At 67.5% G+C, this 224,303-nt stretch carries 218 protein-coding genes, 9 tRNA genes, 1 other RNA gene, 4 pseudogenes and 1 riboswitch (2 of these 233 cut by a window edge); of the genes and pseudogenes, 127 read left to right on the top strand and 105 right to left on the bottom strand.

Translation table 11 applies throughout. The features are described 5' to 3' along the window. The 6 genes from B7P44_RS05750 to B7P44_RS05725 all read left to right on the top strand — a co-directional run. Nucleotides 1-808, top strand: the 3' portion of a protein-coding gene (locus B7P44_RS05750) for an Rne/Rng family ribonuclease (protein WP_084906444.1). The gene continues 2,345 nt to the left of window position 1, outside the view; only the last 808 of its 3,153 coding nucleotides appear in the window; the start codon falls outside the window, past its left edge; the stop codon is at nt 806-808. A 127-nt stretch (nt 809-935) separates the two neighbouring features. Then, a complete protein-coding gene (gene moaA / locus B7P44_RS05745; RefSeq protein ID WP_084901657.1) occupies nt 936-2,048 on the top strand; it encodes a GTP 3',8-cyclase MoaA in 1,113 nt (370 codons plus the stop codon). A 6-nt stretch (nt 2,049-2,054) separates the two neighbouring features. After that, nucleotides 2,055-2,672, top strand: coding sequence for a molybdenum cofactor guanylyltransferase MobA (gene mobA, locus B7P44_RS05740; RefSeq protein WP_084901654.1), 618 nt, complete (start codon nt 2,055-2,057; stop codon nt 2,670-2,672). A 124-nt stretch (nt 2,673-2,796) separates the two neighbouring features. Next, entirely contained in the window at nt 2,797-4,095 is a 1,299-nt protein-coding gene (gene moeA, locus B7P44_RS05735) for a molybdopterin molybdotransferase MoeA (RefSeq protein ID WP_084901652.1), read from the top strand. A gap of 38 nt (nt 4,096-4,133) precedes the next feature. After that, on the top strand, nt 4,134-4,409 hold the full coding sequence (locus B7P44_RS05730; RefSeq protein ID WP_042583460.1) for a hypothetical protein: 276 nt from the start codon (nt 4,134-4,136) through the stop codon (nt 4,407-4,409). After that, a complete protein-coding gene (locus B7P44_RS05725) occupies nt 4,406-4,891 on the top strand; it encodes a GNAT family N-acetyltransferase (protein WP_084901649.1) in 486 nt (161 codons plus the stop codon). Before B7P44_RS05730 ends, B7P44_RS05725 begins: the two co-directional genes overlap by 4 nt. Nucleotides 4,892-4,980: 89 nt before the next feature. On the opposite strand, the gene rmuC is transcribed toward B7P44_RS05725, so the two are convergent. From rmuC to pncB, 5 genes are all read right to left on the bottom strand, one after another. After that, nucleotides 4,981-6,450 carry a DNA recombination protein RmuC gene (gene rmuC / locus B7P44_RS05720; RefSeq protein WP_084901646.1) on the bottom strand — a complete coding sequence of 490 codons (1,470 nt, stop codon included), beginning with the start codon at nt 6,448-6,450 and terminating at the stop codon, nt 4,981-4,983. Then, nucleotides 6,447-7,436 carry a 2-hydroxyacid dehydrogenase gene (locus B7P44_RS05715; protein ID WP_084906443.1) on the bottom strand — a complete coding sequence of 330 codons (990 nt, stop codon included), beginning with the start codon at nt 7,434-7,436 and terminating at the stop codon, nt 6,447-6,449. Before B7P44_RS05715 ends, rmuC begins: the two co-directional genes overlap by 4 nt. Nucleotides 7,437-7,502: 66 nt before the next feature. Continuing rightward, nucleotides 7,503-8,933, bottom strand: coding sequence for a sodium:proton antiporter (locus tag B7P44_RS05710; RefSeq protein WP_084901644.1), 1,431 nt, complete (start codon nt 8,931-8,933; stop codon nt 7,503-7,505). A 43-nt stretch (nt 8,934-8,976) separates the two neighbouring features. Further along, complete coding sequence (locus B7P44_RS05705; RefSeq protein ID WP_084901641.1) at nt 8,977-9,639, bottom strand: LutC/YkgG family protein; 663 nt, start codon at nt 9,637-9,639, stop codon at nt 8,977-8,979. A gap of 237 nt (nt 9,640-9,876) precedes the next feature. After that, nucleotides 9,877-11,076, bottom strand: coding sequence for a nicotinate phosphoribosyltransferase (gene pncB, locus B7P44_RS05700; RefSeq protein WP_084901639.1), 1,200 nt, complete (start codon nt 11,074-11,076; stop codon nt 9,877-9,879). Between the two features lie 275 nt (nt 11,077-11,351). Between pncB and fdxA the strand changes: the two genes are divergently transcribed. The 8 genes from fdxA (at nt 11,352) to B7P44_RS05655 (ending at nt 15,691) form a co-directional block, all read left to right on the top strand. Then, nucleotides 11,352-11,675: a ferredoxin FdxA gene (gene fdxA, locus B7P44_RS05690; protein WP_084901636.1), complete on the top strand. Its 324-nt coding sequence runs from the start codon at nt 11,352-11,354 to the stop codon at nt 11,673-11,675. 100 nt (nt 11,676-11,775) lie between these two features. After that, nucleotides 11,776-11,851, top strand: a tRNA-Asn gene (locus tag B7P44_RS05685). Between the two features lie 71 nt (nt 11,852-11,922). Beyond that, nucleotides 11,923-11,998 (top strand) — tRNA-Asn (locus tag B7P44_RS05680). A gap of 111 nt (nt 11,999-12,109) precedes the next feature. Continuing rightward, nucleotides 12,110-12,595, top strand: a complete 486-nt coding sequence (locus B7P44_RS05675) for a CreA family protein (RefSeq protein ID WP_084901635.1) — start codon at nt 12,110-12,112, stop codon at nt 12,593-12,595. 53 nt (nt 12,596-12,648) lie between these two features. After that, complete coding sequence (locus tag B7P44_RS05670) at nt 12,649-13,551, top strand: helix-turn-helix domain-containing protein (protein ID WP_084901633.1); 903 nt, start codon at nt 12,649-12,651, stop codon at nt 13,549-13,551. 101 nt (nt 13,552-13,652) lie between these two features. After that, complete coding sequence (locus B7P44_RS05665; protein WP_084901630.1) at nt 13,653-14,405, top strand: AzlC family ABC transporter permease; 753 nt, start codon at nt 13,653-13,655, stop codon at nt 14,403-14,405. Beyond that, a complete protein-coding gene (locus B7P44_RS05660; RefSeq protein WP_084901628.1) occupies nt 14,402-14,743 on the top strand; it encodes an AzlD domain-containing protein in 342 nt (113 codons plus the stop codon). Before B7P44_RS05665 ends, B7P44_RS05660 begins: the two co-directional genes overlap by 4 nt. Nucleotides 14,744-14,914: 171 nt before the next feature. Then, the gene (locus tag B7P44_RS05655; RefSeq protein WP_084901625.1) at nt 14,915-15,691 is read left to right on the top strand and encodes a DUF4088 family protein; all 777 of its coding nucleotides are present in this window, start codon (nt 14,915-14,917) and stop codon (nt 15,689-15,691) included. Between the two features lie 119 nt (nt 15,692-15,810). Here the strand turns inward: B7P44_RS05655 and B7P44_RS05650 are convergent, their stop codons facing one another. Beyond that, a complete protein-coding gene (locus B7P44_RS05650; RefSeq protein WP_084901623.1) occupies nt 15,811-16,185 on the bottom strand; it encodes a hypothetical protein in 375 nt (124 codons plus the stop codon). A 273-nt stretch (nt 16,186-16,458) separates the two neighbouring features. Here B7P44_RS05650 and B7P44_RS05645 point away from each other — a divergent pair, with 273 nt between their 5' ends. The 3 genes from B7P44_RS05645 (at nt 16,459) to fumC (ending at nt 19,751) form a co-directional block, all read left to right on the top strand. Continuing rightward, nucleotides 16,459-16,677 carry an RNA-binding S4 domain-containing protein gene (locus B7P44_RS05645; RefSeq protein ID WP_059564720.1) on the top strand — a complete coding sequence of 73 codons (219 nt, stop codon included), beginning with the start codon at nt 16,459-16,461 and terminating at the stop codon, nt 16,675-16,677. Nucleotides 16,678-16,826: 149 nt separating this feature from the next. After that, a complete protein-coding gene (gene norM, locus B7P44_RS05640) occupies nt 16,827-18,215 on the top strand; it encodes a multidrug efflux MATE transporter NorM (protein WP_084901620.1) in 1,389 nt (462 codons plus the stop codon). Between the two features lie 141 nt (nt 18,216-18,356). Next, complete coding sequence (gene fumC / locus B7P44_RS05635) at nt 18,357-19,751, top strand: class II fumarate hydratase (RefSeq protein ID WP_084901618.1); 1,395 nt, start codon at nt 18,357-18,359, stop codon at nt 19,749-19,751. A 64-nt stretch (nt 19,752-19,815) separates the two neighbouring features. On the opposite strand, the gene B7P44_RS05630 is transcribed toward fumC, so the two are convergent. Both B7P44_RS05630 and B7P44_RS37080 read right to left on the bottom strand, forming a co-directional pair. Beyond that, entirely contained in the window at nt 19,816-20,328 is a 513-nt protein-coding gene (locus tag B7P44_RS05630) for an acyl-CoA thioesterase (protein ID WP_084901615.1), read from the bottom strand. A 130-nt stretch (nt 20,329-20,458) separates the two neighbouring features. Further along, nucleotides 20,459-20,599, bottom strand: a complete 141-nt coding sequence (locus B7P44_RS37080; protein WP_167389796.1) for a hypothetical protein — start codon at nt 20,597-20,599, stop codon at nt 20,459-20,461. Nucleotides 20,600-20,795: 196 nt separating this feature from the next. On the opposite strand from B7P44_RS37080, the gene B7P44_RS05625 reads away from it, so the two are divergent. Then, nucleotides 20,796-21,503: an ArsR/SmtB family transcription factor gene (locus B7P44_RS05625; RefSeq protein WP_084901612.1), complete on the top strand. Its 708-nt coding sequence runs from the start codon at nt 20,796-20,798 to the stop codon at nt 21,501-21,503. Nucleotides 21,504-21,641: 138 nt separating this feature from the next. Beyond that, nucleotides 21,642-24,320, top strand: coding sequence for a DUF6600 domain-containing protein (locus B7P44_RS05620; RefSeq protein WP_084901609.1), 2,679 nt, complete (start codon nt 21,642-21,644; stop codon nt 24,318-24,320). Nucleotides 24,321-24,407: 87 nt separating this feature from the next. On the opposite strand, the gene B7P44_RS05615 is transcribed toward B7P44_RS05620, so the two are convergent. Together B7P44_RS05615 and B7P44_RS05610 are read right to left on the bottom strand one after the other, a co-directional pair. Next, the gene (locus B7P44_RS05615) at nt 24,408-25,379 is read right to left on the bottom strand and encodes a thymidylate synthase (protein WP_084901607.1); all 972 of its coding nucleotides are present in this window, start codon (nt 25,377-25,379) and stop codon (nt 24,408-24,410) included. A 41-nt stretch (nt 25,380-25,420) separates the two neighbouring features. Beyond that, entirely contained in the window at nt 25,421-26,821 is a 1,401-nt protein-coding gene (locus B7P44_RS05610) for a sigma-54 dependent transcriptional regulator (protein WP_084901603.1), read from the bottom strand. 532 nt (nt 26,822-27,353) lie between these two features. Between B7P44_RS05610 and B7P44_RS05605 the strand changes: the two genes are divergently transcribed. The 9 genes from B7P44_RS05605 (at nt 27,354) to B7P44_RS05565 (ending at nt 35,552) form a co-directional block, all read left to right on the top strand. Next, complete coding sequence (locus B7P44_RS05605) at nt 27,354-27,710, top strand: hypothetical protein (RefSeq protein WP_084901600.1); 357 nt, start codon at nt 27,354-27,356, stop codon at nt 27,708-27,710. Nucleotides 27,711-27,756: 46 nt separating this feature from the next. Beyond that, on the top strand, nt 27,757-28,242 hold the full coding sequence (locus B7P44_RS05600) for a FapA family amyloid fibril periplasmic chaperone (RefSeq protein ID WP_084901598.1): 486 nt from the start codon (nt 27,757-27,759) through the stop codon (nt 28,240-28,242). Continuing rightward, a complete protein-coding gene (locus tag B7P44_RS05595; RefSeq protein ID WP_084901595.1) occupies nt 28,239-28,853 on the top strand; it encodes a FapB/FapC family functional amyloid domain-containing protein in 615 nt (204 codons plus the stop codon). Before B7P44_RS05600 ends, B7P44_RS05595 begins: the two co-directional genes overlap by 4 nt. Nucleotides 28,854-28,877: 24 nt before the next feature. Continuing rightward, nucleotides 28,878-30,323, top strand: coding sequence for a FapB/FapC family functional amyloid domain-containing protein (locus B7P44_RS05590; protein WP_084901592.1), 1,446 nt, complete (start codon nt 28,878-28,880; stop codon nt 30,321-30,323). Nucleotides 30,324-30,393: 70 nt separating this feature from the next. Then, complete coding sequence (locus B7P44_RS05585) at nt 30,394-31,104, top strand: C39 family peptidase (protein WP_084901590.1); 711 nt, start codon at nt 30,394-30,396, stop codon at nt 31,102-31,104. Between the two features lie 6 nt (nt 31,105-31,110). Beyond that, nucleotides 31,111-31,938, top strand: coding sequence for a peptidase C39 (locus B7P44_RS05580; RefSeq protein WP_084901588.1), 828 nt, complete (start codon nt 31,111-31,113; stop codon nt 31,936-31,938). 115 nt (nt 31,939-32,053) lie between these two features. Further along, on the top strand, nt 32,054-33,433 hold the full coding sequence (locus B7P44_RS05575; protein ID WP_084901586.1) for a hypothetical protein: 1,380 nt from the start codon (nt 32,054-32,056) through the stop codon (nt 33,431-33,433). A 70-nt stretch (nt 33,434-33,503) separates the two neighbouring features. Continuing rightward, nucleotides 33,504-34,934 (top strand): sigma-54 dependent transcriptional regulator, encoded by a 1,431-nt coding sequence (locus B7P44_RS05570; protein ID WP_407924005.1) that lies wholly within the window; start codon nt 33,504-33,506, stop codon nt 34,932-34,934. A gap of 117 nt (nt 34,935-35,051) precedes the next feature. After that, complete coding sequence (locus B7P44_RS05565; protein ID WP_084901585.1) at nt 35,052-35,552, top strand: dihydrofolate reductase; 501 nt, start codon at nt 35,052-35,054, stop codon at nt 35,550-35,552. Nucleotides 35,553-35,631: 79 nt separating this feature from the next. On the opposite strand, the gene pmbA is transcribed toward B7P44_RS05565, so the two are convergent. Then, nucleotides 35,632-37,002, bottom strand: coding sequence for a metalloprotease PmbA (gene pmbA / locus B7P44_RS05560; RefSeq protein WP_084906438.1), 1,371 nt, complete (start codon nt 37,000-37,002; stop codon nt 35,632-35,634). Nucleotides 37,003-37,210: 208 nt separating this feature from the next. On the opposite strand from pmbA, the gene yjgA reads away from it, so the two are divergent. Next, nucleotides 37,211-37,813 (top strand): ribosome biogenesis factor YjgA, encoded by a 603-nt coding sequence (gene yjgA / locus B7P44_RS05555; protein WP_321970431.1) that lies wholly within the window; start codon nt 37,211-37,213, stop codon nt 37,811-37,813. Then, nucleotides 37,797-38,414, top strand: a complete 618-nt coding sequence (gene mog / locus B7P44_RS05550) for a molybdopterin adenylyltransferase (protein WP_084901580.1) — start codon at nt 37,797-37,799, stop codon at nt 38,412-38,414. The genes yjgA and mog overlap by 17 nt, the downstream gene beginning before the upstream one ends. Before the next feature lie 28 nt (nt 38,415-38,442). Here mog and orn read toward each other — a convergent pair whose 3' ends face one another. Next, nucleotides 38,443-39,063 carry an oligoribonuclease gene (gene orn / locus B7P44_RS05545; protein WP_084901579.1) on the bottom strand — a complete coding sequence of 207 codons (621 nt, stop codon included), beginning with the start codon at nt 39,061-39,063 and terminating at the stop codon, nt 38,443-38,445. A gap of 117 nt (nt 39,064-39,180) precedes the next feature. Between orn and B7P44_RS05540 the strand changes: the two genes are divergently transcribed. The 3 genes from B7P44_RS05540 (at nt 39,181) to B7P44_RS05530 (ending at nt 41,769) form a co-directional block, all read left to right on the top strand. Continuing rightward, on the top strand, nt 39,181-40,440 hold the full coding sequence (locus B7P44_RS05540) for a M48 family metallopeptidase (protein ID WP_084901576.1): 1,260 nt from the start codon (nt 39,181-39,183) through the stop codon (nt 40,438-40,440). Continuing rightward, nucleotides 40,437-41,384, top strand: a complete 948-nt coding sequence (gene rsgA, locus B7P44_RS05535) for a ribosome small subunit-dependent GTPase A (RefSeq protein WP_084901572.1) — start codon at nt 40,437-40,439, stop codon at nt 41,382-41,384. Before B7P44_RS05540 ends, rsgA begins: the two co-directional genes overlap by 4 nt. A gap of 67 nt (nt 41,385-41,451) precedes the next feature. Continuing rightward, nucleotides 41,452-41,769, top strand: a complete 318-nt coding sequence (locus tag B7P44_RS05530; RefSeq protein ID WP_084906436.1) for a putative signal transducing protein — start codon at nt 41,452-41,454, stop codon at nt 41,767-41,769. A gap of 58 nt (nt 41,770-41,827) precedes the next feature. Here B7P44_RS05530 and B7P44_RS05525 read toward each other — a convergent pair whose 3' ends face one another. The 6 genes from B7P44_RS05525 to rpsP form a co-directional block, all read right to left on the bottom strand. Further along, nucleotides 41,828-42,766 (bottom strand): CobD/CbiB family protein, encoded by a 939-nt coding sequence (locus B7P44_RS05525; RefSeq protein ID WP_084901570.1) that lies wholly within the window; start codon nt 42,764-42,766, stop codon nt 41,828-41,830. 119 nt (nt 42,767-42,885) lie between these two features. Then, entirely contained in the window at nt 42,886-43,572 is a 687-nt protein-coding gene (locus B7P44_RS05520; protein WP_084901567.1) for a CoA pyrophosphatase, read from the bottom strand. 89 nt (nt 43,573-43,661) lie between these two features. Beyond that, entirely contained in the window at nt 43,662-44,051 is a 390-nt protein-coding gene (rplS, locus tag B7P44_RS05515) for a 50S ribosomal protein L19 (RefSeq protein WP_084901565.1), read from the bottom strand. 134 nt (nt 44,052-44,185) lie between these two features. Next, nucleotides 44,186-44,980, bottom strand: coding sequence for a tRNA (guanosine(37)-N1)-methyltransferase TrmD (gene trmD, locus B7P44_RS05510; protein WP_084901562.1), 795 nt, complete (start codon nt 44,978-44,980; stop codon nt 44,186-44,188). Continuing rightward, nucleotides 44,981-45,658, bottom strand: coding sequence for a ribosome maturation factor RimM (gene rimM, locus B7P44_RS05505; RefSeq protein WP_084901560.1), 678 nt, complete (start codon nt 45,656-45,658; stop codon nt 44,981-44,983). Nucleotides 45,659-45,700: 42 nt separating this feature from the next. Next, complete coding sequence (rpsP, locus tag B7P44_RS05500) at nt 45,701-45,955, bottom strand: 30S ribosomal protein S16 (RefSeq protein ID WP_010091769.1); 255 nt, start codon at nt 45,953-45,955, stop codon at nt 45,701-45,703. A 155-nt stretch (nt 45,956-46,110) separates the two neighbouring features. Between rpsP and B7P44_RS05495 the strand changes: the two genes are divergently transcribed. Both B7P44_RS05495 and B7P44_RS05490 read left to right on the top strand, forming a co-directional pair. After that, nucleotides 46,111-47,247 (top strand): PQQ-dependent sugar dehydrogenase, encoded by a 1,137-nt coding sequence (locus tag B7P44_RS05495; RefSeq protein ID WP_084901558.1) that lies wholly within the window; start codon nt 46,111-46,113, stop codon nt 47,245-47,247. Between the two features lie 124 nt (nt 47,248-47,371). Continuing rightward, a complete protein-coding gene (locus B7P44_RS05490) occupies nt 47,372-47,845 on the top strand; it encodes an NINE protein (protein WP_084901555.1) in 474 nt (157 codons plus the stop codon). A gap of 72 nt (nt 47,846-47,917) precedes the next feature. On the opposite strand, the gene B7P44_RS05485 is transcribed toward B7P44_RS05490, so the two are convergent. Together B7P44_RS05485 and B7P44_RS05480 are read right to left on the bottom strand one after the other, a co-directional pair. Further along, a complete protein-coding gene (locus B7P44_RS05485) occupies nt 47,918-49,129 on the bottom strand; it encodes a PA0069 family radical SAM protein (RefSeq protein ID WP_193834353.1) in 1,212 nt (403 codons plus the stop codon). A 91-nt stretch (nt 49,130-49,220) separates the two neighbouring features. Next, nucleotides 49,221-49,709: an Lrp/AsnC ligand binding domain-containing protein gene (locus B7P44_RS05480; RefSeq protein ID WP_017333107.1), complete on the bottom strand. Its 489-nt coding sequence runs from the start codon at nt 49,707-49,709 to the stop codon at nt 49,221-49,223. A 144-nt stretch (nt 49,710-49,853) separates the two neighbouring features. On the opposite strand from B7P44_RS05480, the gene B7P44_RS05475 reads away from it, so the two are divergent. Then, nucleotides 49,854-51,140, top strand: coding sequence for a D-amino acid dehydrogenase (locus tag B7P44_RS05475; protein WP_084901550.1), 1,287 nt, complete (start codon nt 49,854-49,856; stop codon nt 51,138-51,140). 69 nt (nt 51,141-51,209) lie between these two features. Here the strand turns inward: B7P44_RS05475 and B7P44_RS05470 are convergent, their stop codons facing one another. The 6 genes from B7P44_RS05470 to B7P44_RS05445 form a co-directional block, all read right to left on the bottom strand. Further along, a complete protein-coding gene (locus B7P44_RS05470) occupies nt 51,210-53,000 on the bottom strand; it encodes an acyl-CoA dehydrogenase (RefSeq protein WP_084901548.1) in 1,791 nt (596 codons plus the stop codon). A gap of 95 nt (nt 53,001-53,095) precedes the next feature. Further along, nucleotides 53,096-54,031 carry an electron transfer flavoprotein subunit alpha/FixB family protein gene (locus tag B7P44_RS05465; protein ID WP_084901545.1) on the bottom strand — a complete coding sequence of 312 codons (936 nt, stop codon included), beginning with the start codon at nt 54,029-54,031 and terminating at the stop codon, nt 53,096-53,098. Between the two features lie 16 nt (nt 54,032-54,047). After that, the gene (locus B7P44_RS05460; RefSeq protein ID WP_084901544.1) at nt 54,048-54,797 is read right to left on the bottom strand and encodes an electron transfer flavoprotein subunit beta/FixA family protein; all 750 of its coding nucleotides are present in this window, start codon (nt 54,795-54,797) and stop codon (nt 54,048-54,050) included. Between the two features lie 229 nt (nt 54,798-55,026). Further along, the gene (locus B7P44_RS05455) at nt 55,027-55,821 is read right to left on the bottom strand and encodes a MetQ/NlpA family ABC transporter substrate-binding protein (RefSeq protein ID WP_084906434.1); all 795 of its coding nucleotides are present in this window, start codon (nt 55,819-55,821) and stop codon (nt 55,027-55,029) included. Between the two features lie 30 nt (nt 55,822-55,851). After that, nucleotides 55,852-56,505: a methionine ABC transporter permease gene (locus tag B7P44_RS05450; RefSeq protein ID WP_084906431.1), complete on the bottom strand. Its 654-nt coding sequence runs from the start codon at nt 56,503-56,505 to the stop codon at nt 55,852-55,854. Continuing rightward, the gene (locus B7P44_RS05445; protein WP_084901541.1) at nt 56,495-57,529 is read right to left on the bottom strand and encodes a methionine ABC transporter ATP-binding protein; all 1,035 of its coding nucleotides are present in this window, start codon (nt 57,527-57,529) and stop codon (nt 56,495-56,497) included. The genes B7P44_RS05450 and B7P44_RS05445 overlap by 11 nt, the downstream gene beginning before the upstream one ends. A 219-nt stretch (nt 57,530-57,748) precedes the next feature. Between B7P44_RS05445 and B7P44_RS05440 the strand changes: the two genes are divergently transcribed. Next, complete coding sequence (locus B7P44_RS05440) at nt 57,749-58,660, top strand: alpha/beta hydrolase (protein ID WP_084901540.1); 912 nt, start codon at nt 57,749-57,751, stop codon at nt 58,658-58,660. A gap of 15 nt (nt 58,661-58,675) precedes the next feature. Here B7P44_RS05440 and B7P44_RS05435 read toward each other — a convergent pair whose 3' ends face one another. Then, the gene (locus B7P44_RS05435) at nt 58,676-59,599 is read right to left on the bottom strand and encodes a histone deacetylase family protein (protein WP_084906429.1); all 924 of its coding nucleotides are present in this window, start codon (nt 59,597-59,599) and stop codon (nt 58,676-58,678) included. A gap of 170 nt (nt 59,600-59,769) precedes the next feature. Between B7P44_RS05435 and mltB the strand changes: the two genes are divergently transcribed. Next, on the top strand, nt 59,770-60,993 hold the full coding sequence (mltB, locus tag B7P44_RS05430; RefSeq protein WP_084901537.1) for a lytic murein transglycosylase B: 1,224 nt from the start codon (nt 59,770-59,772) through the stop codon (nt 60,991-60,993). 74 nt (nt 60,994-61,067) lie between these two features. On the opposite strand, the gene cysM is transcribed toward mltB, so the two are convergent. The 16 genes from cysM to gyrA all read right to left on the bottom strand — a co-directional run bounded on the left by cysM (nt 61,068) and on the right by gyrA (nt 78,888). After that, nucleotides 61,068-61,970, bottom strand: a complete 903-nt coding sequence (gene cysM / locus B7P44_RS05425) for a cysteine synthase CysM (protein WP_084901533.1) — start codon at nt 61,968-61,970, stop codon at nt 61,068-61,070. Nucleotides 61,971-62,191: 221 nt separating this feature from the next. After that, nucleotides 62,192-62,539: a ComEA family DNA-binding protein gene (locus tag B7P44_RS05420; protein WP_084901530.1), complete on the bottom strand. Its 348-nt coding sequence runs from the start codon at nt 62,537-62,539 to the stop codon at nt 62,192-62,194. A gap of 74 nt (nt 62,540-62,613) precedes the next feature. Continuing rightward, nucleotides 62,614-63,606, bottom strand: a complete 993-nt coding sequence (rfaD, locus tag B7P44_RS05415; RefSeq protein ID WP_084901528.1) for an ADP-glyceromanno-heptose 6-epimerase — start codon at nt 63,604-63,606, stop codon at nt 62,614-62,616. A 66-nt stretch (nt 63,607-63,672) separates the two neighbouring features. After that, complete coding sequence (gene rfaE1, locus B7P44_RS05410; protein WP_088511468.1) at nt 63,673-64,623, bottom strand: D-glycero-beta-D-manno-heptose-7-phosphate kinase; 951 nt, start codon at nt 64,621-64,623, stop codon at nt 63,673-63,675. Between the two features lie 7 nt (nt 64,624-64,630). Next, entirely contained in the window at nt 64,631-66,031 is a 1,401-nt protein-coding gene (locus B7P44_RS05405; protein WP_084901523.1) for a UDP-glucose dehydrogenase family protein, read from the bottom strand. Nucleotides 66,032-66,124: 93 nt separating this feature from the next. Further along, entirely contained in the window at nt 66,125-67,297 is a 1,173-nt protein-coding gene (lapB, locus tag B7P44_RS05400) for a lipopolysaccharide assembly protein LapB (RefSeq protein ID WP_084901520.1), read from the bottom strand. A 58-nt stretch (nt 67,298-67,355) separates the two neighbouring features. Then, nucleotides 67,356-67,649 carry a LapA family protein gene (locus B7P44_RS05395; RefSeq protein ID WP_010091746.1) on the bottom strand — a complete coding sequence of 98 codons (294 nt, stop codon included), beginning with the start codon at nt 67,647-67,649 and terminating at the stop codon, nt 67,356-67,358. Between the two features lie 221 nt (nt 67,650-67,870). Beyond that, nucleotides 67,871-68,194, bottom strand: coding sequence for an integration host factor subunit beta (locus B7P44_RS05390; RefSeq protein ID WP_010091745.1), 324 nt, complete (start codon nt 68,192-68,194; stop codon nt 67,871-67,873). A gap of 22 nt (nt 68,195-68,216) precedes the next feature. Continuing rightward, a complete protein-coding gene (rpsA, locus tag B7P44_RS05385) occupies nt 68,217-69,929 on the bottom strand; it encodes a 30S ribosomal protein S1 (RefSeq protein ID WP_010091744.1) in 1,713 nt (570 codons plus the stop codon). A 143-nt stretch (nt 69,930-70,072) separates the two neighbouring features. After that, nucleotides 70,073-70,759, bottom strand: a complete 687-nt coding sequence (gene cmk / locus B7P44_RS05380; protein WP_084901517.1) for a (d)CMP kinase — start codon at nt 70,757-70,759, stop codon at nt 70,073-70,075. Between the two features lie 13 nt (nt 70,760-70,772). Next, nucleotides 70,773-72,077, bottom strand: a complete 1,305-nt coding sequence (gene aroA / locus B7P44_RS05375; RefSeq protein WP_084901515.1) for a 3-phosphoshikimate 1-carboxyvinyltransferase — start codon at nt 72,075-72,077, stop codon at nt 70,773-70,775. A 12-nt stretch (nt 72,078-72,089) separates the two neighbouring features. Further along, nucleotides 72,090-73,043, bottom strand: coding sequence for a prephenate dehydrogenase (locus B7P44_RS05370; protein WP_084901512.1), 954 nt, complete (start codon nt 73,041-73,043; stop codon nt 72,090-72,092). A 180-nt stretch (nt 73,044-73,223) separates the two neighbouring features. Further along, nucleotides 73,224-74,306: a prephenate dehydratase gene (gene pheA, locus B7P44_RS05365; RefSeq protein WP_084901509.1), complete on the bottom strand. Its 1,083-nt coding sequence runs from the start codon at nt 74,304-74,306 to the stop codon at nt 73,224-73,226. A 34-nt stretch (nt 74,307-74,340) separates the two neighbouring features. Then, nucleotides 74,341-75,423, bottom strand: coding sequence for a 3-phosphoserine/phosphohydroxythreonine transaminase (serC, locus tag B7P44_RS05360; protein WP_084901507.1), 1,083 nt, complete (start codon nt 75,421-75,423; stop codon nt 74,341-74,343). Nucleotides 75,424-75,582: 159 nt separating this feature from the next. Further along, nucleotides 75,583-76,182, bottom strand: coding sequence for a DUF2059 domain-containing protein (locus tag B7P44_RS05355; RefSeq protein ID WP_084906428.1), 600 nt, complete (start codon nt 76,180-76,182; stop codon nt 75,583-75,585). A 102-nt stretch (nt 76,183-76,284) separates the two neighbouring features. Then, nucleotides 76,285-78,888: a DNA gyrase subunit A gene (gene gyrA, locus B7P44_RS05350; RefSeq protein WP_084906426.1), complete on the bottom strand. Its 2,604-nt coding sequence runs from the start codon at nt 78,886-78,888 to the stop codon at nt 76,285-76,287. A 515-nt stretch (nt 78,889-79,403) separates the two neighbouring features. On the opposite strand from gyrA, the gene ompA reads away from it, so the two are divergent. The 4 genes from ompA (at nt 79,404) to ssrA (ending at nt 82,050) form a co-directional block, all read left to right on the top strand. Then, a complete protein-coding gene (gene ompA / locus B7P44_RS05340) occupies nt 79,404-80,078 on the top strand; it encodes an outer membrane protein OmpA (RefSeq protein ID WP_084901502.1) in 675 nt (224 codons plus the stop codon). Between the two features lie 153 nt (nt 80,079-80,231). After that, complete coding sequence (gene ubiG, locus B7P44_RS05335) at nt 80,232-80,930, top strand: bifunctional 2-polyprenyl-6-hydroxyphenol methylase/3-demethylubiquinol 3-O-methyltransferase UbiG (RefSeq protein WP_010091733.1); 699 nt, start codon at nt 80,232-80,234, stop codon at nt 80,928-80,930. Between the two features lie 16 nt (nt 80,931-80,946). Next, nucleotides 80,947-81,663, top strand: a complete 717-nt coding sequence (gph, locus tag B7P44_RS05330; RefSeq protein ID WP_084901499.1) for a phosphoglycolate phosphatase — start codon at nt 80,947-80,949, stop codon at nt 81,661-81,663. A 17-nt stretch (nt 81,664-81,680) separates the two neighbouring features. Further along, nucleotides 81,681-82,050, top strand: a transfer-messenger RNA (tmRNA) gene (gene ssrA, locus B7P44_RS05325). Between the two features lie 297 nt (nt 82,051-82,347). Here the strand turns inward: ssrA and B7P44_RS05320 are convergent. The 3 genes from B7P44_RS05320 to B7P44_RS05310 all read right to left on the bottom strand — a co-directional run bounded on the left by B7P44_RS05320 (nt 82,348) and on the right by B7P44_RS05310 (nt 84,481). Continuing rightward, complete coding sequence (locus B7P44_RS05320) at nt 82,348-82,701, bottom strand: DUF4148 domain-containing protein (protein ID WP_084901496.1); 354 nt, start codon at nt 82,699-82,701, stop codon at nt 82,348-82,350. A 302-nt stretch (nt 82,702-83,003) separates the two neighbouring features. Then, nucleotides 83,004-83,273: a hypothetical protein gene (locus B7P44_RS05315; RefSeq protein ID WP_084901494.1), complete on the bottom strand. Its 270-nt coding sequence runs from the start codon at nt 83,271-83,273 to the stop codon at nt 83,004-83,006. Between the two features lie 128 nt (nt 83,274-83,401). After that, entirely contained in the window at nt 83,402-84,481 is a 1,080-nt protein-coding gene (locus B7P44_RS05310) for a substrate-binding domain-containing protein (RefSeq protein WP_084901491.1), read from the bottom strand. A gap of 131 nt (nt 84,482-84,612) precedes the next feature. On the opposite strand from B7P44_RS05310, the gene B7P44_RS05305 reads away from it, so the two are divergent. From B7P44_RS05305 to B7P44_RS05290, 4 genes are read left to right on the top strand one after another with little or no spacing between them, the layout of a single operon-like run. Further along, a complete protein-coding gene (locus B7P44_RS05305) occupies nt 84,613-85,119 on the top strand; it encodes an NAD(P)H-dependent oxidoreductase subunit E (protein WP_084901489.1) in 507 nt (168 codons plus the stop codon). Further along, nucleotides 85,116-86,693, top strand: a complete 1,578-nt coding sequence (locus B7P44_RS05300; protein ID WP_084901486.1) for a formate dehydrogenase beta subunit — start codon at nt 85,116-85,118, stop codon at nt 86,691-86,693. Before B7P44_RS05305 ends, B7P44_RS05300 begins: the two co-directional genes overlap by 4 nt. A 17-nt stretch (nt 86,694-86,710) precedes the next feature. Continuing rightward, a complete protein-coding gene (gene fdhF / locus B7P44_RS05295) occupies nt 86,711-89,662 on the top strand; it encodes a formate dehydrogenase subunit alpha (protein ID WP_084901484.1) in 2,952 nt (983 codons plus the stop codon). A 7-nt stretch (nt 89,663-89,669) separates the two neighbouring features. Then, the gene (locus B7P44_RS05290; protein WP_084901481.1) at nt 89,670-89,921 is read left to right on the top strand and encodes a formate dehydrogenase subunit delta; all 252 of its coding nucleotides are present in this window, start codon (nt 89,670-89,672) and stop codon (nt 89,919-89,921) included. Nucleotides 89,922-89,946: 25 nt separating this feature from the next. Here the strand turns inward: B7P44_RS05290 and B7P44_RS05285 are convergent, their stop codons facing one another. Further along, the gene (locus B7P44_RS05285) at nt 89,947-91,596 is read right to left on the bottom strand and encodes an FAD-dependent monooxygenase (protein WP_084901478.1); all 1,650 of its coding nucleotides are present in this window, start codon (nt 91,594-91,596) and stop codon (nt 89,947-89,949) included. A 130-nt stretch (nt 91,597-91,726) separates the two neighbouring features. On the opposite strand from B7P44_RS05285, the gene B7P44_RS05280 reads away from it, so the two are divergent. Further along, a complete protein-coding gene (locus tag B7P44_RS05280) occupies nt 91,727-93,565 on the top strand; it encodes a tetratricopeptide repeat protein (RefSeq protein ID WP_407924004.1) in 1,839 nt (612 codons plus the stop codon). 75 nt (nt 93,566-93,640) lie between these two features. Here the strand turns inward: B7P44_RS05280 and tcuC are convergent, their stop codons facing one another. Further along, nucleotides 93,641-94,936, bottom strand: coding sequence for an MFS transporter (gene tcuC, locus B7P44_RS05275; RefSeq protein ID WP_084901473.1), 1,296 nt, complete (start codon nt 94,934-94,936; stop codon nt 93,641-93,643). 193 nt (nt 94,937-95,129) lie between these two features. Here tcuC and B7P44_RS05270 point away from each other — a divergent pair, with 193 nt between their 5' ends. Next, on the top strand, nt 95,130-96,140 hold the full coding sequence (locus B7P44_RS05270) for a hypothetical protein (protein ID WP_231716657.1): 1,011 nt from the start codon (nt 95,130-95,132) through the stop codon (nt 96,138-96,140). Nucleotides 96,141-96,259: 119 nt separating this feature from the next. On the opposite strand, the gene B7P44_RS05265 is transcribed toward B7P44_RS05270, so the two are convergent. Continuing rightward, nucleotides 96,260-96,940, bottom strand: coding sequence for a DUF2968 domain-containing protein (locus B7P44_RS05265; RefSeq protein ID WP_084901468.1), 681 nt, complete (start codon nt 96,938-96,940; stop codon nt 96,260-96,262). Between the two features lie 108 nt (nt 96,941-97,048). After that, the gene (locus B7P44_RS05260) at nt 97,049-98,260 is read right to left on the bottom strand and encodes a gamma-glutamyl-gamma-aminobutyrate hydrolase family protein (protein WP_084901465.1); all 1,212 of its coding nucleotides are present in this window, start codon (nt 98,258-98,260) and stop codon (nt 97,049-97,051) included. Nucleotides 98,261-98,512: 252 nt separating this feature from the next. Between B7P44_RS05260 and B7P44_RS05250 the strand changes: the two genes are divergently transcribed. The 7 genes from B7P44_RS05250 to B7P44_RS05215 all read left to right on the top strand — a co-directional run bounded on the left by B7P44_RS05250 (nt 98,513) and on the right by B7P44_RS05215 (nt 106,148). After that, on the top strand, nt 98,513-99,196 hold the full coding sequence (locus B7P44_RS05250; RefSeq protein ID WP_084901463.1) for a GntR family transcriptional regulator: 684 nt from the start codon (nt 98,513-98,515) through the stop codon (nt 99,194-99,196). Nucleotides 99,197-99,203: 7 nt separating this feature from the next. Continuing rightward, entirely contained in the window at nt 99,204-100,580 is a 1,377-nt protein-coding gene (locus B7P44_RS05245) for an amidase (protein ID WP_084901460.1), read from the top strand. 117 nt (nt 100,581-100,697) lie between these two features. Further along, nucleotides 100,698-101,210 (top strand): disulfide bond formation protein B, encoded by a 513-nt coding sequence (locus tag B7P44_RS05240; RefSeq protein WP_084901458.1) that lies wholly within the window; start codon nt 100,698-100,700, stop codon nt 101,208-101,210. A gap of 550 nt (nt 101,211-101,760) precedes the next feature. Then, entirely contained in the window at nt 101,761-102,771 is a 1,011-nt protein-coding gene (xdhC, locus tag B7P44_RS05235; RefSeq protein WP_084901455.1) for a xanthine dehydrogenase accessory protein XdhC, read from the top strand. A gap of 18 nt (nt 102,772-102,789) precedes the next feature. Beyond that, nucleotides 102,790-103,815, top strand: a complete 1,026-nt coding sequence (locus B7P44_RS05230; RefSeq protein ID WP_084901452.1) for an adenosine deaminase — start codon at nt 102,790-102,792, stop codon at nt 103,813-103,815. A 156-nt stretch (nt 103,816-103,971) separates the two neighbouring features. After that, a complete protein-coding gene (guaD, locus tag B7P44_RS05225; RefSeq protein ID WP_084901450.1) occupies nt 103,972-105,285 on the top strand; it encodes a guanine deaminase in 1,314 nt (437 codons plus the stop codon). Between the two features lie 72 nt (nt 105,286-105,357). Next, nucleotides 105,358-105,496: riboswitch (yybP-ykoY riboswitch) on the top strand. A gap of 79 nt (nt 105,497-105,575) precedes the next feature. Next, complete coding sequence (locus tag B7P44_RS05215) at nt 105,576-106,148, top strand: TMEM165/GDT1 family protein (RefSeq protein ID WP_059483129.1); 573 nt, start codon at nt 105,576-105,578, stop codon at nt 106,146-106,148. A 49-nt stretch (nt 106,149-106,197) separates the two neighbouring features. Here B7P44_RS05215 and B7P44_RS05210 read toward each other — a convergent pair whose 3' ends face one another. Beyond that, on the bottom strand, nt 106,198-106,893 hold the full coding sequence (locus B7P44_RS05210; RefSeq protein WP_084901447.1) for a DUF4136 domain-containing protein: 696 nt from the start codon (nt 106,891-106,893) through the stop codon (nt 106,198-106,200). Between the two features lie 186 nt (nt 106,894-107,079). Here B7P44_RS05210 and pepN point away from each other — a divergent pair, with 186 nt between their 5' ends. The 4 genes from pepN to B7P44_RS05185 all read left to right on the top strand — a co-directional run bounded on the left by pepN (nt 107,080) and on the right by B7P44_RS05185 (nt 112,072). After that, entirely contained in the window at nt 107,080-109,773 is a 2,694-nt protein-coding gene (gene pepN, locus B7P44_RS05200) for an aminopeptidase N (protein ID WP_084901442.1), read from the top strand. 283 nt (nt 109,774-110,056) lie between these two features. Further along, a complete protein-coding gene (locus B7P44_RS05195; RefSeq protein WP_084901439.1) occupies nt 110,057-111,070 on the top strand; it encodes a class 1 fructose-bisphosphatase in 1,014 nt (337 codons plus the stop codon). A 208-nt stretch (nt 111,071-111,278) separates the two neighbouring features. Continuing rightward, nucleotides 111,279-111,354: transfer RNA gene (locus B7P44_RS05190), tRNA-Thr, on the top strand. 463 nt (nt 111,355-111,817) lie between these two features. Next, the gene (locus tag B7P44_RS05185) at nt 111,818-112,072 is read left to right on the top strand and encodes a GlsB/YeaQ/YmgE family stress response membrane protein (protein ID WP_084901437.1); all 255 of its coding nucleotides are present in this window, start codon (nt 111,818-111,820) and stop codon (nt 112,070-112,072) included. A gap of 86 nt (nt 112,073-112,158) precedes the next feature. Here the strand turns inward: B7P44_RS05185 and B7P44_RS05180 are convergent, their stop codons facing one another. The 4 genes from B7P44_RS05180 to B7P44_RS05165 all read right to left on the bottom strand — a co-directional run bounded on the left by B7P44_RS05180 (nt 112,159) and on the right by B7P44_RS05165 (nt 116,762). Beyond that, complete coding sequence (locus tag B7P44_RS05180; RefSeq protein ID WP_084901434.1) at nt 112,159-112,641, bottom strand: TlpA family protein disulfide reductase; 483 nt, start codon at nt 112,639-112,641, stop codon at nt 112,159-112,161. Next, the gene (locus B7P44_RS05175) at nt 112,638-113,897 is read right to left on the bottom strand and encodes a sialidase family protein (protein ID WP_084901432.1); all 1,260 of its coding nucleotides are present in this window, start codon (nt 113,895-113,897) and stop codon (nt 112,638-112,640) included. The genes B7P44_RS05180 and B7P44_RS05175 overlap by 4 nt, the downstream gene beginning before the upstream one ends. Further along, nucleotides 113,885-116,254, bottom strand: a complete 2,370-nt coding sequence (locus tag B7P44_RS05170; protein ID WP_084901428.1) for a TonB-dependent receptor — start codon at nt 116,252-116,254, stop codon at nt 113,885-113,887. The genes B7P44_RS05175 and B7P44_RS05170 overlap by 13 nt, the downstream gene beginning before the upstream one ends. Nucleotides 116,255-116,372: 118 nt before the next feature. Beyond that, nucleotides 116,373-116,762, bottom strand: a complete 390-nt coding sequence (locus B7P44_RS05165; RefSeq protein WP_084901425.1) for a DUF2946 domain-containing protein — start codon at nt 116,760-116,762, stop codon at nt 116,373-116,375. Between the two features lie 198 nt (nt 116,763-116,960). On the opposite strand from B7P44_RS05165, the gene B7P44_RS37075 reads away from it, so the two are divergent. After that, a complete protein-coding gene (locus B7P44_RS37075) occupies nt 116,961-117,107 on the top strand; it encodes a hypothetical protein (protein ID WP_010091699.1) in 147 nt (48 codons plus the stop codon). A gap of 221 nt (nt 117,108-117,328) precedes the next feature. Further along, on the top strand, nt 117,329-117,922 hold the full coding sequence (locus tag B7P44_RS05160) for a chorismate mutase (RefSeq protein WP_084901423.1): 594 nt from the start codon (nt 117,329-117,331) through the stop codon (nt 117,920-117,922). A gap of 37 nt (nt 117,923-117,959) precedes the next feature. On the opposite strand, the gene B7P44_RS05155 is transcribed toward B7P44_RS05160, so the two are convergent. Both B7P44_RS05155 and B7P44_RS05150 read right to left on the bottom strand, forming a co-directional pair. After that, entirely contained in the window at nt 117,960-119,087 is a 1,128-nt protein-coding gene (locus tag B7P44_RS05155) for an exonuclease domain-containing protein (protein ID WP_084901420.1), read from the bottom strand. A 143-nt stretch (nt 119,088-119,230) separates the two neighbouring features. Further along, nucleotides 119,231-119,434 (bottom strand): cold-shock protein, encoded by a 204-nt coding sequence (locus tag B7P44_RS05150; protein WP_010091695.1) that lies wholly within the window; start codon nt 119,432-119,434, stop codon nt 119,231-119,233. 396 nt (nt 119,435-119,830) lie between these two features. On the opposite strand from B7P44_RS05150, the gene B7P44_RS05145 reads away from it, so the two are divergent. Beyond that, the gene (locus B7P44_RS05145) at nt 119,831-120,097 is read left to right on the top strand and encodes a hypothetical protein (protein WP_084906425.1); all 267 of its coding nucleotides are present in this window, start codon (nt 119,831-119,833) and stop codon (nt 120,095-120,097) included. A gap of 503 nt (nt 120,098-120,600) precedes the next feature. Further along, nucleotides 120,601-121,746: a porin gene (locus tag B7P44_RS05140; RefSeq protein WP_084901418.1), complete on the top strand. Its 1,146-nt coding sequence runs from the start codon at nt 120,601-120,603 to the stop codon at nt 121,744-121,746. 16 nt (nt 121,747-121,762) lie between these two features. Here B7P44_RS05140 and B7P44_RS05135 read toward each other — a convergent pair whose 3' ends face one another. Together B7P44_RS05135 and greB are read right to left on the bottom strand one after the other, a co-directional pair. Continuing rightward, nucleotides 121,763-122,725 (bottom strand): IS110 family RNA-guided transposase, encoded by a 963-nt coding sequence (locus B7P44_RS05135; protein WP_084901415.1) that lies wholly within the window; start codon nt 122,723-122,725, stop codon nt 121,763-121,765. Nucleotides 122,726-123,010: 285 nt separating this feature from the next. Beyond that, a complete protein-coding gene (greB, locus tag B7P44_RS05130; protein ID WP_084901412.1) occupies nt 123,011-123,574 on the bottom strand; it encodes a transcription elongation factor GreB in 564 nt (187 codons plus the stop codon). Between the two features lie 130 nt (nt 123,575-123,704). Between greB and B7P44_RS05125 the strand changes: the two genes are divergently transcribed. From B7P44_RS05125 to B7P44_RS05115, 3 genes are all read left to right on the top strand, one after another. Next, a tRNA-Arg gene (locus tag B7P44_RS05125) sits at nt 123,705-123,781 on the top strand. Nucleotides 123,782-123,843: 62 nt separating this feature from the next. Continuing rightward, nucleotides 123,844-123,920 (top strand) — tRNA-Arg (locus B7P44_RS05120). A 61-nt stretch (nt 123,921-123,981) separates the two neighbouring features. Continuing rightward, a tRNA-Arg gene (locus tag B7P44_RS05115) sits at nt 123,982-124,058 on the top strand. Between the two features lie 179 nt (nt 124,059-124,237). Here B7P44_RS05115 and B7P44_RS05110 read toward each other — a convergent pair. The 4 genes from B7P44_RS05110 to B7P44_RS05095 all read right to left on the bottom strand — a co-directional run bounded on the left by B7P44_RS05110 (nt 124,238) and on the right by B7P44_RS05095 (nt 128,546). Beyond that, nucleotides 124,238-126,604 (bottom strand): RelA/SpoT family protein, encoded by a 2,367-nt coding sequence (locus B7P44_RS05110; protein ID WP_084906423.1) that lies wholly within the window; start codon nt 126,602-126,604, stop codon nt 124,238-124,240. Nucleotides 126,605-126,668: 64 nt separating this feature from the next. Beyond that, on the bottom strand, nt 126,669-126,872 hold the full coding sequence (gene rpoZ, locus B7P44_RS05105) for a DNA-directed RNA polymerase subunit omega (protein ID WP_006025620.1): 204 nt from the start codon (nt 126,870-126,872) through the stop codon (nt 126,669-126,671). Nucleotides 126,873-126,932: 60 nt separating this feature from the next. Further along, nucleotides 126,933-127,616, bottom strand: a complete 684-nt coding sequence (gene gmk / locus B7P44_RS05100) for a guanylate kinase (protein ID WP_084901410.1) — start codon at nt 127,614-127,616, stop codon at nt 126,933-126,935. Nucleotides 127,617-127,622: 6 nt separating this feature from the next. Then, complete coding sequence (locus tag B7P44_RS05095; protein WP_010091689.1) at nt 127,623-128,546, bottom strand: YicC/YloC family endoribonuclease; 924 nt, start codon at nt 128,544-128,546, stop codon at nt 127,623-127,625. A gap of 174 nt (nt 128,547-128,720) precedes the next feature. On the opposite strand from B7P44_RS05095, the gene rph reads away from it, so the two are divergent. From rph to B7P44_RS05055, 8 genes are all read left to right on the top strand, one after another. Next, nucleotides 128,721-129,461 carry a ribonuclease PH gene (rph, locus tag B7P44_RS05090; protein WP_084901407.1) on the top strand — a complete coding sequence of 247 codons (741 nt, stop codon included), beginning with the start codon at nt 128,721-128,723 and terminating at the stop codon, nt 129,459-129,461. Next, a complete protein-coding gene (rdgB, locus tag B7P44_RS05085; protein WP_084901405.1) occupies nt 129,454-130,080 on the top strand; it encodes an RdgB/HAM1 family non-canonical purine NTP pyrophosphatase in 627 nt (208 codons plus the stop codon). Before rph ends, rdgB begins: the two co-directional genes overlap by 8 nt. Further along, nucleotides 130,077-131,291, top strand: a complete 1,215-nt coding sequence (gene hemW, locus B7P44_RS05080) for a radical SAM family heme chaperone HemW (RefSeq protein WP_084901402.1) — start codon at nt 130,077-130,079, stop codon at nt 131,289-131,291. Before rdgB ends, hemW begins: the two co-directional genes overlap by 4 nt. An 89-nt stretch (nt 131,292-131,380) precedes the next feature. Beyond that, nucleotides 131,381-131,468, top strand: a tRNA-Ser gene (locus B7P44_RS05075). Between the two features lie 208 nt (nt 131,469-131,676). Beyond that, nucleotides 131,677-131,973: a hypothetical protein gene (locus B7P44_RS05070; protein WP_010091685.1), complete on the top strand. Its 297-nt coding sequence runs from the start codon at nt 131,677-131,679 to the stop codon at nt 131,971-131,973. Nucleotides 131,974-132,128: 155 nt separating this feature from the next. Beyond that, entirely contained in the window at nt 132,129-132,617 is a 489-nt protein-coding gene (locus B7P44_RS05065) for a TonB family protein (RefSeq protein WP_084901400.1), read from the top strand. A gap of 282 nt (nt 132,618-132,899) precedes the next feature. Further along, nucleotides 132,900-134,210 (top strand): MFS transporter, encoded by a 1,311-nt coding sequence (locus B7P44_RS05060; protein WP_084901397.1) that lies wholly within the window; start codon nt 132,900-132,902, stop codon nt 134,208-134,210. Nucleotides 134,211-134,308: 98 nt separating this feature from the next. Further along, complete coding sequence (locus tag B7P44_RS05055; protein ID WP_084901395.1) at nt 134,309-134,488, top strand: hypothetical protein; 180 nt, start codon at nt 134,309-134,311, stop codon at nt 134,486-134,488. Nucleotides 134,489-134,510: 22 nt separating this feature from the next. Here B7P44_RS05055 and waaC read toward each other — a convergent pair whose 3' ends face one another. Next, on the bottom strand, nt 134,511-135,512 hold the full coding sequence (waaC, locus tag B7P44_RS05050; protein ID WP_084901392.1) for a lipopolysaccharide heptosyltransferase I: 1,002 nt from the start codon (nt 135,510-135,512) through the stop codon (nt 134,511-134,513). A gap of 174 nt (nt 135,513-135,686) precedes the next feature. On the opposite strand from waaC, the gene B7P44_RS05045 reads away from it, so the two are divergent. Next, a complete protein-coding gene (locus tag B7P44_RS05045; RefSeq protein ID WP_084901390.1) occupies nt 135,687-137,225 on the top strand; it encodes a chloride channel protein in 1,539 nt (512 codons plus the stop codon). Between the two features lie 116 nt (nt 137,226-137,341). Here B7P44_RS05045 and B7P44_RS05040 read toward each other — a convergent pair whose 3' ends face one another. From B7P44_RS05040 to B7P44_RS05020, 5 genes are all read right to left on the bottom strand, one after another. Beyond that, on the bottom strand, nt 137,342-137,743 hold the full coding sequence (locus B7P44_RS05040) for a YXWGXW repeat-containing protein (protein WP_084901387.1): 402 nt from the start codon (nt 137,741-137,743) through the stop codon (nt 137,342-137,344). A gap of 160 nt (nt 137,744-137,903) precedes the next feature. Continuing rightward, entirely contained in the window at nt 137,904-138,158 is a 255-nt protein-coding gene (gene minE / locus B7P44_RS05035) for a cell division topological specificity factor MinE (protein ID WP_010091676.1), read from the bottom strand. Nucleotides 138,159-138,170: 12 nt separating this feature from the next. Beyond that, a complete protein-coding gene (gene minD / locus B7P44_RS05030; RefSeq protein WP_010091675.1) occupies nt 138,171-138,986 on the bottom strand; it encodes a septum site-determining protein MinD in 816 nt (271 codons plus the stop codon). A 59-nt stretch (nt 138,987-139,045) separates the two neighbouring features. After that, nucleotides 139,046-139,807, bottom strand: a complete 762-nt coding sequence (minC, locus tag B7P44_RS05025) for a septum site-determining protein MinC (RefSeq protein ID WP_084901384.1) — start codon at nt 139,805-139,807, stop codon at nt 139,046-139,048. A gap of 230 nt (nt 139,808-140,037) precedes the next feature. Continuing rightward, nucleotides 140,038-140,667, bottom strand: a complete 630-nt coding sequence (locus B7P44_RS05020) for a GNAT family N-acetyltransferase (RefSeq protein WP_407924003.1) — start codon at nt 140,665-140,667, stop codon at nt 140,038-140,040. On the opposite strand from B7P44_RS05020, the gene B7P44_RS05015 reads away from it, so the two are divergent. Together B7P44_RS05015 and B7P44_RS05010 are read left to right on the top strand one after the other, a co-directional pair. Further along, nucleotides 140,605-140,928: a hypothetical protein gene (locus B7P44_RS05015; RefSeq protein ID WP_133118094.1), complete on the top strand. Its 324-nt coding sequence runs from the start codon at nt 140,605-140,607 to the stop codon at nt 140,926-140,928. The genes B7P44_RS05020 and B7P44_RS05015 overlap by 63 nt on opposite strands. Before the next feature lie 275 nt (nt 140,929-141,203). Then, nucleotides 141,204-142,364 (top strand): alkane 1-monooxygenase, encoded by a 1,161-nt coding sequence (locus B7P44_RS05010; RefSeq protein ID WP_084901377.1) that lies wholly within the window; start codon nt 141,204-141,206, stop codon nt 142,362-142,364. Nucleotides 142,365-142,407: 43 nt separating this feature from the next. Here B7P44_RS05010 and B7P44_RS05005 read toward each other — a convergent pair whose 3' ends face one another. The 5 genes from B7P44_RS05005 to serS all read right to left on the bottom strand — a co-directional run bounded on the left by B7P44_RS05005 (nt 142,408) and on the right by serS (nt 147,853). Next, a complete protein-coding gene (locus B7P44_RS05005; RefSeq protein WP_084901374.1) occupies nt 142,408-143,949 on the bottom strand; it encodes a methyl-accepting chemotaxis protein in 1,542 nt (513 codons plus the stop codon). A 294-nt stretch (nt 143,950-144,243) separates the two neighbouring features. Further along, on the bottom strand, nt 144,244-145,050 hold the full coding sequence (locus tag B7P44_RS05000) for a lysozyme inhibitor LprI family protein (RefSeq protein ID WP_231716655.1): 807 nt from the start codon (nt 145,048-145,050) through the stop codon (nt 144,244-144,246). A gap of 136 nt (nt 145,051-145,186) precedes the next feature. Further along, nucleotides 145,187-145,984: a lysozyme inhibitor LprI family protein gene (locus tag B7P44_RS04995; protein WP_084901372.1), complete on the bottom strand. Its 798-nt coding sequence runs from the start codon at nt 145,982-145,984 to the stop codon at nt 145,187-145,189. 345 nt (nt 145,985-146,329) lie between these two features. Beyond that, nucleotides 146,330-146,420, bottom strand: a tRNA-Ser gene (locus tag B7P44_RS04990). Nucleotides 146,421-146,551: 131 nt separating this feature from the next. Continuing rightward, a complete protein-coding gene (gene serS / locus B7P44_RS04985; RefSeq protein ID WP_084901369.1) occupies nt 146,552-147,853 on the bottom strand; it encodes a serine--tRNA ligase in 1,302 nt (433 codons plus the stop codon). Between the two features lie 172 nt (nt 147,854-148,025). Between serS and B7P44_RS04980 the strand changes: the two genes are divergently transcribed. After that, nucleotides 148,026-148,292 (top strand): DUF2164 domain-containing protein, encoded by a 267-nt coding sequence (locus B7P44_RS04980; protein WP_084901367.1) that lies wholly within the window; start codon nt 148,026-148,028, stop codon nt 148,290-148,292. Nucleotides 148,293-148,313: 21 nt separating this feature from the next. Here B7P44_RS04980 and B7P44_RS04975 read toward each other — a convergent pair whose 3' ends face one another. From B7P44_RS04975 to B7P44_RS04965, 3 genes are all read right to left on the bottom strand, one after another. Next, entirely contained in the window at nt 148,314-149,624 is a 1,311-nt protein-coding gene (locus tag B7P44_RS04975; protein WP_084901365.1) for a replication-associated recombination protein A, read from the bottom strand. 202 nt (nt 149,625-149,826) lie between these two features. Continuing rightward, nucleotides 149,827-150,516 carry an outer membrane lipoprotein chaperone LolA gene (lolA, locus tag B7P44_RS04970; protein ID WP_076481692.1) on the bottom strand — a complete coding sequence of 230 codons (690 nt, stop codon included), beginning with the start codon at nt 150,514-150,516 and terminating at the stop codon, nt 149,827-149,829. Nucleotides 150,517-150,557: 41 nt separating this feature from the next. After that, nucleotides 150,558-152,867: a DNA translocase FtsK gene (locus B7P44_RS04965; RefSeq protein ID WP_084901363.1), complete on the bottom strand. Its 2,310-nt coding sequence runs from the start codon at nt 152,865-152,867 to the stop codon at nt 150,558-150,560. Nucleotides 152,868-153,222: 355 nt separating this feature from the next. Here B7P44_RS04965 and trxB point away from each other — a divergent pair, with 355 nt between their 5' ends. The 3 genes from trxB (at nt 153,223) to B7P44_RS04950 (ending at nt 155,700) form a co-directional block, all read left to right on the top strand. Continuing rightward, nucleotides 153,223-154,185, top strand: coding sequence for a thioredoxin-disulfide reductase (trxB, locus tag B7P44_RS04960; RefSeq protein ID WP_084901360.1), 963 nt, complete (start codon nt 153,223-153,225; stop codon nt 154,183-154,185). A gap of 128 nt (nt 154,186-154,313) precedes the next feature. Further along, nucleotides 154,314-155,090, top strand: a complete 777-nt coding sequence (locus B7P44_RS04955; RefSeq protein ID WP_084901359.1) for a Smr/MutS family protein — start codon at nt 154,314-154,316, stop codon at nt 155,088-155,090. After that, nucleotides 155,077-155,700, top strand: a complete 624-nt coding sequence (locus B7P44_RS04950; RefSeq protein WP_042584535.1) for a trimeric intracellular cation channel family protein — start codon at nt 155,077-155,079, stop codon at nt 155,698-155,700. Before B7P44_RS04955 ends, B7P44_RS04950 begins: the two co-directional genes overlap by 14 nt. 73 nt (nt 155,701-155,773) lie before the next feature. Here B7P44_RS04950 and B7P44_RS04945 read toward each other — a convergent pair whose 3' ends face one another. The 4 genes from B7P44_RS04945 to B7P44_RS04930 all read right to left on the bottom strand — a co-directional run bounded on the left by B7P44_RS04945 (nt 155,774) and on the right by B7P44_RS04930 (nt 160,221). After that, nucleotides 155,774-156,892, bottom strand: a complete 1,119-nt coding sequence (locus B7P44_RS04945) for an ABC transporter ATP-binding protein (RefSeq protein WP_042583364.1) — start codon at nt 156,890-156,892, stop codon at nt 155,774-155,776. 148 nt (nt 156,893-157,040) lie between these two features. Next, nucleotides 157,041-157,898 carry a carbohydrate ABC transporter permease gene (locus B7P44_RS04940; RefSeq protein ID WP_088511416.1) on the bottom strand — a complete coding sequence of 286 codons (858 nt, stop codon included), beginning with the start codon at nt 157,896-157,898 and terminating at the stop codon, nt 157,041-157,043. After that, nucleotides 157,888-158,823, bottom strand: coding sequence for a carbohydrate ABC transporter permease (locus tag B7P44_RS04935; protein ID WP_084901353.1), 936 nt, complete (start codon nt 158,821-158,823; stop codon nt 157,888-157,890). Before B7P44_RS04935 ends, B7P44_RS04940 begins: the two co-directional genes overlap by 11 nt. Nucleotides 158,824-158,973: 150 nt before the next feature. Continuing rightward, nucleotides 158,974-160,221 (bottom strand): ABC transporter substrate-binding protein, encoded by a 1,248-nt coding sequence (locus B7P44_RS04930; RefSeq protein WP_084901351.1) that lies wholly within the window; start codon nt 160,219-160,221, stop codon nt 158,974-158,976. A 428-nt stretch (nt 160,222-160,649) separates the two neighbouring features. On the opposite strand from B7P44_RS04930, the gene zwf reads away from it, so the two are divergent. From zwf to B7P44_RS04905, 5 genes are all read left to right on the top strand, one after another. Beyond that, the gene (gene zwf, locus B7P44_RS04925) at nt 160,650-162,119 is read left to right on the top strand and encodes a glucose-6-phosphate dehydrogenase (RefSeq protein ID WP_084901349.1); all 1,470 of its coding nucleotides are present in this window, start codon (nt 160,650-160,652) and stop codon (nt 162,117-162,119) included. 80 nt (nt 162,120-162,199) lie between these two features. Further along, nucleotides 162,200-162,880, top strand: a complete 681-nt coding sequence (gene pgl, locus B7P44_RS04920) for a 6-phosphogluconolactonase (RefSeq protein WP_084901347.1) — start codon at nt 162,200-162,202, stop codon at nt 162,878-162,880. Next, nucleotides 162,858-164,786 (top strand): bifunctional transcriptional regulator/glucokinase, encoded by a 1,929-nt coding sequence (locus B7P44_RS04915; RefSeq protein ID WP_084901345.1) that lies wholly within the window; start codon nt 162,858-162,860, stop codon nt 164,784-164,786. Before pgl ends, B7P44_RS04915 begins: the two co-directional genes overlap by 23 nt. 232 nt (nt 164,787-165,018) lie before the next feature. After that, complete coding sequence (locus B7P44_RS04910) at nt 165,019-165,663, top strand: hypothetical protein (RefSeq protein ID WP_084901342.1); 645 nt, start codon at nt 165,019-165,021, stop codon at nt 165,661-165,663. Continuing rightward, nucleotides 165,663-166,340 carry a hypothetical protein gene (locus B7P44_RS04905; protein ID WP_084901339.1) on the top strand — a complete coding sequence of 226 codons (678 nt, stop codon included), beginning with the start codon at nt 165,663-165,665 and terminating at the stop codon, nt 166,338-166,340. Before B7P44_RS04910 ends, B7P44_RS04905 begins: the two co-directional genes overlap by 1 nt. Before the next feature lies 1 nt (nt 166,341). Here the strand turns inward: B7P44_RS04905 and B7P44_RS04900 are convergent, their stop codons facing one another. Beyond that, a complete protein-coding gene (locus B7P44_RS04900; protein ID WP_084901336.1) occupies nt 166,342-167,559 on the bottom strand; it encodes a Bcr/CflA family multidrug efflux MFS transporter in 1,218 nt (405 codons plus the stop codon). Between the two features lie 214 nt (nt 167,560-167,773). Between B7P44_RS04900 and B7P44_RS04895 the strand changes: the two genes are divergently transcribed. From B7P44_RS04895 to B7P44_RS04880, 4 genes are all read left to right on the top strand, one after another. Further along, nucleotides 167,774-168,226, top strand: a complete 453-nt coding sequence (locus B7P44_RS04895) for a hypothetical protein (RefSeq protein WP_084901334.1) — start codon at nt 167,774-167,776, stop codon at nt 168,224-168,226. A 154-nt stretch (nt 168,227-168,380) separates the two neighbouring features. Continuing rightward, entirely contained in the window at nt 168,381-169,667 is a 1,287-nt protein-coding gene (gene hemL / locus B7P44_RS04890) for a glutamate-1-semialdehyde 2,1-aminomutase (protein WP_084901332.1), read from the top strand. Between the two features lie 15 nt (nt 169,668-169,682). Continuing rightward, nucleotides 169,683-170,804 (top strand): bifunctional diaminohydroxyphosphoribosylaminopyrimidine deaminase/5-amino-6-(5-phosphoribosylamino)uracil reductase RibD, encoded by a 1,122-nt coding sequence (gene ribD / locus B7P44_RS04885; RefSeq protein WP_084901329.1) that lies wholly within the window; start codon nt 169,683-169,685, stop codon nt 170,802-170,804. 14 nt (nt 170,805-170,818) lie between these two features. Continuing rightward, the gene (locus B7P44_RS04880) at nt 170,819-171,454 is read left to right on the top strand and encodes a riboflavin synthase (RefSeq protein WP_084901325.1); all 636 of its coding nucleotides are present in this window, start codon (nt 170,819-170,821) and stop codon (nt 171,452-171,454) included. A gap of 107 nt (nt 171,455-171,561) precedes the next feature. On the opposite strand, the pseudogene B7P44_RS35895 reads toward B7P44_RS04880, so the two are convergent. Then, nucleotides 171,562-171,782: pseudogene (locus tag B7P44_RS35895) on the bottom strand (transposase); the annotation flags it as partial. 343 nt (nt 171,783-172,125) lie between these two features. Here B7P44_RS35895 and B7P44_RS04870 point away from each other — a divergent pair. Beyond that, entirely contained in the window at nt 172,126-173,709 is a 1,584-nt protein-coding gene (locus B7P44_RS04870) for an isocitrate lyase (protein WP_084901323.1), read from the top strand. Between the two features lie 89 nt (nt 173,710-173,798). Here the strand turns inward: B7P44_RS04870 and B7P44_RS04865 are convergent, their stop codons facing one another. Continuing rightward, nucleotides 173,799-174,968 carry a GGDEF domain-containing protein gene (locus B7P44_RS04865; protein ID WP_084901320.1) on the bottom strand — a complete coding sequence of 390 codons (1,170 nt, stop codon included), beginning with the start codon at nt 174,966-174,968 and terminating at the stop codon, nt 173,799-173,801. Between the two features lie 330 nt (nt 174,969-175,298). Between B7P44_RS04865 and B7P44_RS04860 the strand changes: the two genes are divergently transcribed. The 5 genes from B7P44_RS04860 to B7P44_RS04840 all read left to right on the top strand — a co-directional run bounded on the left by B7P44_RS04860 (nt 175,299) and on the right by B7P44_RS04840 (nt 179,354). Beyond that, the gene (locus B7P44_RS04860) at nt 175,299-175,817 is read left to right on the top strand and encodes a DUF1993 domain-containing protein (protein WP_084906419.1); all 519 of its coding nucleotides are present in this window, start codon (nt 175,299-175,301) and stop codon (nt 175,815-175,817) included. 130 nt (nt 175,818-175,947) lie between these two features. Next, the gene (gene ribBA, locus B7P44_RS04855; RefSeq protein ID WP_084901317.1) at nt 175,948-177,093 is read left to right on the top strand and encodes a bifunctional 3,4-dihydroxy-2-butanone-4-phosphate synthase/GTP cyclohydrolase II; all 1,146 of its coding nucleotides are present in this window, start codon (nt 175,948-175,950) and stop codon (nt 177,091-177,093) included. Nucleotides 177,094-177,147: 54 nt separating this feature from the next. Further along, nucleotides 177,148-177,663 carry a 6,7-dimethyl-8-ribityllumazine synthase gene (gene ribH, locus B7P44_RS04850; protein WP_010091647.1) on the top strand — a complete coding sequence of 172 codons (516 nt, stop codon included), beginning with the start codon at nt 177,148-177,150 and terminating at the stop codon, nt 177,661-177,663. Beyond that, nucleotides 177,660-178,097 (top strand): transcription antitermination factor NusB, encoded by a 438-nt coding sequence (nusB, locus tag B7P44_RS04845; RefSeq protein ID WP_084901314.1) that lies wholly within the window; start codon nt 177,660-177,662, stop codon nt 178,095-178,097. The genes ribH and nusB overlap by 4 nt, the downstream gene beginning before the upstream one ends. A 60-nt stretch (nt 178,098-178,157) precedes the next feature. Further along, on the top strand, nt 178,158-179,354 hold the full coding sequence (locus tag B7P44_RS04840; RefSeq protein WP_084901312.1) for a pyridoxal phosphate-dependent aminotransferase: 1,197 nt from the start codon (nt 178,158-178,160) through the stop codon (nt 179,352-179,354). A gap of 149 nt (nt 179,355-179,503) precedes the next feature. Here the strand turns inward: B7P44_RS04840 and B7P44_RS04835 are convergent, their stop codons facing one another. Further along, entirely contained in the window at nt 179,504-180,616 is a 1,113-nt protein-coding gene (locus B7P44_RS04835) for a lytic transglycosylase domain-containing protein (RefSeq protein ID WP_084901309.1), read from the bottom strand. 160 nt (nt 180,617-180,776) lie between these two features. Further along, nucleotides 180,777-180,989, bottom strand: coding sequence for a hypothetical protein (locus B7P44_RS36175; protein WP_157721046.1), 213 nt, complete (start codon nt 180,987-180,989; stop codon nt 180,777-180,779). 211 nt (nt 180,990-181,200) lie between these two features. Here B7P44_RS36175 and B7P44_RS04830 point away from each other — a divergent pair, with 211 nt between their 5' ends. Next, the gene (locus B7P44_RS04830; RefSeq protein WP_084901307.1) at nt 181,201-182,757 is read left to right on the top strand and encodes a UbiD family decarboxylase; all 1,557 of its coding nucleotides are present in this window, start codon (nt 181,201-181,203) and stop codon (nt 182,755-182,757) included. Between the two features lie 55 nt (nt 182,758-182,812). Further along, nucleotides 182,813-183,484 carry a LysE family translocator gene (locus B7P44_RS04825; RefSeq protein ID WP_084901304.1) on the top strand — a complete coding sequence of 224 codons (672 nt, stop codon included), beginning with the start codon at nt 182,813-182,815 and terminating at the stop codon, nt 183,482-183,484. A 28-nt stretch (nt 183,485-183,512) separates the two neighbouring features. On the opposite strand, the pseudogene B7P44_RS36170 reads toward B7P44_RS04825, so the two are convergent. Next, nucleotides 183,513-183,621, bottom strand: a pseudogene (locus tag B7P44_RS36170) (serine dehydratase); the annotation flags it as partial. Nucleotides 183,622-183,811: 190 nt separating this feature from the next. After that, on the bottom strand, nt 183,812-184,111 hold the full coding sequence (locus B7P44_RS04815) for a hypothetical protein (protein ID WP_084901299.1): 300 nt from the start codon (nt 184,109-184,111) through the stop codon (nt 183,812-183,814). Nucleotides 184,112-184,540: 429 nt separating this feature from the next. On the opposite strand from B7P44_RS04815, the gene B7P44_RS04810 reads away from it, so the two are divergent. Both B7P44_RS04810 and B7P44_RS04805 read left to right on the top strand, forming a co-directional pair. After that, nucleotides 184,541-185,470, top strand: coding sequence for a Rossmann-like and DUF2520 domain-containing protein (locus B7P44_RS04810; protein WP_084901296.1), 930 nt, complete (start codon nt 184,541-184,543; stop codon nt 185,468-185,470). 76 nt (nt 185,471-185,546) lie between these two features. Beyond that, nucleotides 185,547-186,110, top strand: coding sequence for a YggT family protein (locus B7P44_RS04805; RefSeq protein WP_084901293.1), 564 nt, complete (start codon nt 185,547-185,549; stop codon nt 186,108-186,110). Nucleotides 186,111-186,142: 32 nt separating this feature from the next. On the opposite strand, the gene B7P44_RS04800 is transcribed toward B7P44_RS04805, so the two are convergent. Together B7P44_RS04800 and crcB are read right to left on the bottom strand one after the other, a co-directional pair. Then, entirely contained in the window at nt 186,143-186,496 is a 354-nt protein-coding gene (locus B7P44_RS04800; protein WP_084901290.1) for a DUF190 domain-containing protein, read from the bottom strand. A 24-nt stretch (nt 186,497-186,520) separates the two neighbouring features. Next, nucleotides 186,521-186,907: a fluoride efflux transporter CrcB gene (gene crcB, locus B7P44_RS04795; RefSeq protein WP_084901288.1), complete on the bottom strand. Its 387-nt coding sequence runs from the start codon at nt 186,905-186,907 to the stop codon at nt 186,521-186,523. A gap of 419 nt (nt 186,908-187,326) precedes the next feature. Here crcB and B7P44_RS04790 point away from each other — a divergent pair, with 419 nt between their 5' ends. Then, on the top strand, nt 187,327-188,538 hold the full coding sequence (locus B7P44_RS04790; protein ID WP_084901285.1) for a S53 family peptidase: 1,212 nt from the start codon (nt 187,327-187,329) through the stop codon (nt 188,536-188,538). Between the two features lie 28 nt (nt 188,539-188,566). On the opposite strand, the gene B7P44_RS04785 is transcribed toward B7P44_RS04790, so the two are convergent. The 3 genes and pseudogenes from B7P44_RS04785 to B7P44_RS04775 all read right to left on the bottom strand — a co-directional run. After that, on the bottom strand, nt 188,567-189,427 hold the full coding sequence (locus B7P44_RS04785; RefSeq protein WP_084901282.1) for an SIR2 family NAD-dependent protein deacylase: 861 nt from the start codon (nt 189,425-189,427) through the stop codon (nt 188,567-188,569). 90 nt (nt 189,428-189,517) lie between these two features. Then, nucleotides 189,518-189,910 carry a DUF4406 domain-containing protein gene (locus B7P44_RS04780; protein ID WP_084901280.1) on the bottom strand — a complete coding sequence of 131 codons (393 nt, stop codon included), beginning with the start codon at nt 189,908-189,910 and terminating at the stop codon, nt 189,518-189,520. Between the two features lie 300 nt (nt 189,911-190,210). After that, nucleotides 190,211-190,795 (bottom strand): annotated as a pseudogene (locus B7P44_RS04775) (NUDIX domain-containing protein); the annotation flags it as partial. 79 nt (nt 190,796-190,874) lie between these two features. Between B7P44_RS04775 and B7P44_RS04770 the strand changes: the two are divergent. The 3 genes from B7P44_RS04770 to B7P44_RS04760 all read left to right on the top strand — a co-directional run bounded on the left by B7P44_RS04770 (nt 190,875) and on the right by B7P44_RS04760 (nt 192,824). Further along, nucleotides 190,875-191,630, top strand: coding sequence for a DeoR/GlpR family DNA-binding transcription regulator (locus B7P44_RS04770; RefSeq protein ID WP_193834351.1), 756 nt, complete (start codon nt 190,875-190,877; stop codon nt 191,628-191,630). Nucleotides 191,631-191,691: 61 nt separating this feature from the next. Next, complete coding sequence (locus B7P44_RS04765) at nt 191,692-192,285, top strand: chromate transporter (protein ID WP_084901278.1); 594 nt, start codon at nt 191,692-191,694, stop codon at nt 192,283-192,285. Next, a complete protein-coding gene (locus B7P44_RS04760; RefSeq protein ID WP_084901276.1) occupies nt 192,285-192,824 on the top strand; it encodes a chromate transporter in 540 nt (179 codons plus the stop codon). Before B7P44_RS04765 ends, B7P44_RS04760 begins: the two co-directional genes overlap by 1 nt. A gap of 59 nt (nt 192,825-192,883) precedes the next feature. Here B7P44_RS04760 and scpB read toward each other — a convergent pair whose 3' ends face one another. The 3 genes from scpB to B7P44_RS04745 are packed head-to-tail and all read right to left on the bottom strand — an operon-like array spanning nt 192,884 to nt 196,282. Further along, nucleotides 192,884-193,693: a methylmalonyl-CoA decarboxylase gene (scpB, locus tag B7P44_RS04755; RefSeq protein WP_084901274.1), complete on the bottom strand. Its 810-nt coding sequence runs from the start codon at nt 193,691-193,693 to the stop codon at nt 192,884-192,886. Then, entirely contained in the window at nt 193,690-194,931 is a 1,242-nt protein-coding gene (locus B7P44_RS04750; protein WP_084901272.1) for a CaiB/BaiF CoA transferase family protein, read from the bottom strand. Before B7P44_RS04750 ends, scpB begins: the two co-directional genes overlap by 4 nt. Before the next feature lie 37 nt (nt 194,932-194,968). After that, entirely contained in the window at nt 194,969-196,282 is a 1,314-nt protein-coding gene (locus B7P44_RS04745; RefSeq protein ID WP_084901269.1) for an MFS transporter, read from the bottom strand. Between the two features lie 171 nt (nt 196,283-196,453). Here B7P44_RS04745 and B7P44_RS04740 point away from each other — a divergent pair, with 171 nt between their 5' ends. Both B7P44_RS04740 and B7P44_RS04735 read left to right on the top strand, forming a co-directional pair. After that, entirely contained in the window at nt 196,454-197,383 is a 930-nt protein-coding gene (locus B7P44_RS04740; protein WP_084901266.1) for a LysR substrate-binding domain-containing protein, read from the top strand. Between the two features lie 118 nt (nt 197,384-197,501). Next, nucleotides 197,502-197,840 carry a DMT family transporter gene (locus tag B7P44_RS04735; RefSeq protein WP_084901263.1) on the top strand — a complete coding sequence of 113 codons (339 nt, stop codon included), beginning with the start codon at nt 197,502-197,504 and terminating at the stop codon, nt 197,838-197,840. Between the two features lie 42 nt (nt 197,841-197,882). Here B7P44_RS04735 and B7P44_RS04730 read toward each other — a convergent pair whose 3' ends face one another. Continuing rightward, on the bottom strand, nt 197,883-198,347 hold the full coding sequence (locus tag B7P44_RS04730) for a hypothetical protein (RefSeq protein ID WP_084901261.1): 465 nt from the start codon (nt 198,345-198,347) through the stop codon (nt 197,883-197,885). 596 nt (nt 198,348-198,943) lie between these two features. Between B7P44_RS04730 and B7P44_RS36165 the strand changes: the two genes are divergently transcribed. Continuing rightward, nucleotides 198,944-199,861 (top strand): retron St85 family effector protein, encoded by a 918-nt coding sequence (locus B7P44_RS36165; RefSeq protein ID WP_133118093.1) that lies wholly within the window; start codon nt 198,944-198,946, stop codon nt 199,859-199,861. Next, entirely contained in the window at nt 199,854-200,825 is a 972-nt protein-coding gene (locus tag B7P44_RS04725) for a retron St85 family RNA-directed DNA polymerase (RefSeq protein ID WP_084901259.1), read from the top strand. Before B7P44_RS36165 ends, B7P44_RS04725 begins: the two co-directional genes overlap by 8 nt. A gap of 68 nt (nt 200,826-200,893) precedes the next feature. On the opposite strand, the pseudogene B7P44_RS37445 reads toward B7P44_RS04725, so the two are convergent. Further along, nucleotides 200,894-201,161, bottom strand: a pseudogene (locus tag B7P44_RS37445) (hypothetical protein). 286 nt (nt 201,162-201,447) lie between these two features. On the opposite strand from B7P44_RS37445, the gene B7P44_RS36160 reads away from it, so the two are divergent. Beyond that, the gene (locus tag B7P44_RS36160) at nt 201,448-201,795 is read left to right on the top strand and encodes a hypothetical protein (protein WP_133118092.1); all 348 of its coding nucleotides are present in this window, start codon (nt 201,448-201,450) and stop codon (nt 201,793-201,795) included. Between the two features lie 321 nt (nt 201,796-202,116). Here the strand turns inward: B7P44_RS36160 and B7P44_RS04715 are convergent, their stop codons facing one another. Both B7P44_RS04715 and B7P44_RS04710 read right to left on the bottom strand, forming a co-directional pair. Beyond that, nucleotides 202,117-203,319 carry an XRE family transcriptional regulator gene (locus B7P44_RS04715; protein ID WP_084901257.1) on the bottom strand — a complete coding sequence of 401 codons (1,203 nt, stop codon included), beginning with the start codon at nt 203,317-203,319 and terminating at the stop codon, nt 202,117-202,119. Next, entirely contained in the window at nt 203,303-203,968 is a 666-nt protein-coding gene (locus tag B7P44_RS04710; protein WP_084901254.1) for a hypothetical protein, read from the bottom strand. The genes B7P44_RS04715 and B7P44_RS04710 overlap by 17 nt, the downstream gene beginning before the upstream one ends. 234 nt (nt 203,969-204,202) lie before the next feature. Here B7P44_RS04710 and B7P44_RS04705 point away from each other — a divergent pair. Next, nucleotides 204,203-204,277, top strand: a tRNA-Gly gene (locus B7P44_RS04705). Nucleotides 204,278-204,410: 133 nt separating this feature from the next. Beyond that, nucleotides 204,411-205,178, top strand: a complete 768-nt coding sequence (gene trmB / locus B7P44_RS04700; RefSeq protein ID WP_084901251.1) for a tRNA (guanosine(46)-N7)-methyltransferase TrmB — start codon at nt 204,411-204,413, stop codon at nt 205,176-205,178. 156 nt (nt 205,179-205,334) lie between these two features. Here trmB and B7P44_RS04695 read toward each other — a convergent pair whose 3' ends face one another. From B7P44_RS04695 to B7P44_RS04685, 3 genes are all read right to left on the bottom strand, one after another. Continuing rightward, entirely contained in the window at nt 205,335-206,165 is an 831-nt protein-coding gene (locus tag B7P44_RS04695) for an undecaprenyl-diphosphate phosphatase (RefSeq protein ID WP_084901250.1), read from the bottom strand. Between the two features lie 78 nt (nt 206,166-206,243). Continuing rightward, entirely contained in the window at nt 206,244-206,825 is a 582-nt protein-coding gene (locus B7P44_RS04690) for a DUF1439 domain-containing protein (RefSeq protein ID WP_084901247.1), read from the bottom strand. A 65-nt stretch (nt 206,826-206,890) separates the two neighbouring features. Next, complete coding sequence (locus tag B7P44_RS04685; protein WP_084906415.1) at nt 206,891-207,196, bottom strand: YkgJ family cysteine cluster protein; 306 nt, start codon at nt 207,194-207,196, stop codon at nt 206,891-206,893. Between the two features lie 173 nt (nt 207,197-207,369). On the opposite strand from B7P44_RS04685, the gene hemN reads away from it, so the two are divergent. From hemN to B7P44_RS04665, 4 genes are all read left to right on the top strand, one after another. Then, nucleotides 207,370-208,755 (top strand): oxygen-independent coproporphyrinogen III oxidase, encoded by a 1,386-nt coding sequence (gene hemN / locus B7P44_RS04680; RefSeq protein ID WP_084901245.1) that lies wholly within the window; start codon nt 207,370-207,372, stop codon nt 208,753-208,755. Nucleotides 208,756-208,830: 75 nt separating this feature from the next. Beyond that, nucleotides 208,831-209,088 (top strand): hypothetical protein, encoded by a 258-nt coding sequence (locus B7P44_RS04675; RefSeq protein WP_084901243.1) that lies wholly within the window; start codon nt 208,831-208,833, stop codon nt 209,086-209,088. A 101-nt stretch (nt 209,089-209,189) separates the two neighbouring features. Beyond that, nucleotides 209,190-209,843 (top strand): protein-L-isoaspartate O-methyltransferase family protein, encoded by a 654-nt coding sequence (locus B7P44_RS04670; RefSeq protein ID WP_084901241.1) that lies wholly within the window; start codon nt 209,190-209,192, stop codon nt 209,841-209,843. Between the two features lie 8 nt (nt 209,844-209,851). After that, on the top strand, nt 209,852-210,175 hold the full coding sequence (locus B7P44_RS04665) for a rhodanese-like domain-containing protein (RefSeq protein ID WP_084901238.1): 324 nt from the start codon (nt 209,852-209,854) through the stop codon (nt 210,173-210,175). 66 nt (nt 210,176-210,241) lie between these two features. Here the strand turns inward: B7P44_RS04665 and B7P44_RS04660 are convergent, their stop codons facing one another. Next, nucleotides 210,242-211,570, bottom strand: a complete 1,329-nt coding sequence (locus B7P44_RS04660) for an omega-aminotransferase AptA (RefSeq protein WP_084901235.1) — start codon at nt 211,568-211,570, stop codon at nt 210,242-210,244. Nucleotides 211,571-211,885: 315 nt separating this feature from the next. Here B7P44_RS04660 and urtA point away from each other — a divergent pair, with 315 nt between their 5' ends. From urtA to ureG, 12 genes are all read left to right on the top strand, one after another. Continuing rightward, complete coding sequence (urtA, locus tag B7P44_RS04655; RefSeq protein ID WP_084901233.1) at nt 211,886-213,193, top strand: urea ABC transporter substrate-binding protein; 1,308 nt, start codon at nt 211,886-211,888, stop codon at nt 213,191-213,193. A gap of 113 nt (nt 213,194-213,306) precedes the next feature. Further along, entirely contained in the window at nt 213,307-214,926 is a 1,620-nt protein-coding gene (gene urtB, locus B7P44_RS04650; RefSeq protein ID WP_084906413.1) for an urea ABC transporter permease subunit UrtB, read from the top strand. Between the two features lies 1 nt (nt 214,927). Next, nucleotides 214,928-216,115: an urea ABC transporter permease subunit UrtC gene (urtC, locus tag B7P44_RS04645; protein WP_084901230.1), complete on the top strand. Its 1,188-nt coding sequence runs from the start codon at nt 214,928-214,930 to the stop codon at nt 216,113-216,115. Further along, nucleotides 216,112-216,969 (top strand): urea ABC transporter ATP-binding protein UrtD, encoded by an 858-nt coding sequence (gene urtD / locus B7P44_RS04640; RefSeq protein WP_084901227.1) that lies wholly within the window; start codon nt 216,112-216,114, stop codon nt 216,967-216,969. Before urtC ends, urtD begins: the two co-directional genes overlap by 4 nt. Nucleotides 216,970-216,973: 4 nt before the next feature. Further along, nucleotides 216,974-217,666 carry an urea ABC transporter ATP-binding subunit UrtE gene (gene urtE / locus B7P44_RS04635; RefSeq protein WP_084901224.1) on the top strand — a complete coding sequence of 231 codons (693 nt, stop codon included), beginning with the start codon at nt 216,974-216,976 and terminating at the stop codon, nt 217,664-217,666. 90 nt (nt 217,667-217,756) lie between these two features. After that, nucleotides 217,757-218,632, top strand: coding sequence for an urease accessory protein UreD (locus tag B7P44_RS04630; RefSeq protein WP_084901221.1), 876 nt, complete (start codon nt 217,757-217,759; stop codon nt 218,630-218,632). A gap of 236 nt (nt 218,633-218,868) precedes the next feature. Beyond that, complete coding sequence (gene ureA / locus B7P44_RS04625) at nt 218,869-219,171, top strand: urease subunit gamma (protein WP_006406310.1); 303 nt, start codon at nt 218,869-218,871, stop codon at nt 219,169-219,171. A 10-nt stretch (nt 219,172-219,181) separates the two neighbouring features. Further along, complete coding sequence (locus tag B7P44_RS04620) at nt 219,182-219,487, top strand: urease subunit beta (protein ID WP_084901218.1); 306 nt, start codon at nt 219,182-219,184, stop codon at nt 219,485-219,487. A gap of 26 nt (nt 219,488-219,513) precedes the next feature. After that, on the top strand, nt 219,514-221,220 hold the full coding sequence (ureC, locus tag B7P44_RS04615; RefSeq protein WP_084901215.1) for an urease subunit alpha: 1,707 nt from the start codon (nt 219,514-219,516) through the stop codon (nt 221,218-221,220). Nucleotides 221,221-221,244: 24 nt separating this feature from the next. Further along, nucleotides 221,245-221,838 (top strand): urease accessory protein UreE, encoded by a 594-nt coding sequence (ureE, locus tag B7P44_RS04610; RefSeq protein WP_084901212.1) that lies wholly within the window; start codon nt 221,245-221,247, stop codon nt 221,836-221,838. After that, nucleotides 221,825-222,505 carry an urease accessory protein UreF gene (locus tag B7P44_RS04605; RefSeq protein ID WP_084901209.1) on the top strand — a complete coding sequence of 227 codons (681 nt, stop codon included), beginning with the start codon at nt 221,825-221,827 and terminating at the stop codon, nt 222,503-222,505. The genes ureE and B7P44_RS04605 overlap by 14 nt, the downstream gene beginning before the upstream one ends. Nucleotides 222,506-222,522: 17 nt before the next feature. Continuing rightward, nucleotides 222,523-223,170, top strand: coding sequence for an urease accessory protein UreG (gene ureG / locus B7P44_RS04600; RefSeq protein WP_084901206.1), 648 nt, complete (start codon nt 222,523-222,525; stop codon nt 223,168-223,170). Between the two features lie 54 nt (nt 223,171-223,224). Here ureG and waaA read toward each other — a convergent pair whose 3' ends face one another. Beyond that, on the bottom strand, nt 223,225-224,303 hold the 3' portion of the coding sequence (gene waaA / locus B7P44_RS04595; RefSeq protein ID WP_084901202.1) for a lipid IV(A) 3-deoxy-D-manno-octulosonic acid transferase. The gene runs 259 nt beyond the window's last position; only the last 1,079 of its 1,338 coding nucleotides appear in the window; its start codon lies beyond the right edge, outside the window; the stop codon is at nt 223,225-223,227.

Raw genomic sequence — 224,303 nt, 5'->3', positions numbered from 1 at the left:
TGACGGCGAGGAACGCCGCCGCCGCCGTCGCGGCCGCCGCGGCGGTCGTCGCGAGCGCGAGGAAGACGGCACGCTCGTCGCCCACGCAGCGGAAGACGGTGAAGGTGAAGGCGAAGCCGCCGTCGCACCGGCAGCGGAGCCCGTGGCGCACGCAGCGCCGGTCGCCGAAGCACCGCACGCTGCTGCACCGGCAGCCGTGGCGGCTGTCGCGGCAGCAGGCGCCGTCGTTGCGGAAGCGGTCGCGCACGCGGAACCGGCCGAGCCGGCCGCTGCCGACACGCAGCCGGCGCCGGCTCGCGTCGAGGCCGCACCGGCCGTCGCCGCGGTCGAGCCCGCCGTTGCGGCGCAACCGGTCGAAACCGCTGCGCCGGTCGCAGCGGTCGAAGCCGGCCCCGCCCCGGTCGCGGTCTCGCCGAACGATGCGCTGGAAGTGCCGGAAGCGCCTGCGGCTGTCGCAGCGCCGCAACCTGCACCGGTCGCCGAAGCCGCCCCGGTCGCGGTGGTCGAAGCCGCCCCGGCGGTGGCAGCCGAACCGGTTCGCGTCGAAACGGCGCCGGTCGAAGCTGCCGTGGCCGCCCCGGTCGTCGAGCAGGCGCAACCGGCTGCCGCGGCGCCCGCCTCGGCCAGCCTGGAGACGGTGCTGACGCAAGCCGGGCTCGTCTGGGTGAACACGGACGCCGACAAGTTCCGCGCCGCCCAGAACGCCGCCGCGCAGCTCCCGCGGCCGGCTCGCGTGCCGCGTGAGCGCAAGGCGCTGCCGCCGGTCGACACGACGCCGATGCAGCAGGTGGAAACGACGCATCACTGATCGCGTCCGCCGTCACGAGAAAGCCCGCTTCGGCGGGCTTTTTCACGTCCGCGCTGCGGGTTTTCCGCCCGCGGCCCGCCCGCGCGCTTGCGGCTAGAATAGAGGTCTGGCTCGTACCGCTTTCAACATGTCCCGACGCATCATTCCCCTCGCCGACGTCAGCGGGTTGCCGGATGTCTCCGGCGCCGCGCACACCCCGGATGGCCTGCTGCACGACACGCTTGCGCGTCCGTTGCGCGACCTGCGCATCTCGGTGACGGATCGCTGCAACTTCCGCTGCGTGTACTGCATGCCGCGCGCGGTGTTCGACAAGGACTATCCGTTCCTGCCCCACAGCGCGCTGCTGACGCTCGAGGAAATCGAGCGGGTCGCGCGGCTGTTCGTCGCGCACGGCGTCGAGAAGATCCGCATCACGGGCGGCGAGCCATTGCTGCGCAAGAACCTCGAATTCCTGATCGAGCGCCTCGCGCGCCTGACGACCCACGACGGCCGCCCGCTCGACCTGACGCTGACCACCAACGGCTCGCTGCTCGCCCGCAAGGCGCGCGCGCTGAAGGACGCCGGGCTCACGCGCGTGACGGTCAGCCTCGACGCACTCGACGACACGCTGTTCCGGCGCATGAACGACGCCGACTTCGCGAGCGCCGACGTGCTCGACGGCATCTTCGCCGCGCAGGCCGCCGGCCTCGCGCCGGTCAAGGTCAACATGGTCGTGAAGCGCGGCACCAACGACAGCGAGATCCTGCCGATGGCGGCGCGCTTCCGCGGCACCGGCGTCGTGCTGCGCTTCATCGAATACATGGACGTCGGCACGTCGAACGGCTGGAACATGACCGAGGTGCTGCCGTCCGCCGACGTCGTCGCGCGCATCGCCGAACATTTCCCGCTCGTGCCGCTCGAGGCCCACACCGCGGCCGAAACCGCGCAGCGCTGGGGCTACGCGGACGGCAGCGGCGAGATCGGCGTGATCTCCAGCGTCACGCAGGCATTCTGCGGCGACTGCACGCGCGCGCGCCTGTCGACCGAAGGCAAGCTATACCTGTGCCTGTTCGCGACGGCCGGCCACGACCTGCGTGCGCTGGTGCGCAACGGCGCGAGCGACGCCGAGATCGCCACCGCGATCGCGCGCATCTGGCAGGCCCGCACCGACCGCTACTCGCAACTGCGCGGCAGCGCAATGGCCGACACGGCAGCCGACCGCGCGGGCAAGCGCGTCGAAATGTCTTACATCGGCGGCTGACGCGCGATGCCCGCATCCCCGCTCCCGTCGATCGCCGGCCTGCTGCTCGCAGGCGGCCGCGCGACGCGCATGGACGGCGTCGACAAGGGCCTGCAACTGCTGGACGGCACGCCGCTCGCGCTGCACGTGCTGAGCCGGCTCGCGCCGCAGGTCGACGAAACGCTGATCAGCGCGAACCGCCATCCCGACCGCTATGCGGAACTGGGCGCGCCATTCGGCGCGCGCGTGGTGCCGGATGCGACGCACGACTTCCCCGGCCCGCTCGCGGGCCTGCTCGCCGGCATGCGTGCCGCGCGCGCGCCGCTCGTTGCCTGCGCGCCGTGCGATTCGCCGTTCCTGCCCGATGATCTGGTCGCGCGGCTGCATGAGGCGCTCGCCGCACAGCACGCCGACATCGCGATGGCGGTCACAGTCGACGCGCAGCGCCAGCGCGCCCCGCAGCCGACGTTCGCGCTGCTGCGTACGTCGCTTGCCGACGATCTCGCGGCGCGGCTCGACGCCGGCGACCGCAAGGTGCGTGCGTGGTACGCGCGCCACAAGACGGTCGAAGTCGAGTTTCATGACGAGCGTGCGTTTTACAATGCCAACTCTTGGCAGGAACTCGCCGCGCTCGCCCGTCGCTAACGGCGCCGGCCCCGTTCCCGCGCGCCGCCCGCCGCCTGCGACCCCGCGCAACCGCGCCGCCGTCGCCCAGCCGGCCACGAATCCCGGCCACCAACCCGATAAGCCTTGCGGCGCAGTCCGACTCATGACCACGCAATCCTCGCCCGCTTCCCGATCCGCAGCCGACCACGACGCGCCGCTGTCGCTCGCCGACGCGCAGGCGCTCGCGTGCCGCTGTGCGGCGCCGGTCGACGCGTGCGACACCGTGCCGTTGCGCGACGCGCTCGACCGTGTGCTGGCGGCCGACGTGACGGCGCCGTTCGACATCCCCGCGTACGACAATTCGGCAATGGACGGCTACGCGTTCGACGGCGGCGAATGCGCGCACGCGTCGCCGGACGGCGACGTGACGCTCGCGATCGCGGGCGCGGCGTTCGCCGGCCACCCGTTCGACGGCGCCGTACCCGCGCGCGGCTGCATCCGCATCATGACGGGCGCGCCGCTGCCGGCCGGGTGCGACACGGTGATCCCTCAGGAGCGCGTGACGGCGCTGGACGGCGCGATCCGGTTCGCCGCGCGCGACGTGTCACGCGGCGCGAACTGCCGCAAGGCCGGCGAGGATCTCGCGCGCGGCGCCTGCGCACTCGCCGCGGGCCGCATCCTGCGCCCGGCCGACCTCGGCCTGCTCGCGTCGTTCGGCCAAGCCGACGTGACCGTGCGCCGCCGCCTGCGCGTCGCCGTGTTCTCGACCGGCGACGAATTGCGTGCGCCGGGCACGCCGCTCGACCGCGGCACGCTGTACGACAGCAATCGCGGGATGCTCATCGCGATGCTCGTGCGCTTGAACGTCGAACCGCTCGATCTCGGCATCGTCCGCGACGATCCGGCCGCGCTCGAAGCGGCGCTGCGCGACGCGGTCGCCGCGCAGGCCGATGCGGTGATCACGTCGGGCGGCGTGTCAGTCGGCGAAGCCGATTTCACGCGCGACGTGATGGCGCGGCTCGGCGACGTCACGTTCGCCAGCCTCGCGCTGCGCCCCGGCAGGCCGCTCGCGTGCGGCACGCTCGCGCCGTCGTCCGCTGGCGAACGCGGCGCGCTGTTCTTCGGCCTGCCCGGCAACCCGGTGGCATCCGCGGTCACGTTCTATGCGATCGTCCGCCCTGCACTGCTCGCGATGGCCGGCGCGCAGACGCCGCCGCCCGCGCTGTACAGCGCGCTCAGCACGCAGCCGCTGAAGAAGCGGCCGGGCCGCGCCGAATACCTGCGCGGCGTCGCCACGCGCGCCGCCGACGGCATCTGGCAGGTCGCGCCGGCCGGCTCGCAGAGCTCCGCGTCGCTGAGCGGGCTCGCGGCCGCCAACTGCTTCATCGTTCTCGGCCACGACGCGGGCCCGATCGACGCCGGCGCGCCGGTCGACATTCTGCCGTTCGACGGCCTGATCTGAATTCCACTTATTGGTATCACTACGGGGGCTCTCCACACATGAAGAAACAAATTTCGTCGATCGCAGCAGGACAGACCGCCAAGGCGCTGATCCTCGTCTACCTGACGTTCAGCGTGCCGATCGTGCTGCTCGGCATTCTCGTCGCGTACGTCCGCTTCGGGATGGTCGAACTGAGCACGATCCTGAGCGCGCTGCTGCTGAACGCGGTCGTCGGCTTCGTGCTGCTGTGGATCGCCTGCCACGCATACAACTGGGTCGCGTCGCGCTTCGGCGGCATCGAGATCGTGCTGTCCGATCCGCCGGAGGAAGCGTGAGCGGCACGCCGCTGATCCGCCCGGCCGAGGCGCGGGACGTCGGCGCGATCCTCGCGCTGATGCGCGAGCTGGCGGAATTCGAGCAGCTCACGCACCTGTTCGTCGCGACCGAGCACGATCTGGCCGACGCGCTGTTCGGCGCGCACCCGGCGGCCGAAGCGCTCGTCGCCGAACGCAACGGCGCGCTCGTCGCGTATGCGCTGTTCTTCCACAACTATTCGACGTTCGTGGGCCGCCGCGGCCTGTATCTCGAGGATCTCTACGTGCAGCCGTCGCAGCGCGGCACGGGCCTCGGCACCGCGATGCTCCGGCGGCTTGCCGCGCTCGCCGTCGAGCGCCGCTGCGCGCGCTTCGAATGGTCGGTGCTCGACTGGAACCAGCGCGCGATCGATTTCTACGAGAAGATGGGTGCGACCGTGTTGCCGGACTGGCGCATCGTGCGCGTGACGGGCGACGCGCTGGATACGCTCGCCGGGCGCTGAACCCGGCCGCCTCCGCGGCAGCCGTCAAAAAAATGGGCGCTCATTGAGCCCATTTTCGTTTCGACGACCGCTCGCGTGAGCGCTGCCGGTCACGCATCGTCGGGATCGACACCGTCCGCGCCCAGCAGACCGGCCGCCGTATCGCCGGGCAGCGCCTCCACCTGCTTGAGCTTGCGGTTCATCACGCGCGTGCGCTGCTCGGCCGCCTCGATCGAACGCGTGACCGTCTCCAGCTGCGACTTCGTGCGTGCGAGCACGTCGCCGAACTTGCCGAATTCCGTCTTCACCGCGCCGAGCACCTGCCACACCTCGCTCGAACGCTTCTCGATCGCGAGCGTCCGGAAACCCATCTGCAGGCTGTTCAGCAACGCGGTGAGCGTCGTCGGGCCCGCCACCGTCACGCGGTAATCGCGCTGCAGCAGGTCGGTCAGCCCCGGGCGGCGCAGGATCTCCGCGTACAGCCCTTCGGTCGGCAGGAACAGCAGCGCGAAATCGGTCGTGTGCGGCGGCGCGACGTACTTCTCGGCGATCGTGCGCGCCTCCGCCTTCACGCGCGCCTCGAGCGCGCGCGCAGCCTCGTCGACCGCGGCCGCGTCGGCCCGCTCCTGCGCGTCGATCAGCCGCTCGTAGTCCTCGCGCGGGAATTTCGCGTCGATCGGCAGCCAGACCGGCGGCGCGTCGCTCGCGCCGGCGCCGCGCCCCGGCAACCTGATCGCGAACTCCACCCGCTCGCTGCTCTTCGGCACGGTCGCGACGTTCTTCGCGTACTGGTCGGGCGTCAGCATCTGCTCGAGCAGCGCCTCGAGCTGCACTTCGCCCCAGGTGCCGCGCGTCTTCACGTTGGTCAGCACCTTCTTCAGGTCGCCGACGCCGGCCGCCAGCGTCTGCATCTCGCCGAGCCCGCGATGCACCTGCTCGAGCCGGTCGGACACCAGCTTGAACGACTCGCCGAGCCGCTGCTCGAGCGTCGCGTGCAGCTTCTCGTCGACGGTGCGCCGCATCTCCTCGAGCTTCGCCGCGTTGTTCGTCTCGATTTCCTTCAGGCGCTGCTCGAGCGTCGCGCGCACTTCGCCGATCCGGCGGTCGTTCGCTTCGGTGAGCTGCGTGAGCTGGCGGTTCAGCGTGTCGCCGAACATCCGCAGCGCCGCGGTCTGCTCCTCGCGCGCCTGCTGCGCCTGGCGCTGCAGGCTGTCGCGCATCGCGTCGAACTGCTGCGCGTTGCCGGCGACGAGCTTCGCGAGCTGCTGTGCGAAACCGTCGATCTGGTTGTTCTGCACGGTGGCGACGCTCGTCAGCTGCGCGGCGAGCGTCTGCTGCAGCCGCGCGAAGCTGCCCGCCAGTTCCGTGCGCGAGCCGCGCGCGCCCTCGACGATCTCGCCGCGCAGTTCGCGCTCGAGCCGCTCGACCGCGCGCGCCTGCGCGTGCGCGGCGTCCTCGATCTGGTCGCCGAGCACCGCCACGTCGTCGTGGCGGCCGCCGCCCCGCACGATTGCGACGATCGCCACCGCCAGTGCGACGGCCAGCACGGCGACCGCCGCGAGCAACAACGTCATCGTCATGCGCGCGCCTTCCCGATCACGTCCGGGTTGACCGGATTCGGCGGACGCCCCGCGCGCGGCCCTTCGCCCAGCGCGGCGATCAAATTGTCGGCGGCAAGGTTCGCCATCGCGCGGCGGGTCTTCTCGGTCGCGCTCGCGATGTGCGGCGTCAGCACGACGTTCGGCACCTCGAGCAGCGCCGGATGCACGCTCGGCTCGCCCTCGTACACGTCGAGGCCGGCCGCGGCGATCTTCCGGTCGCGCAACGCGGCAGCCAGCGCCGCGTCATCGACGATCCCGCCGCGCGCTATGTTGGTCAGCGTCGCGGTGGGCTTCATCAGCGCGAGCTCCGCCGCGCCGATCGTGTGATGGTTGTCCTTCGTATACGGCAGCACGAGCACGACGTGGTCGGCGCGCGACAGCAGCGCTTCCTTCGACACATACTCGGCGCTCAGCGCCGCTTCGATCTCGGGCGCGACCCGCGACCGGTTGTGATAGATCACCTGCATGCCGAAGCCTTGCGCGCGGCGCGCGAGCGCCTGCCCGATGCGGCCCATGCCGATGATGCCGAGCGTCGAGCCGTAGATGTCGTGGCCGAGAAAGCCGTCGTATTCCCACTTCTGCCAGCGCCCGGCGCGCAGCCAGTGCTCGGATTCGGCGATGCGCCGCGCGGCCGCCATCATCAGCGCCCAGCCGAAATCGGCGGTGGATTCGTTCAGCACGTCCGGCGTGTTGGTGCCGAGCACGTTCGCCGCGTTGAACGCGGCCATGTCGAAGTTGTTGTAGCCGACCGCCATGTTCGACACGACGCGCAGGCGCGGCGCCGCCGCCAGCGTGGCCGCGCCGATCGGGTCGCCGGCCGTCAGCGCGCCGTCCTTGTCGGCCAGGCGCGCGGCGAGCGCGTCGGGCGCGAGCGCATCGCCATTGTTCCAATCGACCTCGAAATACTGCTTGAGCCGTTCGATCACGTCCGGGAAGATCGGACGCGCGACCAGGATCTTCTGCATCGCCATCTCCGCATGCCGCGGGCGGCTCGTTCGCCGGCCGTCCGCGCCTTGTTGAAAACCGTCAGCTTACGCCGTGAAGAAGAGCCACGTCGTCAGCAGGAACACCGGCACCAGGACCACGAGCGCCCAGCCGAGATACGCGAAGAAGCTCGGCATCTTCACGCCGCGCGACTCGGCGATCGCCTTCACCATGAAGTTCGGCGCGTTGCCGATGTAGCTGTTCGCGCCCATGAACACCGCGCCTGCGGAAATCGCGGCGAGCGTCGTCGCGCCGGTCGTCATCAGCGACTGCGCGTCGCCGCCCGCGAGGTTGAAGAACACGAGGTAGGTCGGCGCATTGTCGAGGAACGACGACAGGAGGCCCGTCGCCCAGAAGTACATCGCGTCGATCGGCTTGCCGTCCGGCCCGGTGACGAGATGGACGATCGGCGCGAACGCGCCGTCCGCGCCCGCGCGCAGGATCACGATCACCGGCGCGATCGTCACGAAGATGCCCGCGAACAGCTTCGCGACTTCCTCGATCGGCGCCCAGTTGAATGCGTTGCCCTCGCGCGCGGAACGCGGCGTCAGCGCGAGCGACGCGAACGTCACGACGACGAGCGCGGCGTCTCGGACCAGGTTCTGCAGCGCGACGTGCGTGCCCCATACGTCGAACGTGACGCCGGGCTTCCAGATTCCGCTCATCAGCACGAGGCCGATCACCGCCGCGAGCAGCACGAAGTTGATCTTGCCGTCGATCGACAGCCCGCCGCCGTCGGGCGTCGGGTCGAGCGCGGCCGGCCGCGCCTCGCCGCCCTTGCGGTAGAAATACGTGTCGAGCGCGAAGAATATCGTCAGCAGCACCGCGCAGATGAACAGCATCGGCAGCGCGAGATGCGTCGTCGTCCAGAAGAAGCTCACGCCGTTCAGGAAGCCTAGGAACAGCGGCGGATCGCCGAGCGGCGACAGGGAGCCGCCCGCGTTCGCGACGAGGAAGATGAAGAAGATCACGACGTGCACGACGTGCTTGCGGTTGTCGTTCGCGCGCAAGAGCGGCCGGATCAGCAGCATCGCCGCGCCGGTCGTGCCCATCACGCTGGCGAGCAGCGTGCCGAGCGCGAGGATCGCGGTGTTGAGCTTCGGCGTGCCGTGCAGGTTGCCGTTCACGCAGATCCCGCCCGCGACGGTATAGAGCGCGGTGAGCAGCACGATGAACGGAATGTACTCCTCGAGCAGCGCGTGCACGAGCGTGCCGAGCGCGGTGCCCGCGCCGAACACGGCGGCGAACGGCACCAGGAATGCGACGGCCCACGCGGCCGCGATCTTGCCGAAGTGGTGATGCCAGAACACTGGAGCTGCGAGCGGGAACAGCGCGATGGACAGCAGGATCCCGGCGAACGGGACGCCCCATAGCGCGGACAGCGTGGCGCCGTCGAGCGTCGCGGCCGATGCGAGCGCGGGAGCGGCGCCAAGCGCAGCCCCCGACGCCATGCCCGCCCAGGCGGCATGTCGTTTCATGCGGAACTTCCTTTGTTGAACAGGGGTGGATGCAGCGGGCGCGTCACGCGCCCCGTACGACGATCACGTGGACGCGGTACGGGCCGTGTGCGCCCAGCACGATGGTTTGCTCGATGTCGCCGGTACGCGACGGGCCGGACACGAAATTGACCGCACGCGGCAATTCGCCGCGCTCCGCGCGGATCAGCTCGAACGCGTCCTCATGGCCGGCGACGATCCGCGACGCGGGCACAATCGCGATGTGCGTCTCGGGCAGCAGGCCGGCCGACGCATACGTATCGGGACCGGACAGCAGAACCAGCGAGCCGGTCTCGGCCGTTGCGCAGAAGCAGCCGGTCAGGCCGACGAGGTCGCCGTCGACCGGCTTGCGGCATTCGACGGCCAGCCCCGCGCCGGTCCAGTCGAGATCGGCCAGCGTGCGCCACGCAATGGCCTGCATCGGCAGGCCATGCGCTGACAGGTAGCGGGCCGCTGCAGCGGGTGCGTCGGCCAGCGTCGCGACCTCGTCGACGGTCGTCGCGAGCTTCGTCGCTTCGTCGACGAACGCGGCGACCAGGTCGGCCGGCGCCGGCGGACGCGGGCCTTGCGGATGACGGGCGAGGTAGTCGTCGACACCTTCGCGCTCCGTCGCGTCCGGCTCGGCCGCGCGCCCCTGTGCGGCGCGGATGCGCGTGAGGATCTGGCGACGGGCAGCGGAAGTGTCCATGAACGGTCCTCGTGACGTTGGCGGGCGATACCGTCGGATTATACCGGCCGCCCCTCGCGCCACGCAGTTAGGGTCTGTACACGCTAATAACGGGCTTGCGCTGGCCGTATTGCGGCGTCGGTCGTCGCTTGTTTGGCTCGGCCAAACGGCGCTCCACCCTCCTTGCACTCCGACCGGCAAGGCACGTTCGCAAGCCCGCTATTAGCGTGTACAGCCCCTAAGCCGAACGGCCGGCGGCTACTGCGACGCGTCGTCCTCGGCCGGCTGCGCGATGCCGAACACTTGGCGCAGGTACGCGAGATACGCCTTGTCGTCGCACATGCTCTTGCCCGGCGAGTCGGACAGCTTCGCGACCGGCTGGCCGTTGCAGCGGACCATCTTGATCACGATCTGCAGCGGCACGTAGCCGAGGTCGTTGGTCAGGTTGGTGCCGACACCGAACGCGAGCTTGGAGCGCCCGCGGAACCGTTCGTACAGCTGCATGACCTTCGGGATGTCGAGCGCGTCCGAGAACACCAGCACCTTGGTGCGCGGGTCGCAGCGGTTCGCCTCGTAGTGCGAGATCATCCGCTCGCCCCACTCGAACGGATCGCCCGAGTCGTGGCGCGCGCCGTCGAACAGCTTGCAGAAGTACATGTCGAAGTCGCGCAGGAACGCGTCCATCCCGTAGACGTCCGACAGCGCGATGCCGAGGTCGCCGCGGTATTCCTTCGCCCACATCTCGAAGCCGTAGATCTGCGAATCGCGCAGCCGCGGGCCGAGCGCCTGGCACGCCTGCAGGTATTCGTGCGCCATCGTGCCGAGCGGCGTGATGCCGTGCTTCATCGCGTACAGCACGTTGCTCGTGCCGGCGAACTGCGGGCCGAGGCCGTCGCGCAGCGTGAGCGCGACCTCCTCGTGCCACACCTTCGAGAAGCGCCGGCGCGTGCCGTAGTCGGCGATCTTGCAGTCGGCGAATTCCGGCTTCGCGCCGAGCAGCTTGATCTTCTCGCACAGCCGCTCGCGTCCCTCGCGGTAGTCGGGCTCGCGCTGCGTGTTGCGGAAGTAAACCTCGTTGACGATCGCGAGCACCGGGATCTCGAACAGGATCGCGTGCAGCCACGGCCCCTTGATCTCGATGTCGATCTCGCCATTGCCTTTCGGCGACGGCGTGATCGAGATGTACTTCTCGTTCAGGTGAAAGAGCGCGAGGAAATCGACGAAGTCGCTCTTGATGAAGCGCATCCGGCGCAGGTAGTCGAGCTCGACGTCGGTGAAGCGCAGCGCGCACAGGCCGCGCACCTCGTCGCGGATCTCGTCGATGTACGGCACGAGATCGACGCCGGGCGTGCGGCACTTGAAGCGGTATTCGACGCTTGCGGCCGGGAAGTGATGCAGGACGACCTGCATCATCGTGAACTTGTAGAGATCCGTGTCGAGCAGCGAAGTGATGATCATGGTGACGGCACCGCCAATTTCGGAACCGGCCCCGGCGCACCGCGCGCCGCCCGGTCTGGCGGCCATGTTACCCGAATGCGGGCCGGACCATCGGGAAACCGCAGCGCGCGGCTCCATGCTGGCAGCCCTGGGCAGGCGCTCATAAACTAATCACGAAACGGTATAAGCTGGAAAGCCGACCACGGCATGCGGGTTTTGCGCATCAGTTACAATGCCGCTTTTGGCGCACACGCCACCCCATATATACCTACCGACCGCCAAGCAGGAGCGTTTTAATGACTCACGTTGTGACCGAAGGCTGCATCAAGTGCAAATACACGGATTGCGTGGATGTATGCCCGGTGGATTGCTTCCGTGAAGGTCCCAACTTTCTCGCCATCGATCCGGACGAGTGCATCGACTGCGCAGTGTGCGTCGCCGAGTGCCCGACCAACGCGATCTATGCCGAAGAAGACGTTCCGGGCGATCAGCAGCAGTTCACCGCGCTGAACGCCGAACTGGCGAAGAACTGGCCGTCGATCACGAAGACGAAGCCGGCGCCGGCCGACGCGGACGACTGGAAGGACGTGCAGGAGAAGCTGCATCTGCTCGAGCGCTGATCGCGCGCATGCCCGCCCGAAAAAAATTTTGCGCGGCTGGCATCAAAGGTATTGACAGCCTGACCAATACTCCATAAAATCTCATTTCTCTGCTGTTTGTTCCCCGATAGCTCAGTCGGTAGAGCGCCGGACTGTTAATCCGTAGGTCCCTGGTTCGAGCCCAGGTCGGGGAGCCAAAAATGCAAAGAGCCCGTTGAAAGTGGACGGGTTTTTTGATGGCCACCAAACGCAGAAGATACCGATTTATTCCCCGATAGCTCAGTCGGTAGAGCGCCGGACTGTTAATCCGTAGGTCCCTGGTTCGAGCCCAGGTCGGGGAGCCAAACAGCGAAAGGCCCGTCAAGCGACGGGCCTTTTGTTTTTCCGGCGTCGGCACGATTACGCAATCCGCGCGTGCTAGAGTCTCTGTCCCGCAATCGCTTCAGATTTCGCCGATGAAGAGCCGTCTTGCCGCCGTCGCGCCGTCCGCCCTCCTCCTTGCAACGCTTGCCGCCGCGCCGCTCGCGTACGCGGAGGAAGTCGGCAGCGTCAACACCAATTTCCGCCTGACGGGTTCCGACCGCGTGGTCGTCGAGGCCTACGACGATCCGCTCGTCGCCGGCGTGACCTGCTACGTGTCGCGCGCCCGCACCGGCGGGATCAAGGGCTCGCTCGGCCTCGCCGAGGATCCGAGCGAGGCGTCGATCGCCTGCCGGCAGGTCGGCCCGATCAGCTTCACCGGCCCGCTCAAGCAGCAGACCAACGTGTTCAGCGAACGCATGTCGTTCATCTTCAAGACGCTGCACGTCGTGCGCGTGGTCGACAAGAAACGCAACACGCTCGTCTACCTGACCTACAGCGACCGGGTCGTCAGCGGCAGCCCGAAGAACGCCGTGACCGCGGTGCCTGTGCCGGCCGGCACGCAGATCCCCGTCAAGTAAGCCGCGCCCGGCGCGCGGGATACACTGTCGATTCGCCCGTTCCCGCGCCCACCATGTCCGCCGCCCGCCTCCGAGATTCCGCCCGCTACTGGCGCACCCCGCTCCTGCCGGACGCGGATCTCGTCACGGCCACCTATTGCGACCACAAGTTCGCGCCGCACTGGCACGACGCGTACACGGTTCCCGTCATCGAAGCGGGCGCCGAACGCTATGTCTGTCGCGGCGCGGGCCATATCGCCGAAACGGGCACCGTCCCCGTGATCAATCCCGGCGAAGTGCACACCGGCTCGCGCGCGGCCGACGACGGCTGGCGCTACCGGGTCTGCTACGTGCCGGTCGAGTTCATCCGGTCGCTCGCCAGCACGATCGCCGGACGCCCGCAGGACGCGCCGTGGTTTCCGCACGACGTGATCCGCGATCAGGATCTCGCGGCCCGGGTCGCGCGGGCGCACCGGATGATGGAGGCCGGCAGCGTACGCGCGACGGCGCCCCACGAGTACGGGCCGCCGGCCGACGACACCTCGATGCCCGACGCGGCGCGGATCTACGACCCGCTTGCCGCCGAGACGGCGATGCTCGACGCGTTCTCGACGCTGATCGTGCGCCACGCGGACGCGCATCTGCGGCCGGCGTGGCTCGCGGCGGACGAGCCGCGCGTCGAAGCGATGCGCGAGCGGCTTGCCGCCGACCTGACGGGCGCGGTCACCCTCGACGAGATCGCGCAGGCGGCGGGACTGTCGCCGTTCCATGCGGCGCGCCTGTTCACGCGCACGACCGGCATGCCGCCGCACGCGTGGCGCAACCAGTTGCGGTTGCAGCGCGCGCTCGCGCCGCTGCGCGCGGGCGTGGCCGTCGCCGAGGTTGCCGCGGCGAGCGGCTTCGTCGACCAGAGCCATTTCACCCGTCACTTCAGGCGGATGTTCGGCGTGCCGCCGGGGCGCTGGCAGACGCGCTGACGCCACGGCGCACCCGACGGCGCGGCCCCGCCAGGCAGCGCAAGAACGTACAAGCCGCCCGTTCGCGTGCCCGCTATCCTCCCTCTTATGGAGGAGCCATCTTGAATCAATCACCCGCGTCATCCCCCCGCCGCCCGCTGAACGAATGGCTCGACGGCGCCCGCGACACGATCCCGATGATGGTCGGCGCAGCGCCGTTCGGCGTGATCTTCGGCACGCTCGTCGCCGGCGGCCCGCTCGCCGGCTGGCACGGCGCGCTGATGTCGCTGACCGTGTTCGCCGGCTCCGCGCAGTTCATCGCGCTCGGGCTCATTGCAGGCGGCGCAGGCTTCGTCGTCGTGCTCGCGACGACGCTGATCGTCAACCTGCGCCACTTGCTGTACAGCGCGACGCTCGCGCCGTACGTGGCGCACCTGCCGCTGCGCTGGCGCGCGACGCTCGGCGCGCTGATGACCGACGAGGTGTTCGCGGTCGCGTACGCGCACTACCGGCATTTCCCGCCGGGCGCGATCGGCCCGCACTACTTCTTCGGCTCGGGACTCGCGATGTACTTGAACTGGCAGGTCTGGACGCTCGCCGGCCTGGGGTTCGGCTCGGCGTTCCCGGGGCTCCAGTCGCTCGGTCTCGACTTCGCGATGGCGGCGACCTTCATCGCGATCGTCGTGCCGCAACTGGGCACGCTGCGCTATTTCTCGGCGGCCGCGACGGCCGGCGTGCTCGCGTATTACTGGCAGGGCTGGCCGTACAAGCTCGGCCTGCTGGGCGCGGTCGCGGCGGGCGTCGTCGTCGGCGTCGCGCTGACGCTGCTGCAGGACCGCGCACGCGCCGGCTCGCACCCGGAGGCCGCATCGTGAGCTACGCACTGCTGATCCTCGGCATGGCCGCCATCACCTATGCGATCCGCGCGACGCTGTTCCTGTTCGGCGAGCGGCTGGCGTTCCCGCCGCTCGTGCGCACGGCGCTCGGCTTCGTGCCGGTCACCGTGCTGACCGCGATCATCGTGCCGATGACCGTGTCGCCGCACGGCGGCGCGGCCGAGCTGACGTGGCGCAATCCGCAGCTCGTCGGCGCGCTCGCCGCGGTGCTCGTGTCGGCGGCGACGCGCCGGCCGCTCGTGACGATTGCAGCGGGGCTCGCGGTGTTCTTCTTCTGGCAGGGCGTGGTGCTGCCGCACGGCTGGCTGCCCGCCTGAACCGGCGCCAGAACGCCCGTGCGCGCGTCACGCTCAAGTTTCGCGCCGCCCGGCCGATAAACGGTTGAAGACCCGCCGTCGGTCCCGGCGCGTACCGGACCGTCGACGACGCGCCGGCGCCGGCGCGCGACCCCGGCATCCGGCCGGCGCGGGCCGCCACCGAGACGATTCATGGGCCAGATCACCCTTTCCCTCAAGGACGACACACTCTCGTCCTTGCGCAAGGACTACGACGCATTCGTGCGCGTGTCGCTGAAACTCGACCCGCAATTCGCGACGCCGTCGTTCGAGGATTTCCTGCGCGCAAAACTGCTCGACAACATGGTGCCGCTCACCGAGCACGCCGTGCAGCGGATGCTGCAGGGCGGCCAGTATGCGTGGGCCAAGCGCACGCTCGACAAGGAGTTTCCCGACGTCGTCGCGATCCTGATGCGGCAAGCCGGCGAATTCGGCTTCGGCTTCGCGTCGCGTTCGGAATGGACGCCCGACGAGCTGGCGAAGGCCTGCCGCGACTGGGCCAAGGCGATCGTCGCCGAAGCGCAGAGCGATGCGGAACTCATCGATCCGCTCGCCGCGCAGATCAAGAGCGCGGTGCAGGACATCCAGACGCTCGAGGAGCAGATGCAGACGCCCGCCTGGCGGCTCGCGGAATCGCTGCGGCAGCGGATCTACGAGGCCAAGCTCGCGTGCGAGATGAGCGTCGGCAGCACGGCGCGCGACAAGCTCGGCGAACTGCGCGGGCTGCTGCGGCTGGCGCTCGCGCACGGCTCGTTCCAGAAGGCGGAAGCGCAGCAGATCATGGAATACCTGCGGCTCCTGAAGCCGGAAATCTTCGTCGACGAACCGTACGACGTGTTCGCGCGGCTCGCCGCGTGGCTGCGCAGCGTGTTCTCGCCGCCCGCAGCGCGCACGCAACCGGGCCAGACGCCGGAACAGCGCCGGCCGTGAGCACGCGTCCGCAGCAATGAACAACGGCCCGGTCCGCGCGAAGCGAACCGGGCCGCCAGGTTGACGCCGCCGGCACGACGCGCCTTCCGGGGCGAGCGTCGTGCGGCGGACGAACGACGTTACTGCGTGGCGCCTTCGGCCGACGCACCGCCCTTCACGTCAGCCGACGCGCCGCCGTCGGCGGCTTCGCCGGCCTTCGCCTTCGCGGCGTTGGCGTGCCCCTTCGCCGACTTCGCGGCGTGCTTGACGTGCTTCTTCGTCGAGTGGACGGCCGACGACGCGGCGTCCTTCGCCTCGCCGGTCGCCGAGCTCATCGCGCCGGTCGCGCCGCCCGACGCGTCGGCGCCGCCCTGCATACCCGCACCGGCGGCCGGCGCCTGCACCTGCGCGCCGGCGCCTGCCGAGCCCTCTGCGCCCGCAGTCTGCGCAAACGCAGCCGAAGTCGCGAACGCCGTCAGCGCGGCACCGATCAGCATCGTACGAATCTTGGACATGGCTATCCTCCTCAAGAAGTTGTTGGCGTGGACTGCGTCGATGCGGTCCATCGCGTCCCCCGCCGCAACATGCAGCAGGTACGGCTAGAGACCCGGCGTTCGCGGGACGGGTTCGCCGATCTCGCAGACTGTTACCCACCGTTTCATTTGCTGACGAATGGCTCACACTCTTTAACATCCCGGGCTGACGCCGCGTCGCCACGCTCGCGCGCAGGCCGCCGGTGCCGTATGATGCGGGGCGATTCATCCCGCGCCCCGCGCGCTTTCCTCGTCATGCCCAATCTGGATTTCACGCTGACCGGCGAATTCGTCGAGTTGCACAACCTCCTGAAGATCACCGGCCTCGCCGACAGCGGCGGCTCCGCGAAAGTGATCGTCGCGTCCGGCGCGGTGAAGGTCGACGGCGCGGTCGAACTCCGCAAGACCTGCAAGATCCGCGCAGGCCAGGTCGTGCTGCTCGGCGACACGCGAATCGCGGTGCACGGCGCATAGCGCACGCGTCCGGCCGCGCCACGCCGCACCCGACCCTGCCCGCGACAGGGCCATCGCCCCCCGTTCGACACGGTGCGAATAAAGCCGTAAGCTAGCCCTCTCTCAAAATAAACACAGCGCGGGCCGGCACCCGTGCAGGCGTTCATTCCATGTCGCATTCCGGTCTCTCGCGGACGGCCGCCGCGCCGCCCTCCCTGTCCAGTCACGCCGTCGATACCGCGCGCCTCGCCGCCCCGCTCGCGATCGCGCAGCTGTCGCAGATGGCGATGAGCGTCACCGACACCGTGCTGCTCGGCTCGCTCGGCCCCGACTCGCTCGCGGCGGGCGGCCTCGGCGCGAACTTCTTCTTCGTCATCGTCACGGTGCTGCAGGGCGTCCTGTCGTCGGTCAGCGTCAGCGTCGCGCACGCGCGCGGCGCGAAAGCCGATCACCGCGTGCCGCACATCTACTGGACGGGCTTCGCGCTGTCCGTGCTGCTCGCGATCCCCGCGATCGTCGCGCTGTCGTTCTCCGAGCCGATCCTGCTGATGTTCCACGAGCCGCCGGCGCTCGCGCGCAACGTCGGCGAATACACGGGGATCCTGCGCTTCGCCGCGCTCGGCAGCCTGATCGGCGTCGGCCTGATGCGCTCGTTCCTGCCCGCGATCGGCGCCGCGCGGCGGCTGCTGTGGGTGTCGATCGGCGGCGTCGGCGTCAACGCGGTGCTGAACTACGGGTTCATCCACGGCGCGTTCGGACTGCCGCGCCTCGGCTTTCTCGGCTCCGCAGTCGGGACGACGATCACGATCTGGCTCATGGCGCTCGCGCTCGTGTGGCTGCTGCACGGCCGCCGGCGGTTCAAGCACTTCGTGACCGCGTCGCGTCCGAAGCTGCCGATGATGGGCGAGCTGATCGGCATCGGCTGGCCGGTCGCGATCACGTACGGGGTCGAATCGACGCTGTTCCTCGCCACCGGCCTCACGATCGGCGTGCTCGGCGAGACATCGCTCGCCGCCCACCAGATCGCGCTGAACGTCGCGTCGGTGGCGTTCATGGTGCCGCTGGCGATCGGCCAGGCGGCCAACGTCCGGGTCGGCTACTGGGTCGGCGCGGGCGCGCCGGTCGCCGCGCGCCACGCGGGTTTCGTCGCGCTCGGGCTCGGCGTTGCGTTCATGTCGCTGTCGGGCCTCGTGCTGATCGTCGCGCCGCACGCGATCGTCAGCCTCTACCTGCGCCTCGACGACCCCGCCAATGCCGGCACGGTGTCGCTCGCCGCGTCGCTGCTCGGCATCGCCGCGGTGTTCCAGATCGTCGACGGAATGCAGACGGTCGGCTCCGGCGCGCTGCGCGGCCTGAAGGACACACGCGTGCCGATGCTCGCCGCCACCCTCGGCTATTGGGGCATCGGCTTTCCGACCGGCTACTGGCTCGCGTTCCACGCGGGTCTCGGCGCGCGCGGCCTGTGGTGGGGGCTCGCCGCCGGGCTCGCGAGCGTCGCCGCGCTGATGGCGTGGCGCTTCCATCGCAAGAGCGCGTCGCTCGCCGCGATGCGCGCGTGAGCACCAGACGCCGCGAATTCGCCAGCGGCGCTATGCTTGCCGGTTGAGAACCGAAGACGCCGCACGAGCGGCGCAGCCTGCCCACGATACGCCCGACGCCGCGCGCCGCGCGGCCTTTCCCCTTTCGAAGAGGAGTGCATCATGAACGAAGCAGTTCGGATGGAACGCGACACGTTCGGCGAAATCGCCGTGCCGGCCGCCCGGCTCTGGGGCGCGCAGACCGAGCGCTCGCTGCAGAATTTCCGGATCTCGACCGAGAAGCAGTCGCCGGAGCTGATCCACGCGCTCGCGATCGTGAAGCGCGCGGCGGCGGCCGTGAACCAGTCCCTCGGCGTGCTGGCCGACGACAAGGCGCATGCGATCATCGCGGCGGCCGACGAGATCATCGCGGGCCAGCATCCGCGCGAATTCCCGCTCGCGGTCTGGCAGACCGGCTCCGGCACGCAGACCAACATGAACCTCAACGAGGTGATCGCGAACCGCGCGAGCGAGCTGATGGGCGGCGAGCGCGGCGAGGCGCGCAAGGTCCATCCGAACGACGACGTGAACCGCGGCCAGTCGTCGAACGACGTGTTCCCGACCGCGATGCACGTCGCCGCCGCGTATGCGATCGTCAACCACCTGCTGCCCGCGCTGCGCACGCTGCGCGCAACGCTCGACGCGAAGTCGAAGGCGTTCGCCGACATCGTGAAGATCGGCCGCACGCACCTGCAGGACGCGACGCCGCTCACGCTCGGCCAGGAATTTTCCGGCTACGTCGCGCAGCTCGACCAGGGCATCCGGCACGTCGAATCGACGCTGCCGCACCTGTACGAGCTCGCGCTCGGCGGCACCGCGGTCGGCACCGGGCTGAACGCGCATCCGGAATTCGCGGTGCGCGTCGCCGACGAAATCGGCCGCCTGACGAAGTTGTCGTTCGTGACCGCACCGAGCAAGTTCGAGGTGATGGCGGCCGCCGACGCGCTGGTGTTCGCGCACGGCGCGCTGAAGACCGTCGCGGCGAGCCTGATGAAGATCGCCAACGACGTGCGCTGGCTCGCGAGCGGACCGCGCTGCGGGCTCGGCGAGCTGTCGATTCCCGAGAACGAGCCGGGCAGCTCGATCATGCCGGGCAAGGTGAACCCGACGCAGTCCGAAGCCGTGACGATGCTGTGCTGCCAGGTGTTCGGCAACGACGTCGCGGTGAACGTCGGCGGCGCGAGCGGCAATTTCGAGCTGAACGTGTTCCGTCCGATGATCGCGCACAACGTGCTGCAATCGGTGCGGCTGCTCGCCGACGGCGCGCAGAGCTTCAACGACCATTGCGCGGTCGGCATCGAACCGAACCGTGCGCGCATCGACCTGCTGCTGAACGAATCGCTGATGCTCGTGACGGCGCTCAATCCGCACATCGGCTACGACAAGGCCGCGCAGATCGCGAAGAAAGCGCACAAGGAAGGCACGACGCTGAAGGCCGCCGCGCTCGCGCTCGGCTATCTGACCGACGCGGAATTCGACGCGTGGGTGCGTCCCGAGCAGATGATCGGGTCGCGCTGACGCGCGGGTCGCGCGCCGGCGGCATCGCGCGGCGCGCGACGGGTCCGGCGCAGCGGCGCGGACCTCAGACCGCGCCCTTCGCGACCTCTTCGGGCTTCATCTCGACGATCTTGTCGAGCGCGGCGCGCACGTCCATCGCGTACTTCGCGAGGCGTTTCTGCTCGTCGGTCTCCGGCACGAACGGCGGCACCGGCAGCGGGTTGCCGTTCTCGTCGACGGCGACGAACACGACGAGACAGTCGGTCGTCTGGCGCAGCACGCCGCCCTTCGGATCGCCGGCGTGCACCGACACATGGATGTGCATGCTGGTGCGCCCCGTCGCGACGACGCGCGCCTTCAGCTCGACCAGGTTGCCGACCAGGATCGGACGCTGGAAGCGGATGTTGCCGACGCTGACCGTCACGCAATAGCGGCTCGACCAGACCGCCGCGCAGGCGTAGGCGACCTCGTCGATCCATTTCATCAGCGCGCCGCCGTGCACCTTGCCACCGAAGTTCACGGACGACGGCTCGGCGAGGAAGCGGAATACGGTTTCGTTGCGATCGAGAGTCGCGGTGGCGGGGGACGAGGCGGACATCTTGTTGACTCCAGGCGGCGGGGGGCACTGCAAACGGCGCCATTATACGGTGCGCTGCGACAACGCGTCGCGGCGCGCCGGCTCGTCCGACGCGCAGGCGCGGGCCACGCCGTGGACGGTCCGACCCCGGTCAGCGACGCACCGTCACGCCCTGGTCGATCACGCCGTACATCTCGATATGGCTGCCGCGGTCGTCCGCGGCGCTCGCGCCGCCCTGCGCACAAGCCGCGCAGACCAGCGCGGCCGCCAGCATGCAGAAAATCGTCTTCATCGTCGCATCGTGTCACGTGCGGCAGCCCCACTGCCGCCGCGCCCGGCCATTGTACGCGCGGGGCCGCCCGCCCTCCGCCGCCGGTCGCCCGTCGCCGGTCGCCGGTCGCCTGCATTCGACATTTCAGCCCGACGCGAAACATCGAATACCATCAGCGCCTACACTGCGAGACATCCCCCTTCTCCGAGGCGCCACGATGAGCGATTCCGACGATCACCATTTCCCGGGCCTGAGCCGCATCGGCGCGCTGATCGCCGACCCCGGACGGGCCGCGATGCTGTGGGTGCTGATGGACGGCAGCGCCCGCCCCGCCGGCGAGCTCACGCTGGTCGCCGGGCTGTCGCCGTCCGCCGCGAGCGCGCACCTCGCGCGCCTGACCGAAGGCGGGCTGCTCGCGCTCGACATCCGCGGCCGGCACCGCTATTACCGGATCGCGTCCGCCGACATCGCCGCGTCGCTCGAGGCGCTCGCGAACGTCGCCCGCGCGGCCGCGCCGCACCGGCCCGTTCCGCCGCCATCGCGCGCCGTACCCGCCGAGCTGCGCTACGCGCGCACCTGCTACGACCACATGGCGGGCGAGCTCGCCGTGCGCATCTTCGACGCGCTCACCGCGCGCGGCTGGCTGAACGCGCAAGGCGATGCGGTCGACGCGACCGAGCTCGGCACGCAGGCGCTCGCGCGCTGGGGCATCGACGTCGCGCAGCAGCGCACGCGCCGACGCCGCTTCGCGTGCGGCTGCCTGGACTGGAGCGAGCGCCGCTCGCACCTCGGCGGCGCGCTCGGCGCGGCGCTGCTCGACAGCTTCTGCGCGCAGGGCTGGGTCGAGCGCACCGAGCGCCCGCGCGTGCTGCGCGTGACCGTGCCCGGACAACAGGCGCTCGACGCGTGGCTTACGGCCCCATGACAGCCAGGCGCGCCCGACATGATTTGTTACACGACGGGCATGAGGTCTTACAAAACACAGAGCACTGAAACAGCCTGAGCGGATATTGTGAATTCAACGGCACGAATCGACGCGCCGGGATAACGAAAGACGCTCATCATGGCCACCCTGTTCACGCTCAAACGCACCACACGCGTCACCCTGCTCGCCTTCGCCGCGCTGGCCGCGCTGCCCGCCGCGTTCGCCCAGTCGACGGGCGCGCCGCCGTACGCGGCCGCCCGGCAACAGCAGCAAGGCGATCCGCCCGGACGCGTCGCACGGCTCAATTACCTGTCCGGCGCCGTGACGACCGAGCCGGCCGGCACCGACACGTGGTCGTACGCCGCCGTGAACCGGCCGCTGACCACCGGCGACCAGTTGTGGAACGACACGGGTGCGCGCTCGGAACTGCACATCGGCTCGACCGCCGTGCGGCTCGGCGAATCGACGAGCCTGTCGGTGATGAATCTCGACGACACGACGACCCAGCTGAAGGTCGGCCTCGGCTCCGTGTCGACGCACGTGCGGTCGCTGCCGCCCGGCACGTCATATGAAATCGACACGCCGAACCTCGCGCTCGGCATCGCCAGCCCCGGCGACTACCGCGTCGACGTCGCGCCGGACGGCGCGAGCACGACGGTCACCGTGCGACGCGGCAGCGCGACCGTCTACGGCGACAACGGCCAGTACCCGCTGTCGGCCGGGCAGCAGGTCGTGTTCACCGGCACCGGCCTGCAGGTCGCGCAGCAGGCGCAGGCGCCCGGCCTCGACCCGTTCGACCAGTGGGCCGCCGGCCGCGACGGCAACGAAGACCGCTCGGTGTCGGCCCGCTACGTATCGCGCGACATTCCCGGCTATCAGGACCTCGATGCGAACGGCACGTGGCGCGAGGACCCGACCTACGGCGCAGCGTGGGTGCCGAACGACGTGCCGGAGGGCTGGGCGCCGTACCACGACGGCCACTGGATCTGGCAAGCGCCGTGGGGCTGGACCTGGGTGGACGACGCGCCATGGGGCTTCGCGCCGTATCACTACGGCCGCTGGGCCTACGTCGACGACAGCTGGGCGTGGGTGCCCGGTCCGGTCGTCGTCAGCGAGCCGCCCGTCTATGCGCCGGCACTCGTCGCGTTCGTCGGCGGCGGGGGCGGCGGCTTCGACTGGAGCATCGGGCTCACGATCGGCGGCGTCGCCGCGGCGGGCTGCGCGTGGTTCCCGCTCGGCCCGGGCGAACGCTGGCATCCGGGCTGGGGCGGCTGGAGCCCGCATTACTACGATCGCGTGAACCAGAACATCGTGGTGAACAACGTCAACGTGAACAAGACCGTGAACGTGACGAACATCACCAACATCAACAACACGTACATCAACTACCACGCGCCGCATGCGATCACGGCCGTGCCCGCGACCGCGTTCGTGCACGGCCAGCCGGTCGCGCGCGTCGCGCAGCACGTCGACCCGCAGCAGTGGCGCAATGCGCACGTGACGCCGGGCACGCCGGGCATCGCGCCGGTGCGCCAGAGCTTCACCGGCGGGCTGCGCAACGCCGCCTATCGTCCGCCGGCCGCCGTCGCGCAGCATCCGGTCGTCGCGACGCGCAACCCGGCCGTGCCGCCCGCGTTCCGCGACCGGGCGGCCGAGCATCTGGTCCAGCAAGGCGCACGCGTGCCCGGCGCGGGCGCGCCGGTGGTGAAAACCAGCGTGCCGCCCGACTACACGCCGCGCCCGGTCAAGGTGCCCGGCAATCCGCACGAGAGCGGCTGGGCGATGCGCAACGTGCAGCTCGTCAATCCGCACGGCCCGGTCGTGCAGCCGACACATGCGCAGGCCGAGGGCCAGCCCGGCGGCGCGCACGCGGTCCCGTCCGGCCCGTCCGGCCTCGCAGCGGCCGGTGTCGGCGCAGCCGCCGCCGGCCTGGGCGCGGCGGCGCTGATGGGCGCCATGCACGGCGGCCACCCCGCGACCGGCGAGCCCGCAAATGCGCCCCGCTTGATGAACGGCGTCGCGCCGAACGCGCCCGCGGGCCAGCACGCCGCCGCGGCGCCGGAGCCCGGCGTCCCGCATCCGCCGTCGTTCGGCAACGCGCCCGACCTGCGCGGCGGCGCGCGCTCCGCGCAAGCCGCGCCTGCGCCGTCGCCCGCATGGATGCAGCCGCACCCGCCGATCGACCGGCAGCGCGCGGCGCCCGGCCCGTCCGGCGCGCCGACCGCGCTCCATCCGGCGGGACAGAACGCGCTGCCGCCGGTGCGAAGCGCGATGCAGCCGCCGCGCCCGGACGCAGCACCGGCGCCGGGCGCGCGGCCGGCCGAAACCGCGCCGTCGCCGCGCGCATTGCCGAACCCGCGGGCCGACCTCGCCGCGCCGACGCCGCAACCGCGCCCCGATTTCTCCGTGCCGGCACAGCACGGGCAGGCGCGGCCCGACAATGCGACCCCGGCGCCGCGCCCGCGCGCCGACTACGCGCCGCCCGCGCCGCGCCAGGACATCGCGCCGCCGCGTGCGAACGAGTATCGCCCACCGGCTCCCGCTCACGAGGCGCCGCGGCAGCAACCGCCGGCGATGCAGATGCAGGCCTTGCCGCGGCCGCAACTGCCCGCGCCTCATGTGGAAGCCCGGCCGCAGATGCCGCCGCCGCACATGGAGCCACGTCCGCAGATGCAGGCGCCCCGCATGGAACCGCGGCCGCAAGCGCAGCCGCCGCGCGCGGAGCCGCGGCCGGCGATGCCCGAGCAGCACGTCCAGAGCAGCCCGCCGCCGCAGGCGCCGCACAACAACGGTCGAGATGACCGCCATCACCAGTAAGCGCCGGCGCAGGTGAACAAAAGGCCCGGCCGGCGCAAGCCGGTCGGGCCTTCGTGCGAAGCGGGACGCGCGTCGAGCGCGCGGCGCTCAAACGGCCATCGGCGCGGTCAGCGGCTCATGATGCCGGTAGCCGACGAGCGAGAAGTCGGACGGTTCGACCTTCTCCAGCCATTCGGGCGCGTACACGCCCGTCTGCACGTACTCCGGCACGCGCTCGGCGATCACGAGCCGCGGGCTCTCGTAAGGCTCGCGCGCGAGCTGCTGCTGCAGCATGTCGAGCTGGTTCTCGTAGATGTGGGCGTCCCCGACGAAATACGTGAACCAGCGCGGCGTATAGCCGGTCAGCCGGCCGACGAGCGACAGCAGCGCGGCCCCTTCCGTCAGGTTGAACGGCGTGCCGAGTCCGACGTCGTTGCTGCGGATGTACAGGCACAGCGAGATCTCGCGCTTCGCCACGTTCGGCAGGAACTGGTACAGCAGGTGGCAAGCCGGCAGCGCGATCTCGTCGAGCACCGCCGGATTCCACCCGTGGAACAGGATGCGGCGGCTGCCCGGGTCCTGCATGATCGTGTCGAGACACTGGCGCAACTGGTCGATCGCCTTGTACAGCAGCACCTTCGGCGCACCGTCCTCGTCGAAGCGCGCGACGATGCGAAAACCGCGGCCGGTCGCGTCGGCGATCTGCGCGTCGGCGCCCGCGTCGAGCACCTTGTAGCCGGGCCACCGGCGCCATTGCACGCCGTACACGTCGCCGAGATCGTCGACGCCCTGCCGGTACGGATTCGCGAGCCATTGCGCGTTCTCGTTCGCATTGGCGTCCCACACCTTGCAGCCGAGCGCGCGGAAATCGGAGGCGCTGCGCGACGCGCGCAGGAAGCCGACCAGCTCGCCGATCGCGGACTTGAACGCGAGCTTCTTCGTCGTCACGGCCGGAAAGCCTTCCTGCAGGTCGAACCGCAGCATCGCGCCGGGCATGCTAATGGTGCGGATGCCCGTGCGGTTCTCCTGCCAGGTGCCGGTGTCGAGAATGGTGCGAACGAGATCGAGATACTGTTTCATGCGGGTTCCTTCGGCCGCGAGGGCGGCCGTACCCGCCAATTTTAGCAAGCGTGCCGCGGAAGCTCCGGCAACGGCGCCGAGAACCCGGCCAGCGCGGCATCGCCGCGCTCGCGCATCCCGTGCGCGCACATCAGCCGGTACAGCGTGACGCGCGACACGCCGAGCTCGCGCGCCGCGTCGGCAAACCGGCCGCGATGCCGCAGCAGCGCATGCTCGATCGCCTGCCGCTCCGCCGCCTCGCGCGCCTCGACGAGCGACACCGGCGCCAGCACCGCATAGTCGCCCAGCTCGAGATCCGCCGCGGTGATCGTCCGGCCTTCCGACATCACGATCGCGCGGCGCACGCGGTTGATCAGCTCACGCACGTTGCCCGGCCACGCATAGCCGTACAGCGCTGCGATCGCGTCGGGCGAAAAGCCGCGCAGGCGGCGGTGCGAGTCGCCCTTGAAGCGTTCGAGCATGTGCCGCGCGAGCACCTCGATGTCCTTGCCGCGCGCGCGCAGCGGCGGCTCCTCGATCTTCAGCACGCACAGCCGGTGGAACAGGTCCTCGCGAAAGCGCCCTTCGCGCATCGCCGCCACGAGATCGACATGGGTCGCGCAGATCACCCGCACGTCGACCGGGATCGATGCGTGCGCGCCGAGCCGCTCGATCTTGCCTTCCTGCAGGAAGCGCAGCAGGCTCGCCTGGCTTTCGAGCGGCAGGTCGCCGATCTCGTCGAGGAACAGCGTGCCGCCGTGCGCGGCCTCGACACGGCCGTTCTTGCGCTGGTTCGCGCCGGTGAATGCGCCGCGCTCGTAGCCGAACAGCTCGGCCTGCAGCAGCGTCGACGGAATCGCGCCGCAGTTGATCGCGACGAACGGCGCCTGCGCGCGCGGCGAGCGCTCGTGGATCGCGACGGCCGTCAGCTCCTTGCCGGTGCCCGACTCGCCGGAGATGAACACCGGCGCATCGGTCGTCGCGACCCGGCGAATCATCTTGAAGAGCGCGAGCATCGCCTCGCAGGTGCCGACCATCTCGCCTTCGCCGCGCCCGGCGCCCGGCTGCGGCGTGACCGGATCGGTCAGCGCGACCATGCCGTGCGCATGGCCGATCGTCTCGACGATGCGCGACGTCTCGAACGGCATCGTCACGTAATCGAAGCAGTAGTCGCGAATCAGGTGCCGCAGCGTGGCATCCTGAAGCTGGCCGCGCTGCGTGGCGGCAATCCAGCCGATGCGCGGAATCGTCAGACATGGCTCGAGCTCGCGCAGGTCGCCCGGCTTGAAGCCCGACGAGAAATCGAGCAGCCCGGCCGTCGCGACGCCCTGCTGCACGACGCGCCGCACGTCGCGGACGGTTTCCGCGAGATCGACACGCCACCTGCGCGCGTCGAAGTGCCCACGCAACGCGTCACTCGGCTCCCGGGAAAAATAGATCACATGCCGCGGCTCGGCTTCCATACGCTCACCCCGTTCATCAACCGTCCAATGATTGCCGTTGCACGTCAAGTCACGTGCCCAAAGGATCGAATCGGGTCCACGCCCAGGGGTCGGCTCGATTCGCCATTTCAATGCAAGGCGACGCCATGCCTCGCACGATGGCGCTCGTCAATATCGCGGATGGCCCGCGACCTTTCTTAGCGTGTCGTTGTTTTCAGTCAAAACAGCTTAGTTATAGGCGCCGAATAAGACAAACCGATTTCAACGCCTCGCCCGTGACCGACGATCGGCCGCGCCCGGCACTCTGCATTCCTCTGCATATAGCCGCATGCTTCCGGGTGGTTTTCGCGTCGACACGTAGCGATGATTTTCGTCCCTGCAGCGCTTCGCTTGAATCCGCAGTATTCCCAAGTGCCTCCGTTTCAGGCCTGAAACATTTTTCCCGCGTTTTCGCGACCAACTCGCAACGCCGATTTGCGGGTTTCAATCGCAACAACGGTTTGCGGTCGATGGCATGCAATTCGCAGAATACCCGGCACACCGGAGACATGCCATGCGACACCTCCTCAGCCTCTCCCTCGCCTCGACGGTCATCGCGCTCGCAGCCGCGTGCCTGCCGATCGCGGCAGCCGCCCAGGAAGCCACGCAACCGGACGAGTCCGTCGCAACGTTTGCGTCCCCGCTCGCGGACGCTACGTGGATGAAGCGTTATGCGCCGCTCGACGAGGACACGCTCGGCAAGCAGCGCGGCCGCGCGCCGGGCGTCGTGACGGTCTCGGCGCCCCAACTGGTGTCCGGCGGTGCGTCGGTCACGCTGTGGGACGAAATCGCGCCCCCTGCGCCGATGCCGATTCCGGTCGACGCACAGCGCGCCATGCAGGGCAACAACGCGAGCTACACGCGCAAGTAACCGACACCGACGCTCGTCGATCGATGCGTCCACCGGGGGACCCGCCATGAATGTTCCGCTGTTCTCGCTTCGCCGTCCGACGCTCGCCGCGCTGTGCGCGGTGCTCGTCGGCATCGCATGCGGCTCGGCATCCGCACCGGCGCAAGTCGTCAACCCGGGCGACATCATCGTGATGCGCGACGTCACGCCCCGCATCGCCTACGACAACGTGCCGAAGGATCAGGATCCCGTTCTCGTACGCGCGACGACGTTCCCGGCCAACACCTTCAACCCGATGATGGCGACGATGGTGTCCGATACCGATCTGACGAACGCGCACGGCTCGAACGGCGTCGCGGCCGGCGGCATCCTCGGCGACATGGGAATGCAGGCCATCACGCGCACGCTCGCGGGCGATGCGGGCGGCAGCGCGATCGTGCGCGGTGCGATCGGCGGCGCGCCGACGCCGACGGGCGGCATCGGCGGCACGATCTCGAGCTCGGTGACGGGCGCGCTGGCCCCGCTGACGGGCGCACTGGGAGCGGTGAAATGAGCGCACGCATGCTGCGCGCCCCGCTCGCGCTCGCGTTGCTTGCCGCGTTCGCCGCCCACGGCGCAGTCGCGCAAAGCACGCCGATCGTCAGCGGCAACGCGACGATCTCAACCGGCGCAGGCAACGGCGCGACCGGCGCCATCACGATCAACGAAACGGCCGGCCTCGACAACGCGCAAAGCAATCAGCTCGCGCTCGGCACGGGCGCGCTCGGCGCCGGCTATGTCGGCCTCACGCAATCGGCCACCGCGCATGCGCATGTCGGCGATACGACGACGCGCATCGACGGCTCGGCCTTTTCGAATATCTCAGGCGCATTGATGGTGAACCAGAGCGCAGGGGCGGGAAATCTTCAGCGCAACAGCACCGTGCTCGGCACGCTGGGCGCGGAAGTGAGGGCTGTCTCGGATACCGAACTATCCGAGACAGCCCCAGGACACGGAGGACCGGGACTCCCGGTGGGCGGGCGGGGTGTGCCCGAGGCGTCGATTAGCGGCGACGCTTTCAAGCATATCAGCGGCATCGTACAAGTCAACCAGACCTCCGGCGCCGGTAATGCGACGGCGAACAGTTTTGTGCTCCGTCCCCCGGCGGGCACTCTTTTTAATTAAGCCATCACCGTAACGGAGCGTACTATGAAGCGCACTCTCATCGCAGCGGCGGTCCTCTTGACAGCGGCAGGTTCCGTCTTTGCCGCACCGCCGAAGGTATTTCTGTTCAATACGACCGGCGTGACCGAAACGGTCGGCATTCGCGGCTGGGTCCGGATCTTCGGATGCGTGACCGTGACCAGCACGGCGGGCGCGGTCATCAACAACAACCAGACCGTGATGCTCCCCGAAGGGACGTCGCTCGACCCGAACTATCACAGCTACTCGATGGGTGCCGTCACGACGACCTACAACAACGAGGACAAGAACGTCTCGGTGTCGGGCAGCTCGTCGCACAAGTCGAGCGAATCGTTCACGAAGATGTCGTCGTCGAAGTCGAGCGAATCGCACTCGTCGTCGCACGATTCGCTCAGCGTGACGGCATGGGCGTCGGGCGAAATCGAGAAGTCGCAGGGGAGCCACAACTCGCAGCATTCTTCGTCGTCGACGGACACGAGCGCCAGCAGCGGCCACAAGGCTGTCGCGGGCGTCCTGACGGTCACGGTCGCCGCGTCCGCCAGCGAAAGCGAGACGCATACCCACACCGGGAACCACCGCAACGGCGGCAGCAGCGCGAGCCAGGACTTCAACGGCAGCCTCTATGTGGCGGGCGCGGCCGGCGTCGCGTGGGACAACGCGTCGTCGAAGAGCAAGACGCACGACGACATGTCGAGCGCGTCATGGAACAAGAGCGAGTCGGAAAGCGAATCCGGGTACAAGGCGCGCGTGCATCACGACCAGATGGCGTCGACCGAATCGTCGAGCAAGTCGTACGAGAAGAGCAAGTCCGAAGCGTTCTCGAAGAGCAAGTCGTGGAGCTTCAACCTCGACCTCGACAAGACTGACGTGACGACGACGGGCAGCGTCACGCGCTACACCGACACCCGCCATGCCGGCGTGCTGAACGCGGGCACCGGCGCCAACGCCGCCACCGGCGTCACCGGCAACCTCGGCGTGAACATCGCGGAAGGCATCGACAACGCGCAAAGCAATGACGTCTCGCTCGCGTCGGTCGATATCGGCAACGTGTTCGGCAACGCGCAGATCTTCAGCAAGCAGTCGTCGGCAGGCTACGCCAGCGTCAACAACTTCAAGCTGAACGCGTCGGTCGGCGACGGCTCGCTGTCGAACGTGTCCGGCAACGTCGGCGTGAACGTCGCGTCGGGCATCGGCAACGTGCAGAACAACAGCCTTGCCGGCGCCGTCACGACCGTCAATGCGACGCAAGCGCAGACGGTCGCGATGGTGGCGACCGACGACAACGCGCAGAACGCGGCGGCGGGGGCGAGCGGACGCTTCGAAGGCAGCGCGACGCTCGGCGCCAACACGCTGCATAACGCGACCGGCAACATCGGCGTGAACATCGCCGGCGGCGTCGGCAACCTGCAGCACAACGGTCTCGCGATCGCTGCGCTCAACAACGGTCACTGATCGTTGCAACCGGGGGAACGCGCGCCGTGCCGCCTGTCGTGCGGCGCGGCGCGCGTAGCGGGAGAACAGCATGTCCGGGCAACATCGGCGAAGGTCACTGCGCATTGCCGTCACCGTCGCAAGCGGTGTCTGGTGCGCGGCGGCCTTTGCGCAATCGAGCATCGATGCGTCCACGCTCGTGGGTGTGCCACTCACGAAGCACCTGCAATCGATCCGCGACCTGCGCTATCGCGACGTGGTCAACCAGCAGTTTGACTTCAGCTGCGGCTCCGCCGCGCTCGCCACGCTGCTCAAGTACGGCTACGACATCGACATTCCGGAAACCGAAATGATCCGGCGAATGATGGCGTTCTCAACGCCCGAAGTCGTGGTCAAGAACGGCTTCTCGATGCTCGACATGAAGAAATTCGTCGAGACGCTCGGCCTGCGCGGCCGCGGCTTCCGGGTCGGCATCGACGCGCTGTACCACCTGCAGATTCCCGTGCTCGTGCTGATGGATCTCGACGGCTACGAGCACTTCGTGATCGTCAAGCATGCGGAAAACGGCCGGATCTTCATCGCCGACCCGGCGCTCGGCAACCGCATCCTGCTCGAACAGGATTTCGCCAAGACCTGGAACGGCCTCGTCTTCGCCGTGCTGGGAAAACCCTTCAGGGAGGACTCGCCTCTTTTGCAGAACAACGAATCGCTGGCGCTCAAGTTGCGCGATCAGGCGCTCAACACGGGCTCCGCCGCGATTCCTTTCGTCGAATTCGGCTTGATCAAGGCAGACTTGTTCTGACCCGTCATGAAACGCTACCTCTCGCCGCTCTGCCTCGCATGGTGCGCCACCATGTGTGGCTACGCGAGCAGCGCCGTTGCAGCCGAGAACGCGCCCGGCGCGCTCAATGCATTGCGTCCGTTCGACAGTCACATGCCTGCACCGGCCATGCAGCTCGTCGACGACGACGTCCTCGCCCACCAGACCGGCAAATTTGCCGACGCCTCGATGATCTCCGGGGTCGTCGTGAACCTGGTGTCCCAATGGCAACTGCCGAACGGCGCCCGTGCGATCGCGCAAGGCACGCTGACGGCCGCCACGAATGCCGCCAACCGGCACAACGCGCATGTCACGACGCTCGCGAAAGTCGTCGACGGCGACGGCGCGCCGAGCGGCGCGGACCCGCACGCCGTCGCGACGGGCGGGCAAGCGGTATCGGTCAACGGCATTTCGCAGGTCACGCAGGTCGCGGGCAACAACAACGCCGGCACCAACACCGCCGTCATCGATTTCAATGCGCAAAACCCGTCGCCAGCCCCGCTGCCCGGCTCGACCTCCAATACCAGCGCGTTCGCAACCGATACGTCGAGCACGGTGAAGGCCGGTGCCTCATTCACCCGCAACGGGGTCTCGCTCGTCTTGCAGACACCCGCCGGGATCGCCACCCAGTCGATCACTCCGGCAGCCAACCAGCAGGCCGGCTCGATCGCGCAACTGCTGCAGGTCGCAGGCAATCGCCAGATCGTCTCGAACCAGTTGCAGATCCTGTTGCAGACGCAACAGATGTCACCCGCAACGCTCCGTCAGATGGGCGTCCTGCAGGCGCTGCAAAACAGCGCCCTCGTGAGGAGATGACAGGCGGCGCGCGAGCCGCGACTGCGTACATGCACTGATTGCGTGTGCAGTATCAAGCGGCTGCGGAGCGGACCCCTTGGCTCGTTTCGCAGCCGCTCCATCCGGGGGGAAGGAAATGTCTCACAAGTCGTCAACAAGTCAGCCGCGCGCCGCGCTTGCCGCCATTCCGGCCGCGGTGCTCTGCTTCGTTTTCATGCAATGCGCGCACGCACAGGCGCTCACCGACCAGTCGCTCGAACAACGGCTCAACACGCTGATGAAAGTCGTCGATGAACAACAGCGCAAGATCGACGCGCTCGAACGCCAGGTCGTCGATCTCGAGATGGCGCGTCGCGGCCGCGGCGAACCGGGCGGCCCCGGCGAGGCCGCGCCTGCGACGCTGATGTCGCAGTACACGCCGGTCACGCCCGCGCCCGGCGAAGGCACCGGCACCGCGACCGGCGTGCCGGTCAATCCGCCGCCGCCCGGCGGCTCGGGCGCCGCCGAAACGGGCGCGCCCGGCGCGATCGGCACCACGCAGAAGGCCGCGGAACCCACCCGCACGGCCGCCGAGGAAGCGGTCGCGCAGCGCGAGCACGCGCCGCTGTTCGACCGGAAGCTGACGATCGACTGGGGGATCAGCGATACCTATTACGACCGCCGGCAATTGCAGCTCTCCGGCTTCCTCGCGCTCGACGCGATCTTCCTCGGCAACCTGAATCTCGGCCAGACGAAGTCGCACCAGCTGATGTCCGACGTGGACGTCCGCTACGGGCTCACCGACCGCATCAGCGTCGACGCCGACGTGCCGTACATGTACCGCACGTCGACCTTCATCAACGGCGGCGCCGGCGGCGCGGCGAATACGCTGTCCGACACGTCGGTGAATTCGCATGCGCTCGGCGACGTGAACTTCGGCGTCTACTACCAGTTCGTGAAGGAACACGGCAGCGTGCCGGACATCGTCGGCAGCCTGCGCGTGAAGGCGCCGACCGGCACGTCGCCGTTCGGCATCAAGCTGCTGCAGTCCGACCCGAACAACACGAACCTCGTCTCGCCGAGCAAGCTGCCGACCGGCACCGGCTTCTGGAGCATCACGGCCGGCGTGTCGGCGTTGAAGACCTACGACCCGGTCGTGCTGTTCGGCAGCGTGTCCTACACGTACAACGTCGCGCGCTCGTTCTCCGACATCTCTTCGGTGGTCGGCCAGACGCAGCCCGCGAAGGTGAAGCTCGGTGACATCGTCCAGTTCGGCGGCGGCGTCGCGCTCGCGTTCTCGGAGCGCGACTCGGCAAGCATCTCCTACACGATGGCGATCGAGCCATCGACCCGGACGCAGGCGCCGGGCGGCGAATGGCAGCGCGTGCCGGGCAGCCAGACGACGGCGTCGACGCTGGGCTTCGGCCTCAACCATGTGTTCAACAAACACCTGACGATGAACGCGTCGGTCGCGATCGGGCTCACGCCCGACGCGCCGAACTTCGTCGTCGGCCTGCGCTTCCCGTACACGTTCTGAAGCGCGCCACCCTAGCGAGGTTATTGTGCACGACTCCCGCTCCGCCTCATCAATCACCCCTCCGGGCATCGTGCCGCGACTGACGATCGCGCACTCGGACGGGGCCGGGACCGGCCAGCTGCCCGCAGTCCGGCCACTCGTGTATCTGTCGCGCCACCCCGACGCGGCGCTTGTCGCGCATCTGCGAGAGCGCCGCTGGGATGTGCTGTGCGCGAAATCCGCGCACGAAGCGCAGCGGCTCGTGAAGCCCGAGCTCGCGCATGCGGGCATCGTCGATCTCGACGGCTTTGCGCCGCGCGACATCGCCGCGCTCGAGCCGATCCTGCGCCATCAGCAGATCGGCTGGATCGCGCTCGCCGATCCCGCGCGGCTCGCGGAGCCCGACATTCGCAAGCTGATTCGCCAGTGCTGCTTCGACTACGTGAAGGGGCCGCCGACCCATACCACGATCGACTATCTGGTCGGTCACGCATACGGGATGGTGACGCTGTGCGATCTCGAGCTCGCGACCGACGTGGCGGCGACCGGCGACGACGAGATGGTCGGCACCTGCGACGCGATGCAGCAGCTGTTCCGCACGATCCGCAAGGTCGCGAACACCGACGCGACCGTGTTCATCTCCGGCGAATCGGGCACCGGCAAGGAGCTGACCGCGCTCGCGATCCACGAGCGCTCGATGCGCCGCAAGGCGCCGTTCGTCGCGATCAACTGCGGCGCGATTCCGCATCACCTGCTGCAGTCGGAACTGTTCGGCTACGAGCGCGGCGCGTTCACCGGCGCGAACCAGCGCAAGATCGGCCGCGTCGAGGCCGCGCACGGCGGCACACTGTTCCTCGACGAGATCGGCGACATGCCGCTCGAGAGCCAGGCGAGCATGCTGCGCTTCCTGCAGGAAGGCCGGATCGAGCGGCTCGGCGGCCACGAATCGATCGCGATCGACGTGCGGATCATCTCGGCGACCCACGTCGACCTCGAAGCGGCGATGCGCGACGGCCAGTTTCGCGCGGACCTGTTCCACCGGCTGTGCGTCTTGCGCATCGACGAGCCGCCGCTGCGCGCGCGCGGCAAGGACATCGAGTTGCTCGCGCATCACGTGCTGCTGAAATTCCGCAGCGACGGCGCGCGCAGGATCCGCGGCTTCACGCCGTGCGCGGTCGAGGCGATGTACAACTACCCGTGGCCGGGCAACGTGCGCGAACTGATCAACCGGATTCGCCGCGCGATCGTGATGGCCGACAGCCGGCTGATCTCGGCGGCTGACCTCGATCTCGGACAGTACACGGCGCAGCAGTCGACGACGCTTGCTGAAGCCCGCGAACGCGCGGAGAAACGCGCGATCGAAGCGGCGCTGCTGCGCCACCGGCACCGGCTCGCGGAAGCGGCCGCGGAGCTCGGCATTTCGCGCGTCACGCTCTACCGGCTGATGGGCTCGCACGGGTTGCGCGACCCGTCCGGCACCGAGCAGCGTGCGGCGGCGAGCGACGACGAACCCGGGCACTAGGCGCGTTCGCATCCGCGACGATGTGAACGCTGGCGTCGGGCGGCGCGCGCCGCCCGACGCGTGCCCGCAATCCGGTAGAATCGGCGCCATTCCGGCTTTCCCCCTCTTTCTACCTTCATGACGACGCTGACCCTGATCGTCGCGCGCGCCCGCAACGGCATCATCGGCCGCGACAACCAGCTGCCCTGGAAACTTCCCGAGGATCTCGCCTTCTTCAAGCGCACGACGATGGGCGCGCCGATCGTGATGGGGCGCAAGACCCACGAATCGATCGGCCGGCCGCTGCCGGGGCGCCGCAACATCGTCGTCACGCGCGACGCGTCGCGCCGCTTCGACGGCTGCGACACCGTCACGTCGCTCGCCGATGCGCTTGCGCTCGCCGCGCGCGACGGCGCGCCCGAGGCGTTCCTGATCGGCGGCGCGCAGCTCTACGCGGAAGGCCTCGCGCTTGCCGACAAGCTGGTCGTCACCGAGATCGACGCCGACTTCGACGGCGACGCGTCGTTCCCCGCGCCCGATCCCGTGCACTGGCAGGAAGTGTCGCGCGATCCGCACCAGGCCGCCGCGCCGAACACGTTCGGCTACGCGTTCGTCGTCTACGAGAAAAGGCGCGGCTGACGCGCGCCCATGAAAAAGCCCGACCGGCGATTCGCCGATCGGGCTTTGTTTGTCGGTGCACCGGCCTGGCCGGCGCGGCTTACTGCCCGGCGATCGTCATCTGCTCGATCAGCACCGAGCCGGTTTCCTTCGTGCCGCGCACGATCGAATCCGCGCCGATCGCGACGATGTGCCGGAACATCTCCTGCAGCGTGCTCGCGACCGTGATCTCCTCGACCGGGTACTGGATCACGCCGTTCTCGACCCAGAACCCCGCCGCGCCGCGCGAATAGTCGCCCGTCACGTAGTTCACGCCCTGCCCCATCAGTTCGGTCAGCAACAGGCCCGTGCCGAGCTTCTTCAGCATCGCGTCGAAATCGTCGCCCGACTGCGTGCTGCTGCTGCGCAGCGCGAGGTTGTGCGAGCCGCCGGCGTTGCCGGTCGTCTGCGTGCCGAGCTTGCGCGCCGAGTAGGTCGACAGGAAATAGCCCTCGACGACGCCGTCCTTGACGACGCCGCGCGCGCGCGTGCGCACGCCTTCCTCGTCGAACGGCGCGCTGCCCATCGCACGCGGCACGTGCGGGTCCTCGACGATCTGCACGTGCGGCGCGAACACCGGCTTGCCGAGGCTGTCGACGAGGAACGAGGTCTTGCGATACAGCGCGCCGCCGCTCACCGCCTGCACGAACGCGCCGAGCAGCCCGGCCGCGAGCGGCGCCTCGAACAGCACCGGCACCTTGCGGGTGTCGAGGCGGCGCGCGTTCATCCGCGCGAGCGCGCGCTCGGCCGCATACCGCCCGACCGCTTCCGGCGCCGCGAGGTCGGCCGCGCTGCGCTTCGACGTGTACCAGTCGTCGCGCTGCATGTGGCGGCCGCTGCCCGCGATCGGCGCGCACGCGATGTAGTGGCGCGAATACGGGTAGCCTGCGAGGAAGCCGCGCGACGTCGCGAGCACGAACTGCGAATGCTGCGCGGACACGCTCGCGCCTTCCGAATTGCGGATCTGCGGGCTGACCGCGAACGCGGCGTCTTCCGCGCGGCGGGCAATCTCGACCGCGTCGTCGGCGGACAGGTCCCACGGGTGGTAGAGGTCGAGGTCGCGCGGCGCCGTCTCGAGCAGCTCGGCTTCGGCGAGCCCGGCCGCGTCGTCCTCGGCGGTGAAGCGCGCGATGTTGTACGCGGCGGCGACGGTGTCCTTGATCGCGGCCGGCGAGAAATCCGACGTGCTCGCATTGCCGCGCTTCTTGCCGATGAACACGGTCACGCCGACCATCTTGTCGCGATTGTGCTCGATCGTCTCGACCTCGCCGCGGCGCACCGACACCGACAGGCCGTCGCCTTCGGAGATTTCGGTCGCGGCGTCCGACGCGCCGAGCGCCTTCGCGTGCCGGAGGATGTCCGAGGCGATTTCTTTCAGCTGATCCTGCGTATGCGGGAAATAGCGCGCTTGGGTGTCGAGATTGGCAGCCATCTTCGTTTTATCCGGTGACGGGCTCGCGGCCCGCGTGTTCAAAATGTCGTATCCCGCGATCATATCAGTGTGCGCCGGGCCGCCCCAAGCGCACTGATCGCCACCTCGGGGGCAGCGAACGCAGTGAGCGTGGGGGCCGTTTCATTTCAGGCCCGGGACGCCGCAACGGAGAAGCTGGGGGCGGCCGCGGCGCGATACAATGCCGCCCATGACACGCAAAACCCGTATTCAGCCGATCGAGCACGCCGACGACGACGCCGGCCACGGCTACGATCGCCCCAGCAAATCCCAGTTGAAGCGCGAAATGCACGCGCTGCAGGAACTCGGCCAGGCGCTCGTCGACCTGCCGAAGGATGCGCTCAAGCGCATGCCGATACCCGAAGACCTCGCGGACGCGGTGCGCGAGGCGCGCCGCATCACCGATCACGAAGGCAAGCGCCGCCAGCTCCAGTATGTCGGCCGCGTGATGCGCTCGCTGACCGACGACGAGACGGGCGCGCTGCGCACGGCGCTCGACGCGCAGCGCGGCGTGAACAAGGCCGCGACGGCCCGCCTGCACTGGATCGAACGCACCCGCGAGAAGCTGCTCGCCGACGACGACGCGCTGACCGAATTCGTGCGCCAGCATCCGGACGCCGACGTGCAGGAAGGCCGCACGCTGATCCGCAATGCCCGCAGGGAGGCGCAGCAGAACAAGCCGCCGCGCTACTACCGCGAGCTGTTCCAGTGGATCAAGACCGCGAGCGGCGCGCCTGGCGCGGACGACGAGGAAGTCGAGTCCGCCGGAGACGATCATGACGACGACGCGTAACCATCCCGACGAGCTGGTGGTCGGCCTCGTGTCGATCAGCGACCGCGCGAGCACCGGCGTCTACGAGGACAAGGGCATTCCGGCGCTGCAGGACTGGCTCGCCGCCGCGCTGAGCTCGCCGTGGCGCGCCGAGACGCGGCTGATCCAGGACGACCCCGCGACGATCTCCGCGACGCTCGTCGAGCTGGTCGACACGGCCGGCTGCGACCTCGTGCTGACGACGGGCGGCACCGGCCCCGCGCGCCGCGACGTGACGCCCGAGGCGACGCTCGCGGTGGCGACGAAGGAAATGCCGGGATTCGGCGAGCAGATGCGGCAGATCAGCCTGAATTTCGTGCCGACCGCGATCCTGTCGCGGCAGGTCGCGGTGATCCGCGAGACGGCCGACCATGCGGCGCTGATCATCAACCTGCCGGGCCAGCCGAAATCGATCAAGGAAACCCTCGAAGGGCTGCGCGACGCGGACGGCCGGGCCACCGTGCCCGGCATCTTCGCCGCGGTGCCCTACTGCGTCGACCTGATCGGCGGTCCGTACATCGAGACCAACGCCGCGGTGGTCGCGGCATTCCGGCCGAAGAGCGCGCAGCGCGCGCCGCGCTGACGCGGCGCGGCGGAGCGAGCCGGCCCGCTCAGGCGGCCGGCGCGGATTCGCCGGCGGGCGCCGGCGTGGCCGGGATCAGGAAATGCTCGCGGTAGTACTTCAGCTCGTCGATCGACTCGTGGATGTCGGCCAGTGCCGTATGCATCGCGCGCTTCTGGAAGCCCTTGTAGATCGCCGGCTGCCAGCGGCGGCACAGCTCCTTGAGCGTGCTGACGTCGAGGTTGCGGTAGTGGAAGAAGCGCTCGAAGTCCGGCATCCAGCGCGCCATGAAGCGGCGGTCCTGGCAGATCGAGTTGCCGCACATCGGCGACTTGCCGGGCGACACGTACTGCGCGAGGAACGCCTGGAGCTGCGCGGCGGCGTCCGCTTCGGTCACGGTCGATGCGCGCACGCGGTCGATCAGGCCCGAGCGGCCGTGCGTGCTCTTGTTCCAGTCGTCCATCTTCGCGAGCGTCTCGTCGCTCTGGTGGATCGCGAACACCGGGCCTTCGACCGCGATCTCGAGCGTCGAATTGGTCACGACGACCGCGATCTCGATGATGCGGTCGTTATCCGGGTCGAGGCCCGTCATTTCCATGTCGAGCCAGACGAGATTCAGCTCGTTGCGCACGAGTTCGGGCTGGCTGGCGGAAGTGGGGGTATCGGTCATGAGTCATCCTGGAAAATGGCGGACGGCGCGCGGCGCCGCCCCGGCGGCCGGTTTCGCGTCAGCGGGCCCGGTCCGCAAGAACATATAATTCTCGCATAGAACCCTTTGGCGCCTTCGATGTCACCTTTTTCGTTCACCCTGCTGTTCGCGCTCGCCGTGCTCGCGATGGTCGTCACCAAGCTGTGGCTCGCGTCGCGGCAGATCCGCTTCGTCGCCGCGCACCGCAACAGCGTGCCTGCCCGGTTCAGCGCCACCATCCCGCTGAACGCCCACCAGCGCGCGGCCGACTATACGGTCGAGCGCACCCGGCTGACGATGCTCGAAATCGTCGTCAGCGCGGCCGTGCTGGTCGGCCTCACGCTGCTCGGCGGCGTCGGCGCGCTCGATGCGCTGCTGTCCGGCTGGCTCGGCCGCGGCTACGGGCAGCAGGTCGCGCTCGTCGCGGCGGTGTTCGCGATCACGAGCGTGGTCGACGTGCCGTTCGAGTATTACCGCCAGTTCGGCATCGAGCAGCGCTTCGGCTTCAACCGGATGGCGAAGCGGCTGTTCTTCACCGACATGCTGAAGAACGTGCTGCTCGGCGCCGCGCTCGGCCTGCCGCTGCTGTTCGTCGTGCTGTGGCTGATGAACCAGGCCGGCAGCCTGTGGTGGCTGTGGACGTGGATCGTCTGGGTCGCGTTCCAGATGCTCGTGCTGCTGATCTACCCGAGCTTCATCGCCCCGCTCTTCAACAAGTTCGAGCCGCTGAAGGACGACGCGCTGCGCGCGCGCATCGAGTCGCTGATGAAGCGCTGCGGCTTCGCGGCAAAGGGCCTGTTCGTGATGGACGGCAGCCGCCGGTCCGCGCACGGGAACGCTTACTTCACCGGCTTTGGCGCGTCCAAGCGGATCGTGTTCTTCGACACGCTGCTCGCACGCCTGTCCGGCGAGGAAATCGAGGCCGTGCTCGCGCACGAGCTCGGCCATTTCAAGCGCCGCCACGTGATGAAACGCATGCTCGTGTCGTTCGTGCTGAGCCTCGCGCTGCTCGCGCTGCTCGGCTGGCTCGCGCAGCGCGTATGGTTCTACACGGGGCTCGGCGTCACGCCGTCGCTCGACACCAGCAACGCCGGCGCGGCGCTCGTGCTGTTCTTCCTCGCGATCCCGGTGTTCCTGTTCTTCGCGACGCCGATCGGCAGCCTCACGTCGCGCAAGCACGAATTCGAGGCGGACGCGTTCGCCGCCAGCCAGACCGACGCGCAGGATCTCGTCAGCGCGCTCGTGAAGCTGTACGAGGACAACGCGTCGACGCTGACGCCCGACCCGGTCTACACGGCCTTCTACTATTCGCACCCGCCCGCGTCGCAGCGGATCGACCGGCTGCTGCAGCACGCATGAGCCGGCCGACCTCCCCCCGCAAGCCGGCCCCGCGCGCCTCGGGCGCGGAACGCGCCGAAGGCCGCGTGATCGCGGCGCATGGCCGCCACTACATCGTCGCGCCCGACGAAGGCGGCCCGATGCTGCAGTGCTTCCCGCGCGGCAAGAAGAGCGACATCGCAGTCGGCGACCGCGTCGCCTACGAGCGCACGTCCGCCGACCAGGGTGTGATCGTCGAGATCGGCGAGCGCCGCAACCTGCTGTATCGCTCCGACCAGTTCAAGTCGAAGCTGTTCGCGGCCAACCTCGACCAGTTGCTGATCGTGCTCGCGACCGAGCCCTATTTCAGTGAGGACCTGCTCGGGCGTGCGCTGATCGCCGCGGAGGCGAACGACCTGAAGCCGCTCGTCGTGCTGAACAAGATCGACGTCGAGGCCGCGCTGCCGGTCGCCCGCGAACGGCTCGCGCCGTATCGCGCGCTCGGCTACGACGTGCTGGAACTGTCGGTCAAGGGCGCGCCCGATGATGCGCGCGCGCAGCTGATGCCGCATCTCGCGCGCCACTCGACGATCCTGCTCGGCCAGTCGGGGATGGGCAAGTCGACGCTCGTGAACCTGCTCGTGCCCGACGCCGAAGCCGCGACACGCGAGATCTCGGCGGCGCTGAACAGCGGCCGGCACACGACGACGTTTACGCGGCTTTATCCGCTGCCCGGCAGCGACGGTGCGCTGATCGATTCGCCGGGCTTCCAGGAATTCGGCCTCTATCATCTGACGGAAGGCCGTCTCGAGCGCGCGTTCCCGGAGTTCCGCCCGCTGCTCGCGGACTGCCGTTTCTATAATTGTCATCATCTGCACGAGCCGGGCTGCGCGATCCTGGGAGCCGTCGCCGACGGCCGTATCGCGCCGTCGCGGCATGCGTTGTACGCGCAACTGGTGCACGAGGCGAGCCAGGTCGTGCGGTGACGTCCGGGGAGCGGCCGCCCTCCCCTGCGCAATGCCCGTTGCCCGGCCATCACCGACAGGAGCCATGATGCGTTTCAAGGCGCCGGATCTCGCGACCGCGCAGCATTGGGCCAACGTCCTCGAAGCGGCCGGCATCGGCTGCGAGCTGCACAACCGCTATGCGACAGGTGCACTCGGCGGCCTGCCGGCCGATGCGTGCGCGCCCGAGGTCTGGCTCGACGACGAACGCGACGAAGCACTTGCGCGGCGCCTCCTCGACGCCGCATCGCGCGGTCCGGCCGCCGGCGCGACGCCCTGGCGTTGCCCGCAGTGCGGCGAGTCGCTCGAAGCGCAATTCACCGCCTGCTGGCGTTGCGGCGCGGTGCGCGACCCGCGCGACGGCTGATGCACAGCAAAAAGGCCGGCGTCGAGCCGGCCTTGTGCATTCCGTTCCGGGCCCTGCGTCAGGACACCCAGACCGCGATCGTCAGCATCAGCAGCAGGATCATCCACAGAATCACCGCGCGCCACACGAGGCCGACGGCCGACTGAAGCGTGCGCGGCGTGCAATCGTCGCCCACCGTCAACGGGCCGCTGTCGCCGACCGCCAGCGCGTCGAGGCTCGACGGCTCGGCGAGCGGCCCGGCCAGCCGCGCGCCGAGCGCGCCGCTGCCTGCTGCCAGCAGCACGCCGTCGTTCGGGTCGGGCCACTGGCGCGTGTGGTTGCGCCACGCGTAGATCGCATCCTCGAAGTTGCCGACGATCGCGAAGCCCAGCGCGGTCAGCCGCGAGGGCACCCAGTCGATCACGAAGAACGCGCGCTGCGCGAACGTCGAGAAGGCCGCGGTGCGGTCGTCGGCCGGCGTCGACCAGCTGCGCGCCAGGTATTCGGAAATGCGATACAGCACCGCGCCCGCCGGGCCAAGCGGCAGCACGTACCAGAAGAACACGCCGAACACGTGGCGATGCGACGCGACGACCGCATGGATCAGCGTATGGCGGACGATCTCGCCGACCGGCATGTCGACCGTGTCGATGCCCGTCCACTCGTGCAGGATTTCGCGCGCGCGCGGCACGTCGTCGTTGTTGAGCGCGAGGTGGATATCGGTGAAGTAATGGCTGAACTGGCGGAAACCGAGCGTGAAATACACGACTGCGACGTTCCACAGGAAGGCGAGCACGAAGCTCACCTTGTACAGCAGGAAATAGATCAACGCGACGACCAGCACCCACGGCAGCACGACCGCGAGCCACGCAAGGATGCCGTGCTTCTGCTTGCCTGCGTCGAGGCCATGCGCGACGGTTTCCGCATGAAACTGAAACAGGGCGAACACCGGATTGCTCGGCGACAACGCGCGGACCTGTTCGATGATGAGGGCGAGAAGAACCGAAAAGAAAGTCATGCGTGGCGCCGTCTTCGGGTTATGTCATTTTTTGCATAACGATAGCACAGCGTAAGCCGGACATGGCTGCCGACGCCCGCGGCCGGCTGCCGGCCGCGCGCGCGAAACGGCGTGCGCGCTCATTTCGCGGCCAAGAAGCGGTACAGATTGCGCAACATGGCGGCAGTTGCGCCCCAGATGAAGTAATCCCCGCCCTCGTCGCCGCGCGGATAAGGCATCGCAAAAAAACGACGCTCTCCGCCGTCCCAACGGAATAGGCGGATCTGATGGTTCGCCGGATTCATCAGGAACGCGAGCGGCACTTCGAAGATCTCGGCGACTTCGAACGTATCCGCCTGCACGGTGAACGGTGGATGCACGAGACCGACGACCGGCGTCACGCAAAAGCCGGTGCCCGTCAGGTAGTCCGGCAACGCACCAAGGATCTCGACCTGCTCGCCGGCGAGCCCGATCTCCTCCTTCGCCTCGCGCAACGCCGTCGCGGTCGCGTCGCGGTCGAACGGCTCGCGCCGGCCGCCGGGAAAGCTGACCTGTCCGGCATGATCGTTCAGGTGGTCGGCGCGCTGCGTGAGCAGCACGGTCAGGCCGGCTTCACGGACGACGAGCGGCACGAGCACGGCCGCGCTGCGCAGATCGACGCCTTCCGCTACACGGGATTCGTAGGGTTCGACGGTCCATTCGAGCTGACGCGCGAAGCGGTCGCGCATGCCGGATGGCGTCATCCGTTCGTGATCGATGGGCGGCAGGCCGGCGCTGGTGCCTTCGACCGGCTGCACTTCGGGATTGATGATGAGGCGGCGAGTCAACGGGGGCTCTCTTGATTCGAGTCGATATGAGCGTATTGTCGCGCCAGAATGAAAAAAGCACCCGGGTGGGTGCTTTTTCCTTACAGCTCTTACGCCTGGACAGCTGCTGCGCGATCCTTCGACACCAGCTTTTCCTTGATTCGAGCCGACTTGCCCGAACGCTCGCGCAGGTAGTACAGCTTCGCGCGACGCACGTCGCCGCGACGCTTCACGACGATGCTCGCCAGCAGCGGCGAGTAGGTCTGGAACGTACGCTCAACGCCTTCGCCCGACGAGATCTTGCGGACGATGAACGCCGAATTGAGGCCACGGTTGCGCTTCGCGATCACGACGCCTTCGTAAGCCTGAACGCGCTTGCGGGTACCTTCAACCACGTTCACGTTCACGATCACCGTGTCGCCCGGAGCGAATTCGGGGATCGTCTTGCCTGCGAGCGCGCGCTCGATTTCTTCCTGCTCAAGCTTTGCAATCAGATTCATCACTGACTCCTAAAACCATCTTGTCGGCGTTTGCACCCGCCCGTTTCCAGGCCCGGCCCCGATAGAGGATGGATTCACATCAGGCGCCGCGCACGCATGCACGGCACCGCCAATTCCCGCCCGCGAGCACCGCCTCAGGAGGCGTTCTTCGCTTCGCGTGCGAGGTTCGCGAGCCACGCCTCGTCGGCACGGCTCAGCAACTTGTCGCGACGCGCCCGATCGATCAGATCCGGACGCTTCAGCCACGTATTCTTCAAGGCTTCCTGGCGCCGCCAGCGCTCGATTTCGGCATGATGGCCGCCGAGCAGCACGTCCGGCACGCGCACGCCCTCGTATTCCTCGGGCCGCGTGTAATGCGGACAATCGAGCAGACCGCCGACGAAGCTGTCCTGCACGGCCGACTGCGCATCGTTCAGCACGCCGGGCAGCAGGCGCACGACCGCATCCATCATCGCCATCGCCGGCAGTTCGCCGCCTGACAGCACGAAATCGCCGAGGCTGATTTCCTCGTCGACGCAGCGGTCGAGCAGGCGCTGGTCGATCGCTTCGTAGCGGCCGCACAGCACGATGACGCCCGGCTCCTGCGCCATCCGCACGACACGTTCGTGCGTGAGTGGCGCGCCCTGCGGCGACATCATCACCACGCGCGAGCTCGCGACGCCCTGCTCCGCCTGCGCCGCCTTCGCGGCGCCGATCGCAGCCTCGAGCGGCTTCGCCAGCATCACCATGCCCGGACCACCACCGTAGGGCCGATCATCGACCGTGCGGTAGTTGTTCGTCGTGAAGTCACGCGGGTTCCAGGTGCGCAGCCCGAAGCTGCCCTGCTTCACGGCCCGGCTGGTGATACCCCAGTCGGTCAGCGCGCGGAACATTTCGGGAAAGAGCGTGACGACATCGAACTGCACCGCGCTCTCCGTGACCTGGTTCATTTAATAATCGGCTTCCCAGTCGACGACGATGCGACGCGCCGCCTGATCGACCGTTTTGACGTACACGCCGACGAACGGGATCAACCGCTCGGCAGGCGCCGGCTGGCCGTCTTTCCCGGTCGCCGGATATTCGATGCGCATGATCGAATGCGCGCCGTTGTCGATCATCCCGATCACTTTCCCGAGCGCCACCGATTGCTCGTTGACGACGTCGAGACCGATCAGGTCGACCCAGTAGAACTCGTCTGCGTCCAGCGCCGGAAAATCCTCCCGGCGCACGGACACGCGAAAGCCGCGCAAAGCCAGCGCGGCATCGCGATCGCCCAGACCGGCGAGATGCGCGACGACCGTGTCGCCGTGCGTCTTCGCCTGCGTGATGCGGACGGCATGCCGCTCCGCACCTTTTTCCAGCCACCAGCGGCGCGCGTTGAGCAGCGCGTCGCCGCCGCGACCGGCGTCAGCGTGGGTCATCACCTTGACCCAGCCCTTCAGGCCGTAGGCATCGACCACCGCTCCGACCTCGACGGCGTCGTCGGGCCAGGCCTGCACCGCTTCGAGGCTGCCCTGCTCGGCAGCCGCACCGGCGCTCGCGGCAGTACCGCGCTCGACCGGCTTGCGGACGAATGCGCCGAACGACGCTCGCCCGCGCCTTGCGTTACCGGAATCGTGACCCGCCATCAATGCACCTCACAGCCGGCACGACCGGCACACCGTGCCATGTTAGGCAGCCGGCTGCGCCTTTTGCGCTTGCTTCACGAGACGCTCGACGGTCGGCGACAGTTGCGCGCCAACGCCTTGCCAGTACGTCAGGCGATCCTGAGCGATGCGCAGCGATTCGCCCTTCGTAGCGACCGGGTTGTAGAAGCCGACGCGCTCGATGAAGCGGCCGTCACGACGGTTGCGCGAATCGGTAGCAACGATGTTGTAGAACGGGCGCTTCTTCGAGCCGCCGCGAGCCAGACGGATGATAACCATATGAAATCCTTCGGGAAAACCGGGTTCGAAACTACTGAAACGTGCGATTATAGCTGGAAACCAGAGGCACAACAAACACTTACGCGCAAAAAATCTGCGAACGCCCGACCGTCGGGCATACAATCGGCCTGTCCAGGACCGTCCGCCGCCCCGCCATGCCGACGCTTCGCGCCGTGGCGCGCCGCGCGCAGCGCTGCGTTGCGGCGCTTGTTGCCGGCGTCGCCTGTCTCGCCCCCGCAACGACGTTCGCCGCAGACCTGCCGGTAAACGAACTCGTCGTGCCGCCCGGTTTCCATGTGTCGCTGGTCACCGATGCGGTGCCGGCTGCCCGGGAAATGGCGTGGTCGCCGCGCGGCATCCTGTATGTCGGCACCCGCGAGGGCCGCGTGCACGCCCTCGTGATGCGGGAGGGCCAGATCAGCGCGCATTACGTGATCGCGTCCGGGCTCGACATGCCGGTCGGCGTCGCCTACCGGGACGGCGCATTGTACGTGTCGGCCGTATCGCGCATTGTGCGCCTCGACCGCATCGACGACCAGCTTGCCGCGCCGCCGAAGCCCGTGGTCGTCACCGACGCGCTGCCGACCGAGCACCATCACGGCTGGAAATTCATCGCGTTCGGGCCGGACGGCAGGCTGTACGTGCCGACCGGCGCACCATGCAACGTGTGCCTCGCCGACCGCAACCGGTTCGCGATCATCGCGCGGATGAATCCGGACGGCAGTCACCGGGAGGTGGTCGCGCGCGGCGTGCGCAATACGGTCGGATTCGCGTGGCATCCGGACACGGGCGAGCTGTGGTTCACCGACAACGGCCGCGACTGGATGGGCGACGACGTGCCGGACGACAAGCTCAACCGCGCGCCGCACGCGGGCCTCGACTTCGGCTTCCCCTATTGCCACGGCGGCGACACGCCCGACCCCGAGTACGGCAGCCAGGACGCGTGCCGCCACTACACCGGCCCGGTGCTGAAGCTCGGCGCGCATGTTGCCTCGCTCGGCATGCGCTTCTATACCGGTTCGATGTTTCCGGCCGCGTATCGCAACAACATCTTCATCGCCGAACACGGCTCGTGGAACCGCAGCACCAAGGTCGGTTATCGCGTGATGCGCGTCGTGGCATCCGCCGACGGCAGCCACGCGCGGCAAACGCCGTTCGTGACCGGCTGGCTGCGGCCCGACGGCACCGTGTGGGGCCGCCCGGCCGACGTGCTGGCGCTGCCCGATGGCTCGCTGCTCGTCAGCGACGACTACGCGGGCGCGATCTACCGCATCACCTATGCGGCACCTTGACGCAGGGCGGGGATGACCGCCTCCACCACTGCATCGTAGAATGCGTGCCGGGCTGCGCGCCCGCGCCGCGTCTCCAGCGGCCCATTCCAACGACCCATTTCAACTGCATTAAGCCCGCCCATCCATGTCCAGCAGCAGCAGCACCGCCCCGATCCGCCGCTTCCGCTCCAAGACGCTTACTGCCGCCCTCGCATTCCTGTTCGGCTCGATCGGCGCGCATCGCTTTTATCTGTACGGCTTTCGGGACGTCTATGGCTGGGCCCACCTGCTCGCGACGATCGTCGGCATCCCCGGCTTTTTGCTGCTCGCCGCGACCCAGCGCACCGCCGGCCTCGGCTGGGGACTGGCGCTGCCCGGCGCGATTTCGCTGCTGGCGGCCTTCCTTGCGGCCATCGTCTACGGCCTGCGTCCGGATGAAAAATGGGATGCGCAATTCAATGCGGACACCGGCAAGCACAGCCGTTCCGGCTGGACGGTGATCTTCGTCGTGATCTTCTCGCTGCTGATCGGCGCGTTCCTGCTGATGACCGCGCTCGCCCTCTCGTTCCAGACATATTTCGAGTCGCAGGTCGAAGCGGCCAAGCAGATCTCGCAATAAACAAACAGGAGCAACGCGCCGGGCGCCCGCCGCGCTGGCGGCGTCTCGCTCCATCCGACGGCGCACCGGAAACTAGAAAAGACTCAACTGCATGTCGTCGCGCGACATCGAACCGGCTGCCCGCGCGTTTGATCGCGGGGTGGCCGCCTTCCCGATCTCCGGCCTGCTGATGGCCGCCCCCGGATGGCCGGCCCCCGGATGGCCGGCCCCTCTAAACTGCGACAGATCGAGAATGCCGTTCGTGCGCTCGTTCAGCCCAAGCCGCTTGACCGCCTGGCGAAAGCGCTGCTTCAGCAGATCCGCCCAGATCCCTTCGCCCTTCATCCGCTTGCCGAAATCCGAGTCGTAGTCCTTGCCGCCGCGCATGTCGCGCACCCGGTTCATCACGCGCTCCGCACGATCCGGGAAATGCGCGGTCAGCCAGTTCCTGAACAGCGGCGCAACTTCCCACGGCAGCCGCAAGATGATGTAGCTCGCGTGCGTCGCGCCCGCTTCCGCGCACGCTTCGAGCACCCGCTCGAGGTCCGGCTCGGTGACGAACGGAATCACCGGCGCGATGCTCACGCCGACCGGCACGCCCGCGTCGCGCAGCGCGCGGATCGTGCGCAGCCGGCGGGCCGGCGTCGCCGCGCGCGGCTCGAGCGTGCGCGCAAGATCCGCGTCGAGCGTCGTGATCGTGACCGCCGCCATCACCTGCCCGCGCGCCGCCATCGGCGCCAGCAAGTCGAGATCGCGCTCGATCAGCGACGATTTCGTGATCGCGGCAAACGGCAGCCCGTGATCGTGCATGACCTGAATCACGCTGCGCGTGATGCGCAGATCCCGCTCGACCGGCTGGTACGCATCGGTATTGACGCCGAGCGCGATCGGCTCCGGCACATAGCGCTTTCTGGAAATCTCGCGCTCGAGCAGTTCGGCCGCGTTGACCTTCGCATAGATGCGGCTCTCGAAATCGAGCCCCGGCGACAGGCCGAGATAGCTATGAGTCGGCCGCGCGAAGCAATAGATGCAGCCATGCTCGCAGCCGCGATACGGATTGAGCGACACGCTGAACGGAATGTCGGGCGACTGGTTGCGCGTGAGGATGCTGCGCGCCCGCTCCTCGAATACCTGCGTGCGCAGCGGGGCCGGCAAATCGGCATCGTCCGCCTCGTGCGTCCAGCCGTCGTCGACCGCCTCACGAAGCGCCGTCTCGTATCGCCCCTGCAGGTTGTCGACCGCCCCGCGCCCCTTGCGCGGTGTCGGCGGCGCAACCGGAAATTCATTGTCGGATCGATCGTCCATCTCCCCACCCAGTCACCTGCCCTCAATACTGGATATTTATACAGTATTGAGGGCAGCGTGCCAAGGGCGGGATAAGAGCGAGGCAAGGAATCTATTCGTCGACCGAAATCGTCAGCGTCTCCTTGATTTCCTCCATCACGACATAGCTCTTCGACTGCACCGCGCCCGGCAGCTGCAGCAGGATGTCGCCGAGCAGCTTGCGGTAGTCGGCCATCTCGCCGATCCGCGCCTTGATCAGGTAGTCGAAATCGCCCGACACGAGATGGCACTCGAGCACCTCGTCGATCTTCATCACTTCCCGGCGGAACTGCTCGAACATGTTGCCGCCCTTGTGACCGAGCGTGATCTCGACGAATACGAGCAGCGCCGCGCCGAGCTGGGCCGGATCGACCCGCGCGTGATAGCCGGTGATCACGCCGTCGCGCTCCATGCGTCGCACCCGCTCGATGCACGGCGTCACGGTCAGTCCGACCTGCTCGGCGAGATCCTTCATCGCCATCCGGCCGTCGTTCTGGAGCAGTTTGAGGATGCGCCGGTCGAGCTTGTCGAGCGTGCGTACCGGCTGGCGTTGCGTTCTCATTTGTTTATGCTGAAAAGCCAAAAAATACGATAACAAAAACTGCACATTCGACAATACCATAGCGCAAAAAACTAGATCAGCTAGAGGTTACACGGAGCCGCGGGTGCATCCGGCCTCGATCTGGTCCTTCCATCTGGAGCAGCTATGCGAGTCGTCGTTCTGGGCAGCGGTGTAGTGGGCGTGGCAAGCGCGTATTACCTCGCGCGCGCCGGTCATGAAGTCACGGTGATCGACCGGGAGGCCGGCCCGGCGCTCGAGACGAGCTTCGCGAACGCGGGCCAGATCTCGCCCGGCTACGCGGCGCCCTGGGCCGCGCCCGGCGTGCCGCTGAAGGCGGTCAAGTGGATGTTCGAGAAGCACGCGCCGCTTGCGATCCGCCTCGACGGCACCCGCTTCCAGTTGCAATGGATGTGGCAGATGCTGCGCAACTGCACGGCCGAGCGCTATGCAGTGAACAAGGGCCGCATGGTCCGTCTCGCCGAATACAGCCGCGATTGCATCCAGGCGCTGCGCGCCGACACGGGCATCGAGTACGAAGGCCGCACGGGCGGCACGCTGCAACTGTTCCGCACGCAGCAGCAGCTCGACGGCGCGGCGAAGGACATCGCGGTGCTGCAGGACGCGAACGTGCCGTTCGAGCTGCTGTCGCCGGCCGAGCTGAAGAACGCCGAACCGGCGCTTGCTGCGGTGTCGCACAAGCTGACGGGCGGCCTGCGCCTGCCGGGCGACGAAACCGGCGACTGCCAGCTGTTCACGACGCGCCTCGCCGCGCTCGCCGAAGGGCTCGGCGTCAAGTTCCGCTACAACACGCCGATCGACGCGCTCGCGGTTGCCGGCGGCAAGATCGCCGGCGTGCAGTGCGGCGGCGAGATGGTGCGCGCTGACACGTATGTCGTCGCGCTCGGCTCGTACTCGACCCGCTTCATCTCGAACCTGATGAAGATTCCGGTGTATCCGCTCAAGGGCTACTCGATCACCGCGCCGATCGTCGACGAAGCGGCCGCGCCGGTGTCGACCGTGCTCGACGAGACGTACAAGATCGCGATCACGCGTTTCGACCAGCGCATCCGCGTCGGCGGGATGGCGGAAATCGTCGGCTTCGACAAGCGCCTGCGCGACGCGCGCCGCGAAACGCTCGAAATGTGCGTGAACGATCTGTTCCCGGGCGGCGGCGATACGTCGAAGGCGACGTTCTGGACCGGCCTGCGCCCGATGACGCCGGACGGCACGCCGATCGTCGGTCGCACGCCGGTGTCGAACCTGTTCCTGAACACCGGCCACGGCACGCTCGGCTGGACGATGTCGTGCGGCTCCGGCCAGCTGCTCGCCGACCTGATTTCCGGCAAGCAGCCGGCGATCCAGGCGGACGACCTGTCGGTGCACCGTTACCTGAAGGACGTGGCAGGCCAGCCGCGCCCCGCTTACGCGTAAGCCGCACCGCTCTCAATCAAGCAAAAAGGCGCCCTCGGGCGCCTTTTTGCATTGCATCCTGCATCAGCGTCAGAACTGCTCTTCCGTCAACGCGAGCACGCCCTCGCCGCCCTTCGCGCCGACGATCGACGCTTCGAACCCGCCCGCCTGCACCAGGATGTGTTCCGCAAAGAACTGCGCAATCGCGATCTTCGCGTCGTAGAACGCCGGATCGGTCGCGCGGTTCGCCTGCGCCGCCACCAGCGCGCGTGCCATCTGCCACCCGCACAGCACCACGCCCGCCAGCTTCAGGTACGGCACGCTGCCCGCGAACACCGCGTTCGGGTCCTGCTTCGTGTTCGCCACCACATAATCGACCACCGCCGACAGCGACAGCGCGCCCTTCTCCAGCTGCGCCTTCATCGACGCCGCCGCCGCACCGTCGAGCTGGCCCAGCGCGTCGACCGTCCGACCGATCTCGCCGAGCAGCGCCTTCGCCACCGCGCCGCCGTCGCGCACCGTCTTGCGGCCGACCAGGTCGTTCGCCTGGATCGCCGTCGTCCCTTCGTAGATCGCCAGGATCCGCGCGTCGCGGTAGTACTGCGCGGCCCCCGTCTCCTCGATGAAGCCCATCCCGCCGTGCACCTGCACGCCCAGGCTCGCGACGTCGTTCACCATCTCCGTGCTCCAGCCCTTCACGACCGGCACCAGGTATTCGTAGATGGCCTGATGGCGCGCGCGCGTCGCCTCGTCCGCATGGCGGTGCGCGATGTCGCTGTGCGCGGCCGCCACATAGGCCAGCGCCCGCGCGCCTTCGGTCAGCGCGCGCATCGTGCCGAGCATCCGGCGCACGTCCGGGTGCTGGATGATCGCCACCGACTGCTTTGCAGAGCCGTCCACCGGCCGGCTCTGCACGCGCTCCTTCGCGAACGCCGCCGCCTTCTGGTATGCGCGGTCGGCCACGCCGATCCCCTGCATCCCGACGCCGAAGCGCGCCGCGTTCATCATGATGAACATGTATTCGAGGCCGCGGTTCTCCTCGCCGACCAGGTAGCCGACCGCGCCGCCGTGGTCGCCGTACTGCAGCACCGCGGTCGGGCTCGCCTTGATGCCGAGCTTGTGCTCGATCGACACGCAGTGCACGTCGTTGCGCGCGCCGAGGCTGCCGTCGTCGTTGACGAGGAACTTCGGCACGATGAACAGCGAAATCCCCTTCACGCCTTCCGGTGCGTTCGGCGTGCGCGCCAGCACCAGGTGGACGATGTTGTCCGCCATGTCGTGCTCGCCCCACGTGATGAAGATCTTGGTGCCGAACACCTTGTACGACCCGTCGCCCTGCGGCTCGGCGCGCGAGCGCACCAGCGCGAGGTCGGAGCCGGCCTGCGGCTCGGTCAGGTTCATCGTGCCGGTCCATTCGCCCGAGATCAGCTTCGGCACGTAGCGCTGCTTCTGCTCGTCGGTGCCCGCGGTCAGGAGCGCCTCGATCGCGCCGTCGGTCAACAGCGGACACAGCGCGAACGACAGGTTCGCCGCGTTCAGCATCTCGATGCACGGCGTCGCGATCAGCTTCGGCAGCCCCTGGCCGTCATACTCGGCCGGATGCTGCAGCCCCTGCCAGCCGCCTTCGACGAACTGGCGGAACGCTTCCTTGAAGCCCGGCGTCGCGGTCACGACGCCGTCCTTCCAGCTGCTCGGCTCGCGGTCGCCGTCGACGTTCAGCGGCGCCAGCACTTCGCCGCAGAACTTCGCGGATTCGTCGAGCACCGCCTGCGCGGTGTCGAAGCCCGCGTCCTCGAAACCCGGCAGCTGCGCGACGGCGTCGATGCCGGCCAGTTCCTTCAGCACGAACAGCATGTCCTTGACCGGTGCGATGTAGCTCATGTTGCTCCTCCTTATTCTTCTGCTGATGGCGTAAAAAAAGGGGCGCTCGTCGCGCCCCTCGTCTCGTGTGCTTACCGCTGAAGCGTCACACTGCGTCAGCCGAGCTCGTTCACGAGCTCCGGCACGAGCGTGAACAGATCGCCGACGAGCCCATAGTCCGCGACGCTGAAGATCGGCGCTTCCGGATCCTTGTTGATCGCGACGATCACCTTCGAATCCTTCATGCCCGCCAGGTGCTGGATCGCGCCCGAGATGCCGACCGCGATGTACAGCTGCGGCGCGACGATCTTGCCGGTCTGGCCAACTTGATAATCGTTCGGCACGTAGCCCGCATCGACTGCGGCGCGCGATGCGCCCAGCGCCGCCTGCAGCTTGTCGGCCAGCGGCTCCAGCACCTTCGTGTAGTTCTCGCCGCTGCCCAGACCTCGGCCGCCCGACACGATGATGCTTGCCGACGTCAGCTCCGGACGGTCCAGCTTCGTCACTTCACGGCTCACGAACTGCGACTTGCCTGCGTCTGCCGCGGCTTCGATCTTCTCGACCGCTGCGCTGCCGCCTTCGGCCGCAACCGGATCGAAGCCCGTCGCGCGCACCGTGATCACCTTGACCGGATCGCTCGATTGCACGGTCGCGATTGCGTTGCCCGCGTAGATCGGCCGCTCGAACGTGTCGGCCGAATCGACCGCCGTGATGTCCGAGATCTGCGCGACGTCGAGCTTCGCCGCGATGCGCGGCGCGATGTTCTTGCCGTAGGCGGTCGCCGGCGCGAGGATGTGCGAGTAATCCTTCGCGATGTTCAGCGCGGTCGCCTCGACGTTTTCCGCGAGGCCTGCGGCCAGTTGCGGCGCGTCGGCCAGCAGCACCTTGCTGACGCCTGCGATCTTCGCCGCCGCATCCGCAGCGGCTTGTGCGTTGTGGCCCGCGACCAGCACGTGAATGTCGCCGCCGATCTTCTGCGCCGCCGCCACCGTGTTCAGCGTCGCTGCCTTGATCGACGCGTTGTCGTGTTCTGCAATCACCAGAATCGTCATTTCTTTCCGCTCCCTCTTACAGCACCTTGGCTTCGGTCTTCAGCTTCTCGACCAGCGTCTTCACGTCCGGCACCTTCACGCCGGCTGCGCGCTTCGGCGGCTCGACCACCTTCAGCGTCTTCAGGCGCGGCGCGACGTCGACCCCGAGGTCTTCCGGCTTCACCGTGTCCAGCGGCTTCTTCTTCGCCTTCATGATGTTCGGCAGCGTCACGTAGCGCGGCTCGTTCAGGCGCAGGTCGGTCGTGACCACGGCCGGCAGCGTCAGCGACAGCGTTTCCGCGCCGCCGTCGACTTCACGTGCAACGGTCGCACGGCCGTCGGCGATCGTCACCTTCGACGCAAACGTCGCCTGCGGCAGGCCCGCCAGCGCAGCCAGCATCTGGCCGGTCTGGTTCGAATCGTCGTCGATCGCCTGCTTGCCGAGGATCACCAGCTGCGGCTGCTCCTTGTCGACCAGCGCCTTCAGGATCTTCGCGACCGCGAGCGGCTCGACGCTGTCGTTCGATTCGACGAGGATCGCGCGATCCGCGCCGATCGCGAGCGCCGTGCGCAGCGTTTCCTGCGCTTGCGCAACCCCAACCGACACCGCGACGATTTCCGTCGCCACGCCCGCTTCCTTCAGGCGCACCGCTTCTTCAACGGCGATCTCGTCGAACGGGTTCATCGACATCTTCACGTTCGCAATGTCGACACCCGTGTTGTCCGACTTCACGCGGACCTTCACGTTGTAATCGACCACTCTTTTCACTGGCACCAGGATTTTCATGCACACGCTCCAAAGTTACGAATACGACCAGAGGCCATTCTATAGCGAGGCCTCGTGACTGCGCGGCCAAGCGGACCCATCCATTGTGGATGTCGAGGATACCGCTTCTTGGCGACACGCCAATGATAGCGAACGGTCGTTCTATTTTAAAAGAGAAAAAACCCGGACGCAAAGCCCGGGTTTTCGATCACGGCCTCTAATCGCCGCCGGGCGCCCCGTCCGCCACGCGTTACCAGGCGGCGATCACCGCGCCGCCGAATTTGCCTTCGATGAACTGCTTCACCTCGGGCGAATGATAGGCCGCGACGAGCTTCGCGACCCATGGCTTGTTCCGGTCGGCCTCGCGAATCGCGATGATGTTCGCGTACGGGCCGTTCGGACCCTCGATCGCGATCGCATCCTGTTTCGGTTTCAACCCCGCTTCCATCGCGAAGTTCGTGTTGATCGCGGCTGCGTCGACATCACCGAGCGAACGCGGGATCTGCGCGGCATCCAGTTCGACGATCTTCAGCTTCTTCGGATTGTCGACGATGTCGAGCGGCGTCGCCTTCAGCCCCGCATCCGCGCGCAGCTTCAGCAGGCCCTGCTTCTGCAGCAACAGCAGCGCGCGGCCGCCGTTGGTCGGATCGTTCGGGATCGCGATGCGCGCGCCAGGCGTCAGCTCGGCGAGCGTTTTCACGCGCTTCGAGTAGATGCCCATCGGGAACGTCACCGTCTCCGCGACCTTGATCAGCTTGTAGCCGCGATCCTTCACCTGTGCGTCGAGGTACGGCGCATGCTGGTAGCTGTTCGCATCGAGGTCGCCGGCGGCGAGCGCCGCGTTCGGCTGCACGTAGTCGGAGAATTCGACGATCCGGATGTCGAGGCCGCTCTTCGCCGCGACCTTCTTCACCGCTTCCATCACCTGCGCGTGCGGGCCGCCCGTCACGCCGACCTTGATGGTCTCGGCGCGAGCCTGCGCGCCCGCGAACAGCCCGGCCGCGCCGAGCGCCGCCGCGAACTTCAGCATGAACCGTCGTTGCATCGTCATTCCCCCAACACGTCGGATGTCGTCTTACTTGTGGCTGAGCCGTCGCACGAGCCAGTCGCCGAACGACTGCACGATCTGCACGAACACGATCAGGATCGCAACCACCGTCCACATCACTTCCGGCAGGTAGCGCTGGTAGCCGTAGCGGATCCCGAGATCGCCGAGCCCGCCGCCGCCGATCGCGCCCGCCATCGCCGAATAGCCGACAAGCGACACGAACGTGATCGTCAGCCCCGCGACGATGCCCGGCAGCGATTCCGGCAGCAGTACCTTGAACACGATCTGCGACGTCGTCGCGCCCATCGACTGCGCGGCTTCGATCAGCCCGCGGTCCACTTCGCGCAGCGCGGTCTCGACGAGGCGCGCGATGAACGGCGCGGCCGCGAGCGTCAGCGGCACGACCGCCGCCGCGGTGCCGATCGACGAGCCCGTGACGAGCCGCGTGAACGGGATCACCGCGACCAGCAGGATGATGAACGGCGTCGAGCGCACCGCGTTCACGAAGCCGCCGAGCACGCGGTTCAACGCGAGGTTCTGCAGCACGCCCTGGCGATCGGTCAGGTACAGCAGCACGCCGAGCGGCAGCCCGACGAGCGCGCCGACCACGCCCGAGATGCCGACCATGATCAGCGTCTCCCAGAACGACTGCACGAACATGTCGAACATTTCACTCAACATACGAAAGCTCCTCCACCACCACGCCTTGCTCGCGCAGGAACGCGAGCGCCTGTCCGACCTTGCCCGGCTCGCCGCCCGCGAGCACCGCGAGCGAACCGAACGCCTGGCCCTGGATCTCGTCGATCTGGCCGTGCAGGATGTTGAAATCGAGCTCGTAGCGGCGGATCGTCTCCGACAGGATCGGCTGGTCGACGCCCGACCCCGTGAACGCAAGGCGCAGCAGATGGCCGCTGCCCGTCTTGAGCCGCTCGGCGACGCGCGCCTTCAGCGCGGGCGGCAGCTCCTGCGCGATCACGTCGCCGATCAGCGCGCGCGTCACTTCGTGGCGCGGCTGCAGGAACACGTCGATGACCCGGCCTTGCTCGACCACGCGCCCGGCGTCGAGCACCGCAACGCGATCGCACACCTGCTTGATCACTTCCATCTGGTGCGTGATCAGCACGATCGTCAGACCCAGCTCGCGGTTGATGCGCTTCAGCAGGTCGAGGATCGAACGCGTCGTCTCGGGGTCGAGCGCCGACGTCGCCTCGTCGGACAGCAGCACTTTCGGCTGGCTCGCAAGCGCGCGCGCGATGCCGACGCGCTGCTTCTGGCCGCCGCTGATTTGCGCCGGATAGCGATCCTTCTGCGCCGACAGCCCGACGAGGTCGAGCAGCGGCAACACCGCCGCCTCGATCTCGGCGCGGCTCGCGCCGGCCAGCTCGAGCGGCAGCGCGACGTTGTCGAACACCGTGCGCGACGACAGCAGGTTGAAGTGCTGGAAGATCATGCCGATCTCGCGCCGCGCTTCGCGCAGTTCGCGCGTGGGCAGCAGCGTGAGGTCGCGCCCGCCGACGACGACGTTGCCTTCGGTCGGCCGGGTCAACAGGTTGATGGTGCGCACGAGCGTGCTCTTGCCTGCGCCGCTGCGGCCGATGATGCCGAACACCTCGCCCTTGGGAATCGTCAGGTTGACGTTGTGCAACGCCTCGACCCAGCCGTTCGGGCCGGGGAAGCGCTGCGACAGATTGCGTAGTTCGATCATGTAAACAAAACGGCGGACGGCTGGGGAGCAGGCCCGCCCAGTCGGCCGCCGATGGATCCGGAATAGCCGGCGATTTTACCGCAAACCCCTCATTCCCCTTAATAATCGATTCCGATCTTTTCATAACCAGGCGAAATTAGAGGAAAGCGCTGGCGCGCGGCGGCGGCGCGCCGTCTATGATCGGGAGCGCGACTACAACGATCGAAGGGGACACGCCTGATGACTGCCACCACCACCCCGGCCTCCGCGCCGGCCTCTGCGTCATCCGGCTCACCCGCCCCGCGGATGGGGCGGCTGCGCACCGCGGACGGGCTGGAACTGGCGTCGTACCGCTGGCCGGCCGGCGATGGTGCCGCCGCGCCGCGTGCGACGGTCGCGCTCGTGCATGGCCTCGCCGAGCATGCGGGGCGCTACGACGCGCTGGCGGCGCGCCTGAACGCGGCCGGCATCGACGTGCTGGCGGTCGACCTGCGCGGGCATGGCCAGTCGCCCGGCAAGCGCGCATGGGTCGAACGGTTCGACGGCTACCTGAACGATGCAGAAGCGCTCGTCGCCGAAGCTGCGCGAAGCGGCGCGCCGCTGTTCCTGATGGGGCACAGCATGGGCGGCGCCGTTGCGGCGCTGTATGCGATCGAGCGCGCGGCGGCGCGCGGCCGCGCATTCGCGGGCCTCGTGCTGTCGAGCCCGGCGCTCGCGCCGGGCCGCGACGTGCCGCGCTGGATGCTTGCGGTGAGCCGCTTCATCAGCCGCGTGTGGCCGACCTTCCCCGCGATCCGGATCGATGCGGCGCTGCTGTCGCGCGATCCGGCCGTCGTCGCGGCCAATCGCGCCGATCCGCTCGTGCATCACGGCGCGGTGCCCGCGCGCACCGGCGCGGAAATCCTCGACGCCATGGCGCGCATCGAACGGGGCCGCGGCGCGCTGCGCGTGCCGGTACTCGTCTATCACGGCACCGAGGACAAGCTGACCGAGCCGGACGGCAGCCGCGCGTTCGGCGCGCGCGTCGGCTCGCCCGACCGCACGCTCACGCTCTACGAAGGCGGCTTTCACGAAACGATGAACGACCTCGAGCGCGACCGGGTGATCGACGCGCTGATCGCGTGGCTTCACGCGCGCGCGCCGCTGCGCTGACCGGACGCCCCGCAGTCAGATCCCGGCCAGCACGCGCAGGTGCGCGACGACGCTGCGCCCGAGCGCGGACAGGTTGTAGCCGCCCTCGAGGCAGCTGACGATGCGGCCCTGCGCGTGACGGCGCGCGACCTCGACGATCTGCGCGGTCAGCCATTCGAAGTCCGCCTCGACGAGACCGAGGCCGCCGATGTCGTCTTCGCGATGCGCGTCGAAGCCCGCGGACACGAACAGCATCTGCGGCTTGAACGCATCGAGGCGCGGCAGCCAGAACATGTCGACCGCCTCGCGAATCGCCATCCCGTTGCTGCGCGCCGGCATCGGCAGGTTGACCATGTTCGGCGCCTGATGCTCGGCGCCCGAGAACGGATACAGCGGGTGCTGGAAGAAGCTGCACATCAGCACGCGCTCGTCGTTCGCGAATGCGGCTTCGGTGCCGTTGCCGTGATGCACGTCGAAGTCGACGATCGCGACGCGCTCGAGGCCATGCACGTCGAGCGCATGCCGCGCCGCGATCGCGACGTTGTTGAAGAAGCAGAAGCCCATCGCGCGTGCCGGCTCCGCGTGATGGCCGGGCGGCCGCACGCTGCAGAATGCATTGCCGTAGCGCCCCTCGATCACCGCGTCGGTCGCCGCGATCGCGGCGCCGGCCGCGCGCAGCGCCGCGCGCCACGTATTGCGGTTCATCAGCGTGTCGGGATCGATCTCGGCATAGCCGTCGGCCGGCGCCCTGCTGCGGATGTAGTCGATATGCGCCTGCGTGTGCACGCGCGCAAGCGCCGCTTCGCTCGCGAACGGCGCGGTCTCGTGCGCGATCAGGTCGTCGATGCGGCTCGCGATCAGCTGGTCCTGGATCGCCGACAAACGAGCCGGGCATTCCGGATGCCATTCCCCCATCTCGTGCAGCATGCAGTCGGGGTGCGTATAGAAGGCGGTTGCCATATAAGCGTCGTCCGCAGCGCAGGTGCGCCGCAGGTCTCCATCAATGAGGTCCATCGTCTGTCGCGAATTCGCCGCTAACTTACCACAACGGGGCGCCGGTTCGCCCCGGCGCGGCGGATGCGTCGGGTATACTGCGCCGAACACATTTGCCTTGTCCGCCCCGGTTCGTCATGAATTACAAGAAGCCTGCCGCACCCTTCTCCGCGTCGTACCGCGTTCGCCTCCCACTCGTTGCCATCGCCCTCGCCGCTGCGCTGTCCGCCATGCCGGCCGGCGCGCAGACGCGGCCGGCGGCGTCCGCCGGCACGCGCGTCGGCCAGGCCCAGCCGCAGCAGCCGACGTCGCCAGGCCAGACCTTCGAGGAAGAGATCGTCCCGCAGCGTTATGCGAACAACGCGCAGGTCGATGCATTCATCGACGAGATGGCGAGCCGCCATGCCTTCGATCCTGCCAGCCTGCGCACGCTGTTTGGGCGCGTGAGCTACTCGGCGACCGCGGTCAAGCTCGTGAAGCCCGCGCCGTCGCCGACGGTGAAGAACTGGCGCGTGTATCGCTCGCGCTTCATCGAGCCGATCCGCATCAACGCGGGCGTGAAGTTCTGGAAAGCGAACATGGCGACGCTGCAGCGCGCGTCCGAGGAATTCGGCGTGCCGCCGGAGGTGATCGTCGGCATCATCGGCGTCGAGACGATCTACGGCCGCTACATGGGCAACTTCCGCGTGCTCGACGCGCTGACGACGCTCACCTTCGATTATCCGGACACGCCGAATCGCGACAGCCGCCAGGCCACGTTCCGCAAGAACCTCGAGGACTTCCTCGTCTGGACGCGCGACAACCAGCTCGACCCGACGACCGTGCTCGGCTCGTACACGGGCGCGATCGGCATCCCGCAATTCCTGCCGAGCAGCATCCGCGAATACGCGGTCGACTACGAAGGCAACGGCCACGTCGACCTGCGCAACAGCCCGGCCGACGCGATCGGCAGCGTCGCGAACTACCTGAAGCAGCACGGCTGGGAAAACGATCGCCCGGTGGTCTGGCAGATCGCGCCCGACATCGGCAGCCAGGGCATCGCGCAAGCCGCCGCGGACGGGCAGCCGGAACCGCACTGGGCGCTGTCGCAACTGTTGCGCGCGGGCCTGACGCTCAACGAGCCGGCGATCGATATCGCCGCCGAGGCGGACACGCCGGTCACCGTGGTCGATCTGCCGTCGCCGGGACGCGCGACCGAATTCATGCTCGGCCTCAAGAATTTCTACGTGCTGACGCGCTACAACCGCAGCTTCTTCTACGCGCTCGCGGTCTACCAGCTCGGCGAGAGCGTGAAGGCGCAGATGGAGGCAACCGGCGCGCTCAGGCCCGCCGCCGCGAGCCCGCCGCAGGCCGCGCAGTAAACTCGGCCCGCCCATATGCAAGAAAGCCCCGCGATCGCGGGGCTTTTTCGTTTGATGCGAAGGCGTCTGCTCGCTTACGCGGGAAACACGCCCGTCGACAAATAGCGGTCGCCGCGGTCGCAGATGATGAACACGATCGTCGCATTCTCGACCTGGCGCGCGATGCGCATTGCGACTTCGCACGCGCCGCCCGACGAAATGCCGGCGAAGATGCCTTCGACGGCCGCAAGCTTGCGCGCCATCGCTTCGGACGCCGCCTGGCCCACGTTCTCGACGCGGTCGACGCGGCTGCGATCGAAAATCTTCGGCAGATAGGCTTCCGGCCACTTGCGGATGCCCGGGATGCGCGAGCCGTCTTCCGGCTGCGCGCCGACGATCTCGATCTTCGGGTTCTGCTCCTTCAGATATTGCGACACGCCCATGATCGTGCCGGTCGTGCCCATCGCCGACACGAAGTGCGTGATGCGGCCTTCGGTGTCGCGCCAGATTTCCGGGCCCGTCGCTTCATAATGCGCGAGCGGGTTGTCCAGGTTCGCGAACTGGTCGAGGATCACGCCCTTGCCTTCGCGCTGCATCTGCTCCGCGAGATCGCGCGCCAGCTCCATCCCGCCCTTGACCGGCGTGAGGATGATTTCCGCGCCATAGGCGGCCATGCTCTGGCGGCGTTCGACCGACAGGTCCTCCGGCATGATCAGCACCATCTTGTAGCCGCGGATCGCCGCGGCCATCGCGAGCGCGATGCCCGTGTTGCCGCTCGTCGCCTCGATCAGCGTATCCCCCGGCTTGATGCGGCCGCGCGCCTCGGCCTTGCGGATCATCGACAGCGCCGGGCGGTCCTTCACGGACCCCGCCGGGTTGTTGCCTTCCAGCTTCGCGAGAACCACGTTGTTGCGCGCGCGAATCTCGTCGTCCGGCAAGCGGACCAGTTGCACCAGCGGCGTGTTGCCGATCGTGTCTTCGATAGTTTTGTAAGCCATGGAGATACCGTGAGTGCGAGGCCGATCAATCGGTCGATTTTAAACCAGCGCAGAAGTGCGCGCCGCCTACCCCCATTGCAGCGATGGATACCGGCGCCGGGCGACCATATACGCGCAAGGGGGGACGCCATGCAAAAAACCCGCGGCATGCCGCGGGAAACCGTCGCAACGACGGCCTGAAGGAACCGTTCGTCCGGCTCGCGAACCCGACCCCGGACGCGCTATTTCTGGGCGGTGCGCGCAGTGGCCGGCTTGGCGGGCGCCGTCACCGGCGCGGCCGCGGGCTTGGCGGCGGCCGGCGCGGCGCCGGCCGCGCCAACCGTCAGCCCTTCGCGCTGCAGCCGCTCGACCGTATGGCCGCCCATGCCCTTCACGCGCGCCGCGAGGTCGTCGGCATTCTTGAACGGACCGCGCGCGCTGCGTTCGTCGAGGATCGCCTTGGCTCTCGCGGGCCCGATGCCCTTGATGCCGATGAGCGCGTCCTCGCTCGCGGTATTGACGTCGACAGCCGCCCACGCCGACGCAATCGCGCCGAACAGGGCCGCCGCAGCGAACCATTGCTTGATCATGTTCCGGATCTCCAAGTAAAAACGGTCGGCGGCCGCCGACCGTGAGACCCAGTCTAAGGATTCGACGCGCCCGCTTAAACCTGGCCGGACAGCCAACGTACGTAGCGGTCGACGCCTTCCTGCACCGTCAGGAACGGCGCATCGTAGCCGGCTGCGCGCAGCTTCGTCTGGTCCGCCTGCGTGTAGCACTGGTACTTGCCGCGCAGCGCGTCCGGGAACGGCACGTATTCGATCAGCCCCTGCTCGACCTGCTGCGCGAGCGTCAGCGACGGCAGGTTGTCGAGCGCGCGCAGCGTGTTGACCACCGACGTCGCGACGTCGTTGAACGGCTGCGCACGGCCCGTGCCGAGGTTGAAGATGCCCGACTTCTCCGGATGATCGAAGAAGAACAGGTTGACCTTCGCGACGTCCTCGACCGACACGAAGTCGCGCGTCTGCTCGCCCGGCGCGTAGCCGTTGTATTCGCCGAACAGCTTGACCTTGCCTTCCGCGCGGAACTGGTTGAAGTTGTGGAACGCGACCGACGCCATGCGGCCCTTGTGCGTCTCGCGCGGGCCGTACACGTTGAAGTAGCGGAAGCCGGCGATCTGGCTCTTCGCGCTCGGCAGCACGCGGCGGATCACCTGGTCGAACAGGAACTTCGAATAGCCGTAGACGTTGAGCGGTGCCTCGACCTCGCGCTCCTCGACGAAACGCGTCGAGCCGCCGTAGGTCGCCGCCGACGACGCGTACAGGAACTGCGCGCCCTGTGCGAGGCACGCATCGAGCACGGCGCGGCTGTAGCGGAAGTTGTTGTCCATCATGTAGCGGCCGTCGTGTTCCATCGTGTCGGAACACGCGCCTTCGTGGAACACCGCGCGCACCTTGCCGAAGTCGCCGCGCGCGAAGCGCTCGACGAATTCGGTCTTGTCGAGATAGTCGTCGATCTCGCAATCGACGAGGTTCCGGAACTTGTCGGCGCGCGTCAGATTGTCGACCGCGATGATGCGCGTCTCGCCGCGCTCGTTGAGCGCCTTGACGAGGTTCGCGCCGATGAAACCGGCTGCGCCGGTGACGATGAGGGTCATGATCGTCCTGCCTGAAAGGAGAAATGAGGCCGCGCGCCGCGCGTTCGTCGCGCCGCGCGCCCGCGCTCAATGAAACAGTTCGTCGTAGTCGACCGTGGCCGTACCCAGCTTGCCGACCACGATCCCCGCCGCGCGATTCGCCAGCACGACCGCATCGACGAGCGGCACGCCCGCGCCGAGCATCGTCGCGACCGTCGCGATCACCGTATCGCCCGCGCCGGACACGTCGAACACCTCGCGCGCCAGCGCCGGCGCGTGCAGCTCGCCCGCATCGGAGAACAGCGTCATGCCCTCCTCCGAACGCGTGAGCAGGAGCGCATCGATGCCCAGCGACGCACGCAGCTTCGCGACCCGGTCGCGCAGGTCGTCTTCCGACTTCCATTGCCCGACGACTTCGCGCAACTCGGCACGGTTCGGCGTGATCAGCGATGCGCCGCGATAACGCTCCCAGTCGTCGCCCTTCGGATCGACGAGCACAGGTTTGCCGGCCGCGCGCGCCTTCGCGATCATCGTCGTCACGTGCGTGAGGCCGCCCTTCGCGTAATCCGACATCAGGATCACGTCATGCTGCGGCAGCAGCGCGTCGAAACGCGCGAGGCCCGCCAGCAGCACCTCGTGGGTCGGCGTCGCCTCGAAGTCGACGCGCAGCAGCTGCTGCTGGCGCGCGAGCACGCGCAGCTTGATCGTCGTCGGCAACGACGGGTCGCGCTCGAGATGCGGCGTCACGCCACTCGTGCCGAGCAGCTCGACGATCCGCTCGCCCGGCTCGTCGCAGCCGACCACGCACAGGAGCCCCGCCTGGCCGCCGAGCGTCACGGCGTTGCGCGCGACGTTCGCCGCGCCACCGAGCCGCTCTTCCTGGCGCTGCACGTGCACGACCGGCACCGGCGCCTCCGGCGAAATGCGGTCGACGTTGCCGAACCAGTAGCGATCGAGCATCACGTCGCCGACGACCAGCACGCGCGAGCCCGCCAGCTGTTCGCGCGGCACCGGGGCCACTTCGCGCGGGGCGCTCATCGTCAGGTCATCCACGGGAGCCAGCCTGGGGGTCGACATGGGGGCGTCCGATCGCGTAGTAATCGATGCCGAGCTCGGCCATCGCTTCCGGCTCGTACAGGTTGCGGCCGTCGAAAATCACCGGCGCCTTCAGCTCCGCCTTGAGCCGGTTGAAGTCGGGGCTCCTGAATTCCTTCCATTCGGTGACGATCACGAGCGCGTCCGCGCCGGTCACCGCCACGTCCTGCGTGTCGACGAAGTGCAGGCGCGACAGCGCGTCCGAACCCTCGCCGAGATCCAGCGCGAACACGCGGCGCGCCTCGTCGATCGCGACCGGATCGTATGCGCGCACCGTCGCGCCGCGCTCGAGCAGCTCGGCGATCAGGCGGCGGCTCGGCGCCTCGCGCATGTCGTCGGTGTTCGGCTTGAACGCGAGGCCCCAGACCGCGAACTCGCGGCCGGCCAGATCCGCGCCGAAGCGGTGCTCGATCTTGCCCAGCAGCACGGCCTTCTGCGCATGGTTCGCCTCCTCGACCGCTTCGAGAATGCGCAGCGGCTGGCCGTTTTCGCTCGCGGTGCGGATCAGCGCCTGCACGTCCTTCGGGAAGCACGAACCGCCGTAGCCGACGCCCGCATACAGGAAGTGGTAGCCGATGCGCGGATCGGAACCGATCCCGCGGCGCACGGCCTCGATGTCGGCGCCGACCTTGTCGGCCAGGTTCGACATCTCGTTCATGAACGAGATGCGCGTGGCGAGCATCGCGTTCGCCGCGTACTTCGCGAACTCCGCCGAACGCACGTCCATGTAGATGGTGCGCTCGTGGTTGCGGTTGAACGGCGCGTAGAGCTTCTTCATCTTCTCGCGCGCGATCTCTCCCGTCTCGTCGTCGTCGACGCCGATGATGATCCGGTCCGGACGCATGAAGTCCTCGACCGCCGCGCCTTCCTTCAGGAATTCCGGATTCGACACGACCGAGAACCGGTGCGCGACGCTGCCCGCCAGGCCGCGTGCTGCCAGCGCCTCGTCGACCACGCCGTGCACGCGCTGCGCGGTGCCGACCGGCACGGTCGACTTGTCGACGATCACCTTGAAGCCGGTCATGTGGCGGCCGATGTTGCGCGCCGCTTCGAGCACGTATTGCAGGTCGGCCGAGCCGTCCTCGTCGGGCGGCGTGCCGACCGCGATGAACTGGATCTCGCCGTGCGCGACGCTCGCCTCGACATCGGTCGAGAAGCGCAGGCGCCCGGCCGCACGGTTGCGGGCGATGATGTCCAGCAGGCCCGGTTCGTGAATCGGCATGCCGCCGTTGTTCAGGATGTCGATCTTGCGCGGATCGACGTCGAGACAGAAAACGTCGTGGCCGATTTCGGCCAGGCACGACCCCGTGACGAGACCGACGTAACCGGTGCCGATGATGGTGATTTTCATAGATGTTCCGGTGATGGTTCCCGGTGATTGACTAACTTGGCCGCCGGGTCGCACCCGGCGGCGTCCGCATCGCGTTCGCTCCGCCGGCCTCGATCAGTTCGGCACGGCGGGTTCGACGCGGCGCGGCGCATAGGTTTCCCAGCCGCTGCATCCGGGGCATTGCCAGTAAAAGAGCCGCGCCCGGAAACCGCAATTCTGGCACGTATACCGTGGCAAATTCTTGGTGCGCTGCTTGATCAGCGCACGCATCATTTCAAGTTCCTTACGGCGCGCTTCGTCGGCCGTCGCGATCTGCGCGTCGAGCAGGTGCAGCATGCCCGACAGGTTCGGCGACTTTTCCATCTGCGTGCGCGCGAGCAGGTGCGCGGCATCCTGGCCGCGCAGTCCGGCGATGTGCTGGTACGCAGTGTCGAGCAGGTCGTTCGACGGGTAGCGGTCGACATAGTCCATCAGCAGCTCGGCGCCCTCGCCGGCCCGGTCGAGCGCGACATAAGCCTTCATCAGCTTGTCCGCGACGAGCGGCAGGTAGGCCGGGTTCTGCGACTCGACGCGCTTCCAGTGGCCGATCGCGGCCGCATGGTCGCCGGCCGCCGCCGCCGCGTCGCCGGACAGGATCGTCGCGCGGACGTTCTGCGGATTCGCGGCGAGCGCGAGCCGCAGCTGTTCCGTCGCAGCCTCCGCGTTCTTGCGCTGCAGCGCCTCCTGCGCGAGCTCGCAGTGGAACTGCGCGATTTCGGTGCCGAGAGAACCCGCGCCCATCGACTCGATGCGCTTCGCGGTTTCGATCGACTTGTTCCAGTCCTTCTCGATCTCGTAGATCGTCAGGAGCGCACGCTGCGCGCCGAGCGCGCGGTCGCCGTCGACCAGCTTGTGGAAAGCTTCTTCCGCGCGATCGAGCAGGCCGGCCTTCAGGAAATCCTGGCCGAGCTCGTACAGCGCGTGGTCGCGTTCGTTGACGGGCAGGTCGGTGCGGCTCAGCAGGTTCTGGTGCACGCGGATCGCGCGGTCCGTCTCGCCGCGACGGCGAAACAGGTTGCCGAGCGCGAAGTGCAGCTCGACCGTTTCGGGGTCGAGCTTCGCGACCTCGATGAACGCGTCGATCGCCTTGTCGGGTTGTTCGTTCAGCAGAAAATTCAGGCCGCGGAAATACGAGCGCGGCAGGTTCGCGCTCTCCGACAGGAGACTCTTCAGGTCATAGCGTGACGCCACCCAGCCGAGTGCGAAAGCGACCGGAATCGCGAGCAACCACCAGAAATCCAGATCCATGCGAAATATCGAAGCGGAAACGAAAACCGCGCGGCTTTTCGCGCGGCTCGAAAGGTCGTTAAATGACCGGCGGCATCGGCGGTTGGTCGATGACGGCCGGAGTTTCGCGCGCCGCGCGCAGGTCGCGCTTCAGGCGCCCGTTCTCGACGCGCATGCGGAAGATCGCAGGCACCGCGGACAGCAGGCCGGCGATCAGGCCGACGCCGAAGAAAGCGAGACCGATCAGGATCAGCGGAGCTTGCCAGGCGTAGCCGGCAAGGAAATTCAGCGTCGCGGTTTGCGTATTGGCCAGCGCGAGCACCAGCAACAGCACGAACACCAATACCCGGATCAGCCAGACGATAAATTTCATGAAGCCCTCTCGTTGATTGAGATTTCGCCGCAGCGCACGCGACTCCCCTTCGCCACGCCGAATCGACCCGTATTGTAAAGGATGCGTTTCCGCGTCAGCGCATCCGTTGCACGCACGAACCCGCGCGCATCAGACGCATGTCGCGAAAATGAAAAAAGCGCCCGCAAGGGGCGCTCTTCTTCAGCCTTTGCCGGATGGGTTCCGGGCGGGCCGGGCGACGTTCAACGATCGTCGTCCGGCTCGTCGGCCTTCAGCGGCTCACCGGCGCGGCCGTCGACGCGTTCGCGCAATTCCTTGCCGGGCTTGAAGTGCGGCACGAACTTCTCGGGCACCTGCACTTTCTCCCCTGACTTCGGGTTGCGTCCGACGCGGGCCGGGCGACGGTTGAGACCGAAGCTGCCGAAACCCCGAATTTCGATGCGATGCCCTTTGGACAGAGCATCGGACATCGCATCGAGCATCGTTTTCACCGCGAAATCCGCATCCTTGAGGACAAGTTGCGGAAATCGCGATGCCAGCTGCGCGACCAACTCGGATTTGGTCATACTTCAGCAGACCTCGTAAGGCTTACTGGTTCTGGCCGTCGAGCTTGGCCTTCAGCAGCGCGCCGAGGTTGGTCGTGCCCGTCGCGGCGGAGCTGGTGTCGGCTTGCAGGCCGCGGATCGCTTCCTGCTGCTCGGCCGAATCCTTCGCCTTGATCGACAGGTTGATGCCGCGCGACTTGCGATCGATGTTGATCACCATCGCGTTGACCTTGTCGCCTTCCTTCAGCACGTTGCGTGCATCTTCGACGCGATCCTGCGAGATTTCCGACGCACGCAGGTAGCCTTCGATGTCGCCCGTCAGCGTGATGACCGCGCCCTTCGCGTCGACCGACTTAACCACGCCGTCAACGATCGAGCCCTTGTCGTTCATTGCAACGTAGTTGCTGAACGGGTCGCCTTCGAGTTGCTTGATGCCGAGCGAAATGCGCTCCTTCTCGACGTCGATGCCGAGCACGATTGCCTCGACTTCGTCGCCCTTCTTGTACTTGCGAACCGCTTCTTCGCCAGCTTCGCTCCACGACAGGTCCGACAGGTGGACCAGGCCGTCGATGCCGCCCGGCAGACCGATGAACACGCCGAAGTCGGTGATCGACTTGATCGCGCCCGTGATCTTGTCGCCCTTCTTGAAGTTGCGGCTGAAGTCATCCCACGGATTCGGCTTGCACTGCTTCATGCCGAGGCTGATACGACGACGGTCTTCGTCGATCTCGAGGACCATGACTTCGACTTCGTCGCCCAGCTGGACAACCTTGGACGGAGCAACGTTCTTGTTCGTCCAGTCCATTTCCGACACGTGGACCAAGCCTTCGATGCCCGATTCCACTTCGACGAATGCGCCGTAGTCGGTGATGTTCGTGACCTTGCCGAACAGGCGCGTGCCCGACGGGTAGCGGCGCGAGATGCCTTCCCACGGATCGTCGCCCAGCTGCTTGATGCCCAGCGAGACGCGGTTCTTCTCTTGGTCGAACTTGAGGATCTTCGCGGTGACTTCCTGGCCAACCGACAGGACTTCGCTCGGGTGACGCACGCGACGCCATGCGATGTCGGTGATGTGCAGCAGGCCGTCGATGCCGCCGAGGTCCACGAACGCGCCGTAGTCGGTGATGTTCTTGACCACGCCGTTGACGATCGCGCCTTCCTTCAGCGTCTCGAGCAGCTTCGCGCGCTCTTCGCCCTGGGTCGCCTCGATCACTGCGCGGCGCGACAGCACGACGTTGTTACGCTTGCGGTCGAGCTTGATGACGCGGAATTCGAGCGTCTTGCCTTCGTACGGGGTCGTGTCCTTGACCGGACGCGTGTCGACCAGCGAACCCGGCAGGAACGCGCGGATGCCGTTGACCATCACGGTCATGCCGCCCTTCACCTTGCCGGTGATCGTGCCGGTGACGAGTTCGTTGTTGTCGAGTGCCTTTTCCAGCGACAGCCACGATGCAAGGCGCTTCGCCTTGTCGCGCGACAGGATCGTGTCGCCGTAGCCGTTTTCGAGCGCGTCGATCGCGACGGACACGAAATCGCCCGCCTGCACCTCAACCTCGCCCTGATCGTTCAGGAATTCCTCGATCGGAATGTAAGCCTCGGACTTCAGGCCTGCATTGACGACCACGAAGTTGTGGTCGACGCGCACGACTTCGGCGGAAATCACTTCGCCGGCGCGCATGTCTTGGCGGGTCAGCGACTCTTCGAACAGAGCCGCAAAGGATTCGGTATTCGGGTTGGAGGTTTGCAGGTCGGACATAAAAATCTGATTGTGCATGGATCGCTGTGCCACGCCGACCGGAATGGTCGGCTGAAAGGGCCAGATCGAGGTCCACACGGGGTTAAGGGTTCAAAACGCGCTCCGCACTTGCGGCGCGGAGCTCCTACTGCTGCCCTGCCCTTTCAGGCAGGCTGGCCGAGCGCCCGGTACCACTGCAGCACCTGATCGACCGCCTGGTCGACCGAAAGCGCCGACGTATCGAGCAGCTTGGCATCTGCCGCGGGCTTCAGCGGCGCGGCCGCGCGATTGCTGTCGCGCGCGTCGCGATCACGAAGATCCCGGAGCAAGTCATCAATATTAGCAGAAAAACCTTTTTGCATCAATTGCTTATGCCGTCTGGCCGCGCGTGCCTCGACGCTGGCCGTCAGGAACACCTTCAGCACGGCGTCCGGGAAGATCACCGTACCCATGTCACGGCCGTCCGCGACGAGGCCCGGCGTCTTGCGGAACGCGCGCTGGCGGGCGACGAGCGCGGTGCGCACCGGCGCATGCACGGCGATCGCGGACGCGCGATTGCCGACCGCTTCCGCGCGAATGTCGTTCGACACGTCCGCTCCGTCGAGCTGCGCGCAGCCTTCGCGGAACGTGATATGGAGATCGTCGATCAGTTTCACGAGCGCGTCGACGTCTTCGGCCGCGATGTCGTAGCGCATGCTCGCCAGCGCGGCGAGGCGGTACAGCGCGCCGCTGTCGAGCAGGTGAAAGCCGAGGTGGGCGGCGACGAGCGCCGCGACGGTGCCCTTGCCGGAAGCGGTCGGGCCGTCGATCGTAATGACCGGGGTCGGGTGAAAGGGTCGGTTCGATTTCATCGGAAATACGGGGTCAGGCTTTCGCGAGCGCGGTGAAGCGGTCGAAATAATCGGGGAATGTCTTGCCGACGCACTTCGGATCGTTGATGCGCACCGGCACGCCGCCCAGGCTCACGAGCGAGAAGCACATCGCCATCCGGTGATCGTCGTACGTATCGATCGCCGCGTTCGGCGTGAGCTTTTTCGGCGGCGTGACGACGAGGTAGTCCGGCCCTTCCTCGACGGTCGCACCGACCTTGCGCAGCTCGGTCGCCATCGCCGCAATGCGGTCCGTCTCCTTCACGCGCCAGCTTGCAATGTTGCGCAGCGTGCTCGGGCCGTCGGCGAACAGCGCCGCGACCGCGATCGTCATCGCCGCGTCGGGAATCAGGTTGAAATCCATGTCGATCGCTTCGAGCTTGCCGTGGTCGTGGCCGATGCCGCGCACCTCGATCCAGTCGTCGCCCATCGTCACGTTCGCGCCCATCTGCATCAGCGCGTTGGCGAAACCGACGTCGCCCTGGATGCTCGCCCGCCCCACGCCCTCGACGCGCAGCGGGCCGCCGCCGAGCGCGCCGGCCGCGAGGAAGTACGACGCCGACGACGCGTCGCCCTCGACCATGATCCGGCCCGGCGACTTGTAGCGGACGCCGGCCGGCACGATGAAGCGCTGCCAGCCCTCGCGCTCGACGGTCACGCCGAAGCGCGCCATCAGCTTGATCGTGATCTCGATGTACGGCTTCGAGATCAGTTCGCCGTCGACCTCGACGACGATCCGGCCGTCCGGCGCCTTCACGAGCGGCAGCGTCATCAAGAGCGCGGTCAGGAACTGGCTCGACACGTCGCCGCGCACAAGGATCGGCGCGTCGACCTTGATCGACGCCGGCTTGATGCGCAGCGGCGGGAAGCCTTCGTTCTGTTCGTAGTCGATCTGCGCACCGATCTGCCGCAGGCCGTCGACGAGATCGCCGATCGGCCGCTCGTGCATGCGCGGCACGCCGTGCACGCGATAGTCGCCGCCGTTGACCGCGAGCGCCGCCGTGAGCGGCCGCACCGCGGTGCCCGCGTTGCCGAGGAACAGGTCGGCCGTCCTCGCGGTAAACGCGCCGCGCGTGCCGGAGACGACGCAGGTGTCGCCGTCGCGCGCGAGCTTCACGCCGAGCTTGCCGAGCGCATCGAGCATCACGCGCGTGTCGTCGGAGTCGAGCAGGTTGGTGATCGTCGTTTCGCCTTCGGCGAGCGCCGCGAGCAGCAGCACGCGGTTCGAGATGCTCTTCGAGCCGGGCAGGCGCACGGTGCCCGACGCGCTGGAGTACGGGCCGAGATCGAGATATTCCATGGGAGCTTCCTGTTATTTCCTGATCGTTTGGGCGGGCTGTCCGGGGGCCGGCTCGCCGGACGCGTGCTTGCCGCCGCGCTCCTGCCACGCCGAGCGCGCGGCGCGCGAACGCGCGAACACGGTTTCGAGCGCCGCGCCGTCGCCCGCGTCGATCGCGGCCCGCAGCCGTTCGAGCACGCGCGTGTAGCCGTCGAGCTCGTCGAGCAGCGCGGCGCGGTTCGCGACGCAGATGTCGCGCCACATTTCGGGGCTCGATGCGGCGATGCGCGTGAAGTCGCGGAACCCGCCCGCCGCATACGAGAATTTCAGTTCCGCGTCCGCCTCGCCGAGGATCTGCTCGACGAGCGCGAACGACAGCACGTGCGGCAGATGGCTCACCGACGCGAACACGCGATCATGCTGCTGCGCGCTCATCGTCCGCACGTCGGCGCCGGTCGCGCGCCACATCGCGTCGATCCGCTCGACCGACGCAGCCGGATTCTCCGGCAGCGGGCACAGCACGACGTTGCGGCCGACGTACAGGTCCGGCAGCGCCGCCTCGACGCCGCTCGACTCGCGCCCGGCGATCGGATGCCCCGGCACGAACTGCGCGAGGCGCGCGCCGAGCGCGTCGCGCGCGGCGGCCACCACGTCCGACTTGGTGCTGCCCGCGTCGGTGACGATCGTCGCGTCGTCGAGCCACGGCGCGATGCGCGCGAGCAGCGGGCCCGTCTGCGCGACCGGCGCGGCCAGCAGCACCAGATCGGCGCCGGCGAGCGCGTCGCGCAATTGCGCATCGTCGTCGAGCGCCGCGGCGCGATCGATCACGCCGAGCGAAACCGCCCGCTCGACCGACGCCGGCGAGCGGCCGACGCCGACGATTTCGCCCGCGCCGCCCGGCGCGCGCTCGCGCAGCGCGCGGGCCAGCGATCCGCCGATCAGGCCGACGCCGAAGATGACCAGTTTGTTGAATGCAAAGCCTGACACGACAAGAGCCAAGTTGCGCGTGGCGGCCGATGCCGCGCTACGCGAGAGTCCAGATTCCGGGCGGACCGGCGGCCGGCGCCATGCGCCGAACGTCGTCCGCCCCGCCTTCGGCAGCGCCGACCGGCCTGCCTTGCCCACTCCGGCGCGACGCGCGCCGACACCACTGCGACGCGCGCCTCGTCAGCGCGCGCGCGGATACGAACCGAGAATCTTCAGGAACGCGGCCTTCTGGCCGAGTTCCGCAAGCGCGGCCGCGACCGACGCGTCGTCCCGATGCCCTTCGATGTCGATGTAGAAGTAGTACTCCCACGTGCCGACGCGCGCGGGGCGCGACTCGAAGCGGGTCATCGACACGCCGTGCCGCGCGAGCGGCTCGAGCAGCTTGAACACCGCGCCCGGCTCGTTCTTCACCGACACGATCAGCGACGTCTGGTCGTAGCCGCTCGGCCCCGCCGGCTGCTTGCCGACGATCACGAAACGGGTGCGGTTGTGCGGATCGTCCTGGATCAGCGCGAACGCGATCTGCAGGCCGTAGTGCGCCGCCGCCCGGTCGCCGGCGATGGCCGCCACCGTCGGATCGGCCGCAGCAAGACGGGCCGCCTCGGCATTGCTCGAGACCGCCTGCCGCTCGAGCTGCGGCGCATTCGCCGACAGCCATTGCTGGCACTGGGCCAGCGCCTGCGCATGCGCGCACACGCGCTTCACGCCGTCGAGCGTGCCGCCCTGCGTGAGCAGGTTGTGGTGGATCGGCAGCGCGAGTTCACCGCTGATCAGCAACTGCGTCTGCAGCAGCAGGTCGAGCGTGCGCGACACCGCGCCCTCGGCCGAATTCTCGACCGGCGCGATGCCGAACGCCGCGGCGCTCGCCTCGACCGAGCGGAACACCTCGTCGATCGACGGGCACGGCAGCCCTTCGATCGACTGGCCGAAATACTCGAACATCGCCTGTTCGCTGTACGTGCCGACCGGCCCGAGGAACGCGACGTGGATCGTCTGCTCGAGCGCGCGGCTCGCGGCCATGATCTCGCGCCAGATCGCGCTGATGTGCTCGCTCGCAAGCGGTCCCGCGCTCATGTCCTGCAGGCGGTTGATCACCTGCAGCTCGCGTTCCGGCCGGAACACCGGCGCGTTGAAGTGCTTCTTGACCTCGCCCACCTCGAGCGCCACCGCGGCGCGCTGGTTCAGGAGCTCGATCAGCTGCGCGTCGATCGCATCGATGCGGTCGCGCAGCGGTTTCAGGCGGGAATTCAGTTCGTCGTCCATGCGTAGTTGCCGTGCTGTTGACCAGCACCCGCCGTCAGGCGCGGTGCTGCTCGAAATCCTTCATGTACTCGACGAGCGCTTTCACGCCCTCGAGCGGCACCGCGTTGTAGATCGACGCCCGCATGCCGCCGACGGACTTGTGGCCCTTCAGCTGCAGCAGCCCGCGCGCCTTTGCGCCGGCAAGGAAGTCTTCGTTGCGCGTTTCGTCGGCCAGGAAAAAGGGCACGTTCATCCGCGAACGCGCCGTCGGCTCGACCTTGTTCAAATAGAAGCTGCTCGCGTCGATCGTGTCGTAGAGCAGCTTCGCCTTCTCGATGTTGCGGGCCTCGATCGCCTGCAGGCCGCCCTGCCGCTTCAGCCACTGGAACACGAGGCCCGCGACGTAGATCGCGTAGGTCGGCGGCGTGTTGTACAGCGAATTGTTCGCGGCGACCGTCTTCCATTCGAATGCGGACGGACAGATCGACAGCGCGCGATCGAGCAGGTCCTCGCGGACGATCACGAGCGTGACGCCCGCCATCCCGATGTTCTTCTGCGCGCCGCCGAACAGCACGCCGTACTTCGCGACGTCCATCGGGCGCGACAGGATGTGCGACGACACGTCCGCGACGAGCGGCACGTCGCCGAGATCGGGGATCTCGAACGTCTCGACGCCGTCGATCGTCTCGTTCGTGCACAGGTGCACGTAGGCCGGATCATCCGACAGTTGCCATTCGGCGCGGGCCGGCGCGCGCGTATAGCCGGCGTCGGTCTTGCCGGTCGCGGCGAGATGCGGCGTGCCGTACTTCTTCGCCTCGTTGAACGACTTCTGCGACCACGAGCCCGTCACGACGAAATCGGCCGTCTTGCGCGACCCGAGCAGGTTCATCGGCACGACTGCGTTTTCCGCGATGCCGCCGCCCTGCAGGAACAGGATCCGGTGGCTCGCCGGCACGTCGAGCAGCTCGCGCAGGTCGGCGAGCGCCGTTTCGTGGATCGACATGAATTCCTTGCCGCGATGGCTCATCTCCATCACGCTCATGCCGCTGCCATGCCAGTCGAGCATTTCGTCGGCGGCTTGCCGCAGCACTTCCTCGGGCATCGCCGCGGGGCCGGCGGAGAAATTAAAGACGCGCATCGTGAAAACCTCGGGAGGGACGCGGCCGGCTCGCCGCCGGCAAAGGAATCGCGCCAGAAAAGGAATGGCCGCTTGCGCTCACGCGCAAACGGCCATTATCGCACTGTCGTCAGGCTCCCGCCAAACCCGGCCGCGCGGCCGGGGGCGGACTGCGACCGCTTACTTGCCCGGCTTGACTGCCGAGACTTCCTTGTCAGCCTGCGCGCGCGTCGCCTGGATCGCTTGCGGCATGTACTTCTGCATCAGGCCGTTGACCACGTCGCGGCCGACCTGATCCTGCACCTGGATGAACTTGCGGCCCGTCGTGCTCTTGTAGAACGTCGTCAGGTCCTTGATCTCCGACGTGCTGTAGTACTTCGCGTACGCGTCGTACTGAGCCTGCATCGCGTCGTTGCTGAACGCCTGCGTCGCGAAGACCTTGCCCGCGCCGTCGACCAGCTTCGGCACCGCGTTCTTCTGCAGCGTCGGGACCGCAGCCTGCTTCTGCTTGTCGTTCAGCGTCTTGTTTTCCGACAGCGCGTCCGACAGGATCGCCGGCACCAGCTGCTTCGCCTGCATTTCAGCGCTGTTGCCGATTGCCGACACGAGCTTCGGCGCGTCGATCGCGTCGAGCAGATCCTTGATCGCTGCCTTCTTGTCGGCGTCGATCGGCGCAGCTGCCGCCGCCGGAGCCGGTGCGGGGTTCGACAGCGATTGCGCCATCGCGAACGTCGGCACCAGTGCAGCCAGCAGGACCAGTTGCTTGAATTGCTTTTGCATCATCACTCCCTTCTTGGAAATATGAATGGGTACTTCGCCGCACGCGGCGCGCTTATTCGCGTTGCGCGCCTGCCTGCGGCCGCTCGAGAGTCACATCCTTGGTCAGGCTTCGCCGTCCGACGCCTCGTCGGCCTCGCCGTCGCCATCTTCGGCTTCCGCGATCTGCTGCAGGCCGGAGAGCTTCGTACCCTCATCGAGGCTGATGAGTGTAACACCTTGCGTGGCGCGCCCCATTTCGCGAATCTCCGAAACGCGCGTGCGAATCAGGACACCGGCGGTCGTGATCAGCATGATCTGATCCTCGGCGTCGACGAGCGTCGCGGCGACCACCTTGCCGTTGCGCTCGGACGTCTGGATCGCGATCATGCCCTTCGTGCCGCGGCCGTGACGCGTGTACTCGGTGATCGGGGTGCGCTTGCCGTAGCCGTTCTCGGTCGCGGTGAGCACCGACTGCTCCTCGCTGCCCGCGACCAGCATCGCGATGACCTGCTGGCCGTCCTCGAGCTGCATCCCGCGCACGCCGCGCGCCTCGCGGCCCATCGGACGCACGTCGTTCTCGTCGAAGCGCACCGCCTTGCCGGCGTCGGAGAACAGCATCACGTCGTGCGCGCCGTCGGTGATCGACGCGCCGATCAGGAAATCGCCGTCGTCGAGGCCGACCGCGATGATGCCCTTCTTCATCGGACGGCTGAATGCCTCGAGCGGCGTCTTCTTCACGGTGCCGAGCGACGTCGCCATGAACACGAACTTGTCGGCCGAGAATTCCTTGACCGGCAGCACGACGTTGATCTTCTCGCCGTCCTGCAGCGGGAACATGTTGACGATCGGGCGGCCGCGCGAGTTGCGCGAGCCCTGCGGCACCTCGTAGACCTTGACCCAGTACACGCGGCCGCGGTTCGAGAAGCACAGCATGTAGTCGTGCGTGTTCGCGATGAAGAGCGTCTCGATCCAGTCGTCTTCCTTCATCTGCGTCGCCTGCTTGCCGCGGCCGCCGCGCTTCTGCGCGCGGTACTCGGACAGCGGCTGCGACTTCACGTAGCCCGAATGGGACATCGTGACGACCATGTCCTGCGGGGTGATCAGGTCTTCGGTGTTCAGCTCGGTCGCGTTCAGCTCGATCTTCGAGCGGCGCGCGTCGCCGAACTCGGCCTTCACCGCGGTCAGCTCCTCGGCGATCATCACCGTGATCCGCTCGGGGCGGGCCAGGATATCAAGCAGGTCTGCGATCTGCGCCATCACCTCGCGGTACTCGCCGATGATCTTGTCCTGCTCGAGGCCGGTCAGGCGCTGCAGGCGCATCTGCAGGATTTCCTGGGCCTGCGTGTCGGACAGCCTGTACAGGCCGTCGCCCTGCATGCCGAATGCCGGGTTCAGCCCTTCCGGGCGATACGCGTCGCGACCGCCTGCCGGGGCATTCTCGGTCTCGGCGCGGGTGAGCATCTCGCGCACCAGCGACGAATCCCACGCCTTGGTCATCAGTTCCTGCTTCGCGATCGGCGGCGTCGGCGCGGCCTTGATGATCGCGATGAACTCGTCGATGTTCGCGAGCGCAACCGCGAGACCTTCGAGCACGTGGCCGCGTTCGCGCGCCTTGCGCAGTTCGTACACCGTCCGGCGCGTGAGCACCTCGCGGCGGTGCGACAGGAAGCACTGAACGATTTCCTTCAGGTTGAGCAGCTTCGGCTGGCCGTCGACGAGCGCGACCATGTTCATGCCGAAGGTGTCCTGGAGCTGGGTCGCCTTGTACAGGTTGTTCAGCACCACTTCCGGCACTTCGCCGCGCTTGAGCTCGATCACGACGCGCATGCCGCTCTTGTCGGACTCGTCGCGGATGTCGGAGATGCCCTCGAGCTTCTTCTCGTTGACGAGTTCGGCGATGCGCTCGAGCAGCGAGCGCTTGTTGACCTGGTACGGCAGCTCGTCGACGATGATCGCCATCCGCTGGCCGCGATCGATCTCCTCGAAGTGCGTGGCCGCGCGCATCACGACGCGGCCGCGGCCGGTGCGATAGCCGTCGCGCACGCCGGCGACGCCGTAGATGATGCCGGCCGTCGGGAAGTCCGGCGCCGGGATGATCTCGATCAGTTCGTCGATCGTCGCTTCAGGGTTGTGCAGCAGGTGCTGGCACGCATCGACGACTTCGTTCAGGTTGTGCGGCGGGATGTTGGTCGCCATGCCGACCGCGATGCCCGACGAACCGTTGATCAGCAGGTTCGGGATCCGCGCCGGCAGGATCAGCGGCTGCATCTCGCTGCCGTCGTAGTTCGGGCCGAAATCGACGGTTTCCTTGTCGATGTCGGACAGCAGCTCGTGACCGATCTTCGCCATGCGAATTTCGGTGTAACGCATCGCGGCGGCATTGTCGCCGTCGATCGAGCCGAAGTTGCCTTGCCCGTCGACCAGCATGTAGCGCAGCGAGAAATCCTGCGCCATCCGCACGATCGTTTCATACACCGCGCTGTCGCCGTGAGGGTGGTACTTACCGATCACGTCGCCGACGATACGCGCCGACTTCTTGTACGCCCGGTTCCAGTCGTTGTTCAGTTCGTGCATCGCGAACAGGACGCGCCGGTGCACCGGCTTCAGTCCGTCGCGGACATCCGGAAGGGCACGTCCGACGATCACGCTCATCGCGTAATCGAGATACGAACGGCGCATTTCCTCCTCAAGGGAGGTGGGCAGGGTCTCTTTGGCGAATTGATCCATGTATCCGTATCTTTTCGGAGCGAAGACGGGAACGCCTTTCGCATGAGCGCTGCATGCGCAACGCAACGTGAGATTCTAACATGCGCCCTTCTTCCGCCAATTCGCCTCCCCCTCTATATAAGAATGGCGAAAGCCGGCGCGGCCATCCGCCCTCCTTGTTCGCGCCCCGAAAACACGCCGCCCGGCCATTTCACATGCGCACGCGGACATGCCTGCACCTGCGCGCATATTTGCGCCCGCACACTTGACAATCTCCAAAAGTTACGGCAGGGCGGTGTTGCGCATGCGCCACAAACGGCGAGGCGAAGTTGGGGTGGGGAGGATTTTTTTTCGTGGGAAGGGAACGATATGGCAAAATGCCAACGCACTGAAAGTTAGACGCTGCTCGAAGTCTACACAGAGCGGCGCCGCGTTTTTTGTGCCGCACCAATGTTATACTTCGAGCAATGTATGACTTGTCACCGTCAACAGGCTCGCAGTAAACCTGCGGTAATCTCAATTTCGAGAGGAGAAATATGAATAAACTTTCAAAGCTCGCGTTCATTGCAGCTACCGCAGTTATGGCTGCATCCGCATCGGCACAATCGGTGCCGGCGTCGCGACAAGCCGTGAATGACAACTGGGTGAACGGTACCGGCGAATACGTCTGGATGAACGGCACGAACGAGCTTTGCTGGCGCGATGCATTCTGGACGCCGGCCACCGCCAACGCGAAGTGCGATGGCGCACTGGTCGCCCAGGCACCGGCACCGGCTCCGGTCGCACCGGCGGCAGCTCCGGCAATCTCGAGCCAGAAGATCACGTATCAAGCCGACGCACTGTTCGACTTCGACAAGGCAACGCTGAAGCCGCTGGGCAAGCAGAAGCTGGACGACCTGGCTGGCAAGATCCAGGGCATGAACACGGAAGTGGTCGTCGCAACGGGCTACACCGACCGCATCGGTTCGGACAAGTACAACGACCGTCTGTCGCTGCGCCGTGCGCAAGCCGTGAAGTCGTACCTGGTCAGCAAGGGCATCCCGGCCAACAAGATCTACACGGAAGGCAAGGGCAAGCGCAACCCGGTCACGACCGGCTGCAACCAGAAGAACCGCAAGCAGCTGATCGCTTGCCTCGCACCGGACCGCCGCGTGGAAGTCGAAGTGGTCGGTACGCAAGAAGTGCAGAAGACGACCGTTCCGGCACAGTAAGCCGCGGTCCTCGACTGCCTCAAAGCCCCGCCTCGGCGGGGCTTTTTCATTGACGCCCGTCCGGGCGTTCGCTGGCCTCGCCGTCCGCCCGCTTATATACTCGGGGCTTGATGCAGCGATGCGTCGCCCTCCTCCCGTAGCCCGTTTGCCGACATGACCAACGCCGATCCGCACGAACTCCAGAAATTCAGCGACCTCGCCCATCGGTGGTGGGATCCGAATGCCGAATTCAAGCCGCTGCACGACCTGAACCCGGTCCGGCTCGGCTGGATCGACGCGCACGCCCATCTGGCCGGCAAGCGCGTGCTCGACATCGGTTGCGGCGGCGGCATCCTGTCCGAATCGATGGCCGGGCTCGGCGCGCAGGTGAAAGGCATCGACCTGTCCACCGAAGCGCTTGGCGTCGCCGACCTGCACAGCCTCGAGAGCGGCGTAACGGTCGACTACGAGGCGATCGCGGCCGAAGCGATCGCGGAGCGCGAGCCCGGCACCTACGACGTGGTCACGTGCATGGAGATGCTCGAGCACGTGCCGTCGCCGGCCAATGTCGTCGCGGCCTGCGCGACGCTCGTCAAGCCGGGCGGCTGGGTGTTCTTCTCGACGCTGAACCGCAACCTGAAGTCCTACCTGTTCGCCGTGATCGGCGCCGAATACATCGCGCAGATGCTGCCGAAGGGCACGCACGACTACGCACGCTTCATCCGTCCATCGGAACTGGCCGGCTTCGTGCGCGCCACCGATCTGCACGTCGTGGAGATCAAGGGCATCACGTATCATCCGCTCGGCAAGCGCTTCGCGCTGTCGAACGACACCGACATCAATTACCTCGTCGCATGCCGTCGCGGCGCGTGACAACGACTCGACCGGTATGACGACTTCCCTCTCGCCCACGCGGGCCGCGCCCGACGAACCGGGCCTGCAACGCTGCGACGCGGTGCTGTTCGATCTCGACGGCACGCTCGCCGATACCGCACCCGATCTCGCAGCCGCGGTCAACAAGATGCAGCGCGCGCGCGGACTGGCCGAGACCTCGCTCGACACGCTGCGGCCGCTGGCGTCCGCCGGCGCGCGCGGCCTGCTCGGCGGCGCATTCGGCATCAGCCCGCAGTCGGCCGACTACGACGCGATGCGCGACGAGTTCCTGGCCAACTACGCGACCGACCTTTGCGTGCACACGACGCTGTTCCCCGGCATCGACACGCTGCTCGACGAGCTCGACGCACGCGGCGTGCGCTGGGGCATCGTCACGAACAAGGCGATGCGCCTGACCGAACCGCTCGTCGGCCTGCTCGGCCTCGGCCCGCGCGCAGCGTGCGTCGTCGGGGGCGATACAACGCCGCACGCGAAACCGCACCCCGCCCCGCTGCTGCATGCAGCCGGGCAGCTGACGATCGCGCCCGAGCGCATCGTCTACGTCGGCGACGACCTGCGCGACATCCAGGCAGGCAGCGCGGCAGGCATGGCCACCGTCGCGGCCGCCTACGGCTATTGCGGCGACGGCGCCGCGCCGGGGGACTGGCAAGCTCATCACCTTGTCGAAACGACGCAGCAATTACGCGAGCTGCTGCGCGATGTTGGGCTATAATGGTCAATCTTATCCGCGGGGGCGACCTGGTTTCGACAGGGGTTGTGAAGCGGCTAGGGCATGTCGAGGACCCGTCACCTCGTTAATCAATGGGAAAAACGTAACTGCAAACGACGATACGTTCGCACTGGCAGCCTAAGGGCCGCCGTCCTCTGCCTAGTTCACTGACGGGCTAGCGTCGCAAGACCGGTAGCAATACCGCCAGAGGTCATTTACGTCAGTTAAGCCTTGGCGGCGTCGCGACGCCCGGGTCGAAAACCTAGCGAATCGCCGTAGTGCAGCGTGTTCGTCCGCGTCGCTGCGGTTAAATCAAATGACAGAACTAAACATGTAGAACTGGTCGTGGAGCGCTTCTGGACGCGGGTTCGATTCCCGCCGCCTCCACCAAATTCTCGCGATGCAACGAACCCCGCATGACGACCGTCCTGCGGGGTTTTTTGTTGCCTGTGCAATGCAGCCGTGGCGCACGGTGCCGCCCTCCTTCGGAAAAAGCGCCCAGCCCCGATGGGCCGGGCGGAATGCCGCCGGAAACCCGGCGGCAGGAGGTGACGGATGTCGGGCCGCCCCGCGAGCACCTCGCACCGGCGCACGCAGCGACAGCCCACCCGGGCCCGACCTCGCAGCGCGCCGCGCGACGGGTCGTCGCACCTGGCGCACCGTCCGCGGTCCCGAGCGTTGCGCGACTTAGCTGCCGCGATACAGCGAGTTCATTTCTTCGACAGTGGCCGGATGCACGCCCGCCGCGCGCGAACCCGACGCCGATGCGCCCCGCGCTTGCGCGCCGTAACCGCTGGCATCGACGCCTTGCGCCTGCGCAACGGCATTGCGCTGCTGCTCGGCGACGCGCGCAGTCGCGGCCTGGATCGCTTCCGGGTAATGCGGATCTTCACCGCGTGCCGAGTTGTAGCCCGCCTGCTGGAGCTGAACCAGTTCGGCGCGCACCTGCGCGCGGGTGATCTGCGAACCCGGCTGGGCGAACGACACGACCGGGGCAACGAGAGCTGCAGCAACGACGACGGCTTGAACGAGCGATTTCATGATGACCTACCTCCAGATTTGTCCGTTTTCGCGGTGAACACCTCGTTCATCGCTGACAACTGAAGTTTATGTAGGCAGTTGCTTAAGAATAAGGCAGGTTTCGGGAAGACAGACTTCCCGAATACGGGTTAACCACTATCAAAGCGCCGGATCCTCGTGCGCTTCGTTGGCGGCCGGCACATGCAGAAACGCGCGAGCCCCGCGAAGCGGCATGCTTCGCGGGGCTCGCAATGAATGAAACGGGTCCGTGCATCCGGGAACGAAACCGAGCCGGGCGACGTCCGGACGCCCTCATCGTCGCTTCATTCGCCGTCCATCGGACACTTCAGATTGCAGCCGTTCGGATCGCCGATGTCGCCCTTGCGGCGCATCGCAGACTTCTTGCCGGTCTGATATTTCTTCGACGGCGCCGACGCCGCGAACGGCATCTGCGGATGTTCATTCAGCCTGAACTGGTCGCTGAGGATGCCGCCGGGCACACCGGGCGAATTCTGCGCGAACGCGAGCGGCGAAGCGGCGATCAGCAACCCCGCAGTCAACGCTGCCGCGGAGAGGGGATGGGAAAGTTTCATGGCGTGACGACGCCTGGCTGGCGTGCTTGTTGGAACGTTGATCGAGCGGCAAGCGTAGCGCAAATCCGCAGCCGCTGCAGAGTCGTTCGAGCACGCCCCTTTTACCGTGCGTTGCCGCCGCGCGCCGTCTACGCGTCCGCGCCGGCGAGCCCCGCCGCGACGCTCGTCACCGTGCCGCACGCCGCCGGATCGTAGCCGTCGAGACGCGCGACCCGTTCGACGTAGCGCGCGTCGCGCAGTAGCGCCAGCACGCCGTCGAGCGGCCGCTCGCCGAGCCGCTCGCGTTCGCACGCGAAGTAGTAATCCTCGTCGACAACCGGAATGAAATCGAGACCGAAATGATGCGCGGCCGGCTCGACGCCGAAGCCGAGATCGGCCATCCCGCTGGCGACGAACGCGGCGATCGCCGAATGGGTCAGCTCGGCCGATGCATAGCCGTTGATGCGTTCGGGATCAACGCCGATCCGGCGCAGCGCGAGATCCAGCAGCATGCGCGTGCCCGAGCCCGGCTGGCGGTTGACGAAGCGGATGTCGTCGCGCGCGAGGTCGGACAGGCCGCGCACCTGCTTCGGGTTGCCGCGCGGCAAGAACAAGCCTTGCTTGCGCCGCGTCAGGTGAATCAGCACGTGGCGCGCGTCGTCGAGCCAGGGCCGGTAGATCTGCGCGCATTGTTCGCGAAACTCGCCGCGCGGCAGATGGAAGCCCGCAAGCTCGCACTCGCCGCGCGCGAGCGCCTGTACGGCTTCAACGCTCTCGCGGTACTTGATGTCGACCGCCGCATGCGCGTCGACCAGCGCGGAGACGAGCGCCGCGACCGCATAGCCGTGCGACGCATGGATGCGCACACCCCCGTCGCGCTGCGCGAGCCGCCGGTTCAGGTCGCTCGCGACTTCGGCCGCCAGCGCGCGCAGGTTCCCGTCGAGACGGCTGCGCGCGAGACGCTGCGCGTCGACGACCGCCTGCCCGAGCTCGGACAGCACCGACCCCTTGCCCCGCGCGGTTTCGATCAGCGCGCCGCCGACGCAGGCCTCCAGCGCGCGCAGCACCCCCCACGCATGGCGGTACGACAACCCTTTGGCCTGCGCCGCCTGCGCGATGCTGCCCGTCCCGGCGACGAGTTCCAGCAACGGCGCGACGTCCGACAGGCTCGCCTTGCGCCCGTCGCTGTCGCGCACGATCAGATTTGCGTCGCATTCGACTCGAATCATTTATGCACCGTAACTTCCTATTGCGACCACTCAATGTTCCGCTTATCGTTGACCGAAATCCAACAGAATGAAGTCGGCATGCGCAATATATGAACCATCTGCGCATATGAGACTTTGGAGGAGCATAACAGATGTCCCCGATTTCCGAAGCGCCCGACGCACTAGTCGCGCGGCATGCGCACGGCGGCCGGTCGCTCGTCGCCGTGCTGCATGCGATCCAGGACGAAGCGGGCTACGTGCCGCCCGGTTGCGTCGCGCCGCTCGCGAAGGCGCTCAACCTGTCGCGCGCGGAAGTGCACGGCGTCCTCACGTATTACCACCATTTCCGCACCGAGCCGCCGGCGCGCGTGACGATCCAGATGTGCCGCGCCGAAGCCTGCCGCAGCATGGGCTGCGAAGCGCTCGCGGCGCACGCGCAAGCGCGCACCGGCTGCGCGTTCGACGCCGCGCACGGCGACTCGCCGCAGGCGGGCGCCGTCGCGCCGGGCGACGTCGCGCTCGAATCCGTCTACTGCCTGGGGCTCTGCGCACAATCGCCGTCGATGACGATCAACGGCGTGCTGCACGCGAAGGTCACCCCGGAGAAATTCGACGCGCTGCTCGCCGACGCCGTCGCGCACGCTCAGGAGGCGGCATGACGACCCGCATCTATGTGCCGCGCGATTCGTCCGCGCTCGCGCTCGGCGCCGACGCGCTCGCCGCCGCGATCGTCGCGGAAGCCGCACGGCGCGGCATCGCGATCGATCTCGTGCGCAACGGCACGCGCGGCCTGCTGTGGCTCGAACCGCTCGTCGAGGTCGGCACGGCGGCCGGCCGCGTCGGCTACGCGAACCTGTCGGCCGCCGACGTGCCTGCCCTGTTCGACGCCAACTGGCTCGACGGCGGCGCGCACCCGAGCGGCGTCGGCCTCGTCGACGCACTGCCCTATCTCGCGCGCCAGCAGCGCCTCACGTTCTCGCGCATCGGCCTGACCGACCCGCTGTCGATCGACGACTACCTGCGGCACGACGGCCTCGCCGGCCTGAAGAACGCGCTCGCGCTCGACGGCGACGCCGCGTGCGACGCGCTGATCGAGTCGGGCCTGCGCGGCCGCGGCGGCGCGGCGTTTCCGGCCGGCATCAAATGGCGCACGGTCCGGCACGCGAGCGCAAATCAGAAATACATCGTCTGCAATGCGGACGAAGGCGACTCGGGCACGTTCTCCGATCGCCTGATCATGGAAAGCGACCCGTACTGCCTGATCGAAGGGATGATCATCGCGGGCATCGCGACCGGCGCGACGATCGGCTACATCTACGTGCGCAGCGAATATCCGCACGCGATCGCAACGCTCGAAGCCGCGATCGCACGGGCCCGCGACGCCGGCTGGCTCGGCGAGAGCGTGCTCGGCTCCGCGCACGCGTTCGAGCTGCACGTCGCGAAAGGCGCGGGCTCGTACGTGTGCGGCGAGGAAACCGCGCTGCTCGAGTCGCTCGAGGGCAAGCGCGGCGTCGTGCGCGCGAAGCCGCCGCTGCCGGCGCTCGCCGGGCTGTTCGGCCAGCCGACCGTGATCAACAACGTGATCACGCTCGCAACCGCGCCGGTGATCTTCGCGCGCGGCGCCGCGTTCTATCGCGACTTCGGGATGGGCCGCTCGCGCGGCACGCTGCCGTTCCAGCTCGCCGGCAACATCCGGCACGGCGGCCTCGTCGAACTCGCGTTCGGCGTCACGCTGCGCGAGCTGCTGTTCGATTTCGGCGGCGGCACCGCGAACGGCCAGCCCGCACGCGCCGCGCAGGTCGGCGGCCCGCTCGGCACCTACCTGCCCGAGCACCAATGGGACGTGCCGCTCGACTACGAGGCGTATGCGGCGATCGGCGCGGTGGTCGGCCACGGCGGCATCGTGCTGCACGACGACACGTCGAACCTCGCCGAGCTCGCCGAGTACGCGATGAAATTCTGCGCGATCGAATCGTGCGGCAAATGCACGCCGTGCCGGATCGGCTCCACGCGAGGCGTCGAGACGATCGCGCGAATCCGCCGGGGCGACACGTCGGAGCGCCAGGTCACGCTGCTGCGCGACCTGTGCGACACGATGCTCGCCGGCTCGCTGTGCGCGATGGGCGGGATGACGCCGTACCCGGTGCTGTCCGCGCTCGACCATTTCCCCGAAGACTTCGGGCTCGCCGTCGGCAAGGATGCCGCGCCGGGCCCGGCCAAGGCCGCGGCCTGACCCAGAAGGAGCATTGCATGTCCCTCGATGCGCTCAATTCCAGACCAGGCGGCTGCGGCTCGGGCCAATGCGCGTGCAAGAGCGCCGCGCAGGCGCGCGCGCGCGATCCGTTCGACGACACCGACTACGGCACGCCGCAGCGCCATGCCGATATCGATGTCACGCTCGAGATCGACGGCCAGCCGGTCACGGTGCCGGCCGGCACGTCGGTGATGCGCGCGGCGATCGAAGCCGGCGTGAACGTGCCGAAGCTGTGCGCGACCGACTCGCTCGAACCGTTCGGCTCGTGCCGGCTGTGCCTCGTCGAGATCGAAGGCCGGCGCGGCTATCCGGCGTCGTGCACGACGCCCGCCGAAGCCGGCATGAAGGTGCGCACGCAGTCCGACCAGCTGCAAGCGCTGCGCCGCAACGTGATGGAGCTGTACATCTCCGACCACCCGCTCGACTGCCTCACCTGCCCCGCCAACGGCGACTGCGAACTGCAGGACATGGCGGGCGTGGTCGGGCTGCGCGAGGTGCGCTACGGCTTTGACGGCGCAAACCATCTGCGCGATCAAAAGGACGAGTCGAATCCGTACTTCACGTACGACCCGTCGAAGTGCATCGTCTGCAACCGCTGCGTGCGCGCCTGCGAAGAGACGCAGGGCACGTTCGCGCTGACGATCGCGGCGCGCGGCTTCGAATCGCGCGTGGCCGCGGGCGAAAGCGAAGCGTTCATGGCATCCGAATGCGTGTCGTGCGGCGCGTGCGTGGCCGCGTGCCCGACCGCGACGCTGCAGGAGAAGTCGGTCGTGCAGCTCGGACAGCCCGAGCACGCGATCGTGACGACCTGCGCGTATTGCGGCGTCGGCTGCTCGTTCAAGGCGGAGATGAAAGGCACGCAGGTCGTGCGCATGACGCCGCACAAGAACGGCCTCGCGAACGAAGGCCACGCGTGCGTGAAGGGCCGCTTCGCATGGGGCTATGCGACGCACAAGGATCGCATCACGAAACCGATGATCCGCGAGAAGATCACCGACCCGTGGCGCGAAGTGGGCTGGGAAGAAGCGATCACCTATGCCGCAACGCAGTTCCGCAAGCTGCAGGCGAAGTACGGCCGCGACTCGATCGGCGGCATCACGTCGTCGCGCTGCACGAACGAGGAAACCTATCTCGTGCAGAAGCTCGTGCGCGCCGCGTTCGGCAACAACAACGTCGACACCTGTGCACGCGTGTGCCACTCGCCGACCGGCTACGGCCTGAAGACGACGCTCGGCGAATCGGCCGGCACGCAGACCTTCGCGTCGGTCGCCAAGGCCGACGTGATCGTCGTGATCGGCGCGAACCCGACCGACGGCCACCCCGTGTTCGGCTCGCGCCTGAAGCGCCGTGTGCGCGAAGGCGCGAAGCTGATCGTCGTCGATCCGCGCCGCATCGACGTGGTCGACGGCCCGCACGTGAAGGCGTCGCATCACCTGCAGCTGCGTCCCGGCACCAACGTCGCGATCGTCAATGCGCTCGCGCACGTGATCGTCACCGAAGGGCTCGTCGACGCGGCCTTCGTCGCCGAACGCTGCGAGACGCGCGCGTTCGAACAGTGGCGCGAGTTCGTCGCGCGCGCCGAGAATTCGCCGGATGCGACCGCGGACGTGACCGGCGTGCCGGCCGAACAGGTGCGCGCCGCCGCGCGGCTGTATGCGACGGGCGGCAATGCCGCGATCTATTACGGGCTCGGCGTGACCGAGCACGCGCAAGGCTCGACGATGGTGATGGGCATCGCGAACCTCGCGATGGCGACCGGCAACATCGGCCGCGAAGGCGTCGGCGTCAACCCGCTGCGCGGCCAGAACAACGTGCAGGGCTCGTGCGACATGGGCTCGTTTCCGCACGAACTGCCCGGCTACCGGCATATCGGCGACGCCGGCGTGCGCGCGCTGTTCGAGGACGCGTGGGCGGCCAAGCTGCAGCCGGAGCCGGGGCTGCGCATCCCGAACATGTTCGACGCGGCGCTCGACGGCAGCTTCAAGGGGCTCTACTGCCAGGGCGAGGACATCGTGCAGTCGGACCCGAACACCCAGCACGTCGCGGCCGCGCTGTCGTCGATGGAGTGCATCGTCGTGCAGGACATCTTCCTGAACGAGACGGCGAAGTACGCGCACGTGTTCCTGCCCGGTTCGTCGTTCCTCGAGAAGGACGGCACGTTTACGAACGCGGAGCGCCGCATCTCGCGGGTGCGCAAGGTGATGCCCCCGCTCGCCGGCCATGCGGACTGGGAAGTGACGCTGATGCTCTCCCGCGCGCTCGGCTACGAGATGGACTACGCGCATCCGTCGGAGATCATGGACGAGATCGCGCGGCTCACGCCGACCTTCTCGGGCGTGTCGTACGCGAAGCTCGAAGCGCTCGGCAGCATCCAGTGGCCGTGCAACGAGCATGCGCCGGAAGGCACGCCGACGATGCACACGGATGCGTTCGTGCGCGGCAAGGGCAGGTTCGTGATCACGCAATTCATTCCGACGCCGGAAAAGGTCACGCCGCGCTATCCGCTGATCCTGACCACGGGCCGCATCCTGTCGCAATACAACGTCGGCGCGCAGACGCGCCGCACCGACAACGTGCGGTGGCACGAGGAGGATCGGCTCGAGATTCATCCGCACGATGCGCAGGACCGCGGGATCCGCAGCGGCGACTGGGTCGGCATCGAGTCGCGCGCCGGGCAGACCGTGCTGCGCGCGCTCGTGACCGAGCGCATGCAGCCTGGCGTCGTGTACACGACGTTCCACTTCCCCGAATCGGGCGCGAACGTGATCACGACCGACAGCTCGGACTGGGCGACGAACTGCCCCGAATACAAAGTGACGGCGGTACAGGTGATGCCGGTCGCGCAGCCGTCCGACTGGCAGCGTGCGTACGCGCGCTTCAACGCCGAGCAGCTCGACCTGCTCGAACGCCGCGCGGCGTCGCCCGCGGCCGTGACGACCGGCAAGTGAGGACGCCATGAACACCGGACACCTGATCGACATGGCCAACCAGATCGGCGAATTCTTCGCGTCGATGCCGGATCGCGACGAGGCGCTGGCCGGCATCGCCGACCATATCCGGCGCTTCTGGGAACCACGGATGCGCCGCGCGCTGCTGGCGGCGTTCGACGATCCGGCCGGCGACGCGGCACAGCGCGCCGCGCCGATCGTCCGCGATGCGATTGCCGCCTATCGCGACACGCTGACGCCCGCCGCCGCGCCCGTCTGAACGCCTGACCGGCGTACCGCTGCCGCTACGCGGGCAGCGATACGCCGGCGAACCAGCTTTCACAGTGGCGCAGCAGCGCGTTCGTGTCGGACGCGAGCCGGCCGCGCGCCGCGATATAGCCGTCGGGCCGCAGCAGGTAGAACGACGGCCGCGACCGGCCGTAGGCGTCCGCCAGCCCCGCCGCACCGTCGCCTTCGGTATCGGCGACCCGCCACACGCGCACCGCGCCCGGCATGATCCGTTCGAGCGACTCCGCCAGGGCCTGCGCAGCCTCGGCAGCGGGCGGCGTCGCGCCCGCCCCGCCCTCCTGCGGCGGGTCCTCGAGCAGCAGCAGCGTGAATCCCGTCGGCTCGTGCAGGTCGAACAGCCGCGCGATGCCCGGCGCCTGCCCGAGCGGCCCGTCGATCACGTGCACGAGCGCATCGGGCGCCCGCTCGCCCGCGCGCGGGCCGCCGTCGAGCACACGCTCGAGCGTGAGCGGGCTCTTGCGGTACTGCACCCCCAGTTCGCTGACCGTGCGCCGCACCGCGTCGCGCATCGGCCCGAACGACGCCAGCAGCGGCACGACGTGATCGCGCAACAGCTTCATCGGCCCGCGATCGGCCTCGACGATCTGCGTCAGGAAGCTCGTCTGCCGCAACACGTCGCGCTCGATCGGATGACGCTCCGCGTGATACGTGTCGAGCAGCCGCTCCGGCGCCCCCGCGCCCAGCACCCGCGCGAGCTTCCAGCCGAGGTTGAACGCCTCCTGGATGCCGGTGTTCATGCCTTGCGCGCCGGCCGGGCTGTGGACGTGCGCGGCGTCGCCCGCGAAGAACACGCGCCCGTGCCTCAGGCGCTCGACCATCCGGCTGTGCAGGTGGAAATAGGACGACCATGTCAGGTCGCTCAGGACGATCGACGTCCCCACGCGCGCGCGGACGATCTCCAGGCATTGCGCAAGCGACGGCCCGCGCTCGTCGGACAGCGCGCCGTTCTCCCGCGGCCGGTCCGCCACCAGCCGGTAGCGGCCGTCGCCCATCGGGAACAGGCCCGCGATGCCGTCCGCCGTCGTGAACAGATGAATCTCGTCGTCCGGCCAGTCGGGAATCGCCGCCAGATCGGCGAGCAGGAACGTCTGCTCGAACGGCCGGCCGGCAAAGCCCACGCCGAGCAGATGCCGCACCGTGCTGTGCGCGCCGTCGGCGGCGATCAGGTAGGACGGCGCGAGCCGCTCCTCCGTGCCGTGCGCATCGCGGATCGTCACGTCGAGGGACGCGCCGCCCGCGTCGCAGGCGGTCAGCGTGACGCCGCGCTCGACCGTCACGCCGAGGCTTTCGAGATGCTCGGCGAGCAGCCGCTCCGTGACGCTCTGGTCGAGAAACAGCAGATACGGATAGCGCGTCTGCAGCGGGTCGAAATCGAGCCGGGCGATCACGCGGCCGTCCGCATGCAGCGCCGCCGCGTGTGCGCGGTGCCCGCTCGCGAGAAACGGTTCGACCACGCGATGCTGCTCCAGCAACTCGAGCGTGCGCGCCTGGATGCCGATCGCGCGCGAACACGGCGACGGCTTCGCCGCCTGGTCGATCACGCGCACCGGCACGCGCGCCCGGGCAAGGCTCATCGCGGCGGCAAGGCCGGTCGGCCCCGCGCCGACGACCAGCACGGGTGGGATATCGAGCAGTTCGTCGACCATGAGAACCTCGATGACACGCGACCCTGCAAGTCTACGCCGCTCCGCCTGACGGGACCATATGCCGGACGGCCGACGGGAGAGCCCCTGGCCGGGTATGGGACAATGCGCGTTTCCCGCCAGTTTTCGCGTCATGGATTCCGCCTTCGACCGAGCGTACGCCGCGCATCGCGCGGGCCACCTCGCCGACGCCGAGCACGGCTACCGCGCCGCGCTCGCCGCCAATCCCGCTGACGCCGACGCGCTGCATCTGTTCGGCGTGCTTCGGCATCAGCAGGGCCAGCACGCCGAAGCGGCCGATCTCGTCGGCCGCGCGGTCGCGCTGCGCCCGGACGACGCCGCGCTGCAGCTCAACCTCGGCAATGCGCTGAAGGCGCTCGGCCGCGTGGAGGAGGCGCTCGACCGCTTTCGCAACGCGCTGACGCTCGCGCCCGAATTTCCGCTCGCGCACTACAACCTCGGCAACGCGTATGCGGCGCTGCAGCGTCACGAGGAGGCGATCGACGCGTTCGGCCGCGCGCTGCGGCTCACGCCCGACGACGCGTCGATCCACAACAATCTCGGCAACGCGCTGAACGCGCTCGGCCGCCACGACGACGCGCTGGCCGCGTTCCATCACGCGCTGGCGCTGCGGCCGGGCCATGCCGGCGCGCACAACAACCTCGCGATGGCGCTGTCCGCGATGGGCCGGGCCGACGACGCGATCGCGCATTTCCATGCGGCCATCGCCGCGCAGCCGCGCTTCGTCGCCGCGCATTTCAACCTGGGCAACACGCTCGACGCGGTCGGCCGCCACGCCGAAGCGGCTGCGGCGTTCGAGGCCACGCTCGCGCTGCATCCGTCCTTTCCGCTCGCGCTGTTCGGTCTCGCGAATGCGCTGAGCGCGCAGGACCGCCATTGCGACGCGCTGCCCTACTACGAACGCGCGGTCGGCCTCGATCCGTCGTTCAGCCTCGCGTGGCTGAACCTCGGCAATGCGCACCACGCGCTCGGCGCGCACGAGATGGCGCTGCGCGCGTTCGACCAGGCGCTGCGCGTCGAGCCCGATTTCACGCTGGCGCAATTGCATCGCGCGGTCACGCTGCTGACGCTCGGCGATTTCACCCGCGGCCTGCCCGCCTACGAGACGCGCCACGACACGCCCGGCGCGACGCCGCTCGGCGCGCTGCCGCGCTGGCAGGGCGAGCCGATCGCGTCGCGCACGCTGCTGATCCGCGCGGAACAGGGGTTCGGCGACACGCTGCAGTTCGTCCGCTTCGTGCCGCTCGCCCGTGCGCGCTGCGCGCACGTCGTGCTCGAAGTGCAGCCGGAGCTCGTCGCATTGCTCGAACCGGCCGCCGCACGATGGCGCGTCACGCTCGTCGCGCAGGGCGCGGCGAAGGCGCCCGCAGCGGACGTCGGATGCACGCTGCTGAGCCTGCCGTTCGCGCTCGGGCTGCAGCCGGACGACATCCTGTCCGGCACGCGCTACCTCCACGCACCGGACCATTCTCGCCGGCACTTTCGCGGCTCCCTCGGCGGACAGCAACGACGCAAGTTCGGTCTCGTCTGGTCCGGGCGGCGCCATGCACGGGACAACCGTTCGATACCGCTGGCCGAGCTAGAGCCGCTGTTCGCGTTGCCCGACATCGACTGGATCGTGCTGCAGCCGGCCGTCGAAGACGACGAGCAGGCCCGCCTCGAAGCCCATCCGCGCGTCCACCCGTTCGGCAGCCGTCTGACCGACTTCGCCGCGACGGCGACGCTGATCGAGCGGCTGGACGGCGTCGTCTCGATCGACACCGCGGTCGCGCACCTCGCCGGCGCGCTCGGCAAGCCGCTGTGGCTGATGCTGCCGTTCGCGGCCGACTGGCGCTGGTTCGGCGGCCGCGACTGCCCGTGGTATCCGCAGGCCCGGCTCGTGCGCCAGCCCGCGCCTGGGCAATGGCGCGACGTCGTGAGCGAAATCGCCGACGCGCTGCGCACCACCTGAGCCCAAATGAAACAGGGAGCGCAATGCGCTCCCTGTGAACGGCATGGACCGCGCCAGCCACGCGGCGCGCCGGGCTCAGATCGCCTTGTACTGGTTGCGCGCCTCCGGCGTACGGTACAGCACGAGCGTCGCAATCAGGCCGCACAGGGCCGCGATCGCGAGCCAGAGCCCCGGCGCGGCCTTGTTGCCCGTTTCGTGGATCAGCAGCGTCGAGATCGCGGGCGTGAAGCCGCCGATCGTCGTCGCGAGGCTGTACGCGAGCGAGAAGCCGGCCGTGCGCACGTCGGCCGGCATGACTTCCGTCAGCGCGACGACCATCGCGCCGTTGTATGACGCGTAGAGGAACGACAGCCACAGCTCGACCGCAAGCAGGCGCAGGAACGACGGCTGCGCGACCAGCCACTGGACGGCCGGATAGGCGGTCACGAGCGTGAGCAGCGTGAACGCGATCAGCACCGGGCGGCGGCCGATACGGTCCGACAGCGCGCCCGACAGCGGCAGCCAGACGAGGTTCGACAGGCCGACGCAGACCGTCACGACGAGCGCGTCGATCGACGACAGGTGCAGCACTTCCTTGCCGAACGTCGGCGTGTACGCGGTGATCATGTAAAACGACACCGTCGTCATGATCACCATCCCCATGCCGGCGACCACGACGCCCCAGTTCTCGAGCATCGAGCGCATGATCTCGCCGATCGTCGGGCGATGGCGCTTCGCGAGGAATTCATCGGTTTCCTTCAGCGAACGCCGGATCAGGAACAGGAACGGCACGATCAGGCAGCCGATCAGGAACGGAATGCGCCAGCCCCACGCGGTCATCTCGTCGGCCGGCAGCGCGCGGTTCAGCAGCACGCCGACGAGCGCGGCGAACACGACCGCAACCTGCTGGCTGCCGGACTGCCAGGACGTATAGAAGCCCTTGTGCCCTTTCGTCGCGATCTCCGACAGGTAGACCGACACCCCGCCCAGCTCGACGCCCGCCGAAAAGCCCTGCAGCAGGCGCCCGCACAGCACGAGCGCCGGCGCGAGCGCGCCGATCGTCGCATAGCCGGGCACCGTGGCGACCGCAAGCGTGCCGATCGCCATCAGCGTGAGCGTCAGGATCAGCCCCTTGCGGCGGCCATGACGGTCGATGTACGCGCCGAGCACGATCGCGCCTACCGGACGCATCATGAAGCCCGCGCCGAATACGGACAGCGCCAGCATCAGCGACGCGAACGCGTCGCCGCTCGGGAAGTAGGTTTTCGCGATGGCCGACGCGTAATACCCGTAGACCATGAAGTCGTACATTTCGAGGAAGTTGCCGCTGACGACCCGGAACACGGTGCGGAACCTGGATTCCTGCCCGGCGGCGTGTGATGCTGTAGACATGCTTTGACTCGCTCGGCTCGAATGGCGCGCCCGTGCGCCGCGTTGATACGCCGACTCCCCGGGCGCTGCGCCGGACCGACGGCGCAAACGGGAATCGCGGCACGCCGGCCGCGCCTCGCACAAAGTCCCGCGCCGCCGACATGGTCCGGGGGATGATGCCACGCCGGCCCTACATTTGCCTTTTGGTGCGCGGTTGCCGAAATACGGACCCAAAAATCGGATTGGTCCGATCGACTGCCTGCGTCCCAGCGATCACAATTCCGGATTTACTTCGACGCTGGCGCCGCATCCGCTTCACGCCCATGCCGCACCGCATATCGCTGCCATGAATCCATCGCCACTCGTTCCCGTCGAAGGCGAACTTGCCGTCCCCCGCTTCCGGCCGCTCGACGGCATCCCGCTCGGGCGCGAATGGACGTTTCGCGGCACGTCGGACGCCCGATCAGGCAGTGCGTGCGTCGCGCGGACCGAGACCTCGTGCATCGACGTCGAGTCTCCTCATCGCACCTGCCGCTGGGTGCCGTCGAACGACGCGAAGCCCGAACCCATCGTGGTCCTGCCCCGCTCGCGCGCGAACGCTGCCGCACCTGCGCGGCGCGCCGTACTCGCCTGCTGCTGGACCCTCGGCGCACTCGGCATCATCGGCGGGCTCATCGCTGCCCACGAACCGGCGTTCGATCTCGCATCGGCGCCGCCGGGCACCGTGCAATCGGGCGTCACCGCCATCGGCCGTGTCGCCCAGCCGCCGGGCGCCGCGCGCGCTGCTGGCCGTGCACCTGCCACCGGGCCGACGGTCCACGCCGCGCCTGAAGCGGCAGCGACCAGGCCGGTGATCACGGCCGATGCCGCGCTGGCGACCGCCAAGGCCCAACGTCCGGCCGTGACGCGCGCCGCCGCGATCCCGCGGGCACGTCGCGCGAGCGAACGGCCGGCGACGGCGCGCGCGCAGCCCGCCATGCCTCCGGCGATCCTGCGGGTCGCCGCACGTGTCCGGTCTGCGCCCCCCGCGCTTCGACGCGCGTCCTCGCCGGCATCGCTCGGCGACTTCGACAACCCGCAAACGCTGATCGCGCTGGAAAAGGCGCTGCGCGCCGAGCAGCCCGCCGTCGCGCGGGCACCGCAGGCGGCTGCGGCCGACGGCGACTGGACGTCGCGGCTGTCGCATCGGCGCCTGACCGACACGCCGGACGCCTTCACCCGCTGACCGGCGCGCCGCGCAAAAAATCAGCCCGATCCGCGCAAGCCGATCGGGCTGATTCGTTCAGACTGTCCTCGTTGTAAGGCCCGGGCCGGCCGTTGCGTCGATCCGGGCCTGGCGCACGGTTACTTGTGCGCAGGCAACCCCGTCTCGGTCTGCCGCTCGAGCTGCTGCACCCGCTGCTGCAGCTCGCGCAGCTGCGCCTGCGCGGCGCGCTTCTCGATCTGCAGCGCATGCGCCTGCTCCTGCGCCGACTTCTGCCGCTGCGCGACTTCCGCCTGCTGACTGCGCGCGATGCCCAGGTCCGCCTGCAACTGCTGCGCGCGACTGTTCGACAGCGCGATCACGCGCTCGAGAAACGCCTTCTGCGCCTGCAGTTCGGTCCGGCGGATTTCGATGTCCGACAACTGTACGGTCTGCTGACTGAAATTCGCATAGACCATTTCCGCACGGCTCTTGTCCTGCGACTTGATCACGCGCCACAGGTGCTTGTCCTGGAACAGCGCGACGTAGTACGTCATTTCCTGCGGATCGAACATCAGGCTCGCGCCGTAGCTGCCGTTGTACGCGGTGCGCATTTCGACGACCTTGCCGTCGCGCAGCATCTGCGTCAGCTCGGCGACGTTGCCTTGCGCGGCCCCGTCCGCCGCGGGCGCGGCTTCGCCGCTCAGGCTCGTCACGGCCGGACGGGTGCCGGCAACGGGCGCCGTGTCGTCGGCGGACCACGCCGCAGCGGCGTGCGCGCATGCCGCCATCGCAACGATCCACGTTGCGCATCGTGCAGGGGAGAGATTTCGGAAGACCAACGTCAGACTCCGGCGGACGAATCGGGAACTCGCGATTATCGTTCAATTCGCCGGCGCCGCATCTCGAATTTACCGGGATGCGGCGCGTCGTTGCAAAGCTCGACGGACTTACAGGCGGGTCTCGCGCGCGGCACGCAGGAACGCGTCGAGCAACGGCGTGCAATCGAGCAGTTCGGCCCCGCCCGCACGATGGAACTCCGGGTGCCACTGCACGCCGACGACGAACGGCGCGCGCCGGTAGCGGATGCCCTCGATGATCCCGTCGCCGGCCGAGACGGCCTCGATGTTCAGGTCGCGGCCCAGATCGCGGATTGCCTGGTGGTGGATCGAGTTGACGATCGCCTCGCGGCGCCCCGGGAACATGCTCGCGAGCGTCGAGCTGTCGGGGAACCGGATCGCGTGGCGGTGCTGGTCGTAATGCTCGCTCACGTGCGGGTTCGCGGTCGGCACGTCGGTCGCGATGTCCTGGTAGAGCGATCCGCCGAACGCGACGTTGATCAGCTGGCAGCCGCGGCACACGCCGAGCACCGGCTTGCCGGACTCGACGAATTCGTGCAGCAGCTCGAGCTCGTACATGTCGCGCACGCGGTCGCCCGGCCATTCGGGATGCGCGTCCGACGCCGCGTAGGTCTGCGGCGACACGTCGGCGCCGCCCTGCAGCAGCAGGCCGTCGAGATGCTTCGCATAGTCGCGCAGGCGGATGTTGCTCGGGTGCAGCATCCCCTGATGACCGACGGTAGGAATCATGAAGACCAGCACGTCGCGCGACATCACCCAGTGCGCGATCGATTCCTCCAGATACTGCAGTGTCTTGCCGCGCAGCCCCTTCGCACCGGGCTCCGGATGGAAGATCCGTGCGGACACGCCGATGCGCAGCGTGCGCTGCGTGATGCGCTGGCCGGCGCGGTCGAACAGGCGGCGCGCGCGCGCCGCGATGATCCGGCCGAACACCGACCACGGCGTGTCGCTCTGCTTCAGGTAGGCGGGCGGCGCGGCCTGCGCGCTCGCAGGCGGCGGCCGCGGCGTGTCGAAGTCGGGCGGCGCGCCGAATCCCGGCGGCGGCGCGCCCGGTTTGCGCTCGTTCGCCGTCGCGCCTGCCGACGCGCCGGCGCCGCCGGCCGCGGCCCCCGGTGCACCCGGCTCGGACGTCCCGGTGACGGGCGAAGCGCCCGCGCCGGCGACGTCATGGGCGACGCCTTGCGCCGCGGACGCCCGGGCGGCCGTGTCGGCCGCAGCGCTCGCCGAATTCGGACGGGTGGAATCGGAAGAAGGAGAAGACGTGCCGGCCGAGCCGGCAAAGGAAGGCGTGTTTTCGCTCATGACGGTGGTCTGCTGCGTCGCTCACGCGGGTGGATTGACGAGGATTCATTATGCTTCAGTGCCCGATCGCGCGGGGCGCCGACAACATCTTGTCATCAATGTTGCAGGGGTCTGGTCACTTCCCGTGCGGAAGTCGCCGCCGTCCGGCCGCGCTGGACACCCGTGATATATCACCATAATATCGACGCATTGCCTACGCGCCGGAGCACGCCGAATACCCTCGCCTCGTCCGGCCGCCGCGCCACCACCCGCATGGACACCCTGATCGACACCCCGCACGCGCGCCGGCCAGCCGCCTCGTCCGCCAGCCTCGCCGAACGCGCGTACGCGCTGATCCAGCGCGACATCATCACGATGCGCCTCAAGCCCGGCGCCGCGCTCAACGAAGCCGAGCTCGTCGCACGCACCGGCATCGGCCGCACGCCGGTCCATCAGGCCGTGCATCGCCTCGTGCTCGACGGGCTGCTGTCGGTCATCCCGCGCAAGGGATTGATGGTGCAGCCGCTGTCGCTCGACGACATCGTCGCGATCATCGACGTGCGGCGCATCAACGAAGCGCACTGCGTCGAGCTCGCCGCCCGCCACGCGACGCCGGACGATTTCGGGCGCCTGGCCGCGCTGCTCGACGACGGCGAGGCCCGCGCCGACGCGCACGACGTCGAGGGGATGATGGATCTGGATCGCGCGTTTCATCTGACGATCGGCGCGGCCGCGCGCAACCCGGTGCTGGCCGAGATCCTGCGCGGGCTGCACGAGCGCTCGCTGCGCTTCTGGTTCGTCACGCTGTCCGCGCCGCACCACCTCGCCGACGTCCAGCGTGAACACCGCGAGCTGTTCGAGCGGCTCGCCGCGCGCGACGCCGCCGGTGCGCGCGCGGCCGTCGAACGCCATATCGACTCGTTCCGCGCCACCCTTCTTCAACATCTTCGTCCCTGAGCCGACCATGACCACTTTCACGCCCTTCCCTCCGCTCGCCCAGCTCGCCGCGGATCTCGCGTCCGGCAGGACGACGAGCCGCGCGCTCGTCGACACCGCGCTCGCACGGATCGCCGATCCGGCCGGCCAGGGCGCGGTCGTGTTCACCGAAGTCGACGCCGACAACGCGCGCGCCGCCGCCGACGCGCACGACCGGCTGCGCGCGGCCGGCACCGTGCTGTCGCCGCTCGCGGGCATACCCGTGTCGGTGAAGGACCTGTTCGACGTTGCCGGCCAGGTGACTCGGGCCGGCTCGCGCGTGCTCGACGACGCACCGCCCGCCGCGACCGACGCGATCGCCGTCGCGCGGCTCAAGCGCGCGGGCGCGGTGCTGGTCGGCCGCACCAACATGAGCGAATTCGCGTTCTCCGGGCTCGGCCTGAATCCGCATTTCGGCACGCCGCGCTCGCCGTACCACCGCGACGTGCCTGGCGACGCGCGGATCGCCGGCGGCTCGTCGTCGGGCGCTGCCGCCTCCGTCGCCGACGGCATGGCGGCCGTCGCGCTCGGCACCGACACCGGCGGCTCGATCCGCATCCCGGCCGCGCTCTGCGGGCTGACGGGCTTCAAGCCGACCGCGAGCCGGATTCCGCGGCAAGGCGGCGTGCCGCTGTCGACGACGCTCGACTCGTTCGGCCCGATCGGGCTGACGGTCGCTTGCTGCGCGCTCGTCGACCGGATGCTCGCCGGCCTCGAGCCGCACGTGCCCGCCGCACGCCCGCTCGAAGGCGTGCGGCTCGGCGTGCTGACGAACTACGTGACGGACGGCGTCGACGCCGACGTCGCTGCGGCGCTCGACGCCGCGCTCAAGCATCTGGAAGCGGCCGGCGCGATCGTCGCCGAGGTGCGCTTCGCGGCGCTCGACCGGCTGCCGGACATCAACCGCTTCGGCTTCTCGCCGATCGAGGCATACGCGTGGCACCGGCCGTTGCTCGCGCAGCACCGCGACCGCTACGACCCGCGCGTGCTGAGCCGGATCCTGAAAGGCGAGCCCGCGAGCGCGGCCGACTACCTCGACCTGCTCGCCGCGCGCCACGCGCTGCTCGACGAAGCCGCGCACACGGTCTGGTCGCGTTTCGACGCGCTGGTCGCACCGACGGTGCCGATCGTGCCGCCGCGCATCGCGGCGCTGGAAGCCGACGACGACGCGTTCGCGCGCACCAACGCGCTGATCCTGCGCAACCCGAGCGCGTTCAACTTCCTCGACGCGTGTGCGTTGTCGCTGCCGTGCCATCCGCGCGACGCCGCGCCGGTCGGCCTGATGCTCGCCGCCGCGCCGCATCGCGACGACGCGCTGCTCGCGATCGGCCAGGCAGTGGAAGCGGTGCTGAACACGATCCGCTGACGCGCGAGCGGCGTGCGGCGGCGCGCCACAAGCGCGCCGTCAGTTTCGTGCCAGTTCGTTCGCGCTAAAATCGCGCGATTGTTTTCCGGACCGACCCCACGAGGAACCCCGCTGACCATGAACGACTACACGCTTGCGCTACGCCGTGAACGCCGCCTGCTGATGCTGCTCGGCTGGGTATGCATCGCCCTGCTCGCCGGCGCGCTCTATCTGCAGTACGTGAAGAACGAGGACCCGTGCCCGCTGTGCATCATCCAGCGCTACTTCTTCGCGGCGATCGGCATCTTCGCGTTCCTCGCCGCCGGGATGCACCACTGGCGCGGCGTCTGGCTGCTCGAATTGCTGATCGCGATCTCCGCGGCCGCCGGCGTCGGCACCGCCGCCCGGCACCTGTCGATCCAGATGAACCCCGGCTTCAGTTGCGGCTTCGACACGCTGCAGCCGATCGTCGACAGCCTGCCGCCCGCGCACTGGTTCCCCGGCATGTTCAAGGTCGCCGGCCTGTGCGAGACGGTCTATCCGCCGATTTTCGGCATCCTGCTGCCCGGCTGGGCGCTGATCGGCTTCGCGGCGATCCTGATCCCGGTCGCCGCAAGCCTCTGGCGCCATCGCCGCAAGCTCGTGGCCTGAGCCGCGAGCGGTTCCGCGCGTGCGGCCGCGGCCGCACGCCGGGCAAGTTCGACCAGCCGGGTGTTGCCGGCCGCGCCTGGCCGGCCGCACCTCGCCGGCCACGCGTAAACACCTACCCCTTTGCGGCGCGCCTTTCCAGGCAGATCGCCTCCCGCCCCGCTTCACCATCGCCCCCCGCCGGGCCTGCGTCCCGGCCCGGCCGCCGGCTGCCGGACCCGCAACGTCCCGCGACGGGCCTATGATCGACATGATCGCCGTCTGATAGCGCGCATCAATGCCGGACGATCTTCCGGCCTTTTTGCAGTGCTATCGTGCGTGCTGGATGGCGATCTACGTGCGCGAGGCCGGGCGGTCTCGATCCCTGCGTAACGCGCGCCTGATCCGCAATGTCGACTGGATTCATCATGACAACGCAAACCATCCGCATCTGTCACCCTCATGGCGTCCGCGCCGCATTTGGCGACTCATTCCGCGGCGCACTTCGCACGCCCCGCTCCGCGCCCGCCAGAGCGCCCCGCGCATCCTGCGCCGACCGTCCGGGAGCGCGCTGATGGAACCTTGGCTCGGCGATCTCCAGCACATGCTCGCGCACGGCGAAGCGGCCGTGCTCGTCACCGTCGCGCACACCGACGGCTCCGCGCCGCGCGAAGCCGGCACCAAGATGCTCGTGACGCGCGACACCGCGCGCCACACGATCGGCGGCGGCCATCTGGAATGGAAGGCGATCGAAATCGCGCGGCACCTGCTGAAGGACGGCGCGCACGTGCCGCACGCGCGCAAGCTCGAGCGGCTCGCGCTCGGCCCGAGCCTCGGCCAGTGCTGCGGCGGCGCGGTGGTGCTCGCGTTCGAGCGGCTCGACGTCGGCGATCTCGGCTGGATCATGTCGCTCGCGAAACGCGTCGCGGCCGGCGCCGCGACCGTGCGTAGCGTATCATTCGGCCCCTCGCCGGGCGCGCCGCTCCTGAGCGAGCCGGAGCCGGCCGCCGCGCGCGCCGACTGCCTGCTGTGGGAAACCGGCGGCGTCTCGCTGATGACCGAGACGATTGCGCCGCATGCGTTCCCGGTCGTGCTGTTCGGCGCCGGGCACGTGAGCACCGCGCTCGTGAAGGTGCTCGCGACGCTGCCGTGCAGCGTGCGCTGGGTCGACCGGCGCGACGCGGCGTTCCCGCCGTCCGACACGCTCGCCGGGATCGCCAACCTGACGATCGACGCGAGCGACACGCCGGACGACGCCGTCGACGCCGCGCCGCCGCAGAGCTACTTCGTCGTGATGACGCACGATCATGCGCGCGACTTCGTGCTGGCCGAGCGCATCCTGCGGCGCGGCGACTACGCGTACTTCGGGATGATCGGCTCGCACCCGAAGCGCGTGCAGTTCGATCACCGGCTCGCGGCGATCGGCATCGATCCGGCGCAGATCGCGCGGATGCGTTGCCCGATCGGCGTCGAAGGCATCGTCGACAAGGCGCCCGAAGTGATCGCGATCTCGGTGGCCGCGCAGTTGCTGCAGGCCGTCGAAGCAAATGCGCATGCGCCCGCGCAGGCTTCCCCTACTTTCTGACCGACCAAGAAAAACGCCATGACCCCGACATTCAAAGAGAAAATCGCCCGTGCGCCGAAAGCGGAGCTGCACATCCATATCGAAGGCTCGCTCGAGCCGGAGCTGATCTTCGCGCTCGCGAAGCGCAACAACGTGAAGCTCGCGTACGACTCGATCGACGCGCTGCGCGCCGCGTACGCGTTCACCGACCTGCAGTCGTTCCTCGACATCTACTACGCGGGCGCGAGCGTGCTGCTCACCGAGCAGGATTTCTACGACATGACGGCCGCGTACTGCGAACGCGCGCTCGCGGACAACGTCGTCCACACCGAGCTGTTCTTCGACCCGCAGACGCACACCGAGCGCGGCGTGCCGATCGCGACGGTCGTCGCGGGGATCGAGCGCGCGCTCGCCGACGCGGAGCAGCGCGGCCTGTCGAGCCGGCTGATCCTGTGCTTCCTGCGCCATCTGTCCGAAGAGGATGCGCTCGCGACGTTCGACGCCGCGCTGCCGCTCTTCGAGCAGTACAAGCATCGCCTGATCGGCGTCGGCCTCGACTCGTCCGAGCGCGGCAACCCGCCGTCGAAGTTCGCGCGGGTGTTCGAGAAGGCGCGTGCGCTCGGCCTGAAGCTCGTCGCGCACGCGGGCGAGGAAGGCCCGCCCGCCTACGTGTATGAAGCGCTCGACCTGCTGAAGGTCGACCGGATCGACCACGGCGTGCGCAGCATCGAGGATGCGGCGCTCGTCGACCGCCTCGCGCAATCGCGCATGGCGCTGACCGTCTGCCCGCTGTCGAACCTGAAGCTGTGCGTGTTCGACGACATGGCGAAGCACACGCTGAAGGCGCTGCTCGACCAGGGTGTCGCGGTGACGATCAATTCCGACGATCCGGCCTACTTCGGCGGCTACGTCAACGACAACTATTTCGCGACCGTCGAAGGGCTGCGCCTGACGGACGCGGAAGTCCACACCGTGATCCGCAACGGCTTCGAGGCGTCGTTCGTCGACGCCGCGCAACGCGACGCGCTGACCGCGCGCCTCGACGCGTACTGGCACGCCGCCTGACGATGCGACCGACGAATGCGGACTGCCGCGGTCACGGCGACAGACCTTGAGGAACGCTTTTCCGATTGATATCCGAGGCGGCGCGGGCCGTTGCAACCCGCCCCACGCCGCCGCTCGCACCACGCTGATCGTTTTTTCCACGCAGGACCATTCGTCATGACGCAAACCGCTTTCCGCGCCCAGCTGCTGACCTTCAGCGGCGACCCGGCGCAATCCGACCAGGCCGCGCACCACGAGACCGACGGCCTCCTGATCGTCGACGACGGCAAGGTCGTCGCGGCCGGCCCGCACGCGCGGCTCGCCGCGACGCTGCCGCCCGACGCGCTCGTGCATGACCTGCGCGACAAGCTGATCGTGCCCGGCTTCATCGATACGCACATCCACTATCCGCAGACGGACATGATCGCGTCGCCGGCGCCCGGCCTGCTGCCGTGGCTCGACAAATACACGTTCCCGACCGAGCGGCAGTTCGCCGACCCCGACCACGCGCGCGAGGTCGCGGAATTCTTCGTCGACGAGCTGCTCGCGTGCGGCACGACGAGCGCGCTCGTCTACTGCACGGTGCACAAGCAGTCGGCGGACGCGCTGTTCACCGTGAGCGACGCGCGCGACCTGCGGATGATCGCGGGCAAGGTGCTGATGGACCGCAACTGTCCCGAATTCCTGCGCGACACCGCGCAATCGGGATACGACGACAGCGCGGAACTGATCGGCCGCTGGCACGGCCGCGGCCGCCAGATGTACGCGCTCACGCCGCGCTTCGCGCCGACGTCGACCGAAGCGCAGCTCGAAGCGTGCGCCGAACTCGCGCGCCGCCATCCGGACGTGTTCGTGCAGAGCCACGTCGCCGAGAACGTCGACGAGGTGAAATGGGCGGCCGAGCTGTTCCCCGGCCACCGCAGCTATCTCGACATCTACGATCATTACGGGCTGCTGCGCCGCCGCGCGGTGTACGGCCACTGTATCCATCTCGACGACGAGGACCGCCGCCGGATGGCCGAGACGGGCACCGTGGTCGCGCACTGCCCGACGTCGAACTTCTTCCTCGGCAGCGGGCTGTTCGACTTCGACAAGGCCGGCGAATACGGCGTGCCGGTCGCGCTTGCGACCGACGTCGGCGGCGGCACGTCGTTCTCGATGCTGCAGACGATGAACGAGGCGCACAAGGTCGCGCGCCTGTCGGGGCATCACCTGACCGCGACGCGGATGTTCTGGCTTGCGACCGCGGGCGCCGCGCAGGCGCTCGACCTCGCGGACACGGTCGGCACGCTCGCGCCGCGCACCGAGGCGGACTTCGTCGTGCTCGATCCGCAGGCGACGCCGCTGCTCGCGCGCCGCACGCAACGCGCGGAATCGCTCGAGGAGCTGCTGTTCGCGTTCGCACTGCTCGGCGACGACCGGGCCGTGTACCGGACCTATGCGGCCGGACGCTGCGTGCACGAGCGCGGCACGGCGCGCCGCGGCGCCTGACCGAACGCCGGCGCGCGCCGCGCGATGCGGTGTCCGAACCGCTTTTGCGCGCGGCGCGCGCCGTGCTAGAATCCGCTCCTCATTGGGGAGTAGCCGCTCCGCTCGATGTCCCGCGCCACCGGCGCGCATCGTGACGGAGGCGTCCGTCAACAGACTTGGCCGTTCGGCCATGGCGGACGCAGCCACCGAAGGCCTGGCGAGACCGATGGTTCACAGTGCGCCGCATCAGGGCCGGGCGCGCCGTGGATCGTCGCTCGCACGCACAACAACAGGCCCGTGGAACCCCGTACGTGACCCAAGCCTTCCTGATCTCCACCGGCGCCGTCGCCCTCGCAGAAATCGGCGACAAGACGCAGCTGCTTTCCCTCGTGCTCGCCGCGCGCTACCGCAAGCCCGTTCCGATCATTCTCGGCGTGCTGGTCGCGACGCTCGTCAACCACGGCTTCGCGGGCGCGCTCGGCGAATGGCTCGGCGCGCTCGTCACGCCGTCGATCATGCGCTGGGCGCTCGCGTTCTCGTTCATCGGGATGGGGCTGTGGATCCTGGTGCCGGACAAGCTCGACGCCGACGAAGCCAACGCGAACCGCTCGCGGCTCGGCGTGTTCGGCGCGACCCTGGTCGCGTTCTTCCTCGCCGAGATGGGCGACAAGACCCAGATCGCGACCGTCGCGCTCGCCGCGCGCTTCCAGGATTACATCGGCGTCGTCGCCGGCACGACGTTCGGGATGATGCTCGCGAACGTGCCGGCGATCCTGCTCGGCGACCGCTTCGCACACCGCCTGCCGACGAAGGTCGTGCACGGCATCGCGGCCGTGCTGTTCGTCGTGCTCGGCGCGCTCGCGCTGTTCGGCGTCGGGGCGTGATCCGCGCGGCGTCGCGGCCGGCCGGCAGCCGCGACGCCGCCATCGCATGCTACTTGAGCGCCGCCGCGCCCGATGCCGGCGCGGCCGACACCGCGCGCTCGTTGGCCGCCGGCGCGGCCGGCCCGCCCTTCTTGTCGACCGGCAGCCGCACCGTCCTGACCGCGCCGTTGCCGAGCGGGAAATCGGCGAGCGCGCTGCGCGCGAGGAACGGCATCGCGTACAGCAGCGCGCCGTTGTCGCCGGTGGTGCGCGCGGTCACGTTATAGACTTCCTTGCCCGTCGCGCGCTCGGTGATGCGGATGCCGAGCGTGTAATCGAACACCTGGTACGTCTGGTTCACGTAGCCGGTCGGCATCGGCCCCCAAGGCCCCCACGGGCCCCACGGTCCGCGCCGCCAGTACGGCCCCGGGAACCACGGGTCGTAATAGACCGGCGTCGGCACCGCCACCAGGTCGCTGCCGATGCCGTAGGTCAGCCCGATCAGGTAGCGGGCGCCCGCTTGCGGCACCTGGCGGAACGCATACGAGGACAGTTCGTTGGCCACGATCGGCTCGTAGGTCGACTGCTCGATGCTGTTCTTCTGCGTGTCGCTGCGCGTGAAGGCATAGGTGCGTGTCGCATCGCTGCCGCTCCAGTCGGAGAAGGCCGTGACCTGCGTGGTCACATAGCTGGTGCAGCCCGTCAGCAGCGCCACGCACAGCGCCGCCGTCCATACCGCACCGCGAAAAATTCGTTCGCGTCTCATGATCGTCCTCGTCAATCCGTCACCCGCCCGTCGCGTCGCGCGAAGCAAGCGGGATGCCGATAATACGCCGACTGTCCGAAACGGTAAAAAGTTCGCACGGCACGCAAACTCAAGCCTTTGTACAATGGGCCGGTTCGCCGGGCCCGCGCCGCGCGCCCGTTCCCGATTCCACCGACCTCGACGACCATGTCCGACAACGCCTCCTCCACAGTGATCCGCCGCGCCGACTACACGCCGCCGGCGTTCCTCATCGATTCCGTCGCGCTCGAATTCGACCTCGCGCCGGCCCGCACGATCGTCAGGAATACGCTGCGCGTGCGCCGCAATCCCGACGCCGCGCCCGCCCCGCACCTGGAACTGATGGGCGAGGCGCTCGAATTCATCGGCGCGTCGCTCGACGGCGCGCCGCATGCAGCCGTGCGTGCGCACGAGCACGGGCTCACCGTCGAGAACGTGCCCGACGCGTTCGAGCTGACGCTCGACAGCGCCTGCGCGCCGGACCAGAACACGACGCTGTCCGGCCTGTACGTGTCGAGCGGCAACTTCTTCACGCAGTGCGAGGCCGAGGGCTTCCGCCGCATCACCTATTTCCTCGACCGTCCCGACGTGATGGCGTCGTACACGGTGACGCTGCGCGCGGACAAGGCCGCGTACCCGGTGCTGCTGTCGAACGGCAACCTGGTCGATTCCGGCGACCTGCCCGACGGCCGCCACTTCGCGAAGTGGGAAGACCCGTTCAGGAAGCCGAGCTACCTGTTCGCGCTCGTCGCGGGCACGCTCGTCGCGATCGAGGAAAAGATCACAACCGGCTCCGGCAAGGAGAAGCTGCTGCAGGTGTGGGTCGAGCCGCAAGACCTCGACAAGACCCGTCACGCGATGGATTCGCTGATCCACTCGATCCGCTGGGACGAGAAGCGCTTCGGCCTCGAGCTCGATCTCGACCGCTTCATGATCGTCGCGGTCGGCGACTTCAACATGGGCGCGATGGAGAACAAGGGGCTCAACATCTTCAACACGAAGTACGTGCTGGCCAACCCCGAAACGGCGACCGACACCGATTTCGCGAACATCGAATCGGTGGTCGGCCACGAGTATTTCCACAACTGGACCGGCAACCGCGTAACTTGCCGCGACTGGTTCCAGCTGAGCCTGAAGGAAGGCCTGACGGTATTCCGCGACCAGGAGTTCTCGGCCGACATGGCCGCGGGCGACGACGCGAACGCGGCGGCCCGCGCGGTCAAGCGCATCGAGGACGTACGCGTGCTGCGCCAGTTGCAGTTCGCCGAGGACGCGGGCCCGATGGCGCATCCGGTGCGCCCCGAGAGCTACGTCGAGATCAACAACTTCTACACGATGACCGTCTACGAAAAGGGCTCGGAAGTCGTGCGGATGTACCAGACGCTGTTCGGCCGCGACGGCTTCCGCAAGGGGATGGACCTGTACTTCAAGCGCCACGACGGCCACGCGGTCACCTGTGACGATTTCCGCCACGCGATGGCGGACGCGAACGGTCGCGACCTCGCGCAGTTCGAGCGCTGGTACAGCCAGGCCGGCACGCCGCGCGTGACGGTGAAGACCGCGTATGACGCGGCCGCGCGCCGCTACACGCTGACCCTCGCGCAGGGCTTCGGCGACGCGTCGCCGGCCGCGCGCGAGACCCAGAAGGGACCGCTGCTGATCCCGTTCGCGATCGGCCTGATCGGCCGCGACGGCCGCGACCTGCCGCTGCGCCTCGACGGCGAGGCGGCGGCCGCCGGAACGACGCGCGTGCTCGACTTCACCGATGCCGAACAGACCTTCACGTTCGTCGACGTGCCGGAACAGCCGCTGCCGTCGCTGCTGCGCAACTTCTCGGCACCGGTGATCGTCGAGTACGACTACAGCGACGACGACCTCGCGTTCCTGCTTGCGCACGACAGCGATCCGTTCAACCGCTGGGAAGCGGGCCAGCGCCTCGCGACCCGCGCGCTGCTGACGCTCGCCGCGCGCGCCGCCGCAAACGAGCCACTCGTGCTCGGCGAAAACTTCGTCGCCGCGTTCCGCCGCGTGCTGACCGACGACGCGCTGTCGCCCGCGTTCCGCGAGCTCGCGCTGACGCTGCCGTCCGAAACCTACCTCGCCGACCAGATGGCCGAGTCGGATCCTGCCGCCGTGCATCGCGCGCGCCAGTTCGTTCGCCGCCAGCTCGCGACCGCGCTGCGCGCCGACTGGCTCGCCGCGTACGACGGCCAGCAGACGCCGGGCGCCTATGAGCCGACGCCGGACGCATCCGGCCGCCGCGCGCTGAAGAATCTCGCGCTCGCCTACCTCGCGGAACTGGAAGATCCGGCCGACGCGGTGCGCGTCGCGAGCGCGCAATACGACGCGGCGAACAACATGACCGATCGCGCGGCCGCGCTGGGCGCGCTGCTGTCGGCCGCCGCGGCCGGCGCGAACGAACCGGCCGAGCAAGCGCTCGCCGACTTCTACCGGCGCTTCGAAAAAGAAGCGCTGGTGATCGACAAATGGTTCGCGATGCAGGCGGCGCAACGCGGCACGCCCGCGCACCCGACGCTCGACAAGGTCCGCAAGCTGCTCGCGCATCCGGCGTTCAACCTGAAGAACCCGAACCGCGCACGCTCGCTGATCTTCAGCTTCTGCGCGGCGAACCCCGCGCAGTTCCACGCGGCGGACGGCTCGGGCTACGCGTTCTGGGCCGAGCAGGTGTTGGCGCTCGATGCGATCAATCCGCAGGTCGCCGCGCGCCTCGCCCGCTCGCTCGAACTGTGGCGCCGCTTCACGCCCGCGCTGCGCGAGCGGATGAAGGCCGCGCTCGAACAGGTCGCTGCCGGCGCGAAGTCGCGCGACGTGCGCGAAATCGTCGAGAAGGCGCTCGCCTGACGCGAGCCGTTTGCGCGTCGGCCACACGCGACGAAGCTGGCGCCGCTCGATGCGGCGCCGGCTTTTTTTGCGTCCGCCGACCGGGCCGGGTTCGGAACCCATTCATGCCGACGCGGCCGATTGCGTGTCGACGATGCGCGCGACGTGCGCCGCGGCGCTGCCGGAAATCGCGCCGCGCTGACCGCCCAGCCGTGTAACCGGTCGAAAAAAGCCCGTGGGGCCAGGGACGCGGCGGGTAAAATTGGGGCAATTCAAGGATTCATTTGGCCTCTCGGAGTCTGTCATGTCCATTGCCCGCCGCACCACGCTGTCCAAGTTCCTGATCGAACAGCAGCGTGAGACCAACAACCTCCCCGCCGACCTGCGTCTGCTGATCGAAGTCGTCGCCCGCGCGTGCAAGGCGATCAGCTACAACGTGTCGAAGGGCGCGCTCGGCGAGGCGCTCGGCACCGCCGGCAGCGAGAACGTCCAGGGCGAGGTGCAGAAGAAACTCGACATCCTGTCCAACGAAATCCTGCTCGACGCCAACGAATGGGGCGGCAACCTCGCCGCGATGGCGTCCGAGGAAATGGAAACGTTCTTCCCGATCCCGGCGAACTACCCGCGCGGCGAATACCTGCTGGTGTTCGATCCGCTCGACGGCTCGTCGAACATCGACGTGAACGTCTCGATCGGCACGATCTTCTCGGTGCTGCGCTGCCCGGACGGCAAGCAGGCCACCGAGGAATCGTTCCTGCAACCCGGCACGCAGCAGGTCGCGGCCGGCTACGCGGTGTACGGCCCGCAGACGGTGTTCGTGCTGACGACCGGCAACGGCGTGAACTGCTTCACGCTCGATCGCGAAGTCGGCTCGTGGGTGCTCACGCAGAGCAACATGCAGATCCCCACGGACACGCGCGAATACGCGATCAACGCATCGAACGCGCGCCACTGGTACGACCCGGTCAAGCGCTACATCGACGAACTGAACGCCGGCAAGGACGGCCCGCGCGGCGACAACTTCAACATGCGCTGGATCGCCTCGATGGTCGCCGACGTGCACCGGATCCTGAACCGCGGCGGCATCTTCATGTACCCGGCCGACAAGCGCACGCCGGATCGCCCGGGCAAGCTGCGCCTGATGTACGAGGCGAACCCGATGTCGTTCATCGTCGAACAGGCCGGCGGCGCCGCGACGACGGGCACGCAGCGCATCATGGAAGTGCAGCCGACCGGCCTGCACCAGCGCGTGCCGGTGTTCCTCGGCTCGAAGAACGAAGTCGAGCGCGTGACCGGCTATCACATCGACGGCAATTGATTTGCACCGCAGCACTGGACGTGCGGACGAGGCGCACGTACAATCGCGCCTCGCGATGCGGCTCTACGGGGTCACATCGCGGTGAAATGAAATCGGAAGACCTGTCGAAGCAGGGGTTTTGCGAAGCAGCTGAAAAAAAGCTGAAAAATTTTTCGCAAAACCTATTGCCAAGATCGAAGATTCCACCATATAATTTCATTTCTCTGCTGCCGGTGTAGCTCAGTTGGTAGAGCAGCGCATTCGTAATGCGAAGGTCGTAGGTTCGACTCCTATCTCCGGCACCAAGATACAAAGGCCTGACAAGCAATCGCTTGTCAGGCCTTAATCTTTTCCGGGTCTGAAAAATGCGCGACGCGACCTGCGAATCGCGTCATGTCGTGCATCCCTCGACGCTTGCACACCTCCCCCGCCCTTCGCCCACCCTCATCGTCACCCGGCGCGAAACGACAGTCATTGTCCACATCGCGCTTGACTCGCGATGCTCCGCATCGGCGCAACTGCTTCGCTGTCGCCAGCTTCCTTACACCCTGATTTCAGCTCGCACCGGGTACGCGCACACCCCGCTTTGCACTGACAAATTCCTTGGAAAATCCTGATCGGGGTGCATAACATTACTTAACGATCCTGACCCGTCTATCGCGCTACATTGCGTAGGCGACGCTGCGGGAGCGACGCGCCGCCCATACCGGGTTGCCGGTACCCGCATGACGTCCGGACATATCGACTCGTTACCAGGAGAGGACCACCATGGCTCATGGCTTCATTATGTGGCTCATCATCGGCGCGATCGCCGGCTGGCTCGCCGGCGTGCTCGTCAAGGGCGGCGGCTTCGGGCTCATCGTCGACATCATCGTCGGTATCGTCGGTGCGATCATCGGCGGATGGCTCGCGGGGCTGCTCGGCATCAGCGTCGGCAGCGGCTTCATCGGCTCCGTGATCATCGCGGTGATCGGCGCGGTCATCCTGCTGTTCGTGATCCGGCTGTTCAGGCGAGCGGCCTGACGATCCGCTTGACGCCCCTCCACGCGCGCCTGCGGGCGCGCGTGCGCTTCACCGGCGCGCGGCACGAACGCCGCGCGCCGCCCGTCTCAACGACGCGGCGTCCCGCGCAGCCAGCCGTCGAGCACGGCAGGCGTCAACAGCCCGCTGCGCGCATCGCGCATACCATCACGGCCAATCCACATGGTGCGCGGCAGTTCCCCGCGCCATCCTGCATCGAGCGCCGCGCGCAGGCGTTCCGGCATCGCGTCGGCGTTCGCGTACTGCGCGACGTGCGGCGGCAGGTTCATTTGCGCAAGCGCCTGCTCGATCGCCGCGCCGTTCTCGTCATACGCGTCCATCGCGATCATCGCGACGCGCACTTCCGGGTGACGACGCTGCCACGCGACGAGATGCGCCGCGTTCTCGCGACAGTAGCCGCAGTCGAGCGACCAGATCTCGATCGCGAGCGGCCGCTCGCGCGCGGTGTCGAACAGCCGCCCGACATCGGCGGCACGCAGCGGCTGCAGCGTGCCCGCGAGCGCCGACATGCAACAGACCGCGAGGGTCGACAGCACGAACAGCCGCTTCATTGCGCGCCCTCCACTGCGATCAGGCGATAGCCGTCGTTGCGCGTGCGCCACGACAGATACACGCGCCCCGCGTCGTCGAGCAGTTGAGGGTTATCGCTCGCGCCCGACGTCGATGCGATCACGCGCGGGTCCGACCAGTGCGCGCCGCGATCGTCCGAGCGGCGCAGCTTGATCTGCATCGTGTCGCCGTCGAACGCCTTCCACGCGAGCCACACGACGTCGCCGCGCGCGACGAGCGCCGCATGCGACGCCTGCTCGCCGGGCGCGGCCGGATTCGCGCCGAACGCCCAGGCGGCGCCGAGCGGCCGCCCGTCGGCACCGATCCGCGAATAGAACACGTCGGCACGGCCGTCGACGACGCCGAACCACGCGAGATGCCGCATGCCGTCGGCCGTGATCGCGAGCGCCGGACCGTGGTCGGGACACGCCTCGACGTGCCAGTTCGAGAACGTCGCGCGCAACGGCGCGACCGGTGCATCGGCCGACGCAGGCAGCACCGCGAGCGCGTGATCGCGGATCTGCCCGGGGAACACGTTGCGCCACGCGGCCTCGACACGCCCGGCCGGATCGATCGCCATCGCGATCCGGCAGCATTCGCACGTGTGATCGGTGACCTTGCGCTCGGGCTCGAACGACGCGCCGCCGTCGCGCGACACCGCGTAATAGACGGCCGCGCCGTCGTACGCCTGCCCGGCCGCCTTCGCCGCGCCCAGGTCGCGCTTGTCGATCCACGCCAGATAGATCCGGCCCGACGGGTCGACCGCCATCATGTCGAAGCGGTGCGTGATCATCTGCCGGTCGCGGTGCACGGTGATCGGCACGCTCCACGTCGCGCCGCCATCGAGCGAGCGCGAGAAGCGCACCATCCCCGTGTACGGCGCATCGAGCGGCATCGACCATGACACGTAGATCGCGCGCCCGTCCGGGCTCGTCGCGACCTTCGGGCGATTCTCCGCGCTTGTATAAACCGGCTCGGGCATCGCGTTGACGGTGACGGGCGCCGACAGCGTGCGGCCCGCGTCGTCGGAATGCGCGACGACCACATGCTCGCCCTCCACCCACGCGACCCACAGCCGATGCCGCGCGTCGATTGCGGCGCCCGTCGCGAGCGGCTGCTTTTGCGGCGCGGGCGCGGCCTGCATGCCCATGTGCGCGGCATGCGGATCAGCGGGTTTCGCCGCCTCGTGCGCGCCCGCGGCCGACAGCGCCGCGAGCCAGAGCGCACAGCCAGCCGCGAACGATTTCACAGCGACCATTTCAGTTCTCCAAAGAAAGTACGGCCCGGATATGGGTGGAACACGTAGTAGCGGCGGTCCGTCAGGTTGTCGATGCCGACCGACGCGACCCAGTGCCGGTCGAAGCGGTAGCGCGCCTTCAGGTCGACGACGGTGAACGAGCTGGTGCCGCCGTAGACGTCCGGATTCACGTCGCTGTTGTCGAGCGTGTTGAACTGGCGTCCCGAATAGCGGACGCCGACGCTCGCGAGCCAGTGCTCGTCGAAGCGGTACGACGCGAGCAGGTTCGCGCGCATGCGCGGAATGCGCGGAAACCGCGAGCCGACGTACGTGGGGTTCGCCGCGTCGGACAGGATCTGTGCATTGCTCGCCGACACGTTCGCATCGAGGTCGAGCCCTTTCAGGCCGACGTTCTGGCCGCTGAACGCCAGTTCGACGCCGCGCACGCGAACGCGATCGACGTTGGAAATATTCGTGACCGTCGACGCGCCCGACACCGTCGTCTGGCTGTAGATCGAATCGCGCAGATCGCTCTGGAACACGCTCGCGCGCACGACGCCGACGCCGACGTCGCGCTCGGCCGTGAAGTCCCAGTCGATCGCCTTCTCCGGCCGCAGGTTCGGGTTGTTGTTGACGATCGCATTGTTCGAGATCGAGCCCTGGAACATCTCGCCGACCGTCGGGAAGCGCGTACCGGTCGCGAACGACAGGCGGAAGCGCCAGGCGTCCGTCGCATCCCACTGCAGCGCGACCTTCGGCGACAGCGCATTCGCGCTGCGATCCGCGTAGCCGAACGTGCCGCTTGCGTTGCCGAGCGCGCCGCCGTATGCGTCCCAGCGCTCGTAGCGCAGGCCGAGCGTCGCGAGCCAGCCCGGCGCGAAGCGCCACGCGTCCTGCGCGAACAGCGCCTGCGTGCGCGTGTCGCCGCGATAGACGCTCGCGAGCGACGTGGTCGGCCCGGCCTGCCAGTCGGCCGTGTTGTAGGTGACGTTGCGCAGGAAATAGTTGTCGTAGTGATAGCCGAACGTGAAGGTATGCCCCTTCACTTCCGGCGCTTCCGCCTTCAGGTCGAGCGTGCGCCAGCCGGTGCCGTCGCCCTGGAACAGCGTGCCCGGGCCGCCCTGCGCGGTCGACGCCGCGCGCAGCACGTCGCGCGACACGTCGTACGCGGACACGACGCCCGACAGCCGCCAGCCGGAATCGAGCCGCGCGTTCAGCCCGAGCGCGTACAGCCAGTTCTCCTGGTCGCCGCGCTGCGGCGCGAACGCGCTCGGCGCAACAGTCATGTTCTGCCCGCCGATCGACACGTTGCCGCCGTACACGGGGTTGCCCGCCGCGTCGCGCAGGAAGGTCTCGCCGTGCTGCCGGTAATGGTTCTCCCAGTGGCCGAGCGTGAGCGTCGCGTCGACGTGATCGGTGAACGCGTAGCCCATCCGCACCGACCCGTTGATCTGCTCGGTGCGCTCGATCGACTGCGCGCCGACGATCGTGCGCGGCTTGCCGTTCGGCCCGACGTCGGTCGCGGCTCCGGTGACCGGCACCGCGCGGCCAAGCTTCGGGTTGTAGCTCGCGCTCGGGCTCGCATACTGCATCGGCTGCCCGTTGTTTTCGAGGCGGTCGAGCGACAGCGCGAACCAGAAGCGGCCGACGCGGTTCGCGATCCGCGCGGTCTGGTGGTTGCCGCCGAAGCTGTCGGCGAACCCGTAGCCGTCGCGGTAGCGCTGCGTGAAGAACTGCGTCGACAGCGACGCCTCGAGCCGCTCCGGCCGACGGGTCGTGAGCAGCACGGTCGAGCCGATCGCGTTGCCCGGATACAGCGCGGAAAAGGGGCCGTAGAGCACGTCGACCCGCGCGATGTCGTCGGGCGGGATCAGCGACCAGCGCGGCGGGTACGCATAGCTCGAACCGAGCAGGTTCGACAGCAGCAAGCCGTCGGCATAGACGAGCCCGCGCGCGCTCTGCAGTTCGTTGAAGTCGCGGCCGGCGAACACCGCGTTGCGGTCGCCGATGTAGCGCTTGCGCACCATCAGGTTGGGCGCGTACTTCAGCGCGTCCTCGGTGTTGACGTTGGTGTGCGCGTCGATCCGGTCGCGCGTGATCGATTCGACGACGGCCGGCGTATCGGGGTCGACGGGCTGCCGCTGCGCGGTCACGCTGACGGCGGTGAGCGTGTCGCCGGCCGCGGCCGCGACTGTCGCGGGCCGGGTTGCTGCATGCGCCGGCACGGCGGCGCGGCTTGCCTCCGGGGCCTGCGCCTGGATCGGGTCGACGCGCTCGCCGTCCGGCTGCGCCGCGTAGGCGGCAGGCCATGCAAAAGCGGCCGCGCAGGCAAGCGCGACCCGGCCGCGCGACGGCCGCGCGGCAACGGTGAATGACATGAATGGTTTCCTGAAAACGTGATCGAACGCCGCCGGACGCCGGCCACGCGCCGCGCCCGAAACGGCGCGGCGCGCGGCCGGCGCCGCGTGCGGAGCGCGCCGTCAGGCGCGCGCGGAATCAGATCGGGACGATTTCAGGCGGAGCACGCGGCTGGGCGAGACGGATGCCCCTGCGCGTGACGACGGGAAGAGACGCGGCCGGCGTGCGAACCGCGAACGCCCGCACGAAGCCGGGCAGCGCGGGCAGGCTTGCGCCGAGCGCGACGTTGGCGGCAAAACCCGGGCAGTACACGCAATGCGGCACGCCCGCATGATCGAACGACGACGCGTTGCGATCGCCGCCCGATTGCGCGAGCACGACCTGGCGGGCGCCTGCCGCGCTGCACAGTTCGAGCGTGAGGTCCCCCGACCCGTTCGACGCCATGCGCGCGTAGCCGACGACGGGCGACAGTACGTTCAGTACCAGCGCCAGCCAGACGAGGCCGATCCATCGCGTCGTTCGTTTCATCGCGGTCCAGGGAAAAGTGCGCGCAAGTATAGCAAGCAGCCTGGCCGTTGCCGATTCCGCAGACGGTAACGGCGGGTATCGCAGCGCGGGGGTAAACACATGTGCCGCGAATACAACAGAGACAAAATCTAACGATTCGTTGCTGGCATAAATCTGTGCACGAGGCTGATAATTATTGAACCCGTTGGAGAAACGATCATGGACGAAAAGCCGATCCGCATGCCGCCGCCGGAGCAAGTGATGAGCCCGGACCCGGAACCCGTTGGCGTGGAATTCCTCGCCGAGCTGCCCGAGCACGTGCGGGCGTTCTTCGACGAGCAGCACAAGCTGTACTCGCCGAAGTGAACGGGCGTTCCGCTCTGTAACCGCCACGTGCCGCAAGCCGACATCGTGCGGTTCATCGCTGCGTTGCCGCAGCCGTACGCATCGCGCCCGGGTCGCAACGACCTGACGGTGCCGGATCAGTTCGTCCGCTGATTCCTCTGTCGCGTCGCCACGCCGCGCGACTGTCTTCGTCTATTCTTCTGTTTTTCCACTTCCGGCTCGCCCGGTTCCCGCTCATCCCGATGAAGCATGCAATTCGCGCCGGCCTCGCCGCAGCAGCGCTCGGCCTCGCCCTCTTCTCCTCGCCACGCATCGCCGCCGCCGACGGCGACGATACGGCGCTGACCAATCTCGTCGCGCTTGCCTCGCAGCGCCTCGCGCTCGCCGAGCCGGTCGCGCGCTGGAAGTGGGCGAACGGCAAGCCGATCGAGGATCGTCCGCGCGAAGCGGCGCTGCTCGCGTCTGTCGAAAAGCGCGCGACACAGGCCGGCATCGATCCGGCGTTCGCCCGGCGGTTCTTCGAGGATCAGATCGCGGCCAGCAAGGACGTGCAGAACGCGCTGTTCGCCACATGGCGGGCAACCAGGCCGCCTGAAAGCACGCCGCCCGATCTCGCGACCAGCACACGCCCGAAACTCGACCGGCTCACGCAAGCGATGTTGACCGGGCTCGCACAGGTCGAGCCGCTGCGAGCCGCGCCTGACTGCCAGATGCGGCTCGCGCGCAGCATCGCCAACTGGAAGACGCTGACGCGCTACGACGCGAACCATGCACATGCGCTCAACACTGCGCTGTCTCATGTGTGCGCAGCGGGCGGCGCAAGCGCGATCGGCTGACGCGTCAGGCCGGGGCCGGTGATCGGCGCGCCGCGCCCTAACCCGCGGCCGCGAGCGCGGCCAGCGGAATCAGTTGCAGGCCGCGTGCGAGGTGCGTCTGCAGCAGCCGATAAGTAGAGGGCTCGAACGTCCCGGCCGTTTCGTCGACGGCCAGCCGCGCGGCCGCGTCGAGCGTCTCCGCCGCGCCGAGGTAGCGCCAGCCGTCGATCACGTGGAATAGCAGGCGCTCGCCTTGCGCCTCGAACACGACCGCGCCGTCGAACGGCCACGGCGCCGCCGCGCCCGCGCGCGCTGCATCTGCCGGACGACGATTGAATGCCGGACGCAACCGCGCAATCCACTGCGCTTCGACGAGCATCGAGCCGAGTTCGTTACCGGTCTCCCGCCACTCGACGCGCCGCACATGCTGGGCGAGCCGCAGTTCCTTCGACGAGCGCCGCTCGCCGGTCAGCAGCGCACGCAGCCGTTGCCGCACCCGCACGCTGCGCCCGACATAAAGCGGTTCGTCCGCTTCGCCGAACAGCGCATAGGCGCCGCATCCTGCCGGCGCGGTGTCGAGCCATGCCTCGGTCAGCCCGCCCGCCAGGCGGAAATGGCGTGTCGTGCGGGTGATCTGGTCGCGTAGCCGCTCGAGCGGCACGGTCTCGTGCAACTGGCGCCAGAACTGCCATAGCAGGTCGGCATCCGCGAGCGCCCGGTGCCGCGCGGACGGCACGAGGCCGTGCCGCTGGATCAGCGCGTCGAGCCCGTGCCGCGATTCGCGCGGGAACAGCGCGCGCGACAAGCGCACGGTGCACAGAACGTCGGGATTGAATGCCAACCCGGTGCGCTCGAACTCGGCGCGGAGGAAACCCCGGTCGAAGCTGGCGTTGTGGGCGACGAACAGCTTGCCGTCGAGCCGCTCGAACAGCGCCGGCGCGAGCGATGCGAACGACGGCGCATCGCGCACCATCGCATCCGAAATGCCGGTCAGTTGCTGAATGAACGGAGGAATCGGCTGCCCGGGATTGACGAGCGACGTCCACGTCGACACGCCAAGCGGGCCGATTTCGACCACGCCGATTTCGGTGATGCGGTGCTCGGCAGACGAGCCGCCGGTGGTTTCGAGGTCGACGAAGACGAGCGGTTGCTCGCAGGCGGGATCGGTCGAACGGGAATCGGACATGAATGAACAGGAAAGCGACGCTTCCGTGAGTATGCACCGGCAGGCCTGTCCGCGGCCAGCGTGAACCCATGATGATTGCGCGCCTTAATGCAAAAGCCCCCGACGAAGCGGGGGCTCGGACGTGATCGGCAATGCGTGGCGCGTCAGATCGCCTGGATATTCGCAGCCTGCTTGCCTTTCGGCCCGACTTTCACGTCGAAGGAAACACGCTGATTTTCCTTCAGCGTTTTGAAGCCATCCATCTTGATTTCGGAAAAGTGCGCAAACAGATCCTCACCGCCATTGTCTGACGTGATAAAACCGAAACCTTTAGCATCGTTAAACCATTTCACGATACCGGTATCCATACCTTCGTTCCCCACTCGATTTGATCAAAATAGCTATTTTTTTATAGCCGTTTCCCGAAATCCCGAAGCGTCGCATCTGATTTCAGCCACATACGCCGCCCCGAGGACGGAGTGCTGACTTTATAAATTGGAAAATCCAGGTGCGTCAAGTGGATTTTTATCGAACGCTTTATAAAAATAACGCTATTGCCACTGGAATCGGTACCTGATCCGCTTCTGTAAATGGATTTCGCACTAAACCATGTCATTGTTACCAGGCGCGATTCACCGATAATCCACGCCGGGGAAAACCTACCGGGGTCGAATCGCATCGGTAAAATGCTCGGTATTTCTACGGGTTGCGAACTACGAACGACGTTGCGATGCTGAAGCCACATCGACGCGATGGAGAAAGTCATGTGGCTGGACGAAATCAAGCGCTTCGCGAGCCGGCTCGGCCGCGTCCGCCGGAAGTCCCGCGCCCTCGCCGACCCTGCACGTGAACAGCCTTGCGACGTCGAATTCGATACGACCTGGCATGGCGACCACTGGCAGAACCTGCTGGCGTCGCCGCTCGATGCACGTCATTACGTGATGGAAGACTGGACGTACACGCCGCCGCCGGCCGAAACCAAGGACGCGCCGCCGCCCGGCAGGCGCAGGCGCCGCTGGTACGAACAATAGGAAGCGAAACCGACGGACAAAAAAAAAGCGCGACTGGAAGGTCGCGCCGACAAAGGTTTGGAGATCTTTTCCGTCAACGAAAAAGTCTGCTTCGGAAAGCAGAGATCGCAGTATAGCGACATAACATCCTTTCATTATCCATGCTCCGCACAAACCTCTATTGCCGAAGCGACAATAATGACGCTCGCGCATTAGGCGTCTCCGGATAGCCGGCTGTCGCGGGAGCGCAACGCCCGACTGCGCTGCCGCGTCACACCTCATTCTCGCCGCGACGCAGCAAACCCTTGATGGACAGGGCTTCCGAGCCACCCACCCATCATTGCCAAATTCAAAATACAGTATTGCTTAAAGTATCCACCTCCCCGCGCGGAGCCGCTCCTTACACTGCAATTGAATTTTGAGACAAAGGGTATCAAGCCCGTCCGGCGTCAGCGCAGAAGCCACGCGCCACGCCAGGGCCAGCAACAGGTTCGCTTCCCCTCATCCGGTGTGGAGACAAATCAATGAAAAAGACCCTGATTGTTGCAGCACTGTCTGGCGTGTTCGCGACCGCCGCGCACGCACAAAGCAGCGTCACGCTGTACGGCCTGATCGACGCCGGCATCACCTACACGAATAACCAGGGCGGCCACAGCTCTTGGCAGCAATCGACCGGCTCGGTCAACGGCAGCCGCTGGGGCCTGCGCGGCGCCGAAGACCTCGGCGGCGGCCTGAAAGCGATCTTCACGTTGGAAAACGGCTTCGGCATCAATAACGGCACGCTCAAGCAGAACGGCCGCGAATTCGGCCGTCAGGCGTTCGTCGGGCTCTCGCACAACGTGTACGGTTCGGTCACGCTGGGCCGCCAGTACGACAGCGTCGTCGACTATCTCGGCCCGCTGTCGCTGACCGGCACGCAATATGGCGGCACCCAGTTCGCGCACCCGTTCGACAACGACAACCTGAACAACTCGTTCCGGGTCAACAACGCGGTCAAGTACCAGAGCGCGGACTACAACGGCCTGAAATTCGGCGCGTTGTACGGCTTCTCGAATTCGAGCAATTTCGGGAACAACCGTGCGTACAGCGTCGGCGCGTCGTATAGCTTCATGGGCTTCAACGTCGCGGCCGCGTACATGCAGTTGAACAACAACGTGAACGGCCTGTCGCAGGCGGTCGGCGATCCCGGCGCAGTCACGGGCGACTGGACGTTCGCGGCGAGCCGTCAGCGCACCTGGGGCGCAGGCCTGAACTACACGTTCGGCCCGGCAACGGCCGGCTTCGTGTTCACACAGACGCGCCTGAACAACAGCGTCGCGATCAGCGCCGGCCAGTCGGGTGTTTCGGGCGGCATCACGGGCCTGTCGGGCAGCACCCGCTTCAACAACTATGAAATCAACGGCCGTTATGCGCTGACGCCGGCACTGTCGCTCGCCGGTTCGTATACGTACACCGACGGCCGCATCGTCGGCCAGTCGCCGAGCTGGCACCAGTTCAACCTGCAGGCCGCCTATGCGCTGTCAAAGCGCACCGACGTCTATCTGCAGAGCGAATACCAGAAGGTCAATTCGGATGGCCTGCCGATCGGCGCGTACATCAACGGTGTCGGCACGGCTTCCTCCACCGGCAAGCAGATCGCGGTCACGGCCGGCCTGCGCCACCGCTTCTGAGTAACCGTCTAGCGAGTCAAGCGGAATGAAGCGAACTGTCCCAAGGTGTGCTGGTTTTGACCATGGCGTTGAGCACGGTCAGGAGCTTGCGCATGCAGGCAACCAGCGCGACCTTGGGCGGTTTGCCTGCGGCGATCAGTCGTTGATAAAAAGCGGCAATAGCGGGGTTGCGTCGCGAAGCGGTGAGCGCTGCCATGTACAGGACGCGACGGATATCGAACCGTCCGCCTTGAATGCGCCTGTGCCCCCGGGTAGTTCCCGAGTCCCATGCCATCGGAGCGACGCCAACCAACGCAGCGATCTGGCGGCGATTGAGCCGGCCAAGTTCGGGCAGTTCTGCGATCAAGGTAGCACTGGCCACTGGGCCGATACCGCTTGCCGAGCGCAGCAGTTCGTCGAGTGCGCTGTAGTGCGCGCGGACGTGGGTAACCATCTGGGCGTCGACATCATCAAGCTGCTTGCGGATGGCGTCGATCATGGCTTCTATGCTCGGGCGTACGACCGGAATGGCCAGCTGCAAACGCTGCCGCTCGGACAGCAACATGCCGAGCAACTGACGACGGCGTGTGACCATGGCGGCCAGCGCTTGTTGCTGGGTGTCGGCCAGCGGTCGAATGAAGTTGGCCAGATCCTTGCGACGAACCAGTACCGATGCGAACTCCGCCAGCATGTGAGCATCGATCGTATCGGTCTTGGCCAGACGCCCCATCGATTTGGCAAAGTCGCGCGCCTGACGCGGGTTGATCACGGCGACCGGCAAGCCTGCCGCCTGCAACGCACACGCAAGCGCCGCTTCGTAGCCGCCCGTGGCTTCCATGACGACCAGAGCCACGTTCAGGGGTTGCAGGGCCGCTGCCAGGGCCGAATGTGCCTCGGCATCGTTAGCCCATCGCTGCGCAATGCGTTCGGCGCCCAATACCGCAATATCGACGTGCTCCTTGGCTACGTCGATACCCACCATTACTGAGGAAGCAGACATGATCTTCAGATCCCTTGCTTGTGCATGCGCCCTCGATCAGATCGGGGCGGGTAACCGTTCGGGTTTCGGGAAGACCAGCACGGCAACCGTGCGTTCTGTACTCAGAAACGGGCTCATTGGCCCAAGCGCGAATCAAACTACACGGTTCAGTCTGGTTGCTCCCAGACTTTACCGTACCGGTCAGGCTTGAACATACAAGCGTCGCCGTACCGCCGCAGACCGCAGCATGACGAAGCGCCCCAGCCGGGGCGCTTTTTCATTGCACGACACAGCACGCGAACGCGCTCAGGCCGCGCCCGGCTCCGGGTAGTGTACGTCGAGCACGTCGATCGGCTGCGGGCCGGCTGGCGTCATCAGCGTGACGGTGTCGCCGATCTTCGCCTTCAGCAGCGCGCGCGCGACGGGCGAGATCCAGCTCACGTGACCTTGGTCGAGATCGACTTCGTCGATGCCGACGATCGTGATCGTGTGCTCCTCGCCGTCCGGCGTCGCATAGTCGACGGTCGCACCGAAGAACACCTGGTCGGTATTCTCCTGCCGGCTCGCGTCGACCACCTCGGCGATGTCGAGGCGCTTCGTCAGGAAACGGATGCGCCGATCGATCTCGCGCAACCGCCGCTTGCCGTAGATGTAGTCGCCGTTCTCCGAGCGGTCGCCGTTCGACGCCGCCCACGACACGAGCCGCACGACTTCGGGCCGCTCGGCGTCGATCAGGTTCAGCAGTTCGTCCCTGAGGCGCTTGTGCCCCGCGGGCGTGATGTAGTTCTTCGAGCCCGCCGGAATCGCCGGCTGGGCCTGGTCGAGATCGTCGTCGTCGCCGTCCGACTCTTTGACAAACGCCTTGTTCATGATGCACGTTCAAACATGGATTGCGGATATTTCAAGGGTACACGATGATCCGGCCGACAAGCCCGCGCTCAACAATTTGCGAATAAGACTTCCCTTTTCACGCGACCCTGCTATAATCCCTCTTCTGCGTGCGGCTGTAGCTCAGTTGGATAGAGTACTTGGCTACGAACCAAGGGGTCGTGGGTTCGAATCCTGCCAGCCGCGCCACCTTTTTTCGAGGGCCTTCTGAATCGAAGGCCCTTTCAGTTCGATGTAGTACCGTTTTGCGTGCGGCTGTAGCTCAGTTGGATAGAGTACTTGGCTACGAACCAAGGGGTCGTGGGTTCGAATCCTGCCAGCCGCGCCATATTTTTGGGGGCCTTCCCATCGTAGAAGGTTCCGACAGTTGAAGTTGTACCGTTTTGCGTGCGGCTGTAGCTCAGTTGGATAGAGTACTTGGCTACGAACCAAGGGGTCGTGGGTTCGAATCCTGCCAGCCGCGCCACTTCAGAAGGGCCTTCCTCCGGGAAGGCCCTTTTTCTTTGCCCCTCCCCGTTCGATCGCGGCGCGCCGATTCGTTCCGGATCTGGAACGTCACTGGCGCCGACTCCACCATCACCCGGCATGCAAACGAAAACGGCGGCCCAGGGCCGCCGTCGCATCGCTCGAACGAACGCTCGCGCGTCAGTAATCCTGACGCTCGCGCTCGATCCGCATCCCGCCGTCATGGCGCGCGTGCGCGCCGTCGTCGGTCGAACGCTCGCGCATGATCCGCATCACGTCCGGATTGGTCCGCACGCGCCGCATCACGTTCGCAAGGTGGACGCGGTCGCTGACCTGGATCACGAAGCGCAACACCGTCGACTCGTGCGTGAGGTCCTCGTCCATCGCAATATGGACGATGTTCGCGTCGGCCGACGTGATGTCCGCCGCCACCCGCGCAAAGATCCCCTTCGTATTCTTCACGAGCGCCTTCACCGCGACGTCGAACAGCCGGCCCGGCTGCGGCGCCCATTCGACGTCGATCCAGCGGCCCGGATCGCGGCGGTGGATGCGTTGCGCGACGCGGCAATCGGTCGTATGAATCGCCATCCCCAGGCCGATGCCGATGTAGCCCATGATCGCGTCGCCCGGAATCGGCCGGCAGCACGCGGACAGCTGCACCGACATCCCTTCGGTGCCGGTGATCACGACCGGCGGCGCATGATGCGCGGCATGGCGCTCGGCCTTCGGCAGATCGTCGTCCGCGTCGCGGCCGCTCATCAGCACCTCGATGCGCTTGGCCATCACAGCGGCGACGCGGCGGCCGAGGCCGATGTCCGCGAAGATTTCCTGGCGGCTCTTGTTGCCCGTCCACTGCACGAGCTTCTCCCACACCTCCGGCGCGACGTCCGCGAGCGCGAGGCCGTAGCCCTTCAGGCTCTGGTCGACCAGCCGCTCGCCGAGCTGCACCGATTCGTTCAGGCGCATCGTCTTCAGGTAGTGACGGATCGCCGAACGCGCCTTGCCGGTGCGCACGAAACCGAGCCATGCGGGATTCGGCTTCGAATACGGCGCGGTGATCACCTCGACGATGTCGCCGCTCTTCAGCTCGGTGCGCAGCGGCAGCAGCTCGTTGTTGATCTTCACGGCGACGCACTGGTTGCCGAGATCGCTGTGGATCGAATACGCGAAGTCGAGCGCCGTCGCGCCGCGCGGCAGCGCCATGATCTTCGACTTCGGCGTGAACACGTAGACCGCATCCGGGAACAGGTCGATCTTCACATGTTCGAGGAATTCGCTCGAATCGCCGGCCTCGCTCTGGATGTCGAGCAGCGACTTCAGCCACTGGTGCGCGCGCTTCTGCACGTCGTTGAGATCCGCGCCGCCGTTCTTGTACAGCCAGTGCGCGGCGACGCCCGCCTCGGCGATCTCGTGCATCTTGCGCGTGCGCACCTGGAACTCGATCGGCGCGCCGAACGGACCGACGAGCGTCGTGTGCAGCGACTGGTAGCCGTTGATCTTCGGGATCGCGATGTAATCCTTGAACTTGCCCGGCACTGGCTTGTACAGCGAATGCAGCGCGCCGATGCACGTATAGCAGTCGAGCGGATTCTCGACGACGACGCGAAAACCGTACACATCGAGCACCTGCGAGAACGACAGCTGCTTGTCGCGCATCTTCCGGTAGATGCTGTAGATGGTCTTTTCGCGGCCGGTGATCTCGGCGTCGATCTTCGCGTCGACCATCGCACGCTGCGCGGCCTCGAGGATCTTGCTGATCACCTCGCGGCGATTGCCGCGCGCGGCCTTCACCGCCTTCTCGAGCGTCGCGTAGCGATGCGGGTTGAAGTTCGCGAAGCTCATGTCCTGCAGCTCGCGATACGTATTGTTCAGACCAAGCCGGTGCGCGATCGGCGCGTAGATGTCGAGCGTCTCGCGCGCGACGCGGCGACGCTTTTCCATCGGCACCGCGCCGAGCGTGCGCATGTTGTGCAGGCGGTCGGCGAGCTTGACGAGGATGACCCGCACGTCGCGCGCCATCGCGAGCAGCATCTTGCGGAAGTTTTCCGCCTGCGCTTCCTCGCGGCTGCGAAATTCCATCTTGTCGAGCTTGGACAGCCCGTCGACCAGCTCCGCGACCTTCGGCCCGAACCGTTCGGCCAGCTCGCTCTTGGTCACGCCCTGGTCTTCCATCACGTCGTGCAGCAGCGCAGCCATGACCGCCTGCGCGTCAAGCTTCCAGCCGGCGCAGATTTCCGCGACGGCGACGGGATGGGTGATGTAGGGTTCGCCGCTCTGGCGATACTGACCGAGGTGGGCTTCGTCGCCGAAATGAAACGCCGCCTTGACCTCTTTGATTTCCTCCGGCGCCAGGTACTCGGCAAGCGCGGCGGTCAGTTTCGCGATCGAAACGACGCCGTGCTTGCGCGGCTGCTCAGGAGTGGCGGTCGGCCCGAACAGATGCCGGAATGACTGTTCGAGGACCGCGTCGATGTATTGGCGCGCAGGCGATTGTGCCGTGCCTTCAGTGGTCGGATCCGCGGAGGCGGACGATGGGGTGGTGCTCATATTCGCCTCCTCGGTCAGCAATCGTGCGCGCGTGGACTACATGGCTGGAGTAAACCGGTGCGCCTTAGACCGGCACCTTCTTCAGCATCTCGACGCCGACCTGGCCGGCGGCGATCTCGCGCAGCGCGACGACCGTCGGCTTGTCGCGGCTTTCGATCTTCGGCGTATGGCCTTGCGCGAGCTGCCGCGCGCGATAGGTGGCGGCGAGCGCCAGTTCGAAGCGGTTCGGGATTTGCTTCAGGCAGTCTTCGACGGTAATGCGAGCCATGTTGGGTAATTCCTTCTGAATATAGTGCTTATTCTACCTTATGTCCCTCGACCCTCGCCGTCATTCCGCATGCGGCTGGTGGATGCCGAGTTCGATGAACAGCTCCGCATGTCGCGCGTACTGCGAAATGAAGCGCTGGCGCGTCGCGGCGACGATGCATTCCAGCTCTGCAAGCGCGCGATCGAAGTTCTCGTTGATCACGACATACTCCGCTTCCGATGCGTGCGCCATCTCGCTGCCGGCCGCGAGGAGGCGCCGCGTGATCACGTTCGGCTCGTCCTGGCCGCGCTTCTTCAGGCGCTCCTCGAGCGCGTCGAGCGACGGCGGCAGGATGAAGATGCCGACCGCGTTGCGGAACTGCTTCTTCACCTGCTGCGCGCCCTGCCAGTCGATTTCGAGCAGCACGTCGTGGCCGTTCTTCATCTGCTCCTCGATCCAGACGCGCGAGGTGCCGTAGTAGTTGCCGTGCACTTCCGCGCTCTCGAGGAATTCGTGTGCGGCGTGGCGCGCGCGGAAATCGTCGACGGTCGTGAAATGATAATGCTGGCCGTCCTGCTCGCCCGGACGCGGCTTGCGCGTCGTGTACGAGATCGACAGGCAGATATCCGTGTCCTTCGACAGCAGCGCATTCACCAGCGTGGATTTGCCGGCGCCCGACGGCGCGACGACCATGAACAGGTTGCCGGGATAGATGCCGCCGTGCAGCGCATGCGCGGCGTGGCCGTCGTGGGTCGATTCGGTCATGTTGCGTTACTCCAGGTTTTGCACTTGCTCACGCATCTGCTCGATCAGCAGCTTGAGCGCCATCGACGCATCGGCCAGTTCCTTGGCCGCCGCTTTCGAGCCGAGCGTGTTCGCTTCGCGATTCAGTTCCTGCATCATGAAGTCGAGACGCTTGCCGACGCGGCCGCCCTTCTCGATCACATGACGCGTTTCGTTCAGGTGCGCGGTGAGCCGCGACAGCTCCTCCGCGATGTCGATCCGGATGCCGTACATCGTCACTTCCTGTCGGATGCGCTCCGCGGCTTCCTCGCGCGACACGATCGGCGCGCTGCCTTCCGGCGCCGCGATGCCGAGCGCTTCCTGCAGACGCTCGACGATCTTCTGCTGATGCTTCGCGATCAGCTCCGGCACGAGCGGCGTGATGCGCGCGACGATCGCCTCCATCTCGGCGACGTTCGACAGCAGCATCGCCGCGAGCTGCGCGCCTTCGCGCGAACGCACGACGACCAGCTCGTTGATCGCTTCCTTGCCGCACGCGAGCACCGCGTCGCGGATCGCGTCGGCCGATACGCCGCTTTCAGCGATCACGCCGGGCCAGCGCAGGATCTCGCCGGCGCGCAGGCGGCCGACGCCCGGGAACGACTCGAGCACCGTGCGCTCGAGGTCCGCGAGCTGGCCGAGCGCCGCCTGGTTCAGCGCGCCCGCGCCGATGCTCTGCTCGCCGCGCTGCAGGTTGATGCGCACGTCCACCTTGCCGCGCGACAGCTTGTTCATCAGCATCTCGCGCAGCGCGGGTTCGCACGCGCGCACGTCGTCGGGCATGCGGAAGTTCAGGTCGAGGAAGCGCGAGTTCACGGTGCGCAATTCGACCGACACGCTGGTGCCGCCGTTGCCCGTCGCCGCTGCGAGTTCGCGTGTCGCGCTCGCGTAGCCCGTCATGCTGTAGATCATGGTTCGTCTCGCCGTCTGAATGCCCTCGCGGGCCGGGGATAAGTCGAGGCGCCCGGCGCATTCGCAAGCGCGGGGCGGGAAACGCGCATTATCCCATTTTTGCCGGCCACCCCGCCCGGCAAGACTGCCGTTCGGCGCTAAAATCGGGGTTTCCTCCCTGTCCATCTTTCCCACATGACGCAATCCACTTCCCGGCCGAGCGGCCGCCGCGCCGACGAACTGCGCAAGGTCGCCCTCACGCGCCACTACACGAAGCACGCGGAAGGCTCCGTGCTGGTCGAATTCGGCGACACCAAGGTGATCTGCACGGCGAGCGTCGCCGAGCGCGTGCCCGAATTCCTGCGCGAGCGCGGGCAAGGCTGGCTGACCGCCGAATACGGGATGCTGCCGCGCGCAACGCATACGCGCAGCGACCGCGAAGCGGCGCGCGGCAAGCAGACGGGCCGCACGCAGGAAATTCAGCGCCTGATCGGCCGCGCGCTGCGCGCGGTGTTCGACCTGGAGGCGCTCGGCCCGCGCACGATCCACATCGACTGCGACGTGATCCAGGCCGACGGCGGCACGCGCACCGCGAGCATCACCGGCGCATTCGTCGCCGCGCACGATGCGGTGTCGAAGCTGATCGCCGCCGGCAAGCTCGCGCGCTCGCCGATCACCGACCACGTCGCCGCGATTTCGGTCGGCGTGTTCGAGGGCACCCCGGTGCTCGATCTCGATTACCCGGAAGATTCGCGCTGCGACACCGACATGAACGTCGTGATGACGGGCGCGGGCGGCTTCGTCGAAGTCCAGGGCACCGCCGAAGGCGTGCCGTTCTCGCGCGACGAGATGAACGCGCTGCTCGACCTCGCGCAAAGCGGGATCGGCGAGCTCGTGCGGCTGCAGAAGGACGCGCTGGGTGTGAGTCATGTCTGACGATCGCATCACGCCGCCGCTGTCGCGCATCGTGCTCGCGTCGAACAATGCGGGCAAGCTGCGCGAATTCACGGCGATGTTCTCGACCGTCGGCATCGACGTGATTCCGCAGGGCGACCTCGCGGTGCCGGAAGCGGAAGAGCCGTACCGCACGTTCATCGAGAACGCGCTGACGAAGGCGCGGCACGCGGCGCAGCTCACCGGCCTGCCGGCGATCGCCGACGATTCGGGGCTGTGCGTGCGCGCGCTGCGCGGCGCGCCGGGCGTCTATTCGGCGCGCTACGCGCAACGCGCGGGGCTCGAGAAAGGCGACGCGGCGAACAATGCGCATCTCGTCGAACAACTGCGCGACGTCGCGGACCGCCGCGCGTACTACTGCTGCGTGCTCGCGCTCGTGCGTCATGCCGACGATCCGGAGCCGCTGTTCGCCGAAGGCCGCTGGCACGGCGAGATCGTCGACGCGCCGCGTGGCGCGCACGGATTCGGCTACGACCCGTATTTCTACCTGCCGTCGCTCGGCGCGACAGCCGCCGAGCTCGAGCCGCCGGTGAAGAACGCGCTCAGCCATCGCGCGCTCGCGCTCAAGGCGCTGCTCGCGCGGCTTGCGGAGGGAGAATGAGCCAGGCTGCAGACACCGGTGCGCGCGTCGTCGCGACCTTCACGTCGCCCGGGCAGGTGCGGCTGACGTCGCTGCCGCCGCTCGCGCTGTACGTGCATTTCCCGTGGTGCGTGCGCAAGTGCCCGTATTGCGATTTCAACTCGCACGAATGGAAAGGCGAGCAGTTTCCTGAAGCCGAGTACCTCGACGCGCTGCGCGCCGACCTCGAGCACGCGCTGCCGCTCGTGTGGGGACGGCAGGTGCATACCGTGTTCATCGGCGGCGGCACGCCGAGCCTGCTGTCCGCGGCCGGCCTCGACCGCCTGCTGTCCGACGTGCGCGCGCTGCTGCCGCTCGACGCGGATGCGGAAATCACGCTCGAGGCAAATCCCGGCACTTTCGAAGCCGCGAAGTTCGCGCAGTTCCGCGCGAGCGGCGTGAATCGCCTGTCGGTCGGCATCCAGAGCTTCAACGAGATGCACCTGAAGGCGCTCGGCCGCATCCACGACGCCGCCCAGGCGCGCGCGGCCGTCGAGGTTGCCGCGAACACGTTCGACAACTTCAATCTCGACCTGATGTTCGCGCTGCCGAACCAGACGCTCGACGAATGCCGCGCCGACATCGAGACCGCGTTGTCATTCGCGCCGCCGCATCTGTCGCTGTATCACCTGACGCTCGAGCCGAACACGCTGTTCGCGAAGTTTCCGCCCGTGGTGCCCGACGACGACGCGTCCGCCGACATGCAGGAGTGGATCCACGCGCGCACGGCCGAGGCCGGCTACGCACGCTATGAAGTGTCCGCGTATGCGAAGCCGCATCACCAGTGCAAGCACAACCTGAACTACTGGCGCTTCGGCGACTATCTCGGGATCGGCGCGGGTGCGCACACGAAGCTGTCGTTCCCGAACCGCATCCTGCGGCAGGCGCGCTACAAGCATCCGGCGACCTTCATCGAGCACGCGATGGCCGGCGCGCCGGTGCAGGAAGAGCGCGAAGTCGGCGCGCGCGACCTGCCGTTCGAGTTCATGCTGAACACGCTGCGGCTCGTCGAGGGCTTCCCGGTGCACAGCTTCGCCGAGCGCACGGGGCTGCCGATGAGCACGATCGAGCCGGCGCTCAAGGAAGCGGAACGGCGCGGGCTGATCGCACGCGATTTCACGCAGATCGCGCCGACGCCGCTCGGCCAGCGTTTCCTCAACGACCTGCAGGAACTGTTCCTGCGCGACGATTGAACATGACCGCAAAGCATGGGACCGGAGTAAGCACTGAAGTGCCAACTCCGGTCGACAGAGGCGGCATTTCGGTTACAATGCCGCCTCGTGGAAGCGTGGCCGAGCGGTTTAAGGCACTGGTCTTGAAAACCAGCGACGGGCAACTGTCCGTGAGTTCGAATCTCACCGCTTCCGCCAGCAAGGTTCGCCAAACCCCGTCCATTCCCTGAATGACGGGGTTTTTGTTTGCGTCGCCGTACTGCGTGCGGCACGACGCATGCCGGTAATCCCGACCTGCCCCTTCCCCCACCATCGCCTAGAATTCGGATCAGAACGGCGACACGACCGCCGCCGCGAATTCGATGCCGTACGGGCTTACCCGCCCGCGCCGCACGCGGAGACCGCCATGTCCGAACAGTCGACTCCGATCCGCCACGTCGATTACTACGAAGGCTTCGAGATCCATGTCGTGCCGACCTCGATGCCGGGCAACGACACGCGCTTCACGTACACCGGCTACGTCTGCCATCCCGGCGCGAATCCCGCGCTGCCCGGCCACGCCGTGCCGTTCCACGCAGACGGCGAGGAAAGCTACTCCACCGTCGACGAGGCCGTCCACGAAGCCGTGCATATCGGCAAGAGCATTGTCGACGGCACGCACCCGGACCTGTCGGTCCTGTCGCTCGTCACGCACGGATATTGAGCGGGCCGGCACGCGCCGCCTGACGATCAGCCGACAGGCGTGATCCGCATCATCAGCCGGCACATCGACGCGCGCCGCGCGATATACGTTTGTCCCGATGTCACGTGATCCGTCCACGGCTATCATTTGTCTATCGTGTTCCCCGGCGCCACGCCATGTTCGCCATTCCCCTGTCAGGCGTCGGCCGCCTGCGCATTGCCGCCGCGGCCGCCGTCGCCATGCTCGCTGCCTGCACGATCACCCTGCCGCCCCAGCATGCGGTCCTGACGATCCCGTCAGTCGTACGCACCGCCACACTCGACCAGTACCGCACCGAAGTCGCCGAACGCGTCGCCGAGCGCAATCCCTCCGGCATGTTGCGCGGCACGCCGCAGGCGATGCTGCGCTCGCTCGTCGTGCTCGCGTTCACGATCGATCGCAGCGGCCGGCTCGTGCACGCATCGGTGTACCGCAGCAACGGCGACAGCGAGGCCGAGTCGCTCGCGCTCGCCTCGCTGCGGCGTTCGGCGCCACTGCCGCCGCCGCCCGCGAAACTGCTCGACGGCAACGGCCAGGTGGAACTGATGGAAAGCTGGCTCTTCAACGACAACGGCAAGTTCCAGTTGCAGAGCACCGCGTCGGCGCAGGCGGAATCGATCGAGTGAACCCGCGCACGCCGTGCGCGATTGCCGGCGCTCGGCGGCGCTGGCTATAATTTTCCGCATTCGCCGCGGCCATCACGCCGCGCGCGGGCTCGCGCCTCACCGGGCAGGCGAGCCGATCACGGCGGCGACCATCCGTCTCCAGCGTCGACCGGCGGGTGACGATCCGCGCTACGGTGCGCACCCACGCTGCAAGTTTCTCCCGCTCGATGGTCCCGGCAGGCGTCTGCCTGCACGGCCACACGCATCACCGGGCGTTCATCAAGACCAAAAACGGAGACATCCATGTCCGCATTCCCACCGGCCGTTGCGCACGCAACCAATTCGGCCGGCGCCGTCAGCCACAAGCGCATCGTGTTCGCGAGCTTCATCGGCACCGCGATCGAGTTCTACGATTTCTACGTGTACGCGACCGCCGCCGCGCTCGTGATCGGCCCGGTGTTCTTCCCGCACGGCTCCGCGACCGCGCAGGCGCTGTCCGCGTTCATCACGTTCGGCATTGCGTTCATCGCGCGGCCGATCGGCGCGTTCCTGTTCGGTCATTTCGGCGACCGCATCGGCCGCAAGTCGACACTCGTCGCATCGCTGCTCGTGATGGGCCTGTCCACCACCGCGATCGGCCTCGTGCCCGGCTACGACGCGATCGGCACGCTCGCGCCGGTGCTGCTGTGCGTACTGCGCTTCGGCCAGGGCATCGGCCTCGGCGGCGAATGGGGCGGCGCCGCGCTGCTCGCGACCGAGCACGCGCCGCAAGGCAAGCGCGGCTGGTTCGGCATGTTCCCGCAGCTTGGGCCCTCGGTCGGCTTCCTGATGTCGAACGGGCTGTTCTTCGCGCTTGCGCTTTCGCTGTCCGACGCGCAGTTCCGCAGCTGGGGCTGGCGCATTCCGTTTCTCGTGAGCGCGGTGCTCGTCGCGCTCGGCCTGTACGTGCGGCTCAAGATCGCCGAGACGCCCGCGTTCCAGGCCGCGCTCGACCGCAACGAACGCGTGCGCGTGCCGGTCGCGACGCTCGTCACGCAACACTGGCAGCCGACGCTGCTCGGCGCGCTGGCGATGGTCGTCTGCTACACGCTGTTCTACATCTCGACGGTATTCTCGCTGTCGTACGGCGTTGCGACGCTGCATATCTCGCGCCAGAGCTTCCTCGGCCTGCTCTGCCTCGCGGTCGTGTTCATGGGGCTCGCGACGCCGCTGTCGGCCTGGGCGTCGGATCGCTTCGGCCGCAGGCCGGTGCTGATCACCGGCGCGATCGCCGCGCTGCTGTCGGGTTTCACGATGGCGCCGCTGCTCGGCAGCGGCTCGATGCCGCTCGTCGCGCTGTTCCTGACGCTCGAGCTGTTCCTGATGGGCGTGACGTTCGCGCCGATGGGCGCGCTGCTGCCGGAGCTGTTCCCGACCAACGTCCGCTACACGGGCGCGGGCGTCGCGTACAACCTCGGCGGGATCCTCGGCGCGTCGATCGCGCCGTACATCGCGCAGTTGCTTGCCGCGCACGGCGGCCTGTCGTGGGTCGGCGGCTATGTGTCCGTCGCGGCGGCGCTCAGCCTGTTCGGCGTGCTGCTGATGCGAGAGACGCGCGACACGTCGCTCGCCTGACGCTGCGGGGCAACCCGGCTTGTGCCACGGCCGGCGCCGCCTATACTCGATTGCGGGCGCGCCGCCAGCCGCGCCCTCATCGCCACGGAGCCGCCCCCATGAGCATCCGCCTCGCCAATGCCGACCTCGTCCTGATCCTGTCGCTCGCCCTGGGCGGCGCCTTGCTGCTCACGCTCCGCTTCCGCCCGAAAACCTGGCGCGGCATCGTGTTCGAGGCGCTCGTCGCGAATGTGGCGGCCATTGCCGCCGTGCTCGCGTTCGAGGCGCTGCTCGCCTGAGCGTGCGCCGGCGCGCGGCCGGTCAGGCCGCCGCCTGCGCATGCATCGCCGCGCCGAAAGCCGGGCCGACCGTGTCGACGGCCTGCAGTACCTCGTCGACCGATGGCGCAGCCCCCTCTTCGCCGACCGACAAGGCATGCGGCGCACCGCCGATGCCGCAGTGCTCGCGCGACGTCGCCACGAAGATCATCACGGTCGGCCGCCGCAGCGCGTGCGCCATATGGACGAAGCCCGTATCGACGCCGACCACCAGCGCGGCCCGGCCGATCGTCGCGCCAAGCTGACGCACCGACATCGCGGGCAGCACGGCTGCCCCGGGCGCGCGCGCGGCGATCGCCTGGGCGACCTCGCGCTCGGCCGGCGAGCCCCACGGCAGCAGCACGCGTACGCCGCGCGCCATCATCCGCGTCGCAAGCGCCGCCCAGCACTCGACCGGCCATCGCTTGTCGTCGTTCGACGTGGCATGGAACATCAGCATGAACGGCCCGCCGTCGGTCACGTCGGCCGGCAGGCTCGCGTCCTGCGGCGCGACGATCCCGTAATCGGCGACGCCCTGCGGCTCGTAGCCGAATGCCTCGCCCGCACTCACACGCATCCCGTGCCAGCCATCGCATGCGGGCCGCGGGCCGAAACGGTCCGAGTAGGCAAAGCGCGCGCCCGGCTCGCCGAGATCCTGCGTCTGATAGCCGACGCGGCGCGCAGCGCGCGCAAGGGCCGAGATGATCGCGCTCTTGTAGACGCCGTGCAGGTCGATGATCGCGTCGTAGCGGTGCGCGCGCAACGCGCCGATCGAGGCCCAGATCGCCTTCAGGTCGCCGCCGTTGCGCAGCTTCTTGAACCGCCGCAACGGCGCGCACAACACGGTGCTCACGCCGGGATGCCAGCGCACCACTTCCGCACACGATTCATCGACGGCCCAGTCGACCGTCACGCCCGGAAACGCGCGATGAAGGTCGGCGACCACCGGCAGGGTCTGAACGACGTCGCCGAGCGACGTCACTTTTACGATGAGGATGCGATTCAAGGTTGTTGTAAAAGCGCGAGAACTGGGGACTACTGCATACTAGTAACGTTCGGACTACACGAGCATTACATCGGGATTACATGTGCAATTGATCGTATCCCGGCGTGTAGGATAGCTGAACACGACCCGGCCCCGGTTCTTTTTATAATCGGTTCTTTGCCGATGGCTTCGCCAATGCAACGTTCTCCGCCATTGTTTCCCGCCCTCACCCGCCGCACCCAGCGCCTGTGGCGCCAGTACGGCGTGTTCTGGCTCGGCGCGATCGCCGTCGGCCTGACCGCCGTGCTCTATGCGCGGCTGATCGACTGGGGCTACGACACGTTCCGCACGCTGCGGCAGCATGCGCCCTGGCTGCCGCTGCTGCTGACTCCTGCGATCGCAGCCGGCTCGGTCTGGCTGACGCGCCGCTTCTTCCGAGGCGCGGAAGGCAGCGGCATCCCGCAGGTGATCGCGACACTGCACGCGCGCCCCGGCGCGTTCGGTGCGCGGCTGCTGACGCTGCGCATCCTGTTCGGCAAGATCCTGCTTTCGTTCTTCGGCATCCTCGGCGGCTTCACGATCGGCCGCGAAGGGCCGACCGTGCAGGTCGGCGCGGCGCTGATGTTCAACCTGCGGCGCTTCTACCCGCGCTCGAACGCGCAGATCGAGCGCCAGCTCGTGCTCGCGGGCGCGGCAGCCGGCCTGTCGGCCGCGTTCAACACGCCGCTCGCCGGCATCGTGTTCGCGATCGAGGAGCTGACGCGCAGCTTCTCCGCGCGCGCAAGCGGCGTGCTGATCACCGCGATCATCATCGCCGGCGTGGTCGCGCTCGGGCTGAACGGCAACTACACGTATTTCGGCACGATCGACGCCGGCGCGCATTTCCCGAAGCTGCTCGCGGTCGCGGTGCTCGTCGCCGCGGTCGTGACCGGCGTCGCCGGCGGGCTGTTCTGCTGGCTGCTGCTCAATACCGGCCGCTGGCTGCCGGCGCGGCTGCTCGCGCTGTACCGCGAGCGGCCGATCGCGTTCGCCGCGCTGTGCGGCTTCGTGATCGCCGTGGTCGGCCTCGTGTCGGGCGGCACGACGTTCGGCAGCGGCTATGCGGAAGCGCGCGGCCTGCTCGACGGCCGCGAGCAACTGTCGGTGCTGTATCCGTTCCTGAAGATGGTGTCGATGGTCGCGTCCTACCTGCCCGGCATCCCTGGCGGCATCTTCGCGCCGTCGCTGTCGATCGGCGCGGGCTTCGGCAACCTGCTGCACATCGTGTTCGGCAACATGAGCCTGCCGGTGCTGATCGCACTCGCGATGGTCGGCTACCTCGCAGCGGTCACGCAATCGCCGATCACGTCGTTCGTGATCGTGATGGAGATGATCAACGGCCATGCGCTCGTCATTTCGCTGATGGCCACCGCGCTGATCTCGAGCCGCGTCTCGCGCTTCTTCGTGCCGCCGCTGTACGAGACGCTGGCGCAGCGCTATCTGGCGCCGCCCGCTGCGGCTGCCGCAGCCACCGCCGCCGCGGCGCCGGCCGACCGCGCACCGGCGACGTCCGGCGTCACCGAGCCGCAGGATGCGACCGCCGCGCCCGCCGATCCGCTCGATACGCTGCGTGACGAGAATGGCGACGGGCTTGCCGTCAACGAAGCTGCCGGCAAGCCTGCAGCCGACACCGGCCCGGCCGCCGCCGCGGCGAACCCCGCCGCGACGCAAGCCGGCCCGCGCGACGCTCAGTAGATCACCACCGGCGCCGGCCGGTAGTAGACAGGGCGAGCCGGCACGACGACGCAGCCGGCGAGCGTGACGGCGACGAGCGCGATCACGAATACGGTTCTTTTCATCGCACGCCTCCGTTACGCCCAGTGGCCGCGCGTCCAGAACCAGTTCGGACCGCGCTGGTCCCAGTGACCCGGCACCCAGTGCATGCCGATCCGCTCGGCTTCCCAGTGGCCGTCGATCCACACGTAGCGGCCATGATCCCAGCGCCAGTGACCGCGCTCCCATACGTAGCCGACCCGCGCGGCCGGCACGATCTCATAGCGGACGGGCGGCGGCGCGTTCGGCGCGACGACGACGATCTCCTCCGTGCGCGCGGCGACCGGCTCGGCGATGACGACTTCGCCCGGCCGGGTGACGACCGGCGTGGCGACGAGAATTTCATCCGCACGCGCGGCGAGCGGTGCGGCGAAAGCAGACGCGCCCGCCGCCACGGCGGCAAACGCAAGAACAACGCGACGAATCGATGAAACAGCCATGACAACCTCCTGATTGAACAAGCAACGCGAGCGTATTCGTTCAATGCGGGAGGGGGGGTTACGGCCGACAGGCGCCGTGTTACGGCGTGCCCGAAAGTGCAACAGGGCGTAAGACGCGCGCGGCGGCGGGTGCCGCCGCGCGGAACGGGAACAACGCGGGTCAGGCTTGCGGGATCTCGATCTTCACTTCGAGCACCTCGAGATCGTCCTGACGCTCGAGGCTCACGCGGATGTCATCGTTCGAAATCTGCACGTACTTCGAGATCACGGCGACGAGCTCCTTCTGCAGCGCCGGCAGGTAGTCGGCCGGCGGCTTGCCGCCTACCCGTTCGTGCGCGATGATGAGCTGCAGGCGCTCCTTCGCGATCGATGCGGACTTCTTTTTCTCGCCGAGGAGAAACGACAGAATGGACATGGGCGGCCTCCGTTACTTGCTGCCGAAGAGGCGCTGCAGCAGGCCCGGCTTCTGGTACTCGGTGAAGCGCAGCGGCTTGTCCTCGCCGAGGAAGCGCCCGACGATATCCTTGTACGCCTCGGCGACGTCGGTGCCGTCGAGGTGCACGGCCGGCAGGCCCTGGTTCGACGCGTGCAGCACCGCTTCCGACTCCGGCACCACACCGATCAGCTTGATGCGCAGGATCTCGCTGATGTCCTCGAGCGACAGCATCTCACCTTCGTTGACGCGCTTCGGGCTGTAGCGGGTGATCAGCAGGTGCTCCTTGATCGGATCCTTGCCTTCGGTCGCGCGCTTGGTCTTTGACGACAGGATGCCGAGAATGCGGTCCGAGTCGCGCACCGACGACACTTCCGGGTTCGTGACGATCAGCGCTTCATCCGCGAAGTACATCGCGTGCAGCGCGCCGGCCTCGATGCCCGCCGGCGAATCGCAGATGATGTACTCGAAATCCATCGCGGCCAGGTCGTTCAGCACCTTCTCGACGCCGTCGCGCGTCAGCGCATCCTTGTCGCGGGTCTGCGACGCCGGCAGGATGAACAGGTTCTCGCACTTCTTGTCCTTGATCAGCGCCTGGTTCAGGTTCGCTTCGCCCTGGATCACGTTCACGAGGTCGTACACGACGCGACGCTCGCAACCCATGATGAGATCGAGGTTACGCAGGCCGACGTCGAAGTCGATCACGGCTGTCTTGTGGCCACGCAGCGCGATGCCGGACGCGAAGCTCGCGCTCGTCGTCGTCTTGCCCACGCCGCCCTTGCCGGAAGTCACCACGATGATTTTTGCCATTTACCCTATACCCTGTGTTCGTCAATGAGAGCCGATCGATCCGGCGTGCGCCGCGTGCTTCACGTCAGGCGCAGCGGTTCGATCATCAATTTTTCCTCTTCGAGCCGGATCTGAACCGCTTTGCCCAGCACGTCGGCAGGCAGCGGGTTCTCAGTCGTTCGATAGATACCCGCAATCGAAATCAGTTCCGGCTCCAGACACGTGCAGAAAATGCGCGCGTCGTGATTGCCGTGCACGCCCGCCAACGCGCGGCCGCGCAACGGCGCGTAGATGTGGATATTGCCTTCCGCAATGATCTCGGCGCCGTGACTGACCGGCGCGAGCACCACGAGGTCTCCTTTCGCGTAAACCTGCTGCCCCGAGCGCAACGGCCGGTCGATCACGAGCGCCTGGCCGCCGGCCTGCGGCTGCGCCGGTGCCGGCTCGGGTGCAGCGGCCGGAGCGGCCGCCGCCTCGACGGCAGGCGCAGCGTCCGTGTCGCCCGCTCCCTTCGCCGACGGCACGCGACGGTCGCGCGCCTCGAGCAGCGGCAGGCCCGCCTCGCCCGCCCAGCCCTGCGACGCCAGCGCGACGACGCCCACCGGGCGCATCCGCACGTCGTTGAGCATCTGGCGGATGTCACCCAGCGCCACGCGCTCGCCTTCCGCGAGACGGCGGACGTCGATCGCGACGACGTCGTCGGCAAAAAACTCGGGAGTCGCCTCGAAGCGCTTGACCAGCTCGGTGCGCAACGCATCGAGATCGGTCGTCTTCACGGTGAACAGCAACGTATCGACCGAGCCGCTGCGCAGTTCGAAGAATGGCGATTTTTTAAGCGACATGGACACTCTGCAAAAAATTTTTGCGTATTTTACAGGCGTCCACGCGACCAGCCATTATTTTTGGGCGTCGTGCAACAGGCGTCGCGCCACTGGTGTCGGGAATCGGGTGTCGGGCCACCGCGGCCCATGCGGTAAGGAAAGCGCGGCGGTGCGCGCGAATTGACGGCGGGCGGCAATCGTGCGCGCCGGACGGAGACCGCCGGGCCCGGGCCGCAGACGCGGCCCGTCGTTCAGTGCGTCGCCTGCGACACGAACAGCGTTTTCATCGCGCCCGGCATCCGCGCGATCGGCGCATGCTCGCCGGTGTTGCCGAAGCCTGCACGCTCGTAGAAGCGGATCGCGTTGCGGTTCGCGTCGGCGATCCATGCATAGATTTCCTGCGCGCCGCGCTCGGCAAGCCACGCGCTCGCGGTGTCGACGAGCAGCAGCCCGCCGCGCAGGTGACGGACCGCATGCGCGACCCACAGCTCGCTCACGAACGCGCGGCGCTCGGGCGTGCTGTCGAAATACGCGCCGATCATGCCGGCCGGATGACCTTCCGTGTACAGCAGGAACGTCGTCGACTCATCGGACGTCGCGCGCTGCGCGGCAATGGCCGCCGCCGCGTCGGCATCGACGTTCAGCAATTCGGCCTCCGGCGCTTCGCCGGGTGCGTAGGGCTCGCGCAGCGACGCGGCGCGGAGTTCGCGATACACGTTGCCCTGGTCGGCAGCGATACGACGAACGGTCAAGATCGAACTCATGCAGGCACAGCCCCCTTCGGACAGCAAGCTATAAGCTTCATCTGAAAGCGGGGCATGAGTCAAATCGTTATTTTCAAATGCCGGCGCAAATTGAAAGGCAACAGGCGTTGCAGACACCCTCCGGCGCCGCCGCGCGCACGCCGCTGTGCAGGTGCAGCATCGCCGGTGCGCGCCCGACTGCGCACGACGGCCGCCGGCTCGCCGTTCGGCCGCACCTGGCGCGCCACCTTGACGGACGGGACGAAACGCGCGCGGATCGGCATGCAAGCCGTCGCTGCGACGCTGCCGGCGCGTCGCGGCGGCGACCCGAAATCAAACGAAACCCTCCTTGCATCGAAGATTTTTATTGCGCCGCAACATTTGTTGCGCGCCCCGTAAGCGCCGTGCGCGCCCGACGCCGTCGCGTTTTCGTCTGACGATCACGCGGCCCCGCCGGCGTCACGCGCGACCTGCCCGCCCGTTTCAATCGGTGCGCAGCCTCCCGTCCCCGGATGCGCCGGCGGGGTCCCGCCGTTTGGAGCATCCTGCCTAGCGTGGGGGTTTGGAAAAATGCGCGCACGAGTCGTATAACAGGCAGAACCGGGCCACGACCCGGTGCTGCGCATGCCCATGCGGCGCGGACCAACGAGCGGATTCAAACAGGGAGGGAGACGATGGCAACGACCGACGGATCGGCCGCGGGCTGGTCGGATGGCAAGCGTTACCTGTGGCTGCTCGGCGCGCTGACGATCACGCTGCCGATCCTCGCCGCCCAGCTTGCGCTGTCGACGGGCATCCATGTGTTCTGGTGGTTCGGGCCGCTGTTCGCGTTCGGCGTGATCCCGGTCCTCGATACGCTGATCGGCGACGATCGCGACAATCCCCCCGAAGACGTCGTGTCCCGCCTCGAAAAGGACCGCTACTACCGGCTCATCGTCTACCTCGCGACGCTTGTCGAATACGTCGCGTTCTTCGTGGGCGTCTGGATCGTCGGCACGCACACGCTCGCGTGGTACGACTACGTCGGCTTCGCGCTGTCGGTCGGCGCGGCCACCGGCATCTCGATCAACACCGCGCACGAGCTCGGCCACAAGACCAGCCGCTTCGAGCGCTGGCTCGCGAAGATCACGCTCGCGCCGGTCGCATACGGGCATTTCTTCGTCGAACACAATCGCGGCCATCATGTCCGGGTCGCGACCGCCGAGGATCCGGCGAGCGCGCGCTACGGCGAATCGTTCTGGGCGTTCCTGCCGCGCACCGTGATCGGCAGCATCCGCTCCGCGTGGCATCTGGAGCGCACGCGCCTCGCACGACTCGGGAAGTCGCCGTGGACCTGGCGCAACGAAGTGCTGCATGCGTGGGCGATGACCGTCGTCGTGTGGGGCATCGCGATCGCGCTGGCCGGCAAGGCGGTGATCCCGTTCCTGCTGATCCAGGCGGTGTACGGCGCGTCGCTGCTCGAAGTCGTGAACTATGTCGAGCATTACGGGCTCGGGCGCGCGAAGCTGCCCAGCGGCCGCTACGAGCGCTGCACGCCGCAGCATTCATGGAACAGCAATCACGTCGTGACGAACCTGTTCCTGTATCAGTTGCAGCGGCACGCCGACCATCACGCGAATCCGACGCGCTCGTACCAGGCGCTGCGCCACTTCGGCGATTCGCCGCAACTGCCGGCCGGCTACGCGACGATGATCCTGCTCGCCTATGTCCCGCCGCTCTGGTATCGCGTGATGAACCCCCGCGTCGTCGCGCATTACGGCGGCAACATGGCGCAATCGAACATCAAGCCGTCAATCCGGGAGAAGGTGCTCGCGCAGTACGGCGCAGCCACTTGAGCGCCTCCGTCGACGCGTTGCGCGCGACGGAGCGACCGCTTGCTCAGACCGTCGCCGTTTCCGGCAGCTTGAATACCGCCACCGCATGCCGCAGCGCCCCCGCCTGCTCGGCAAGCGCCTGCGTTGCGGCCGACGCCTGCTCCACGAGCGCCGCGTTGCGCTGCGTTGCGTCGTCCATCTGCGTGACCGCGATGTTGACCTGGTTGATGCCCCCGCTCTGCTCCTGCGACGCCGACGAAATCTCGCCGACGATCGTCGTGACCCGTTCCACCGCACCGACGATCTCGCGAATCGATTCGCCCGCGCGGCCGATCAGCGCCGCGCCGGCGTCGACGCGCTGCGTCGACTGATCGATCAGCGTCTTGATTTCCTTCGCCGCGGCGGCGCTGCGCTGCGCGAGCGTGCGCACTTCGGACGCGACGACCGCGAACCCGCGCCCCTGCTCGCCCGCCCGCGCGGCCTCGACGGCGGCGTTCAGCGCGAGGATGTTGGTCTGGAACGCGATCCCGTCGATCACCGAAATGATCTCGCCGACCTTCGCCGAGCTGTCGGCGATGCCGCTCATCGTCTCGACTGCCTGCGCCATCACGCCGCCGCCTGCCGACGCGATGTCGGACGCCTCGTTCGCGAGCTGCGCCGCGTGCTGCGCATGGTCAGCCGATTGCCGCACGGCGCCCGTCAGCTGCTCCATGCTCGCCGCGGTTTCCTCGAGCGACGCCGCCTGCGCCTCGGTGCGCGCGGACAGGTCGTGATTGCCCGACGCGATCTGCGCGCTCGCGGTCGCGACCGACTCGGCGTGCGCGCGCACCTCGAGCACGACGCCCGACAGGCCTGCCTGCATCGTCTGCAACGCGCGCAGCAGGTCGGCGATCTCGTCGCGGCCGGTCACGGAGAATTCGCGCGTCAGGTCGCCGTCGGCGACCGCCTTCGCGCATGCGACCGCCGCGTCGAGCGGCCGCAGGATCGCGCGGCTGAACAGGAACGCACCGATCATCGCGACGACCAGCACGACCAGCATCAGCACGATGCTCGCGGTCGTCGCATGCTGCGCTTCGCGCCCTGCGCGATCGGACACCGTCGCGCTCTCGTCGGCGATCGTTTTCGCGGCCCGTTCGAGCAGTTCGGCCGGCTCGCGGTCGACGCCCGCGACCGCCGCGTCGCCGGCCGTCGGATCGAAGCCGGCGGCCTTGAAGGCGTCGAAGCCGCGCCGGTAGCCGTCGCCCATCGTCGCGTGCGCGCGCATGAACTGCTCGACGAGCGTGCGGCTTTCGCCGGCCGGCAGTTGCTTGTCGAGCTGCGCAGCGAGCGCGTCGACCGCGCGCTCGCGCGTCTGGAACGCGCTCCAGTATTTGTCGAGCTTGTCGGATTGCTTGCCGCGCAGCAGCGTGTCCTTCCACTCCTGGACCTGCAGCTTGAACTGCACGAGTGTCGCCGAAACGAGCCGCTCGTTGGCGACGTTCGTCTGCACGTCGTTCGTGAACGTGTCGATCGAGCGATTGAGGATGTGAATGCCGTACAGCGCGCCGGAGAACATCAGCAATAGCGCGACAGCGAACGCGAGGGGAATCTTGTAGCTCAGCTTCATGGGACCTTGGATCGACGGGGGAAGGTGGCGTCGCGGCACGGACGCCTATTTGTCGAAACCTGTTAACGGCGGGCAAGCTCAGGGCTTAAAGCAGACGAAAGCGATTGGCCCGCATGAGGCGCGAACTGTGTTGCATGCAAGAGGACGGACGGCGAGCGACTGGCTGCCGCATCGGCTGGGTGGCGGGCGGCTGCGAATCGACTGCGTTTGCCGCAGGCCAGCGCGTGCCGAGCCACATCGCCGGCCCAAAAGATATCGCCGACATCTGCAGCCGGGCGATCCTTTTACCCTCGATCAATCGCCGTCCTGCTCGGGCTCTTTTTCCGGATAAGACGGGTAGGCACTGGATATCCGGCCCTTGATATATTGAACTCGCGCACGGTATGCGTCATTAAGGCAAGTGCTGCTCACGCACTTGTTCCTGACGTTTCTGATCCAGATGATCTGGTCTTGCCTGACCGGATCCTGATACGAAATTTCCTTCGATTCGACCAGCTGCATCGCGACAAATCCACGGTTCACCATCTCATCAAGCTTCACGAGATCAGGATTGGCGCAAACAAGACGCTCGACATTCGCCCGGGCCTTCGAGCAATCAAAGCTCTTTTCCGCGTTCATGGGAGGATGCGTCTCGCGTCGAAACGCATACATCCACGATCCGCTCGCCAGCACGAGATCGTCCGCGGATTTGTAAATCGTCGCGAATCGCAATCCCGAGCAAAGCGGCATATTCGCATCTCCAAGCAGATAAATTTCATTCATAGGCTTGCGATTCATATGAAATTTATCGCTCAGGAATGCCTCGAATGCATCAAGCGACCCAAAGGCGCGTGCAATGACCGGATCGAAATAGAAATTCATCCGCCTCTGAATCTTGACCGAGCATTCGTGCCCACCATACCGAAGCGTCACGGCGCCATCGCCTGGAGTCAGCACGCTCGAATCAATCGGATTCGCAGGAAATGGGAGTGCATGAGCATCCTTCGTTTTTTCGAATGGAACGGCTCCGGTCATCAGGTATCGATCTTGCGCCAAAGCGATGCCCGACAACGAAAACACCAGAATCATCAATACTGCAAAGCGCTTGAATTCTTTCATCATCCCGACCACGTGACTCAGCGCCTCGAATTATAAACATCCCTACTCTCTTGCCAGATCGGAGCGTCACACGGGCCGAAGGGGACGCTCAGGGTTGGCGTGCAGCGCGACACGCTCCCGCCGATCGAGCAGATGTGACTCAATCGTTCTCGTCGTTCGGATACGACGGGTAACTGTCCGACACCTTGCCCCTGATATAGCTGATTCGTGACGAATACGCCTTCAGCAGACAATCCACCGTCGTGCATTTGTTTCTTACGCCAGATACCCATTTGATCTGATCCATCCGGACCGAATCCTGATAGGAAATCTCCTTCGAATATTTCCTCTGCATCAGGACAAATCCATCATTGACACCGGCATCCATCTTGCGCAGTCGTGGATCGCCGCAGATCAGATGCTCCACATCAGACTTCGCAGCTCCACAATCGAACCCCTTGCTCGCATCCCTGAAGCGATGCCTCTCGAGCGTGAACACGTAGATGAAGGGTTGATCCAGCACGACGAGCTCGGAATTCGACGCATATATTCTCGCGAAGCGGAGCGCAGTACAACTCGGCGATGTCGCGTCCTGCAGCAGGTACATCGTCGTCCAGCCATCCGAATTGATACGGAACTTGTCCTCCAGAAATTTATTCAGCTTCCGAGCATTCCCGAGCGGCGCCGAGTCAAACGAAAATGGCTCCTGCTTATTTATTTTCACACCGCACTCATCCGGATTCGATCCGTCATAGTTCAAATAAAACGAATCCCCCCTCAACGCGAGAACGCTGGAATAGGCCGGATTGACGGGCAGCTCGATGTTCGGCTGCGCTGCCGAGCCGACGCTGTATATCCTCGCGACACCGGTCAGGCGATAAGTGCTCTGCGCAGCGGCACCGAGCGCATGAAAAAGCAACCCGATAACCAGCATCAACCTGAATGCTTTTCTCGTCATCGACAACCTCAAATGTTGAATGACCAACGTCGTAAACACAGCTGCAGAACATGTCGTGTTCCCGCTGTCTTCACTTTGGAGTATCCATCCATAACCAAGCGGATCAGGGACGGTACGCCACCGTCATTTTCGGTCGAATGAGTGCGACCAAGGTCGAGCGGAGACGTACAGCCACGGGAAGCGTATTTCGAATCGGTGAAGACAGAACCGGGCGGGATCGAATCGAGACGATGCGCAATTCGATAGCCGACTGCGCATGCACCGATCGGCGAAGGAGTACCTTGAGATCAGATCGGCAAAAACGAAAAACCCCTTGATCCTTCCGGATCAAGGGGTTTCGTATTCTGGCGGAGAGGGTGGGATTCGAACCCACGGTACGGGGAAACCGTACGCCTGATTTCGAGTCAGGTACATTCGACCACTCTGCCACCTCTCCTTCCTTCTTACTGCATTTCCCGGCTGGTCGCTTCCGGGAAAGAAAAGATTATAAGACGATCTCTTCGAAACGATCAAGCCTTTTTTGCAAATTTTTTTGCGAGGCTTTCGGAAGCAGGTCGCGGGGCAATCTCACGACGCCTGAGCAGGCGCGTCGATCCGCTCCACGCCCCCCATGTACGGACGCAACGCTTCAGGCACCGTGACCGAACCGTCGGCGTTCTGGTAGTTCTCGAGCACGGCCACGAGCGTGCGGCCAACCGCGAGGCCCGAACCGTTCAGCGTATGCACGAGCTCCGGCTTGCCCTGCGCGTTGCGGAAGCGCGCCTGCATCCGGCGCGCCTGGAACGCCTCGGTGTTCGAGCAGCTCGAGATCTCGCGATACGTGTTCTGCGCGGGCAGCCATACTTCGAGGTCGAACGTCTTCGCGGCCGAGAAGCCCATGTCGCCCGTGCACAGCGTGATCACGCGGTACGGCAGGCCGAGCTTCTGCAGGATCGCTTCCGCATGGCCGACCATCTCGTCGAGCGCCGCATACGACGCTTCCGGCTCGACGATCTGCACCATCTCGACCTTGTCGAACTGGTGCTGGCGGATCATCCCGCGCGTGTCGCGGCCGTACGAGCCCGCTTCCGAACGGAAGCACGGCGAATGCGCGGTCAGCTTGATCGGCAGCGCGGACGCGTCGACGATCGATTCGCGCACGGTGTTCGTCAGCGAGATTTCCGACGTGGAGATCAGGTATTGCGTGATGGTGTTCTCCGCGCCGCCCTTCTCGACCCGGAACATGTCGTCCGCGAATTTCGGCAGCTGGCCGGTGCCGTAGAGAATCTCCGGGTTCACGATGTACGGCGTATACGTCTCGGTGTAGCCGTGCTGCAGCGTGTGCGTATCGATCATGAACTGCGCGAGCGCGCGGTGCAGGCGCGCAATCGAGCCGCGCAGCATCGTGAAGCGCGCGCCGGCGAGTTTCGCGCCGGTCTCGAAATCGAGGCCGAGCGGCATGCCGACGTCGACGTGATCCTTCACGTCGAAGTCGAACTGACGCGGCGTGCCCCAGCGGCGCACCTCGACGTTGTCGTTCTCGTCCTTGCCGACCGGCACGCTGTCGTGCGGCAGGTTCGGCATCAGCAGCATCAGGTCGGACAGCCGCGCCTGGATCTCGCCGAGCTTCGCCTCCGATGCCTTCATCTCGTCGCCGATGCCGCCGACTTCAGCCATCACCGCCGACGTGTCCTCGCCCTTCCCCTTCATCGCGCCGATCTGCTTCGACAGGCTGTTGCGGCGCGCCTGGAGCTCTTCGGTACGGGTCTGGATCGCGCGGCGTTCCGCTTCGAGCGCGGAAAACGCGGCGACGTCGAGGGTGTAGCCGCGATCGGCGAGGCGCTTGGCAACGCCGTCGAGGTCTTTGCGCAGCAACTGGATGTCGAGCATGGGAGGACAGGAAATTCGTTGTGTAAGACGGGAATTCTAACGCACCGCGGGCCCGCGCCGGCATCGGCCGGATGGACAAGGCCGGAACACGCCACCGCCGGCCGTGGCAGACTCGGTCTGCCGGCCGCCTGTCGCCTGCCGGCAAACCGCCACACAAGGGACCCGGGAACCGATGGCCATCGAACTGGACAAGGACGTACGCGACCGCGCAATCGCGTCGCTGCAACGTTATTTCACAGAAAATCTGGATGAGCCGATCGGCAACATCCAGGCCGGCGCGCTGCTGCATTTCTTCGTCGAGGAGATCGCGCCGGCGATCTACAACCTCGCGATCGCCGACGCGCAGCAACGCCTGCACGCGCGGATCGCCGAGCTGGACATCGAATGCCACGAGGAGCCGTTCGGCTACTGGAAGAAGCAGCCGGGCCGCAAGCGCTGACGCGGGCCGGCCGCTCGCGCGCTAGTCCTTCTTGCCCGCCTCGCGGTCGAGCTCGCGCAGCCACGCGAGCTTGTCGGCGATCTTCGATTCGAGCCCGCGCGGCACCGGCTTGTACCAGCGCGGCTCGCGCATCCCGTCCGGCAGGTACGTCTCGCCGGCCGCGTACGCGTTCGGCTCGTCGTGCGCGTAGCGGTATGCGTGGCCGTAGCCGAGCTCCTTCATCAGCTTGGTCGGCGCGTTGCGCAGGTGCACGGGCACCTCGCGCGACTTGTCCTGCTTCACGAACGCCATCGCCTGGTTGAACGCGTTGTAGCCCGCATTGCTCTTCGCCGCGCACGCGAGATAGATCACGGCCTGGCCCAGCGCGAGCTCGCCTTCCGGCGAGCCGAGCCGCTCGTAGGTCTCGGCCGCGTCGTTCGCCATCTGCATCGCGCGCGGATCGGCGAGGCCGATATCCTCCCACGCCATCCGCACGATCCGCCGCGCGAGGTACTTCGGGTCCGCGCCGCCGTCGATCATCCGGCAGAACCAGTACAGCGCGCCGTCCGGGCTCGAGCCGCGCACCGACTTGTGCAGCGCCGAGATCTGGTCGTAGAAGTTGTCACCGCCCTTGTCGAAGCGGCGCGCGTTCAGCGTCATCGCGCTGCTGACGAAATCCGCGTCGATCGTCGTCACGCCGGCCGACGAGGCCGCCGTCTGCGCCTGCTCGAGCAGGTTCAGGAAGCGCCGCGCATCGCCGTCCGCGTAGCCGACCAGCGTATCGACCGCCTTGTCGTCGAACGCAAGCCCTTCGAGCGTGATCTCCTGCGCACGCTTGAGCAGCTGGCGCATTTCGTCGTCGGTCAGCGACTTCAGCACGTAGACCTGCGCGCGCGACAGCAGCGCCGAGTTGACCTCGAAGCTCGGGTTCTCGGTCGTCGCGCCGATGAAGGTCACGAGCCCCGACTCGACGAACGGCAGCAGCGCATCCTGCTGCCCTTTGTTGAAACGATGGATCTCGTCGACGAACAGGATCGTGTGGCGGCCCGTACGGTTCAGCGTCTCCTTTGCCTGCTCCATCGCCTCGCGGATGTCCTTCACGCCGCCCAGCACCGCTGACAGCGCGATGAACTCGCAGTCGAACGCGAGCGCGGTGAGCCGCGCGAGCGTGGTCTTGCCGACGCCGGGCGGTCCCCACAGGATCATCGAATGCGGCTTGCCCGATTCGAACGCGAGCCGCAGCGGCTTGCCTTCGCCCAGCAAATGCGTCTGGCCGATCACCTCGGCGAGCGTCTTCGGCCGCAGCGCCTCGGCGAGCGGCCGGCGCGGTTCGACTTGAAACAGGTCGGACATGAACCCTCGCTCCCCATGATTCGGTGGCGGCCGAACGCGGCCGCCGGACCCGCCATTATGACAGCCGGCCGACACCACTGCCGCGCCCGGTGCCCGCGCCCGGTGCCCGCGCCCGGTGCCCGCGCCCGGTGCCCGCGCCCGTAAACAACACGGGCCTGCCATCGCTGGCAGGCCCGACGGCAAATCCGGCGCGCGGCGCCGGTCAGCCGGTGATCACGTCGGCGCCCTTCGGCACGACGAACTTGAACGTGTCCGACTTCAGCGGCGGGTTGGTCTGGATGTTCGTGAACGTCAGCAGCGTGACGTTGCCGAACACGTCGTGCAGCTCCATCGCGGCAAGCGTGCCGTTCCGGAAGCCGATGCCGATCCGCTGGAACTGCGTGTCCTGCGCCTTCGGCAGCATCTCGAGCCACTCGATGCCGCCCTTCTCGCCGGCGTCGCGCAGCGTGTAGTTCTTGTCGAGGTCGTTGCTGCCGAACAGGATCGCAGCCGGGCTCGCGCCCAGCGCGCCGGCCAGCTTGCGCTCGGTGACCTGATTCAGGTCGCGGTCGTACACGTAGAGCTTGTCGCCGTCGGCCTGCAGCACCTGCTGGTACGGCTTCTGGTAGGTCCAGATGAACTTGCCGGGGCGCGCGAACACGAACGTGCCGCTCGAATTGTCGGTGGGCTTCGGCGCGACTTGCGCGGCGCTCGCGCCCTTCGCCGGCGCCTTGACGATCTGCTGCGTGAATTCGCCCTTCGCCGAACGCACCTGCGACACGAATGCCTTCAGCTGTTCGGTGCCGCCCGCGAACGCATGCGTCGCCGCGAGCATCAGCGACGCGCCGGCGAGCGCCGCGCCGAGCCAGCGCCGCGTCGAACGAAGGGAAGGGGCGAACGGATGTTGCTGCATGATGCGGTTTTCTCCCTGGGTGGCCTGCGTGCGCCGCGGACTCATTCCGCGTCGCGCGCCGGCACAAGAATTTCGCGGTTGCCGCTCGACGACATCGCCGACACGAGCCCCGACTGTTCCATCTGCTCGAGCAGCCGCGCCGCGCGGTTGTAGCCGATCCGCAGATGGCGCTGCACGAGCGAGATCGACGCGCGGCGGTTCTTGATGACGATCTCGACCGCCTGGTCGTACAGCGGATCAGACTCGCCGCCGCCTTCGCCGGTTCCCGCGCCGGCCGAGCCCTCGTCGCCGTCGACGGTGCCGCCCTCGAGCAGGCCCTCGACATAGTTCGGCTCGCCCTGCTCCTTGAGCTTATCGACGACGCGGTGCACCTCGTCGTCGGCGACGAACGCGCCGTGCACCCGCACCGGCAGCCCGGTGCCGGGCGGCAGGTACAGCATGTCGCCCATCCCGAGCAGCGATTCGGCGCCCATCTGGTCGAGGATCGTGCGCGAGTCGATCTTGGACGACACCTGGAACGCGATCCGCGTCGGCACGTTGGCCTTGATGAGGCCGGTGATCACGTCGACCGACGGACGCTGCGTCGCGAGGATCAGGTGGATGCCGGCCGCGCGCGCCTTCTGCGCGATCCGCGCGATCAGCTCCTCGACCTTCTTGCCGACGACCATCATCAGGTCGGCGAGCTCGTCGATCACCACGACGATGTTCGGCAGCCGGCCGAGCGGCTCCGGATCTTCCGGCGTCAGGCTGAACGGATTCGGGAGCTTCTCCTCGCGCTTCGCGGCCTCGTCGATCTTGTTGTTGTAGCCGGCGAGGTTGCGCACGCCGAGCTTGCTCATCAGCTTGTAGCGCCGCTCCATCTCGGCGACCGTCCAGTTGAGCGCGTGGCCCGCCTGGCGCATGTCGGTGACGACCGGGCACAGCAGATGCGGAATGCCTTCGTAGACGCTCATTTCGAGCATCTTCGGATCGATCAGGATCAAGCGCACCTGGTCGGCGGTCGCCTTGTAAAGCAGCGACAGGATCATCGCGTTGATCCCGACCGACTTGCCCGAGCCGGTCGTGCCGGCCACCAGCAGGTGCGGCATCTTCGCGAGATCGGCGCACACCGGCTTGCCGCCGATGTCCTTGCCGAGGCTGAGCGTGAGCGCCGACGATGCGGCCGCGTACACCTCGGAGCCGATGATCTCCGACAGGTGCACCGTCTGGCGGCGCTGGTTCGGCAGCTCGAGCGCCATGTAGTTCTTGCCGGGAATCGTCTCGACGACGCGGATCGACACGAGCGACAGCGAGCGCGCGAGATCCTTCGCGAGGTTCACGATCTGGCTGCCCTTCACGCCGGTCGCCGGCTCGATCTCGTAGCGCGTGACGACCGGGCCCGGATACGCGGCGACGACGCTCGCCTCGACGCCGAAATCCTTCAGCTTCTTCTCGATCAGCCGCGACGTGAATTCGAGCGTGTCGGCGGAGATCGCCTCCTGTGCCTTCGGCGCCGGGTCGAGCAGCGAGACCGGCGGCAGCGTCGAATCGCCCGGCAGGTCGGTGAAGAGCGGCACCTGGCGCTCCTTCTCGACGCGCTCGGACTTCACCGGCGTGACGACCGGCGGCACGATCGTCACCGGCTCGTGATCCTCGATGCGCACGCGCTCTTCCTCGACCTTGCCTTCGCGGCGCACGGCCGCGGCCTCGCCGAGCTTGCGGTCGCGCTCGGCCTCGCGGCGCAGCTTCGCGACGTTGACGGCGGACAGGATCGCGCCGCCGACGCGCTCGGCGACCGACAACCAGGAAAAGCGGAAATACAGCGACAGGCCGACCGCGAGCGCGACCAGCAGCAAGAGCGTGCCGCCCGTGAAGCCGAACGCGTGCGACATCGCGCCCGCGACCGCCTCGCCGACGACGCCGCCCGGCGCGCGCGGCAGCTGCACCTTCAGCGACCACATCCGCAGCGCCTCGATGCCGTCGCACGCGAGCAGCACGAGCACGAACGCGAACCCCTCGGTCAGCCAGCCGACCGGGCGCTCCGGCTCGTCGGGCAGCGCTTCGTGGCGAGTGATGCGGCGATAGGTGGCGTTGATGCGGCGCCCGAGCGGCACGATCAGCCAGTAGGCCGACAGGCCGAACAGCAGCAGGACGATGTCGGCCGTCCACGCGCCGACGCGGCCCGCCCAGTTGGTGATGTGATCGACCTGGGCCGCGTGCGTCCAGCTCGGATCGCGCCGGCTGTAGCTCAGCAGGGCCATCACCAGAAATGCGCACAGCGCGACCTGGAGAATCCAGCGGATCTCCGTGAGGAGCTTCGACATCCGGTGCGGCAACGCCTGTGCCTGAGCGGAATAAGGAGCTTTTGCCATGAATCCGTATAGAGAAGGCGGGCCACGCACGCCGCGCGCCCGCCGATCGTTCGACCCCGCTTATTGTAAACGCTGCGCCGCGCCGCCAAGTGTAAATGACGGTTACACGCGGCCGGCGAGGTGGGGCCGCCTAGGTCGGGCCGCGCAGGTGGGGCCGCCCGAGCACGGGCGCCCTCCTCTCGTCCTGCCCGCCCCGCCGAACGCTATCGCCGCGATTGAAACTCTCGTTCGGCAGCGCAGCAACAGGACCTTTATAATGCGCGTCTGATACCCATCTACGGTGGCATCCCGGTCAACCCCGACCGTCCGGCGCGCTCACCCCGCCCGCCGCGGCCACCTTTTACGGATTTCGCACATGTCCACGCCCAAACACGCCAAAGTCCTGATTCTCGGTTCCGGCCCCGCCGGCTACACGGCTGCCGTCTACGCGGCGCGCGCCAACCTGTCCCCGGTGCTGATCACCGGCATCGCACAGGGCGGCCAGCTGATGACCACGACCGACGTCGAAAACTGGCCGGCGGACGCGAAGGGCGTACAGGGTCCCGAGCTGATGCAGCGCTTCCTCGAGCACGCCGAGCGCTTCAACACCGAGATCCTGTTCGATCACATCCACACGACGAAGCTGCACGAGAAGCCGATCCGCCTGATCGGCGACGCCGGCGAATATACGTGCGACGCGCTGATCATCGCGACCGGCGCATCGGCGCAGTACCTCGGCCTGCCGTCCGAGGAAGCCTTCATGGGCAAGGGCGTGTCGGCCTGCGCGACCTGCGACGGCTTCTTCTATCGCGGCCAGAACGTTGCGGTCATCGGCGGCGGCAACACCGCGGTCGAGGAAGCGCTGTACCTGACCGGCATCGCGAACAAGGTCACCGTGATCCACCGCCGCGACAAGTTCCGCGCGGAGCCGATCCTCGTCGACCGCCTGCTCGAGAAGGAAAAGGAAGGCAAGGTCGAGATCAAGTGGAACCACGTGCTCGACGAAGTGACGGGCGAGGATTCGGGCGTGACGGGCCTGCGCCTGAAGAACGTGCAGACCGGCGCGACGGAAGACATCCAGGTGCAGGGCGTGTTCGTCGCGATCGGCCACAAGCCGAACACGGACATCTTCCAGGGCCAGCTCGAGATGAAGGACGGCTACATCCTGACGCAGAGCGGCCTGCACGGCAACGCGACCGCGACGAGCGTGCCGGGCGTGTTCGCTGCGGGCGACGTGCAGGACAACGTGTACCGCCAGGCGATCACCAGCGCGGGCACCGGCTGCATGGCCGCGCTCGACGCGCAGCGCTACCTCGAAAGCCTGCACGACCACAAGTAAGCCGCGCGCGCCGGGCGCTACAATGGCGTCCGCTGCCGCGACGCACGCCTGGCCGAAAAGCCGCTGCCGACGCAGCGGCTTTTTTCATGCCCGCGCGCCCGCGCGCGTTTGCCTTGCGTGTGTGAATCATGGCGAAGAATCAACCCCATCCGAGCGATCCCGCGAAGCGGCAGGCCGCCGCCCGCCCCCAGCAACCCGCCCCGGCCGCGCCGCCGGCGCCCGAACCCGCCGCGCTGCGCGGCCAGGGCCTTGCCGGCCTCGGCGCGCTGCGCACGGCGCTCAAGGGCGAAGCCGAGCGCCGCGAGCGCGATCGCGTCGAAACCGCGAAAGCCGCGCGCCAGGCCGAAGCCGACGCGAACCTGTTCCGCAACGAGATCGGCGCGATCCGGCCGCTCAGCGCGCCGCCCCGCGCCGCATCCGGCCGCGAGCCGCCCGCGCCCGTGCCGAAGCAGACGCAGCGCGACGAGGAAGCGGTGCTCAACGCGACGCTGTCCGACGAGTTCGATCCCGAGACGCTGCTCGACAGCGACGAGTCGCTCTATTACCACCGCCCCGGCGTGAGCCGCGACGTCGTGCGCAAGCTGCGCAGCGGCGCGTGGATCGTCCAGGCGCAGATCGACCTGCACGGGATGCGCCGCGACGAGGCGCGCGACGCGCTCGCCGAGTTCATCCGCGAGTCCGGCAAGAAGGGACTGCGCTGCCTGCGCGTGATCCACGGCAAGGGCCTCGGCTCGGTCGGCAAGGAGCCGGTGCTGAAGGGCAAGGTGCGCGCGTGGCTCGTGCAGAAGGAGGAAGTGATCGCATTCTGCGAGGCGCGCGGCCACGACGGCGGCGCGGGCGCGGTGCTCGTGCTGCTGCAGCCGTTGACCGCGCCCGGCGAGCGGGGGCCGCGTGCCGCATCCTAGGCTGACGCTCGCGATCACGGTACTCGAAGCGATCGCGACGCTCGCGTTCGCGATCTCCGGTTTCATCGAAGCGCGCAAGAACCGGCTCGACTCGGTCGGCACGTTCGTCGTCGCGCTCGCGACGGCGTTCGGCGGCGGCACGCTGCGCGACATCCTGCTCGAACGCCGGCCGTTCTACTGGGTCGTGCACGACGACTACGTGCTGGTGATCTTCGCGCTGTCGCTGTGCGCGCCGTTCGTGCTGCGGATGCTGTCGCGGCTGTCGGCCGAACGGACGCTGCTCGTCGCCGACGCGGTCGGCCTCGGCATCTTCAGCGTGTCCGGCACGTCGATTGCGCTCGACGCCGAGATGCCGCGCTTCATCGCGGTGATGATGGGCGTGATCACCGGCGTCGTCGGCGGCATCATCCGCGACGTGCTGTGCAACGACATCCCGCTGATCCTGCGCGACTCGCGGCCGTACGCGACCTGCGCGTTCGTCGGCTGCTGGTTCTACCTGCTGCTCATGTGGCTGGACGTCGATTCGGTCTACAGCGTGCTGACGGCGACCGGCTTCATCCTCGTCGCACGGCTCGTCACGTTCAAGTTCGACGTCCGGCTGCCGCACTGAGCGGCACCGAGCTCCGACAAGCAAAGGGGCCGTCGAAACGGCCCCTTGTCGTATCCGGCGCGGCGCGCCCGCGTTACGCGATTCGCTCCTCCGACGCCGGATCGAACAGCACCGCCTTCGACACGTCGAACAGCAGCGACAGCGTCTGCTCCGGCTGCGGGTTCGCGGCCGGGTGCACGCGGCTCACGATGCGCTTGCCGTTCACCTGCGCGAACACGTGCGTGTCCGGGCCGGTCGGCTCGGTCACGTCGACTCGCACGTCGAGCGGCTGCAGGTGCGACGCGTCGCCGTTGTGCGCGTGGCGCACGTCGGTGATGCGCTCCGGGCGCAGGCCGAGGATCACCTCGCGGCCGACGTGTGCCTTCAGCTTGCCCGCATCGAACGGCAGGTTCAGCGCACCGCGCGCGACGCCCGTGTCGATCTCCAGCGCGACGCCGCTGCCCTGCTCCACGAGCCGGCCGTTGATGAAGTTCATCGGCGGCGCGCCGATGAAGCCCGCGACGAACAGGTTCGACGGCGAATCGTAGATGTCCTGCGGCGCGCCGAACTGCTGGACGACGCCGTCCTTCATCACCGCGATACGGTCGCCGAGCGTCATCGCCTCGATCTGGTCGTGCGTGACGTAGACGATCGTCGTGCCGAGGCGCTGGTGCAGCAGCTTGATCTCCGCGCGCATCTCGATGCGCAGCTTCGCGTCGAGGTTCGACAACGGCTCGTCGAACAGGAACAGCGCGGGATCGCGCGCGAGCGCGCGGCCCATCGCGACGCGCTGGCGCTGGCCGCCGGACAGCTGGCCCGGCTTGCGGTCGAGCAGGTGCTGGATCTGCAGCATCTGCGATACGCGATCGACGATCTGCTGCTGCTCGCTCTTCGGCACCTTGCGGATGTTCAGGCCGAACGAGATGTTCTCGCGCACCGTCATCGACGGATACAGCGCGTACGACTGGAACACCATCGCGATGTCGCGGTCCTTCGGCGACAGGTCGTTGACGACCTTGCCGTCGATCCGGATCTCGCCGCTCGTGACCGTCTCGAGCCCGGCGATCATGTTGAGCAGCGTCGATTTCCCGCAGCCCGAGCCGCCGACGAGAATCAGGAACTGACCGTCCTCGATGTCGATGTCGACACCCTTCAGGACCGGCACCCCGTTCGGGTAAGTCTTGTACACGTCACGGATGGAAAGGCTTGCCATGCTGTGAATCCTCTGTCTCATGTGTCGGCCGGAGTTGGCGCTTCAGCGCTTACTCCGGGCCCATGCAACGCTCGGTGCGTTCATCGCGCCGCGTCGATATCGTTTCGATGCACCGCGCGTCGATCGCGCGGCGCGTACATCGTCATGCTCAGCCCTTCACCGCGCCCGCCGTCAGGCCGCGCACGAAGTAGCGGCCGGCGATCACGTAGACGAGCAGCGTCGGCAGCGCGGCGATGATCGCGCCCGCCATGTCGACGTTGTATTCCTTCACGCCCGTCGACGTGTTGACGAGGTTGTTCAGCGCGACCGTGATCGGCATCGAGTCGACGCCGGAGAACACGATCCCGAACAGGAAGTCGTTCCAGATCTGCGTGAACTGCCAGATCAGGCACACCATGAAGATCGGCAGCGACACCGGCAGCAGGATTTTCGTGAAGATCGTGAAGAAGCCCGCGCCGTCGATGCGCGCGGCCTTCACGAGCTCGGCCGGCACGCTCACGTAGAAGTTGCGGAAGAACATCGTCGTGAACGCGATCCCGTACACGACGTGCACGAACACGAGGCCGGGAATCGTGTTGGCGAGGCCCAGCATCCCCTGCAGGCGCGCCATCGGCAGCAGGATCACCTGGAACGGGATGAAGCAGCCGACCAGCAGCATCGTGAACAGCGCGTCCGCGCCGCGAAAGCGCCAGTGCGTGAGCACGTAGCCGTTGAACGCGCCGATCAGCGACGAGATCAGCACGGCCGGGATCACCATCTGCAGCGAATTCAGGAAGAACGGCTTCATGCCGTCGCAACGCACGCCGGTGCACGCGCCGCTCCACGCCTTCACCCACGGATCGAGGGTCCAGTGCGACGGCGGCGTCAGCAGGTTGCCGGTGCGCAGCTGGTCGAGATCCTTGAACGACGTCGACAGCATCACGTAGATCGGGAACAGGAAGTACAGCGCGAACAGGATCAGGGCCGCGTAAATGACCGCGCGGCTGATGGTCATCTTAGGCTGCATTGCGGGTGCTCCTCGATTCCAGGTACATCAGCGGCACCAGCACCGCGACCACGGTCGCGAGCATCATCACCGACGATGCGGCGCCGAGCCCGAGCTGGCCGCGGTTGAACGAAAACGTGTACATGAACATCGCCGGCAGCGACGACGACGTGCCCGGCCCGCCCGCCGTCAGCGCGACGACGAGGTCGAAGGTCTTGATCGTGATGTGGCAGAGGATCAGCAGCACCGAGAAGAACACCGGGCGCATGCTCGGGATCACGATCTTGCGGTAGATCGTCGGCAGCGTCGCGCCGTCGACCTGCGCGGCCTTGAAGATCTCGCTGTCGACGCCGCGCAGGCCCGCGAGGAACAGCGCCATCACGAAGCCCGTCGATTGCCACACGGCCGCGATCACGACGCAGAAGATCGCCTTGTCCGGATCGCCGAGCCAGTCGAACGAGAAGCTCGTCCAGCCCCAGTCGTGCATCACCTTCTCGAGGCCGAGGCCCGGGTTCAGGATCCATTGCCACGCGGTGCCGGTCACGATGAACGACAGCGCCATCGGATACAGGAAGATCGCGCGCAGCGCGCCTTCGTTGCGGATCTTCTGGTCGAGCAGGATCGCGAGGAACAGGCCGAGCGACACGCAGATCGCGATGAACGGAATGCCGAACCAGCCGAGGTTCGCGGCGGAGGTCCACCACACGTCGTTCTGGAACAGGTCCGAGTAGCGGCCGAAGCCGTCGAACTCGTAGTTCGGCAACAGCCGCGACCGGGTCAGCGACAGATAGCCGGTAATCAGGATGAAGCCGTAGATGAACACCACGGCGATCGCCACGCTGGGCGCGAGCACCAGCTTCGGAATCCAGCGGTCGGCGAAGGCCGACATCGGCGACGTGCGCCTGACGGCAGCGCCGGATCCGTTTCCGCTAAGAGGGGCAGCCACTTGATTCGACTCCTGGAACGAGAGTGACGCCGGCCGGCCAGACCGGGGCGGCGTCGGGTGCGGCGCGGGCCCGGCGGGCGGGCCCGTTTGCTGCGCATGCAAGAACGCCCGGCGGATGAAACGGGTCGGGCCGGGCGTTCGTCGCGTGCGTTACTTCACCTTCGCGGCTTTCGCGAGCGCGGCGACCGCGCTCTTCGAATCCTGCTGCGAGTTCATGAACTTCGTCACGACGTCGGTGATCGCGCCGGCGGTCGCGTCGCCCTGCGCCATCCCGTGCGCGAGCGACGGCACGAAGCCGCCAGACTTGATCGCGGTCTGCTCGTCGGCGTACGACTTCTTCGCGCAGTCGTCGAACTTGTCCATCTTCACGCCGAGGCGCACCGGCACCGAGCCCTTCAGCAGGCTGAACTGCTCCTGGAAGTCCGGCGTCATGATCGTCTTCGCGAGCGCGAGCTGGCCCGGCGTCGCGGCGCTCTGGCCCTTCTGCTGGAAGAACACGAACGAATCGACGTTGAACGTGTACGAATTCGCGGTGCCCGGCACCGGCGCGCAGACGTAGTCCTTGCCCGCCTTCTTGCCCGCGCTCTCGAACTCGCCCTTCGCCCAGTCGCCCATGAACTGCATGCCGGCCTTGCCGTTGATGACCATCGCGGTCGCGAGGTTCCAGTCGCGGCCGTTGCGGCCGCTGTCGAAGTAGCCCTGGATCTTGCGCACGGTGTTGAACACGTCGAGCATCTGCGGCGAGCTCAGCGTCGCCTGGTCGAGATCGACGAGCGCCTTCTTGTAGAACGCCGGGCCCTGCGACAGCACGACGTCTTCCCACAGCGTCAGGTCCTGCCACGGCTGGCCGCCCATCGCGACCGGCTGGATGCCCGCGGCTTTCAGCTTGTCGGCGACCGCGAAGAATTCGGGCCAGGTGGCCGGCACCTTCGCGCCGACCTTGTCGAGCGCGGCCTTGTTGATATAGAGCCAGTTCACGCGGTGCACCGAGAACGGCGCGCCGACGGTGTGGCCCTTGTACTTCATGATCTTGTCGATTTCAGGCGGCAGGTTCTGCTTCCAGTCGCCGGTTGCCTGGTCGATGTTGACGAGCACGCCCTGGTCGGCCCAGTCCTGGATCAGCGGGCCCTTGATCTGCGCGGCCGACGGCGCGTCGCCGCTGATCACCTTGGTCTTCAGCGCGGTCATTGCCGCTGCGCCCGCGCCGCCCGCGACCGCGAAGTCCTTCCAGACGTAGCCCTGCTTCTGCAGGTCGTCCTTCAGCACGCCGACGGCCTTCGATTCGCCGCCCGAGGTCCACCAGTGCAGCACCGTCACATTCTCGGCCGCCTGCGCCGCCGCGGCGCCGGCCATCAGGCCTGCGGCGCACAGCGCGCCCATGATCGCGCGAACTTTCATTACTTATCTCCTCCAGACTGAATCAACTCGTGAGGTCCCCTCCGCGGGAACCGGCTTCTTGGTGACGACTGGGAAATCGAGCCGCGAGACGCAGTGCGCGTACGGGGCCGATGGCCGGCCGGGCTCTTACAGAAAGCGTGACTTGAGATTCAACGGCGTGTCTCCTCTTGTGTTTCTGGCCCGCCGCGACGCGGCGCGAGCCCGGGGCCGACGACGTGCGCACGATGCGCGTCATCAATGTCCGATAACATTCGGCACATGGCATTCCCCGTGACGAAGGACGCGCCGTTGCATCGACCGCGCTTCATTTTTTCTTCGTCCGGGTGCTACCCCTTGCGGCGGATTGTAGTTAAACTACAATTCAGTGTCAAAAATATTTTTATCGCACTACGGATCGCTTCACAGCACCCCAACCCGGGCGGAGACACATGCATACCGATTCCAGCTTTACCTTCGTACTTTTCGGCGGCACCGGCGACCTGTCGATGCGCAAGATCCTCCCGGCGCTGTTCGAGGCACACCGCGCGAACATGCTGGCGCAGAGCGGCCGGATCGTCGCGGTCGCGCGTCACTCGGCCGATCTCGCCGAGTATCTCGAGTGGGTCGAGGAGCACGTGAAGCCGCATGCGGCGAAGGCATCGCGCGGTGCGTTCGACGAAGCCGCCTGGAAAAGCTTCGTCGAGCGAATCGTGTATGTGAAGCTCGATCTCGGCCGCGCGGAAGATTACGCAGTGTTGCGCGACACGGTCGACCAGTTGCCCGGCACCCGGGTGTTCTATCTCGCGACGGGCCCGTCGCTGTTCGAGCCGATCTGCAAGGCGCTCGCGTCGGTCGGCCTGAACCAGGGCGCGCGCATCGTGCTCGAGAAGCCGCTCGGCTACGACCTGCGCTCGTCGAACGCGATCAACGACGCGGTCGGCGAGATCTTCGCGGAAGACCAGATCTACCGGATCGACCATTACCTCGGGAAAGAGCCGGTGCAGAACCTGCTCGCGCTGCGCTTCGGCAATGCGCTGTTCGAGCCGCTGTGGCGCCGCGAATGGGTCGAGAGCATCCAGATCACGATCGCCGAGGAGCTCGGCGTGGAGGCGCGCGGCGATTTCTACGACAACACCGGCGCGCTGCGCGACATGGTGCAGAACCACCTGCTGCAGCTGCTGTCGATCGTCGCGATGGAGCCGCCGCACTCGATGGATTCCGATTCGGTGCGCGACGAGAAGCTGCGCGTGCTGCGTGCGCTGAAACCGGTCGATCCGCGCGACATCGGCAAGGTCGCGGTGCGCGGCCAGTATCACGCGGGCGTGATCAAGGGCGCGCAGGTGCCGGCCTACGCAACCGAGCCGGGCGTGAAGCCCGACAGCCCGACCGAGACCTTCGTCGCGCTGAAGGTGGAGATCGAGAACTGGCGCTGGGCCGGCGTGCCGTTCTTCCTGCGCACCGGCAAGCGGCTCGCCGACCGCGTCGCGGAGATCGTCGTCAACTTCCGTCCGGTGCCGCACTCGGCGCTTGGGGCCTCCGCGCTGCGCCCCGGCGCGAACCGCCTCGTGATCCGCCTGCAGCCGAACGAGACGATCCGCCTGTACTGCCTCGCGAAGCAGCCCGGCGAAGGGATGAACCTCGCGAGCGTGCACCTCGACCTCGCGTTCGACCAGTTCTTCAAGGAAGGCCAGATGGAGGCGTACCAGCGCCTGCTGCTCGACGTGATCAATGGCCGCCTCGCCCTCTTCGTGCGCCGCGACGAGCAGGAAGCCGCGTGGCGCTGGGTCGAGCCGATCCTGAACGAATGGGCGCGCTCGCTGAAGCCGCCGAAGCCGTATGCGGCCGGCACGTGGGGGCCGGCCGCGGCGAGCGCGATGCTCGCGCAGCACGGCACCTGCTGGCTCGAAGAAGAAAACTGATGCAAGCGGCGGGCGCTGCGCACGCGGCGCCCGCCGTCGCCCCCACACTATTCAATAGACAACAGCAGTCCGGAGGAGATGTGATCGAGATTCACGCTTTCGACACCCAGGAAGCGCAAAGCGACGCGCTCGCGCAGGCCGTCGGCGACGCGCTGCGCGCGGCGCTCGCCCGCCCCGCGCGCGCGACGCTCGCGGTGTCCGGCGGCACCAGCCCGCGCCCGTTCCTGCAGACGCTGTCGCACGCGGCGCTCGACTGGACCCGCGTCGACGTCACGCTGGTCGACGACCGCTGGGTGCCGGAAGACGATGCCGCGAGCAACGCGCGCCTCGTGCGCGACACGCTGCTGCAGCATGCGGCCGCGCCCGCCGCGTTCCTGCCGCTCGTCGACACCGGCGCCGCGCTCGACGCGCACGTCGCCGCGCTGAACGCGAACCCGGCGCACCGCCTGCCCGACGTCGCGGTGCTCGGCATGGGCGAGGACGGCCACACCGCGTCGATCTTCGCCGACGCGCCCGAATGGGACCACGCGATCACGACCGCCGAACGCTTCGTCGCCGTGCATCCCGGCGCCGCGCCGCATGCGCGCGTGAGCTTTTCGCTCGATGCGCTCAAGCGCATCGACCGGCTGTTCCTGCTGATCGCGGGCAGCCGCAAACGCGAGGTGCTCGAGGCCGCCGCCTCGTCGCCGCAGAAGAACGCCATTTCGCAACTGGCCAACGACAAGGGGGCAAAGCTCGATGTCTACTGGTGCGCAAAGTAAAGTTGCCGCCGCGGGCCAGCATGCCGACGGCCCGCGCCTGCTCGCGGACGTCGGCGGCACCAACGCGCGCTTCGCGCTGGAAACCGGCCCTGGCGAGATCACGCAGATTCGCGTCTACCCGGGCGCCGAGTATCCGACGCTCACTGACGCAATCCGCAAATACCTGAAGGACGTGAAGATCGCCCGCGTGAACCACGCGGCGATCGCGATCGCGAACCCGGTCGACGGCGACCAGGTCACGATGACCAACCACGACTGGAGCTTCTCGATCGAGGCGACGCGCCGCGCGCTCGGCTTCGACACGCTGCTCGTCGTCAACGACTTCACCGCGCTCGCGATGGCGCTGCCGGGCCTGACCGACGCGCAGCGCGTGCAGATCGGCGGCGGCGCGCGCCGCCAGAACGGCGTGATCGGGCTGCTCGGCCCCGGCACCGGGCTCGGCGTGTCCGGGCTGATTCCGGCCGACGACCGCTGGATCGCGCTCGGCAGCGAGGGCGGCCATGCGTCGTTCGCGCCGCAGGACGAGCGCGAGGATCTCGTGCTGCAGTACGCGCGCAAGAAGTTTCCGCACGTGTCGTTCGAACGCGTGTGCGCGGGGCCCGGCATCGAGATCGTCTATCGCGCGCTCGCCGCGCGCGACAAGAAGCGCGTCGCGGCGAGCGTCGATACGGCCGAGATCGTCGAGCGCGCGCATGCGGGCGACGCGCTCGCGCTCGAGACGGTCGAGTGCTTCTGCTCGATCCTCGGCACGTTCGCCGGCAACATCGCGGTGACGCTCGGCTCGCTCGGCGGCGTCTACATCGGCGGCGGGGTCGCGCTGAAGCTCGGCGAGCTGTTCACGCGCTCGCCGTTCCGCGCGCGCTTCGAGGCGAAGGGCCGTTTCGAGGCCTATCTCCAGAACATCCCGACCTACCTGATCACTGCCGAATATCCGGCGTTCCTCGGCGTATCGGCGATCCTCGCGGAACAGCTGTCGAACCGCTCGGGCGGCGCGTCGTCGGCCGTGTTCGAACGGATCCGCCAGATGCGCGACGCGCTCACGCCGGCCGAGCGCCGCGTCGCCGATCTCGCGCTGAACCATCCGCGCTCGATCATCAACGACCCGATCGTCGACATCGCGCGCAAGGCCGACGTGAGCCAGCCGACGGTGATTCGCTTCTGCCGCTCGCTCGGCTGCCAGGGGCTGTCCGACTTCAAGCTGAAGCTCGCGACGGGCCTCACCGGCACGATCCCGATGAGCCACAGCCAGGTGCATCTCGGCGACACCGCGACCGACTTCGGCGCGAAGGTGCTCGACAACACCGTGTCGTCGATCCTGCAGCTGCGCGAGCACCTGAACTTCGAGCACGTCGAGAACGCGATCGAGATCCTGAACGGCGCGCGGCGCATCGAGTTCTACGGGCTCGGCAATTCGAACATCGTCGCGCAGGACGCGCACTACAAGTTCTTCCGCTTCGGGATCCCGACCATCGCGTACGGCGACCTCTACATGCAGGCCGCGTCGGCCGCGCTGCTCGGCAAGGGCGACGTGATCGTCGCGGTGTCGAAGTCGGGCCGCGCGCCGGAGCTGCTGCGCGTGCTGGAAGTCGCGATGCAGGCCGGCGCGAAGGTGATCGCGATCACGTCGAGCAACACGCCGCTCGCGAAGCGCGCGACCGTCGCGCTCGAGACCGATCACATCGAGATGCGCGAATCGCAGCTGTCGATGATCTCGCGGATCCTGCATCTGCTGATGATCGACATCCTCGCGGTCGGCGTCGCGATCCGCCGCGCGGCGCCCAACGCGGAGCTGTCCGAGGCCGTCGCGCAGGCGAAGGCGCGCGCGAACGACGACGAGACCGCCGACGTGCTCGACTGGCTGAGCCACGGCGCGTCGCCGGCGGCGCGGGACACCGCGAGGGACTGACGCTTCGGTAGAACATTCCCGGGGCGAACGACACCCCGAACACTAGATACTGATCCGGTGTTCGGGGTGTTTTACATGGTGGGCAAGACGTCACGCAAAATACACGCGAACATGGCTACGATTTTCAGACGAGTCCTGTATCCGAGCGACTCCCCGACTCGATAGACTGCGGTTCGCATGTGCTCAACCGTGCGGGGATTTCATCCACTCCGCATCGTCGAAGGAAGTCGTCATGTCAGACCCAAGCACCCCTACCTCGGGAAGCATCCCCTATTCGATCGGTATCGCGGGTGTGGTCCGGATTCCGATTCCGGGCACGCCGCGCCTCGGCATCAAACTCAGGCCGTGCGGCGCGATCCCGAAAAACGGTTCGACGTCGACGCTATTCTTCCAGGACATATCGGGCCGCAAACATCTGCGTCTCGACTATGGTTATAACGTCCAGACGAAAACGGTCGACTATCATTGGAATCAACGGGGCACCCATGAAAGGTTCGGTATTGCTGACCATACGCCTGTCGGGCAAGGAGGCGCGACGGTCTACCGATCGGCCAAGTATTTCCGTCACGCAGGACGCGTGCTGGCCATTGTCGACGTGTCCATCGACGTCGTATCGATTGTCGTCGCAAGCCGCCCGATCCGACGCGCGTCGGAAGTCGTGACGGGACTGGCATTGTCTTGGGCAGGCTGCAAGGCCACGGGTGCGGCCGGCGCGTTGGCCGGTACACCGGCCGCACCGTTTGGTGTCGCAGCAGGTGGACTTGCCGGATGTGTGGTCGGTGGATACATCGGCTATCAAATCGGCAGCGTGCTCGGCGGTGCGGTCTTTGATTGGTCCGACGCGACCTTTTCCCCGCTTCCTCAAGCGCGATTGTGATGAATACAGCGGCAATTTTCATCTGCGACACGCCGATCAGTCGGCAATGGCAGCTCGGTCCGCTCCCTCCACCGACCGGAGACATCGCGCTCATCGGCTGGCACGTCGAGCCGCATTCAGTCGACAGCGGTGTCCCGACTGACGTCCGCCGACTGCTCGGACGAGCGCTCGCTTCGATCGCGAAGCTCTCCTTTCCCGTATCCGCAAGCGCTGAATCGAATACGGATCCGCGTGCCACGGACGATCAACGACGACAACTGCCCTTCAGCAGCCTTGCCGATCGCTTCAAGGCCACGCTGAATCGGCAGTCGGCAATCTCGCTTATCACGACCTGCCCCCCTGACACGGCAATACAATTGTTCGATGCGCCGGGCTTTTCGTGGGAATGGCAAGCACAGGTGGTGGTGCTATCGGAGCGCAATGCCACCCCACCGCCCCTGACACGCGACACATTGTTCGCGCTGATCGGCGACGCCTGGACTCAGCACGCACCGGCGCTGCTTGCAAGCGGAGTCGTCGGCGTTATGCGCCCCGGCGTCGACGGCGACGTGGTCGGCATTCTGTCGTTGACACCGGCTTTCAAGCAGGCACTCATCGCGGCACTCGAGATCGAGGCGCAGCGAGCAAATTTCACCTGCTCGCGCGTGACGGAGCCCAGCTTTGCAGGGCTGCTATAACTCAAGCCCCCGCCCTCGCCGGCTGCCCGTGCCAGTGCAGCAACAGGGTTCGCCCGACGAAGCACAGCACGCCGGTCACGCCGATCGTGACGCCCATCGCGAACGGCGTGCCGTCCGCCAACGCGCCGATCGCGACGCTCGCGAGCGCGCCGAGCGCAAGCTGCATCGCGCCGAACACGGCCGCCGACGCGCCCGCGTTGTGCGGATAGCGATGCATCAGGTCGGTCGTGCAGTTCGCCGACAGGATCCCGACCACGCCGACGACGAAGAACAGGCACACCACGATCGACCACAGCCCGCCCCACCCCGTCAGCGCGACGAGCGCGACCGCGAGCGACGCGATGCAGCTGACGAGCGACGCCGCCGCGATGATCCGCAGCGAGCCGACCCGGCCGACGAGCCGCGTGTTCGCGAAGTTGCCGATCATGATGCCGACCACGTTCAGGCCGAACAGCAGCCCGTAATGCTGCGGCGACACGTGGAAGTACTCGATATAGACGAACGGCGTGGCCGTGATGTACGAGAACATCGACGCGAACGCCATCCCGCCGCACAGCATGTGCCCCCACGCGACCGGGTCGGACAGGATGCGTCCGTAAGACGCGAACGACGCGAGCACCGCCGTGCTCTTGCGCCGCTCCTTCGGCCAGGTCTCGGGCACGCGCAGGTATGCGGTCGCCGCGCACAGCGCGCCGACCGCCGCAAGCACAACGAACACGCCGCGCCAGCCGGCGAAGCGCAGGATCTGGCCACCGATGAGCGGTGCGAGGAGCGGCCCGACCGCGGTGACGATCGCGACCATCGACAGCACCTTCGCCGCGTCGCCCGGCTCGTGCGCGTCGCGCGCGATCGCCCGCGCGAGCACCGATGCCGCGCCTGCGCCGAGCGCCTGCAGGAAGCGCACGACGATCAGCATGTCGATCGAGCCGGCCACGAAGCAGCCGACGCTCGCGAGCGTAAATAGCGCGATGCCGCCGAGCAGCACCGGGCGCCGGCCCCAGGTGTCGGACATCGGGCCGTACAGCAGCATGCCGATCGAGAAGCCGGCCATGAAGCTCGTCAGCGTGCGCTGCGCGGCGCCGGGGCTGACGGAGAAGCCTTGCGCGATCGACGGCAGGCTCGGCAGGTACATGTCGGTGGCGATCGGCCCACAGGCGGCAAGCGCGCCAAGCAACAGGATCAGCCGGGCATCGGGCCGGCGACGGACGACGTGAGACATGGAAATCCGCAAAGGAGCCGACGCGCATCGGGGCGCGCGGCGGTGAAGACGGGAGCGCGGCAGCCGGATCCGGCGCCGCCAAGTCCATGATTGTACGCGCAACTTTTTCAGGCTACCTGATTCGGCGCCAACCGGCGCGCGCGGCGCGCCGCCGTGCGCCGATTGAATTAAGCTTGCTTCCCTTGTCTGACAAATCCCCGTCCCGACCGAACCGATGACCGCTTTTCTGCTGATCTGGAGCCCCAAGAAATGGCCGTGGCCCGAGCTGCCCGACGTCGCCGCGCGCGTGAAGGCCGGCGAGGCCGTGCACGACGCGTGGGGCTGCGGCTTCGCGCGCGGCATCCTGCCGGGCGACCGCGTGTTCCTGCACCGGGTCGCGAAGGAGCCCAAGGGCGTGTTCGGCTCCGGCTACGTGACGCGCGCGCCGTACGAGGTGCCCGATCCGTCGACCAAGCGCGGCTACCGCCTGTGCATCGACTTCGTCTACGACTGGCTCGTCGACGCCCACCAGGAAGTCGTGATCCCGCGCGACGCGCTGCGCGTGCACCCGTACTCGGTGCAGACCTGGGACGCGCAGACCTCCGGCACGTCGATCAAGCCGATGGTCGAAGGCCCGCTCGAGAAGCGCTGGGCCGAGCTGACCGGCAAGCGCAAGCCGCCGCGCTAGCGCCGGCCTCGCTCCAAATCCCCACGCGCCGAATGGCCGCATCCCGCCCGCAGGCTCGCCGCGCGCGTCTCCGGTACAATCGGACGATCGTTCCGCCCAGGCGCCGCGGCCCGTGCACAGGCCCGCCCGCGCCGTTCTCTCGCAGGTTTCGCTCATGTCCAACAATCAGATCCTCTTCGAACGCGCGCAGCAAACCATTCCCGGCGGCGTCAACTCGCCGGTCCGCGCGTTCCGTTCGGTCGGCGGCACGCCGCGCTTCGTGTCGCGCGCGCAAGGCCCGTACTTCTGGGACGCCGACGGCAAGCAGTACATCGACTACATCGGCTCGTGGGGCCCGATGATCGTCGGCCACGTCCATCCGGAAGTGCTCGCGGCCGTGCAGAAGGTGCTCGCCGACGGCTTCTCGTTCGGCGCGCCGACCGAAGCCGAGATCGAGATCGCCGAGGAAATCTGCAAGCTCGTGCCGTCGATCGAGCAGGTGCGGATGGTGTCGAGCGGCACCGAGGCGACGATGAGCGCGCTGCGCCTCGCGCGCGGCTTCACGGGCCGCAGCCGCATCGTCAAGTTCGAGGGCTGCTACCACGGCCACGCGGACAGCCTGCTCGTGAAGGCCGGCTCGGGCCTGCTGACGTTCGGCAACCCGACGTCGGCGGGCGTGCCCGCCGACATCGCGAAGCACACGACCGTGCTCGAATACAACAACGTCGCCAAGCTCGAGGAAGCGTTCGCCGCGTTCGGCGACGAAATCGCCGCGGTGATCGTCGAGCCGGTCGCCGGCAACATGAACCTCGTGCGCGGCACGCCGGAGTTCCTCAACGCGCTGCGCGCGCTGTGCACGAAGCACGGCGCGGTGCTGATCTTCGACGAAGTGATGTGCGGCTTCCGCGTCGCGCTCGGCGGCGCGCAGGCGTACTACGGCATCACGGCCGACCTGACCTGCCTCGGCAAGGTGATCGGCGGCGGGATGCCGGCCGCCGCGTTCGGCGGCCGCCGCGACATCATGGCCCACCTCGCGCCGCTCGGCGGCGTCTACCAGGCCGGCACGCTGTCGGGCAACCCGATCGCGGTCGCCGCGGGCCTGAAGACGCTGCAGCTGATCCAGGCGCCCGGCTTCTACGATGCGCTCACCGCGCAGACGAAGCGCCTCGCCGACGGCCTCGCCGCCGAAGCGCGCGCGGCCGGCGTGCCGTTCGCGGCCGATTCGATCGGCGCGATGTTCGGCCTGTACTTCGCCGAGCGCGTGCCGGCGAGCTTCGCCGAAGTCACGCAGAGCAACGTCGAGCGCTTCAACCGCTTCTTCCACCTGATGCTCGACGAGGGCGTCTATTTCGCGCCGTCCGCGTACGAAGCCGGCTTCGTGTCGAGCACGCACGACGACGCGGTGATCGACGCGACGCTCGCCGCCGCGCGCCGCGCGTTCGCCGCGCTGGCCGCCGCGTAACCCGGGGCCGCGCGGATGTTCTCGGATACCGATTTCGCCCACATGCAGCGCGCGCTCGCGCTCGCGGCGCGCGGCATGTACACGACGACGCCGAACCCGCGCGTCGGCTGCGTGATCGTCAAGGACGGCGACGTGATCGGCGAAGGCTTCACGCAGCCGGCCGGCCAGGATCACGCGGAAGTGCAGGCGCTGAAGGACGCGCGTTCGCGCGGCCACGACGTCGCGGGCTCGACCGTCTACGTGACGCTCGAGCCGTGCAGCCACTTCGGCCGCACGCCGCCGTGCGCGAACGCGCTGATCGACGCGCGCGTCGCGAAGGTCGTCGCGGCCATGGAAGACCCGAATCCGCAGGTGTCGGGGCGCGGCCTCGGGATGCTGCGCGACGCGGGCATCGACGTGCGCTGCGGGCTGCTCGCGCATGAAGCGGGCGAACTCAATATCGGCTTCGTGTCGCGGATGACGCGCGGCCGCCCGTGGGTGCGGATGAAGACCGCCGCGTCGCTCGACGGCCGCACCGCGCTGCCGTCCGGCGAAAGCCAGTGGATCACCGGCGACGCCGCGCGGCTCGACGGCCACGCATGGCGCGCGCGCGCGTGCGCGATCCTCACCGGCATCGGCACCGTGCGCGAGGACAACCCGCAGCTGACGGTGCGCGGCATCGACACGCCGCGCCAGCCGCGGCGCGTGCTGGTCGACAGCCGCCTCGAGCTGCCGCTCGACGCGCGCCTGCTCGAAGGCGCGCCGCTCTTGATCTTCTGCGGCCGGCTCGACGCCGCGGGCGTTGCGCGCGCGGCGGCGCTGAAAGCGCGCGGCGCGGAAATCGTGCCGCTGCCGAACGCGCACGGCAAGGTCGACCTGCCGGGCATGCTGACGGCGCTCGGCGCGCGCGGCATCAACGAACTGCACGTCGAGGCGGGCCACAAGCTGAACGGCTCGCTGCTGCGCGAGCACTGCGTCGACGAACTGCTGGTCTACCTCGCGCCGAGCCTGCTCGGCGCCGACGCGGCCGGCATGTTCGATCTCGCCGCCCCCGCGAGCCTCGATGCGCGCGCGCGGCTCATGTTTCACGGCATCGAGCGGATCGGCGACGATCTGCGGATCCTGGCGCGCTTCGCGCCGCTCATCGCCTCTCACTGAACGGAATCGTCACGATGTTTACCGGAATTGTCGCGGCCGTCGGCCGCATTGAATCGATCAAGCCGCTGGGCGCATCGCCGGACGCGGGCGTGCGCCTGACCGTGAAAGCCGGTGGGCTCGATCTCGCCGACGTCGCGCTCGGCGACAGCATCGCGATCCAGGGCGCGTGCATGACGGTGATCGAGAAGACCGCCGATGCGTTCGACGTCGAAGTGTCGCGCGAAAGCCTGAACCTCACGGTCGGCCTTGCGGAGCCGGGCGACGTCAATCTCGAGAAGGCGCTGCGCGCGCACGACCGGCTCGGCGGGCACATCGTGTCGGGCCACGTGGACGGGCTCGGCACGGTGTCGCACTTTGCGCCGGTCGGCGAGTCGCACGAGTTGCGCATCGTCGCGCCGCGCCAGCTCGGCCGCTATCTCGCGTACAAGGGTTCGATCACGGTGAACGGCGTGAGCCTGACCGTGAACTCGGTTGCGGACCGCGCGGACGGCTGCGAGTTTTCGATCAACCTGATTCCGCATACGGTCGAGGTCACGACGCTGCGTCACCTGAAGGCGGGCAGCCAGGTGAATCTCGAAATCGACATGATTGCGCGCTATGTCGAGCGGATGCTGTCGACCTCGCAGGACGACCATAAGCCGTTGAAATAACGCGACTTTCAACCAATCGGCCGAATCGGGCCATCTCGGAGCATCCAGCTTCAGCCCGTGTTACGTGACGGTATGCTTGACCGCATACCGTCATTTTCCTCGCCAAATATACGGTCAACCCGGCGGCCTGCCGCGCCAGTGTTGGATGCGGGCACGGCCGATTCGCCCGCCTTGACCGCTGTCCGGCGACCTTCCCTGCTATTACTTACGCCAGCCGAACACCTCGTTCGCGTTCACGCCGTACCTGCGGGCGACCGCTGATACCGATGCGCCGGGCCCCGGCGATTCCTTTTTGTGCCGTGCGGCGGCGACGTTCCGGCTCGGTCAGCGTCTCGACGCCGAAACAAACGTCTACAAAATCCCCCCAGCTATCGTTGCACGAGCCTTCCGTGCTCGTCCTGCCTCCAACAGCCGAAAGCGCGTTTCACATTGCGGGACTCACTTCGAGATCCCTCAGCATCATTTTCCCGCCGCTTGAAAACATGTTTTGCATTGCAAAAACATCGGCGCATCTCATTGAAAAATAAGCACAAATTAAGTCTTGTGTCTTATATAAGACATCTTCAAAACGCGTCAGGCGGCGTTACTATTTAGTCATGCAGTTCGCTTCGACTTACGTAGCGGTACACCCCACCATTTTTTCGAACGCGCTTTCTTCCTAGGAGATTCACATGGCCCAATATCAGGACGACATCAAGGCAGTTGCTGGCTTGAAAGAGACGCACGGCAGCGCATGGGATGCCATCAATCCCGAGTACGCCGCCCGCATGCGTGCCCAGAACAAGTTCAAGACGGGCCTGGACATCGCCAAGTACACCGCCAAGATCATGCGCGCCGACATGGCCGCCTACGATGCCGACCCGTCCAAGTACACCCAGTCGCTGGGCTGCTGGCACGGCTTCATCGGCCAGCAGAAGATGATCTCCATCAAGAAGCACTTCAACAGCACCGAGCGCCGCTACCTTTACCTGTCCGGCTGGATGGTGGCCGCGCTGCGCTCCGAGTTCGGCCCGCTGCCGGACCAGTCGATGCACGAAAAAACCTCCGTCAGCGCGCTGATCCGCGAGCTGTACACCTTCCTGCGCCAGGCCGACGCCCGTGAACTGGGCGGCCTGTTCCGCGAGCTGGATGCCGCCAAGGACGCTGCTGCCAAGGCCGCCATCCAGGAAAAAATCGACAACCACGTCACCCACGTCGTGCCGATCATCGCGGACATCGACGCGGGTTTCGGCAACGCCGAAGCAACCTACCTGCTGGCCAAGCAGTTCATCGAAGCGGGCGCATGCTGCATTCAGATCGAAAACCAGGTGTCCGACGAGAAGCAGTGCGGCCACCAGGACGGCAAGGTCACCGTGCCGCACGAGGACTTCCTGGCCAAGATTCGCGCGATCCGCTACGCGTTCCTGGAACTGGGCGTGGACGACGGCATCATCGTGGCCCGTACCGACTCGCTGGGCGCGGGCCTGACCAAGCAGATCGCCGTGACCAACACGCCGGGCGACCTGGGCGACCAATACAACGCCTTCCTCGATTGCGAAGAATTGTCGGCCGACCAACTGGGCAATGGCGACGTCATCATCAAGCGCGACGGCAAGCTGCTGCGTCCCAAGCGCCTGCCCAGCAACCTGTTCCAGTTCCGCGCCGGCACCGGCGAAGCGCGCTGCGTGCTGGATTGCATCACCTCGCTGCAAAATGGCGCCGACCTGCTGTGGATCGAAACCGAAAAGCCGCATATCGCCCAGATCGGCGGCATGGTCAACGAGATCCGCAAGGTCATCCCGAACGCCAAGCTGGTGTACAACAACAGCCCGTCGTTCAACTGGACGCTGAATTTCCGCCAGCAGGCGTATGACGCGATGAAGGCCGCGGGCAAGGATGTGTCGGCATACGACCGCGCCCAGTTGATGAGCGTGGAATACGACCAGTCCGAACTGGCGGCGATCGCCGACGAAAAGATCCGCACGTTCCAGGCCGACGCGTCGCGCGAAGCAGGCATCTTCCACCATCTGATCACGCTGCCGACGTACCACACCGCCGCGCTGTCGACCGACAACCTGGCCAAGGAATACTTCGGCGACCAGGGCATGCTGGGTTATGTGGCTGGCGTGCAGCGCAAGGAAATCCGTCAGGGCATCGCCTGCGTCAAGCACCAGAACATGTCCGGCTCGGACATCGGCGACGACCACAAGGAATATTTCAGCGGCGATGCTGCCCTGAAAGCGGCGGGTAAGGACAACACGATGAACCAGTTCTGATACCGGTCATACCCCAAGCAAAACGCCAACCCCTGCAGGTTGGCGTTTTTTTATCCGGCGAGATAGCTCGCGGCGTTCTCATCAAACAGTCAGGCCGCCACGTCGGCGCGCTGCGCCGGCGCGGCGACGCTCACGCGGTCGCGCCCGGCCGCCTTCGCCGCATACAGTGCGGCATCGGCCCGTGCCATCAACTGCGACAGCGGCTCGCCGGCCACGCGCTCGGCGACGCCCGCGCTGAACGTGAACCCGACGACGCCGCCGGTCGGCCCGGCGCCGCCGCCCGCGAGCGATGCGCGCAGGCAATCGATCGCGCGCGCCGCTTCATCCGCGGACGTGTCGGGGCACAGCACCGCAAACTCCTCCCCGCCCAGCCGCCCGAACAGGTCGCGAGACCGGATCCCCTCGGCCATCACCGCCGCAAAATGCACGAGCGCCTGGTCGCCCGCCGCGTGGCCGTGGCGATCGTTGATGCTCTTGAAGTTGTCGAGATCGACGATGACGAGCGACTGCGGCGCGCCGGCACGCGCCGCGCGCCGGCACCGCTGCTCGGCCTGCTCGAGGAAGGCGCCGCGCATCAGCGCGCCCGTCAGGCCGTCGACGGTCGCGAGCCGCTCGAGGCGTTCCGCGATGCGGTCGTGCGCCAGCATCACGACGCTCATCGACAGGCACGACAGGCTCAACACGGCCAGCGCGACGAACGCGACGTTCAACGTCGTCGGGTGCAGCAGTGTCGCATCGTCGCCATGCCCGAGCGCAAACGCCGCACCGCGCGCGAACTGGACGATCGCGCCGGCAATCGCGACCACCCATACGAAGCCGTAGGCAAACGGCGGACGGTGCGCAGGCCGCCGGCGATACGCGAGCCAGCCGATCGCGACGCGGACGTACACGGCCATCACGGATATGAATACGACGCGCAGGTTCGACAGCGCTCCGGCCCATGCGCACCAGACGACCGCCACGACCAGCAGCGCGGCCGCGGCCAGTTCCGCCCGATACACGGGCCGCACGCCGAAGAACTGCCGGAAGCCCTGCAGGATCGCGAGCGTCCCGCACACGTACGGCACGACGGCGACCGAGACGGCCACCGGCGAAGACGGCGCGGCGAGCACCGCACCGACCGCCATCGCGAGCAGCGCCTGTGACGCGAGCCAGCGGCGCACGCCCGGCACGTCGGCGCGCCACAGCGAGCCCAGCACCGCCGACGTCACGACGCAATTGATCAGCAGGACGAGCAGCAGAACGGCGGGAGTCGACATGTCCGGGGAGCATCCGATCGAAATCGCCAAACGTCGTCGCGCACGCGCCGCCGCCGGCGCATGATGGCCGTTGGCGCGGGCAATACGCGGCCCGGCGTTGTGGTCTGTCCGCCGACGAGGCGGTGGTGGTGCGCGCATTCTAACCGGTACGGACGGCCGGTCGCGACTCGCCCGTCCGGCCATGCGCGCGCCGGCCCTTGTCCGTCCGGCCAACGTCGCGCACACGCAATGCCGCCGCGCTATGATGCTGCAGCGGCCGTTACGCCGCTGCGCTGCACCACGCCATTGCGCGCCGGCGCGCGCACGATCGTCCCCTTCGAGGAAACGCCCATGTCCATTTCGATGTATCAGGCCTCGGTGCCTGTCCTGATCCGCGGCCTGACCAACCTGCAGCACGTCCTCGGCAAAGCCCAGGCGCACGCGGCCGAAAAGCAGATCGATCCGTCGGTGCTGATCGGCGCCCGGCTGTTTCCGGACATGGCGCCGCTCGCGCGCCAGGTCTACATCGCGACCGACACCGCGAAGGGCTGCGCTGCGCGGCTCGCGGGCGTCGAGATTCCGAGCTACCCCGACGTCGAGCAGACGTTCGACGAACTGCACGCGCGCCTGCAGAAGACGATCGACTACCTGAAGGGCTTCGACGCGGCGCAGATCGACGGCTCGGAAGCGCGCGAGATCGTGCTCAAGATGCGCGTCGGCCCGCTCGAATTCTCGGGCCAGTCGTACCTGCTGAATTTCGTGCTGCCCAACTTCTTCTTCCACGTGACGACTGCGTATGACATCCTGCGTCACAGCGGCGTCGAACTCGGCAAGCTCGATTTCCTCGGCGGCCGCGACGGCCGCATGTGACGCGCCCCGGCCGCCTGTCCGGGCGGCGCGGCGGCCGCGCCGGACCGGCCCCGCGGCCGGCGCCTTCCGCGCCAGCCGAAACCCGCTCCGGCTGGCGTAAAATACGCACTTTCCTCTTTCTCGCCCCCTTATGACGCTCGCCTCCACGCCCGACATCATCGCCGAGCTGAAAGCCGGCCGGATGGTGATCCTGGTCGACGAAGAAGACCGCGAAAACGAAGGCGATCTGGTGATCGCCGCCGAATTCGTGACGCCGGAAGCGATCAACTTCATGGCGAAGTTCGGCCGCGGCCTGATTTGTCTGACGTTGACGCAGGAACGCTGCAAGCAGCTGCACCTCCCGCTGATGACGTACCGCAACGGCACGCAATACGGCACCGCCTTCACGGTCAGCATCGAAGCGGCCGAAGGCGTGACGACCGGCATCTCGGCGGCCGACCGCGCGCATACGATCGCCACGGCGGTCGCGCACGACGTGCGCCCCGAGCACATCGTGCAGCCGGGCCACGTGTTCCCGATCATGGCGCAGCCGGGCGGCGTGCTCGTGCGCGCGGGCCACACCGAGGCCGGCTGCGATTTCACCGCGCTCGCGGGCCTCACGCCCGCCGCGGTGATCTGCGAGATCATCAAGGACGACGGGACGATGGCCCGCCTGCCCGACCTGATCGAGTTCGCGAAGGAACACGGCCTGAAGATCGGCACGATCGCCGACCTGATCCACTACCGCAGCCGCACCGAGTCGATCATCGAGCGCGTCGCCGAGCGCACGATGCAGACCGCGCACGGCACGTTCCGCGCGGTGCTGTACCGCGACCAGCCGACCGGCTCGCCGCACATCGCGCTGGTGCGCGGCACGCCGTCGCCGGACATCGACACGCCGGTGCGCGTGCACGAGCCGCTGTCGGTGCTCGACCTGCTCGAGACCGGCGCCTCGACGCACTCGTGGACGCTCGACGCCGCGATGCGCGAGATCGCGCAGCGCGACCACGGCGTGATCGTACTGCTCAACTGCGGCGACACGAAGGAACATCTGGTCGACGTCTTCAAGGCGTTCGACGAGGAAGAAAAGGCCGCGGCGCTGAAGCGCCGGCCGGTCGATTTCAAGACGTTCGGCATCGGCGCGCAGATCCTGCGCGATGTCGGCGTCGGCAAGATGCAGGTGCTGTCGAATCCGCGCAAGCTGGGCAGCATGTCCGGCTACGGCCTCGAAGTCACGGGCTTCGTGCCGATGCCCGGCGGCGAAGCCAAGGCCTGCGGCTCGACGCCGCACGCGTAACCCGTCACGGCATTTTCGCCTTATAACCGCTTATCCACACCACGGACAAAGATCATGGAAATCGGACAATACCAACCGAATCTCGAGGGCGACGGCCTGCGTATCGGCATCGTGCAATCCCGCTTCAACGAGCCCGTGTGCAACGGCCTCGCCGACGCGTGCGTCGAAGAGCTGGAGCGCCTCGGCGTCTCCGGCGAAGACGTGCTGCTGGTGTCGGTGCCGGGCGCGCTCGAAATCCCGCTCGCGCTGCAGAAGCTCGCGGAAAGCGGCCAGTTCGACGCGCTGATTGCGCTCGGCGCGGTGATCCGCGGCGAGACCTACCACTTCGAACTCGTGTCGAACGAGAGCGGCGCGGGCATCACCCGCATCGGCCTCGACTTCAACCTGCCGATCGCGAACGCGGTGCTGACGACCGACACCGACGAGCAGGCCGTCGCGCGCATGACCGAAAAGGGTCGTGACGCGGCGCGCGTCGCGGTCGAGATGGCCAATCTGACGATGGCGCTCGACCAGCTCGGCGACGAGGAAGACGAAGAAGAGGACGAAGACGACGAAGAGGAGCGCGCATGAAGAAGAGCGCCCGCCGACAATCGCGCGAGCTGGCGACGCAAGGCCTGTATCAGTGGCTGCTGTCGAACGCGTCTTCAGGCGAGATCGACGCGCAACTGCGCGGCGCGCTGGGTTACGACAAGGCCGACAAGGACCTGCTCGACGCCATCCTGCACGGCGTGATCCGCGAGCACGCGACGCTTGCGGAAGCACTCGCGCCGTGCCTTGACCGTCCGATCGAGCAGCTTTCCCCGATCGAACGGGCGGTGCTGCTGATGGCGACGTTCGAGCTCACGCACCACATCGAGACGCCGTACCGCGTGATCATCAATGAAGCGGTCGAGCTGACCAAGACGTTCGGCGGCTCCGACGGCTACAAGTACGTGAACGGCGTGCTCGACAAGCTCGCCGCGAAGCTGCGCCCCGCCGAAACGCAGGCGCGCCGCAACGGCTGATCCTCCGACGGGCGCTCATGCGCCCGTTTTTTTTTACCGCTCCCCTCTTCCGACCCGCCGATGAATACCACCGCCGATTCGCTCGTCACGCTCGCAGCGCGCGTCGACGCGATCCAGCCGTTCTACGTGATGGAACTGATGAAAGAGGCGCAGCGGCTCGAAGCCGCCGGTCGCGACATCATCCACATGGGCATCGGCGAGCCGGACTTCACCGCGCCGGAGCCGGTCGTCGAGGCCGCCGCCGCAGCGCTGCGCCGGGGCGTCACGCAATATACGAGCGCGCTCGGCATCGCGCCGCTGCGCGAGGCGATCGCCGCGCACTATGCGCATGCATACGGCATCACCGTCAGCCCCGAGCGAATCGTCGTGACCGCGGGTGCCTCCGCCGCGCTGCTGCTCGCGTGCCTCGCGCTCGTCGGCCGCGATGACGAAGTGTTGATGCCCGACCCGTCGTATCCGTGCAACCGGCACTTCGTCGCGGCGGCCGAAGGCCGCCCGGTACTCGTTCCGAGCGGCCCGGCCGCGCGCTTCCAGCTCACCGCGGACGACGTCCGGCGGCTTTGGGGCGACCGGACGCGCGGCGTGCTGCTCGCCTCGCCGTCGAACCCGACCGGCACGTCGCTCGAGCCCGACGAGATGAAGCGGATCGTCGAGGCGGTGCGCGCACGCGGCGGCTTCACGATCGTCGACGAGATCTACCAGGGGCTCAGCTACGACGCGCCGCCCGTGTCGGCGCTGTCGTTCGGCGACGACGTCGTCACCGTCAACAGCTTCTCGAAGTACTTCAGCATGACCGGCTGGCGGCTCGGCTGGCTGGTCGTCCCGCCGGCGCTTGTCGGCACGTTCGAGAAGCTCGCGCAGAACCTGTTCATCTGCCCGTCGGCGCTCGCGCAGCATGCGGCGCTCGCATGCTTCGAGCCGGCCGCGCTCGACATCTACGAAGCGCGCCGCCTCGAATTCAAGCGGCGCCGCGACTTCATCGCGCCGGCGCTCGAGCAGCTCGGCTTCACGGTGCCCGTGATGCCCGACGGCGCGTTCTATGTATACGCGCACTGTGGCGGCGTCACGCATCCGGCGGCCGGCGACAGCGCAGCACTCACGCAGGCGATGCTGCACGACGCCGGCGTCGTGCTCGTGCCGGGCATGGACTTCGGCGTGCATGCGCCGCGCGACTATATCCGGTTGTCTTATGCGACCGCCTACTCGCGCCTCGAAGAGGCGGTCGAGCGGCTCGCGACGCTGTTCCGGCTGCGCTGACCGGCCGCACGCACCGCCCGCCCGAGCCGAGCCGAAGCGCGGCGGCGCACGTTACGGCGCCCCCGGCCGCGAAACCAGTCGTTCGGCGGCGCAGAAGCGAAAAAAGCACCCATACGGGTGCTTTTTCTTTTCCGGCGGAGACCTGCGCGTTACGCGCCCAGTTCCGAATGATCGCCGTGCGGCTGCTTCGCGGTGTCGACGCTGGCATCGTCCTGCTGCGACGCCTTCGGGGCAGCCTTCGCCGTCATCGGCTGGGCCGTGTCGAGCGTCGCGTGGACGCGCTTCGCGCCGCCTGCCGCCGCCGGTGTCACCGAGGCGGTGACGATCGGCTTCGCCGGCGCCTGCGGCGCATTGACCGGCACGCTGCGGCCACGCGCGACGTCGCGCAGGCGGCCGCGCTCGGCCATCACCTTCGAGCCGTAGCCATTGTCCTCGGGGTTCGTCGAGCCGTTGTACATGCGCAGGCCGCTCGCGAGCGAGCCGCCGCGCGCAATGCAGTCCTTCAGCACGAGCGCGCCGACCTGGAGGTTGGCAAGCGGCTGCAGCGCGGTGTCGGTGCCGCCGAAGTACTCGAACTTGTCGGAATGGACCTTCGACATCACCTGCATCAGCCCCTTCGCGCCCACGCCGCTTTCGGCGTACGGGTTGAAGCCCGATTCGATCGCCATCACGGACAGCAGCAGCAGCGGATCGAGGCCGATGTCGTGGCCGGTCTGGAACGCGGCCTTCACGAGCTGGCCGACCGGCTCCTGCGCGACGCGGTAGCGGCGCGACAGGTAGGTGGCGACAAGCGCCTGCTGGCGATTCGAAGCGAGCGAGCGGTCGTCGCGCGCATCGGCGGCGACGCGCTGGGCCGGGATCAGCTTCGCGAGCGTGACGGGCGACGGGCCGCTGCGGGCAGCGTCTGCCGCGTCGTTCTGCGCGACGGCGTCCGATGCGACGTCGAGACCGACCGCCAGTGCATCGGTTTCCGGACCGTCGTCCTGCTGCGGCTGCGCGCCGGCCGGCGCGAAATTCGGCAGCGGATGGCCGGTCAGCAAGCGCGCCGGACCGGCCTGCACGGCCGCGGACACGACCGGCATCAGCTTTGCGGCAAGCGTGCCGCGCGCGGTTGGCAACAGCCAGAGGGCAAGCGCAATCGCGACAGCGAGACAGCCTACAACGCTGAATAAGTGGTGACTGACACGCGTCCCGCGACGCAGCATATCGCGCACGATTTGTGCATGCTGCTCATTGGGACGCCACGATAACCAAGCGTTCATTCAGATCTCCCATGAACATGATTCGTGCGGCTCGCTCAGCTCGATGGCGAGACAGAATGGGCCGCGGAATCACGACGCCGCACGTCTTGGTTTGGACGGCAGGCATCGGAGAAACGGTATAAGTACCGTTCGAGGCCACGGCAGGACAGGGCCGGCGCCTTTACTCAAGGCGGGCAAACGCGGTGGCACTCACGCAAAAAACCAGCGTCAGGTGGCGCTGGCTGTGACTACGACTAGAGCCGTCGAACAGGCCGTGCAGGTTTCGGCAGACGGTGACGCGCTGCGTCAAAGGATCGGTGATTGGCGGCTTGAAGCCTTGTACCCTGCAACCAATGTCAGCGGATTCTAACAGGGTTTTATAGATCGTCAACACTATAAAACATCAAAATCATAACAAAAAGTAATTATACGAGCCCCTTCAGAAGCGCGAGCCCCTTGCCGTAGGGGGTTTGCGCGCCGTCGACTTTTTTCTCGGCCGGGCAGCCGCGCGGCCGGCCGGGTAAAATCGTCGGTCGATTCGGGGCCGCAGCCGGCCGCTGCGCCCGCCCATCGCTGCCCGCCCCGCGGGCGGCCGGACTTTATCCATGAAATACAGAGACTTACGCGATTTCATCCAGCGCCTCGAGGCGCTCGGCGAACTGCGGCGCATCACGCAGCCGGTGTCGCCCGTACTCGAAATGACCGAGCTGTGCGACCGCGTGCTGCGCGCCGGCGGCCCCGCGCTGCTGTTCGATGCGCCGCCCGGCTACGCATTCCCGGTGCTCGGCAACCTGTTCGGCACGCCGCGGCGCGTCGCGCTCGGCATGGGCGTCGATGCGGGCGACGAGGCCGCGCTCGCGTCGCTGCGCGACCTCGGGCGCCTGCTGTCCGCGCTGAAGGAGCCGGATCCGCCGCGCAGCCTGAAGGACGCCGGCAAGCTGCTGTCGCTCGCAAAGGCCGTGTGGGACATGGCGCCGAAGACGGTGTCGTCGCCGCCGTGCCAGGAGATCGTCTGGGAAGGCAACGACGTCGACCTCACCAAGCTGCCGATCCAGACCTGCTGGCCGGGAGACGCGGGCCCGCTCGTCACCTGGGGCCTGACGGTCACGCGCGGGCCGAACAAGCCGCGCCAGAATCTCGGCATCTACCGCCAGCAATTGATCGGCCGCAACAAGCTGATCATGCGCTGGCTCGCGCATCGCGGCGGCGCGCTCGACTTCCGCGAATTCGCGCTGCGCAACCCCGGCAAGCCGTATCCCGTCGCCGTCGTGCTCGGCGCGGACCCCGCGACGACGCTCGGCGCGGTCACGCCCGTGCCCGACTCGCTGTCGGAATACCAGTTCGCGGGCCTGCTGCGCGGCAGCCGCACCGAGCTCGCGAAGTGCCTGACGCCCGGCGTCGACACGCTGCAGGTGCCCGCGCGCGCTGAAATCGTGCTCGAGGGCTTCATCTACCCGCAGGACGGCGCGCCCGAGCCCGCCCCCGCCGGCGCGCCGCCGCGCCCGGCGAACGCTGCGTCCGCTGCGTACGAGCACGCGCTCGAAGGGCCGTACGGCGACCACACCGGCTATTACAACGAGCAGGAGTGGTTCCCGGTGTTCACGGTCGAGCGCATCACGATGCGCCGCGACGCGCTCTATCACTCGACCTACACCGGCAAGCCGCCTGACGAGCCCGCGGTGCTCGGCGTCGCGCTCAACGAGGTGTTCGTGCCGCTGCTGCAGAAGCAGTTCTCGGAGATCACCGACTTCTACCTGCCGCCCGAGGGCTGCAGCTACCGGATGGCCATCGTCCAGATGAAGAAGAGCTACGCGGGCCATGCGAAGCGCGTGATGTTCGGCGTCTGGAGCTTCCTGCGCCAGTTCATGTATACGAAGTTCATCGTCGTCGTCGACGAGGACGTGAACGTGCGCGACTGGAAGGAAGTGATCTGGGCGATCACGACGCGCGTGGACCCGGTGCGCGACACCGTGATGGTCGACAGCACGCCGATCGACTACCTGGATTTCGCGTCGCCCGTCGCCGGCCTCGGCTCGAAGATGGGGCTCGACGCGACCAACAAATGGCCCGGCGAGACGACCCGCGAATGGGGCCGCCCGATCGAGATGGATGCGGCCGTGAAGACACGCGTCGACCAGCTGTGGCGCGACCTCGGCCTGTAAGGCCGCGCGCCGCCCGACTCCCGCCATCCCGAGAATCGCAACAAGAACAACGACGATGAGCTTCCCGCCCGCTTCGATGCTGTCCGACGGATTTTTCCTGTCGCTGTCGCTCTGTCTCGACATCGGCCTCGTCAACGTCGCGATGCTGTCGCTCACGCTGTCGCACGGCTTCCGGCCGGGCTTCTGGCTCGGGCTCGGCTCGTGCGTCGGCGATCTCGTCTACGCGGCGCTCGCGCTCGCCGGAATGGCCGTGCTGCTGCAGTTCGACGCGGTGCGCTGGGTGGTGTGGATCGGCGGCGGCGCGGTGCTGCTGTTCCTGACGTGGAAGATGGCGCGCGAAGCGCTGGCGCCGGCCAGGGCGGCTGGCGACGACGGCGCGGACGCCGCCGCCCCGCCCCGTGCGAGCGCGCGGCGCAGCTTCATGCGCGGGATGCTGCTCGCGATGTCGTCGCCGAGCGCGATCCTGTGGTTCGCGGCGGTCGGCGGCGCGCTGATCGCGAAGGCCGGCGCGACCACGCCGGCGACCGCGTCGGTGTTCCTGTCCGGCTTCTTCCTCGGCGGCCTCGCGTGGACCCTCTTCATGTGCGCGCTCGCGAGCCAGGGCCGCAAGCGCGCGGGCGCGGGGCTGATGCGCGCCTGCCATGTCGCGTCGGCGCTGCTGTTCGCGTACTTCTCGTACAGCGTGATCGTCGGCGGCTATCGCGACCTGATCGCGCACGCGGCCTGAGCAGGCGCGCCCGCCCGGGCAACCACACTCAGCCGCGCAGCCGCTCGGCGTAGCGCGAGATCGACGTTGTCGCCGCTCACCAGCACGCCGACCCGCTTGCCCTCGACCGGCAGCACGCCGTCGAGCACCGCGGCGGCATCGGTGACATCGTCGAAGGTGGGAGCAGGCAGGACGGACATCGGATTCGAGCGCATCGGCATGTGGACGGAATCCGTATTGTCCCCGTTCGCCGGCCGCCGGCGCGCCGCGCCAACAAAAAACGGCGCAGCGTCCTGTCACGAGACGCTGCGCCGTTCGCCACGCGCGGTCAAGCCGCGCGGGAATCAATCAACGACGCCAGTAGCCGCGGCCGTAGTAGCCGTGATGATGCCAGTACGGGCGGCCATAGTAGCCGTAGCCACCGTAGCCGCCGACGACCACGGCGGGCGGCGGATAGTAGACCGGCGGCGGCGCATACACGACGGGCGGCGGCGGTGCGTAATAGACGGGCGGCGGTGGCGCATAGACCGGATAGGCGGGCGCGACCGGAATCCCGATGCCGACCCCGATCGACACGTGAGCCTGCGCGGCGCTTGCGGCACCCAGGCCCAGCGCGGCGGCGGCGATGAACGGAACGAGCTTTTTCACTTCGATTCTCCTGCTGGAGCGATCATTTTAGGCGCTCCTGTCGGCAACGGCGGGCATGCACGTCGCATGCAAGCAATGTAGCGAAAACCCGCAATCCCCGTGTCGGGCATTTGTTGCAAATTGCAATCGCGCCCCCGCGCGAGCCCCGCGCCGCGCGGCGCGACGGCCCGCCGGTGGCCGCCGCGGATCGCGGAAATCCGTCGGGCCGGATGGCGGAAGCGGTTTCGTCAGGTCAGTCTTACCGATCGCCGCGCGTGCTGCGCGCGAGGCGTCGTAATCAACGATTACAAATTTGAGACAGGAGTCCGACAGTTCGCGAAGCCATTCCGCGGGGCCGGATCGCGGCTTGGCGCTCAAACGCGGCCGCCGTGGCCGCGTCGCCATTCCTGCGATACTGGCGGCTTCCCGTTTTTCACGTCGTCGACCGCCATGTCCCTCCCCGTCACGCCCCGTCTCGGCTTCATCGGCGCCGGCCGCCTCGCGCGCTGCGTCGCGCAGCGTTTTGCGCGGGCCGGCTTTCCCGTCGTCGCGGTGGCAAGCCGCACGCCGGCGTCCGCCGCCAAGCTCGCCGGGCGCCTCGACGGCAGCCGTGCGGTCGCGACGCCGCAGGAGGTCGTCGACGCGGCCGACCTGATCTTCCTGACCGTCCCCGACGACCACCTCGCGGCGAGCGCCGCGGGCCTGCGCTTCGATGCGTCGCGCGCCGCGCGGCAGGCGCTCGTGCATTGCAGCGGCGCGTCGGACGTCGGCCTGCTGGACCCGGCAAAACGGCAAGGCGCGGCAACGGGTGGTTTCCATCCGCTGTACCTGTTCGGCGGCGGCGACGCCGACCTGACCCGCATCGACGGCTGTTCGGTGACGATCGAGGCCGACGGCGCGCTGCACGCGACGCTCGTGCGCCTCGCGGCCGCGCTCGGCTGCCATCCGCTGTCGATCCCGGCAGGCGGCCGGATGCTCTACCACGCGGCCGCGCACTACGCAGCGAGCTTCGCGCTGTGCGGGCTCGCCGAAGCGGTCGAGCTGTGGCGCTCGCTCGGCTTCGACGAGGACGCCGCGCTGCGCGCGCTGCTGCCGATGCTGGCCGGCACGATCGAGACGGCGCGCGACAAGGGTCTCGCGAATGCGCTCTCGGGCCCCGTGTCGCGCGGCGACACCGGCATCGTCGAACGCCAGCTCGCGCTGCTGGAGGCACGCGGCGGCGATCACGCGACGCTCTACGCGCTGCTGACCCGCCGCGCCGTCGCGCTCGCCGCGAAGCGCGCGGCCCCGCCGGCAGCGCTGCCGGCGCTCGCGGATGCCGTGGAAGCCTCGCTCGCCCGCGCGGCAGCGCGCCCCTCCCCCTCGCGCGACGAGGCGTGATAAGGTGTCGGCCGATGCGCCGCCATCCGGCGTTGGCGGCCGCACGCTACCCGACTGTATAAAAAGGAAGCCAACGATGTTCGGCGAGATCGCCCGTTTTCTGCTCAATACCCTCTTTACGCTGTTCGGCGCCGCGCTGATCCTGCGCGTCTGGATGCAAGCCGTGCGCGTGCCGCCGTACAACCCCGTCACGCAGGCCGTGCTGCAGGCGACCAACTGGCTGGTGCTGCCGCTGCGCCGCGTGATCGCCGGCGTGCGCGGGATCGACTGGGCGAGCATCGTCGCCGCAGTGCTGACGTCGTTCGTCTACGTGGTGCTGATGATCGTGCTGGCGGGCGTCGATCCGACCGCGCTGGTGCCGACGATCGTCGTCGTCGCGCTGCTCACCGTCGTGAAGTGGGCGCTCAACCTGGTGATCTGGATGACGATCCTGATGGCGCTGCTGTCGTGGCTGAACCCGCGCTCGCCGGCGATGCCGATCCTCTACCAGCTGACCGCGCCGTTCCTCAATCCGCTGCGCCGCGTGATCCCGAATCTCGGCGGCATCGACCTGTCGCCGATCCTGCTGTTCGTGATCGTGCAGGTGCTGCTGATGATCGTGACGCGCGCCGCCGTGTCGCTCACGCTGTTCGGCATCTAAGGCCCGCCCGTCCTCCGCATGACGGGCCGGACTCAGCCGCCTGCCCGTCCCTCGGCCGCCGGCGCGCCGAGCGTGTCGATCACGCCGAAGCGCGCCGGAATCATCGCGTAGCACACCCGCACTTTCTCCTGGCCGAGCCGCTCGAGCAGGCGCCGCGCCTCGTCGTCGGTGACGATGAACTCGACCTCGACCGTCAGCGACCCCTGCAGTTCGAAGAAGCGGTCTTCATGCAGCACCCGGTGCTCGCCGAAGCCCGCCATCGCGCGAAACGCCGACCCGCCCGCGACGCCCATCCGCCGCCCTTCCTCGAGCAGCCATTCCCACAGCGGTTTCCAGTGCAGGCGATGCTGCTCGTGAACGTAGAAGCGCAAGAAGATCCTGTCCATCGCCTCCTCCGATGCCGGCCGCGCTCACGCCGCGGCCAGCCACGCACGGGCGGTCCACATGCCGAGGGCCGTCAACGTGAACGATCCCATCAAGTGTAGGGCAGCCACCGCAATCGCCCATCCGAACTCGCCCTGCAGCGCGTGCGTCATCACCTCGACCGAATACGTCGAGAACGTCGTCAGCCCGCCGAGGAAGCCGGTGATCACGAACAGCCGCCACTCGGGCGGCAATCCCGCGCGCATCGTGAACACGACGGCGGCGACGCCGATCACGTAGCCGCCGATCAGGTTCGCGGCGAGCGTGCCGAGCGGCACCTCGGGGAAGAATTCGTTGAGCGCGAGACTCAGGAACCAGCGCAACAGCGCGCCGAGCCCGGCGCCGACGAAGATCGCAACGATCGAATAGAACAAGAGAACTCCTCGCTGACGATGCGGGTGGCGCCGGCGCATCCGGCCCACGCTGAACTGTATGCGGATTCGCCGCGCGCCGGCAATGCGGGGGACCGGGCCCGCTGCCGCCGGCCGGCGTCCCGGATGCTCGATTCGACCAGCGTTTCTCGCGCGACCGCAGGCATCCACATTTTCCGGCGCATTACGCTGCTCATTACAAATTCATTCTAATTTAATCGATCATTAATAACCCACAATAAAATCCGAAAAACGATTACATCGATTACGCCGAATCCTTACGGATACAGGATTTCACCGATACTCAGGTATTTTCCCTAATCAGACATTCCCGAATTCAACCGATATTCAGTTTAATTGAATCCGGTTAGTCCGTAGACTTGATCCGGCCCATCCACTCCATTCGACATGGAGACTCGAAAATGAACAATATCCGCCTGTCGTCCATGTTGATTCCGGCGCTGTGTGCGGCGCTGCTCGCGTCGACCGTCGCGTTCGCCGATAACGGCGGACCGCCGTCCTACGTCGAAGGCAACCGCGCGCCGAAGGGGTTTGCCCGCCCGCCGTTCCACACGAAGCCGCGCGCGAGCACGGCCACGGTCGCCGGGCTCACGCCCGCGCTCGCGCGCCACGCGTACGGCTTCGACGCGATCGCCAACCAGGGCGACGGCATGGTCGTCGCGATCGTCGACGCATACGACGACCCGCGGATCGAATCCGATCTCGGCGTGTTCAGCAACGCGTTCTCGCTGCCGCCGTGCACCACGTCGAACGGCTGCTTCACGAAGGTGTACGCGCACGGCAGCCGGCCCCGCGGCGACGCCGGCTGGTCGCTCGAAATGTCGCTCGACGTCGAATGGGTGCACGCGATCGCGCCGAAGGCGAAGATCGTGCTCGTCGAGGCCGCGTCGGCCAGCTTCAACGACCTGATGGCCGCGGTCGACGTCGCGGTGCAGCGCGGCGCGTCGGTCGTGTCGATGAGCTTCGGCGGCAACGAGTTCAGCGGCGAATCCGGCTTCGACAGCCACTTCGGCGCGCCGGGAATCACCTTCGTCGCGTCGTCCGGCGACAGCGGCACCGGCACCGAATACCCGGCGGCGTCGCCGAACGTGGTCGCGGTCGGCGGCACAACGCTGTCCACCGATCGCTATGGCAACTACGTCGGCGAGGCGGCCTGGAGCGGCAGCGGTGGCGGCGTGAGCAGCGGCGAAGCCGAGCCCGCCGGACAGGCCGCGTGGCCGATTCCGGTCGCGGGCAAGCGCGGTGTGCCGGACGTCAGCTACGACGCGAATCCGTCCAGCGGGTTCGCGGTCTACGATTCGGTCACTTATCAGGGGCAGTCGGGCTGGTTCGAGGTCGGCGGCACGAGCGCGGGTGCGCCTCAATGGTCGGCGCTCGTCGCGATCGCGAATTCGCTGCGCGCGGCAGCCGGCAAGGCACGGCTGAGCGGCACGTACGACGCGCTGTATGCGGCCGGGAAAACCGCGTACGGCAGCAACTATCACGACGTGACGACCGGCACCAACGGCAACTGCGGCGCGATCTGCACCGCCGCCGGCGGCTACGACTACGTGACCGGCCTCGGTTCGCCCGTCGCGCCGTCGCTCGTGCAGGCGCTCGTCGCCCGGCCGTAGGCGCGCAGCCGGCGGCGGGCCGGGCAGGTCAGCCGCCGTGCCACGCGCGCTCGAGCGCGGTCAGGGTCGCCAGCGCGCCGCCCTTCAGGCCGATCACGTCCGCGCGCCGCGCGTGCGCCTCGCGCGCGTTGATGCGGATCACGTCGGCGCCGACCCGTTCGCTGATCAGCCGCACGGTCGGAATCGCCGTGCCCGCGCCGACTTCGACGACGGCCACGCGCCCGGCCGTGGCCAGCCAGTCTTCCAGCGCACGCTCCTGCGCGTCGTAGCGCGCGCCGATCCAGCCGGCGTCGCCGAACATCAGGATGTTCGGCCGCGCGAGGCCGCCGCAGTGCGGACAGGCCGGCAGGTCGCCGACGAGGCGGCAGGCCGCTGCGTCGACGACCGGCGTGAACGGGTCCGCCGGCCACGTGTCGTCCGTGCACGAACGCAGGCACTGCATCCGGTGGATCGAGCCGTGGATCTCGACGATCCGCACCGGATCGAAGCCGGCCTTCTGGAACTGCCCGTCGACGTTGCTCGTCAGCACGAAGCCGCCGTTCGGCATCGCGTCGATCCAGCGGCGCAGGATCGCGAATCCCGCGTGCGGCACGGTCGCCCGGTAAAGCCCGAGGCGGTGGCCGTAGAAGCCCCACGCGAGCTGCGGCCGCGCGCGGAACGCCTGCGGCGAGGCGATCTCGTGGAATTCGAAGCGTTCCTGGCGCAGCGCGGGATACGCACGCCAGAAGCCGTCCGTGCCGCGGAAGTCCGGCAGGCCGGAATCGACGCCGATGCCGGCGCCGGCCGTGACGAGCAGCGCATCGGCTCGGGACAGCGCGGCGACGGCGGCGTCGATCAGGGAGTCAGGCAGCGGCGGTTCACCGGCGGCGGCAGGATCGAGGGGCGGCATGATGGTTCGGTGCTCGGGTGCGGGGGCAGGGTTTTTGCCGGCGCGATCATACGCCGATGCACCGCGCCTGACGACTCCTCCGCCGTGGCGTCACGGGCCAACGTCGCCGCGCGCTTCGGGCGTCGCTTCCGGCACGTCGTCGAGCGAGCCATAGACCGGCTTGCCGAGGCTGCGCGCGAGCGCCACGTCGGCGTCCGCGCCGCGCGATTCGCCGTCGATCCGCAGCACCGCGTCGCAGCGGTGCAGCAGCCGGTGCGCGGCCGGATAGAGGAAGGTCTCGCTGATCGCGTCGCCGACCTGCTTCGATCCGGCCATCGCGGCGAGCGGCAGCGACACCCATTCGGCGATCATCGGTACATGCCCACGCCGATAGACGGCCAGCGCCGCCTGCTCGAGCCGTGCGAGGTTCGCGGCGATGCGCGCGGCGTCGCCGGCGGTGCCGCTGCGGTACGGGCCCGCCACCAGGATGAGTTGCGGTGTCATGTGCTTAGGTCCTGTTCACGCTAATAACGGGCTTGCGAACGTGTCTTGCCGGTCGGAGTGCAAGAAGCAAGGAGCGCCGTTTGGCCGAGCCAAACAAGCGACGCGCGACGCCGCAATACGGCCGGCAAGACACGTTCCCCTGATCGTGGAAATTCATTCTTGGGGCTGGCCGCCAGAAGGGCCGATCGCCGCGTCATGCTCCTCGCGAATGCGTCGAGTATTCGCTTCGTCGCAATCCTCGCGCTCGGCCCTTCTGGCGGCCAGCGCAAGCCCGTTATTAGCGTGAACAGGACCTAACCCTCCCGCCGCGTCTTGCAACGCCGCGTACTGCAGCAGCATGATCGTCTTCCCGTCGACGATCTCGCCGCGCGCGATCGCCTGCAGCGCCGCGTCGAGCGGCATCTCGACGACTTCCAGGTCCTCGCCTTCGTCCGCCAGCCCGCCGCCGTCGCCGGTGCGCAGCGACGCGTCGTATTCGCCGACGAAGAAGTGCAGCTTCTCCGTCACCGATCCCGGGCTCATGAACGCCTCGAACACCTTGCGAACGTTGCGCACGCGATAGCCGGTCTCCTCCTCGGCTTCCGCGCGAATCCGCGCTTCCGGCGTCGCGTCGTCGAGCAGGCCGGCCGCGGCCTCGACCAGCATCCCGTCGTGCCCGCTCACGAACGCCGGCATCCGGAACTGGCGCGTCAGCAGCACGTTGCCGGTCGCGGCATGGCGCAGCAGGATCGTCGCGCCGTTGCCGCGGTCGTAGGTCTCCCGGCTAAGCCGCTGCCAGGTGCCGTCGCGGCGGCGGAAATCGAACGTCACCTTCTTCAGCACGTACCAGTCGTCCGACAGCACGACGGTATCGACGATGCGCACCCGGTCCTGCGTTGCAGCCATGACAGCCTCCATTCGACAGATGACGGCGCCGATGGTAACGTGCATGTTCGTGCAATATCAAGAAGATTCGTGCAAAGCCATGCTGACGACGCAACGCAAGAAAGCCATACTCGACATGCTCCGCCGCGACGGCCAGGTGCTGGCCGGCGAGCTGAGCGCAACCTTCGGCGTGTCGGAAGACACCGTGCGCCGGGACCTGCGCGAGCTCGCCGCGGAAGGCCTGCTGCAGCGGGTCCACGGCGGCGCGCTGCCCGCGTCGCCCGCGACCGCGCCGTTCGCGCAGCGCCAGGATCTCGAATCGGCCGCCAAGCGCCGCATCGCGCGGCGCGCCGCCAGGATGATCGCGCCGGGGCAGGTCGTGATCGTCGACGGCGGCACCACGTCGGCGCTGCTGGTGAGCCAGCTGCCCGCGGACCTGTCGGCGACGATCGTCACGCACAGTCCGAGCGTCGCCGTCGCGCTCGTCGAGCATCCGTCGATCGACGTGATCCTGATCGGCGGCCACCTGTTCAAGCACTCGATCGTGACGGTCGGCGCGGCGGCGATGGAGGCGATCGCACGCGTGCATGCGGACCTGTACTTCATGGGCGTGACGGGCGTTCATCCGGTGGCCGGGCTGACCACCGGCAATTTCGAGGAAGCGGGCATCAAGCGCGCGCTGGCGGCACGCGCGGCGGAAACGGTCGTGCTCGCGTCGTCGTCGAAGCTCAACGCGGCGTCGCCGTTCGTGATCGGCGAGCTCGCGCTCGCGCAGACGATCGTCGTCGAGGACGCGACCGACGCCGCGCTGACGAAGCCGATCGAGGCGGCGGGCGTGACGGTCGTGCGCGCGTAGCGGCGCGCCGCGACGACGGAACTCGGTAAGATGACACGCTCAGCGCTTTCACCGCCACGCGATGCCCACGCCTCCCACGCCGTCCGCCCGCCCTGCCCCGCGCCCCAGCGCGCCGGCGCTGTTCCTGGCCTTCGCGCAGATCGGCCTGACCAGCTTCGGCGGCGGCCTGAGCGGACGGATGTTGCGTGATTTCGTCCACACGCGGCGCTGGCTCGACGAAGACGAATTCCTCAACGGCCTCGCGCTGTCGCAGGCGCTGCCCGGCGTCAACGTGAAAAACCTCGCGATCTGGATCGGCTACCGCCTGTGCGGGTGGCGCGGCGCCGTCGCCGGCTTTGCCGGCGTCATCGTGCCGCCGGCCGTGCTGATCGTCCTGTTCGGCGTCGCGTTCGCGACCCTCACGCGCTTCCCGCTGACCCACGTCGCGCTCGCCGGCGCGGCGGCCGCCGCGATCGGGCTGTCGATCGCGATGGCGCTGACCGCCGTGCGCCGCCTGCCGCGCCGCACGGCGCCGTTCGTCGTGACGACGCTCACATTCGTGTCGGTGGCCGTGCTGCACTGGCCGCTGGTGTGGACGGTGCTGATCGGCGGCGGCGCGAGCGTCGCGCTCGAATACCGGCGCGCGGCGCGCGCATCGGCCCGGAGCGATCGCTGATGGCGGCCGAGCACCGCTACGCCGCGCTGCTCGGCGTGTTCGCGCCGCTGTCGATCGCGACGATCGGCGGCGGGCAGGCGATCATCGCCGACATCCAGCGCCAGGTCGTCGACGTCCATCACTGGATGACCGCCACGCAGTTCGTCAACGATTTCGCGATCGCCCGGATGGCGCCCGGCCCCGGCTCGCTGCTCGCGACGCTGATCGGCTGGCAGGTCGCGGGCTTCTGGGGCGCGGTGATCGCGACGTTCGCGCTGTTCGGGCCGACCGCGTTCCTGATCTACGGCATTGCCCACTTGTGGCGGCGGCACGAAGGCGCGCGCTGGCAGGTCGCGCTCGAAGCGGGACTGCGGCCGGTGGCGGCCGGCATGCTCGTCGCGTCGGCCTGGGTGCTGCTGCAGGGGCTCGACGGCGGCTGGCCGGCGCGCGCGCTCGCGCTGGCTTCCACGGTGTGCGTGATGCGCACGCGCATCCATGCGCTGGCGTTGATTGCGGCGGGCGCGGGCCTGTTCGTCGCGCTGCGCATGATCGGGCACTGACGCGCCCGCCGCCGCGGCGACGAGCGCCCGCTTCCGCCTATTCACCATCTATTCACCGCCTATTCGCCACGAAATGCCGGCCGCCGCCGCTCCGCGAACGCGCGCAGCCCTTCGTCGAAATCCGCGCCCGCGCAGGCCTGCCGCCGCAATTCCGCGATCCGCTCGAGCGCGTCGACCGGCAGCGGTCGCGCATCCTGCAGCACGCGCAGTTGCTCCTTCACCGCCTGCACCGCGAGCGGCGCCTTCGCGGCGATCGTGCGCGCGAGCTCGAGCGCGGCCGCATCGAGCTGGCCGGCGTCGGCGAGCCGGTTCACGACGCCGTAGTGCGCGGCGCGTTCGGCGTCGAGCGGCTGCGCGCAGAAGAACATCTCCTTCAGCACGTGAATCGGCAGGTTGTCGTAGAAGCGCAGCAAGCCGCTCGTCGAATACGGCAGGCCGATGTTGGCCGGCGTCATCGCCAGGCTCGCGCGCCGATCCGCGACGACCAGGTCGCAGCTCATCACCAGATCGACCGCGCCGCCCCACGCGGACCCCGACACCGCCGCGATCACCGCGCCGGGATACGTGCGCACGCGCCGCAGCGCGCGTTCGAGCGGCTTGTCGTACGCGAGCGGATCGCGGTCGTCGGCCAGTTCGCGCAGGTCGTGGCCGGCGCTCCACACGTCGCCGCTGCCGTCGTTCGCGAGAATGACGACGGGCGACGGCCGACGCTGCGCCAGCGCATCGAAATGCTCGACCAGCGCGTCGAGCAGCGCCGCGTCGAGCGCGTGCCGGCGCGCCGGATTCGAGAACGCGACGCGCACGATCCGTTCGTCGAGCGGCTCGACCGTCACGCGCGACGGCGCGAAATCCTGTGTCTGGCGGCTCATTGCATCGCTCCCGCCGGCGCGTCGGCGCGGTCGGCCGTCTGCGCCTGAAACACCGCATGCCCGGCCAGCAGCGCGTCGATCGCCCCGGCATCGAAGCCCGCTTCGCGCAGCACGTCGATCGTATGCTCGCCGAGCAGCGGCGGCGCGCGACGCGTGCGCGCCGCCGGCGCGTCGTCCTCCAGGTCGCCGAGCGGCGTGACCACCTGCCGCAGCGCGCCGAGCGTCGGATGCGTGACGGTCTCGACGAGCCCGCACTGCGCGACCTGCGGATCGTCGAAGACCTCGTCGAGCGTATGGATCGGCCCCGCCGGCAGCCCGGCCTCGACGAAGCGCTGCGTCCATTCGCGCTTGCCGCGCGTGCGCAGCCGCTCTTCGAGCAGAGCCTTCAGTGCGTCGCGGTTCGCAACGCGCGCGTCATTGGTCGCAAAGCGCGGATCGTCGGGCAGCTCCGGCAGTTCGAGCAGCCGACACAGGCGCAGCCACATGTCGGTCGTGATCGGCGCGAGGTTCAACGGCCCGTCGGCCGTCTCGAACACGCCGTACGGCGCGATCACCGAATGCGCGTTACCGGTGCGGCGCGGTACGTCGCCGAGGCTCAGGTAGCGCTGCCCGTGCACGCTCAGCAGCGAAACGAGGCTCTCGAGCAACGACGTGCCGACATGCCGGCCGCGCCCGGTGCGGGTGCGCTCGAACAGCGCGGCGACGATTGCCGTCGCGACCCACATCCCCGAACTGAGATCGCCGATCGCGGTGCCGGTGCGGGTCGGCTCCCCGTCCGGGAAACCCGTCAGGCTCATCAGGCCGGCATAGCCCTGCGCGATCTGGTCGAAACCCGGCCAGTCGCGCAGCGGGCCGCGCGGGCCGAACGCGGTGACGCTGCCCATCACGAGCCGCGGATCGCGCGCGCTCAGCGCGTCGTAGCCGAGCCCCATCGCGTCCATCGTGCCCGTCTTGAAGTTCTCGATCACGACGTCCGCCTGCGCGATCAGCCGCCGCACGACGTCGAGGCCCGCCGGCTGCCGGAAATCCACGCAGATGCCGCGCTTGTTGCGGTTGCATGACAGGTAGTAGGTGCTGACGCCGCGATCGAACGGCCCCCATGTGCGGCTCATGTCGCCGTGCGGGCCCGCTTCGACCTTGATCACGTCGGCGCCGAGATCGGCGAGCACCATCGAGCAGAACGGCCCCGACAGCGCGCGGCTCAGGTCGACGACCCGGATTCCTTGTAAAGCCTGCATCCTGAACTCCTGAAGAGAGGGAGAGTGATTGCGCCGCTCATTCCGGCAGCGTCTGGTGACGGGTCTCGACTGCGAACGGCAGGATCAGGATGCCGAGCACGAACGCGGCCGCGGTCCACGCGACCGGCACGCCGAGCGAGCCGTAGCCGTGAATCGCCGCGCCCAGCACGAAGTTCACGCCGGCGCCGATGAAGCGGCCGACCGACGCGTTGAACGCGAACGCCGTCGCGCGCACCCGCGTCGGGTACAGCTCCGGCAGCCACAGCGAGAAGATCGCGAAGTTGCCGCCGAAGAAGCCGAGGAACGCGAGCGCGACCATGAACGCGCCGAGCCCGTTCGGCTGGTAGAACGCCCAGCCGAACGCGAACACGATTGCGCCCGCCATGCCCGCGAAATACAGGCCGAGCGCGGCGCGCCGGCCGACCCGCTCCGCGAGCCACGGCGCGGCGACGCAGCCGGCGATCGTCGCGCACGACAGGATCGCCGCGCCGATCGACGCGAGCCGCAGCGCGCCGACGTGGTCGATGCCCGCACGCGCCGCCAGCGTGCTGACCGCGCTCGCCTCGTAGACCGACCCCGCCCACAGCCCGACGATCGCGACGCCGACGAGGCTCGCGCTCGTCAGCGTGCGGCGCAGGTGCGCGGGCGCGAAGATCTCGCGCAGCGGATGGGCCGTCCGCGCGGCCGCGTGCCCCACGTCGTGCCGCCGCCACTGCCCCGGCTCCTTGACGCGCATCACCGTGAAGACCGCGAGCAGCGCCGGGGCGAGGCCGCACAGGAACATCGCGCGCCAGCCATAGGTCGCGCCGATCGTGTAGTTCAGGCACGCGGCGATGAAGAAGCCGAAGTAATAGCCGGTCTGCAGGTAGCCCGCGCCCATCTTGCGGCGGTCTTCCGGCCAGCTCTCCGCGACGTAGGTGCCCGCGAGCGCCCATTCGCCGCCGACGCCGATGCCGGCGATCAGCCGGCAGGCGGCCAGCATCCACACGTCATGGACGAACGCGGCCGCGCCGGTGAACACCGAATAGATCAGGATGCTCGCGGCGAGCGTGCGCACGCGGCCGAAGCGGTCGGCGAGCGGCCCCCAGATGAACGACAGCCCCCAGCCGACGAGGAACAGCGCGAACAGGATCGACCCGTACAGGCCGAGGTTCGCGGGCGTCGCCGCGATGCCGGACGCCGGCAGCAGTTCGGTCAGCGCGGGAATCAGCACGAGCGCGTAGATCACCGAGTCGACGCCGTCGAGCACCCAGCCCGCATAGACCGCCCAGAAGCCCCTGACCTGCTCGCGCGTGAGCGGCGTGCGCCGCGGCTTCGCGCCGGCCGCGGGCGCGTCGATCGCCTTGAACATCTTCGTCTCCTTGCCGGTCGCGCCGGCGTTCGTCGCCGCCGCCGACCCGGGATGACCGGCGCGCTGGCATTTTTGTGAGGCCAGTATAGGAATGCGATCGATCGCCGAAAAATATGATATTTGTCTTGAGCCATCGGATCGGCTTATGGCTTGAAGCGACGGAGAACGGGAATGGACCTCAGGCAACTGCGCTACTTCGTCAAGGTGGTCGAATGCGGCAACGTCACGCATGCGAGCGAGGCGCTGCACGTCGCGCAGCCGGCGGTGAGCCAGCAGATGCGCAATCTCGAGCAGGACCTCGGGATGCAGCTGCTCGAGCGCAGCGTACGCGGCGTCGCGCCGACCGCGGCCGGCCGAACGCTGTACCGGCATGCGCTCGAGCTGCTGCGCCAGGCCGACGGCACGCGCGAGCTGCTGCGTCGCGACGCCGACACGCCGCAGGGGCGCGTGACGGTCGGCATGCCGTCGAGCACCGCGCGCGTGCTCGCGATTCCGCTCGCGCGCGCGGTGCGCGAACGCTATCCGGGCATCATGCTCGAGCTGATCGAAGCGCCGAGCGCGGATCTCGACACGCTGCTCGCGAACGCGCGGCTCGATCTGGCGATCGTCGTCGACGCGGTCGACACGCGCGGCATCGCGATCCACCGGTTGCTGACCGAAACGCTGTACCTGATCACGTGGCCCGGATTTCCGGTGCCGGACGAACCCGTGCGGCTCGATGCGATCGCGCGCATGCCGCTCGTGCTGCCGAGCGCGCCGAACACGATCCGCAATCGCGTCGACTGGGCGATGCGCGAGGCCGGGCTGTCATACGAGATCGGCTTCGAGGCGAGTTCGACCGGGCTGCTGTTCGCGGCCGTGATGGCGCAGCTCGGCGTGACGATCCTGCCTTGGACCGCCGCGCACGTGGAGATCGACGAGCGCAAGCTCAAGCTCGCGAAGATCGCGCACCGGGCGTTCGTGCGCGACGTGTCGCTGTGCTGGCACGACACGGCGCTGGTCAGCAATGCGGTGGCGAAGGTGAAGGCGGAGATCGTCGGCTTGTTCGATGCGCTGGGCAAGCGGCCGGAGTGGGCGGCGGGGAGCGGAATCGAGCCGTGAATGTGTCGGGGCCCCGTTTGCGTTCGCCGGGCACGTGTCCTAATCTCGTGGCATCCGGGGTACCGCTGCCATCCTCTCCTCGACGTTCGGTATAAGCGTCGGAGGCAGGAGACTGTCCGTGACCTCGCTCCAATCCGCCTGGCTTCTGCTGGGCATCAGCGTCGCCGCCGAGGTGCTCGGCTCGATCGGCCTAAAATTCTCCGTCGGCTTCTCCCGCGCGATGCCGTCCGCGTTGACGGTCGTCTGCTACGCGTGCGCCGTGTGGCTGATGGCGCTCGCCACGAAGCGCCTCGAAATGGGGCTCGCCTACGCAACCTGGGCGGGCGCCAGCACTGCGGCAACGGCCGTCATCGGCATCGTCTGCTTCGGCGAGTCCGCTTCGCCGATCAAGCTGGCCGGCGTCGCGCTGGCCGTCTGGGGGATCTTCGCGCTCAATCTCGGCGATGGCTCGCATTAGCGTTCCGGCATCCGGTTCGATCCGCGCGCCCGGATGCAATCGCTAACCGCGGCGGCGGTCGCGATGCAGCGCCTCCGTGATCGCACCGAAATCGGCCTGGATGACGGCGAAGATGAACGCGGTGGACATGCCGAACAGCAGCACGCCGCACGACGACTCGATCGCCCCCAGCATCCGCCAGTTGCCGGCCAGCGCGAGACCCGACGCGCCGCGCGTCGCCATCGAATCGATCGAGTAGAACAGCGCGTCGCCGAACGTGCTCATCGCGTCGAGCCGCACGAACACCGCGGCCCATGCAGCCGCCTCCAGCGTATGCAGCAGGCCGAGGGCGATGCAGATCAACGCAATGATGGCGATCACCTTGCGCAGTTGCGCGTGGATGTTGTCGCGCCGCACGTCGAGCGCATCGCGGACCCGACGGGCGACGACCGCCAGGAAAACCATCGCGGCCGCGTGGACCAGAATGGTCGCCATGCCGAGCAGCACGCCGATCGTCCAGCTTTTCATGGGGGTTCCGTTCGGGGGTGGCAACGTGGGTGGGGGCCAAGATTAACATCGGCGGCGGGAAACGGCGCTGGGGGGACTGTGGCTGCGTGAGCCGGCGGGTATCGGGTCGGCGTAGGAATGCGGCCCGTTGCCAATACGGTCCGAATCCATGCAGAATTGTAAGTTCTGCGGGCGTCGTAAATGGCCATTACCTCAGCTTCCCAAGCCCCAGCGCGTTAATCAAAACCACTATTCACACGCGTTCTCACGTCGTCCTTTCTCCCGGCTCCACGAAGAACCACTGTTCATGCGGGGTTTGCAGAGATGCCAGTTTTCACGCTATCAACAATCCTAAGAAGCTGCTGATACGGGGCTCGTTGGTCTACGCCGGCAGGACAGCCCTAACAACAGTCAATCGCCACCGGCGAAAAAGTCGGTTGCTCCGCGAACATCTTTCCGCAATAATTAAATCGCCTAGCATTTTGTTCAGCTTCGGCTGAACCGGGTTGCGGGTCGCAATCCGCCTTGATTTTTTACCTCTCTGGCGATGGGTACCGCTTCGGTCCCTCGTCAGTCGACGAGTGACCGAAGCGGTACCCATCGACGCTCTAGTAGGCATGCTTACGCGCAACTTAACGTACGAGAATAGCGCCATCGGCAAACGGGTGAGAACGTTTGGGCTGGATCTTCGATCCAGCCCTCCTGCTTTTTCTCGCGGAAACCGACTTTTCTTCCTTTGCGGCGCCAACCAAAATCCAGGCAAACCATCCGCACGACGCGAAGCAATTAAAACGTTCGCTGAAGGCGTGTCGCCCGAATACCGAGTCATTTACGCCGAGGGAATCTTCAATGAACTCGCAAGACTTGGGCAAAACAAGAACGCACTGGATCTCGAACACGAAATATCGGCAATTGCCGATAAGATCCTGATTGTTCTAGAAAGCCCAAGCGCTTTTTGTGAGCTTGGAGCATTTGCCCACCCGACTCTTCGAAAAAAATTGGTCATAATTAATGACTCAAAATTTCGAGGAAGCAATTCATTTATTGAAACTGGACCAATTGCAGCGGCGACGGAAGCCAAGTCCCCAACCTTGTGGTACCCGATGGGGGCAAATGGCATCACCGAGACCGACGGCATAGGAACAATCTTCAGCGATCTAGCTGACGCACTGGATACGCGCGCCACAGCAACGACCACCTTTAGACCAGCGCGACCGGATGATCTTGGCGCAAACAAATACAGCCTATATTTTATCCACGACCTTGTTCTCTTCTTTGGCCCGGTTTCAAATAAAGAAGTGATCGCGATCTTGATCGAAGCATTTGGCAAAAAGAATTTTGATATGGCGGCAAAGCTTCTTGGCGTCCTCCGAGAAGCAAGGCTGATAGTTAGTCACTTTATAAACGACACCTGGGTATATCGAGCAGTTGGCACAACCCCCTTCCTTCGCTACTCAACAGATATCGATTCGCTGATGGCAACGTTCCGACGATTTCATTGGCAATCAAACCCCGAAAGGTTCAGCCATGTCTGACATCGTGGACCGAATTGCTGGCGATCTATCGGTACCTAGAGCATTGCTGGACGATGCCATTCAGGCAGCTTATTTTCGCTTCAAAAAATTCACAATCAAAAAGCGCTCGGGAGAGGATCGTCATCTGATTCAACCAGCCGCAGAGCTTAAACTTGTTATCGCCTGGCTCGACGCTGTCGTCCTATCAAAACTACCCGTAAGTGACCTAGCCACTGCGTTCCAACCGGGCACCTCAATCGTCATGAATGCCGAGGCACACAGAAAATCTGCATATTCGGTGCGTTTAGATGTGTCGGGATTCTTTCCATCCATACGAAGCAAGGATCTGATACGGGCGATTAATGACGCAAAGCCTCGATTTGAGGAATGGGTTTTCACTCCCGCATTCGAGCAACTTGTTCGAAAGGCATGCTTTGACAGAAGCGACCGCCTTCCTGTCGGATATCCTTCGTCACCACGTATCGCAAACGCGGTCATGTATGAGCTGGATATGCGTCTGAACCAGCTCATAGCCGCTGCCCCTGAACGTTTTGGGCAAGCAGTACTAACCCGATATGCAGATGATTTCGTCTTTTCGACAGACAAACAGGGAGCATGCAGAACGTTCGCCGATGAACTACAAACCATTCTCGCGAGATGCGCAAGCCCTAAGCTTTCAATCAATGTAGCGAAGACGCGTTACATGAGTCGCAAAGGGGGATCGACGCTCATCACGGGTTTACGTGTCAATATGGATGGCAAAGTCGGGGTTCACGCCAACTACCGCGATCATATTCGATTGCTGTTGAAGCTCTTTTCGGTGGGTAAGCTAGATTTCGAAGAGCACGAAAAGCTGCGCGGACATCTAGCATTCATTGAGCACGCCGACCCGAGATTATTCACAAAGCTGTCCTTCAAATACTACAAGGAAATCGCTAGTCTACGCATGAAGAAGGCAGTTCCCGAGCAGGAGTCGCCTCAATGACAGACAGGAAATGCCGGGACCAGCTCTATTATCTTGCCCATCGGCTCGTGCTTATCCTTGATCAGTTGCTAGTAGGTGGTTGCGCCGGCCTTCGTCAGTTTCACCTCGGCGATGAACTTCTCGATGATGTCCTTCCTGGTCACGTCCTTGATGGTCCGCATCCGCTTGTAGATTTCCGTCGCCTGTTCCATCTTCGTCGGTGTAGCCCAATGCCGCCGTCGCTGCAGGATCATTTTCAGTCGAGTTAGCCGTCGAAGTCGCCTGCTTTAGGTCAGCAGCAACCGGCTTGCTCGCTTTCTCATCCTTGCTCGTTGCACCTTGCTTCTGATCGACCATAATCGCACTCCGTTCGTTGAAAGTGCGTCCACGGTCGAGCAGATCGACCTTCAGGGCAACGGCGAGCGAGCAACCACGACCGTCACGACGACGACCAGCACGAAATCCCACTGGCAATAGCGCCGACCCATTCCATCATGACGGTGAGCGCGGGCGCTCAACCGTCACTCGTCTTGACACGAAATAGCTGCAAGAGTAGGTTCGATGCTGCCCCAAAATAATCGGGGCACACGCGTACCTGTGCATTCCACACCACACAAACCTATCAATCCTTGCATGGATTTATATGGCGACCAAGAAGACTCCGGCATCGACAAAAACCGCCACGCCTGCCAAGGCTCCAGGAAAACCACGAAATCAAAAAAATCTCATCCCGATTGGTGACAAGAACGTTCCCGTCTATGCATCCCCTCGTGTAGCGAAAGCCATGGAGGAAATCACGGAAGATATGACCTTGTATCATGGTGTCCGGCTCTCCCAAGTTTTAGAGGCCGTGTACACCCAAGGACAGAAGGATGGCGCTAGAAATGCTATCGAAACTCTGGAAAACAAAGTAGCTGAGATAAAAAACACGGTCCCCCACCGTAACCCTGGTCAACCCAAAAAGCCGCAGAAAAACTCGAAGGGAAAATAGCGTACCGCGAGCAATTCCTGGCAGGAAGGTTCCATAGGGGCCATTCTGCCTCGATGCGTCGACAATACCGCCTCGGGAGTGTTGAGTGTCGTCCATGCAACGACTATTACGGCGAACGCCGCGGAAGGACAACGACGCAAAAGGCCGGTTTGCATTGGGACCTAGCGGCGGCCCCAACACATTGGCCGTACTGATGCTCGTCTCGGTGAATTGCATCTACGTGAAGGCCTTCGATCGACCAACACTTGATACAGCGGCAACCCTCGAAGACAATTATCGAGGGCCACCTTCATACAATTCTTGCGCTCACCGCGCACGGCATCACTTCTTAAACCGCTCAAACGACACGACCGCGCCCTCTTCCCGCATCACCCTCCGCGTACTCGGCGTCGTCGAACGAAGGACCGCAAGGTCCAGCACTTCGGCGGGCGCACGGAAGTAGTTATCGCGCAAACAGCAGAGCTTCACTACATCGTTCGCAGAAAACCCTAGGTGCTGCGGAATCCGTTCAGCAGGGACGATGCCCTCGTTGACAAGAAGTTCCACGGTGCGCCGAAGCAAGCGTGGCATCTCGGGCTCCCACTTTTCGTCACCCGGTTCAGCCTTTGAACCCCAACGCGCAGACCGGCGCTTAAAAAGCGATAACTTTTCTTCATCACTAAGCAGACCGAGGGCGTGCAACCGCATCATCATGGCGGCGACTGATGCACCCCAACGCTGCTTCAAGATAAGCAGGTTGTCCAAATTCGTGGGAATGCGGATCTCGGACGCGAACGTTTCCGCCGGAAGCAACAGCGCACCGGCAAATTGGTGCGCTTGCTTTTCCATCTGGTTGTAGCGGTCTCGCTCGTCAGCTCTCGGTATATGCTTGTGTAAAACGAGATGACCGATCTCGTGCGCCAAGTCGAATCGACTTCGAAAAGCGTTAGCCTTGTCCGCCGAGAGAAATACTATCGGCCGCTCAAGCAGCTTGCTCCAACTTGAAAGGCCTTCGATTGCCGAAATATCCGTTTCTTCCCGCACAATGAGGATCCCAGCACCCTCAGCAGCCAATGCCAAATTTTGGATCGGACCACGACCCAACTGCCAAAGGGAACGACACTCTTCGGCTGCTGCTTCGATGTCAGCATCGCTGATCTGCTCGGGATCTTGAAACGAGCGCTTCGGTAGATTCAACTGCGGGAAATCAACATATTCGCTCAAAACAACTGAAATTTCCTGCGCCCATTCCGTACGAGCCTCCAGCTTTGCCCGAGCAGCCTTAAGCGCTGAAGCATTACTGCGGTATAGCGGACTCGACACACGCGGCAACACAGGACGCGTTAACCAGTCCGGCTGGACATTCAGTACGGAAGCGAGGCGCTCAAAAGTATCAGCTTCAGGCGCTTGATCTCCCTTGCACCACTTCGTAACTGTTGACGCCGCAACGCCAACAAGGCTCGCAAGTTGGCCTTTTGTAAGGCTGCGTGCGGCGAGCGCCTGTTCCAGGCGTGCGGGCTGAAGATCATTAATTCCCTTGGTCATTTCCAGTTTGCTTCTTGGGCTGCGTCTTGAGTTTGGGCAGTGCGTTGTCCGGCTGCTCCACCGCGTTCGTTTGCTCGTACAGGCTCAAGAATTCGCTCACCGACTTCATATACAGCCAGGATTTCATATCGGGCGCCGGAAGCGCCAACATGACCTGAGTCAGCTGAGCGATGCCATTCGCGTCGATGCCATCCATCACACCGAGAATGAAAATAGTGCCTGCCGCCGCGTCCGACGCTTCATCGAACAAATCGCGCTGCACATATTTGCGCTCGATGCTTTTGTTGACTTCTGCCAACGTCTTGCGTGTCGCACTCCGCCGCAAATTCACCCATTGATGCCCGGGGACATTGAGACGTGCGACGTGGAAGATACCCCAGCGTCCAACAACCAAGCGCGTACCACGAAGAGGCGTCGGATCTGCACCGTGCGCCAACAAAGCGTCGTGGAAGGCCTCATTGATGTAGAAGTGCTTCACTTGGCCAGCGGCAGACGGGCGGTGCCCTTGCGCAAACGCAGACGCTTGGGCGCGGCCTTTTACGTCCCCATTGTGATATGCATCCTCGCAAGCCATCAGCGCATCACGCGGAATGTTTTGGACGATGAGTTGTTCCAGAGCTTCGATACCATCAACGGGCGAAGTCGCCATACAAGACACACCGTAGGTTGTTTTCGAGTAACGCGAATTTTATCACAAAAAGTTTCGCGTACAAGCGAAGCCAACCTATTTTCGTTCGCGTCTGTGCGTTACGGCGTTACGTTGACACTCTCGCGCTACCAGTGCTGCCACCGCTCCCCCACCGAGCGATGCCAGTTTCGATGCCACCGTCCAAAACCACCCCATTGCCTTCCCCACCCAAACCCTTGTAGAATCATACGTTCTGCGGGCGTCGTATAATGGCCATTACCTCAGCTTCCCAAGCTGATGACGTGGGTTCGATTCCCATCGCCCGCTCCACTTTCCGGCTGCAACGCAGCCTGCGCGCCAGCCGCCTCATTGAAGGCGGCTTTTTTGTACCGCGCGCCGGTCCGGCCGGCGCGTGCTGCGCGCCACGGGCCCTCGCCCGCAACCGAGCCTTTCTCTGTCACCGATGATGCACGACGACCCGAACGAAGCCGGCCTGCCGCCGCACGACGACGCCATCCCCGACGAAGCCGCCACCGGCGGCGACGCAGTCAATCCGCTGCACCACCGCCGCATCCGCAGCTTCGTCACCCGCGCCGGCCGCGTGTCGACCGGCCAGCGCCGCGCGCTCGACGAACTCGGCCCGCGCTTCGTCGTCGGCTATACGCCGGACCAGCCCGACTGGAGCGCCGTGTTCGGCCGCACCGCGCCGCGCATCCTCGAGATCGGCTTCGGGATGGGCGCGTCGACCGCTGAAATCGCCGCGCACCGCCCGGACGACGACTTCCTCGGCGTCGAGGTGCACGAGCCGGGCATCGGCGCGCTGCTCAAGCTGATCGGCGAGCAGGACCTGACGAACATCCGCATCATCCAGCACGACGCGGTGGAAGTGCTCGAGCACATGATCGCGCCGGACAGCCTCGACGGCGTGCACATCTTCTTCCCCGATCCGTGGCACAAGGCGCGGCATCACAAGCGCCGGCTGATCCAGCCGCCGCTCGTCAAGCTGCTCGCGTCGCGCCTGAAGCCCGGCGCGTACCTGCATTGCGCGACCGACTGGCAGAACTACGCGGAGCAGATGCTCGACGTGCTCGGCGCCGAGCCGTTGCTCGAGAACACCGCCGACGGCTACGCGCCCCGCCCCGACTACCGCCCGGTGACGAAATTCGAGCGACGCGGCATCCGGCTCGGCCACGGCGTCTGGGATCTCATTTTCCGCAAGCGCGCAGGCTGATCGCGGCGCGGCCGTATCCACGCGGCCGCATCCGCCACGCATCACGCAAACCGCACAAGCAACGACGGCCCGACCGGCATCTGCCGGTCGGGCCGTCTGTCATTGAGCTCGCCGAACCGCGCGTCAGGCGTCAGGACTTGCCTACACCGCCCCGCGTCACGCCCAGTTCAGCCAGCCGCTGTATCCGACCAGCAGCACGAACAGGCCGAACACGATCCGGTACCACGCGAACGCGGTGAAATCGTGCGACGCGACGTAGCGCAGCAGCCAGCGCACGCACGCGAACGCGCTGACGAACGACGCCACGAGCCCCAGCGCGAACAGCCCGAGCGAATCGACCGTGAACGCGTGCCAGTCCTTGACGGTTTCGTAGAGCGTCGCGCCGAAGATGATCGGAATCGCGAGGAAGAACGAGAATTCGGTCGCGACGCGCCGGTCGAGGCCGAACAGCATCCCGCCGATGATCGTCGAGCCCGAGCGCGACATGCCGGGAACCAGCGCGAAACATTGCGCGAGGCCGACCTTGAGCGCATCGAGCGGCGTCAGCGCATCGACCGACTGCACGCGCGGCGTCTCGCCCCGCTCGCGCTGCCGCGCCTCGGCCAGCAGGATGATCACGCCGCCGACGACGAGCGCAAACGCAACCGGCACCGGTGAAAACAGCGCCGCCTTGATCTTCTTCTCGAGCAACAGGCCGAGCACGACCGCCGGAATCGTCGCGATCACGACGTTGAGCGCGAAGCGCTGCGCATCCGGCCGGCTCGGCAGCCCGGCGACGACCGACGCGATCCGGCGCCGATACTCCCAGCACACCGCGAGGATCGCGCCGAACTGGATCACGACGTCGAAGGTCTTCGCGTGCGCATCGTTGAAATTCAGGAAGCTGCCCGCGACGATCAGGTGGCCGGTGCTCGACACCGGCAGGAATTCCGTCAGCCCCTCGACGACGCCGAGGAGCAATGTCTTGCAGATCAGTATCCAGTCCATCCGTGGCCCAGTTTCGAAATGGTCGAAAAATGGGCCACGCAACCGCCGCGGCCCGCCCCGGCCGCGCGCGACGCGTCGTCACTTCTCGACGATCGCCACACGTATGCCGTTTGTAAGAATTGTGATTGTACCGGGTTCGTAATTCACGCCGGCGAATTGCAGCTGTTCCGGCTTGAACGTGTAGATCGGATAGTTGGTCAGCAACTGGGTGGCGATCATGCCGGCGGCCGCGCCGATCTGCTGCGCGTACATCTGCGCGTCGCCGTCGAGCGTCAGGTTGTCGACGGCCGGCGCCTTGATCACGACCGAGCGGCTCGGCGCGTCGTACGCGAGCTGGCCGGAAACGGTGAACTTGCCGTCGACCGGCGCGCGCAGGAACGGGCTCACGAAGTGCGCGTCGAGCTGCACGGCGACGCGGTTCTGGTCCGGCAGCAGGCTGACGACCGGATTCGCGAGCGACACGTCGAGCACCGGCGCGACGGTCTTCTGGTACGGGAACTTGCGCGCGAGCGCCTTCTGCACGTCGCCGCGCGAGAACGTGTAGTGGTCGGGAATGAACGGAAACGTCGACGCGCACGCGACGAGCGACACCGACACGCCGACGGCGGCGGTGCATGCGATGAGGAAACGGCGCCGACTGGACGCGCGGCTGGCGGTCATGCTGAATCTCCTATGCTTGCCGGAATGGGCGCCTGGTCGATCGGAGCCGGTGCTTCATGTCGACGTCAGCGCGGCTGCGACGGTTGCGTCGCGGTTTCGAGCCGGGTGAGCCACGCGAGCGCGTCGGCGCGCGACGCGCCGCACATCTCGGCCGACGGCTGCAGCCCCGAGCAGCACGCGGGGCGCTCGGGCCGGCCGAAGATCCGGCAGCGCAGGTCGTCGCCGAGCTGCACGCAGCGCACGCCGGCCGGCTTGCCGCCGGGCATCCCCGGAATCGGGCTGGAAATCGACGGCGCGATGCAGCACGCGCCGCAGGCCTCGCGGCACGCATGGGGCGGCGGAACCTCGGCGGGCACCGGACGGACAGGCATTTCGACGGACAACTCGGCTCTCTCGAACGGAACGACGGCAACAACGCGGCGCCGCACCTCGGGTCCGGCCGCCGCACCCCGCATTGTGCCATCCCCGGCTGCGACGTTATTACACAATGCGGACGAATCGCGCGTTTATATACTCGGAAGCATCTAAAAAGCGCGAGACCGCGATGAGCTCAGCCGACACCTTGTTCCGTCCCGATTTGCTCGCGAAGTACGGCGCGAACGGGCCGCGCTACACGTCGTACCCGACGGCGCTGCAGTTCCGCGACGACTTCGACCCGGCCGACTACGTGCGCGCGGCCGGCGATCCGGGCGCGTCGTCGAGCGAGCTGTCGCTGTACTTCCACATCCCGTTCTGCAACACGGCCTGCTTCTACTGCGGCTGCAACAAGATCGCGACCAACAACCAGCGCCGCGCGCGCCCGTACCTCGACCAGCTCAAGCGCGAGATGGCGCTGCAGGCCGCGCTGTTCGACCCGGCGCGCCCGGTCACGCAGCTGCACTGGGGCGGCGGCACGCCGACCTTCCTGTCCGACGACGAGACGGCCGAGCTGATGGCGGCGACCCGCGAGCATTTCACGCTGGCGCCGGACGCCGACGCCGAGTTCTCGATCGAGATCGATCCGCGCACGGTCACGCCGGCGACGCTCGTGCACCTGCGCACGATCGGCTTCAACCGGCTGAGCCTCGGCGTGCAGGACTTCGATCCGGCGGTGCAGCAGGCGATCAACCGCATCCAGCCGCTCGCGATGACGGCCGACCTGCTGAGCGCCGCGCGCACGACGGGCTACCAGTCGGTCAGCGTCGACCTGATCTACGGGCTGCCGCACCAGACCGTGACGAGCTTCGGCCGCACGCTCGAGACGATCATCGAGCTCGCGCCGGACCGGCTGTCGGTGTTCGGCTACGCGCACATGCCGCACCTGTTCAAGATGCAGCGCCAGATCGACGACGCCGCGCTGCCGCCGCCCGCGACGCGCGTCGCACTGCTCGGGCTGGCGATCGAGATGCTGACGTCAGCGGGCTACGTGTATATCGGCATGGACCACTTCGCGCGGCCGGGCGACGAGCTGGTGGCGGCCCAGCAAAACGGCACGCTGCAGCGCAATTTCCAGGGCTACAGCACGCGCGCGGACACCGACCTGATCGGCATCGGCGTGTCGTCGATCGGCAAGGTCGGCGACGTCTACGCGCAGAACGCGAAGGACCTGCCCGCGTACGGCGCGGCGCTCGACGCGGGCCGGCTGCCGGTCGCGCGCGGCGTGCGGCTCAGCGCCGACGACCGGCTGCGCCGCGACGTGATCACCCAACTGATGTGCAACCTCGACCTGCCGTTCTCGCACGTCGAGGCCGCGCACGGCATCCGCTTCGCCGATCATTTCGCGCGCGAGCTGGACGCGCTGCGCGCGTTCGAGCGCGACGGGCTGCTGACGATCGGCGGCGACCGCCTGACGATCCACCCGGCCGGCCGGATGGTGGTGCGCAACATCGCGATGGCGTTCGACGCGTATCTCGCCCACACGCCGCAGCAGCGCTACTCGCGCACGGTCTGAGCGGGCCGCCGGCCGCGCACGCGCGGCCGGTTGTTGATAAAGTGTGGGCCTCGAGTCCGCTGCAGAACCCGCACCATGCGCACCACCAAGGCGACCCACGCGGTCGAACGCCTGAAAACCCGCTCCGGCAACCCGCACTTCGCGGCCGTCGCGATGGCCGGCGGCCTGTTCTATCTCGTCGACCGCGCCGGCGGCACGTCCGAAAAACGCAGCGAGCCGCTGCCGCTCGACGAATTCGTCAAGTTCGTCGACGACCTTGGCCCCAAAAAGCCGCGCAAGGCCAGCAAGCTCGACCTCGCGTTCGAGGAACAGATCAAGAACAGCAAGCGTTAAGGACCATTGCAGGGCTTCCGAAGGCTGGCCGGCGGCCCGGTTTGGTACAATCGATAAGTTTCTCTATCCCCGCTGATAGCCGACCAGGCTGCATGACCACCATGAATATCGAACAAGCGCGTTTCAACATGATCGAACAGCAGATCCGTCCGTGGGACGTCCTGGATCTGGAAGTTCTGGGCCTGCTGTCGATCGTCAAGCGTGAGAATTTCGTCCCGGCCGCGTACCGCGACCTGGCGTTCGCCGATCTCGAACTGCCGCTGCCGGGCGGTCACAAGATGCTGTTCCCGCGCGTCGAGGCGCGCGTGCTGCAGGAACTCGCGGTGAAGAAGCACGAGAACGTGCTGCTGATCGGCGCGGGCTCGGGTTACCTGGCCGCGCTGTTCGCGGCGCGCGCGCAACACGTGACGGCCGTCGACATCGATCCGGTGGTCGCGAAGCTCGCGGAAGACAACCTGCGCAGCAACGGCGTGACGAACGCCGAAGTCGCGCTCGGCGACGGCTCGCGCGGCTGGCCGGCGAAGGCGCCGTACGACGTGATCTGCGTCGCGGGCGGCCTGCCTGTCGTGCCGCAGGAGATGCTCGAGCAGCTCAAGGTCGGCGGCCGCCTGTCGGCATTCGTCGGCGGCCGTCCGGTGATGAAGGCGCAGATCATCACGCGCATCGACGACACGCAGTACCGCGTCGCCGACGTGTTCGAGACCTACGTCGACCACCTCGTCAACGCGATCGAGCCGTCGCGCTTCAAGTTCTGAGCCCCGTCATGCAGATCCTGACGCCCGCGATGCTCGCGGACCGGCTCGCCGACCAGACCCGCCCCGCGCCCGTGATTCTCGACGTGCGCGAGCCGTGGGAAATCGCGACCGCGCAGATCGCGGGCAGCGTGTCGATCCCGATGCAGCAGATTCCCGCGCGCAGCGAGGAACTGGACGACGAAGCCGAGATCGTCTGCGTGTGCCATCACGGGATGCGCAGCGCGCAGGTCGCGATGTTCCTCGAATCGCGCGGCTTTACGAAGCTCTACAACCTGCAGGGCGGAATCGACGCGTGGTCGCGCGACGTCGATCCGTCGGTGCCGCGCTACTGAGCTGACTGAGCGGCCCACACGAATTGCCCGACGGGCGCGCGTTGCGCGCCCGTTTCTCATTCCGCCCTACTCCGTTTCCTTCAGCGCCTCGGCGACGATCGCGAACAGCTCGGCAATCTGCGCCTCCTCGACGATGAGCGGCGGCGAGAACGCGAGGATGTCGCCCGTATAGCGCACCATCGCCCCCTTCTGGTAGCACCTGACGAACACGTCGTACGCGCGCGCGCCCGGCTTGCCGTCGCGCGGCTTCAGCTCGACGCCGCCGACGAGGCCGAGATTGCGCACGTCGATCACGTGCGGCGCGTCCTTCAGCTTGTGGATCTCGCGCTCGAACACCGGCGCCATCCGCGCGGCGCGGTCGAACAGCTTCTCGCGCTCGTACAGGTCGATCGTCGCGCACGCGGCGGCGGCCGCGAGCGGATGGCCCGAATACGTGTAGCCGTGGAACAGCTCGATGCCGGCCGGCGCGCCGTTCACGATCGTGTCGTGGATCGCGTCGCTCGCCGCGACCGCGCCCATCGGCACCGCCGCGTTGTTGGTGCCCTTCGCCATCGTCAGCAGGTCGGGCGTCACGTTGAAGAACTGCGCGGCGAACGGCGCGCCCAGCCGCCCCCAGCCGGTGATCACCTCGTCGAAGATCAGCAGGATGCCGTGCTTGTCGCACAGCTCGCGCAGGCGCTCGAGATAGCCCTTCGGCGGAATCAGCACGCCGGTCGAGCCGGCGACCGGCTCGACGATCACCGCGGCGATCGTCGACGCGTCGTGCAGCGTGACGAGCCGCTCGAGCTCGTCGGCAAGGTGCGCGCCCCACGCGGGCTGCCCTTTCGAGAACGCGGCTTCGCTGAGGTTCAGCGTATGCGGCAGGTGATCGACCGACGGCAGCAGCGCGCCCGAAAACGCCTTGCGGTTCGGCGCGATCCCGCCGACCGAGATGCCACCGAAGCCGACGCCGTGATAGCCGCGCTCGCGGCCGATGAAGCGGGTGCGCTGCCCTTCGCCGCGCGCGCGGTGATACGCGAGCGCGATCTTGAGCGCGGTATCGACCGCTTCCGAGCCGGAGTTCGTGAAGAAGATGTGCCTGAGGTCGCCGGGCGTGTGGCGCGCGATCCGGGTGGCCGCCTCGAACGCCTTCGGATGACCCATCTGGAAGGTCGGCGCAAAATCCATCTCTTCGGCCTGCGCCTTCACCGCCGCGACGATCTCGTCGCGCCCGTGCCCGGCGTTCACGCACCAGAGCCCGGCGGTGCCGTCGAGAATGCGCCGGCCGTCGTGCGACGTGTAGTACATCCCCGTCGCCGATACCAGCAGGCGCGGCGCGTCCTTGAACTGGCGGTTGGCGGTAAACGGCATCCAGAAGGCGGACAGGTCGGGGGCGTTCGTTTGCGGCTGACTCATGGTGGCTCCTCGGTGGATTCGTTCGGCGCGGCTGCACGAAGGCAGCGCGCGCCGGCGTGGTGCGAAGACATGATGCGAAGCAAGGCGAAACCCGAGTGTAAGCACCACGACGGTGAAGTACAACCGTGCACCATTTGCGCCCGCCCGCCTGCACCGCGACGAACCATTCGTGCCACACGGCGCGTCACGCGCACCGCGCCGCCGCCCGCGCGGGCACGTCCGCCGTGCACGCGCGCGGCTGGCACATGCCTTGCGTAATACCGATGGTCGACGCCGCAACGGCGCACGCACATCCAACACGTCAAGGGGAACTCGATGAAACGTCGCAGTCTGTTGAAGTTCGGATCGATGGCCGGCGCGCTCGCGCTCGCGGGCAAGAGCCCGTTCGCCCGCGCGGCCGAGGCGGGCAGCGGCCCGATCAAGGTCGGCATCCTGCATTCGCTGTCCGGCACGATGGCGATCTCCGAGACGTCGCTGAAGGACACCGCGCTGATGACGATCGCCGACATCAACAAGAACGGCGGCGTGCTGGGCCGCAAGCTCGAGCCGGTGGTCGTCGATCCCGCGTCGAACTGGCCGCTGTTCGCGGAGAAGGCACGCCAGCTGCTCACGCAGGACAAGGTCGCGTGCGTGTTCGGCTGCTGGACCTCGGTGTCGCGCAAATCGGTGCTGCCCGTGTTCGAGGAGCTGAACGGCCTGCTCTACTATCCGGTGCAGTACGAGGGCGAGGAAATGTCGCGCAACGTGTTCTACACGGGCGCCGCGCCGAACCAGCAGGCGATTCCCGCGGTCGAGTACCTGATGGGCACCGAAGGCGGCGGCGCGAAGCGCTTCTTCCTGCTCGGCACCGACTACGTGTATCCGCGCACGACCAACAAGATCCTGCGCGCGTTCCTCAAGTCGAAGGGCGTGAAGGAGGCCGACATTCAGGAGGTCTACACGCCGTTCGGCCACAGCGATTACCAGACCATCGTCGCGAACATCAAGAACTTCTCGCAAGGCGGCAAGACGACCGTGATCTCGACGATCAACGGCGACTCGAACGTGCCGTTCTACAAGGAGCTCGGCAACCAAGGGATCAAGGCGACCGACGTGCCGGTCGTCGCGTTCTCGGTCGGCGAGGAGGAACTGCGCGGGATCGACACGAAGCCGCTCGTCGGTCACCTCGCCGCGTGGAACTACTTCATGTCGGTGAAGAACCCGGCGAACACGAAGTTCAAGGAGCAGTTCGCCGCGTGGGTGAAGGCGAACAACCTGCCCGGCGGCGCCAAGCGCGTGACCAACGACCCGATGGAAGCGACCTTCGTCGGCATCCACATGTGGAAGCAGGCGGTCGAGAAGGCGAAGAGCACCGACGTCGACAAGGTGCGCGTCGCGATGATCGGCCAGAGCGTCGCCGCGCCGTCCGGCTTCACGCTGACGATGGACGGCAACCATCACCTGCACAAGCCGGTGATGATCGGCGAGATCCGCGGCGACGGGCAGTTCAACGTCGTGTGGAAGACCAAGACCGCCGTTCGCGCGCAGCCGTGGAGCCCGTTCATCGCCGGCAACCAGGGCAAGCCGGACATCGTCAGCTCGATCCCGGCGTTCCTGCGCCGGCAGCGCGCGGCGCTGGCCTGATGCGATCCGGCGCGCCGCGCGCCTGCGTGCGGTGCGCCGGTTACGGCAACGCTGCGGCGAGCTTCGCGTCGCGCCGCACGCGCCCTCTTCTCCACGCCTGCCAGGACATCCTGATGCCGACTCTCCTCCGCCGCGCCGCCGTCGCGCTCGTCGCGTGCGCGGCCCTCGCCGGCGTCGCGCCGCGCCCGGCCTTCGCGCTGACGGCCGCCGACACCGCCGCGCTCGCCGGCGACGACTTCGACGCGAAGACCGCCGCGATCGAACGGCTCGCCGCCGATCCCGATCCGCACGCCGTGACGCTGCTCAATGCGCTGTCGTCCGGCGACGCGCTCGCGACCGACGACGGCCGCATCCTGATCCAGACCGGCGACGCCGCGCACGACGCGCTGACGCAAGCGGCCGCGCAACCCGGCGACGCGCAGCCGGTGATGCTCAACAACCTGCTGCGCACGAAGATCGCCGCCGCGCTGTCGGGCCTCGCGCTCGCGTCGCCGGACGTCGCCGCGCGGCGCGACGCGATCGACGCGCTGCTGAAGTCGCCCGATCCCGCGCTGCAGCCGATGATCGACCGCGCCCGCGCCAAGGAAACCGACCCGGCGCTCAAGCGCCGTCTCGACGCGCTGTGGGCGATCGCCGCGCTGCACGACGCCGATCCGGCGAAGCGTCTCGACGCGGTGCGGCTCGTCGCCGCGCGCCGCGATCTCGACATGATCGAGCAGTTGCGCCCGCTCGTCGCGAAGAACGCCGACGGCAGCTTCGCCGAATCCGACGCGCGCGTGCGCGACGCCGCGCAGCAAGGGCTCGACGCGCTGCACGCATTGCAGCGCCGCGGCGAGATCGCCGGCACCGTGTTCGCGGGCCTGTCGCTCGGCAGCGTGCTGCTGCTCGCCGCGCTCGGCCTCGCGATCACCTATGGCCTGATCGGCGTGATCAACATGGCGCACGGCGAATTCCTGATGATCGGCGCGTACGCGACCTACGTCGTGCAGACGCTGGTGCAGCGCTTCGCGCCGGCCGCGTTCGACTGGTATCCGCTCGTCGCGGTGCCCGCGTCGTTCGCGGCGGCCGCGCTCGTCGGCATCGTGCTGGAGCGGCTCGTTCTGCGGCACCTGTACGGCCGCCCGCTCGAGACGCTGCTCGCGACCTTCGGCGTGAGCCTGATCCTGATCCAGGCGATGCGGATGCTGTTCGGCGCGCAGAACGTGCAGGTCGTGAACCCGTCATGGATGAGCGGCGGCGTGACCGTGATGCAGAACCTGATCCTGCCGTACAACCGCCTGGTCATCCTCGCGTTCGCGCTCGCGGTGGTCTTCATCGCGTGGGCCGTGCTGACGAAGACGCGGCTCGGCCTGTTCGTGCGCGCGGTCACGCAGAACCGCGGGATGGCCGCGTGCGTCGGCGTGAAGACCGCGCGCGTCGACGCGTATGCGTTCGCGTTCGGCGCCGGCATCGCGGGCCTCGGCGGCTGCGCGCTGTCGCAGATCGGCAACGTCGGCCCGGATCTCGGCCAGAACTACATCATCGATTCGTTCATGGCCGTCGTGCTGGGCGGCGTCGGGCAGCTCGCCGGCACCGTGCTCGGCGGCTTCGGGCTCGGCCTCGTCAGCAAGGCGATCGAGCCGTTCTGGGGCGCGGTGCTCGCGAAGATCGCGGTGCTCGTGATGATCGTGCTGTTCATCCAGAAACGTCCGCAGGGCATGTTCGCCCTCAAGGGACGCAGCGCGGAGGCTTGACGTGACTTCAATCACCGACTCGCTGTCGAACCCGGTCGCCGACGCGCCGACGCCGCCCGCCGCCGCGCGTGCGGACGCCGGCTTCGCGCTCGGCCTGCCGTCCCGCCCCGCGCTGCTGTCGCGCCGCGCGTGGCTCGCGCTCGTCGCGCTGTGCGTCGCGATCGGCGTCGGCGTGCCGCTCGCCGCGCTCGTCGTGCCCGAGTCGAGCGCGTTCCACCTGTCCGCGTATGCGATGACGCTCGCCGGCAAGCTGATGTGCTACGCGATCGCCGCGCTCGCGCTCGATCTCGTGTGGGGTTACTGCGGCATCCTGAGTCTCGGCCACGGCCTGTTCTTCGCGCTCGGCGGCTATGCGATCGGCATGTACCTGATGCGCGAGATCGGCCGCGACGGCAAGTACGGCAGCGACCTGCCCGACTTCATGGTGTTTCTCGACTGGCATCGGCTGCCGTGGTACTGGAGCGGCACCGACCATCTCGCGGTTGCGCTCGCGCTCGTCGTGCTCGCGCCCGCCGTGCTGGCGTGGGTGTTCGGCTTCTTCACGTTCCGCTCGCGCGTGAAGGGCGTGTACCTGTCGATCATCACGCAGGCGCTGACGTTCGCCGCGATGCTGCTGTTCTATCGCAACGAGACCGGCTTCGGCGGCAACAACGGCTTCACCGATTTCAAGCGCATCGCCGGCTTCCCGATCACGTCGCCCGGCACGCGCACGGTGCTGTTCCTGCTGACCTTCGCGACGCTCGTGCTCGCGTTCGTCGCGGCGCGCGCGATCGTCACGAGTAAGCTCGGCCGCGTCGTCGCCGCGGTGCGCGACGGCGAGACGCGGCTGATGTTCCTCGGCTACAGCCCGCTCGCGTACAAGCTGTTCGTGTGGACCGCGTCGGCCGTGCTGTGCGGCGTCGCAGGCGCCTTGTACGTGCCGCAGGTCGGCATCATCAACCCCGGCGAGATGTCGCCGGGCAATTCGATCGAGATGGCGATCTGGGTCGCCGTCGGCGGACGCGGCACGCTGATCGGGCCGATCGTCGGCGCGTTCGCGGTGAACGGCGCGAAGAGCTTTTTCACCGCGTATTTCGCCGAATACTGGCTGTTCTTCCTGGGCCTGATCTTCGTGCTCGTGCCGCTGCTGCTGCCGCGCGGGATCATGGGTCTCGTCGAGGCCGCCATCGCGAAGGGGAAACGCGCATGAACGGAACCGCCCTCTACCAGTTCGCGCCGCCGGGCGAGGACGAATTGCTCGCGGTCAGCGGCACGGCGTCGATGGGGCGCGTCGTGCCGCCCGGCATCGACACGTCGCACGGCACGATCCTCTATCTTGAGGATATCGAAGTGAGCTTCGACGGCTTCCGCGCGCTGAACCGGCTGTCGCTGTCGATCGACGCGGGCGAGCTGCGCTGCGTGATCGGCCCGAACGGCGCGGGCAAGACGACGATGATGGACGTGATCACCGGCAAGACGCGTCCCGCTGCGGGCAAGGTGTTTCTCGGCCAGACGCTCGACCTGTCGCGGATGAGCGAGCCGGAAATCGCGCGCGCGGGCATCGGCCGCAAGTTCCAGAAGCCGACCGTGTTCGAGCAGCACCCGGTATGGGAAAACCTCGAGCTCGCGATGCAGACCGACAAGGGCTGGCTCGCGTCGCTGCGCGCGCGGCTCGACAAGGCCGCGCAGGCGAAGATCGAGGAGACGCTCGCGCTGATCGGCCTCGAGGCACACGCGTTCCGCGCGGCCGGCGAGCTGTCGCACGGGCAGAAGCAGCGGCTCGAGATCGGCATGCTGTTGATGCAGCGCCCCGCGCTGCTGCTGCTCGACGAGCCCGCGGCGGGCATGACCGATCACGAGACGATGGAGCTCGCGGACCTGCTGAACACGCTGCGCGGCACCTGCTCGATGATGGTCGTCGAGCACGACATGGAGTTCGTCGCGGCGCTCGCGGGTGACACCGGGCGCGTGACGGTGATGGCCGAAGGCGCGGTGCTCGCGCACGGCACGCTCGATCAGGTCAAGCGCGACGACGCGGTGATCGAGTCTTATCTCGGACGTTGATGCCATGCTGAAGATCGACTCGCTGAACCAGTACTACGGCGGCAGCCATATCCTGCGCAACGTGACGCTCTCCGCCGACGACGGCAAGCTGACGGTGCTGCTCGGCCGCAACGGCGTCGGCAAGACGACGCTGCTGCGCTGCCTGATGGGCGTCGTCGCCGCGAAAAGCGGCACGGTGGCGTGGCGCGGCGCAACGCTCGGCGCGCTGCCGCCGTATGCGCGCGTCGCGGCCGGGCTGGCCTACGTGCCGCAGGGCCGCGACATCTTTCCGCGGCTCACCGTCGAGGAAAACCTGCTCGTCGGCGCGGCGAGCCGGAAAGCGCCATCGAAGGTGCCCGACCGCATCTACGAGCTGTTTCCGGTGCTGAAGGACATGCGCGCGCGGCGCGGCGGCGACCTGTCGGGCGGCCAGCAGCAGCAGCTCGCGATCGGCCGCGCGCTGATGAGCGAGCCGCAGCTGCTGATCCTCGACGAGCCGACCGAAGGGATCCAGCCGTCGATCATCCAGGACATCGGCCGCACGCTGCGGCAGCTCGTCGACGAAACGAAGATGACGGTGCTGCTCGTCGAGCAGTACTACGACTTCGCGCGCTCGATCGCCGACCATTACTGGGTGATGAGCCGCGGGGAGATCGTCGCGGGCGGCGATGCGCGGGACATGGAGACCAACGGCGTGCGGGAGCTGATCGCGGTCTGACGGGCGGCGCTTTCGACAACGGCGGCATCGGCATTTTTGTTCCGGTAGCATCGACGTTTCCCGCGCCCGTTTCCCGTGCCCTGCCCGCCGATGTCCGCCCCCGATTCCCACCTGTCGCTGTCCCGCCCCGCCGTCGCCAAGTCGTGGCTCGCCCGTCTCGAACTCGGCTTCGAGCGGCACGGCGCGCGCACCACGCTCGTCCATCGCTTGCACGACGGTCCGCTGCGCGTGCAGCGGCCGCTGTATCCGGAAGGCGACGCGATCTGCCACGCGGTGATCGTCCATCCGCCGGGCGGCGTCGCGGGCGGCGACCGGCTCGACCTCGACATCGCGCTCGGCGACGGCGCGCACGCGGCGCTGACGACGCCCGGCGCGACCAAGTGGTACAAGTCGAACGGCCTCGACGCGACGCAGCGCATCGGCATCGTGCTCGGCGAGCACGCGAAGCTCGACTGGCTGCCGCAGAACAACCTGTTCTTCGACTCCGCGCACGCGTCGCTCGACTTCACGCTGACGCTCGGCGCGGGCGCGAGCGCGCTCGGCTGGGATGCGACGCAGCTCGGCCGGCAGGCGGCCGGCGAAGCGTGGTCGGCGGGCCGCATCGCGTCGACGTCGGCCATCGTCGACGCCGCCGGCCAGCCGCTGTGGGCCGAGCGCGCGCTGCTCGACGCCGACGACGCGCTGCGCGACGCGCCGCAGGCGCTGGCCGGCTTCCCGGCCTACGGCACGCTGTGGGCGATCGGCGCCGCGTGCGACGCGGCGCTCGCGGAATCGCTCGCCGAACGGATGCCGTTCGACGCCACGCTGCGCGCGGGCGCGACCTGCGTGACGCCGGGCGTCGTGCTCGTGCGTGCGCTCGCAGTGTCGATGGAAGCGCTGCAACGGCACTTCGTCGACTGCTGGCTGCACCTGCGCCCGATCGTGCACGGGGTCGCCGCGCAGCCGCTGCGGCTCTGGCAAACCTGACCCGTCCCGCCTGAACGCCCCATTTCGGCGCAGCGTTGCACCCGGCGCCGCACGCCGCACATGCGGCGCGCACCACGAACGCGCATCCGGCGCGGTTCCGCATGCATGGCACGCAGCTTGCTCCTTACATCTTCGATACACACGGCGCGCCGGATAATGCGGTGCTACGATGAACCGCCCTTCCGCACGCCTGCAGTGCACCGAGAAAAATTACGTTTTCCTGAACGCTTGCCTTCATGAAACTGACTCCCCGCGAAAAAGACAAGCTGCTGATCTTCACGGCAGCGCTGCTGGCCGAGCGCCGCCGTGCGCGCGGCCTCAAGCTCAACTATCCGGAAGCGGTCGCGTTCATCACCGCCGCGCTGATGGAAGCGGCGCGCGACGGCAAGACCGTCGCCGAGGTGATGCACTACGGCACGACGCTGCTCACGCGCGACGACGTGATGGACGGCGTGCCCGAGATGATTCCCGACATCCAGGTCGAAGCGACCTTCCCGGACGGCACGAAGCTCGTCACGGTCCACCATCCGATTCCCTGAGGCCCCCCGCATGATTCCCGGCGAAATCCTCACCGACGACGGCGAGCACGAGCTGAACGCGGGCCGCGCGACGCTCGTGCTGACGGTCGCGAACACCGGCGACCGCCCGGTGCAGGTCGGCTCGCACTACCACTTCCACGAAGTCAACGACGCGCTGTCGTTCGATCGCGCGGCCGCGCGCGGCTTCCGGCTCAACATCGCGGCCGGCACCGCGGTGCGCTTCGAGCCGGGCCAGACTCGCACGGTCGAGCTCGTCGAGCTGGCCGGCGCGCGCGCCGTCTACGGTTTCCAGGGCAAGGTGATGGGGCCGCTCTGAGCGCCCCGCTTCAGGACTACGACGACATGACACTACGCTTGAGCCGCCGCGCGTACGCGGAGATGTTCGGGCCGACGACGGGCGACCGCATCCGTCTCGCCGATACCGAGTTGCTGATCGAGATCGAACGCGACTGCACGATCTACGGCGAGGAAGTGAAATTCGGCGGCGGGAAGGTGATCCGCGACGGGATGGGCCAGTCGCAGCGCGTCGCCGCCGACGTGCCCGATACGGTGATCACGAACGCGGTGATCCTCGATCACTGGGGCATCGTGAAGGCTGACATCGCGATCAAGCACGGGCGCATCGCCGCGATCGGCAAGGCCGGCAACCCGGACATCCAGCCGGGCGTGACGATTGCGATCGGCGCCGCGACCGAAGTGATCGCCGGCGAAGGGCTGATCGTGACCGCGGGCGGCATCGACACGCACATCCACTTCATCAGCCCGCAGCAGATCGACGAAGCGCTCGCGTCGGGCGTCACGACGATGCTCGGCGGCGGCACGGGGCCCGCGACCGGCACCAACGCGACCACCTGCACGCCGGGACCGTGGCACATGGAGCGGATGCTGCAGGCCGCCGACGGCTGGCCGATCAACCTCGGTTTCCTCGGCAAGGGCAACGCGAGCCTGCCGCAGCCGCTCGTCGAGCAGATCGCGGCCGGCGCGATCGGGCTGAAGCTGCACGAGGACTGGGGCACGACGCCCGCCGCGATCGACAACTGCCTGTCGGTCGCGGACGACACCGACACGCAGGTCGCGATCCACACCGACACGCTGAACGAGGCCGGCTTCGTCGAATCGACGGTCGCCGCGTTCAAGGGCCGCACGATCCACACGTATCACACCGAGGGCGCGGGCGGCGGCCATGCGCCGGACATCCTGAAGGTGTGCGGCGAGGCGAACGTGCTGCCGTCGTCGACCAACCCGACGCGCCCGTACACGATCAACACGCTCGACGAGCACCTCGACATGCTGATGGTGTGCCATCACCTCGATCCGTCGATCGCCGAGGATCTCGCGTTCGCCGAATCGCGCATTCGCCGCGAGACGATCGCGGCCGAGGACATCCTGCACGACCTCGGCGCGCTGTCGATGCTGTCGTCCGACTCGCAGGCGATGGGCCGCGTCGGCGAGGTGATCATCCGCACCTGGCAGACCGCTCACAAGATGAAGGTGCAGCGCGGCGCGCTGCCCGAGGACAACGCGCGCCACGACAACTTCCGCGCGAAGCGCTACGTCGCGAAGTACACGATCAACCCGGCGCTCACGCACGGGATCGCGCACGAGGTCGGCTCGATCGAGCCCGGCAAGTGGGCGGACCTCGTGCTGTGGGAACCGGCGTTCTTCGGCATCAAGCCGACGATGATCCTGAAGGGCGGGATGATCGCGATGGCGCAGATGGGCGACCCGAACGCGTCGATCCCGACGCCGCAGCCCGTCCACTATCGCGAGATGTTCGCGACGCGCGGCGGCGCGCTCGCGCGCACGTCGCTGACGTTCGTGTCGCAGATGGCGGCCGACGCCGGCATTGCCGAGCGCTACGGGCTCGCGAAGCGCATCGTGCCGGTGCGCAACTGCCGCAACGTGACGAAGGCCGACATGATCCACAACGCGTGGCGGCCCGCGATCAGCGTCGACCCGGAAACCTACGACGTGATCGCCGACGGCCAGCTCCTCACCTGCGAGCCGGCCGCGGTGCTGCCGATGGCGCAGCGCTATTTCCTGTTCTGACGATTTCCGATCCATTTCCGATCCATGCGCACCCTCGACAAACGCATTGCCCCGAACGTGAAGCTCGCCGCGTCGCTCGTCGCGCGCGCGCCGACGCTCACGCTCGCGTACGACGCCCGCTGCAAGAGCCGCCTCGCGGCGACGCTCGACACCGGCGAGGAAGTCGCGCTCGTGCTGCCGCGCGGCACCGTGCTGCGCGACGGCGACGTGCTCGTCGCCGACGACGGCGCGCTCGTGCGCGTCGCCGCCGCGCCCGAAGCCGTGCTGCGCGTGCGCGCGGCCGATCCGCTGACGCTGATGCGCGCCGCCTACCACCTCGGCAACCGCCACACGCCGGTCGAGATCGGCGACGGCTGCCTGTTGCTCGAGGCCGATCCCGTGCTCGCGGACATGCTGCGCCGGCTCGGCACGCAGGTCGAACAGGTCGACGCGCCGTTCCAGCCGGAAGCCGGCGCGTACGGCGGCGGGCACCGGCACGGCCACGACGCGACCTTCGCCGAAGACTATGCGCTCGCGCAGCAGGTGTTCGGCGAGCACCACGGCCATTCGCATTCGCACGATCACGATCACCAGCACGGCCCCGGATGCGCACACGGCCACGGCCATGAACACCACTGAACTCGTCGCGCTGCTGCACCTCGCGTCTCCCGCGCTGCCGATCGGCGCGTTCAGCTATTCGCAGGGACTCGAGGCGGCGCTCGACGCGAACCTGATCCGCGACGCCGACGGCGCGCGCGACTGGATCGCGAGCGGCCTCGCCGACGTGCTCGCGCACGGCGAGCTGCCGTTTCTCGCGCACCAGCTCGCGCGCTGGCACGTGCACGACGCCGACGCGCTCGCCCGCGAAAACGCATGGTTCGTCGCGAGCCGCGAATCGGCGGAGCTGCGCCGCGAAACCGAACAGATGGGCTGGTCGCTCGCGCAGCTGTGCACGTCGCTCGAATGGGGCGACGCCGCGCGCCGCGCGACGCTGGCGGCAATCACGCCGATCGCGCTGCCGACCGCGTTCGCCTATGCGGCGGCCGCGCACGGCGCGCGCGCCGACGCGACGCTCGCCGCGTACGCGTTCGGCTGGGTCGAGAACCAGACGTCCGCCGCTCTGAAGGCGGTGCCGCTCGGCCAGCTCGCCGGCCAGAAGATCATCGTCGCGCTGCGCGGCGCGATCGACGCGGCCGTGCAGCGCGCGCTTGCGACGCCGCCCGACCGGATCAACACGTTCGCGCCGCAGCTCGGCATCCTGTCCGCGCGGCACGAGACCCAGTATTCGCGGCTGTTCCGCTCCTGACCTACACGCTACCCGCCATGAACGCACCCTACTCCCCGTCCGCCCGCCGCACGAAGAAGCTGCCGCCGCTGCGCGTCGGCATCGGCGGCCCGGTCGGCTCCGGCAAGACCACGCTGCTCGAAATGCTGTGCAAGGCGATGCGCGACACCTACGACCTCGTCGCGATCACCAACGACATCTACACGAAGGAAGACCAGCGCCTGCTGACGGTCGCGGGCGCGCTGCCCGAGGAACGGATCATGGGCGTCGAGACGGGCGGCTGCCCGCACACCGCGATCCGCGAGGACGCGTCGATCAACCTCGAAGCGGTCGACCGGATGCTCGCGCGCTTTCCGGAGGCGGACATCGTGTTCATCGAGTCCGGCGGCGACAATCTCGCGGCGACGTTCAGCCCCGAGCTGTCGGACCTGACCATCTACGTGATCGACGTCGCCGGCGGCGAGAAGATCCCGCGCAAGGGCGGGCCGGGCATCACGAAGTCGGACCTGCTCGTGATCAACAAGACCGACCTCGCGCCGCTCGTTGGCGCGAACCTCGACGTGATGGCGTCCGATACGAAGAAGATGCGCGGCGCCCGGCCGTACGTGATGACTAACCTGAAGGTGCTCGACGGCGTCGCGGACGTCGTCGCGTTCATCGAGAAGAAAGGATTGCTGAAGGTCTGAGCGAAGGCGGCAGGCCCGCGCTCGCGGGCCTGCCGATGCGGATACGCGCCGTGCCTACTCGTCCTGCGTCGCGCGCGCGCCGTTCTCGGCGGCCGGCAGCAGCGCCGCCAGCACGTCGACCGTCCGCGCGGTCGCGCCGCGATGACGCGCCGCGAAGGCCGCGCCGGCCGCGCCCATCGCGATGCGCCGCGCCTTGTCGGCGAACAGCGCGTCGAGCACGCGGCCGAGATCCGCGGGATCCTGCACCTGCTGCGCGGCGCCCGCTGCTACTGCATCGGCGGTCGCCTGCGTGAAGTTGAACACGTGCGGCCCGATCAGCACCGGCACGCCGACCGCGCACGCTTCGATCAGGTTCTGCCCGCCGAGCGGCAGCAGGCTGCCGCCGATGAACGCGACGTCGGCCGCCGCGTAGTACGCGCCCAGCTCGCCCATCGAATCGCCGAGCAGCACCGTCACGTCGGCCGGCAGCGGCGCCGCCGCCGGCTGGCCCGCGGCGAGCGCAGCGGCATCCGCCGCCCAGGCCGAACGCCGCACGCACTTGAGATTGCTGCGCGCGACGAGCGCCTCGACTTCACCGAAACGCTGCGGATGGCGCGGCACCAGGATCAGCAGCGCGTTGGGCGTCCTGACCGCTTCGAACGCCTGCAGCACCAGCGCTTCCTCGTTCTCGCGCGTGCTCGCCGCGACCCACACCGGGCGCGCGCCGATCGCGTCGCGCCACGCATGGCCGCGCGCCGCGAGTTCGGGCGGCGTCGTCATGTCGAATTTCAGGTTGCCGAGCACCGTCACATGCCGCGCGCCGAGCGAGCTCAGGCGCTCCGCATCGGCCGGGCTCTGCGCGAGCACCCGCGAGAAGCCGCCGAACACGTCGCGCGTCGCCGCGCCGAACTTCGCCGCGCGCTTGTACGAACGCGCGGACATCCGCGCATTGGTCAGCACGAGCGGCACGTCCGCGCGGCGGCATTCGTCGATCAGCGTCGGCCACACCTCGGTTTCCATCACGAGGCCGAGCGTCGGCCGCCATGCGCGCAGGAAGCGCCGCACCGCGCCCGGCATGTCGTACGGCAGGTAGCAGCGCAGCACGCGATCGCCGAAGATCTGCGTGCCGGTCGCGCGGCCGCTCGGCGTCATGT

The organism is Burkholderia ubonensis subsp. mesacidophila (genome assembly GCF_002097715.1).
GTDB classification, from domain to species: Bacteria; Pseudomonadota; Gammaproteobacteria; order Burkholderiales; family Burkholderiaceae; genus Burkholderia; species Burkholderia mesacidophila.
This window is presented reverse-complemented; position numbering and strand designations above follow the sequence as displayed.

Excerpts from the sequence above, each read along its gene's own strand:
- moaA (WP_084901657.1), top strand. The coding sequence starts at position 936 with ATGTCCCGACGCATCATTCCCCTCGCCGACGTCAGCGGGTTGCCGGAT.
- mobA (WP_084901654.1), top strand. The coding sequence starts at position 2,055 with ATGCCCGCATCCCCGCTCCCGTCGATCGCCGGCCTGCTGCTCGCAGGC.
- moeA (WP_084901652.1), top strand. The coding sequence starts at position 2,797 with ATGACCACGCAATCCTCGCCCGCTTCCCGATCCGCAGCCGACCACGAC.
- B7P44_RS05730 (WP_042583460.1), top strand. The coding sequence starts at position 4,134 with ATGAAGAAACAAATTTCGTCGATCGCAGCAGGACAGACCGCCAAGGCG.
- rmuC (WP_084901646.1), bottom strand. The coding sequence starts at position 6,450 with ATGACGATGACGTTGTTGCTCGCGGCGGTCGCCGTGCTGGCCGTCGCA.
- B7P44_RS05715 (WP_084906443.1), bottom strand. The coding sequence starts at position 7,436 with ATGCAGAAGATCCTGGTCGCGCGTCCGATCTTCCCGGACGTGATCGAA.
- B7P44_RS05710 (WP_084901644.1), bottom strand. The coding sequence starts at position 8,933 with ATGAAACGACATGCCGCCTGGGCGGGCATGGCGTCGGGGGCTGCGCTT.
- B7P44_RS05705 (WP_084901641.1), bottom strand. The coding sequence starts at position 9,639 with ATGGACACTTCCGCTGCCCGTCGCCAGATCCTCACGCGCATCCGCGCC.
- pncB (WP_084901639.1), bottom strand. The coding sequence starts at position 11,076 with ATGATCATCACTTCGCTGCTCGACACGGATCTCTACAAGTTCACGATG.
- fdxA (WP_084901636.1), top strand. The coding sequence starts at position 11,352 with ATGACTCACGTTGTGACCGAAGGCTGCATCAAGTGCAAATACACGGAT.
- B7P44_RS05675 (WP_084901635.1), top strand. The coding sequence starts at position 12,110 with ATGAAGAGCCGTCTTGCCGCCGTCGCGCCGTCCGCCCTCCTCCTTGCA.
- B7P44_RS05670 (WP_084901633.1), top strand. The coding sequence starts at position 12,649 with ATGTCCGCCGCCCGCCTCCGAGATTCCGCCCGCTACTGGCGCACCCCG.
- B7P44_RS05655 (WP_084901625.1), top strand. The coding sequence starts at position 14,915 with ATGGGCCAGATCACCCTTTCCCTCAAGGACGACACACTCTCGTCCTTG.
- B7P44_RS05650 (WP_084901623.1), bottom strand. The coding sequence starts at position 16,185 with ATGTCCAAGATTCGTACGATGCTGATCGGTGCCGCGCTGACGGCGTTC.
- B7P44_RS05645 (WP_059564720.1), top strand. The coding sequence starts at position 16,459 with ATGCCCAATCTGGATTTCACGCTGACCGGCGAATTCGTCGAGTTGCAC.
- norM (WP_084901620.1), top strand. The coding sequence starts at position 16,827 with ATGTCGCATTCCGGTCTCTCGCGGACGGCCGCCGCGCCGCCCTCCCTG.
- fumC (WP_084901618.1), top strand. The coding sequence starts at position 18,357 with ATGAACGAAGCAGTTCGGATGGAACGCGACACGTTCGGCGAAATCGCC.
- B7P44_RS05630 (WP_084901615.1), bottom strand. The coding sequence starts at position 20,328 with ATGTCCGCCTCGTCCCCCGCCACCGCGACTCTCGATCGCAACGAAACC.
- B7P44_RS37080 (WP_167389796.1), bottom strand. The coding sequence starts at position 20,599 with ATGAAGACGATTTTCTGCATGCTGGCGGCCGCGCTGGTCTGCGCGGCT.
- B7P44_RS05625 (WP_084901612.1), top strand. The coding sequence starts at position 20,796 with ATGAGCGATTCCGACGATCACCATTTCCCGGGCCTGAGCCGCATCGGC.
- B7P44_RS05620 (WP_084901609.1), top strand. The coding sequence starts at position 21,642 with ATGGCCACCCTGTTCACGCTCAAACGCACCACACGCGTCACCCTGCTC.
- B7P44_RS05615 (WP_084901607.1), bottom strand. The coding sequence starts at position 25,379 with ATGAAACAGTATCTCGATCTCGTTCGCACCATTCTCGACACCGGCACC.
- B7P44_RS05610 (WP_084901603.1), bottom strand. The coding sequence starts at position 26,821 with ATGGAAGCCGAGCCGCGGCATGTGATCTATTTTTCCCGGGAGCCGAGT.
- B7P44_RS05605 (WP_084901600.1), top strand. The coding sequence starts at position 27,354 with ATGCGACACCTCCTCAGCCTCTCCCTCGCCTCGACGGTCATCGCGCTC.
- B7P44_RS05600 (WP_084901598.1), top strand. The coding sequence starts at position 27,757 with ATGAATGTTCCGCTGTTCTCGCTTCGCCGTCCGACGCTCGCCGCGCTG.
- B7P44_RS05595 (WP_084901595.1), top strand. The coding sequence starts at position 28,239 with ATGAGCGCACGCATGCTGCGCGCCCCGCTCGCGCTCGCGTTGCTTGCC.
- B7P44_RS05590 (WP_084901592.1), top strand. The coding sequence starts at position 28,878 with ATGAAGCGCACTCTCATCGCAGCGGCGGTCCTCTTGACAGCGGCAGGT.
- B7P44_RS05585 (WP_084901590.1), top strand. The coding sequence starts at position 30,394 with ATGTCCGGGCAACATCGGCGAAGGTCACTGCGCATTGCCGTCACCGTC.
- B7P44_RS05580 (WP_084901588.1), top strand. The coding sequence starts at position 31,111 with ATGAAACGCTACCTCTCGCCGCTCTGCCTCGCATGGTGCGCCACCATG.
- B7P44_RS05575 (WP_084901586.1), top strand. The coding sequence starts at position 32,054 with ATGTCTCACAAGTCGTCAACAAGTCAGCCGCGCGCCGCGCTTGCCGCC.
- B7P44_RS05565 (WP_084901585.1), top strand. The coding sequence starts at position 35,052 with ATGACGACGCTGACCCTGATCGTCGCGCGCGCCCGCAACGGCATCATC.
- pmbA (WP_084906438.1), bottom strand. The coding sequence starts at position 37,002 with ATGGCTGCCAATCTCGACACCCAAGCGCGCTATTTCCCGCATACGCAG.
- yjgA (WP_321970431.1), top strand. The coding sequence starts at position 37,211 with ATGACACGCAAAACCCGTATTCAGCCGATCGAGCACGCCGACGACGAC.
- mog (WP_084901580.1), top strand. The coding sequence starts at position 37,797 with ATGACGACGACGCGTAACCATCCCGACGAGCTGGTGGTCGGCCTCGTG.
- orn (WP_084901579.1), bottom strand. The coding sequence starts at position 39,063 with ATGACCGATACCCCCACTTCCGCCAGCCAGCCCGAACTCGTGCGCAAC.
- B7P44_RS05540 (WP_084901576.1), top strand. The coding sequence starts at position 39,181 with ATGTCACCTTTTTCGTTCACCCTGCTGTTCGCGCTCGCCGTGCTCGCG.
- rsgA (WP_084901572.1), top strand. The coding sequence starts at position 40,437 with ATGAGCCGGCCGACCTCCCCCCGCAAGCCGGCCCCGCGCGCCTCGGGC.
- B7P44_RS05530 (WP_084906436.1), top strand. The coding sequence starts at position 41,452 with ATGCGTTTCAAGGCGCCGGATCTCGCGACCGCGCAGCATTGGGCCAAC.
- B7P44_RS05525 (WP_084901570.1), bottom strand. The coding sequence starts at position 42,766 with ATGACTTTCTTTTCGGTTCTTCTCGCCCTCATCATCGAACAGGTCCGC.
- rplS (WP_084901565.1), bottom strand. The coding sequence starts at position 44,051 with ATGAATCTGATTGCAAAGCTTGAGCAGGAAGAAATCGAGCGCGCGCTC.
- trmD (WP_084901562.1), bottom strand. The coding sequence starts at position 44,980 with ATGAACCAGGTCACGGAGAGCGCGGTGCAGTTCGATGTCGTCACGCTC.
- rimM (WP_084901560.1), bottom strand. The coding sequence starts at position 45,658 with ATGGCGGGTCACGATTCCGGTAACGCAAGGCGCGGGCGAGCGTCGTTC.
- rpsP (WP_010091769.1), bottom strand. The coding sequence starts at position 45,955 with ATGGTTATCATCCGTCTGGCTCGCGGCGGCTCGAAGAAGCGCCCGTTC.
- B7P44_RS05495 (WP_084901558.1), top strand. The coding sequence starts at position 46,111 with ATGCCGACGCTTCGCGCCGTGGCGCGCCGCGCGCAGCGCTGCGTTGCG.
- B7P44_RS05490 (WP_084901555.1), top strand. The coding sequence starts at position 47,372 with ATGTCCAGCAGCAGCAGCACCGCCCCGATCCGCCGCTTCCGCTCCAAG.
- B7P44_RS05485 (WP_193834353.1), bottom strand. The coding sequence starts at position 49,129 with ATGGACGATCGATCCGACAATGAATTTCCGGTTGCGCCGCCGACACCG.
- B7P44_RS05480 (WP_017333107.1), bottom strand. The coding sequence starts at position 49,709 with ATGAGAACGCAACGCCAGCCGGTACGCACGCTCGACAAGCTCGACCGG.
- B7P44_RS05475 (WP_084901550.1), top strand. The coding sequence starts at position 49,854 with ATGCGAGTCGTCGTTCTGGGCAGCGGTGTAGTGGGCGTGGCAAGCGCG.
- B7P44_RS05470 (WP_084901548.1), bottom strand. The coding sequence starts at position 53,000 with ATGAGCTACATCGCACCGGTCAAGGACATGCTGTTCGTGCTGAAGGAA.
- B7P44_RS05465 (WP_084901545.1), bottom strand. The coding sequence starts at position 54,031 with ATGACGATTCTGGTGATTGCAGAACACGACAACGCGTCGATCAAGGCA.
- B7P44_RS05460 (WP_084901544.1), bottom strand. The coding sequence starts at position 54,797 with ATGAAAATCCTGGTGCCAGTGAAAAGAGTGGTCGATTACAACGTGAAG.
- B7P44_RS05455 (WP_084906434.1), bottom strand. The coding sequence starts at position 55,821 with ATGCAACGACGGTTCATGCTGAAGTTCGCGGCGGCGCTCGGCGCGGCC.
- B7P44_RS05450 (WP_084906431.1), bottom strand. The coding sequence starts at position 56,505 with ATGTTGAGTGAAATGTTCGACATGTTCGTGCAGTCGTTCTGGGAGACG.
- B7P44_RS05445 (WP_084901541.1), bottom strand. The coding sequence starts at position 57,529 with ATGATCGAACTACGCAATCTGTCGCAGCGCTTCCCCGGCCCGAACGGC.
- B7P44_RS05440 (WP_084901540.1), top strand. The coding sequence starts at position 57,749 with ATGACTGCCACCACCACCCCGGCCTCCGCGCCGGCCTCTGCGTCATCC.
- B7P44_RS05435 (WP_084906429.1), bottom strand. The coding sequence starts at position 59,599 with ATGGCAACCGCCTTCTATACGCACCCCGACTGCATGCTGCACGAGATG.
- mltB (WP_084901537.1), top strand. The coding sequence starts at position 59,770 with ATGAATTACAAGAAGCCTGCCGCACCCTTCTCCGCGTCGTACCGCGTT.
- cysM (WP_084901533.1), bottom strand. The coding sequence starts at position 61,970 with ATGGCTTACAAAACTATCGAAGACACGATCGGCAACACGCCGCTGGTG.
- B7P44_RS05420 (WP_084901530.1), bottom strand. The coding sequence starts at position 62,539 with ATGATCAAGCAATGGTTCGCTGCGGCGGCCCTGTTCGGCGCGATTGCG.
- rfaD (WP_084901528.1), bottom strand. The coding sequence starts at position 63,606 with ATGACCCTCATCGTCACCGGCGCAGCCGGTTTCATCGGCGCGAACCTC.
- rfaE1 (WP_088511468.1), bottom strand. The coding sequence starts at position 64,623 with ATGAGCGCCCCGCGCGAAGTGGCCCCGGTGCCGCGCGAACAGCTGGCG.
- B7P44_RS05405 (WP_084901523.1), bottom strand. The coding sequence starts at position 66,031 with ATGAAAATCACCATCATCGGCACCGGTTACGTCGGTCTCGTCACGGGG.
- lapB (WP_084901520.1), bottom strand. The coding sequence starts at position 67,297 with ATGGATCTGGATTTCTGGTGGTTGCTCGCGATTCCGGTCGCTTTCGCA.
- B7P44_RS05395 (WP_010091746.1), bottom strand. The coding sequence starts at position 67,649 with ATGAAATTTATCGTCTGGCTGATCCGGGTATTGGTGTTCGTGCTGTTG.
- B7P44_RS05390 (WP_010091745.1), bottom strand. The coding sequence starts at position 68,194 with ATGACCAAATCCGAGTTGGTCGCGCAGCTGGCATCGCGATTTCCGCAA.
- rpsA (WP_010091744.1), bottom strand. The coding sequence starts at position 69,929 with ATGTCCGACCTGCAAACCTCCAACCCGAATACCGAATCCTTTGCGGCT.
- cmk (WP_084901517.1), bottom strand. The coding sequence starts at position 70,759 with ATGAAATCGAACCGACCCTTTCACCCGACCCCGGTCATTACGATCGAC.
- aroA (WP_084901515.1), bottom strand. The coding sequence starts at position 72,077 with ATGGAATATCTCGATCTCGGCCCGTACTCCAGCGCGTCGGGCACCGTG.
- pheA (WP_084901509.1), bottom strand. The coding sequence starts at position 74,306 with ATGGACGACGAACTGAATTCCCGCCTGAAACCGCTGCGCGACCGCATC.
- serC (WP_084901507.1), bottom strand. The coding sequence starts at position 75,423 with ATGCGCGTCTTTAATTTCTCCGCCGGCCCCGCGGCGATGCCCGAGGAA.
- B7P44_RS05355 (WP_084906428.1), bottom strand. The coding sequence starts at position 76,182 with ATGCAAAAGCAATTCAAGCAACTGGTCCTGCTGGCTGCACTGGTGCCG.
- gyrA (WP_084906426.1), bottom strand. The coding sequence starts at position 78,888 with ATGGATCAATTCGCCAAAGAGACCCTGCCCACCTCCCTTGAGGAGGAA.
- ompA (WP_084901502.1), top strand. The coding sequence starts at position 79,404 with ATGAATAAACTTTCAAAGCTCGCGTTCATTGCAGCTACCGCAGTTATG.
- ubiG (WP_010091733.1), top strand. The coding sequence starts at position 80,232 with ATGACCAACGCCGATCCGCACGAACTCCAGAAATTCAGCGACCTCGCC.
- gph (WP_084901499.1), top strand. The coding sequence starts at position 80,947 with ATGACGACTTCCCTCTCGCCCACGCGGGCCGCGCCCGACGAACCGGGC.
- B7P44_RS05320 (WP_084901496.1), bottom strand. The coding sequence starts at position 82,701 with ATGAAATCGCTCGTTCAAGCCGTCGTCGTTGCTGCAGCTCTCGTTGCC.
- B7P44_RS05315 (WP_084901494.1), bottom strand. The coding sequence starts at position 83,273 with ATGAAACTTTCCCATCCCCTCTCCGCGGCAGCGTTGACTGCGGGGTTG.
- B7P44_RS05310 (WP_084901491.1), bottom strand. The coding sequence starts at position 84,481 with ATGATTCGAGTCGAATGCGACGCAAATCTGATCGTGCGCGACAGCGAC.
- B7P44_RS05305 (WP_084901489.1), top strand. The coding sequence starts at position 84,613 with ATGTCCCCGATTTCCGAAGCGCCCGACGCACTAGTCGCGCGGCATGCG.
- B7P44_RS05300 (WP_084901486.1), top strand. The coding sequence starts at position 85,116 with ATGACGACCCGCATCTATGTGCCGCGCGATTCGTCCGCGCTCGCGCTC.
- fdhF (WP_084901484.1), top strand. The coding sequence starts at position 86,711 with ATGTCCCTCGATGCGCTCAATTCCAGACCAGGCGGCTGCGGCTCGGGC.
- B7P44_RS05290 (WP_084901481.1), top strand. The coding sequence starts at position 89,670 with ATGAACACCGGACACCTGATCGACATGGCCAACCAGATCGGCGAATTC.
- B7P44_RS05285 (WP_084901478.1), bottom strand. The coding sequence starts at position 91,596 with ATGGTCGACGAACTGCTCGATATCCCACCCGTGCTGGTCGTCGGCGCG.
- B7P44_RS05280 (WP_407924004.1), top strand. The coding sequence starts at position 91,727 with ATGGATTCCGCCTTCGACCGAGCGTACGCCGCGCATCGCGCGGGCCAC.
- tcuC (WP_084901473.1), bottom strand. The coding sequence starts at position 94,936 with ATGTCTACAGCATCACACGCCGCCGGGCAGGAATCCAGGTTCCGCACC.
- B7P44_RS05260 (WP_084901465.1), bottom strand. The coding sequence starts at position 98,260 with ATGAGCGAAAACACGCCTTCCTTTGCCGGCTCGGCCGGCACGTCTTCT.
- B7P44_RS05250 (WP_084901463.1), top strand. The coding sequence starts at position 98,513 with ATGGACACCCTGATCGACACCCCGCACGCGCGCCGGCCAGCCGCCTCG.
- B7P44_RS05245 (WP_084901460.1), top strand. The coding sequence starts at position 99,204 with ATGACCACTTTCACGCCCTTCCCTCCGCTCGCCCAGCTCGCCGCGGAT.
- B7P44_RS05240 (WP_084901458.1), top strand. The coding sequence starts at position 100,698 with ATGAACGACTACACGCTTGCGCTACGCCGTGAACGCCGCCTGCTGATG.
- xdhC (WP_084901455.1), top strand. The coding sequence starts at position 101,761 with ATGGAACCTTGGCTCGGCGATCTCCAGCACATGCTCGCGCACGGCGAA.
- B7P44_RS05230 (WP_084901452.1), top strand. The coding sequence starts at position 102,790 with ATGACCCCGACATTCAAAGAGAAAATCGCCCGTGCGCCGAAAGCGGAG.
- guaD (WP_084901450.1), top strand. The coding sequence starts at position 103,972 with ATGACGCAAACCGCTTTCCGCGCCCAGCTGCTGACCTTCAGCGGCGAC.
- B7P44_RS05210 (WP_084901447.1), bottom strand. The coding sequence starts at position 106,893 with ATGAGACGCGAACGAATTTTTCGCGGTGCGGTATGGACGGCGGCGCTG.
- pepN (WP_084901442.1), top strand. The coding sequence starts at position 107,080 with ATGTCCGACAACGCCTCCTCCACAGTGATCCGCCGCGCCGACTACACG.
- B7P44_RS05195 (WP_084901439.1), top strand. The coding sequence starts at position 110,057 with ATGTCCATTGCCCGCCGCACCACGCTGTCCAAGTTCCTGATCGAACAG.
- B7P44_RS05185 (WP_084901437.1), top strand. The coding sequence starts at position 111,818 with ATGGCTCATGGCTTCATTATGTGGCTCATCATCGGCGCGATCGCCGGC.
- B7P44_RS05180 (WP_084901434.1), bottom strand. The coding sequence starts at position 112,641 with ATGAAGCGGCTGTTCGTGCTGTCGACCCTCGCGGTCTGTTGCATGTCG.
- B7P44_RS05175 (WP_084901432.1), bottom strand. The coding sequence starts at position 113,897 with ATGGTCGCTGTGAAATCGTTCGCGGCTGGCTGTGCGCTCTGGCTCGCG.
- B7P44_RS05170 (WP_084901428.1), bottom strand. The coding sequence starts at position 116,254 with ATGTCATTCACCGTTGCCGCGCGGCCGTCGCGCGGCCGGGTCGCGCTT.
- B7P44_RS05165 (WP_084901425.1), bottom strand. The coding sequence starts at position 116,762 with ATGAAACGAACGACGCGATGGATCGGCCTCGTCTGGCTGGCGCTGGTA.
- B7P44_RS37075 (WP_010091699.1), top strand. The coding sequence starts at position 116,961 with ATGGACGAAAAGCCGATCCGCATGCCGCCGCCGGAGCAAGTGATGAGC.
- B7P44_RS05160 (WP_084901423.1), top strand. The coding sequence starts at position 117,329 with ATGAAGCATGCAATTCGCGCCGGCCTCGCCGCAGCAGCGCTCGGCCTC.
- B7P44_RS05155 (WP_084901420.1), bottom strand. The coding sequence starts at position 119,087 with ATGTCCGATTCCCGTTCGACCGATCCCGCCTGCGAGCAACCGCTCGTC.
- B7P44_RS05150 (WP_010091695.1), bottom strand. The coding sequence starts at position 119,434 with ATGGATACCGGTATCGTGAAATGGTTTAACGATGCTAAAGGTTTCGGT.
- B7P44_RS05145 (WP_084906425.1), top strand. The coding sequence starts at position 119,831 with ATGTGGCTGGACGAAATCAAGCGCTTCGCGAGCCGGCTCGGCCGCGTC.
- B7P44_RS05140 (WP_084901418.1), top strand. The coding sequence starts at position 120,601 with ATGAAAAAGACCCTGATTGTTGCAGCACTGTCTGGCGTGTTCGCGACC.
- B7P44_RS05135 (WP_084901415.1), bottom strand. The coding sequence starts at position 122,725 with ATGTCTGCTTCCTCAGTAATGGTGGGTATCGACGTAGCCAAGGAGCAC.
- greB (WP_084901412.1), bottom strand. The coding sequence starts at position 123,574 with ATGAACAAGGCGTTTGTCAAAGAGTCGGACGGCGACGACGACGATCTC.
- B7P44_RS05110 (WP_084906423.1), bottom strand. The coding sequence starts at position 126,604 with ATGAGCACCACCCCATCGTCCGCCTCCGCGGATCCGACCACTGAAGGC.
- rpoZ (WP_006025620.1), bottom strand. The coding sequence starts at position 126,872 with ATGGCTCGCATTACCGTCGAAGACTGCCTGAAGCAAATCCCGAACCGC.
- gmk (WP_084901410.1), bottom strand. The coding sequence starts at position 127,616 with ATGACCGAATCGACCCACGACGGCCACGCCGCGCATGCGCTGCACGGC.
- B7P44_RS05095 (WP_010091689.1), bottom strand. The coding sequence starts at position 128,546 with ATGATCTACAGCATGACGGGCTACGCGAGCGCGACACGCGAACTCGCA.
- rph (WP_084901407.1), top strand. The coding sequence starts at position 128,721 with ATGACGCAATCCACTTCCCGGCCGAGCGGCCGCCGCGCCGACGAACTG.
- rdgB (WP_084901405.1), top strand. The coding sequence starts at position 129,454 with ATGTCTGACGATCGCATCACGCCGCCGCTGTCGCGCATCGTGCTCGCG.
- hemW (WP_084901402.1), top strand. The coding sequence starts at position 130,077 with ATGAGCCAGGCTGCAGACACCGGTGCGCGCGTCGTCGCGACCTTCACG.
- B7P44_RS05070 (WP_010091685.1), top strand. The coding sequence starts at position 131,677 with ATGTCCGAACAGTCGACTCCGATCCGCCACGTCGATTACTACGAAGGC.
- B7P44_RS05065 (WP_084901400.1), top strand. The coding sequence starts at position 132,129 with ATGTTCGCCATTCCCCTGTCAGGCGTCGGCCGCCTGCGCATTGCCGCC.
- B7P44_RS05060 (WP_084901397.1), top strand. The coding sequence starts at position 132,900 with ATGTCCGCATTCCCACCGGCCGTTGCGCACGCAACCAATTCGGCCGGC.
- B7P44_RS05055 (WP_084901395.1), top strand. The coding sequence starts at position 134,309 with ATGAGCATCCGCCTCGCCAATGCCGACCTCGTCCTGATCCTGTCGCTC.
- B7P44_RS05045 (WP_084901390.1), top strand. The coding sequence starts at position 135,687 with ATGCAACGTTCTCCGCCATTGTTTCCCGCCCTCACCCGCCGCACCCAG.
- B7P44_RS05040 (WP_084901387.1), bottom strand. The coding sequence starts at position 137,743 with ATGGCTGTTTCATCGATTCGTCGCGTTGTTCTTGCGTTTGCCGCCGTG.
- minE (WP_010091676.1), bottom strand. The coding sequence starts at position 138,158 with ATGTCCATTCTGTCGTTTCTCCTCGGCGAGAAAAAGAAGTCCGCATCG.
- minD (WP_010091675.1), bottom strand. The coding sequence starts at position 138,986 with ATGGCAAAAATCATCGTGGTGACTTCCGGCAAGGGCGGCGTGGGCAAG.
- minC (WP_084901384.1), bottom strand. The coding sequence starts at position 139,807 with ATGTCGCTTAAAAAATCGCCATTCTTCGAACTGCGCAGCGGCTCGGTC.
- B7P44_RS05015 (WP_133118094.1), top strand. The coding sequence starts at position 140,605 with ATGAGTCAAATCGTTATTTTCAAATGCCGGCGCAAATTGAAAGGCAAC.
- B7P44_RS05010 (WP_084901377.1), top strand. The coding sequence starts at position 141,204 with ATGGCAACGACCGACGGATCGGCCGCGGGCTGGTCGGATGGCAAGCGT.
- B7P44_RS05005 (WP_084901374.1), bottom strand. The coding sequence starts at position 143,949 with ATGAAGCTGAGCTACAAGATTCCCCTCGCGTTCGCTGTCGCGCTATTG.
- B7P44_RS05000 (WP_231716655.1), bottom strand. The coding sequence starts at position 145,050 with ATGATGAAAGAATTCAAGCGCTTTGCAGTATTGATGATTCTGGTGTTT.
- B7P44_RS04995 (WP_084901372.1), bottom strand. The coding sequence starts at position 145,984 with ATGACGAGAAAAGCATTCAGGTTGATGCTGGTTATCGGGTTGCTTTTT.
- serS (WP_084901369.1), bottom strand. The coding sequence starts at position 147,853 with ATGCTCGACATCCAGTTGCTGCGCAAAGACCTCGACGGCGTTGCCAAG.
- B7P44_RS04980 (WP_084901367.1), top strand. The coding sequence starts at position 148,026 with ATGGCCATCGAACTGGACAAGGACGTACGCGACCGCGCAATCGCGTCG.
- B7P44_RS04975 (WP_084901365.1), bottom strand. The coding sequence starts at position 149,624 with ATGTCCGACCTGTTTCAAGTCGAACCGCGCCGGCCGCTCGCCGAGGCG.
- lolA (WP_076481692.1), bottom strand. The coding sequence starts at position 150,516 with ATGCAGCAACATCCGTTCGCCCCTTCCCTTCGTTCGACGCGGCGCTGG.
- B7P44_RS04965 (WP_084901363.1), bottom strand. The coding sequence starts at position 152,867 with ATGGCAAAAGCTCCTTATTCCGCTCAGGCACAGGCGTTGCCGCACCGG.
- trxB (WP_084901360.1), top strand. The coding sequence starts at position 153,223 with ATGTCCACGCCCAAACACGCCAAAGTCCTGATTCTCGGTTCCGGCCCC.
- B7P44_RS04955 (WP_084901359.1), top strand. The coding sequence starts at position 154,314 with ATGGCGAAGAATCAACCCCATCCGAGCGATCCCGCGAAGCGGCAGGCC.
- B7P44_RS04945 (WP_042583364.1), bottom strand. The coding sequence starts at position 156,892 with ATGGCAAGCCTTTCCATCCGTGACGTGTACAAGACTTACCCGAACGGG.
- B7P44_RS04940 (WP_088511416.1), bottom strand. The coding sequence starts at position 157,898 with ATGCAGCCTAAGATGACCATCAGCCGCGCGGTCATTTACGCGGCCCTG.
- B7P44_RS04930 (WP_084901351.1), bottom strand. The coding sequence starts at position 160,221 with ATGAAAGTTCGCGCGATCATGGGCGCGCTGTGCGCCGCAGGCCTGATG.
- zwf (WP_084901349.1), top strand. The coding sequence starts at position 160,650 with ATGCATACCGATTCCAGCTTTACCTTCGTACTTTTCGGCGGCACCGGC.
- B7P44_RS04915 (WP_084901345.1), top strand. The coding sequence starts at position 162,858 with ATGTCTACTGGTGCGCAAAGTAAAGTTGCCGCCGCGGGCCAGCATGCC.
- B7P44_RS04910 (WP_084901342.1), top strand. The coding sequence starts at position 165,019 with ATGTCAGACCCAAGCACCCCTACCTCGGGAAGCATCCCCTATTCGATC.
- B7P44_RS04905 (WP_084901339.1), top strand. The coding sequence starts at position 165,663 with ATGAATACAGCGGCAATTTTCATCTGCGACACGCCGATCAGTCGGCAA.
- B7P44_RS04900 (WP_084901336.1), bottom strand. The coding sequence starts at position 167,559 with ATGTCTCACGTCGTCCGTCGCCGGCCCGATGCCCGGCTGATCCTGTTG.
- B7P44_RS04895 (WP_084901334.1), top strand. The coding sequence starts at position 167,774 with ATGACCGCTTTTCTGCTGATCTGGAGCCCCAAGAAATGGCCGTGGCCC.
- hemL (WP_084901332.1), top strand. The coding sequence starts at position 168,381 with ATGTCCAACAATCAGATCCTCTTCGAACGCGCGCAGCAAACCATTCCC.
- ribD (WP_084901329.1), top strand. The coding sequence starts at position 169,683 with ATGTTCTCGGATACCGATTTCGCCCACATGCAGCGCGCGCTCGCGCTC.
- B7P44_RS04880 (WP_084901325.1), top strand. The coding sequence starts at position 170,819 with ATGTTTACCGGAATTGTCGCGGCCGTCGGCCGCATTGAATCGATCAAG.
- B7P44_RS04870 (WP_084901323.1), top strand. The coding sequence starts at position 172,126 with ATGGCCCAATATCAGGACGACATCAAGGCAGTTGCTGGCTTGAAAGAG.
- B7P44_RS04865 (WP_084901320.1), bottom strand. The coding sequence starts at position 174,968 with ATGTCGACTCCCGCCGTTCTGCTGCTCGTCCTGCTGATCAATTGCGTC.
- B7P44_RS04860 (WP_084906419.1), top strand. The coding sequence starts at position 175,299 with ATGTCCATTTCGATGTATCAGGCCTCGGTGCCTGTCCTGATCCGCGGC.
- ribBA (WP_084901317.1), top strand. The coding sequence starts at position 175,948 with ATGACGCTCGCCTCCACGCCCGACATCATCGCCGAGCTGAAAGCCGGC.
- ribH (WP_010091647.1), top strand. The coding sequence starts at position 177,148 with ATGGAAATCGGACAATACCAACCGAATCTCGAGGGCGACGGCCTGCGT.
- nusB (WP_084901314.1), top strand. The coding sequence starts at position 177,660 with ATGAAGAAGAGCGCCCGCCGACAATCGCGCGAGCTGGCGACGCAAGGC.
- B7P44_RS04840 (WP_084901312.1), top strand. The coding sequence starts at position 178,158 with ATGAATACCACCGCCGATTCGCTCGTCACGCTCGCAGCGCGCGTCGAC.
- B7P44_RS04835 (WP_084901309.1), bottom strand. The coding sequence starts at position 180,616 with ATGAACGCTTGGTTATCGTGGCGTCCCAATGAGCAGCATGCACAAATC.
- B7P44_RS04830 (WP_084901307.1), top strand. The coding sequence starts at position 181,201 with ATGAAATACAGAGACTTACGCGATTTCATCCAGCGCCTCGAGGCGCTC.
- B7P44_RS04825 (WP_084901304.1), top strand. The coding sequence starts at position 182,813 with ATGAGCTTCCCGCCCGCTTCGATGCTGTCCGACGGATTTTTCCTGTCG.
- B7P44_RS04810 (WP_084901296.1), top strand. The coding sequence starts at position 184,541 with ATGTCCCTCCCCGTCACGCCCCGTCTCGGCTTCATCGGCGCCGGCCGC.
- B7P44_RS04805 (WP_084901293.1), top strand. The coding sequence starts at position 185,547 with ATGTTCGGCGAGATCGCCCGTTTTCTGCTCAATACCCTCTTTACGCTG.
- B7P44_RS04800 (WP_084901290.1), bottom strand. The coding sequence starts at position 186,496 with ATGGACAGGATCTTCTTGCGCTTCTACGTTCACGAGCAGCATCGCCTG.
- B7P44_RS04790 (WP_084901285.1), top strand. The coding sequence starts at position 187,327 with ATGAACAATATCCGCCTGTCGTCCATGTTGATTCCGGCGCTGTGTGCG.
- B7P44_RS04785 (WP_084901282.1), bottom strand. The coding sequence starts at position 189,427 with ATGCCGCCCCTCGATCCTGCCGCCGCCGGTGAACCGCCGCTGCCTGAC.
- B7P44_RS04780 (WP_084901280.1), bottom strand. The coding sequence starts at position 189,910 with ATGACACCGCAACTCATCCTGGTGGCGGGCCCGTACCGCAGCGGCACC.
- B7P44_RS04770 (WP_193834351.1), top strand. The coding sequence starts at position 190,875 with ATGCTGACGACGCAACGCAAGAAAGCCATACTCGACATGCTCCGCCGC.
- B7P44_RS04765 (WP_084901278.1), top strand. The coding sequence starts at position 191,692 with ATGCCCACGCCTCCCACGCCGTCCGCCCGCCCTGCCCCGCGCCCCAGC.
- B7P44_RS04760 (WP_084901276.1), top strand. The coding sequence starts at position 192,285 with ATGGCGGCCGAGCACCGCTACGCCGCGCTGCTCGGCGTGTTCGCGCCG.
- scpB (WP_084901274.1), bottom strand. The coding sequence starts at position 193,693 with ATGAGCCGCCAGACACAGGATTTCGCGCCGTCGCGCGTGACGGTCGAG.
- B7P44_RS04750 (WP_084901272.1), bottom strand. The coding sequence starts at position 194,931 with ATGCAGGCTTTACAAGGAATCCGGGTCGTCGACCTGAGCCGCGCGCTG.
- B7P44_RS04745 (WP_084901269.1), bottom strand. The coding sequence starts at position 196,282 with ATGTTCAAGGCGATCGACGCGCCCGCGGCCGGCGCGAAGCCGCGGCGC.
- B7P44_RS04740 (WP_084901266.1), top strand. The coding sequence starts at position 196,454 with ATGGACCTCAGGCAACTGCGCTACTTCGTCAAGGTGGTCGAATGCGGC.
- B7P44_RS04730 (WP_084901261.1), bottom strand. The coding sequence starts at position 198,347 with ATGAAAAGCTGGACGATCGGCGTGCTGCTCGGCATGGCGACCATTCTG.
- B7P44_RS36165 (WP_133118093.1), top strand. The coding sequence starts at position 198,944 with ATGCTTACGCGCAACTTAACGTACGAGAATAGCGCCATCGGCAAACGG.
- B7P44_RS04725 (WP_084901259.1), top strand. The coding sequence starts at position 199,854 with ATGTCTGACATCGTGGACCGAATTGCTGGCGATCTATCGGTACCTAGA.
- B7P44_RS36160 (WP_133118092.1), top strand. The coding sequence starts at position 201,448 with ATGGCGACCAAGAAGACTCCGGCATCGACAAAAACCGCCACGCCTGCC.
- B7P44_RS04715 (WP_084901257.1), bottom strand. The coding sequence starts at position 203,319 with ATGACCAAGGGAATTAATGATCTTCAGCCCGCACGCCTGGAACAGGCG.
- B7P44_RS04710 (WP_084901254.1), bottom strand. The coding sequence starts at position 203,968 with ATGGCGACTTCGCCCGTTGATGGTATCGAAGCTCTGGAACAACTCATC.
- trmB (WP_084901251.1), top strand. The coding sequence starts at position 204,411 with ATGATGCACGACGACCCGAACGAAGCCGGCCTGCCGCCGCACGACGAC.
- B7P44_RS04695 (WP_084901250.1), bottom strand. The coding sequence starts at position 206,165 with ATGGACTGGATACTGATCTGCAAGACATTGCTCCTCGGCGTCGTCGAG.
- B7P44_RS04690 (WP_084901247.1), bottom strand. The coding sequence starts at position 206,825 with ATGACCGCCAGCCGCGCGTCCAGTCGGCGCCGTTTCCTCATCGCATGC.
- B7P44_RS04685 (WP_084906415.1), bottom strand. The coding sequence starts at position 207,196 with ATGCCTGTCCGTCCGGTGCCCGCCGAGGTTCCGCCGCCCCATGCGTGC.
- hemN (WP_084901245.1), top strand. The coding sequence starts at position 207,370 with ATGAGCTCAGCCGACACCTTGTTCCGTCCCGATTTGCTCGCGAAGTAC.
- B7P44_RS04675 (WP_084901243.1), top strand. The coding sequence starts at position 208,831 with ATGCGCACCACCAAGGCGACCCACGCGGTCGAACGCCTGAAAACCCGC.
- B7P44_RS04670 (WP_084901241.1), top strand. The coding sequence starts at position 209,190 with ATGAATATCGAACAAGCGCGTTTCAACATGATCGAACAGCAGATCCGT.
- B7P44_RS04665 (WP_084901238.1), top strand. The coding sequence starts at position 209,852 with ATGCAGATCCTGACGCCCGCGATGCTCGCGGACCGGCTCGCCGACCAG.
- B7P44_RS04660 (WP_084901235.1), bottom strand. The coding sequence starts at position 211,570 with ATGAGTCAGCCGCAAACGAACGCCCCCGACCTGTCCGCCTTCTGGATG.
- urtA (WP_084901233.1), top strand. The coding sequence starts at position 211,886 with ATGAAACGTCGCAGTCTGTTGAAGTTCGGATCGATGGCCGGCGCGCTC.
- urtB (WP_084906413.1), top strand. The coding sequence starts at position 213,307 with ATGCCGACTCTCCTCCGCCGCGCCGCCGTCGCGCTCGTCGCGTGCGCG.
- urtD (WP_084901227.1), top strand. The coding sequence starts at position 216,112 with ATGAACGGAACCGCCCTCTACCAGTTCGCGCCGCCGGGCGAGGACGAA.
- urtE (WP_084901224.1), top strand. The coding sequence starts at position 216,974 with ATGCTGAAGATCGACTCGCTGAACCAGTACTACGGCGGCAGCCATATC.
- B7P44_RS04630 (WP_084901221.1), top strand. The coding sequence starts at position 217,757 with ATGTCCGCCCCCGATTCCCACCTGTCGCTGTCCCGCCCCGCCGTCGCC.
- ureA (WP_006406310.1), top strand. The coding sequence starts at position 218,869 with ATGAAACTGACTCCCCGCGAAAAAGACAAGCTGCTGATCTTCACGGCA.
- B7P44_RS04620 (WP_084901218.1), top strand. The coding sequence starts at position 219,182 with ATGATTCCCGGCGAAATCCTCACCGACGACGGCGAGCACGAGCTGAAC.
- ureC (WP_084901215.1), top strand. The coding sequence starts at position 219,514 with ATGACACTACGCTTGAGCCGCCGCGCGTACGCGGAGATGTTCGGGCCG.
- ureE (WP_084901212.1), top strand. The coding sequence starts at position 221,245 with ATGCGCACCCTCGACAAACGCATTGCCCCGAACGTGAAGCTCGCCGCG.
- B7P44_RS04605 (WP_084901209.1), top strand. The coding sequence starts at position 221,825 with ATGAACACCACTGAACTCGTCGCGCTGCTGCACCTCGCGTCTCCCGCG.
- ureG (WP_084901206.1), top strand. The coding sequence starts at position 222,523 with ATGAACGCACCCTACTCCCCGTCCGCCCGCCGCACGAAGAAGCTGCCG.